Origin of the sequence: Lysinibacillus sp. GJ-1 (genome assembly GCF_021166035.1) — a bacterium.
Lineage (GTDB): Bacteria > Bacillota > Bacilli > Bacillales_A > Planococcaceae > Lysinibacillus > Lysinibacillus sphaericus.
In genome coordinates this window covers 2822012-3052697 of sequence record NZ_CP088912.1, presented here as the reverse complement: position 1 = coordinate 3052697, position 230686 = coordinate 2822012, and the positions used below count along the sequence as shown (strand labels likewise).

The following is a 230686-nucleotide window of genomic DNA, read 5'->3' as shown; positions in this document are numbered from 1 at the left end:
ACCAAGCTGACAGGCAGATAAGTATTCATCTAAATGGTTGACAACATGCTTCGCAGGTATTGCCTTTTTATTGCCCTCTGCAATTAACTGATCAAGTCTAGAGGAACGCATTTTAACAATCGCAAATTCCGTTGCTACGAAAAAGGCGGTTAAAGCTAATAAAATAGTGAAAATCGATAAATTTAATATGGTCTCCAAATAGTCGTTCTGCAAAACAGAACGTCACCTCCTAGGTATTAATGAGTAGTAATAATGATTGCATTAATGCAATGCTTTCAGGTGAAACATTTTTTTTAATCGTTTGGCTATATTTCGTGTCTTGATTGTTCATTTGTTCCAGTAAAGAAGTTACATCATGCTCTAAATCTTGCATTTTTAAACGTAGTATTTGAACATCGATTTCTTCATAAGTTGTTGTGACATTAAGTGCTTGTTGTATTTCTACGAGTGAAAGTCCTTCCTGCTTGCGTTTCTCGATGAAATGAAGTCGTTCAATCATGGCAGGATCATAATAGCGGTAGTTTGATGGGGACCGTTCTGCCTCCAACAGGCCTAAATTTGTATAGTAATCAATTGTTCTTTTAGTAATGCCAGTTTTTTGAGCAAGCTCTCCGATTTTTAATTTTTCTGTCCCAATGCAAATACCTCCCAACCATCACGTGATGCTTTGATTATAACGTGACAGTTTTATAGCATACAAATAATACGCTTTAAAATTTTTAAAAATATGATTTTTTTGTGAATACTGCTTGTTGCTAAGGGCTTGCTAAAGGAATCGTCAATCGTTACAAAAAAAGCTCTTCTAAACGATAATATCGTTAGAAAAGCTACAGACCTTATTTATTTAAATAGGTATCGTATAGATGATGTAATGCATCCTCGCCATTCATTTGTAGTATTTTTTCTTGATTTAAAACAAGTGTTACGGCTGTTTGCGCGCTATCAATTTGATCGTCATCTATTGTACACGTAACAGTCACTACACCGGTTTCAGCAAGCTTCTTTTGCATAGGAGTATCCCATGCTTGGTCAGAGAATAATGGTGTTCGCCATGTACCTTGAACATGTAGTTCATTTAATTCGGCGTCATATTCCCAGCGTATGTCACGTAAAATAGTTTTAAATAGGTCATTAATAGTAAATGTTTGGTCTTTGTAGTTAATCGTTAGCGCTCTTATTGCATGGACATCACGACTAACAGAGCTCGCGGCAGCATCAGCTGCTGAGTTAATGCCCGATGCCGCATCTTTGATTTCAGATAGTCGATCGCCACAGCCGGTAAGTAAGGTAGACAGGCATGCTACAAAAGTGAGTTTTGTCATCCATTTCACAAGGAGTACCCCCAGTTTACTAGTTGTTACTACTATATTAACGAAAAGAAAATTGTGAAGAAAGGGTATGTAACAGGCAGATTGTGACGGTTTTGCAACGATACAACCTTTTCAAATGAATTGGAAATAGCAATGGTTATCTATAGTGAAATTTTACGTAACTTAAATCAAGAAGGGGAGCGGTTCATATGAAAATTAATGATGAGATACTCGATCGATTAGGAACATATTTTGTTTATCATGCGGTCTATGATAATTATGGAATAACCTTCGAAAATTTTGTGGAGCGTTGGTTGCGTGGGATACTTGAAGTTTAGTGATGTCTATTCAAATCGCAAGGAAGTCCAACGGGTAGGACCACGACAAGTGCTGTTAGGTTCGCTGTTGTATACATCAACGTTGACGACAAAAAGTGTTAGATTGATCACAGTCAATCTAACACTTTTACTTTTTAATATTTTCTTGTCAGTATTACTTAAAGTAGTTCGTAATAAACTGATTTGCTTCTTGCCAATTATACACTCGCACAACATTGTCAGGTACAGCAAGACGATTATATGGTGTATCGAATAAAATAACAGGTATTTTTAATTCTTCAGCGAGCATCACAGCATTATCATGTTTATCTTCAAAGAAAGCGGCGACATTATGCTTTTTGGCAGTCGCTAATTTATCATGACTTCCGATAAGTTCTATGTGATCGTACGGAATAGCCTGTGATTTAAACCAGTTCATCGTAATATCAGAAACATTCTGACCACGTGCAGAAATATAATATAGCTCATAAGTATGTTGCCAAGCATTTAAAATAGCTTTGGCATCCTTTGCAGCTTCTGATACTTCATACATATAAGGCTCATTTTCCTTAAACCATGCGTTAAATGCAGTGCGATCTACTGGATAAGGAAAGGCCTATAAAAAATCATATTCACAAACATCATCCAGTGTAATATTGACCTTATACTGCTTATTAATATGCGGGATAAGTGTACTCGGACAGGTCACTGTACCGTCAATATCAATACCAAAACGGGGCTTTGTCATGCAAGCACCTCCCTTAGGCGTTCGCTTTTGCAGCTTCTTCAGCCGCACGTTTTTCAGCCATTTCTGCAGCTAGCTTATCAATTTCTTTTTTCAATTCTTCTACCATTGTTTCTTCTGGAACTTTACGAACCGTTTTGCCTTTCATGAATAGCAGACCTTCACCACGTGCACCTGCAATACCGATATCGGCTTCACGTGCTTCACCTGGACCATTTACGGCACAACCTAGAACAGCTACTTTTAATGGCACATTTAATGTTGAAATATATTCTTCCACTTCATTTGCAATGGAGATAAGGTCGATTTCAATACGGCCACATGTAGGGCATGAAATTAACGTTGCCATGTTAGACGCTAAACCAAATGATTTTAATAGCTCACGAGCAACTTTCACTTCCTCCACAGGGTCGGCAGATAAAGAGATACGTAGCGTATTACCAATACCTTTTGACAGGATTGCGCCAAGGCCAGCAGCAGATTTTACAGTCCCAGCAAACAATGTACCGGATTCTGTAATACCTAAATGTAGCGGATAATCAAAAGCTTGTGCAGCTTTTTCATATGCTTCAATCGCTAAATTGACATCCGATGCCTTCATTGACACGATAATATCGTGGAAATCTAAGTCTTCCAAAATTTTAATATGGTGTAGTGCTGATTCTACCATACCATCGGCAGTTGGATAGCCATATTTTTCAAGAATATGTCGCTCTAATGAACCGGCATTTACGCCAATACGAATAGGAATGCCTTTTGCTTTTGCAGCTGTTACAACGGCTTCAACTTTTTCTTTACGCCCAATATTACCTGGGTTAATACGAACTTTATCAATACCATTTTCAATTGCTTTTAAAGCTAATTTATAATCAAAGTGAATATCAGCTACTAATGGAATATGGATACGTTTTTTTATTTCGGCAATTGCATCAGCCGCACGCTCATCTGGCACTGCAACACGAACAATTTGACAGCCCGCCTCTTCTAGTCGCAGAATTTCTGCAACAGTTGCTTCGACATCATGTGTTTTTGTTGTACACATACTTTGAATGAATAATTCATTACTACCACCAATTGTTAAATTACCGACACGTACAGGACGTGTTTTTGAACGGTGACAAATTTCACTCATTAACTTTCTCTCCTTTTCGGGCCACTACTTTCAGCCGTCACTGACACTTATTTTAGCAGTGTAAGAAAATAAGGACAAGGAAGAAACGTTAACTTTTCATTTTCCGCATGCGTTTTCGAATTCAAAAGAGAGGGGAAGCTTAATATTTTCGCCTGGTGCAAGTGCTTGTAATTGTAAATGTGGATTTAATTGATAAAAGAGCTCCAGTCGTTCCGGAAAGGTCATCGGCATTTTTGCTGGGTGTAGTGCAAATAAGCTATGGATGGTATCGCCTTGAATTGTTTGGACCGTAATGTAAGCTGGCTCGCGCTGGTCTTCGCAAAGTGTATTTTGCCCATCTTTTGGATAGAAGGCAGCGAGAGATAATGTACCTTCTGTTAAATCTACTTTTACGACAAATGCGATAAGCACAATAGCAACAGTTAACAAGAATGCTCGCAAAAAAACCCCTCCTTTTTCTACACTATATTGAGAAGAGAGGGGAATCATGCCTATTATTTTGAAATTGGTTGTTTTGGATATTTTGTAAAGGCGATAATTAATAGAGTAATGGTTAAAAGTAATGACAAGATTGAGAGTATTGTTCGGGCAGTTGGTACGAATTCTGCTAACATGCTTAAAATAGTCGCCCAAGTAATAGCGAATGTTGTAGTGCGCCAAATATGGCGGTATTCACCACGACGTTTCATAACTTTTAAAATAAATAAACCTGCTAGAGCATAGAGCGCAATTTGACCAAAAACTAACATCGTTGTTAGTACAAATAACATGATGAATGTGACTGGGTATAACAGCCATTTTATTTGATCTATGTATTCCGTTATCCCACTTATATCGAGGGTATTAACAGACATATCAGTAGAAAAACGTCCAAATGAAAATACAGTAACAATGGTAATTAATAGAAAGGTATATTGAATGACTTTGCCGATAGGTAGTAAACGATAAGCTGCTAGTTTTTTAGGGTGTATTAAGCTATCGATTAATAATTGTGAGTGTTTCATATTTATATCTCCTCCATCCGCTATTCTAACATGTTCGTGAATGACTAGATATGGATTGCATCACTTTCACTGAGAATGAGATGCTAAAATGTTAACATTGTGTAAAGAAGTTAAAGGTTTTCTTTACTTTTTGTACATTTTCATTTAATGATTAGGAATAGATTAGTAGAGACGTAGGAATTGGAGCGAATACCATTGACAATAGATTGGCAAAGCATATTATTTCAATTTTTAGGCGGATTAGGGGTCTTTTTATTTTCCATAAAATATATGGGAGAAGGGTTACAAAAATCGGCAGATGACAGACTCCGTGAATGGTTGAATCGATTTACAACGAATCCGTTTATGGGTGTGTTAGTTGGGATAATCGTAACGGTTTGTATTCAGTCAAGTTCGGCGACAACAGTAATTACTGTTGGTCTAGTGAGTGCAGGCTTCTTAACATTACGACAAGCAATAGGTGTCATTATGGGAGCTAATATTGGCACGACAATAACTGCATTTATTATCGGTATTAATATAGGTATTTATTTTTATCCACTCCTCGCGATTGGCGCAGCATTTTTATTTTTCTTTAAAAAGGCTATTTATCATCACATAGGTCAAATTTTATTTGGCTTTGGTGGTTTGTTTTTAGGATTGGAGCTAATGAGTGCTAGTATGCAGTCACTGCATGAATTAGCAGACTTCGCATCATTAACCATTCATTTGAGTAATCAACCGGTAATCGGCATATTTTTAGGGACTATTTTTACATTGCTCGTTCAAAGTTCGACAGCGACAGTTGGCGTATTGCAAGGCTTATATGCTGAACAATTAATCGGTTTAGATAGTGCGCTACCGATTTTATTTGGTGAAAATATCGGCACGACAATAACGGCTGTCCTCGCTTCATTAGGTGCTTCGATTTATGCAAAGCGAGCAGCGGCTGCCCATGTGTTATTTAATGTGATTGGGACGGTTATTTTTATGTTGCTGTTTACCCCCTTTATAAATTATGTGCAGTGGATTAGTCAGTTGTTTCATTTAGAAGCTCGAATGCAAATTGCTGTCGCACATGGTTCGTTTAATGTCTTTAATATGTTGATCCAACTACCGTTTATCGCAGGATTATCATTATTAGTAACAAAATTATTGCCTGGACATGACGGTGGTATTGATGTTGCAACGAAACATCTGGACCCATCCTTCATTGATTCTTCGCCAGCCATCGCATTAGGGCAAGCGAAAGAAGAAGTTTTGCGGATGGGTGAACATGCGCTGAGGGGCTTAGAAGAAACGTTTTACTACATGAAAACAGGGGAGTCATCACATATCCCTACCGTATTACAGTTGGAAGTGGCACTTAATCATTTAGATAAAGAAATAACGAATTATTTAGTGATGGTGTCCAAGCAGCCGCTTTCTCATGCTGATTCGGTACGACACCATACCCTATTAACGAATGTGCGTGATATTGAGCGTATTGGCGACCATTTTGAAAATATTTTGGAGCTATTGCAATATAAGGATCACCATGAAGTGAGTTTAAGTAAATCAGCGCGGCAAGATTTAATCGGTATGTTTAGTCTTGCCATCGAGGCGGTAAGGAAAAGCTTAGAGGCGCTTGATACGGCGAGTCTTAGCTTAGCGCAAGAAGTAACAGAGTTAGAGAGTTTGATAGATGATATGGAGGATAAACTAAGACAAAAGCATATTGCACGTTTAAATACAAACGAATGTAGTGGCGCAGCTGGTATTGTTTATACGGATATTGTTAGCAACTTGGAGAGAATTGGGGATCACGCTGTGAATATTGCAGATTCTATTTTAGGAATTCGCCACTAGATTGAAACTTTTTGGCAATATTTTTCGTATGTAAGGCATGCAAGACAAAAGGAGAGAGCTTTGATGGAAGTTGTTGGCTGGATCGTAGTGATTGCCTGCTTTATCGTTTCATTTGTTGGATTAGTGTATCCGATAATCCCAGGTGTTCTATTTTTACTAGGTGGATTTATTCTTTATGGATTATTTTTCTCATTTGCTGATTTAAGTTGGTGGTTCTGGGCAATTGAAATTTTATTTGTTGTCCTTCTCTTTGGAGCTGATACGGTTGCAAATGCTGTTGGTATTAAAAAATTCGGTGGCTCCAATGCAGGAATGTGGGGCAGTACAATCGGTTTATTGATTGGGCCATTCGTTATTCCTGTTGCCGGCATTTTAGTAGGGCCTTTTTTAGGCGCCATCATTGCAGAGCTTATTGTAGAGCGAAGAACTTTTAATGAAGCTGTAAAAAGTGGTGTGGGTTCGCTTATCGGTTTTTTAACGTCAACCGTAGCCAAGGCAGTTATTCAAATTGTGATGATTGTCGTATTCTTTATTGCTATTTAAACGTATTGTGGGGGTAACTATAAAGTTTAACAAATTAAAGAAGTGGGTATATTAGAAATTGGATTATTTATTTCGGTCAAAAGGCTGAAATCTTTAATTTGAGGTATTTTTCATTGAATGGTTTGACCAATTTTGATAATCTAAGGATGTACTAATTATTTCTTTATTTTAGGGAGGAACTTAATAATGGCTTACGAATTACCACAATTAACTTATGCTTACGATGCATTAGAACCAAATATCGATGCAAAAACTATGGAAATTCACTATTCTAAACACCACAATACTTATGTAACAAATTTAAACGCAGCAGTAGAAGGTACTGAATTTGCAGAAAAAGACATTAATGACTTAATCGCAAATATCGATGCACTTCCAGCTGACAAACAAACAGCAGTTCGTAACAACGGTGGCGGACATGCTAACCACACACTATTCTGGGAAGTAATCGCACCAGGCGGTTCAAAAACTCCAGTTGGTGAAGTAGCTAAAGCAATCGATGCTAAATTTGGTTCTTTCGATGCTTTCAAAGAAGAGTTTGCAAAAGCTGCAACAACTCGATTCGGTTCAGGTTGGGCTTGGTTAATCGTTGATGGTGATTCAGTAGCAGTTACATCTACACCAAACCAAGACTCTCCAGTTATGGAAGGTAAAACACCAATCTTAGGATTAGATGTTTGGGAGCACGCTTACTACTTAAACTATCAAAACCGTCGTCCAGATTATATCGGTGCTTTCTGGAACGTAGTAAACTGGGATGCAGTAGAAGCTAAATTTCAAGCTGCAAAATAATCATTTGCGATAATGCAAAATAATTAGGTTTCTGCGGAACTCTTGTGAAGTGGAAGTTTACTAATTATTTCTATGTAAAGGGCTATGCATAAGGTGAAAAATCACCTTGGCATGGCCCTCTTTATATGATTTTAGCGAATTCAGTAATGTTGCTTTTGAATAGCAGAAATCCATATATACGGAAGGAAACTTTTCTTGCCAAGTACCGTCATTTAAAATGATGCTTCCTCTAGTTAAGGATTGTTACGGCAGATCATTTCATAAATAGTCGGAAATTACGAATAGGTCAACGAAGCAAACGGCTAGGACTCCTCAAACGAAGTGTGAAAAGCGACCATCTGTAGTGTAAGTGATGTGATTGCTTCTATTTTATATTTTTCAATAATTAGTATTTTAATGATGACAAGGTGAATTATGAAAATGATGCAAGAGTATGCTTTTCTGACGCAACTTCGAATGGTATACTAGGTATCGTGTATTTAAACAGTTATTAGATGAGGAGGGGAATACATATGCGCAAAGCACCGGGGAAAAATCGCGCAGCGAGTGTTAAAGCGAAACATCACTCTAATTTAACATTTCGTATGAATGTCCTTTTCTTTGCTATATTTATCGTATTTTCGATGTTAATTTTTAGACTTGGTTATATGCAAATTGTTAAAGGGGAAGATTATGTTCGTATTTTAGAGCGGACTGAGGAAGTACCTGTCAATACGAGTGTGCCAAGGGGTCGGATGTATGATCGTTATGGGCGTATTTTAGTGGATAATCAGCCTGAAAACGCGATTACGTATACAAAAATGCAGACGACTAAAACGGAGGATATGTTAGCAATTGCTGAAAAGCTGGCTCAATTGATTGAACAACCAACGAATCGTGTCACATTACGCGATAAATTGGATTTTTGGATTTTAAAAAACCATGACGCAGCATATGCAAAAATATCTGATGAAGAGCAAACGAAAATTAAAACACAGGAAAATATTACGACAAGTCAAGCGAATGCAGAAATCGATAAAATTGTACGTGAGCGCATTACAGACGAAGAATTAGCACAATTAACGGAAGCAGATTTAGAAGTATTAGCAATCTACCGCGAGATGGTATCAGGCTATAATTTATCACCTCAAATCATTAAAAGTGAGAATGTATCTGCAGATGAATTTGCGCGTGTTTCAGAGCGTTTAACTGAGTTGCCAGGAGTCAACACAACGACAGATTGGAAGCGTGTTAAACTATCATCCCTTTCTGTGTTAGGTCGTACAACTGTACCAACAAAAGGGATACCGAAAGAGAAGCTTAATTATTATTTAGCACGTGATTATTCACGTAATGATCGCGTCGGAGAAAGTTATATTGAAGCGCAATATGAAGAACTTTTACAAGGGCAAAAAACAGTTGTCAAAAATATTACGAATAAAAAAGGGCAAGTTGTTGATACCATTACAACATATGAAGGCGAGCCTGGAAAAGATTTAGTATTAACATTCGATAGCGAGTTACAAGCCGCTAATGAAAAAATTGTAGAAGAAGAACTGCTGAAGTTAAAAGCAATGTCTGGCTCAAGTTTATTAGACCGAGCGTTCTTAATCATGATGGACCCAAATACGGGAGATATCCTATCAATGGTAGGTAAAAAAATCGAAAAAGATTCGGAAACGGGCAGAAATGTAGTTGTGGATTATGCATACGGCTCGTTTACAACAGCTTATGAGGCAGGGTCTGTCGTAAAAGCAGCCACTTTGCTGACAGGCTATAAACTAGGGGTGATTACTCCGAACACAGTATTAGGAGATGAACCAATCCATTTACTAGGTACACCCGTTAAAAGGTCGATTTTCAACCAAGGTGGCTATATTTCAATGGATGGTTTAAGCGCACTTGAGCAATCTTCCAACGTTTATATGTTTAAAACGGCAATGCTTATTAATGGCACACCATACAGTTACATGATGCCATTGCGACTAAATGATCAAACATTCCCGAAAATGCGTAATTCCTATGCACAGTTTGGCTTAGGTGTTAAAACAGGCATTGATTTACCTAATGAATTTAGTGGGGTAGAAGGCCCAATCATGGGTGGTAAAACACTCGACTTAGCCATTGGACAATATGATACGTATACACCGCTTCAACTAGCACAATATATTTCAACGATAGCGAATGGTGGCTATCGTGTTCAGCCTCATGTCGTGAAAGAAGTGCGTGATCCATCAAAAGATGGTCAGCAGCTAGGACAATTAGTGACAGAAGTAGGACCGAGAATTTTAAATCATATCGATAATACAGAAGAAGAAATTAATTATGTAAAAAAAGGCTTGCATCGTGTTTATACGGGTTCTCGTGGTACGGCACGTTCAGCATTTTCGAACGCACCTTTTACCGCTGCCGGGAAAACAGGGACAGCCGAAGTAGTATATTATGGACCATTACGTGAACGTTATGGTACAAATACGATTAATTTAACGCATGTTGGCTATGCGCCATATGAAAATCCTGAAGTTGCTTATGCTGTTGTCATTCCATGGGCAACTACGAACCTTAATCAACATTTATCGAATAATAACGTGATTGCAAGACGTGCTTTAGATGCTTACTATGAGCTAAAAGCAAAATATGAAAAGACAAAAGTGACAGATAATAAAGTAGAACAACCAATTTTACCTGCGATTACAAAAGATAAAATCGGTGAAGATGAACAAGAATAAAAAAACCGCTAGCGCATATTTATATGCCTAGCGGTTTTTTAGTATCTATATAGCTTTCTACTAGCGATTAAGCTGTTGAATCGCCAATTCAAATTGTTCCTTCGGTTTTTCTCCATAAAGCTCAATATTATTATAGAAATACGTCGTCATCATAAAATCAATAGCCTCCTGTAATGACAACTCTCGATGATCCATGATAAGTGTTAAATATGTTTTAAAGTAATCGGCATTTTGTACATTTGCATGATTAATCACAAAGTCAAACTCCTCTTATAATATTTCCTGACACAAATGAATATTATAGCATCTTTGCTAAAGGAAGCAAATCATTTAATTGTAATTGTAAACGTTTCTTTACAATCGTTTACAAAGCATTACATTCCTTTACGTGTCTTTTACGAACGGTTTATACGAATTCAACAATAAGTCATTATAGTAAAGATTGTAAGGCAAAACACAAATAAAAAAGTTAGTGACGGAGGCAAATGAGATGAAAAAGTGGAAGTACTTAACGATGACAGCGGTAATGGGTTCAGCATTAATGCTTGGTGCATGTAGCGGAGACAACTCAACGCAAAACAATAACAATGCAGAAACGAACTCAGGACAAGAAGCTGCTGACGAAAAACTGCAAGGTTCAGTTGCTGGAGATGGTTCATCAACAGTAGCACCAATTATTGAAGCAGTTGTTGAAGAGTATGCAGGTGCACAACCGGATGTCAAAGTATCGGTAGGTGTTTCTGGTACTGGTGGTGGCTTTGAAAAATTCATCGCAGGTGAGACAGACTTTTCAAATGCATCTCGTTTTATAAAGACAGAAGAGAAAGAAAAACTAGACCAAGCTGGAATAGCTTACACTGAGTTAGCTTTAGCATATGATGGTTTATCAGTAGTGGTGAATCCTGAAAACGATTGGGCAAAGGATTTAACTATAGAACAACTAAAGAAAATTTGGACTGAAGATGGCACAGAGAAAAAATGGTCAGATATCGACCCTTCATGGCCAGCAGAAAAAATCGTATTCTACTCACCAGGTACTGACTCAGGTACGTATGATTACTTTGATGAAGTCGTTTTAGATGGTGCTGATCTAGTAAGTTCAGCGACATTATCAGAGGATGATAATATGCTAGTCCAAGGTATTTCTGGTGACAAATATGCAATTGGCTTCTTTGGCTTCGCTTACTACTTAGAAAATAAAGATAAGTTAAACATTGTTAAAGTCAATGGAATTGAACCAACACATGACACAATTGAAAAAGGCGAATATACGCCACTTTCACGCCCACTATTCACTTATGTGAAAAACAGTGCGATGAAAGATAATGCAGCAGCATATGATTTCGTTAAGTTCACACTTGAAAATGCAGGAGATATGGCAGAAGCAGTAGGTTATGTTCGTCTACCTGAAGAAAAATATGCTGAAGGCTTAAAAACTTTAGAAGGCTTAAAATAAGTAGACATGCATAGAGGGAAAGAGATGGATGCTCTTTCCCTCGCTTATTGGAAAGGAGCACCCAATGGTTTCTCAAAAGGAAAATAAGACATCATCTGTGCAACAATTAATTGCAAATTCGCGCAATCATAAAACTAAGAAAATAGTGGAAAAAGCCATGCCAGCTTTATTATTTTCTGCAGCGCTTATCTCGATTTTGACAACATTTGGCATTGTTTTCACCCTTATTTTTGAAACGTTTGAGTTTTTCAAGCGTGTTTCGATTACGGATTTTTTATTTGGTACACAGTGGCTACCGTTTTCTGGAAAGGAGCCGTTATTTGGGATTTTACCGCTTATCGCAGGAACACTGAAAGTTACATTAATTGCAGTTGCTGTAGCAGTACCATTTGGGATTGCTTCAGCCATCTATTTAAGTGAATATGCGAGTGAGAAAACAAGACGTACAGTTAAACCGATTTTAGAAGTATTAGCAGGTGTACCGACAATCGTTTATGGCTTCTTTGCATTAACGTTTGTCACACCAGTGCTACAAGGAATTATTCCAGAGCTTAAACTATTTAATGCACTTAGTCCAGGGATTGTAGTGGGCATTATGATATTACCAATGATTACATCACTATCAGAAGATGCCATGTCATCTGTACCAAACAGTATGCGAGAAGGGGCTTTAGCGCTAGGGGCTACGAAGTTTGAGGTTGCTATAAAAGTAGTGTTACCAGCCGCTTTATCGGGAATTGTGGCATCAGTCGTACTTGCTATTTCCCGGGCAATTGGGGAAACAATGATTGTGTCCTTAGCAGGAGGATCGACACCTAAATTTGATTTAAATGTCACAGATTCCATCCAAACGATGACAGCCTATATTGTACAAGTTTCTACGGGTGATGCTGGTTATGGAACGACGATTTATTACTCGATCTACTCAGTTGGATTCACATTATTTATCTTTACGTTAGTGATGAACTTAATCGCTCATTATATTTCGAAACGCTTCAGGGAGGTTTACTAGCATGCGCTATATCGATGATACAGTCGTCAAGAAACGAATGACTAAACGTATTACATTCAATAAAGTCTGGAAATCCTTATTTTTCTTGGCAACTACATTTGCGCTTGTAATGCTAGCGATTTTGCTCTACCGCATTGTGACGCAAGGAGTAGGTTACTTAAACATTGATTTCCTAACGAATTTTGCTTCACGCTTTGCGGATAAGGCAGGGATTAAAGCTGCATTAATCGGCTCACTTTGGTTAATGGGAGTAGTAGCTCCGGTATCGATTGTTTTAGGTGTAGGAACAGCGATTTATCTAGAAGAATATGCAAAGAAAAATAGATTGAATGATTTTATTCGCATGAATATCTCAAACTTAGCAGGTGTACCTTCAATTGTTTTTGGTTTACTTGGGTTAACAATTTTTGTTCGTATGATGGAACTAGGTAAAAGTATTTTAGCAGCAGGTTTAACGATGAGTTTGCTAATATTACCTGTAATAATCGTGGCTGCTCAGGAAGCAATACGCGCTGTACCGAATGAACAACGTGAAGCTTCTTATGGGATGGGAGCGACGAAATGGCAAACCATTTTACGTGTCGTATTACCAGCTGCCATCCCTGGGATTTTAACAGGTAGTATTTTAGCTTTATCTCGTGCAATAGGTGAAACAGCACCACTCGTAGTAATTGGGATACCCGTTATTTTACAATTTTTACCTAATGATTTATTAAGCCAGTTTACTGCATTGCCGATGCAAATTTATGATTGGGCTAAACGTCCGCAAGAGGCATTTCAATATGTAGCGGCAGCGGGGATTTTAGTGCTGATGATTGTGCTGCTAATGATGAATTCCATCGCTATTTTTATTCGAAATAAATTCCAAAAACGTTATTAATGAGGTGACCTTATGGTACTAGATTTTAAAGAGGAAAATTCAGTTGTCAAATCAATTAATATAAATGTAAAGCCATCTGCTGAAGTTGCGAAAAAAGTAGTGTATGATACACGTAACTTAAATTTATGGTACGGTGATCATCACGGTTTAAAAGATGTTAATTTAAGTATTTATGAAAATGAAGTCACAGCTATTATTGGCCCTTCAGGTTGCGGGAAATCTACTTATTTAAAAACGTTAAACAGAATGGTAGAGCTAGTACCGATAGTTCGTACATCGGGCGAAATATTATACCGTGAACGAAATATCTTAGATAAAAACTATACAGTTGAGGAATTACGTACTCGCGTAGGGATGGTATTCCAAAAACCTAACCCATTCCCAAAATCAATCTATGATAATATTGCTTACGGTCCACGTATCCACGGCATTAAAAACAAAAAAATTCTAGATGAAATTGTTGAAAAATCATTGCGCGGTGCGGCTATTTGGGATGAAGTAAAAGATCGTCTAAATCAAAATGCTTATGGTTTATCAGGTGGTCAGCAACAGCGTATTTGTATTGCACGTTGTTTAGCAATCGAGCCAGATGTTATTTTAATGGATGAGCCCACTTCTGCACTTGACCCAATTTCTACGTTAAAAGTGGAAGAGCTTGTACAAGAGCTTAAAAAAGATTATTCAATCGTTATTGTTACACATAATATGCAACAAGCGGCACGTATTTCAGACCGTACAGCATTTTTCCTAAGCGGCGAAGTTGTGGAATATGACAAAACAGATGTGATTTTCCAAACACCTTCAGATCAACGTACAGAAGATTACATTTCAGGACGCTTCGGCTAAGCATAGGGGGAACTATAGATGGTAGTACGTGAACGCTTTGAGCAAGAGCTTAAGGAAATTCAAGAACAGTTTGTAGAAATTGCAACAAATAGTATTAATGCATTAAAAATATCTTTTGAGGCATTGTTAGAGCAAGATTTGGAGAAATCATTAAAAATTATTGAAGATGATTTATATATTAATCGACTTGAGGAAGAAATTAATGATCGAGTAATTTTGATGATTGCCAAGCAACAACCTGTAGCGACAGATTTGCGCCGACTTATGGTACTTGTAAAAGCTGCATCTGATATGGAGAGAGTGGGAGATTATGCAGTTAATATCGCAAAAGAGACGATTCGTTTAGGTAAGGAGCCTCTAATCTTCCCAACGACCAATTTACAATCGATGTGTAATAAGACAGTCGAAATGCTTGAAAGTATTATTACAGCCTTTAGGGAAGAAGATACTGTCCGAGCAAAAGAAATTGCTGAACTTGACGATTACGTAGATGATTTATATGGGGCAACAGTAACATTATTACTTCGTGCTGGTGCAGAAAGTCCATCTCATATTTCGCAATTTACACATTTAACATTTGTTTGTCGTCATTTAGAACGTTCAGCGGATCATGCAACGAATATTGCCGAACATTTATTTTACTTAATTAAAGGTAAACATTATGAATTGAATAATTAAAAGAGAAGGGCTGCGACTAAGTGGCCCTTCTCTTTTTGCCCTTTAATACACTATTAAATATAAGAAATCGCGGCAACATTACACTCTACACCTACGTCAACTATTGTAGTGTGTTTATTTGTATTGTCAAAAAATTTTTTTGGTTATACTATAGACATTATCCAAAAAAATGTTCTTAGGAGGTGCTGCTTCGTGAAAGACGGTGTAGAATCACTTATAAAGAAATTTGGTCTAGAGATTTCGTCAGAACAACGCAACTACTTAGATTATCTATATGAAAATTTACATGTAGAAGAGCTAAGTGAGAAGGAACAACATTTTTTTATTGATTATTTTTACAAAAGTGAGACACTGCGTAATATGGCAGCATTTGCACTTGAGCTAGCGGATGTTATGCATGAAATCCGAGAAAACGTTCCAGCTATTGAACATACTGAGCGCTTAGCCAACGGTAAAGAGCAACGCATGTACTATGCGCAAAAATGGCAAGAAGCGAGACGTCAAAAGTTAAAGCAGCATACAACTAAAAGTGGAAATGTACTATATGTGCCATTTGTTGATTACAAGGAAGAGCAAGGGCCTATTATTATTTGTCTGGAACAAACTTTTGGCATGGAGAGGTATTCAGCGCTTTGTAAAAGTATGATTTTGCCGTTATTTATGAATGCATATAAAGAGCAAAGAGATTTATATATCGTGCCATACGATTGTCAAATTCACGTGCACTTCCGCTTTGAAAATGGTCATTTAAATCTATCTGATTTTAAAGATTTTATTGAATATAAGGCACAAGGTGAAGCAGCTATTTTGCCTGTGCTACAGTTTGTAAAAGGTTTGCTACAAGAAAATCAGCAATGTGCAGAAACGGAGGTTCTTATTTTTACTGAAGGGAATCCTGTTGACGGACCACATTTATTAGGAAAGCGTGCAAAAACCATGTTAGATGAAATGAAGCAGCGCTATCATGCTGAATTTTCTGTTATTGCGATGAATGAGCATTGTTTTAATGAGCATCACTTCTGGTTTGCAAATAGAGCCATTTTTTCAGAGGATGCGATTCAATAAAATGCGAAGCTGACCAAATCGTTATTGGTCGGCTTATTTTTACTGTAAATCGTAACATCAATTTTTTTGCACAAGTATAATTGAAAAAGTACATAGGTATGTAAAAGGAGTATTACATGGATTCATTGAAATGGTTATTACCGAACTTGACTGTACCAACGTGGATAGACATTACCATTGCGGTCGCATTTTGTGTTGTGGGATGGTTGTTTCAGCATTTTGTGCTGAAGAAAATCATTACGAGCAGTGTTACATTTTTAAAGAATAGACAGCGTCATTTTCAAGCGACTGTTCTTGGACAATTTAATAAGGCAATCCGATATGCGTTTATGTCAGCAGTAGTTGTCCTAAGTTTATCGAATTTACTTAAAGTATTTTTATTTACACATTTTGCAACAAAGAATTTTGTGTTGTCTATCATGGTGTTTTTTGCCTTTAAAGGCGTATATGATGTGCTTCACTACTATACAAAGAAACCATTAGAGTTAAATAGTGACGAGGAGCAAAATGTTCTTTTACCGTTTTTCCTGCGTATTGGTAAAGTGCTTATTATGATTTTAGCTATGTTTACAATTGCGTCCTTTTGGAACTTTAATCTAAATGGCTTTTTAACAGGAATTGGTTTAACAGGGGTAGCGATTGCTTTTGGTATTCGTGACACCCTAGCCCATGTTTTTGGTGGGATGTCCGTTGCACTCGACAATCCATTTCAAATAGGCGATTGGATTGCGACAGAGGATCAAAAAATAGAAGGTACCATTGAGGATATCAACCTTCGCAGTACACTTATTCAAACAGGCGACAAAGGGCTTGTTTATGTGCCGAACTCATATTTAGTGAATCGTCCAATATATAATTTATCAAAACGAGAGAAACGAAAATGTGAGTTGTTTTTATATGTAGCTGCGGAAAACGAAGAAGAAACATTACGTAGTGCTTTAAGCACAATTCATCAGCAAATTCATTTGCATGCAAATACTGAAAAAGAGCTGATTCATGTATATATAGATGAGTTCTATCAAGCATCATATCGGGTTCTTGTTCGTTTTTATGTTGCAACCAATGATACGGCTGTTATGTTAAATGTACAGCAGGATATTTTATTTGTGATTCGCCAAGTTGTTCAAGATTATGAGATAGCACTTGCAGAACAACCGGACGAGTGTAAACTTGAGAAAAAATAATTTGAATTGTTCGATATTTTACATTACAATATATACTAATAATCGGCTTAGATGAAGAGTAGTAGCTATTATTATTTGTTCAAGAGAGCTAGCGGTTGGTGGAAGCTAGTACAAATAAATAGCGAATGGACTTCGGAGCCCTAATCCAGAAGTTAAGTATGGATTAGCGTTTGCCTACGTTACAAGGTGTTGAGAGGGTCTTTTAAGACCAATAAAGGTGGCACCACGGCTTTTTTTGCGAGCAGAGCATAGTGAAGGAGAGATTAAGAATGACAGTTGAGCTTAGCAGATTTGCCATCAAAGTATTACAGGGGGATATGATGACGCCTATATCGGTGTATCAATCTCTGACAGGAAAGCATAAGATGCTATTTGAATCTTCAGCCAAGCATGAAGAAAGTGGGCGTTATTCCTTTATCGCCGTAAACCCAATAGCAGAACTGATTGGGGATAAAAACGGTTACCAATATACTAAAGGAATGAAAATGGATACGTCTAACGATAATGTCTTACAAAAACTAAAAGAAGTAATGCCACTTCATGAAGCGGATTATCCTTTTGCTTTTTTTGGTGGCGCAATCGGCTTTTTTGGTTATGAAACCGCCTTTTATGCTGAAAAAATTGGTGAATATTTACATGATAATTTAGAAATGCCTGATGTCCATGTTTTTTTCTATGATACGTTTATCGTGTTTGATCATTTAAAGCAAGAGGTGACATTAGCAGCAATCGATTTATTTAATGAAGGGCGCACCCTTGATAAGATGGAAGCCGCTATTGCTGAAATTGAGCAACAGCTACATGCAGGAACGACATTTGGTGCAATGGAGCTAGGTACAATTGATTTTCAACCAATGATACCAAAGGAAGAGTTTATTGCGATTGTTGAACGCGCAAAACAGCATATTGTGAAAGGAGATATTTTCCAAATCGTGTTATCCCAACGTTTTTCTTCATCGTTTACAGGCAATCCATTTGCCTTATATCGGCAGTTAAGAACGTCGAATCCATCACCTTATATGTTTTATATGGATTTTGAGGCATACACAATTTTAGGAACTTCTCCAGAGAGTCTTGTAAAGGTCAAGAATCGCAAAGTTACAACAAATCCAATTGCTGGAACGAAACCACGTGGTACAACGCAACAGCAAGATGAAGCGATTGCTGAAAGCTTATTGACGGATGAAAAAGAAATCGCTGAGCATCGAATGTTAGTTGACTTAGGGCGTAATGATCTTGGAAGAATTTCCAAGATTGGCACCGTAAAGCTCGTGAAATATATGAACATTGAACGCTACAAACATGTCATGCATATTGTATCTGAAGTTATTGGTGAACTTCGTGATGAAGTCCATGTGTTAGACGTTCTTAGCGCATGTTTGCCAGCTGGTACAGTGTCGGGGGCCTCTAAGATTCGAGCAATGCAGCTAATTAATGAGCTAGAGCCAGTGAAGCGCGGCGTTTATGCTGGTGCAGTTGGGTATATTTCAGCTACAGGTGATATGGATTTAGCGTTGGCTATTCGTACGATGGTAATCAAAGATGGGTTTGCGCATGTGCAAGCAGGTGCAGGCGTTGTGTATGATTCAGTACCTTTGTCTGAATATGAAGAAACATTAAATAAAGCTCGTGCGCTACTGGAGGTTAAACAATGATTTTACTCATCGATAATTATGATTCATTCACATATAATTTATTTCAGCAAGTCAGTATGCTTGGTAAGGAAGTTCAAGTAGTAAGGAATGATGAAGTAACAATTGAAGAAATAATTGACATGCAACCAGAAGCAATTATTTTATCGCCAGGTCCAGGTACACCAAATGAGGCAGGAATCACAGTACAAGTTGTACAAGAACTATATACAAAATATCCGATTTTAGGGATTTGTTTAGGTCATCAGTCGATAGGGCAGGCATTTGGGGGAACAATTGAGCAAGCTAAAAATATAATGCATGGCAAGCTATCTGCTTTACAGTATGAGCAAACAGGCGTTTTTGCGCAATTCGAAGGTGACATGGAAGTGATGCGCTATCACTCGTTAATCATAGAGCCATCCACGTTGCATGAAGATTTTATTATAACTGCCACTTCGCGTGATGATGGAGAAATTATGGCTATTCAACATAAGCACTATCCACTTGTTGGATTGCAATTCCATCCAGAATCAATAGGCACTAAGACAGGTAGTGACATCGTGCAAGCCTTTTTATCACTCGTTTAGGTGCGTGCCAGGCACTCAAACAATTTCCAAACAATTTGATTTTCAATAGAAAAAATCCACTTGCCTCCTGCGACTTATGAAGTGCTACGCGGAGAGCGAAGTGGATTTTTGTCATTTACGATGTATTATTGCTTTTTCCCAGTTATTAATTTGGCAATTTCCTCTAATGACATGGAAGAATTAACTTCATAAGAGCCGATTTGTAAACTTCGAGCATATTTTGCGTTCGCAAGTAATAGCTCCATCTCTACACTATTTGTAATAATGCCCCCGTCTTCGAGCTTTTGCGCCACAATATAGGGCGTTATACCGCTATATATTTGAAGTGTCATTGTGACTTCATTATCAGCGTTCTTATCAGCTTTCGGGGTACTATCAGTACGCTTATCTTCTGCAGACGTGTCAGTTGCATTTTCTTGTTGCTTATTTTCATTCCCAGTTTCTTTCGTCGAGTTCGCTTTTAATGTTGAGATTTCTTTCGTTGCTTGCTCAAGTTTTTTTTGTAGTTCCTCTACATCCTTATCGTTTGAGGAGGCAACTGTCGGTAGACCAATATTCAGATCCAAGCGATCGGCTATAGAAAGCAATGCGCCGACTAGGAAAAGGGCGATACCAAATGCACGGATGGTGGATTTATTCATTATTATCTACCTCCGTTTGCAATCACTTGTCGCACTTGCTCTTCCGTTAAATTGGAGCGAATACTAATATCAGCAATGGAAAGTCCTTGCTTGTTGAGTTCGAGTACCTGACTGATAATGATTTCATGAATCGGCTTTAAGTTGCTTGGCATCGGCTCAGCTTTTTTTACTTGTGCAGCTTGTTGAACAGCCTGCATAACCTGTTGAACCTTTGGGTTTTGCGTCGGAGGATTTTTAGCTATGGATGATTTAACCTGAAATTCAGGTTCTAGTAATAGCTCTTCTTCTACAATTTTGAGACGTCGCTTTAAATTATTCGTTTCTTGAAAAATAGAAATGGACAATTCTTCGACATCTTGTTCGACTTTTTCGCACTATCTTTGAAAAAGAACGATAAAAAGATAAGAACGATACCGACAATCATAAGTATGATGGATAAATCCACTAGTTTCACCCCATTAAATTATGTAATTATAAGGTATTTTACCACATGCAAACTTAATATGAAATGAAGGTAGATTTTTTTTCAGTTTATGTTATAATAGGTTAGTCGTATAAATCATGCTCAAATTTAAATTCTTGATATAGAGTGGGAGGGTTAATAATGCGCGTAAATATTACTTTAGCTTGCACAGATTGCGGCGAACGTAACTACATTTCTAAAAAGAACAAGCGTAACAATCCAGAGCGTCTTGAACTTAAAAAATATTGCTCTCGCGAGAAGAAATACACTCTTCACCGTGAAACAAAGTAATCGCTCATTAAGCCAAAACCACACGTGGTTTTGGCTTTCTACATTTTAAAGGGAGGTGCGATGTCGTGGATAAAACATTGTTGCGAAACAAGGTGCGTGAAGCACTCTCAAATATGAGTGCAGCTACATATCGCGAACAATCATTTGCTATCGCAAGAAAAGTGCTACAGGAACCATATATAATAGAAGCAAATACGATTGGCATTACAATTTCTAATAAGCCAGAAGTGGACACAATTCATCTAATCGAAGCACTTTGGAAGCTTGGTAAAACAGTGGCAGTTCCAAAATGTAACGCAAAAACAAGAGAAATGTCATTTTATGCGATAGAATCGTTTGCCCAGTTAGAAACTGTTTATATGCATTTGCGTGAACCAATTCCGAAAATAAGTGAGTTTGTTGACGCAAATGAAATGGATATCATACTTGTTCCTGGCGTAGTTTTTGACACACAAGGCTATCGAATAGGCTACGGTGGTGGTTATTACGATCGCTATGTATTACACTATAAAAAAGGTAAACTAATGTCTGTGCTTTTTGATGAGCAACTATATGAACAGGTGCCTGTAGAGACGCACGACTACCCAGTAGATCTTATCATCACACCGACAAAACGCATTGATTGTGAAGCGCAACGAGGAGCGAAATAAAATGGATAAAATGCTAGATATTTATGATTTATTAAAAACATATGGCACTTATATTTATACACGTGATCCTATTGGCGATTTAATGTTAATGGAGGATGAAATTCGTGAGTTGTACAAGGCGAATGTACTCGACATTAAAGATTACCAAATGGCACTGTTGTTAATACGACAAGAAACGACAAGACTGCGTGTTGAGCAAAATAAGCAGTAATGTTTCAATAGCGAATAATTTGGGTACCGTAAAAATATCGTAATATGTATGTAAAATTCGTAAAAACAGTGGTTTACCACTGTTTTTATGTTTTTACGAAACTTTTTACATTTAAAAACGTATATATTAATGTTAAGCTATAATGAAGCCGAGGAGAAAGGCTGCCAAAAATATATCTGTTGATTATCTGTAAAAAATGGATTAAGATATATTTTGTTTCAGAAATCAAATTGTAAATTTTATTATTTTTTTGTAAGGAATAGGGAGGATGTTAGGAATGAAATTAACTAAGTGGCCTAAACATTCATTTATGATACTAGCAATCGTAGCAACTTGGATAAAAACGGTCATTGTGTACCACACAAGCTTTGAGTTGAAAATTGAAAATGCAATGCAACAATTTATTTTGTTTATTAATCCATTAAGTTTTTTACTGTTTGTTTATGGATTATCGTTATTCTTTAAAACACCTAAAATAAGAAATCGCTATATAATCACTATGAGTATCGTATTATCGATTGTTTTATACGGAAACGTTGCGTTCTATCGATTCTACAATGACTTTATTACATTGCCGGTATTATTCCAGACAAGTAACTTTAGTGATTTAGGAACTTCCGCTGCAGCTATTATTAATCCATGGGATCTTTTATATTTTGCAGATGTCTTTATTATTATTATCGCTAATAAGTACTTACCTAAAATGAAAGCAGCAGTAAAAGTAAACGTTGAATTCCGCCGTGCATTTTTCGTGTTAGCTATTGCGATGACATTTTTAAACTTAGGTTTAGCGGAAACAGAGCGTCCACAATTATTAACACGTAGCTTCGACCGCGAACTACTTGTTAAAAATATAGGTACGTATAACTATCATCTGTATGATATTTATATTCAGTCAAAATCATCTGCACAACGCGCATTAGCGGATGGCAGTGAATTAGTAGAAGTAAACAACTACATTCGTTCTAACCAAGCAGCGATTAACGAAGATATGTTTGGAAAATACAAAGATCGTAACTTAATTGTCGTGTCTCTCGAGTCATTACAAAACTTTGTGATTAATAATGATATGAATGGACACGAAATTACGCCATTCTTTAACTCTTTAACAAAAGATCCAGATACGTATTATTTCAGTAATTTCTATCACCAAACAGGGTTAGGGAAAACATCGGACTCTGAGTTTATTGTAGAAAACTCATTATTTGGTCTTGGCCGTGGTGCGGTCTTCTTCACACATGGTGGTAATACGTATAACTCAATGGCAGAGCGTCTTGGGGAAAATGGGTACTTTACAAACGTTATGCACCCGAACAATAAATCGTTCTGGAATCGTGATATAATGTACCAATCATTAAAAATTGATAAGTTCTATGATGTAGACTCATATAAAGTAGAAGAAGGCCAAGCTGTCAACTGGGGTATGAAAGATATTCCGTTTATGGAGCAGTCCGCTGCATTGATGAAAGACATGCCACAGCCATTCTACTCTCGTTTAATTACGTTAACAAACCACTATCCATTCACTTTAGATCCAGAAGACGTGATGATTCCTGAATACACATCAAACTCAGGAACGTTAAATCGCTACTTCCAAACAGTTCGTTACATGGATGAGGCGCTAAAAGACTTCTTCCAAGATCTAAAAGACCAAGGCGTTTATGATAATTCGATTATCGTTATGTATGGAGACCATTATGGAATTTCCGAAAACCATAATAAAGCAATGGCACAATATTTAGAAAAAGACGGCATTACACCGTATGATAATGCATTATTGCAAGAAGTACCTTTATTCATCCATATCCCTGGCGATGGTCAAGGGAAAGAGATGACAGAGGTATCTGGACAAATAGATTTACGACCAACTATTTTACATTTACTTGGCGTTGAAACGTCAAAAGATATGCAACTTGGTGCAGATTTATTCTCACCAGAGCACGAGGATTTCGTTATTTTCCGTGACGGCCGATTCATTACAGATAAATACGTTTATGCTGGTGAGGCTTGCTACGACAAAGCAACAGGGGAACAAATTGATGTAGCGCCTTGTCAACCTTATGCAGACCGAGCAACAACGGAATTAGAAAATTCGGATGCCATCATAAACGGGGACTTACTCCGATTCTATGATGAAAAAACAGGCAATTTAAAACAAAATGCAGTGAAGTAAATCAAAAAAGGCATACTAGAACTTCTAGTATGCCTTTTTTTGGTGCCAGTCACCCAAACAATTCAGGTAATTTTGAAAATTTAGCAATGCAATCGTTGCTAGTTATCCTTTATAGATGCGATAGGAACTGTTGTAAGTCCTTTTGTGTAACTTGCCCCTCCACTGTATATCTCAAAGTCCCCTCAGCATCAATAATAAAGGTAGTAGGGTAAGCCATGACTTCGAAAGCCTTCCCGAGTGCTCGATCATGATCTAAGAAAATAGGAAAACTTAAATTGTATAATTGTTGAAACTTGATTGCATTTTCACGACTATCATTTGAAGTTGCATTGATTGCGAGCAACTCAACATTATTTGGTTTTTGCTCATAAAAAGTATTTAAGTCCGGCGCTTCCTCATGACAGGGACCGCACCAAGAAGCCCAAAAATTAATAATTAGAATGTTCCCTTTATATTCTTCTAACGTTGTTGAGGATTCATCTAAGCGTGTTAAAGGGCTTTTAAAGTTAAGCATTTTTGCCCCTGTTTGTTTATCTACAATCAAATTAGGTTGGCTCTCTTTGTATATTTCATTTTTGACAGCAATACCAATGAGTGCTAGTACAACTACTAACGAGATGACCATTAATATCGTTTTACGTTTCATCATAAATCTCCTTTTAGTGCATATAGATATAGGCAAATTAAATAAATTATACCATCTTTATGAAATAATCCCTTATATGATAACGTAATTTATGAGAAAAAACCTCCTATTTTTTATAAGGGTTAGCATGATTCATGGATGAAAACATTCTACAGAAAAGAAAAAGAGCAGCCTCCTAATAGAGACTGCTCTTTTCTGTCTGGATTTTAGTGTAACGCTGGAGGATATCCACTATGAACGATTGTCATGATGACGAACCAACCGAATACCCCAGCACTTGCTAAGTTGAAAACAATGCTTAGTAAGTTTTTTTCTTTAATTGCTTGGAATGTACCAACGACAGCTAAAATCGCTACTAGACCAAAAATAACCATTAATAAGTTCATTAAAAAAGACACTCCTTTCGACATCAGAAAATGAATGTCGTAAACAATATTCCTCCTTAATTGTAAACGTTCTACCTGTTTTTGTCGAGGACTAATATAGAGTAAAGTATGAACTTTTATCGTCAAATTGTGGCAAAGAATGTATAATATGAAGTTGAGGTGATAAAGATGATGAACGTACGAAGCTATTCCCTTGGACCAATCCAAACGAATTGTTATATCGTATCGAATAAAGAGAAAGAATGCTTAATATTTGATCCAGGCGAAGAAGCGACAAAAATTATAAAGGTAATTCGCAGCAATGGATTAAAGCCATTGGCCATTTTTTTAACACATGCCCATTTTGATCATATTGGTGCAGTGGATGAAGTCAGAGAAGCTTTTAATATTCCTGTGTGGATTCATGAAAAAGAGGTTAGCTGGCTAGATGACCCGATGAAAAATGGTTCTGGTAAATATGCTTCTTTACCAGATTATAAGGTTGCTGCTCCTGCTAAAGAACATATTATTAAAAAAGAGCAACTTTTTGAAATAAGTAATTTTGTATTTAATGCCGTATTTACTCTTCCATACCACCTGGTAGTATTTCATATATTTTTGAACAAGATGGTTTTGCCATCGTTGGAGATACATTATTCGAACAAAGTATAGGGCGTACAGATTTACTTGGAGGATCAACAAAACTATTACTTGCATCCATTCATGACAAACTCCTATCATTGCCTGAAGATACCATTGTTTACCCTGGTCATGGGAATTACACAACCATTGGTACAGAAATGGAAACGAATCCTTTCTTAAATGGCTTTTAATGGCGTTTTAAACGGCATGTGATAGCGATAGGTAATAAAAAAAGCGTGTCTCAAGATTTTGAGACACGCGATTTTTTGTATTAATGACCGCCACCAGGTACGTGAATGAATGTTGTATAGTACGTGAAGCCAGCGAAGAATACAGTTAAATATGCTCCGAAAATGTACATGTACATACGTTCTGAAAGGTTCAAGAAGCCTAATAATAAGAATAAACCTGTATTACCTACGAATAATAGCGATACCTCGTTCATACCACCAAGGTAGAACATAACTGCAAAAATACCTGTCCAGAATGCCATAACTTTATACATATTATCCATGAAGATTTCCCCTCCTTTTGCCCACGACACAATAATCTCTTACTCATTATAAATGATATGAAAGGTGTCTGTAAACTGGAACTTCTGCTTCTTTGTGACAAACAAATGGATTTTACAAATTAGCTATCGATTTCTGTCACGTTAATTTCATATTTGCATAAATCGCAGTTATGTACCATGCTTTCGATTTGGATAAATTCATTACTAGAAAATAATGCATTTAATTGTCCTTTTAAGTAAGATTCGTGTAAAGTACAAACGATGTCCGAGTGGGTATTAAGCTGCTCTTGGAATGGGCAATTAAAAATGGAGAAAATAACTTTTTTCCCTTTTTCCGTTTGCTGTATTTGTGGAGTATAGCCAATTAATGCAGCATTGTCTGTTAATAGCTGAAGCTTTTGTTCGAAGGATAGCATGTTATTAAGTTTTAATTCAGCATTTACATAATTTCTCATTTGTTGATAGCCATCTTGATAACTAATTTCCTGACATTTAGTTAAAGCAGATGGTCCTAACTCTTGTACTAATTGGATCGTCCATTTTAATAAGCGCTCTTCATCACGTCTAGGGAATGTTAGTGAAACACCTTTTTCTGATGCCTTATAAACACGACCAGGTCGTCCACCTTTACCAGTTTTTGCGAAATCTGCTGTAATAATATTAATTTCTGAGAGCTTGGTTAAGTGAAGGCGTGCAACATTTGGATGAATGCTGAATTTATCAGCAATATTTTGTACTGTTACCGTTTTTTTCTCTTTTAAAATATACTCATAAATGGAGTACCTCGTTTCGTCGGCTAAAGTACTAGTAATTTTTAATGGATGGATCATTTACATCACCTCATTGTATTATTTGAAAAATTGCTGTTAATGAAAAGTTAGGAAAAAAATCATGCTGATTCTATTATATTGCATTATTGGAAAAGATACAGATTCTTTAGGCTTAAATATTATCTTTTTCATATGTTTTGTTCATAATTTGTGAAAATTTGTATGTTATCCACAATATTTTTAGAAAAATTTGCGTTTGCTAGTGAAATATCCATCAAATTTTTATTTTAGAAAAAGGGCTTTTCTCGTAACGTGTTCCTCTTTATACTAGGAAATAACGAATAGAGCGGTCATATTCGAATGAACTAGAAAGAAGGGGTAATTATGCAAACTTTTGAATCTGTTGTAGAACAAAAGAGTGAGCATCTTTTAGTGAAAGCCTATCATTTTGGTGCTTCGGATTTATTACTCATACCGCAAGAAAATCGGTATATAATCTATTTTCGAAAATGTGATAAGTTACTGACAGCAGGAGAGCTCCCCACTGAACTCGCCGAGCGCATCGTGTCCTATTATAAATTTTTAGCAGCATTAGATATTAGTGAGCGGCGTAAACCACAAAGCGGCTCTTTTCAGAAAATAGTGGAGCAAAATCGTTTTGCTTTACGCGTTTCCACACTTCCTTCTGCTTATTTAAAAGAAAGCCTTATTATACGGCTTCTTCTTCAAAACCACGCATTTCCACTTACATCCTTAAGCTATTCCAAATGTGCAGCTGATAAGTTAACCAAGCTAGTAGACAATCAACAAGGCATTTTATTGTTTTGCGGGGCAACAGGCACTGGTAAAACAACGTCTTTGTACTCTTTAATACACCATTGTTCTAGCGAGCTTCAACGCCATGTTATTTCATTAGAAGATCCTGTAGAAAATAAACAAGTCAATCTTCTTCAAATTCAAGTAAATGAACGAGCGGGCATTACTTATGCGGCGGGCTTAAAAGCGATTTTGCGGCATTCGCCAGACGTGATTATGATCGGTGAAATACGCGATCAAGAAACAGCTAAAATTGCTATCGAGGCAGCTCTTACAGGTCATTTAGTGTTGTCTACTATTCACGCGAAGGATTCAGTAAGTTGTCTCTATCGGCTTTTAGATTTAGGGGTGTCACCAGAAGAGCTTCGTCAAACAGTAATTGCTATTGTGGCACAAATGTTATTACACCTTCCGCAACAGCAAGAGGAAAGACGAGCATTATTTGAAATACTATGTGATAGCCACCTTGATCATGCCATTCAAGCTTTGATACAAAAATCGCATTATGCAATGCCTTATCGTCTAACGTTGGCTGGTCAAAAAGAAGAAATTATGAGGCAACAATATGCTGCAGCTCAGAGCGTTTATTGACAAACTACAACTGGATTATAAAAGAACAACAAAATGGCGACTAAAAGAACAAGCACAATTTATTAGGCGTTTAAGTGTCTTAATACAGGAAGGCTATTTGTTTGCTCAAGCGGTGTCGATGCTGCTGCCACACCATGTGAAAAACTATGAGGAGGTTCAACAATTTGTAGATGAAGCACTTAAACAAGGAAAAGGTGTAATTGGCGTATTTGACACTTTACAATTAGCCAAGCATTATTTGGTAGCCATTTCAATTGCTGAACATAATGGACATATGGTTGAAGCATTAGGTGGTGTGGCCAAGCAAATGACGTTGAGCCAAGAGACTAAGAAAAAATTAATGAAGTTACTTTTGTATCCAGTAGTATTGATTGTATTTTTACTGTTGTTGTTCCTGTTATTTCGTACGTTTTTCTTTCCTAATATTGAAGCAATGGTGACAAGTCGCAACGATTATGGAACAGAGGAACAGTCGTCTATTGCTGTATCTAAATTATTATTACATGTTCCAGACGTATTTATCGTAATTCTTTTTGTTTTGACTTTAGGTAGCATCATTTATCAGCGTATGCTAAAAAGGTTATCGGTTGCTAGACAGCTCCAAATAATGTTGAAAATACCTTTTGTGAATAGCTATTTTCGCTTAACCATGACAAAACAATTTGCTGCTTATTTGGGTAGCTTGCTGCACAGTGGTTTTTCCTTACAAGCAAGCTTGCAGATTTTAGAGCGACAACGGTACCAACCGAATGTACGCTTTTTAGCTAGTCGCATAAAGGAAAGGGTTACTTTTGGTGATACCTTAACACAGGCAGTTACTTTACTTCCAGTGTGGCAAAATGATTTCGCTACGTTTGTAGAGCATGGGGAGCAAAGCGGTTACTTAGGGAAGGAATTAGTATTGTATAGTGAATTATTGTTAGAAAAACAAGAACTCCTGTTGCAAAGATTGCTTGCATTTGTACAACCAACGTTTTTTGTTTTTATTGCTTTATGTATTGTTGCGGCCTATATCAGTTTATTGTTACCGATTTATCACATGATTGAACTTATATAGGAGGACCTATCATGAAACATATACAACAAGAAGCAGGATTTACTTTAATTGAAATGTTAATTGTTCTGTTGATTATTTCCATTTTAATACTTATTACAATTCCTAATGTTACAAAACATTTTGCGACGATTGATGAAAAAGGATGTGCTGCATATATCTCGATGGTGCAAGGACAAGTCGAGGCTTATCGGATAGATTTTATGGAGTATCCTTCATTAGACGATTTGGTGGCAAAGGGATATTTAAAAGAGCAGGGAACGACTTGCCCAAATAAGGAAAAAATCGTGATTACCACTAAAGGAGAAGTGCAATTAGCAAAACAATCCTCTACAGCAGAGGTTGATGGACAATGAATCACATTAAAAATGAACGAGGCTATACGCTACTTGAAATGGTCATGGTGTTATTTATAGTAATGTCATTAACTGCCATTGTAACAAAATTATCAGTGAAAGTAGCTGAAGCAAAAGAAGTGGAACGTTTTTTTATGCAAATGCAATTAGACCTTCACTATTTGCAAACGTATAGTATGCACCACAAGGATTATATATTTATAAAATTTGAGCCACACTTACAACGTTACAGTATTAAAAAAGATTTTTTTACAACAGAATATACTCGCCCCTTTCCAAAAGGGGTAGAACTATTGACAGAGGGGACAAACGTTTATACAGTGCGCTTTAACTTTATCGGTAATATGATGACGCCAGGGACACTTTATTTTCATACACCTCAAGGGCTTAAAAAAGTAGTCATAACGCTAGGGCGAGGGAGAATGAGGGTCGAATGAATGAAATGGGCTACTCCTTTGTTGAAACAATTGTTTCTGTTGTTATTGTAATGCTGTTATGCTCGACGTTAATTCCGATTAGCTACACAATGAAAACAACCCTCTATCATCAAAAGCTTGAAGTTGCCGCTGCCGAAACGGCTTATGAAGGGTTAAAGCAATATCGTTATTTTCAGCAAGTCGCAGGAGTAAAAACGATTGACGATGTAGATTATCATTGGCTATTTGATGGACAGAAAATATGTGTCACATTTCAAAATACAAGAGAACTACGTCAAAAGTGTATTGAATTAGCAGGTGAAATTCGATGAACAACAAAGGATATACTTTATTGGAAGCGCTGATTCAAATGGTCGTCTTTGTGCTCGTTTGCCATGTTTTCATCTTGATTATGCTGTGGGCTCTTACAATAAAAACTTCTATCATGACGGATGAACATGCAAAATGGGAGTTATTTGTTTTCGAAATGACTACGAATTTGGCCAATGCTACTTCCTTATCCGTAAGGCAAAATCAAAGAACGATCATGCTTCAAACAGCCAATACATGGCAGTATTTTGACTGCTATCACAATATGATTCGACAAAGAGTGAATGGTGGTCATGTCCCGATGCTTGTGGGTATAAACAATTGCCAGTTTCAATTGAGTGGCAATGAACTGACAATCGCTGTCGAATTTCCAAGCGGTTTAAAGAAGGAGCGGACCTATTTTGTACCAATTATTGAAAAATGACAGAGGGGCTGTTTTTTTAATCGCAATTGCATTATTATTTTTTGTAACTACTTTTGTTCTTACGTATTGCATGTCTTATGAGATTCAGTTTCGAACATATGATGGGTTAGAAAAGATGAATGTTCGAGCTACGATAAATTTATTAGGACAAATTTTGTCAGACAGTGTAGAATCGTAGTAAGAAGGTGATTCGAATGCGAAAAATATATTTAGTGGGCTTTATGGGCTGCGGGAAGAGTGCGTTAGGTAGACGGTTAAGCTATTTATTAAAATTACCCTACTATGATATGGATCATGAAATTGTCAGACAGCAGGGAATGACGATTCCACAAATTTTTGAGAAGTATGGAGAGGCTCGTTTTCGCGAAATAGAAACGGAATTTTTGAAAAATTTCCGCGACGAGGCATGTATTATCTCTACAGGTGGCGGTGTGGCTATAAATGGGGAAAACCGTAAAATTATGAGACGCAGTGGACTTGTATTCTTTTTAGATGCGACATTCGAAGATATTTATAAACGAATACAGCATGATCCAAATCGACCAATAGTACAAAGCTCAACCAAGGAAGAGTTAGAGGAGCTGTATCATTACAGAAGAAAGTTTTATCGCGATGCAGGCCATATTCAAGTGCTGACAGAAGGTAGAACGATTCGGCATATTCTAGAGTATTTAGTATTTCAAGTAAAAAGATTAAAAAGCGAACGATGATTGATTTATATGACTGTAATATTCGTCTTTTGAGTTAAATTAAAAAATGTTTGCCTTTTCAATGCAATCAATGTTAGGATATAGACTAATAAGATAACTTTTTGTACATTGAATACTAAATAGTACCAAGATCATTCTTGGGCGGATGATTGTACGGGGAGAGCGCGTGTAGACGCCACCGAAGGAGCAAGTAGCAAAGGGCTATGAATCTCTCAGGTAAAAGGACTCGTACAAGACGCAACTCTGGAGAGAGCTGTAATACAACAGCCACCAAAGGGGAAAGCCTACTGATTGGCATTTTCGCAATGCGAGTTAGATTGGTGTAACTTTCAGGTGCAAGGACAGAGAATCCCGAAAAGGGGTTCGTCTGTCTTTTTTTATGTCTAGACATTGTTACGGCGTATGCGCTTGAAATGTCAAAAAAGCAGACGAACTACTACCAGTAAAATGATACAAACAATAAGGAGGCAATAGTAATGACGAATGAATTAAAACGTACACCTCTATTTGACGAATACGCAAAGTATGGTGGTAAAACAATTGACTTCGGTGGATGGGAATTGCCAGTACAATTTACTTCTATTAAAGAAGAACATGATGCAGTGCGTAATCGTGCAGGCTTATTTGATGTGTCTCATATGGGCGAAATTTTAGTAACGGGTCCAGATGCACTAGCGTTTTTACAAAATCTTTTGTCCAATGACATCGCTAAAATTGCTACTGGTCAGGCGCAATACAATGCAATGTGCTATGAAGATGGTGGCGTTGTCGATGATTTATTAACTTACAAACTTGCAGATAATCATTATTTACTATGTGTCAACGCAGCCAATATTGAAAAAGATTTTGATTGGATGTTGGAAAATCAACATCAGTATGATGTCACAATCGACAATCAATCGGAAGCTTTTGCACAAATCGCTTTACAAGGACCACTTGCAGAAGAGCTTCTTCAATCATTAACGGCTACGGATTTAAGTGCGATTAAATATTTCCGCTTCCAAGAGGATGTTGACATTGCAGGACATAAAGCGTTAGTATCTCGCAGTGGTTACACGGGTGAAGATGGTTTTGAGTTATACGGTGCTCCAGCGGATATTAAAGCTCTTTGGGATATTATTTTAGAGGCAGGAAAAGACAAAGGCGTTGTGCCAGCAGGCTTAGGTTGCCGTGATACATTGCGCTTTGAAGCGGGTCTGCCACTTTATGGGCAGGAACTTTCTGCTACAATTTCACCACTTGAAGCGGGCATTGGCTTTGCTGTGAAATTGAATAAAGATGACTTCATTGGGCATGATGCGTTAGTAGCTCAAAAAGAGAATGGTTTAGCGCGTAAAATTGTCGGCATTGAAATGATTGATAAAGGGATTCCACGTCATGGTTACAAAGTGTTCAAGGATGGTCAAGAAATCGGTGAAGTGACAACAGGTACGCAGTTGCCTTCTTCAAAACGTAATGTTGGTAACGCCTTAATTGACAGCCAATTCGCAACTATCGGAACAGAATTGGAAATCGAAATTCGTGGTAAGCACTTAAAGGTAGTAACAGTTGAAACACCGTTTTACAAGCGTTCAAAATAAAATTTGAAAAGAGGGACCTACATTTATGAAACATCGTTATTTACCAATGACGGAGCAAGACAAACAAGACATGTTAGACGTAGTTGGTGTATCGTCAGTCGATGAGTTATTCGAGGATATTCCTGAAAAAGTACGTTTCAAAGGCCTTTATGATATTAAAGAAGCAAAATCAGAATCAGCACTTTTAAAAGAGTTATCAGCACTCGCTGCAAAAAATAAAGATACAAATGCGAACGTATCATTTTTAGGTGCAGGTGTCTACAATCACTATAAACCGATTATCGTGGACCATGTCATTTCTCGTTCAGAATTTTATACAGCTTATACTCCGTACCAACCTGAAATTTCACAAGGGGAATTACAAGCTATTTTTGAATTCCAAACAATGATTGCGGAGCTTACAGGCATGGATCTTGCCAACTCTTCTATGTATGACGGCGGAACAGCACTGGCAGAAGCAGGGATGCTAGCAGCAGGTCATACACGTCGTAAGAAAATTTTAGTATCTGAAACGGTTCACCCTGAATATCGTGATGTCGTTGCTACATATGCATACGGTCAATCAATCGACATCGTCACAATTCCTCATAAAGATGGTGTCACAGATGTAGAAGCTTTAAAAGAGCTGATTGATGAAAATACAGCGGCTGTTATTGCACAATATCCAAACTTCTTCGGTCAAGTAGAAGATTTACAAGTTATCGGAGATATTGCACATGATGCGAAAAGTTTATTTGTTGTATCATCTAACCCACTTGCACTAGGAATTTTAACACCACCAGGTAAGCTTGGTGCCGATATTTGCGTTGGCGATGCACAAGTATTTGGTATTGCGGAAAGCTTCGGCGGTCCACACTGTGGATTCTTCGCTGTCACAACAAAATTAATGCGTAAAGTGCCTGGTCGTCTTGTTGGGGAAACAGTAGATGGTGAAGGTCGTCGTGGTTATGTGTTAACACTACAAGCGCGTGAGCAGCATATTCGTCGCGACAAAGCAACATCGAATATTTGTTCAAACCAAGCGCTGTTAGCTCTAGCAGCATCTGTTGCTATGACTGCTTTAGGCAAGCAAGGCGTACGCGAAATGGCCATGCAAAATATTGCGAAAACACGCTACGCAAAAAATGCTTTTGAAGCGGCAGGCTTTACAGTGGCATTCCAAGGTGCACACTTTAACGAAATCGTTGTAAAAACAAATAAATGCGTGAAAGAAATCAACAAAGGCTTACTTGAAAAAGGCATTATCGGCGGTTATCCATTGGGTCAAACATACGATTCACTGAAGCAACATGTACTAATCGCTGTCACAGAATTACGCACGAAGGAAGAAATTGATGCACTTGTTGCAGAAATGGGGGCTCTCAATGCATAACGAAAATCAATCACTCATTTTTGAAATTACAAAAGAAGGTCGCGTAGGGTATAGCTTAGAAGCGTTAGATGTACCAGAAATCGATCTTGCGGATTTACTTCCTGCAAACTGTATTCGTGAAGAAGCGGCGGAGTTACCAGAAGTTTCTGAGCTTGATATTATGCGTCATTATACAGCACTATCTCGTCGTAACCACGGTGTAGACTCTGGTTTCTATCCACTTGGTTCATGTACGATGAAGTACAATCCGAAAATCAATGAGTCAGTGGCACGTCTATCTGGCTTTGCTAATGTACACCCATTACAAGATGAATCTACTGTTCAAGGTGCAATGGAACTTCTTTATGAACTGCAAACGTCTTTAGTCGAAATTACAGGGATGGATGAAGTCACATTACAACCAGCGGCAGGTGCGCATGGTGAATGGACAGCATTAATGATGATTCGTGCTTTCCATGAAGCAAATGGCGAAGGACATCGTAATAAAGTCATCGTTCCTGACTCTGCACACGGTACAAATCCAGCATCAGCAACAGTTGCAGGCTTTGAAACAATTACAGTTAAATCTGATGAAAACGGCTTAGTCGATATCGAGGATTTACGTAAAGTAGTAGGGACAGACACAGCAGCATTAATGTTAACAAACCCAAATACACTAGGTTTATTTGAAGAAAATATTATCGAAATGGCAGAGCTTATTCATGAAGTTGGCGGGAAAGTATACTACGATGGCGCTAACTTAAATGCCGTAATGAGTAAAGCACGTCCTGGCGATATGGGCTTTGACTGTGTACACTTAAACTTACACAAAACATTTACAGGTCCACACGGTGGCGGTGGTCCAGGTTCAGGTCCAGTAGGCGTAAAGGCTGATTTAATCCCATTCCTACCAAAACCAGTACTTGTCAGAACAGAAGATGGCGCATACCACTTCGATTATGAGCGTCCACAATCTATCGGTCGCGTAAAACCTTACTATGGCAACTTCGGCATTAACGTACGTGCTTATACGTATATTCGTACGATGGGTCCTGATGGCTTAAAAGCTGTTACAGAATATGCTGTACTCAATGCAAACTATATGATGCGTCGCCTAGAGCCATTCTACGACCTACCATATAACCGTCATTGCAAGCATGAATTTGTATTATCTGGTCGTCGTCAAAAGAAACTAGGCGTTCGTACATTAGATATCGCAAAACGTCTGTTAGACTTCGGCTACCATCCACCAACAACGTACTTCCCACTCAATGTGGAAGAAGCGTTAATGATTGAGCCTACAGAAACAGAATCAAAAGAAACATTAGATGCTTTCTGCGACATTATGATTCAAATCGCCAAAGAAGCAGAAGAAAACCCATCGATCGTACAAGAAGCACCACATACAACAGTCGTATCTCGCCTAGACGAAACACGCGCTGCCCGTACACCAGTGCTTCGTTATCAAAAAGCATAAAAACAAAAACTGCTCGACTAGTATTGTAACTGGTCGGGCAGTTTTTTAGTGTAAAAGCGCGAATTGCTGGAAATCATAAGAATGACAATATCCTTCCTATTATTTCGTTTCGTAAAATAGAAAACATAGCAGACATTTTCAATAAACACTGATATTATAGTTAGTTAATATAGTAATAAAATTGAATAAATACATTTAATTGTAATTAACTCTTGTCTTTTTATTAAAAAATATAGTAAAGGATGGGCGGAAATAATGAATGCTATTCATTCGGAGTGTTGTTTATCAGTTCATACAACACTAAAAGATACATATATAATAAAAGAAATTCTATCCACAAGTAAATTGTCTATTGTATATCTTACCGAACATGTGCAAACGGGCGAGCATCAGGTGATAAAGGAATTTTTCCCCAGTGAAATAGCTTTACGGGATTTAGATAATAAGACAATTATTTATCGCTCGCCATCTAAAAAACAACAGTTTGAGGAACTGAAGGACAATTTTATTCATGAAGCACAGATATTGGAACAAGTAAATCATAAAAATATTGTAGAATATGTGACACACTTTGAGGAGAATAATTCAGTCTATATTGTGATGACACTTCATAAAGGGACGCCAATGGATAAATATTTATTAGATTATCAATTAAATACTAGGGTTCAATTATTTGATACAATATTTCTTCCAATAATAGATGCACTTTGTTATTTACACAACAAAGGAATTATTCATCGAGATATAAAACCTAATAACATTATTATTGATAAGGAAGGCAGTCCTCGTTTACTCGACTTTGGCTCGGCAATTTACTATGAAACAACTATTAATCCTACTATATATACAACTGCAGGATATTCACCAATCGAGCAGTACTCAAATCAATCTGAACAAGGAATCTATACAGATATTTTTAGCCTAGCTGCTACTATATACTATTCAATGACAAATATTGTGCCACTAGATATTTCGCAAAGAGTGAATGATGACCAGCTGGTGAATATAAGGAACTATAATAAAAATGTGAGTATAGTAATGGCGAAAATCATTAAGTGGTGCCTAATAGTAGAGCCCCAAAAACGGTGCTCCTCACTGAAATGGGTGGAAATGGCTATATTAATTGAGAAATTTAAACAAAAAATGCAAAATTACTTAGCGCGATATAATAATAAATAGCCACATGGGTATCAATTTTAATCCTTATTAATCATTTTTTATTTACATAATTATAAATATAAAACAGCTTTTGGAATTTCTATAATGGATCCATAGGCTGTTTTTTTATTGATATATCAGCGTTTTTTTGCAATTTACTACGTTTAGATTGTGCTTTTTTTCTTTTGGTTAAAAATTACTAATAACAGTACATTAATAGAAAAAAGTACCAATGCAAATATTGACAATAAAATAAGATATTGTATAGTTACTTTGTGATACAAATTGTTATTAGTGAAGGGTTCATTTAACGGAATTTTAGTGAAGCCATTTTACTCATCAGTGAAGTAGACAGTACATATTTTAAACATCAGGTACTATAGATTATCTATACCATATACGAATTTAAACTATGCTTGATGATGCATTAAAAATCTAAAATAAAAGGGATTCTAACGCCTAATTATTTACATAAAATAACTAAAAAGTTTTAAATAGGAATTTTTAAAGATTTTTAATGACTTCACTAATGACTATGCTTATTTAATCCATTATTAAGGGAGGGATGGCTGTACATTACAGCCGAAAAAATGGAGATTATTAATCAAACAAACAGAACGATGCTCTTTGAGGAAATTAATCCGGAAAAGTTAGATTTAATTACACTTGTTGGGGATGTTAAAGGAATTGATAGTCTAAGCGATGAGAAAATCAAAGAAATAAATCAATATCTACTTGTAAAAAGCTTCGATGAATTTTTAGATAAATTCTCTCCAACAGTTTATTCATTCTACAATGCTGCCAATCAAAAAGTAATGTATACGCTAAAAAAACCTGAAGGCATTCAAGACGATTGCATTTCTGAAATCGCAATTGATCAGAATAATGATTTTTTGAAAATGCTTTTCACCCTTATTGATACGAAACGAAGCCAAGGAATTACGAATGTAGATTTTAAATTTGAAAATCTATTAGACATGATTTCTCCTAAAAAAGTAATGGATGATATACGCCAAGTAAGAAAAGAAATTCATTACTTGTATGGTGAATATGACAAATTAGACGATGGTGATCCGAAGAAGCTAGATACTGGAGATAAGTTAAATCTTATGTTTGAGGTTGCCAGCAGAAACTATAACAATGTTATGGCCATATTGCCATTAGCAATTGAAGATATAAAAACGAGACTTTTACTAGGTGCTAATCAGGAGGAAAATGAGTCCGAAAAGTTACAAATTGGAACACTTACTATTGGGGACACAGGTGAATTAAAAATTATTGAAGCACCTCAAACGAATTCATCAGAGCTGATGGTTATTGAAGAAAACAGTAATTATGGTTTAAGTACTGTTTTCGAAGAAGACTATGAAGCAATCACAGAATCTCCATCTTCTTATGTAAAAGATTTAGTCGTAAGAACATTTTCCCCTTTACCATCAGTGAAAGCGGATTTTGATGTTGAAACAGAAGTACAAAATTACAATACATACCTAGAATTCTATAAGGATGCTAAGGATGAATTTGTAAAGACAGTAAAGCCATTAGTTGAAAAGCTACTCGGAGTAAAAATGTACTTTGACCAATATGCAACTAAAAATAAAGGGATGCAACCTTCGCTATTAGTTACAAATACAAAACTAGATATGCTTGTTAAAAGTAATAATTTGCCAAGATTGCGTACGTATTTAAATACTGTCAACTCGAAAAATGATTTTACAGATACAGTATGGTATGGAATCGTCCCATCACTTGAACTTGAAGCTTCTGGAAAGATGAAAGTGACTAGATCTCGATTTAAAGGAAATGAAAAAGTTGCAAAGCAGGAAGGCAACACGATGGAATCTTTATCTAGTCTTCTGGATACAGTTAAAGATTATAAAGTCCAAATATTCTTTAATTTTATGGCTGAAGAAGAGACAACGTTTAATGGTATCGCTACGGCAGGTATTGACCGTTTAATCGATAAATGTTCGGTGCTCGTTCGCAAAGATTATAGTGAATTTGCAATCCCTTGCTTGCCAAACTTTACTATAATTCCGAAAGATAAGTCTGGGGTTGTCATTGATACAAGAATGCAGACAACGGAGAATGGTGCGCGACTATCAAAAGAAAAAGAAGATATTTTAAAACTATGGATCGAGGGTGTATATGTAGGCGCAAGCTATGTAGCAGCAGGGATTGTATCCGCTTATCAATGTCCAGAGTATTTAAAAGAATCATTTAGAAATGTGAAGAGAAATTATCCGGGGGTTCGTTTTGACATTGAAGCAGGTGACAACTCATTACGTGCTGTGACTACGATGGCAAAAGAAATTTCTGGATTTACAAATAATATTAAAGATGCGATTAATAGCAGAAGCTTTGGATTTGTATTCTCATCTGAAAATGCACAATTACAGGATAAAGATATTAAACGTATTACAGTATATAAAGCTAGAAGCTTAGCGATGGAAGAAGATGGATTCGACTCAATCTACAAAACTCAAGTTAGTACGTATATTGAAAGAATTCTAAGATTCCAATCAGGTGACTTTAAGCATGAGAATATCGTTCGCTTCTTTAGTAATAATCCAAGTAGTCAAAAAAGTAAGTGGCTAAATGATAAAGGCCATGTAAACTCGATCATTCATGATGGAGATGATATTGGCTACATCATTGATGAGAAAACAAGCTTATGTCAAATCGACCTTGTATTTAACGGTAATGTTAAAAATCTTGAAGTCACGATTACTAAAGGGACAAGTGCTGTTAAAGCATAAAACCGAACATGAAGAAACTACGGACATCGATTGTTTAAATCGTATGTTTAAGATTTGTTATTTAAGCAAATCTTTTAACATAAATATGAATTTACTCAAATGACGGGCTTGATAAAATCCTTACATATTTCTCGTTACGTTTTTGCAAAACGATACGAGAAATGAAGTCAGCAAGAAATATGGTCAATTTTATCAAGCACGATTTAAAGAGTGAATTCAACAACTATTAGGAGGGAATAAGAATGGGTTTTGTATTAAAAGTAGAAGGTTCAGAGGCAATTGAATTAGGATTAGAGAGCATTATGACGGTCGAGTATGAAACAGATACACCGAATGACTCTAACGCTCGCTCAACAGATGTGGGTGCAACTTTAAAAGTAAAGGGTAAAATCCTAACAGCAACAGATGGTGATAATTCAGATGATACGATGAAATTAGGATTATGGTCATTAGTACCTGCTGAAAAGTCGGACTGTTACCGTAAAGTAACACTTGAAGTTATCTCAGCTGATCAAGTTGTACGAAAAATTCACTTCCCAAATGCGTTTGTTGTTGACTATACAGAAAGATATGGCGACACAGAAGGTATTGGTGAATTCTTCTTATTCATTAAGCAGAAGAAAGATAAAACAGATTTAGCGAAAATCGAAGGCGGCTATGCTGTTTAATGTAGAAGTTTGATAGAACACACTATTATCTAAGGGACTATATAGTTCCTTAGATAATTTTGAATAATCCTAATACAGGGGATGAAAAATAGTGAAAAATCATTATGAAACTTTAGGTGTCAGCAGACAAGCCACCCAAGAGCAAATTAAGCTTGCATACAGAAAATTATCTAAAAAGCATCATCCTGACGTAAGTGGAGGCAATAAAGAGTCCGAAAAAATTTTTTTAGAAGTACAAGAAGCTTACAAAGTATTGAAAGATACGTCTACTAGAGAGGCCTACGATGCTCGCCTGAATGGGACGACAAAAAACAGTGATCATAGTTATGAACATTCGACAAAAACAAAAGCTCAAACAACTACCCATCAACAAGCATTTAATATGAATGATATTGAGAAAAATTTCGAACATTTTTTTGGATTTAATCCAAAAACGAAAGAAACATCATCCACACTGCATAAAACAGCAAAGAAGAACCCTTTAGATACAACTGATTTATTCGAACGTTTTTTTAATAAATAAAACAAGTTTGCGAGGAGGAGAATGCTATCGTGAATAATATGAAAAATACTGTAGAAGTAAACACGTACAATGCAAATAGACAAATGATGATAAAAATTATCGATATTATCATCGTAATCATCGCCTTCTTTTTTATTTTATATGTATTTGTGATGAATCAGGACTTTCTGTTGAAAATTATTATTGGGTCGATGCTGGCAATAATTATCATTGCTTATGGATTAATTAAATACGAAGCAAAAGAGACAATGTATGAATATACAGATACAAATATTCAGAAAATTGTATTGCTCAATGAACGTGGGGCAGAAGTAGAAGAATGGTTGTTAAATGATAAAACCTCCATGTTGATTGGCAAAAGCTCTAGTGAACAAGAGGTAGATATTGATTTAACTGGCACGGAATATGAATCGCTTATCAATTATGAACATGCTGTTTTAAATTGTGTATCTGGTATGTGGTACATAGAAGACATAGACTCTGTAAATGGTGTCGGTATAAAAAAAGCACACAAACGTGTAAAAAGTAGTTTAAAACAGGAAAATCCTTATCGCTTAAATAGTGGCGATATTATATACATAGCAAATACACGAATTTTAGCAAAATAAAAAGTTGCTAGATTTGTTGCCAAGATGAAGATGGAGGTTAATGATATGAGTTTGATTAGATGTACAAATGGTCACATGTTTAGTTCAAGAAGACATAGAAATGTTTGTCCTTATTGTAATGTAACGGTTGAACAGGAGCCTAGAACTACTACAGCAACAGCGGTGGCAGAAGTAGATGATAAAACGATGCCCTATCTTGGAGAAATGGACGGGATTGACCCTGTAACAGGATGGTTAGTTTGTATTGAAGGGCCACCAATGGGACGTGACTATCGAATTTTGTCTGAGAAAAATTTCATTGGTAGAGCAGAAGATATGCATATACGAATAATCGGTGATAATAGCATTTCCAAACGTAATCATGCAGTTATAGTATACGATCCTAAAAAAGAAATTTCTATCTTCTTCCAGGAGATGCATCTGGCTTGGCTTATTTAAATAATGAAGCAGTTTATACACCAACAGAGTTAGTATACGATGTTATTCAATTAGGAAGAAGTATGTTTTTATTTATTCCCCTATGTGGTGTTCACTTCGAATGGGAAAACAACCAAAGCGAGGAATGATGAGACATGGATCAGACACTACTATCTTACATAATTGTACTTAGTTTCATTGTCGTCATCATGGCTTTGCTCATCCTACGCAAGATTCTTATGCGTAAAGGAGAGCTCGGCAAGATAGAAATAGGAAATGGTCAAACTATTGGCAGACGAGCCGAACAAGATGATTATTTCTCTACAGTTGAAACAAAAGTTGGCACGATGGCAGTTCTTGCAGACGGCATTAGCGGATTAGCCAATGGCAGAATGGCAAGTACAATCGCAGTTACCACATTTATCCAAGAGTTTATGAAGCAAAAAAGTATAGCAAATATACAATCTTATTTTAAGGAAACGGCCTTAACAAGTAATCGCATGATTGTAGAAAATTTAAATGGTTCTAATGGGGGAACCACTTTAGTAGCTGCAGTAATTGATAAGGAAGGTTTCCTACATTGGGGAGCTGTTGGAGATAGTGTTATTACGCTATTTCGAAATGGAGAATTTATAGCAATTAATCAAAAACATATTTTTGAATCTGTATTAAAAGAACGTTATATTTCAGGAGAAATTTCTCAACTAGAAGTTCAAGAAAACCCACTTAAAAAGAGACTTATTAATTATCTAGGATATGAGGGATTTAAAAATTTAGATACTGGAAATAAACCGATTCAGCTAAAAAGAGGGGATAAGGTCTGTCTATTTAGCGATGGCGTCTACGATACCTTAACAGAAGTAGAAATGGAAAGAATCCTTTCTCAGCACGCTCCTCCTTATGATATTGCTCAAAATATAATCAAAGCTGTCGAACAAAAACGCTTAAAAAATCAAGACAATGCAACCATTGTGATATTAGAGAAGACATGGGCTTAATGATTGTTAAGATGTGCATCTGATTAGGTTAGTGAAGAAGGAGGAGAATGATGAGAAAGGAAAACAGCGACTTCAAAACAAGCTTTCTATCTGAAGCGGGTTCATTTATGCAAAATAAAGATTACTTTGCTTATGCGGAGCTGGATGATGTTGCTTGCTGGGTAGCAGTGAAAGGGCTAGATTCTGATCAAGAAATCAATAGTGCAGAATTAGCAGTAAAAGGCATTCTGGAAAAGTTTATGGAAAAACCTTCGATGTCTAGAAAGAGAATAAAAAAGTATATAAAAAATGCCCAAGCTGTTCTTCAGGCCTAAAGCTTAAGGGTAAGGTTAAAAGCAAGCATTATCATGGTCGTCTCGGATTACTCTAAAATGATCTATGCCGTAGCAGGAAACTCCCGACTTTATCACTTTCGAAATGGCATCGTGACTTATAAAAGCAATGATCAAAGTTTAGCAGATGAACTAGTGAATGATAGAAACCGTTCTCTCGATATCAGCCATCATGAAGAAAGAAATAATTTACTCAATTATCTTGGTAAACCATCAAATTTCCAACCGTATATTTCGAAAAAGGTGAAACTTATGGATGGCGATGTGTTGCTACTATGCACAGCTGGATTTTGGGAAGAAGTTAGTGAAATTGAAATGGCTGATGCGTTGGAAAGTATAAAGGATCCGGAGCAATATACTGAATTATTAGAAGAAGTACTATTAAGTAGGCAGCGCAAAGTTGTCAATAACTATACAATGGCAGCGATATTTGCTAATAAAGTTTATCAAGAAACAAACAAGAAAAAAATGAAATACATCAAAATGATTGCTGCTGCGCTTATTGTAACATTAATTGTTGGGGGTAGTACGATTTACTATCAAGCAAAACAAGCAAAAAAATTAGCAGAATTAACAGTAGAGATGAAAGAGCATGAAAAGACAGGAAACTTGAATTTCCAAGATGGGAATTATGCGGATGCTTTACTGGAATATAGTGAAGGCAGAAATGCTGCGAAAAAATTAAAAGACCCTGTACATAGGAATTTGCTTGCGAAAAAATTAAGAGTAACACAACTCATCATAAATGGAGATAAGGCATCTGAAGAAGGGCAATTTTCTGAAGCAATGGAACATTATGAAAAAGCCAATAAAGAAGGAAAACTTATAAAAGGTTTTGGAAAAGAAGTCATTGAACAAAGAATTGCGAATATGGGTTCCATCGTACAAATTGTGGAAGCTATCAAGGATGGAGATTTTCGATTTGAGGCTGAAGATTATAATGGTGCCTTAGAAATCTATCAAAAAGCAAGAAAGAAAGCGCTAGCTGTTGCTTTTACTGGTGAAGAGCAAATCAAGACAAAAATTGAAGAAACAGAAGAAAAAATAGCTGAACTAAAGAAGGCTCAGAAACAATTACAAGCTGAAGGTTTAGAAAAGAGTGGAGACCAAAGCTATGCACGTTTAGATTACGGGAAAGCAATTGAATCTTACACATTGGCTCAGGAAATTTATCAGGAAACAGAGTTACTTGCAAAGGTTTTAGGACTAGAGCGAAAAATTATGAATGCAAATGATAAATTAAACCCAGTTCCTCAAGGACAAGCAGCTGACACTGCAACCCCATCGATGGATGAAGCAACAGGCGCTGAAGAGCCTTCAAATATGGAGATGATGAAAGAAGGAAAGTAACGTGATGAAAGAGCTCATGTTTGAACGGTTACGTAAAGTTGAAAATTTAGAGCAACGGCAACTGTTAAAAGATATTGTTAGTGGCGTATTTGTCAATTTAATAGACTATCAAGAAGAAATGAATAAAAGGCTAGAGGAACGGATATTCAATGAAATTGATGATTTGGAAAATAAGTACGATATTTATGTCACACTTTGTGCAAAAGAAGATGTCGATCCAATTCATGATTGCTTATTCCCGATGCTCCCATCTGATCTTGATAAGCAGCCAATCGATGCGGCAACATTGCTCGATTCACTAAATGAACATAAAAAAACAGTCCTTCTTACTTTGTTCTTACAATGTGATACATGGCAACTTAATCAATTAATTACGGAACAAAGACTTTTTACAGGAACACTATTAACGACAGATGGATCTGTAGAGGTTAAGGTGCGTTTGCAAAAAAATACAATGTATTTAGATGAAATTGAAAAATTATATCCTATATTTCATATGAATGGGTTACCGTGGAAAACAATCAATCATCCCTTTGCCCACAAGTTTTTTGATGTTGTGTTAGTTGAATGTCCGACCTTCAACGAGGATACGGAGATTATTAACATAACCATTGATTTACAAGAGTTTGAACAAATGAAACACCTGAACATGGTACCATTGTGGAACATTCAAAGGCACGAAGTAAAAAATGTAGGATTTCCAATACCTGCAATTGATAAAGTGAATTATGAACATGTCCTTTCGCTTCGAAAAATGGGAAACCAGCATGGCTATCTCATTGAAAGTGATGAAAACAATGTTAGATATGTTAAGCGCTCCGACAGTGAATTGACGGTCGTATCTCCGCAAGATAAATCGGGAAGTTGGCAATTATTAAAAATAGCACAATTGGAAAAAGAAAAGATTGGCAAGTTACATTACGAGCTACTGTCTAATCGCAGAATGGATCGTTTTATGCATAAATTTGCTAGTAAGTATAGCGTAAATGTGAAAACAAAAGGAGAAATAATTCGCCTAGTTAATTCATTTGAAATAGCAGAAAAACTAGAACTTGTTGACATAAAAATTATGGAGGCATTCCAAGGCAAAAGTTTTAGCTATGCAGCCAATCCTTTTTTAATAAATATGTTAGGCGAGCACAGTAACAAAAAAACGATGTTGTTGGAATTTAAAGCGAAAGAGGCCAAAAATTTTATTTCAAACGACATCTTAAGCTTTCTAGTGGCCGAAGTACAAAGGCAGTTCTTTGAATATAAATGCGAAGGTACATGGCTATGAACTATATTTGGGATTTTCTTATTAGTGCAGAAGAGAAGGGTTTTAGTAAAAAGGATATTCAATTTATGCTTGCTAAAACATTCTCACCATATATGGAACTAAGTCCACCATTATTAAATACACAAGATGTAGTGCAACATATGGAGATCAATCCATATTATCGCTTTGATGAAATATTTAAAGACCTATTTCATCCTGACAATTTAACAGATTTGGAATTAAGAGAATACTTACTCGATATCGTCCTTCATTTTCTAGCCGATATTGATCGCATGCAAGGTATGAATAAGAGAGAATATTATGTTCGATTTATATTGAAAGAAATGGAAATGAACGTATTCGGAGAACGAGTACGGGACAATTTATATGCTTTGACGAAAAAGGAACAAGAAATAGTAGTACTCAATCTTTTAAGGTTATATCAAACAGGAGATGCTATTTATCTGTTAAAAGATACACTCAAAAAGCTCTTTAAGCACTGTGTTATTTATGTTAGATCAGAGGAACACGATGAGCTACTGTTATACATTGCTCAAAAAAAGACTGAACGCAATGATAGCAAAGTGCAGCTTATTCAAGAACTGTTTTTGCCAGTAAGTTTCCATATGGAGGTTTATTGGGAATATCACTTTGGCATAATCGGTACAGAGGAGACCATGAAGCTAGATCAAATAGCCCTTTATTGATCTTTTAGCGGAGGAGGATGCAGGATGAATAAATATTCGTATAAGCTGTATGCGAATAATCGTTACACAGAAAAGAAGTATATGACATTTACACGGGTTGAGTTAATGGAGATGACAACTTTCCAACTTCGAAATATTTGCTACAAGGAAAAGTTGGTTACAGGTCTTATGAATACTCTTACAAGAGATCAACTCATCGAAACGATATTGCGTTATCGTGGTGCTGAAGAAACCCTTCTTATAAAAGAGCGGAAAGATGGGGGTTTTGAACGAGTTGAAGCAGCGATGCAAACATATTTAAAGACGCCTCTTTCTGATAATGGAGAAATTAAAATTCCTGCAAAGATGAGTTTATATAATGGCATGAAAATCGATAAGCCTGATCAGTATCTCGTAGAAACAGGTGGATTTCTTACAGAGTCCAATGTGTTGCTAGTGAATGAGCAGCTTGAGCTATGTGGTCTTCTGAATTTACGCAAGGATGACCAATATCCAAATCGTTATTTTCTAGCTGCAGATCAAGCAATTGGCATTAGACAAACGAAAAACAAAAATTACAGCTTTATTTTTTTAAGAAAACAAGATTCAGAGTATATGTACAAAACGTATTATCAAGAACATCCGCTACCACCTACTAATCTCCATTATTATAAGGTACCTATACCAGATTTAGAAATTAAAGAACTTGAAACAACTACAGCTATTCTTGCAATCGACTTTGGAACGACTAATACGACGGCAGGAGTCTATTTAGATAGTGATTATGTGTCCTCGCCATGTAGTCACGATTTGCTCAATAAAAGAATTCACTTAAATACCATAAACTTTGTTGCTTTTCCTGATTCTCTCCATCAAAACGAATGGATTGAAGTAGTACCGACTGTGATGAGTGTGGCAGATTGTTCGAATCCAGATCAAATAAACTATCATGTCGGTTATGATGCTTTAAAGATGATGAAAAAAAATAGCTATACCTCTCTTGCCACAAAGTTTCAAGGAATTAAACGATGGGTTAGTAATTATACAAAATTAGAAGAAGTAATGGATGCAAACGGCAATACAGCCATTGTTCCTCGTAGTCAAATTATAAGGGAATTTTTGTTATATATAATACGCATGGCGGAGCATCAATTTAAATGTCGCTTTAAGCATTTGCATATTTCCAGTCCAGTGAAACTAAAGACACAATTTTTAGATATGTTCCACGCCATATTGCCAGAATATCAAATTGAAACTGAGCATGCACTCGATGAAGGAATGGCCGTACTCTATAATACAATTGCTAATCAAATCGAGAATAATAGCTTTATGGATGGAAAAAAGTATAAAGCACTCGTAATTGATTGTGGAGGTGGTACGACCGATTTATCGTCTTGTCAATTTGCAATAGAGGATGGACATATTTCTTATAAAATTGATATCCATACAACGTACGAAAATGGAGATACAAATTTTGGCGGTAATAATATTACCTATCGAATTTTTCAATTTATGAAAATTGTCTTTAGCAATTATTATAGTCGTGGCACAAGCGTCTACGATATTGATACTTTCATTGATATACCTGGCAAGGATATCTATCGCTATGTCGACGATTATGGTGTGGAAGCGGTCTATGAACAATTTGAAAAGGCCTTTCGTGAAGCAGAAGACATTATTCCTACACGTTTTAAAGAATATGAAAATCGTACGCGTGATGAGTATTTGCGCGTGCGCAATAATTATTATTTTTTATGGGAAATGGCTGAGGAAATGAAGAAGGAGTTTTTCCGAAAAACAGGCATTTTACGAAGTCGTTTTTATTCGGAAAAAGATTTACAGCAGGAGAGCGATTTGAACGTAACTGCTGTTGACCGATGGTGTCTATCTTTAGTAGAAAACAATCAATTCAAAGATGTGTATGATTATCCGAACGTATTTTTTAATATTAAGGAAATTAACCATCTTATTAAGGCTGATATATATGATATTGTACGAGAGTTTTTGGAAGAGTTTTATGAAAATGGACAACTTAGCGAATATTCAATTATTAAGTTAACAGGCTAATCGTGTAAAATTGATGCTTTTCGTGAGGCATTAAAGGAATTTGTACCTGGACGAAGTATTGAATTTAGGCAAAAGGCTGACAACGTCGGGAAAGTACCTGAACTAAAATTATCTTGTTTAAGAGGCGCACTGCGTTACTTAAATGCCAAAAAGATAGGCATGATTGAAACGAATGTCACGAACCATGCGCCTGTTGTGCCTTATGCTGTTAGTGCTTTTACACATAACCGCCAAGAAAAATTACTGATAAGCAGTTTAGAACGACTGAACCAAATTCATGGCAGCATTTCTCGACCTTGGGGTGTGACGGAAGTTGAATTCTTCCTAACGGGTAGCGATAACCAAACGCCATATAAATATATTTATATAAACCGTAAAGAAGACTTTACGCCGACTCTATATGAAAATATCGCAGCGCAATATCAAGATAAAATTCCACAAGATGAGACGGATTCCATTACAAATGGCGAAGTGAAGTTCTTTGTATTTGCCGCAGAAGATCACTGGGGTTTCCATGTCGTTCCTGTAGCGAGAAGAGAAGAACAACTTTTTGTTGGCAATAAAGCATTCTTTGCGTTTGAAACGGAGTTATCCGAATTAGATTTCTTCGACGGCTTAAAGTAAGCACTCAAAAGTGAAAACAAGAAAAGAGGTGGGTGACAGCTTGTTTGCCAATCAATATCCACATTTTCAAAAAGGTCGTATTTTAAAGCGAGAAATGTTGGAGAATTTACGAGATTATCCAAGAGAGTTTTTAGATCTGTATTTCCAAGATTACTCGAATGGCATTATTGCGGGTGTCCATATTATTGTAGCAGATTCACAACTCATTATTACAAAAGGCATTATTAAGCATAATGGAAGGCTATATATGCTACATAGTAGCTATGAGCTTCCTTATGAAGCTACAGGGCACGAAACGATATTAAAAGTACGATTTCCTGAAGCAGTGAATAACCTTGATTATACCCATTACACAACAGAAATTATTTTAGATGATTCCGTTGATCTTGCACAAAATGAACTAGAATTAGCACGCTTTAAATTAAAATTAGGAGCCAAACTGCGCTCACAGCATATCGACTTTCTCGACTTTGCAACTGAATATAACACAGTAAACTATCATCATTGTCATTATGCTGGCATACAAAAAAGCACCTACCACCCACTTATATTGCAATATTTTGCACGAGAGCTTTTAAAATATCGTCCAACCAATCCATATGATATAGCTTTTGCCTTAGAGTGTTTAAATCAGGAGAGAGTGCAACGAGATGCGATTGATTTCTATATTTGCAATAGGCTAGAGCTAGACTATCAAACGTTAAGTAATAGTCAAATTCATAAGTATTTAAATCGTATTTTAATGGACGTAAAGGGTGGCAGCCGTATGAAGGGACTCAGTCAAGGTCGCCCAAAACGTATGATTGTGGATTAGGTAGTGATGTGCTAAGAAAACAAGATTAATAGAGAAGAGCATGTTTTAACGATTTCATCACAAAGCAAGTCGTATTATACCAACACTAGCTATAAGAAAAATAAAAGAAGGTCTATGCATACTAAAAGACTTTTTAACAAAGGAGGGCGAAAAAATGAGTTATATGGATGAAGAAGTAATTGAGATGACCAAGCATGCAAGGCAGAAAAAACGAACAGAGAACATTGAAAAGCAATTGTTACATACGGACATTGTGAAAGCCATTCAAAATGGCCAGCTAACAATTGAAGATGAAACAATTGAATTTGCACAGATTGGCTTTTACGAGAATCAAATACAAATGTTTATGCCTGTAGCATTTGAAGAGATGGAATCGGAATTAATGAATATTAAATATCCATCAAGCCGTAGACCGGATTACATTTACACAAGTGATAGCACGTCCATAAACGTCACGATGAAACTAATGGAACAACAATTAAAAGAAGAAGAGTTAGAAGATTTTACTGAAGCGATGATGAATATCGTGCAAAAGTTCCAGCCAGGTGCTGAAATGTTAGATATCGGCATGAAAGAAGTGAACGGTCTACAAATTGGTTATTTTGATTTTATTTCGAAGGCACTCGATAACAAAATTTATAATTTAATGTTTTTATTTATAGTAGATGGTCATGTGGCTATGGGTTCAGTTAATTGCTTGAAAAAAGAAATGGATATATGGCAACCGATTGCTTATGGCATGTTGGAATTAATCTCAATCGAAAACAAATCATTGGATGGAGAAGGTGTTGTTTGATGGAGCGAGTTAACAAGGAAACAGCAATGACGTATAAAGATTTAATTGTGATGCCCTATAATATCCGCGTCAGCGAAATCGAAATCACACAACAAATGAATGAACATGCGGTATTACATTTAACAGGCATTATACCAGATGAACTTGAAGACTCCTACGTTTACATGACTGACGCTGAAACAGCTATCGAAGTATTGCAAATCGGCAGTAATGGCCAATCGCCTATTTTTAATGGATTAGCATTAGATGTACAAGTGAAATCGGTGCTGGGTACGTATTATTTGGAGGTGAAGGCAGTTTCACATACGTATGTATTAGATGTGAAGAAAAAAAACCAAACGTACCAACATGCTAAGATGCCATATACAGAATTAATCAATGCATGTATTGCCGACCAACCAGGTGCCGACTTTATGGATCATGTCACAAAGGGTGCTAGTATTGGTAGCTTTACAATGCAATATTTAGAGACAGACTGGGAGTTTCTAAAACGTATGGCTTCTAGATTTCATACGGGCTTAGTGCCAGACACAATTCATAGTGCACCAAAATTTTACTTCGGCGTACCATTTCAAGCAGGTGCTGTACAGAAAATAGATGCAATTAATTACCGTGTGAAAAAGGCAATTGGTAACTTCCTTATTTCTAGTAAAAATCATCTCGACAGCATTACGGACAGTGACTATATGTATTATGAAGTAGAATCGACCCAACTATTCAAAATCGGCAACGAAGTCACGTTCCAAGCCAAAAAACTATATGTTTATAAAATCGTATCGAAGCTTAAAAATGGCTTATTGAAGCATATTTATACGCTTACACCAAAGAATGGTTTCAGTGTTCACACGACGTATAATCAAGCAATCATCGGCGCGTCTATTCAAGGAAAAGTCATTGATGTGGCAGGAGATAAAATCCGCATTCATGTCGATTTTGACGAGGGGCAAGAAAAGAGTACAGCCTATTGGTTCCCATATTCAACAATCTATGCGTCAGAAGATAATACAGGGTGGTATTTTATGCCAGAGTTATCTGACAATGTGAGAATCTATTTCCCAAGCAACCGTGAGGATGAGGGGATTGCCATTAGCTCCGTGACCAAAGCACCACCACAATCGGGTGCTATGTTAGCAGCAACGAATCCGACCAGTCAAGGTGGGGGCGGTAGTGCTGCCCCTCCAGAGGATAGCCGCCAAGACCCAGTACGTATGGCTGATCCAGATGTAAAAACACTTAGAACGAAGCATGGTAAACAAATTCTACTAGCTCCTGATCGTATTGTCATTTCTGGTGGTGGATTAATGATTTCGTTAATGGATGATAATGGTATTTCTATTATTAGTGATAAAAACATTAACTTAAAAGCAACAGACAAAGTCGTTATTAATGCCAAGCAGATTATGATCAATGCCAATGAAAAAATTGAGATGACATGTAAAGAGAACTCAATCAAGATGGAGGACAAAATGGAGATTAAAGGAACAGAAGTACGAGCAAATTAGTGGGGAATGTAGACGCATGAAACGAGAAGAAGCCTTACAGCATTTTATGGATGAATGTGTGGTAGTCCATGTCAACCGGTTACAAGCAATAGTCGATCGACAGTTTCGTCAAGACAAGGATGTTTTACTTCAACCAATCATTCACGCATTTGAACAACTATTTGCGAATATTAGCAGACAGCAACAGCAGGGTAAGTTAGCCCCAGTTGCTTTTATTCATCTATCATTGCTACGAACATCTTTACTAGAAAACAAGTTTACGTATTTGCTAGAAGCATATGGGGAAACATGGTATTTCGATTGGGTAGAATGCACAGCAAAATATGAAGCACATTGGCTTTGTGAAGCGATGAGGGATTTACAAAATACGCTAGAAAAAGAAAGAAAGTCATATATTAGCATTCAAACAACGGACGTTCGAGTCATTCTGCAGCAGACCGTTATACAGTTTCATCAATATATTGTCCAATTGCTACGTTATCTCTTTCGCTATCACCAAGAAAGCGTCCCTACAATCAATTTTCAACGCGCGACATGCTTGCGTTTCCGAGCTGGCGAATATAAAGGGTTTAGTGAAGATATTGCACTGATTGACGAACGGCAACAAGTGAAAAAAGATATCCTGTTATCGTTAGAGAAGAAAGAGGCGAACCAATCGTATACGTTTGAAAACTTTTCAAACCTATCATTAATGCAACAAGATTTGAGCCATATGAACTTTTCCTATGCAAATTTCCAAGACAGTAATTTAGCAGAGGCTTCATTGCATCGAAGTGTTTGCATCGGTACAAATTTTATTGGTTGTCAATTAGCGAATGTTGATTTTTCGTATGCAATGATTCAAGATGCAGATTTTCGAAATGCTAATTTAGCTGGTGTTAATTTTAGACATGCACAAGGAAAAACATTGAAGTTTCCTAATAATGAAGTTCCTTGCTACCTTGGTACGGATTTCAGCAATGCGAATTTGCAACAGGCAAAATTTGAATTTGCACAAATGGCAGGTGCTAATTTTACGGGTGCTAATTTAAAGGGCGCCACTTTTTTTCAACGAGATCAAGCGAAGTATCAATTTAGCCAAGCCCAGATAAAAGACATTCATTGGATTTGAAGCTTACAGGAGGACAAAATGGAATACTTTATTGTTCAACAAGACCAAAGTATTATCAATCCTATTATTCCTTTGAAGACGGACCTTGATGATGATTTTGTGTGCTCTTCAGTATTTGCAGAAGTGGTGGAAAAAGAACAGGGGCTATATCTAGATTATTTAGAAAAGCCTCGAACAATTGTGTCAGAGCAATTAAAAAAGCTGTTAGCAAAATATGAGGATCACTTAGCGTTTACAGCTATTGTTTTTACGGATGTAAAAAAGGGGACACAGCGCTTGTATTGGCTGATGGAGGTTGAAAAGAAGAATTGTATTTCTCATGAAACCACGTATTATCCAGATGGACGTATCAAGGAGCTTGTGATAAACCCGAAAAAGGTTGAATTAGATTATATTTTTCAAGTCAATAGTCAAGGAAATTCTTTTACAATCGTTAATCTAGATGTGGCAGAAAGTATATTAAGACGACCATTTCTTGGCATTCAGTTGCAGCGAGTAAAACTTGAAAGAAGCTAAAAAACGTTAATTGCTAAAGTATACTGATGCATCTGGAGTCAAACAAAAAAAGAATAAGTCGTAGTTTGAAACATATACGAAGGGTAGGTTATTAAATGGCTCAAGTTGTAGAAAATTTGGAGACAGAAGGTTCAGAACAAGAGCAATTTAGTTATGTAGTTCATGGAGCAATTATTTCTTGTGAGCATGGTAGTCATCTAAATTATTTAAATTTACCGCAGGATCATGGCGTTTATATTAAAGGGAAAGCCGTATTGAATGTGGGCGATCGTAAACCTGACAACATCCCAACCTTTGGCGTGTGCCTGAAATTAAAAAAACCATGTACGCCTGCATGCTCCATCGACTGGATGGAAGGAATGGAAAATGTCAATATCGAGGGCAAGCAAGCGTTATTGTCACGATGTCATACGCAATGCTCAGCAGGTGGAGGAAAAATTGATATTGTGCATGATGGACAAGAGGAATTAACAATACCGAAACAAGGCTTTTAAAAAAGAGTGTTTGAAAGGAGGTAAGTAATGAAAACGCTAGGAGAAAAGGAAGTCAACAAGATAACTACGTACGAGGATCTTGTGCTCGAGTGGCCTTATCCTCTTATTCATATAAATAAACTAACGATAAAACATCAAGGCAATGATCATGCAAGACTGTCCTTTACAGGAATGATTGCGGAAGAGCAAGCACAAAAGTATATTCAACGTGTCAGTCATTCAGATAAAGTCGTTGTAAAATTTGGTCGACAACAAGACATCTTGTTTTCAGGTAGAATTGAAAATGCAGAGTTGCAGGCAGCGCAAGGGGTGCATTATGTCTATGTCGAGGCAGTATCGTTTACAGCCAATATGGATGTTGAAAAACGCTCGCGTTCTTTTCAAGATGCGAATATGACCTATGTAGCGTTACTAGATACCATTGTGGGGGCTTATCCTCATGGGGATTACATCGACCAGGTGTCCAACGGTCAAGCAATAGGTCATATCTCGATTCAATATATGGAGACAGATTGGACATTTATTAAAAGAATGGCTTCTAATCTACAGGCGGTTGTTTTTCCTGATTTACAAGGAAAGGGACCACGATTTTGGTTTGGCACACCCGAAAGTAAGAAACGTATAACAATCGACCATCTACCTTCTGTATTACATATGGATATAGATACGTATCGATTAATTACTGAAAACGATGGTACGGATGTAAGTGAAACCGATTATACATTTTGTGAATTTGAAAGCACAGAAGCGTACGAGTTGGGTACATCGGTACAATTAAAGGGAAAATCCTATATAATTACGGTTCGGGAAATTCATCTCGAAGCGGGTGTACTAAAATTCCAATATACTGCCCAACCAGAAAAAAGTATTCGTCAGCGATTAGTACGCAATCTAGATTTGATTGGCGCAGCTTTTACAGGGAAAATCATTGATGTTACGCAAAACACAGTCAAAATTCATTTAGATATCGATAAAAAACAAGAGAAAGAAAAAGCACATTGGTTTGCTTATTCAGCAGATGCAAATGGTGTCATGTATTTAATGCCGCAAAAAGGTGCTCGTGCCCAATTACATTTTCCAAGTGCTGTGGAACAAGATGCCATTGTCATTAGCTCGGTGCGTGTTGCACCAGCTACACCAGAGGGTGGGCAAAAACAAACGAAAAAAATGGCAGACACGACCGTGAAATCATTGGCGACCAATGCGGGGAAAGATATGACATTAGGTGTGGGTGATATTTCTTTTAGTGCAGTAGATGGCGTATTAGACCTTAAGATGGATGATGGAGAAGGCGTAACATTTCAAAGTAATAGTACCATTATGCTAGCGGCAGATGAAACACTTGAGATGAGTGGTATGAACGAGTTATCTGTAGAAGCGGAGGAATGGATTGCCATTTCAGCAAAGGAGCAAAGCCATATAATCCTTGCAGCGGACACACAGTTAATTAGTACACTGATTGAACAAGAAGGCATAGAGAAAAAAAGTCAACCACCGAAGTTAAATGAAGAAGCAATCGAAGCTACATCCAAAGTGGATGTTATCTTCCCACAAAAAGCAGAGCAGAAAAAAGAGAAAAAAGGCTTCTTTAGTAAGGTGCTTGATAACGTTAGTTTAGCGTTAGATGTTGCTGGATTTATTCCAGGTATCGGGACTTTCGCGGATATTGCCAACGCTGGTATTAGCTTGGCAAGAGGAGACTATATGGGCGCGGCGATGAATATAGTCGGTGCAGTGCCAATCGTTGGGGATGCTGCAAAAACAGCCTACAAGTACCAATAAAGCCGCAAAAGTAGCAGAAGCAGCTAGTAAAACTGCCAAGGCTGTAGATAAGGCGGTGGATGCTTCAAAAGCAGTAAAAGGGATGAAAGCCGCTTACTCCAAAGTTGCGCAAACACTCGATACTGTGTCAGCACTGGCTAACAAAGGCACAAAAAGCATGAAAACAGCAGCCGATAAAGTAATCGCTTCGATGGATGAAGTGCTAGCTGTTTCAAAAGCTGTCGATGGTATGAAGGCGATGGCCAAAACAGAGTTAACCAAACTCAATCATCAAGTATTAAAGAAATTTAACTGTACAAAAGGTTTAAGTGATAAATTCTGTAAAAAAGGCTTTGAACCGGTTGATTTAATTACCGGGCGTATGATCTATGAAGGTGTCGATTTCGAACTTCCAGGCCCTATCCCTCTTGCATGGGAACGTGCGTGGTACAGTGATAGTAGTCGAGTTGGTTTAACCGGGCATGGTATGCACTTTACATACGATCTAGCCTTAGAGATATTTGAAGAAGAAGACCTTATTGGCATTGTGGTGACGGATGGTCGCGCAGTAGGGTTTCCAATTTTACCAATTAATTTACCATATTTTAATAAAAAAGAAAGAATGACCCTGAAAAATACAGGTGTGGAATACCATTTGTTTGAGCATGATACACGCTTGCTTTATGTATTTGAACAAACAACCGAAACGACATATCGATTAAAAGAAGTAAGAAATGAGCAAGACCACCATATTCAATTTGCGTATAACCCAAAAGGCTTCTTATCTCAAGTAACAGATAGCGTAGGGCGCGTACTAGATGTTACGACCAATGAAGCGGGCAGAATGACGGAAGTTGCTTTACGCAACCAAATGAGTCGTGAAGTGTTAGTGCGCTATGTTTACAATGATGTTCAAGATTTAATCGAAATCCAAGATGCATTAGGACAAAGTACACATATCCAGTATGTCAATCACTTAATGATGCAAAAAATAGATCGCAATAAAAATAGCTTCTTCTGGCGTTACGATGGGCTAACTACAGGTGCGCGCGTTATTAAAACATGGGGAGATGGCAATGTCCTAGCGGGTGAGCTTGCCTATTACGATGGCTATAACGAAATTACCAATAGCTTAGGGCATACAAGTACTTACTATTTTAATGAAGATAACCTCTGTACGAAAATTATGTATCCAGATGGTAGTGAGGTCAGCTATAACTATAATGAGGACTTTGAATTACTGCAAGAAGTAGATGAAGATGGTCGCGTAACAACTTTCAGCTATGATGAATGGGTCAACCCAAATACGATGACGCTTCCAGATGGCAGTACTTTATCTTCCCAGCATGATGCCAAAGATCGATTGATTCAGGCAGTTAATCCAGAGGGCGGCAGTCGTCAGTGGATTTATAATGAAGACGGGACATTACAGGCAACGATTTTAGAAGATGGTACAAAGACTGAATTTTCCTATAATGAGCATCGTTTAATCGATACAGTGACAAATGCGCAAGGGCATATGGTAAGCTTAACGTATGATGCTGACCTAAACTTAAGCCGAGTCACATTGCCAGATGGGACAAGTTCAACATGGACATACGACAGGCGTGGGAACTGCATAAGTACAACTAATCCGCTTGGAGCCACGGAAAAGTTCCATTATGATCATTTAAATCGCCTAGTGCGCGCCCATCTATCTGATGGTAACGATGTTCAACTAAAGTACAATGCCTATGATGATATTATTTTTGCAAAGGATAACCATACACAAGTCGCTTTTGACTACACAATTCTTGGAAGCTTAACATCCCGCAAACAAGGTGGCAAGCAAGTACAATTCACCTACGATACAGAGGAGCAATTAAGCGCTGTTATCAATGAAAAAGGCGAAGCATACACCTTTGAACGCGATACCAAAGGCCATATTATCAAGGAAATCGGCTTTGATGACATGGAAAAATCGTATGAGCGAAGCCTTGCAGGATTCGTACAACGGATTCAACGACCAGGGAATCGTTGGACAGCGTATCAGCACGATGCGCTAGGAAATGTCATTCGCTCTGACTACTATGACGGTACGTGGGAAACATTTAGCTATGACAAAAACGGCGCATTACAAGAAACGGAAAATGAGCATATAAACGTCAAGCTAGAACGTGACCCATCAGGACAAGTCATCAAAGAATGGCAAAACGACCATTGGATTGCTAGTAGCTATGACGAGTTAGGCAATCGTTCACAGATAACAAGTAGCCTCGGTGCCAAAATCGATGTGACGCGTAATGAACTAGGCAATGTCTTACAAATGACAGCCTCTCGCTCCGAGCAAGCCCAGTGGACAGCCTCGATGCAGTACAATGAACTCGGTCAAGAGATTGAAAGAATCCTACCAGGAGATGTTATTAGCAAGTGGCAGTATGATATCACAGGTAGACCAACACATCACAGAGTAAGTAGCCAAAGCCGAGATACGCGAAGACGTGCCTACAATTGGGACGTCAACCATCAATTACGCAGTATGGTCAACGAGCTAACGGGTGTAAAAGTGACTTATGGTTACGACGAATTTAGTAACCTCGTGTGGGCCAATCAAGATAGTCGTCAATTTGATTTCTTATACCGCAGTGTCGATGATGTCGGCAACTTATATGAAACAAAAGATAAAAAAGACCGTGTTTACGGCGCTGGCAGTAGATTACTAGAAACAAAAGATGCCAAATTCTCCTATGACGAAGAAGGAAATCTCGTAGAGAAAGTCGAACATAATGGAGATACATGGCAGTACGAGTACTATGGCAATGGCATGATGGCCAAGGTCATAAAGCCAGATAAGACAGAAGTAACTTTCAAGTATGACACACTAGGTAGGCGGATAGAGAAGTGTTCGGAAGGTAGAGCTACTCATTTTGTGTGGGATGGCAATACGATTTTGCATGAGTATTTCTTGCAGGATGATTCAGTGGAGAATGCCTCACAGACAGATGACTTAGACAGTCTCGTTACATGGGTATTCAATGATGGATTTGTCCCTTCAGCAAAAATCACGAATAAAGGCAACTACAGCATTATTAGTGATTATCTAGGAACACCCGTCGAAGCTTATGATGAACAAGGTCATAAGGTTTGGTCGGCTGAGCTTGATGTGTATGGGCGAGTGAACGAGTTTACGGGTGAGAAAGATTTCATTCCGTTTAGGTATCAAGGGCAGTATGAAGATATTGAAATAGGCTTGTATTATAACCGATTCCGATACTATGACCCAGAGCAAGGGAATTATACGCAGATTGACCCGATTGGGCTTGCGGGTGGGAATCCTACGTTGTATGGGTATGTAAATGATCCAAATAGATGGATTGATATATTTGGATTAAGCAAAGGATCTACAGCACTAGATAAATCCCTAGGGGGAATAAAGGGCGATGGAAAGCAAGCACATCATCTTATACCTGAGTTAACTTGGAATCAATATGCTAGTTTCTTAGATAGTATTGGTTTACCTAGAGAAATGAGAGATCATTTTACAAATGGTTTATTAATGTCAGATAGTTCTGCAAATGCAGAACTTCATGGACAAAAACTGTATCATAGATCAAGGCATCGGAATTATACTGATATGGTGCGTATAAAATTAGAAAATATAAGGGAGAAGTATAAAAATGATCTAATAGATGCAAAACAAGCAAAACAATACACAGAATCTCTACAAAGAAGTCTGAGAAAAAAATAATTTCTGGGAAAATAAAAACTAAATCAGCTTGTGGTAGATTATCATAAATGAATACAAGAAGGGAATGACATTCTAAAATGGGGAAAAAATTTGCGATTTTTAAAAAGAAGGTATATTCTGTCCTAATTTACTTGAGGGGATAATGCATACAGAATTTTTGAAAAAATCCATTTGAGCCAAGAGATTCAGATGATGGAGAATGGAGAACCTCAAAAAATATAATAACAGAGTTGCCAAAGGAAATATGGTTCGTTTCCAAAGATAAAAAATATGATTTTGATTTCAGATGGGAGGATGGTGGATTTTTTGTATCATTAGAATTTCTTAATCTATTGAAAAAATTTGAAATTAGGAATTTTCAATATACCAAATTATATATGGTGAATAAGCATAAAGAAAGTATTTCTTCGAAAGAGTATTACTTTGTGCGCTTTTATAATAAATTAGAAGATGTCATAGATATGGAGAAATCGAACATTGAATTCTATAAGCAAAATGGTCATATAAAAAAAATATGGGATTTACAATTGGAAAGCAAGGCAATGCTTCCTGAAGTGTTTCAAATTAATAACATTAGACTCTTCAGAGTAATGTTCTGTTCAGAAGAATTTAAAAATGAAGTTGAAAAACTTAAATTAAAGGGAATTACTTTTGTACCTTCAAATGAAGCGGATGTATATAAACCTTAATAATGTAGCGGTACAAATTGTACTTAGTGGATATAGCGATAGGGAAATTTAAACATACTTTAAAAGAGTAGCAATGACCTAAGATTGGATTATATTGCTACTCTTTTGAAAAGGGTTTATAACCTTGATAAAAGAAAAAAGATGTATTTTCAATATACCAACTTTAATTAATGAAGTAAAAAAAGTAAGTTTAATTAATAATCTATAATACTTTCTACAAATAAAGATAAATTACAAAATTTCTAATGTGTTAAAAATCATAAGGGGGGGAAGAATCATGCAAGAAAATTGGGTAGTTTACCAGGATGATCTTAAGGTACGTGAATTAAAAAGGGATGAGATGGATGAAATAAAACAACTATCTGTGCTAAGTAAGGAAAAATTAAATCTAACAGATAGTGATGATAATTTAAAGTCCCTCGACACGATTAAATTAGCGTTGGCTAATTATAGAGATAATGAAATAAAAGAAGATGAAGTTGTCGAAATAGCATTTGAAATTGGTTCTTTATATGGAACTATTATAGAAAAAGAATATGGTTGGAAATGGATGCATGTAGAGAAAAATGATAATAAAGGCTATTGTGTAGTCTCTGAGGACAATAAGTTTTGTTGTCCAGTTCATAACTATATCTATACCATTTTGACGGATATAGATAAAAGTAACAATGTTAAATTACTATTTAACATGCTGGAAGTAATTCATAAAGAGAAGACCAATGGGTTATATAATTTTATTAGTTAAGTACAACACTATTTATAATAAATTACACTATATTATAAATTTTAGTATAAATTTATAATAATTTAATTTCATAATTAGATAAATATAAAACATATGTATTTAGTATTATAAGACTCTTTATACATATGTTTTTATTATTATTTTACTTATTTGTTTCCTCGTTATCACGGAAAAGTTCCATTATGACCATTTAAATCGCCTAGTGCGCGCCCATCTATCTGATGGTAACGATGTTCAACTAAAGTACAATGCCTATGATGATATTATTTTTGCGAAGGATAACCATACACAAGTCGCCTTTGACTACACGATTCTTGGCAGTTTAACATCCCGCAAACAAGGTAGCAAGCAAGTACAATTCACCTATGATACAGAGGAGCAATTAACCGCTGTTATCAATGAAAAAGGCGAAGCGTACACCTTTGAACGCGATACCAAAGGCAATATTATCAAGGAAATTGGCTTTGATAACATGGAAAAATCGTATGAGCGAAGCCTAGCAGGAATCGTGCAACGGATTCAACGACCAGGGAATCGTTGGACAACGTATCAGTACGATGCGCTAGGAAATATTATTCGCTCTGACTACTATGATGGTACGTGGGAAACTTTTAGCTATGACAAAAATGGCTCATTACAAGAGACGGAAAATGAGCATGTAAACGTCAAGCTAGAACGGGACCCATCAGGACAAGTCATCAAAGAATGGCAAAACGACCATTGGATTGCCAGTAGCTATGACGAGTTAGGCAATCGTTCACAGATAACAAGTAGCCTCGGTGCCAAAATCGATGTGGCTCGTAATGAACTAGGCAATGTCTTACAAATGACAGCCTCTCGCTCCGAGCAAGCCCAGTGGACAGCCTCGATGCAATACAATGAACTCGGTCAAGAGATTGAAAGAATCCTACCAGGAGATGTTATTAGCAAGTGGCAGTATGATATCACAGGTAGACCAACACATCATAGAGTAAGTAGCCAAAGCCGAGATACACGAAGACGTGCCTACAATTGGGACGTCAATCATCAATTACGCAGTATGGTCAACGAGCTAACAGGTGTAAAAGTGACGTACGGCTATGATGAATTTAGTAACCTCGTGTGGGCCAATCAAGACAGTCGCCAATTTGATTTCTTATACCGTAGTGTCGATGATGTCGGCAATTTATATGAAACAAAAGACAAAAAAGACCGTGTCTATGGCGCAGGCAGTAGATTATTAGAAACAAAAGATGCCAAATTCTCCTATGACGAAGAAGAAAATCTCGTAGAGAAAGTCGAAAAGAATGGAGATACATGGCAGTACGAGTACTATGGCAATGGCATGATGGCCAAGGTCATTAAGCCAGACAAGACAGAAGTTACTTTCAAGTATGAACGCGCTAGGTAGGCGGATAGAGAAATGTTCTGAAGGAAAGGCTACTTATTTTTGTGTGGGATGGCAATACGATTCTGCACGTAGTAGATAGGCTCGATTCTGATTTAGATCATTATGATATTTTACCAACTGTGGGTGGCAAGTTGGTAAGCTTAAAGCTAAAAAAGCTAATAGAAAAATTAGGTTCAGATTGTGAGTTTATTCCTGCAATTATTAAATCTACTGAAACAGGAGAAACCAATGATTCTTACTTCGTAATGAATGTTTTAAATTTAATTCCTTGTTTAGATCATAGTAGATTAGACTATGACCTACTAGTTAAATCCAGACCTGATGGACCAATTAGTTTAAATTTTATTGCTCTTATTCCAGAATCTCTAAATGGACACCATGTAGTAAGAATGAAAGAATCAAAAGAAGAGATAGTTGTAGATGAAGTTTTTGTGAAAGCTTGCAGAAAAGAAAAAATTAAAGGTGTTCTATTGGTTAAAGAAGGTAATGTACGTAGTCCAGACTTTGTTGAACTTACATAGAGTTGTTAAGTGGTTAAATGTAAGTTTTTTTCTATGATAGAATAAAAATGGTATTATATGTTGTGAGAAGTGTTTTTAATAGGACAATCAACATCAAAGGAGGAACCATTGTGAAAAAACTTGATGCTAAATTCGAGTACTTGTCGGATATGTACGAAGATTCGTATTATCCAACGTTTTTAGTAAATAAAATTAAAGAAAATATTATGAAATTAGTCCATTTTATTGAAGAGGGTAATCATACCCTTGAAGAGGTACAGGAAAAGTTGGATGAAATGACTGTAGCAATCAATGAACTACAGGATGAGTTTTATGAACACGATAGTGAAATTGAAACGGTTGCACGAGATTCAATTGCCATAACTGTTGAAGAAATTTTACAATATTTTGAAATTGATATAGATATCGAAGAAGCGTTAAGAGAACGAGATTGGTAAAAAATTACCAGAGTTTCAATGAGGAAGTGGATGTTCGATAGGAGAAGCTTATAGTGTTTTTATCAACTTCTAATTATATTGTCTTAAATTAAAATTTGTTTTCTTTAAAGAATAATAAATTGTAGAATCCATACAAAGAGCGGAACTTTATTCACTTGATTGCCTAATAAGCAACAAGTGTTTTTTTATGTTTAAGACTACATTTCCTCATTAGAATTATTGAAAGCTGAGAAGAGTATGTGACTATATTCATGCTCATTAATTTGATATTTAATTCTTTTTATAAAGGTATTTAGATATAGAAAATGTGTTTAAATTTATAAAAAATCAAAAAATTATGATTTTATAGAAAAAAACAATATTATATAATGATTGTAAATTTTAATACTAATCATTGGGAGGTCTATATGTCAATTAATACGAACTTTAATCAGCCAAATTCGACACTTGTAACTGTGAAAAGATCTAGTAGCACTACGCCATTAATTGCTACATCAAACCAAAACAATGACAAAAACATTAAATATTTTGCAATGCAACAACAAAAAGACACCGTATCTATCTCGAGTGAAGCGAGAAATAGGTTGCTGGAGGCTCGTGCTTCTGTGAGACCTAACTCATGGGTAGATACAGCGTTAGATTGGGCAAAATCTACAGTTAGTTGGCTTAAAAAAGCGGGCCAATTTGCTGTAGATGCAGCTAAAGAAGGCATTAACTTCTTAGTGCTCGATGATGTTAGAACGATTTTTAATCCGAATGCGGGCATTACAGAAAAAGGGGTAGCGTTAGTTTCCCTCTTCCCAGCAGGAAAAGTAGTAAAATCAGGGAAATTATTCGAGCTATTGAGAAAAGCGGGGAAATCTGCGGATGTTGATGCCTTTGCTGGTTTAGGTAAAATTCAAAAGTTTAATGCTAAAGGGATTTTATTAGATGGAGATAGCCGTACGGGTTGGGAACATATTTACAACAGACATGTTGCGGGAACTACTGCAAATAGGGGGACCACATTATTTCCTAGAGCACTCGGTGATGCACAGATTAAAAATCTAATTATGGAGTCATTGGAAAAAGGAACTTTAGAAAGTACTCATCTTGATGGTACAAAAATATACACATACCGTCCAAGAAAATATGGGATTTCTGAGATGACAACAATTGTCACGAAAGATAATATTATCAGAACATCGTATCCTAATAGTGGAACCTCTGTGATAAGAAAATAAAGAAGTATATCATTTGTGAAGGCTTACGTTAAAGAGTTACGATGATATTTACTAGAGATGGTAACTGAAAAAGCGCATATAATGAAGCGTCCGAACTTTAATCCACTTAACAAAAGTTTAACTATTTAGTAAAAATTATACCAATAAATTGGGGAGAAATAAAAATGAAAATTAGATTTGATCTTGAAGATGATGATGTAACGGTTCTAAAAAGTAAAAATATTCGTGCGGATTTTTATCTCGACAGTTATTTAGAAGTATTTGTACTTGAAAATAATCAAGAAACTTTACTCTTCTCCACAACTTTGCACAGTACAATCATCATTACATTTAGTCGACAATTAATTGAGTTACATCGAACGTGTAAGAAACAGGTTCTTGATACTTTTGGAAATGCTAACGTCTATACCTTTAAAAAAGTAGAGAAATATATTGTGATTACAAATTTTGATGTCTTTTCTAATTCAGAAGAATGGCAATATACATTTGAATTTAAGGCATTTGTGAAAGCTTATACGAAAGAATTACGACGGCATTTGCAAAACTTGGTAGTAAAAGATGCGAATATTATAAAACGCCCGAACTTTATTCTACTTAGAAAAGGATTAAACGAATTAGAAGAAATCGTACAAGAGAAATAATTTGGAGAGATATTATTAAAATGAAAATAAGATTTGATCGGTTGAAGGAGAGATTAAAAAGTTTAGAAGAGGTTGTCTTCGGAAAATAATTCGGAGAGATTCTATTAAAATGAAAGCGACAGCATTTAAAGAAGTGGAAGTAAAATGGAAATAGTTGTAGCCCCGTGATATGAATCTTATTATTTGGAGATACCCGTATATGATGACAATGATAATTAAAACAAAGAAAGAAGAGGTTTCTCTATAGTTTTGAGATGCCTCTTTTGTTAATTGTTAGTTTACTGTACGTCGATTTATGTTTTTGTAAATATGTATGGATAGAGCACTGTTTGATGTATGTACTTCAGTTAGTAACAATCAAAAGAATACTAGAACTGCGCTGGAAATTAGGTAGAATTTACTTTTTTAGATTGTTTGACAATAATAAGGGAAATTTTTGTTTATTTACCGATATATATCGTAGGCAACAAAAAGGAGGTCAACACGTTTTGAATAAAAAATATCTTTTTACAGTAGCGGCTATTCCCGCAGCATTTGTTGTGCCTGCTGTAGCAGGGGCAGAAGAAGTAACGACCCTTACAATAACAGGTAACCCTTTAGTAGGTGTAACGCTTAATGCCGACTTAAAAGGTGCACCAGCTGGCACATACATAAAAAGTTATCAGTGGTATTATGTTGAAGGGGGTTCCAATAAACCGATTCCTAGTGCAACAGAGGCTACATTTAAATTACCAGTAGAGGCAGAGGGTAAAACAGTCCTAGTGGAGGCTGTGACGACGACAGATACTAAATATACGAGTAGCCCAATAGTGGTACCAGAATTGTCCTTAAAAATTGAGAAACCTTCTTTTGAGGGGTACGGTCCTCAAAATAATGTGTTACCTGGTGACACAGTGAAAGTAATCGGAGCTAAAGTTACTGATACGAAGGGTGCTGTAATTCAAAGTAATCAAATTACATATAGCTATGAATGGTTTTATAAAACGGGTGATGTGTTTACGATTATTTCGGGAGTAAATACAGAGTCCTATACGATTCCTAAAGATGCGCTTGAAACAAATAAAAAAGATATATCGGTCAGAGTAATCGCGAAAGTCGGTACTAAGAGAGTGGAATCTGATTTCACAGAAGTGCTAACAGTTTCAAAACAGCCAATTGAAACACTTGTGACGAGCATTACGAACTTACGCAAAAGCGATAGCAAGTATCAGGTAACAGATTTTGCATCATTTGAAGCGAATGTAAAAGCATTAGAAACGAAATACCAAGCTCTTTCAGCTACTGCAAAGGCAAGCATTACGAACTATGATGTACTAAAGCGTGCGCTGGCAGATGTTGAGGCTATTAGCAAATTAAATAAGCAATTAGATAATATTCCAGTAGGGCAAAAAGACCTGGCAAAATATATTAGCGAACTAGAAGCGTCTTATGACAAGCTTGATTTATTACAACGTAGTTTAGACGTAAATGATACTTTGTACAGTGGTATTAAAGCTTTAGTAAAAGAACCATCTGATACCGCAGATTTAGCGGAAGTGAGAAGAATTAATAATGAGATTGTGGCGCTATTAAACTATGATAGTGCGCTCATTAAGTATGCCCCTAACAGTGTCGAAGCGTTACAGCTAGCGGTAAACAAAATAGAAGCTGATATTGCGAAACTATCGAAAAATTATCAAGTAGCTGTACAAAATCAAACGATACTTAAAGACGCTAAGCAAGATTTGAAAAAGATAGAACAGTTTATTAAACTTTTTGATAAATTGACAGCGAATACGACAGCGAACAAGCAGGTGACAATTGCTAAATCTATTCGCTCTAGCTATGAAAAATTAACGTATAAACAATTGCTTTTAGTGCCAAATGACTATAAAGTGAAGTTGCTTAATGCGGAAAATGCTGAGCAGGATATGATCAATAGTTTGAATGCGGAAATTAAAGCGTATATTGGTGATAAGCAATATCAAATTAAGCCTACAGCAGATTCATGGCAAGGCTATGTGAACAATATTAATAAAATCGTATCGGATTATAAAAGTTTAACAAAAAATTCAGCGGCTAAAATTATCGACTATGATCGTATTTTAATCTTGCAAAAAGACTTTAAAGCGGCAGAAAAAGTGATTAAAGATATAGATGGCTATAAAAAGCTTGCTAACACGGCTGGCGTGACAGAAAGTAAGCTGAAAACAAGCTACAGTAATACACTAAAAGCATACAATAAATTAACGACTTTACAGCAATCACTTGTTTATAATGCGCAGGAATTTTTAAATAGCTCTCCTAATATAACGGTAGGGAATAATGGCAATGAACCTACTGACAAGGCAGATGCGGAAGCACTGAAAGTTAAAATACAAGCTTTCGCCAATGTAACAAGTTATACATTTACGCAATTTGAAGCGGAAGTAGAAGAGGCAACAAAGCAATATAAAAAATTATCATCTCCAGCACGAAAATATGTAACAAACTATGATTTATTAACTACAGCGACAAAAGATCTTACTGGGGTAAGAGCATTCCATAAAAAAGTACAAGCAGCTCGAGAAGAACTAGATGTTGCAAAGCAAACGAAAAAAATTGAATCAGTCGAAGCGGCTTATGCGAAACTGCCTGCTAATCAACAGCATTTAGCGAAAGCGCAGTACGAGGATTTATTAAAAAATCGTTTAGTAGACACGACTGCACCTGATATTTCGAAATTAATACAAGATATTGCGGCAATTGAAACGGATGATTTATATAAAGTATCCATACAGGATATTCAAAACTTGGCGAACCAATATAATAAACTAAGTTCCAGCGATAAAAAACGCGTAACAAATGCGTCAATTTTAACAGCAGCTATTGCAGATGTTAAAAAGGTAGAGTCATTTATGAAGCAATACGATAAGTCGTTTGTAAGCAATCCAACAACGGTTATTAAAGCATTTGCGAAGCTAACATCTAAACAAATGAGTTTAGTCAGTGAAAATGTTCGCCAACAAATTATCGCCAAGGAGAAAGAACTTCAGCAAGCAAACGATATTGCATTAACGTTAATAGAGGACATTAATTCACTTGTCCAAAATGGCGATTATATTGCGAATTTAGAAGCGAAAGTGACGCAAATTCGCACTGCTTACGATAAACTAACTGCTTCTGAAAAAAGCGTCGTAAAAAATTATTCGAAGCTGACACAAGCAGAGAATGACTTGAAAAAAGTAGCAGAGGTTCATGCGCTATATGTATCTGATACAAATGGCAATGAAGCTGCTCGCAAAGCTTGGCAAACAGCCTATGGTAAACTCTCTAAAAAACTAGAAAATCTGTATAAGAATATGTACGCAGGCGATCTGTAAGCAGACTTCTGTGTAATCTGTAAAAATAGTATGTAAGGGGAAAGAAAAACCTTACATACTATTTTTGTCTTAGTCTAACAGGGGTTAATTTGGTATTATATTTAAGGTAAGGTTTGAGAAGTCATTCATTGTGTATACTAAGTCCGAAAAGCAGTAACTGTTTAGACATTTTCTTTTGTCATAATTTATGACAGACGCTACAATACATGGTTGACTTAGATGAATCAAATAGAGTCTTCGTAGTTCAAGCTATGAGGGCTCTGTTTTTAACTAGAAAAGGAGAGCACAGCAATGCGAATACATCATCATCAAGTTGAACATCACGGTAGTCAATCGATAGGGCAGTGGGTTGAGCAGTTCCGTCCCTTTGCTAAGGAAGGGAAATGTGCCAGCTATATTCCAGCTTTAGCACAAAAAGATCCACAACAACTAGCCATCTCCATTATCGGACCGAATAGTGAACAAATCGTTGGAGGAGATGTAACGGAATTATTTACCCTCCAAAGTGTTTCAAAAGTTGTGACCTTTATTTTAGCTTGTATGGACCGAGGGTTGCCTTATGTTTTAGAAAGGGTAGATGTTGAGCCTACTGGGGATACGTTCAATTCCATTATTCGTCTTGAAAGTCATCAGCCCGGAAAACCTTTTAATCCGATGATTAATGCAGGAGCGATTACAGTGTCCTCAATGCTGGATGGCAATTCGCCACAGGAGAAAGTGGCTAAAATCCTGTCGTTTTTAGAACAAATGGTTGGCAAACAGTTAAAGGTAAACGAAGAAGTGTTTCAATCTGAATGGCAAACAGCTAATCGCAATCGATCATTAGCCTACTATTTAATGGATTCGGGCTTTTTAGATTGTCCAGTTGAAGAAGCATTGGAAGTTTATTTGAAGCAATGTGCAATTGAAGTCAATGTTTCGGATTTAGCAATGATTGGCTTAGTAATCGCGAATGATGGCTACCATCCACAGCGGAAAATCCAGCTCTTTCCAAAACAAGTGGCTAAATTAGCGAAAGCCCTAATGGTGACATGTGGTATGTATAATGCATCAGGTAAGTTTGCTGCTTTTATCGGTTTGCCAGCTAAAAGTGGTGTCTCTGGTGCCATTGTTGCGGCTGTTCCCAATCACGCAAGCTTGGAATCACCTTTCCCAGCTGGTTGTGGCATCGGGATTTATGGGCCAGCTATTGATGATATCGGAAATAGTGTAGCAGGTGTAAAATTACTTAAGCATGTTGCAGATGAGTGGAATATGACGATTTTTTAATAAGGTGAAAAATACCGTAGATAAGCACAAAGGCTTATCTACGTTTTTTTATCCCTATTATCGCCTGACAACTTGCTAGTATAAGGCAATAGCGATATCAGTTCTATAACTACATATAGTAGTGTTGGTTAATTGGAGAACTGTAGGCGGTTTAATCATCTATTATAATGAAAGACAAGACGCAATGCATTGTGATTGCGTCTTAAAGTGGATTTGTTGCGAATTTATAAAATTGCTGTTATCTATTGTTGATATTTTTGCTTTTATAAAGAATGAAAAGAACGATAAACCAGATAGGTGTTAGTAAAAGCGCTGTTCTAGTCGCTTCGGAAATCAACATAATTACTAACAAAAACGCGAAGAAAGCAAGTACTAAATAGTTCACAAAAGGTGTCAATGGTGCTTTAAAAATCGACGCTTCGTGGAGTGCGCGGTTTTTACGTTTATAGATAATATGCGAGATTAGAATAATACTCCATACCCAAATAAAACAAATAGCACTAATCGTTGTTACGACGCTAAAGGCGTTTTCTGGCATGAGCTTGCTCAGTAATGCTCCTATTGATACAACGATGGCTGAAAGAACAAGTGCGTTACTTGGCACACTGTTTTTATTTAGCTTAGCAAAAGATGCGGATGCTTGCTTGTGACGGCCAAGATTATAAAGCATACGACTTGTAGAAAATAAACCACTATTGCCTGCTGAAGCCGCAGATGTCAGCACAACAAAATTGATAATACCTGCTGCGATAGGTATACCTGCTAATGAAAATACTTGTACAAATGGACTGCTTGTAGCAGACATTTCATACCAAGGGTTGATGCATAAAATGACTGTTAATGCGCCTACATAAAATAGTAAAATACGCAGTGGAATTTTATTAATGGCAGATGGAATATTTTTTTTCGGATCTGCTGTTTCTGCAGCAGAAACACCGACTAGTTCAACTCCTACGAAAGCAAAAACAACCATTTGGAAGGCCATTAGGAAGCCATAAATACCGTTCGGGAACAGCCCGCCATGTGCCCAAAGATTGTTTACTGATACAGTGCCAGAAGTTGTTTGAAAGCCTGTGAATAGCATGAATAATCCAATAATTATTAATGCAACAATTGTTACAACTTTAATCAGTGCAAACCAAAATTCGAGTTCTCCAAAAAGCTTTACTGTCAATAAATTAAGAAATAATAGCAGTACTAGACAGCCAATAGCGGGTATCCATTGCGGAATATTAAACCAATATTGTACGTAGACACCGACGGCAATAATATCTGCCATCGCGGTCATTATCCAACAAAACCAGTAGGTCCAACCAGTGACATACCCAGCCCAAGGGCCTATGTACTCAGTGGCGAAATCTGTAAATGATGTATAGCCTGCGTTTGATAATAGTAGTTCGCCTAGTGCCCGCATGACAAAAAATAAGGCGATCCCAACAATGAGGTAAGCCAAAATAATCGAAGGCCCTGCTAAAGCAATCGCTTTACCTGATCCTAAAAATAAGCCAGTCCCAATTGTTCCGCCAATTGCAATAAGTTGCACATGGCGATTTTTTAATTCTCGTTTTAACTGATGTTGTTCCAAGTTTATTCCCCCATAAGATGCGTAGAAGCGCTAGCTGGAAAATAAAAAAGAGACTAGTAGCAACACTAGTCTCGTAAACGTCAGAATAAAAATACCGTGACTGAAGGTTTAGTTTGTAACATATCCAATGCAACATTCGTCGTGTGGTATAGCTTTCATGGTGAAAGTTTATCTTACTCCTCTGTCCTTTTGCCTGAGATAGTGAACCCTTCGGCGACGCTAATTGCGCTCTCTCCAGAAATGCTCCTGCTATAGTTTCATCCATAGCATTCATAGCTTCAATCTTTATTTTAAGATATTATTTATCCTACCAATGACGAGCCAATAATACAAGGGTCAATTTTCAGTAGTATGCAGGTAAAAAGAAGAATTGGTTTCATGATGATATATTTGTTACAAAAAATAGTTATTTTAGACATAGAGTAATAAATACATTATCATTATTTTTACAACTACAAAGCTAAAAGAGGTGGATGAATGGAGCGAGTAAAAGAAGCAGCACGATTGTTAGCACAAGAAGGGGAGAGTGAACAGGCCAAATTATTATTGCTAGATGCATTTTCTGAACAGCCCAATTGTATTGTTGCGCATAATTTAGCAGATTACCATAAAGAACAGGATCAATACGAAGAAGCATATCACTATGCATTGCAGGCTGTTGCATGGCAACCAAAAACGTATTCCCCATATGCATTATTAGGCGAATTGTCTATGCGCCAAGGTGACAATCATTCGGCACAGCAATGGCTAGAAAAAGCATATAACCAATTTCAATCACCGGTCGTAGCGCATAATTTAGCAACTCTATACAAGGCACAACAAAAATATGAACAGGCTGCTCAGCTTTTTATAAAATCGTATGAAAGCGAGGACTATGGGCTGATGCATGCTGTCGAATGTTTTGTGTTAGCCAACGATTTTCAGCATGCTAAAAAGTGGATAGCAATCATTGAACAAGAACAGCAACGATTTATAGGTGAAGTAGAGCTAGGAGAGTTGTACGGGCGAATTGGAGATTATCAGAAATCCGCTATGTGGTATGCAAAAGGCTACCAACATTATGCCCATACAGGTGAATGGATCGCAGATTATGTATGGGTACTTCACCAATTAGGAGATGAAGCGCATAAAAAAGCAGTGATTGCAACGTTTATGGAGCAATGTACACAAACAATAGCTGACTTGCCAAATAAGACGTTGGAATATGGCTGGACGGAAGAAGAAGTAGCAGAAGAGGAGGCGCAGCTTAGAGCGAATATGGAGCGGGTGAACAGTGCCCATTTACAGCACCACATTATGTTGCAAAATGAGCCGAGTATCGCTTCACGCTGTTATACTTATTTCTGTCCGATGCATGATGAAGGACATGGTGACAGCGAACTAGATGGTTAGTCGTTAGACAACTACTATTATATAGAAGAAACTCTGAATATTAGCAAAAAGAATCCTTTACCAAAACATTTGGAAAGGATTCTTTTTATGAAAAACCAAGCGCTAGTATCCTACTTCACTGAGGAAAGGACTATGTTAAATAGTCGCTATAGCCTGATTGAATTCACTTTGCTTATTGTTTTTTTGTTTTAATTTTACCAGTCCAATTACGGAAGCCGCCTTCAAGCTGGTAGATTTGATTGTAGCCACGTTTTTTAGGTAAAGAGCAGCACGCGCGCTACTACTGTATTTTGACAGTATAAATATACTGGTAAATCTGGGCGGATTTCTTTATAACGTTGACGTAATGCTGTAGAAGGAACGTTTCGTGCCCCAAGGATATGACCTGCATCAAATTCTTTTTGTTCACGCACATCGATTAACTGCGCTTTACGGTAGCCTTCAATAAATTGTTCTTGTGTTAGGTTGGTTACAGCTTTTTTTAGTCGCATTGCATTAATCGCGATATATGCAATTAGCACTACTAAAACGACACCAATTGTGATAAGTATATCCAATTTCTTCTTACCCCTTTCTATCTTCTTTATTATTATAAAAGATGCGCTGGCGATAGTCCAATGAGTTTGATAAAATTAACTAGATTGTGGCTAGAAATGATTGATAGATGTAGGAGATGACATAATGACAACTTGGTATTTTCTAAATTCAGGAAAATGTAGTCCCTCTTTTAATATGGCACTAGATGAGGCATTGCTTGATTGGCATAGTGAGGGTTTAATTCCCCCTGTTATTCGTTTTTATGAGTGGGAGCCAGCGACATTGTCGATTGGTTATTTCCAACAAGCGAAAAGAGATATTAATTTAGATGCGTTACGTGAACAAGGAATAGGATTTGTTCGTCGTCCGACGGGTGGTCGAGCAGTATTACATGAACATGAGTTAACATATAGCGTTATTGTTACGGAAAGCTATCCAAATATGCCTGAATCCGTAACAGAGGCGTATCGAGTACTAAGTGAAGGGATATTGCAAGGCTTTCATAATTTAGGAATGGATGCCTATTTCAGTGTGCCTGACACAGAGGAAAAAAAGGCAGATTTGAAGCAGCCAAAAAGTGCCGTGTGTTTTGACGCACCGAGTTGGTATGAACTTGTCGTTGAAGGGAAAAAAATAGCGGGTAGTGCACAAACTCGTCAAAAAGGTGTTATTTTGCAACATGGCGCGATTTTACTTGATCTTGATGAGGATAAATTATTATCTGTTTTTAATTTTTCAAGTGAAGCGGCGAAAGAACGTATGCGCAAAAAGCTACCAGAGAAGGCAGTTGCCATTAATAGTCTTGTAAAAGAACCTGTGTCTATTGAACAATGTGTAACTGCTTTTCGAGATGGTTTTGCAAAATCGTTGCAAATTGAATTAAAACCATTTACACTTTCTGAGGAGCAATTAAAATATGTGCATGAGTTAGCAGAAAAAAAATATGCGCATGATGATTGGAACTTTAAAAAGTAAAATGTGGTATAAGAAAAATATTTTTTCACCGTTTAAACCTTGTAATGGCAAGCAGTAACCAATCTATTCGAAATTGCAAGAGTTGAATTTAAAAACTATATATAGTATCTTTTTAAAAGCGACATACACAATATGTAGTGTTTAACGGCACATGATATTGTGTATTTATTATTGTAAGGGGAGGCAAAACGATGGTACTTACAAATCATCAACCCGATGTAAACAAACAAATTGAACAGTTAAACAAAGATATTGAGCAATTCCCACAGGTTCACCCTGTCACGCCTGATATGCATATCACACATAAAGGTGTATCAAGACTTGTGATGATCGACCGCTACTCGTTTAAGGATACGGAAAAGAAAACGCTAAAAGCTGGTGATTTCGTCGTATTAACAGTGAAGGCAGATCCAAAATTCCCCGCACGTGGTTTAGGAACAATTCAACATATTGATAAGGCTACAAAAACAGCAGATATTTTGATTGAAGAAGACTACCGTAGCGCATTAGATGATCCAAAAGAGCAGGAAACAGGTGTGATTACACGTTCAATTGACGTGCTAGAAAAGCCTCTTGAAATTTTTTATGAACAAATTGCTAAACGAAATGCAACAGGGCTTGCTTCTGTTGAAAAAACAGCTGAAAAACGACAAGAATGGTTTGAAAAATTTTATCAGCAACTCGTTTCATTAAAATTTGTACCAGCTGGTCGTGTCATATATGGAGCAGGATCTGAAACAGATGTAACTTTCTTTAACTGCTATGTAATGCCATTTGTAGCGGACTCACGTGAAGGAATCAGTGATCACCGCAAGCAAGTAATGGAAATTATGAGCCGTGGTGGTGGTGTAGGAACAAATGGTTCAACACTTCGTCCTCGCAACACGTTAGCACGTGGTGTGAACGGTAAATCGTCAGGTTCGGTATCATGGCTAGATGACATTGCAAAACTGACTCACCTTGTCGAACAGGGTGGATCGCGCAGAGGTATGGATAATCTTAGTGCTTCTGCGTAAACAAACCTCGTGAATTGCTGGGATCTCTTTGACTGAAATATTATCACTTTAATCGAGGTGAAAAATATGGAAGTTTATGATGCGAAGCAACCTCAAACTTGTTTAATATGTGGTTTTAAAATTAATCACAATAAGCAAGGGTGGTTTACAACTCATTTAAAAAATGAGCATAATTTAACATTAAATGATTATTTAATTTCTCATTTTTATCCAAAAGAAATGGTAACTTGCCAATATGTTTTATGTAATAACATAGTTAAACTAAGGCGAGGCATCCCCAATAAATTTTGCAGTAGAAGCTGTCGAGGAAAAGGTGCCCCTTTAACTTGTGTAATATGTGGAAAACTGTTTGATGAAAAACATCGTCAGACAAAAACTTGCAGTAAAGAATGTGCAAGTCAACTTAGATCACAAAACACTGGCAAGTGGCATAACGAGATGTCTATGGAGCAAAAGAAACTTCATTTTGAAACTATTATTTCTAAAACAGCCAAAACTCGAAAGTTGAATGGCACCCCGTCTTGGAATAGTGGCAAGACTGGGATATACAGCAAAGAAACGATAGAAAAAATTAGACAAGCTGCTTTGAAACAAATAGAGGGAGCAACCTATAGAAAAACGAGCATTGAAAGAACGATTGAGTCTTTCCTGCTAGAAGAATCTATTCCCTATAAATATTCCTTTATACTCGAAGGCGCACAATTTGATTTTCACTTAGTAGATACGAATATCTTAATCGAATGTGATGGGGACTTTTGGCATGGAAATCCAAAGTTCTACTCTTCCTTCTATTCAGTTCAAAAGCGAATAAAAGCTAGGGATATTGAAAAGAATCAAATTGCAGCAGCAAATGGTTACAATTTACTCCGTTTCTGGGAAGATGAGATAAAACATGATTTTGAAAATGTTAAAAAACGCATTATAAATGCACTGCTAGCTACAACGTAACTGGAAACGGTAAGCGTGAATGCTTAAAAATAGTAGTGGGATAAAGACAATCAGCAGCCAAGCCTCTATCGATGAGGAAGGTTCAACGACCATCGAAAACACGCTAGGATAGCGGAAGTGAGTAGAGTAGGAGTGAAGTCACTCCGAAGTGCGAGGACATCTAATTAGATGTAAGATATGGTCTCAACTTCTATGGCGACATAGAGAGTGGGTGTAACGAACCCGCGCAAGGGAATTGGCACAAATGATTATGCTGGCAGATTGGCATCCTGATATCGTGGAATTTATTATTTCAAAAATGCAAAATCCACGTATTTTACGATACCTAATGGAAAATACAGCAGATGAGACGATTATTCGTCTAGCGAAAGAAAAATTAAACTTTAAGCCGCTTTCAATGCAAGAAGAAGCAATGTATCAAGGCATTGTGAATTATAAAGGCATCGAAGGCTTAGGCGGATTCGATAGTGGCATTATTCGTGAAGCCGAAAATAAATTGCGTGACGGTGGAACGTACACAGTTCATAACCCAGAATTTTTAACGGGTGCTAATATTTCTGTAACGTTAACGAAAGAATTTATGGAAGCTGTTGAAGCGGACGCTGAATTCGATCTGCGTTTCCCAGCGGTTGAAGAATATACAAAAGAAGAAATGGCTGTTTACAATAGTGAGTGGCATAAAGTTGGAGACGTACGTGAATGGGAGAAGATGGGCTATAAAGTACGCACATATCGTACGATTAAAGCAAAAGAGCTTTGGAATCTTATTAACGTCTGTGCAACATATTCGGCAGAGCCAGGGATTTTCTTTATTGACAATGCCAACGATATGACAAACGCGAAAGCATATGGTCAAAGTGTTGTTGCGACGAATCCTTGCGGTGAACAACCACTAGCACCATATTCAGTGTGTAACTTAGCTGCTGTCAACTTAGCGCAGTTTGCCAATAAAGAAAATCAAACAGTTGATTACGAAGCATTACGTGAAACGGTTCGTGTTGGTGTTCGTATGCAAGATAACGTAATCGATGCAACGCCGTATTTCCTTGAAGAAAACCGTGTACAAGCTCTTGGTGAACGTCGAGTTGGCTTAGGAGTAATGGGCTTAGCGGATTTACTTATTTATTGTGAAAAAGAATATGGCTCAGAAGCGGGCAATGCACTTGTAGATGAAATCTTTAAAACAATTGCAGAAACTGCTTACGAGGCTTCTACAGAGCTTGCAAAAGAACGTGGCAGCTTCCCATTCCTAGTAGGGGCGACAGAGGAAGAAACGGCACGTTTACGTAAAGCCTTTACAGAAACAGGCTTTATGCAAAAAATGCCAGCGCACATTAAAGAGCAAATTTTAGCAACAGGTATACGTAACTCGCATTTACTAACAGTAGCGCCAACAGGATCGACAGGAACAATGGTAGGCGTAGCAACGGGTCTAGAACCATACTTCTCGTTCACATACTATCGTTCTGGTCGTCTAGGTAAGTTTATTGAAGTAAAAGCAGAAATCGTTCAAGAATACTTAGACCGCCATCCAGAAGCATCTGAAGATCAGTTACCTGAATGGTTTGTGACGGCAATGGAATTAAAACCAGAGGCGCATGCGGATGTGCAATGCATTATCCAAAAATGGATTGATTCGTCGATTTCTAAAACAGTAAATGCACCGAAAGGCTATACGGTCGAACAAGTTGAAAAAGTGTACGAGCGCCTTTATAAAGGTGGCGCTAAAGGTGGTACGGTCTATGTTGATGGTAGCCGTGATTCACAAGTGCTGACACTAAAAGCAGAAGAAAATGATATGGATCAATTATCATTTGAAGAAGAATTAGTAGAAGAGCATGCAAAACGTCCAGTCGTATTAGTGGATACGATCCAAGCACTTGAGTCAACAACAGTTATCGGCTCAGATGTAGGGAACACATGCCCAGTTTGTCGTAAAGGCACAGTCGAAGAAATGGGTGGCTGTAACACATGTACAAACTGTGGTGCACAATTAAAATGCGGTTTGTAAAATAAAACCTAAAGTAAACCACTTCACCTCTATAGATGATTAGAGATGAGGTGGTTTTCTATTGGATAATTGTGTTAGTATTGTTCTGAATAGTAATGAAGAAAGTAACTTCAACTAAATCCATTTGGGTGGAGTGTTATTTTTTTCGAATCAGCGTTTCTCCAAGCGCGATTCCAACTGTAACAACTAAAATTGTTAGAATTAACAGAGCTTGTAAAATAAAATACCCAACTTGATCGAACATCGTATCTCTCCTCTTTTCTTAATAATACCTTCTATTATGAAATATTTACTTCCTAATTGAAGGGTCAAACGAACGAATAAAGCTCCCAATCAGTTCGATTTTTATCATATAGTTTACTTCATTAACATCAGATATATGCAGTTGTTGTAATATTTCTTTAACGACAGGACGTTCAATATTTAATCAGCCTGTTGATTTTCTTAAGCGAACTAGGTGAAAGAGGATATTCTTTTAAGAGGATTGAATATATCGTTAGCATAGCGATTAAGAAAAAGATTTTCAATAAAAGGAGGAAACGACAAGTTGAAAGTGCTTTGTAAAGCTTGTAAATTAGAAATTTCTGAATCATTAATAGAATTAAAAGATTTAAATTTGATTAATAAAAATGATGGTCAAGATTACATTCCTAGAGGCTTCTATTTAATTCAACAAGAGACAGCTTACGATATAGTAAAAGGTTCTATCATTATTAACATCAAGGATTTAATCAATTCAAAACGCCATTCAAATAGAAGCAGATTAAATGGTTGTTGTGGTCTTGATGGTTGTGATGGAATGAATAGGGTCTGCTTGCATAATCACGAAATTGCTACAGAATACTCTGATTGTTGGAGGATCCATCAAGTGATATTTAACCCAGAGTTAGTAGAACTTATTTAACACTTACATATTAAACGACGAAGAGCCGTGTAGAAACCTGTATCTATGATTACGTGTGTAATTCATAAATACAGGTTTTTTTGTCAAACTTTTAAAATACTATTTTTTAAAAATTGAACCTATAATCATTTACTAATCGTCTAATAGCAGAATTTAAGAGAGCAAGGGAGGGTAGTAGATGGACAGAACAGAAAAAGATTTCTTATTAGAAAAAATGATGATTGAATATGGTGATGAGTTGGTACGATTGGCATTTTCTTATGTAAAAGATACTGAAATTGCGAAGGATATGGTGCAAAATACGTTTATCAAATGCTACAAAAACGTGGATACGTTTCGCTATGATGCCCATATAAAGACATGGCTCTATCGTATTGCAATTAACGAATGTAAAGATTATTTAAAAAGTTGGCATTTCAAAATGGTACAAGTAAAAAGTTTTATTCATGAAACAGCGAAGTCGATTTATCCATCAACAGAAAAAACAGTAATCGATAAATACAATAATGAAGAACTAAAGGATACCATCTTTTCTCTGCCAAAAGTGTATCGGGAAGTGGTGTATCTCTACTACTATGAATCGTTAAAGACAGATGAAATTGCTGAAGTATTGGATATTCCAATGAATACAGTGAAAACGAGATTAAGAAGAGCCAAACAACGATTAGAGTCGATGATAAAGGAGGCTGAATTGAATGGAAGATAAGCGATTAAGAGATAAAATGCAGAAGATTTCTAATCAAGATTTAAGATTTACGCAAGAAGACCGACAGAAGGTTTTTGAACAAATTCGTAGGTTGGAAAAGAAACACCGAGTACAAAAGAAGTCTCTTGTTCCTTTTTCAAAAAAGATTGTGCCAGTGCTCATTTCATTATTAGTGCTAGGCTTATGTCTAGTTTTATTTATGCCATCGATGTTGCCTAAGAGCTTTCATGAAGATGGGAACAATAGTGCAACAGCAGTTCAGGAAGATCAAATTGTCACTACTTTAATTACGGTGAAAGCAGAACAGGAGGACGATAGAATACCTCTAAATCTTTTACTTACATATAGCAAAGAGAAAAACGCTATGAAAGTTCTGTCGATTCCTCGTGAAACGTATGCACCGATAGCGAACAAGGATGGGACTACAGTGTACGATAAATTATTATTTACTTATGCTTTTGGTTCAGGAGGAGCAGAAAATGTAAGAACGACCGTTTCCAATCTATTTAATTTACCCATTGATTATTATGCGGTCATCGACTTAGAGACCTTTTCAGCATGGATCGCATCTATAAACGGTATAGATTATGACTTGCAAGAAGATACTCGCGTAAGAGCTATCACGAAAGTAGGACTAGATTTCAAAAAAGGAACGAATCGTTTAAATGGAGAAGAGGTAGTGGCATTAATGATGGCTGCTACAGACGGGAGAAATTTAAAGGAAGAAAACTTATTAAATCTTATTCAAATTGTGGTGAATAAAACGAAAAACGAAATGGCACAATCGAAATTAAAAGAACTTTCCACTCAAATTGAAGCCAATATACCACTAGAACAATTGTTTGAAAACAACATAAATCTTCATTCAATTAAATCAGTATCGTTAAGTGCTGGCATTCGAGATGATATGATAGATGGAAAATATTATGTTACGTTTGAGAAAGATTTTTTAACAGCCATTTCCGAAGAGTTAACGACATTTGAGTAATTAGACATTGGATTTATTGTAATTTATAGGAAAATGATTTTATACTAGAAGTGCGTTAATAAGTTTAACGCACTTTTTATATTTACGAGGAAAAATGTTAAAGAGGTGTAATATGGAGTACTATCGAATTGTTAAGGAAGTCATTGATAATTGGGATCCAAAGCGATTTTTGCATTACACACCTGAGGATGAATATGACCCAGAAATCAGGATGATTGTAGAGCTGCTACCAACAGTAACTTCTGTTGAAAATTTAGCGCTTAGGATACATGAAGTTTTTGTAAAAATGTTCTCGGTAGATGAAGTTTTTGCAATTTCGAATTGCTATCCAATTGCGTTGGAAATTTACAGTAAAATCAAGGCTTTAGAGAGTGAGAATCAAACTTCAAATTAAAATAAAAGTGGCTATCTCGTCAAATAAAACGGATAGCCACTTTTTTATATAACCACTTATTCATTGAAAACGACCGGTCGTCGAAAATGCATTTACATCGTTGGTTGAAATCTTTATAGTGAAAGCGAATGAAGGGGGTGTGGGATATGAATGTAGAAGTATCCATTGATCCACTATGTAGAGAACCTAAAATCATTATATACACAGATAAAATGACAACTGAAATCGAGCACATCATGCGGAATATTTTTTCTACTGAGGAAGATACATTACCGGTTTTGTCAAATAAGGGGGTAGAGCTTATTCATTGTGAAGACATTATAAGGTTATATACGGAGCAGAAAAAAGTCCTCGTTCAAACGGCAGATAATCTATTTACGATTCGTTTTCGCATGTATGAACTAGAGGCAAAGTTAAATTCACAAATGTTTGTGCGAATATCAAATGCTGAGATTGTTAATCGGAAGAAAATTAAATACATGGATATAAGTAAAACAGGAACGATTGGTGTTTTCCTAGAAGGCAATGTTAAAACGTTTGCATCAAGGCGCTATGTTGCAAAAATCAAGAAACAATTAGGAATATGAGGTGAAAAACATGAAAAAAGAATTGCTGATCCGCATATTAGGTGGATACGTCATTGGTGTTATGATTGGACAATTTGTACAGCTTTGTTTATCTATCGGCTTGGGACAAGGAAGGTATATATTCGTTTTACCTGAATTTCGGGCGTTATTTGAAAGTGAGCTAGCAGCTGTTGTTACACAAATGTTGTTAACAGGTTTGATTGGTATTGTTTTTGCCTTGGCTGCATTAATCTTTGATATGGCGAAATGGGGGATGTTGAAACAATATACAGTACATTTTTTTATAACGGCACTAGTATGGATTCCGGTTGTTTTGATATTGTGGACCCCTAAAACGATGATAAATATCGTTTCTTTAATAGCGAGTTTTTTGGGTACTTATGTTGTGACTTGGCTTTTGCAATATAACTTATCAAAACGCGATATTGAAAAAATTAATGGAGTACTTTTAAGAGGTGAGTATAGTGACAATTGAAATTAAAGCACTATCAAAACATTATAAGAATCAAGTGGTAGTTGACCAGTTGACCTTAAGCGTTAAAAAGGAGAACTATTCGCACTACTCGGTCAAAATGCCGCAGGAAAGACCACTACGATTAAAATGCTTTGTGGTCTTTTAACACCAACGAGTGGAGATGCTATTTTGGAAGGAGAGAGTATTATTTTCAGTCAAACGGCTGTAAAGAAAATCATTAATATTTCTCCTCAAGAAACGGCTGTAGCTCCCAATTTAACTGTGCAGGAAAATTTGCTGTTAAAATTTACGGAGATTCAAAGCAAATAGCACAACAGCATGCAGTCTCTCAAATGGATTTATTTGGTTTGAAGTCGGTGAAGGAGAAAAGGGCAAAAGTGCTATCAGGCGGTTATTTGCGCAGATTAAGTGTAGCGATGGCCATGATGTCGAAACCGCAAATACTTTTTCTTGATGAACCAACATTAGGTATGGATGTGCGAGCACGCCGTGATTTATGGAGAATTTTATTGCAAATAAAAGGTGATGTAACGATTGTTGTAACTACTCATTATTTAGAGGAAATAGAAATGTTAGCTGATCGTGTTGGTATTATGAATCAAGGGAGATTATGTGCTCTTGGTACAGTACAGCAATTAATAGATGAAACGGGAAAACCAACATTAACAGAAGTATTTTTAGAGTTAACAAAGGAGGTATAACATTGAAAGCGATTGTATTTGCAACAAGAAATCATAAAGAAATTATACGAGATCCATTAACGCTACTTTTCGGTATTGGCTTACCAATAGTACTGATGGGATTATTTTCTGTCATGCAAAAAAATATCCCGTTTGGGTTATATGAAATCAACAATCTAACGCCAGGCGTAATTGTTTTTAGTTTTTCATTCCTCACACTTTTCTCGGGTATGTTACTCGGGAGAGATAAAAGTACCTCATTTTTAATGCGTATCTTTGCTTCTCCGATGGTCGCAGTGGATTATATTGTCGGGTATGTTTTACCTTTATTGCCGATTGCCATTTTACAAATTGTTTTATGTTTATTAACAGCAGGGTTTCTAGGTTTAACATTGGATTTCTATACGTTACTGTTAGTAGTCGTGCTACTTATTATTTCCTTACTATATATTGGAATTGGGTTGCTACTAGGGACATTATTTACAGATAAACAAGTTGGTGGCTTATTCGCAATATTTGTAAACATTGCTACTTGGTTAAGTGGTACATGGTTTGAGCTAGATATGATTGGAGGTACAGTGCAAAAGATAGCGAACTTCCTTCCATTTGCTTATGCGGTGGATGCTGCACGAGATGTGCTAAATGGACATTATGATGATGCCATCCTACCCCTATCTGTTGTCATTGTTTATACGCTCTTCACGTTTATTATTGTCAATTTAGCGTTTAAGCAAAAAATGCGAGCGCATTTTTAATTAAATTTTAAAGTAGGGATTTTGGAAGGTAGCTCGAATGTTTATATAGAAAGGGGGAGAGAGTATGTCATGTTTACCAATTATTGTAGCACCAATGTTTTTAATTTCGAATCCAGCGATGGTCATCGAGGCAAGTCGGGCAGGGGCTATTGGTTCGTTTCCACTATTAAATGCAAGACCCGTTTCAACTTGCGCAGACTGGCTTCAAGAGATTAAAGAGGCGTTGCCAACAGAGCCATGGGCCGTCAATTTTATATGTCATCCAGTAGCGAATGCACGTTTTGAAGAAGATTTACAATTAATTGAAAAATATGAGCCACCTATTGTCATTACATCGCTTGGCAACCCGAAGCGTGTGATTGATATCGTGCATCGTTATGGGGGAAAGGTCTATGCGGATGTGGCTAATGTCAAGCATGCTGAGAAATCGGCAGCCACGGGTGTAGATGGGTTAATTCTTGTGTGTGCAGGAGCTGGTGGACATGGTGGGCAACTGAATCCATTCGGCTTTGTCGCTGCAGTCAAAAAATTCTTTAATGGCACCATTATTTTATCAGGCGCTATTTCAAATGGTGCAGATGTATTGGCAACGCAAATTATTGGAGCGGACTATGCTTATTTAGGCACTCGCTTTATTGCTTGTCATGAAGGAGATGCACCAGAGGCTTATAAAAACATGGTTATCGATAGTACAACAGATGATGTTTTATATACAGATGCCTTTAGTGGCGTGCCTGTCAATGTGCTAATTCCATCCTTAATAAAAGAAGGAATTGACCCGTCGACATTAACGCCAAAAGAGGCTATTGATTTAACACACCTTGTAAATGTGAAGGCTTGGCGTGATATTTGGTCGGCAGGACATGGTGTCACAACGATTGAAAAACGTGAGTCTGTGCGTGAAATTATTATGTCATTACATGAGGAATATGAAAGCGCAAAGCAACGATTGAATGTGGTACAGTCTTTGTAATCGCTGGAGGAGTGCCCTTTTAAGATATTAGGAAAAACAAAACGCACAATGCTGTTTAACCAACAACTGTGCGTTTTTGTATTGTCTTAGTTATGGAACTTTATTAATCGTGATTTAATGTTGCAGCGATTTCAGGTTGTTGTTCAACTCGACGTAGCATATTAAATGAGGCAATCGCAACTTCGACCTGTTCGTCCATCGGCTCTCTTGTTGTCAGTAGTTGTAACCATAGACCCGGATAGCCTAAATAGCGTAACAAAGGAATATTGCGGCATGCATTTGTTGCTTGTAGTACTTCAAATGATACCCCTAATACAACAGGAATTAATAAAATACGGTCTACAATTCGTAACCACAGCGGGTCTGTAGGTACGAAGAAATATAAAAACATACCAACGAACACAGTGAATAGCATAAAGCTACTACCGCATCGATAATGTAAACGAGATTGTGCTTGCACATTTTCCACAGTAATATCCATACCAGCTTCATAGCAATTAATGACCTTATGCTCGGCACCATGATATTGGAAAACGCGTTTAATAATTGGTGTTAAAGAAATAAAATATAGATAGGTAAGCAGTAGAAGAAGCTTAATGCCACTTTCAAGTAGCACTTGACCAACTTTCCCTTCTATCCATGGTGAGAATAAATCCGCAATAAACACTGGAATTAGTGTAAATGCAAATTTACCGAATAGGAAAGAAAGAATCCCGACAACGGCTACGCCTAAAATCATTTGTAATTTTGAGCCGCTTTCTTCTACATTTTCGACTTCTTCGCCAGGTGTAACGTCATAACGGTCCCCTGAAAATTGCATATGACGTGAACCTAAACCTGCTGATTCAATAAGTGCAACAACCCCACGTACAAATGGAATTTTTTTAAGCTTTTGCAGGATTGGTTTTTGGACTTTTTTATAATGATAGTAATCAATGGAATCATCGTTACGGCGAATGGCAGTAATCGTATGCTCCTTCCCTCCGAACATCACACCCTCTAATTGTGCTTGTCCCCCGTATACAGGTGAATTGCTCAAGGCTAACACCACTCTCTTTATATATTTCAACTGTACCATTGTACTAAATTTAGCGAAAAACCTCTAGAGGTACGCATAGTAAATTTTCTTTATGGCTACACTTATCGTATAATTTTGCTTTTTTAGGAAGAGCGCTTATGTATTTCATTGCCATTGGCTAAAGACAGGACGTGTAAGCAATGTGCACGCTGCTTATTTATAGGAGGGGTAGCTTTGAAAGTAGGACTAATAACCGCTGCTGTTAATGCGATCGTGTTAGCATTATGTTTAAAAGGGCTTCATTTTTTTCATTTTATTCGTTGGAATCCAATAGGCTTCTATAAAAAATGGGAGTTGTTTGAAGATAGTTCTAAATTATTTCATTGGAGTTTTTTAACGTTAGCACTGTTTTTAGTCGGATTCTTTTTATATATGACGTTACGATATGTTCATATTATACCTGCAATCTTGACTTCATTTTTACTCGGACTTTTGGTAACAATCACATTGGAGTGGTTTGTTTTGGATTTACCGTTACAATCCTCATCTTTTAAAAAATTATCCATCCCTTTTATGGTCGTAGTGATTTGCCTTTTGCGCTTTTTACTTGAAACAGCTAATTTTCATTACAAAGAGCATACAGCACAAAAAGGAAATTAGTTGCTGTATGCAATTGGTATGATAAAATAAAAAACAAGTACATAGAAAGAGGCGAATACTGCGTGAAGTTATTATGTTTGAATGGACCAAACTTAAATCGACTGGGAAAGCGTGAGCCACATATTTATGGCCATGAAACACTAGACGATGTCAAAAATAATGTTCAAAATCTTGCGGCTTCTCTTGGTGCTACAGTCGAGTTTCGTCAATCGAATCACGAGGGTGTTCTTGTAGATTGGGTGCACGAGGCGGAAGATGAAAAGTATGATGGGATTATCTTTAATCCAGGTGCGTATACCCATACAAGTGTAGCATTACATGATGCAATTGCAGGAGTGACCGTACCGGTTATTGAAGTACATATTTCCAATATCCACAAACGTGAGGCATTTCGCCACCATTCTTATCTTGCCCCAGCCTGTCTAGGTCAAATTAGTGGACTTGGTACAAAAGGCTATGAACTAGCACTACGCACTTTTATTGAGAGGGAGAAATAATTATGTTGAAATTACAAAAGCTTCGTAAAATACTTCAAGAACAAAACATCGATGGCATTTTAATTACGAACGAGTATAACCGCCGCTATATGACAGGTTTTACTGGTACGGCTGGCGTAGCGATTGTGTCCCAAAATGATGCTGTGTTTATTACAGACTTCCGCTATACAGAGCAAGCAACTGCACAAATTAAGGACTACCGAATTGTGCAACATGAAGCAACAATCCTAGAAGAAATTGCGACACAAGTTAAAGCGATGGGTATTAAATTATTGGGCTTTGAGAAAGATTCTGTCAGCTATGGTACATATGAGTTGTATAAAAATGTAATTCAAGCTGATTTAGTGCCCGTTTCTGGATTAATTGAAAAAATTCGCTTGATTAAGACTGCACAAGAGATTAATATTATTAAGGTTGCGTGTGAAATTGCTGACCACGCATTTACACATATTTTAGACTACATCAAGCCAGGTAAAACAGAGCTTGACGTTTCGAATGAATTAGAATTTTTCATGCGACAACAAGGAGCAACACAGTCCTCTTTTGATACAATTGTAGCGTCTGGTCTTCGCTCGGCACTACCACATGGTGTTGCAACAAATAAAGTTATTGAAAAAGGCGACTTTGTCACACTTGATTTTGGTGCGCTATACAATGGCTATATTTCGGATATAACACGTACGGTGGCAGTTGGTGAGCCATCTGAAAAATTAGTAGAAATGTACAATACAGTCCTTGCGTCACAACTTTTAGCACTTGAAAAAGTTGGTCCTGGCTTAACAGGTATTCAAGCAGATGCCATTGCACGTGACTATTTAACAGAAAAAGGCTATGGTGAGGCATTTGGTCATTCATTAGGGCATGGGATTGGTCTTGAAGTACATGAACCTTACTATCGAAACGATCAAATACGGTTTTAGAGCCGGGAATGGCCGTGACGATTGAACCAGGTGTTTATGTACCGGGAGTCGGTGGTGTTCGTATCGAAGACGATATTTTGATCACTGAATCAGGTAATGAACTACTAACACATTCGACAAAAGAACTTATTATCTTATAAACAATGGAGGAACACAAATGATTTCAGTAAACGATTTCCGTACAGGTCTAACAATTATTGTTGATGGCCAATTATATCGCGTGTTAGATTTCCAACACGTTAAACCAGGTAAAGGTGCTGCATTCGTACGTTCTAAATTACGTAACCTTCGTAACGGTTCTGTGAATGAAAAAACATTCCGTGCTGGTGAAAAAGTAGAGAAAGCACAAATTGATAATCGTAAAATGCAATATTTATATGCTCAAGGTGATGAGCATGTATTTATGGATTTAGAGTCATATGAGCAAACTGAACTTGCTTCAGCTGCCATTGAATATGAATTGAAATTCCTAAAAGAAAATATGGAAGTACACATTCAATCTTACCAAGGTGAAATGCTAGGTGTAGAATTACCAAACACGGTTGAATTAGAAGTAACTGAAACAGAACCAGGTATTAAAGGTGATACTGCTTCAGGCGGTACAAAACCTGCTACACTTGAAACTGGTCTTATCGTGCAAGTTCCATTCTTCGTGAACCAAGGTGACAAGTTAGTGATTAACACTACTGAAGCATCTTACGTATCACGTGCATAAGTAATATTTTGTAAACCTACTCTTTCAAAAGGGTAGGTTTTTACTTTTTTTTAATACATATATCGAGTAAAGTACAAAAATATGTAAAAATAGAAGGAGGTCGGAAAGAGAAATAAGGTTTACAATAAAAGTAAGGAGTGAATGCAATGTTAAAAAAATTTGAAATGCACTATCCAATTATTCAAGCACCGATGGCGGGGGTTACTACACCAAAATTTGTTGCTGCCTGTGCGGAAGTTGGGATACTAGGCTCAATTGGAGCGGGCTATTTAGATGGTGAGCAGACAAGGAATTTTATTCAGGAAGTAAAAAAGCTTACGCAAAAGCCATTTGCCGTAAATTTATTTGTGCAAGAAGAGCCACGCATTGATATAGATGTTCTCCAAAAAGCACGTATGGCGCTACAGCCTTACTATGATGAGCTCGGATTATCACCAGTGCAAAGTGTGATGTCAAACGAAGTTTTTGAGGGGCAATTGCAAGCAGTTCTGGATGAGCAAGTAGCTGTGTGCTCGTTTACATTTGGTATACCATCTCCAGAAGTTATTCAACGTTTAAAGGATAAAAATATTTATGTGATCGGGACAGCTACTACGCTAGAAGAAGCCATTCAAGTTGAGCAATCAGCTATGGATGCGGTTGTTTTACAAGGTGGTGAGGCAGGAGGGCATCGGGGCTCGTTTACGAACCCTATGCAATTAATTGCTCGTGAAGATTTACTGCAACAAGTAGTAGGCAACATAACAATCCCAATTATTGTTGCAGGGGGCATTGTTTCGCAAGAAGATGTGCAGCGCGCGCTAGCGGGTGGTGCACAGGCGGTACAAATAGGTACTGCATTATTAGTAGCTGATGAATGTGAAATATCACCATTGTATAAAAAGGCTATTTTGCAGTCGAAGCCACAACAGACGACGATTACGTATGCTTTTACTGGTAAAGCAGCGCGTGGCTTAACCAATCATTTTACAGAACATATGAAGGATGCTATTGTAGCACCGTACCCATTGCAACATCATTTAACCTCCACTATTCGTAAGGAAAGTGCAGCACAAGGCAATCCACAATATTTATCGATGTGGATGGGGGAAAACAGTCACTTAGTGCAACCCGGTACAGTGAAAAGTATAATTGAAAAATTAGTATAGGTGCCAGTCACTCAAACAATTCTGAATTGTTTGAGTGACTGGCACTGTTCTTTTTTTTTGGAGTGCGACATATATTGCTGTACACGAGGGGGCGTATGAATGGAATTACAAGACGTATTAAGAGTCGCTGGAGTGGGACTAGTAGTAGCGCTTCTTCATGTTTTCTTTGATCAAACAGGGAAGAAAGAATTTTCATTTTTCTTATTTTTTATTGCCTACTTATATATGACAGCAGAATTGCTCCGATTTTTACGTCTATTTTTCACTGAAATTTTAACATTCTTCCAGTGGTTAACCTCATCTGGGTAAGTAAATGGAAATTGTCATTGTTGCTGTTGTCATGCTGCTTTTATTGTTGCTTATAAAAGAAGTCATACAGCCACTCCACGCGCTAATTAGTGTAATGTTTTCGTTTTTGCTGTTCAGTTTTTTGTTTACGACACTCCTATTGCCTTTCGTCAAACAAATTCTCGATATGCTTTCATTTTTGCCTTATGCAAAAGCCATTGTAATGAGTGCTAGTCTTTTTTATGTAGGGCAATGGGTGTCGATGTTATTAGTGGAGCATAGCTATAAAGTTTTAGGTAGTATCGTTTTCGATGCAGTTAAAATTGTTATTTTACTGTATTGGTTTAAAGAATTTGTGGTTGTTTTACAGGGGGTGTCATCTATTTTACAAAGGTTAAACTAAGGGGCGAAGCCAGTGCAGGAGCAACTACTTTCGTTTTTCATCGATCCATTTTTTCTCTTGCTCAAGATGACGCTCATATTGTGTGGCTATGTCATCATTACGTTAATTGTCAACATGCTTTTACCAGAATTTGAAAAAGGGACAAGAATCCTTTTTTTCTTATTGTGTTAGCCACGATTGGACCAGTAGTCGTTAACTCATTTCAACTTATTGATGAAATTGCACAAGGACTTTCTCATATATTCACAGCCTTTTATCCAATTCTTACTTCTAGTTTTTTGCTATCCAGTAGTATTACTGCAATTGCTTCTTGGCAGCCTTTTTTGCTTTTTTTTGTACAAGTCTTAACGATCATTAGTAGTAAATGGCTTATCCCAGGTGTACTCTTTGCCATTGTCTTTGATGTATGCAGTGTCATTGTCAAAGAAATATCTTTTACGAGAATTGCAGAATTAATTCGTTTTACTATTATGAGTATTGTTTCTGCGTCTGTTATTTGCTACATCATTTTAATGTCGGCAAGTGGTGTTGCTGCATTTAGTGTCAATAAGGCTGTTGCAGAGCCAGTGAAAAAGTTAATAGAAGAAAATATTCCAGTAGTCGGTTCTTTTATCGTAGATAGTTTTTCAATGTTTCAGCATATGACCCAATTTTCTACTTCAATTAGTAGTATAAGTGCTTTTATTGCCGTAATAACTGTATCGTTTATTCCGACAGTCCAGCTTGTGGTTAGTGCGTATTCATTAAAACTATTAGCCGCTATTTTAGAACCGATTGCTTTTGATGATATATGTAAATTACTTGATCATGTTAGTAAATCTCTCTTTACATTATGTGCAGTATCATTTCTAATTGCTTTTTCATTTATGTTTTCTTGTTTTTTCCTTATTGTTTTCGTGCAAGTGCTGGCAGGGGGGAGATAGATTGATTCTTTTATTGGCATTGCTCTTTATTTGTCAATTTTTCGTATTTCTGACGGATGATAAACAAATAATTTCACTAACAAAACTTGTCATTACGTTAGTATTTTTGCAATTGCTATTAAAGATTCCATTTATCAATTCATAGGAGGAAACAAGCGTACATACACTTGAAAAAGAGAAGATGAAAGGAGGCAATGTACAAGTGATGTGGAAAAGGCACGAAAAAAAACAACGTCATTTATCGTCTTAATGTTGATTGCTGCCTCCGTGGGAATTTTCATCGTGTTTCCTATGTATCAAACGAATTCATCAAATGAGCGAGTAACACCGAATACGAATGAAGAAAAACTTGAGCAAACGCTTAAGGCAATGCATGGTGTTGGGGAGGTTAAAGTATATTTTTATTACGGAGAGATGACAGATGCCAAGGATGAAAATAAACTATTTAGCCAGTATTTTCGAGGGACTGACCAAGGTACGAAAGATGTAACAGGAATGCTAATTGTTTCAGAAGGAGCATCAGATATATTTGTAAAAAATGAAATTCGTGCGGTCGTTAGTCAAGTGATGCAATTACCTATTCATCGAATTATTATTGTTCCAATGGAAAATAAGGAGGAAAAGTAAATGCGCGTACGTAGAAGAACAGTTTGGTTTATGACATTATTAAGTCTTGTAGCAGTTATTTCAGTTTATTATTTGGTGGATCCTGCAAAACAGTTTAATGGCTTAACGATTTTTACAGATGATACATTACAACAAACAGCAATTACAGGTGTTACAGATCAGGAAGCTACTAATAAGCAAGATGCAACCCAAGAAGTATTGTCTCCAAGTCATTTATTTGAAGAAATGCGTATGCAAGTAAATGATGAAAGAAGCCAATTACGTGAACAATTAACGCAAAAAATTGCGTCTGAAGAATATACAGCTGAAGAAAAAAATGAGGCTTTCAATGAAATCGATGGCTTGATTAAACAGGAATCGGCTGAAGCAATGCTTGAAATGTTGATTAAGTCTTTAGGCTATAATGATGCGTTTGTTAGAGCGGAAGGTGAAAAAGTTTCCGTAACGGTTATGGCAGAAGAATTATCAAAATCACAAGCAAATGAAATTATTTATTTAGTAAAAACAGAGTGGGAAGGCGCAAATGACGTTCAAGTTAAATTCAGTGCAAATAACTATTAAATAATAAAGAAAAAAAGGAATATTCTGTTTATTAATTAATCATTGTTATATATCAGCATAATGAAAAGGCTTTCGTTTAGTAAAAGAAAGCCTTTTATTTTGTTTATATTTACTTAATTTTCATTTTAGTGTTTCAAATTGTTTGAAAAAAATATAGAATAGTGATTGTAGTAGATTTTATTTCATAAGGAGAGTTAGAAATGTTCAAAATTCAAGAAATTCGTGAAATTATCAAATTAGTAGATTCTTCTTCAATCGACGAGTTCGTTTATGAAGTAGATGGCGCAAAGGTTAAATTAAAAAAGAATGGTGTTGTCGTAACTGAAACAGTAGCACCTAAAAAACAAGAAACAGCCCCTGTTGTACAACAAACTGCACCAGTAGCACCAGCAGCTCCAGCGAAAGCTGAAGAAGCACCAGCAGCTCCAGTAGCAGCACCTGCAAGCAACGACCCATCGTTACATAAAATTGTATCACCAATGGTTGGTACGTTCTATGCAGCTCCAAACCCAGATTCACCAGCATACGTAAAAGTTGGCGACAAAGTAGGCGATGAAACAATCGTTTGTATCGTAGAAGCGATGAAGCTTTTCAACGAAATCGAAGCTGAAGTTAAAGGTGAAATCGTTGAAGTACTTGCCAAAGATGGCGATTTAGTAGAATACGGTCAACCATTATTCCTTGTAAAAGCTGAGTAAGGAGTGCAAACCATGAAAAAAGTTTTAATCGCAAACCGCGGCGAAATCGCTGTTCGTATTATTCGTGCCTGTAAAGAATTAGGCATCAAATCGGTTGCTGTATATTCTGAAGCTGACGCAGATGCATTACATGTGAAGTTAGCAGACGAAGCATATTGCATCGGTCCAAAGCTATCTAAAGATTCTTATCTAAGCTTCCCAGCATTGTTAAGCGTTGCAGAAAAAACAGGAGCAGACGGTATCCACCCAGGTTACGGTTTCGTTTCTGAAAATGCTGATTTCGCTGAAGCATGTGAAAATGCGGGCATTAAATTCATTGGTCCTTCATCTGATTCCATCAAAATTATGGGGATTAAAGACGTTGCTCGTACAACAATGGAAGCAGCGGGCGTTCCACTTGTACCAGGTACTGGTATTGTTCCAGATATCGAAACAGGTAAAGAATGGGCTGCGAAAATTGGTTACCCAGTTATCATTAAAGCAACTGCTGGTGGTGGCGGTAAAGGTATCCGTGTAGCACGTACAGAAGAAGACCTTGTAAAAGGTATTGATATTACGCAAAAAGAGGCTGCTGCAGCATTCGGTAACCCTGGCGTATATTTAGAAAAATTCATTGAATACTTCCGTCACTGTGAAATTCAAGTGTTAGCTGATGGGTACGGTAATGTCGTACATTTAGGCGAACGTGACTGTACTGTTCAACGTCGTATGCAGAAATTAGTAGAGGAAGCTCCATCTCCTGCTCTATCTTCTGAACGCCGTGCAGAAATGGGTGCAGCAGCGGTGAAAGCAGCTCAAGCATGTAACTATGAAGGTGCTGGTACAATCGAGTTCATCTATGACTATCAAGAGGACAAGTTCTACTTCATGGAAATGAATACACGTATCCAAGTAGAACACCCTGTAACAGAAATGATTTCTGGTGTCGATCTTGTTCAACAACAATTAAAAATTGCATCAGGTGAGAAACTTCCATTCACACAAGATGATATTAAATTAAATGGTTGGGCAATTGAATGCCGCATTAACGCAGAGAATGCATACAAAAACTTTATGCCATCAGCCGGTACTGTAGATACTTATGTAACACCAGGTGGCTATGGTGTACGTATTGACTCTGCTGTCTATGCAGGTTACACAATTCCTCCATATTACGATTCAATGGTAGCAAAACTGATTGTTCATGCGGATACGCGTGAAGAAGCAATTGCGAAAATGAATCGTGCGCTAGGTGAATTTGAAGTAGCTGGTCCTGGTATCAATACGACAATCCCATTCCACCAAGCATTAATGAACAACGACGTCTTCAAATCTGCGAAATTCAACACGAAATTCTTGGAAGAAAATGACGTATTAGGAACAAGTAAGAAATAATTAACAAACGATGGAATAGAATCGAATATCTATTTCTTAAACCTTCTGGCTTTTAGTAGTCAGAAGGTTTTTTATTTAGTAGATGTCTATTTTTTGTTTTATGTTAACATTGTAAATAAATTGAAAAGAGAGGAGAAGATATGGTTATGTATAATTTTGAAGAATACGATGACCCGATTTTATATGACATAGAAAATGAGAGCTATTTGGCAGAATTGCCCTTTTTGTTAAAGTGGGCGTCAACTACACAAGGAACAATTATTGACTTAGCTTGTGGAACGGGGAGACTGACGATTCCACTTTCTAAAAATGGTTATCAAATGATAGGAGTAGACATCCATAAAGGTATGTTAAATGAAGCAAAGAAAAAATCAGCGGGTTTTGATTTGCCGATTGAATGGGTGGAACAAGATTGTACAAAATTGCAATTACCAACGAAAAGTCATTTCATTTATTCAGTTGGGAATTCATTTCAACATTTTTTGACGAACAATGCGCAAGATAGTTTACTTTCTTCAGTGAATAAACATTTGGAAATGGGAGGCATCTTCATTTTTGGTACGAGGTTTCCTAGCGCAGAGGAATTACTTCAACCAAGTACGGAAGAATATTGGAGAACGTATACTGATCGCGATTCGTTTCATATTGTTGATGTCTATACAATTAGTCATTATGATGCTTTAAGTCAAATCCAACACTATACAACAATTAGAAAGTATAAAAATAGTGAAGGTCAAATGGTGGATGAAAAGAGCACAAAGATAAGCTTAAGATATGTATATCCAAAAGAAATGGAACGGATTTTATTGTACAACGGTTTTGAAATTGTAGATGTATTTCAGGACTGGAAAGAAACCGTTGCTACGAATGACAGTTACGAGTTAATCTATGTTTGTAAAAAAATAAGCAACTGAAAAGTTTTGAAGGTTTTTTATAGACACGCTATTGCAATGACAGAACGGAAGAACTATCAAAAAGAACTTGCGTATAAGGATAACCAATAACGCAAGTTCATCATTACAAGCGTAAAAAATTTTATAGATTACTAACTAAGAAAAAATTCAACAACCCACCTACAATTGAAACAACAATAATACTCCATGCATATTTCTTACGTTGTTTGACGCCTACTATGCCCATAATAACCCCTAGTAATGGTGATAATAATAAACCGATGATATAAGCAAAAATATTGTAGGTTTTATAACCATAAAGTTCGTTTTTCTCAATTGTTTCATTATCCATCTTCAATCCCCCACCATAAAACATCTGGAATATTTTTCAATCATAAAGCAATTGTAGCACGTAGGCAGTGTAAGGTGTAGATAGAATCGTTAAGATATCGTTAGTGATATAACTTGTGTTATTAGCAGTCAACAATAAAAAGCCCATTGAAAGCATAATAGAAGCCGGTGATTAACTTTCAATGTCTATTCAACAAGGAAGAAATTTCTAGGATTACTTGTATGTAAAAAAATGAAAACGTCTTTTCTAAGCCAAACCTTCCTTTTTATAGTATAATAAGCATAACAACAGCATTTGCTTGCGATGTGTAAGGGAAAGGATGATATTTGTATGGCAGAGAAAGTAGGACAATCTTTCGTACAACCAACACCTTCTGGTAAAGAAGAGCTTGGGAAAATTGAAGTAGCTGCAGAAGTAATTGAAATTGTAGCTGGAATCGCAGTAAACGAGGTAGAGGGTATCGCAGCAACGCGTGGTAATATAGCAACTGGCGTCGTTGAACGCTTCGGTAAGAAAGTACACAATAAGGGCATAAAATCTGGTGTAACAGAACATGGGAAAATTACCATTGATGTATTTTGTTCTGTAAAATATGGCTATTCAATTCCGAAAGTGGCAAAGGATGTACAAACGCAAATTCGCCAAGCAATTTTAAATATGACTGCACTTGAAACAGCAGAGGTGAATGTCCATATTACAGGTATTCACTTCGAAAAAGAGGAAACAGTAGTACCAGAATAAAAAAAGAGGAGCTGCCATCTTGGTGATATTTCACCATAGAAGGCAACTCCTTTTTAAATTGGTTAAAAGGTTTTATAGCGCGATATCTTTTGGTTTCTTCCAGAACAGTGCAAGTATTACGCCGAAAACTAACACGATGGTAGCGAAGTAATAAGGATAATTTAAGTCAATGTCGAATAATATTCCCCCAATAATTGGTCCAAATATATTTCCGAGACTTGTAAACATAGAGTTCATGCCCCCAACAAAGCCCTGCTCATTTCCTGCAATTTTTGATAAATAGGACGTAACAGCAGGACGAATTAAATCGAAGCCGACAAAAATAAAGAATGTCACAAATAATATTGCGAAATAATGATTAACGATTGTCATGGCAAAAGTCAGCGTGGCAGACAGAATGAGGGAGTATCGAATAACATTAATCTCGCCCATTTTCTTCGTAAGCCAGTCAAACAATAGTAATTGGGCAATGGCACCAATAATACCACTACCGGTAATGATAATAGCAATATCAGATGGTGTAAATGCAAATTTATGATCAACGAATAAACTAAAGAGTGATTCGAATGCTGCAAGACCAAATGAAAGGACAAAAATAAGCACAAATGCAATGAAATACAAAGGGCTAAAAATTCGTTTCGCACTGCTGAAAATAGAAGATGCGGCTTCTGTATCATCCGTAGCACGTGTCGGTTCTTTTAAAAATGTGAGCGATAATAACGCTGCTACGAAACCGAGAACACCGGCAGCGAAGAAAGGTAAACGTGTACCGTATTCTGCTAAAAATCCACCGAGCCCTGGTCCTATAATAAAGCCAGTACTAATAGCTGCACTCATATAGCCAAGTGCTTTCGGACGTTGCGCCATTGTTGTAATATCAGCAATAAATGCTGTTACTGCGGGCATAATAAAAGCAGCACTTACACCACCAAGCATGCGCGATAAAAATAAAATTTCAATGGAACGGCCCATCCCAAATAATAGCTCTGAAAGGCCAAAAATAAATAGACCAACAACAATCATGATTTTTCGGCCAATACGGTCCACCAGTTTCCCTGCAATTGGCGATACAATCAGTTGTGTTATGGCAAATGCTGCCACCATATAGCCAACGACAGAGCCTGTAATATTAAGCTCGTTCATAATAGTTGGTAATACCGGGATAACCAATCCTATTCCTAAAAAGGCGATAAAGAGATTGGCTAATAAAATAGTTAATGTTATAGCTTGATTCTTGTTCATTTTTCTCTCCTTCAACAGTTCACGATACACGAGATTCATAATCTACTAGAATATTTTCCATCTAATACAATAAACCCTATAGTTACTATAGGGTCAAAAGATTTGTTTTTATTTTTTTAGTGTGGAAGTAAAACGGCATAGTTATGCAATGCACTAGAATTATTCTTATTACAATGAGGAAGGTGATTAAAGCGTCGTACTTTGTCTGATTTTTAATTCTACAATAAACTTCTTTTCCTGCTCATCAGTTAAGGTTGCGGGCATATATAATTCGTAAACGGTGGATTCAAATGCTGTTTGTTGCGCATCTACATATTTTTTAAGTTTTTCGTAAAAGGAAAAATACGTATCGGGGTGATAAATAAAAGCAATGCAAGCATACTTACCTGCAGGTACAATGGTTTGTTTCATATTCGTTGTCAGTTTAGAAAATCTACGTTCCGTTAATAGTGGAGTGAAAATCGCATCATAAAAAATGTCATTTACATCTTTGTAATGAGCGAGCGGATAAATACATCCATAGCGACTATTTAAGACACTTCCTTCATTCTCGATAATTTTTGTTAAAATGCTGTAGTATGTATTGGTGCTAGAAGTGGGTGTCAGTTCAGTCGTAGTCACTTGTAATATTGGCATTTCTTCTTCAAAACGCGTGTAAACTTCGCCGAAGATGGGGATGTCAATTTGCTCTTGCATTTGCTTTTTTGTTTTCAACAGCGTGTATCTTACTTCATTCAGACGTGAAATTTTTTCTTCCAACCGTTGTTCTTGTTGTTCTAAAAAAACAAGCAGCTCTTCAGGCGTTAGCATAACCGCCTTTTTAATGTCTTCAAGTGATGTCCCGATATATTTTAGTGACTTAATGATATCTAAGTAAAAAATCTGACTGTCTTTATAATAGCGGTAATTGCTAGCGGAATCAGTATAAGCAGGCTTAAACAAGTCAATTTGGTCGTAGTAACGAAGGGTCTGCACAGAAAGGTTTGCTAATTTTGCAACTTCCCCGATTGTATAATAATGTTCTTTCATCTGTTTTCCTCCACTAGTAAAAAATGTTGCGTTTGTGTCAAACTCTCGCTAAAGAAAGTGTATTTTTTTATTATAGCATTCAGCAAAGAAATGGCTCGATAAGATTGCATCCTATTTTTAAAAGTTTCCGTTATATATTGTAAGAAGGTCCACAAGTTAAAATTAAGGTAGCACTACATTTTTAACATTTCAACAAATTAGAAGTTAAAATAAGTAGAAAGTTGCTTGAAAAAGGTTTCAGATTATTGAAAACTTGCTTGAATCCGTGTTTCTCGTACGAATTTATGCTATTATAAACCTTAATGCCACTTAAGAAGGAGAGCTTTACATGAAACGACATGAAGCACGTGAAAAAGCGTTGCAAGTTTTGTTTCAGCTAGACAATACAGATCTTACAGTCGAAGAAGCAAAAGCACATATTAAAGGTCAACCGACAAATGCTTTCTACGAAAAGATTGTAAATGGAACAGCTGAACATTTAGAGGAAATTGATGCGGCATTAACGCAGCATCTAGAAAAGTGGTCACTTGCCCGTCTGCCAAAAATTGAGAGAACAGTTTTACGACTAGCTGTATACGAGCTTTTATACATGCAAGAAACACCAAAAAGAGTAGTACTTAATGAAGCAATCGAGTTATGCAAAACATTTGGAGACGATAAATCGTCAAAATTTGTTAATGGCGTACTTTCTAAATTTACAGAACAATAAAAATGTGTTGAATTGGAAGGAGTAACTAAGGTTTATGTCAAGTGCAATTATTAATGGTAAAGAGATTGGTCAAGAAATTCGTAGTTCAGTAGCCGAGCGAGTAGCTCGTTTAAAGGAGCAAGGTTTAATTCCAGGCTTAGCGGTTGTTCTAGTTGGGGACAACCAAGCTTCAGCTACATATGTGAGAAATAAGCAAAAATCTTGTGAAGCAATTGGGATGTTTTCAGAGTTAATTAAACTGCCAGAGGAAACGACACAAGAAGAGCTGTTAGGGCAAATTGAATGTTTAAATAATCGTGAAGATATTCACGGGATTTTAGTACAATTACCACTGCCTAAACATATTGATGAGGACATAGTTATTGCGACAATCGCTGTTGAAAAAGACGTAGATGGCTTCTCGCCAGTTAGCGTTGGGAAAATGATGCTTGGCCAGGAAACATTTTTACCATGTACTCCGTTTGGCGTGATGAAGCTTCTTGAATATTCAGGAATTGAAATCGCTGGAAAGCATGCAGTCATTGTAGGTAGAAGTCATATTGTAGGGAAACCAATGGGACAACTATTGCTACAAAAAGATGCGACGGTGACATACACGCATTCAAAAACACCAGATTTACCTTCATTCACAAAACAAGCGGATATTTTAATTGCAGCGGTAGGGCGTGCGAACTTTATTACAAAAGAGCATGTGAAAGAAGGTGCTGTTGTTATTGATGTCGGCATTAACCGCGATGAAAACAACAAGCTATGCGGGGACGTAAACTTTGCAGAGGTTGACGGTATCGCATCTCACATTACACCAGTTCCAGGCGGTGTCGGCCCGATGACAATCACGATGTTACTCTTCAACACAGTGCAAGCGGCAGAAACAAAGCTTGCGAATAAAATGAAGTAATTACTTACCATAGAATTTCGTTTGCTTAGAGAGCCATCTCATTACTTTTGAGGTGGCTCTCTTTTTGCAAGTACATCGTGTGCGGATAAAATATTGCAAGAATCGCCACTAAAAAGGACACATAGTAGCCACTTTCATCCGAGCCAAGTTTGGAATAAATATGTTACAGTAATGTTTTAAAATAGGATGAAAGACAGACGTTTTTTCTCGTGAAACTGTATTTTTACACGTCAGGGGCGACAAAAAATGTTATGATAAGTGTAGTTTTGTGAAAAACTTGATTTTAGTAAAGGAGCCGAAAATAATGTCATCAGCTTCTTATTTAACTGTAAAAGCGTTAACGAAATATATTAAACGAAAATTCGATGCAGATCCACATCTTCGCGAAGTTTATGTCAAAGGGGAATTATCGAATGTTAAAGTACACCAATCTGGGCATATTTACTTTACGTTAAAGGATGATGGCGCACGGATTGCAGCTACGATGTTTAAAACTGCAGCAACAAAATTAGCATTCGAGCCTAAAGAGGGTATGCAAGTATTTATCCGAGGAGATGTAAACGTTTACGAAGGCTATGGTACATATCAATTATATGTGCAGGAAATGCAACCAGATGGAATCGGAAGCCTGTTTGTTGCTTTTAATCAACTGAAAGAACAGCTTCAAAAAGAAGGGCTTTTTAAACCAGAATGGAAACAGCCAATTCCAAAGTTTCCTGAAAAAATAGGTGTTTTAACATCCACTACTGGAGCCGCGATTCGAGATATTTGTACAACCTTAAAGCGACGGTATCCGCTTGCTGAAATTCTCATTTATCCGACCCTTGTACAAGGGGCACAAGCAGCACCAAGCATCGTACACAATATTGAACGCGCTAATCAAGATGCTGTTTGTGACGTCTTGTTAGTAGGACGGGGTGGAGGATCAATTGAAGATTTATGGGCGTTTAATGAGGAAGCTGTAGCACGTGCTATTTTTGATAGTCGGATTCCAATTATTAGCGCAGTAGGGCACGAAACGGATACGACGATTGCCGATTATGTAGCAGATTTACGTGCACCAACGCCGACTGCTGCTGCTGAAATGGCAGTTCCTGACCAGCAAGAATTGTATCAACGAGTGTTGACTCAAAAATCGCAGCTTCACCAAATCGTGAGGGCGCAACTTATAACGGAGCGACAACGTCTAAATAAGCTACAACAGTCCTATCCTTTATCGATGCCAGAAAGATTGTATCGTCCGTTTACCGAACGGCTAGCACAGCTTGAAACAACTTTACAAAAAGCGATGCAAGTAGATTTGATGAAAAAAGAAGCACAACTTCAAAAATTGCATAGCGCAGTAGAGCAGCAATCACCAAAAAAAGCGCTCGTTTTTCATCAAAGGGAATTAGAACAGCGCATTCAACAGCTAACACGTTCTGCAACACATTACGTAACAAAGCAAAAACAACAATTTGAGGCATCTGTAAGAACACTCGAAGCATTAAATCCGCTTGCTATTTTAACAAGAGGATTCACAGTCGCATATAAAGATGACAAAGTGTTGAAATCGTCTACTGACTTAAAGCGGCAAGATCAACTAACATTGGCCTTCCACGATGGGAAAGTAATAGCCGAAGTGACAAATGTCTTGCCAAATAGTAAGGAGGAATAGCAATGGCGAAGAAACAACAAACATTCGCAGAAGCAATGACGGCACTTGAAGAAATAGTCCGCCAATTAGAGCAGGGTGATGTGCCATTAGAAAATGCTATTGATTTATATAAGCAGGGCATGGAGCTTTCACAGTTTTGCCATAGTAAACTACAGCATGCCGAGGAACAGTTAATTTCAATTGTTCAAGAAACAGGCGAAACAACAGTATTTGATCCGCTAAAGGGAGAGAACTAGTTAAAATGAACGAACAATTAAAACATTTTATTCAGAGCAACACACCACAAGTGGAGGCTGAGATGTTTGCACTTGTTGAGAAAATTGACGCACCAGCTCATTTAAAAGAGTCGATGCTATATTCATTAAAGGCAGGAGGCAAACGTATTCGCCCACTGTTTGTATTAGCAGTTTTAGAAATCTACGGTAAAGACCTAAAAGCAGGGCTTACAGTCGGTGCTGTTATTGAAATGATTCATACGTATTCTTTAATTCACGATGATTTACCGAGCATGGATAACGATGATTTCCGTCGTGGCAAACCAACTAACCATAAAGTGTTTGGTGATGCCCTTGCAACACTTGCAGGCGATGCGTTAAATACGCTAGCGTTTGGCATTTTAGCGCGCATGGATCTTTCAGCGGAGCAACGAATAGAACTTGTCAATCTTCTAAGCGTAGCAGCAGGTGCTGAAGGGATGGTTGGCGGTCAAGTGCTCGATATGGAAGGTGAGCAACGTCAACTAAGCCTAACGGAACTAGAACATGTACATGTCAATAAAACAGGTGCACTTTTACGATTTAGTATTGAATCGGGTGCAGTATTAGCCAATGCTTCGCAAGAAGACCGTGCTACTTTAAAAGAATATGCGCATCATATTGGGCTGGCATTCCAAATCCAAGACGACATTTTAGATATTGAAGGCACAACAGAGGAATTAGGCAAAACAGCAGGGAAGGATGTAGCGAGCGATAAAAGCACATATCCTGCATTACTAACGTTAGCTGGAGCCAAAGAAAAACTTGCTGACCATTATCAGCTAGCTATTGCAGCACTGGATAACTTACAAGTAGATGTCAGCTTACTGCGTGAGTTTGCGGCCTATATTGTTCATCGTAAAAACTAAGAGAAAAAATGGGCGTTAAAGGGAAAGAATATGCTAGAATAGGTGAGGACGTTTTGCCAAGAGGCAAACAATAAGTGTTCGTACTTTTAGCATATGGATAACACTGTTATAATGGTGGAAACACGATTGCGGTGAATAATTTATTGAAAAGGTGTGTGAGAAAGGTGGATTTAAACAAGATTTCTAGTCCATCCTTTTTAAAAAACTTAGATAAGAGAGAGCTTGAACAACTTGCAAAAGAAATTCGAACTTTCTTAATTGAAAAATGTTCTGTCACAGGTGGTCATATCGGACCGAACCTGGGTGTTGTGGAGCTGACAATTATGCTTCATAAAATGTTTGACAGTCCAAAAGATAAGTTTTTATGGGATGTTGGCCACCAAGCTTACGTGCATAAAATTTTGACAGGTCGTGCGAGTCAATTTGACACTTTGCGTCAGTTCAAAGGGCTTTGTGGTTTTCCAAAGCTTGTGGAGAGTGAACATGATGAATGGGAAACGGGTCATAGCTCGACATCGTTGTCAGCAGCCATGGGTATGGCAGCAGCACGTGATATTAAAAACGAAAAAAACTTCGTCGTACCGATTATTGGGGACGGAGCTTTAACTGGCGGTATGGCGCTTGAGGCATTAAATCATATAGGGCATGCAAAAACTAATATGATTGTCATCTTAAATGACAACGAAATGTCCATAGCACCGAATGTTGGCGCATTACACAACGTATTAGGTCGCTTACGAACTGCCAAAGAATATTCAAAAGCCAAAGAAGAATTAGAATCATTAATTAATAAAATTCCGGTTTTAGGTGGGAAGCTAGCTTCAACTGCTGAACGCTTGAAAGACAGTTTGAAATATCTAGTCGTTTCTGGTGTCTTCTTTGAGGAATTAGGCTTTAAATATTTAGGGCCAATTGATGGTCACGACTTTGAGGCGCTTGAAACGACTTTATCCTATGCTAAAAAGTAAAACCAGTGCTTGTGCATGTCATTACGAAAAAGGAAAAGGCTACAAACCAGCAGAAGACGATACAATCGGGAATTGGCATGGGACAGGGCCATATAAAATGGAGACCGGTGCCTTTGTTAAATCTGAAACAAAAGGTCCTGCGTGGAGTAGTTTAATCGCTGAAACTGTTCGTAAAATTGCACATGAAGATGAACGCATTGTGACGATTACGCCAGCGATGCCTGTTGGCTCAAAATTGCAAGGGATTCAAAAAGACTTTCCTAAACGCTTTTTTGATGTCGGCATAGCTGAACAACATGCCGCAACGATGGCTGCAGGTCTTGCTACTCAAAAAATGAAACCATTTTTAGCGATTTATTCAACGTTTTTACAGCGTGCATATGACCAAGTTCTACATGATATTGCGCGTCCAAATTTAAACGTTTTCATTGGGATTGATCGTGCTGGTTTAGTTGGTGCAGATGGTGAAACACACCAAGGCGTATTTGATATAGCATTCCTTCGCCATATTCCCAATATGACGATCATGATGCCAAAGGATGAGAATGAAGGTCAACATATGGTGAAAACAGCCATTGATTATAACGGCGGACCGATTGCCCTTCGTTATCCACGTGGAAATGGGATAGGCGTCCCACTCGATGAGGAGCTTATGGCTTTACCAATAGGTAGTTGGGAAGTGCTACGTGAGGGGAAAGATGCGACGATATTAACATTCGGCACAACTATTCCAATGGCAATGGAAGCAGCGCATATGCTCGCGCAACAAGGCGTAGAAATTGAAGTGGTGAATGCTCGCTTTATTAAGCCGATGGATGAGGACATGCTGCATCGTATATTTACTAGCAATAAACCAGTGCTAACGATTGAAGAAGCGGTATTACAGGGGGGCTTTGGTAGTGGCGTCTTGGAATTTGCACACGACCATAGTTATTTCACTGCAATCATTGATCGAATGGGTATTCCAGATCAATTTATTGAGCATGGAAACGTAGACCAACTGCTAGCGGAAATCCATATGACAGCAGAAGATACAGTAGCACGTATGCAAGTGTTACTACAACAAAAACAGCAAGTAGGTTTGAACAAATAATGACAAAACAACCGAAAGAACGTGTAGACATTTTACTTGTAGAGCGTGGGCTCTGTGAGACGCGCGAGAAGGCAAAACGGTCCATTATGGCGGGTCTTGTCTTTTCTAATGAAATACGCATCGACAAAGCAGGAGAAAAAATTGCAATCGATGCACCGCTGCAAGTAAAAGGGTCAGATTTAAAATATGTGAGCCGTGGTGGCTTGAAACTAGAAAAAGCTTTGCAAATTTTTGATATGTCTGTAGAGGGGAAGCTGATGCTTGATATCGGCTCCTCTACAGGTGGTTTTACAGATTGTGCATTACAAAATGGTGCGCGACATTGTTATGCCTTAGATGTTGGCTCCAATCAGCTTGCGTGGAAAATTCGTTCAGATGAACGTGTAACAGTTATGGAAAAAACGAATTTCCGCTATACAACAGCGGCAGATTTAACGGAAGGTTTACCAGAGTTTGCTACAATCGATGTGAGCTTTATTTCACTATCATTGATTTTACCGGTACTAAAAACGGTTTTAATGCCAGGTGGGGATGTCATGGCACTTGTTAAACCACAGTTTGAAGCAGGTAAAGAGAATGTTGGTAAAAAGGGTATCGTCCGTGATAAAAAAGTCCATCTCGATGTTCTAGAAAAAACCGCTGCTATGGCAACAAAAGTCGGCTTTGTTGTGAAGGATGCTTCTTTTTCGCCGATAACTGGCGGTGAGGGGAATATTGAATTTTTATTCCATTTAGTGAATCCTATAGGGGATGAAAGTATTCCACCATATACAGCTTTTAATGCACTCGTTGAAGAAGCGCATAGTGCACTAAAATAACACGTGCTCATTAAGTAGAGCCGTGTTTTTTCTTGTGCTTTTATGCTGAAAATGGTAGTGTAATTATACAAATATTTAACTATTTATAAGAGGTGAACGATATGAATAAAGGGCAAAGACATATACGGATTCGTGATATTATTGCAAATCATGAAATTGAAACACAAGATGATTTAGTCGATTTTTTAAAGGATGCAGGCTATAATGTGACACAAGCAACGGTCTCACGTGATATTAAAGAACTGCACTTAGTAAAAGTACCTTTGCAGGATGGACGCTATAAATATAGCTTACCCGCAGACCAACGATTCAATCCAGTACAAAAATTACATCGTGCATTAGCGGATGCTTTTGTGAGCATTGACGGAGCATCCCATTTCTTAGTAATGAAAGCACTCCCAGGTAATGCAAATGCTATTGCGTCATTACTGGATCATTTAGATTGGCCTTAAATTTTAGGTACGATTTCAGGGGATGATACTATTTTAATTATTTGTCGCGATGAAGCCGAGCGAGAAAATACAAAAAATCGCTTATTGGACATGCTATAAGAGAGAAACAAAAATCCAAAGGTTAACAGTTGCTTGCCTGTTTTAAAAAAAGCGGTCATTTTGCATCTGATAGCACGAGAATAATAGCAGTTGAATTTAATTCAGAGGTGACAATTTGTGTTAAGAGAGCTTAGTATTCGAAATTTTGCCATCATCGAGGATTTAACGGTTAGTTTTTCGGATGGTTTAACTGTACTAACAGGAGAAACTGGTGCTGGGAAATCCATTATTATTGATGCGGTACATTTACTTGCTGGTGGTAGAGGCAATTCAGAATTTATTCGTCATGGTGCTAAAAAAGCAGAGTTAGGCGGGTTGTTTCAAATTTCAAGCACTGCACATCCTGTATATAAGAAATTGGAGGAAGCAGGCATTGAAATAGAAGAAGATTCTATTATTTTACGCCGCGATTTAAATGACTCTGGTAAAAGTGTTTGTCGGGTAAATGGCAAATTGGTCCCTTTATCGGTTTTACGAGATATTGGTGCAAGTTTAATTGATATACATGGTCAGCATGAAAATCAAGAACTAATGGATGAAAAACAACATATTCATTTATTGGATCAATTTGCAGAAGAGCAACTATCACCGATTCTTGAACAATATAGTATTCAATATAACGAATATCGGGCATTAAAAAAAGAATTAGCCACCATTTCTATTGATGAGCAGTTAATGGCGCAACGCATTGATTTGTACCAATTCCAAATGAAAGAATTGGAAGATGCAAATTTAAAGCTTGGTGAAGAAGATGAGCTGTTAGATGAACGTCGTCGTCTAATGAATTTTAATAAAATTTTCGAACGCTCGAGTGCTGCCTATGAAGCAATTCAGGGGGAGACAAAAGGGCTTGACTGGATCGGTACAGCGATGGGCGCATTAGATGATGCGGCGGTCATCGATGAACAGTTTAAAGAGGCATCTGAGTCGGTAACAACTGCTTTTTATGCTTTACAGGATGCCGCCTATCAGGTAAAAAATGTATTAGACGAGTTAGAATTTGATCCTGCGCGATTAAATGAAGTGGAGCAACGCTTGGCACTTTTCCAAAACTTAAAGCGCAAATACGGCTCCACTGTTGAAGAAATGCTCGCCTATTATGAGAAGATTAAAACAGAGCTTAGTGAGCTTTTAAATCGTGATGAAATATTGCAATTAAAAGAACGAAAAGTACTTGAAATGGAAGTAGTATTAAGTGAATTTGCTGAAAAACTTTCGCATGTTCGAAAAGCAGCAGCCAATGATTTAAGCGAGGCTATTATGGCAGAGCTACGTGAATTACATATGGAAAAAGCAAAATTTATTGTAAATTTTGATGCTTTACCTTACTTTGATGTCAATGGTAAAGACCAAGTGATCTTTTATATTTCAACGAATGTCGGGGAACCACCGAAATCTTTACCGAAAATTGCTTCAGGTGGGGAATTGTCGCGTATGATGTTAGCATTAAAAACGATTTTTTCTTCTTCCAATGGTGTAACATCCATTATTTTTGACGAAGTGGATACTGGCGTAAGCGGTCGTGTAGCGCAAGCAATCGCTGAAAAAATTGCAGCTATTTCTGTTAATTCTCAAGTTTTGTGTATTTCGCATTTACCTCAAGTGGCGGCGATGGCTGACCATCATTACTTCATTAAAAAAGAGGTTGAACATGATCGGACATTTACTTCTTTAGCAGAAATCGATACAGATGCTCGTATTGAAGAAGTGAGCAGAATGATGTCAGGTGCAGAAATTACCGATTTAACTTTACAGCATGCGACAGAATTGTTAAAGATGGCAAACGAACGAAAAAAACAAATGCGCTAAATTAATAAGAAAATCCAGAGGCAATCCAATGTTTCTGGGTTTTTTTCATTTTGCACAAATATTTACCGCTTATAAGAACCGCACAACAACACATAGTATAAAGACAAAATTCAAAAGGAGGTGTCGTATGAATCGTCGTTGGCGTCAATTTGTCATTTTGCCTATGCTCATCGTTTTGTTATTTATGCCCATTCAGGCTTTTGCGGCTAAAAAATTAATACCGATGGGTGAAGCAATTGGAATTCAGCTTCAATTATCACATGTCTTTGTTGCGCATGATGTGTTATTAGCTTCCAATCAGTGGATGAAAGGAGGCGCCGTTATCGAAAAAATAAATGATACAACGGTAAAAACACTTGCTGATGCCAAGCAAGCCATTGCTCGCCATGGGCAACAAAAATGGACGATAAAAAGTGAAGGTAAAGCATTAACAGTTGACTTACAAAAGCAAGAAGCAGAACATGTCATCTCTTTTTTAAAGGATGAAACAGATGGAGTAGGGACATTGACATACATTGATCCAGAGACATTAAATTACGGAGCATTAGGCCACCAGATTGTCGACTCAACTCTCCAAGAAGCACCTGTCTTCCGAGCAGGCTCCATTTTCTTAGCATCCATTCATCAAATCCGTAAAAGCCTACCTGGTCAACCCGGCTATAAAATTTCCTCCATTGAAAAACATCAGGAACGATTAGGGAGTATTGATAAAAATACGGTTTATGGAATTTTTGGCCGATGGGAAGATAGCTATCAACAAAGATTGCCCAAAGCCATCGAAATTATGCATGCAAAAGATATAAAATTGGGGAAGGCTGAAATTTATACAGCTATTGAAGGAAGTAAAGTCGAAACATTTTCCATTGAAATTACAAAAGTTGAAAATGAACGGCTTGAATTTATCGTTTCTGACGAAAAGCTTATTGAAAAAACAGGTGGCATTTTACAAGGTATGAGTGGTAGTCCCATCATACAAGATGGTCGTTTCGTTGGTGCTGTCACACATATGTTTGTTGAGGAGCCGAAAAAAGGGGCTGCTATTACAGTGGCAGAAATGTTAAGAAAATCTTCATGAATTGGATGGAGCTGCCTCTGGTAGCTCCGTTCTTTCATGGGTAAAATAGTATATTTTAGCTCTTTCCCCAAGTATTTCATGGTTTTTGTGAACACTTTAGCGATACTTAAAAAAAAGTGTAGTTTTATCAGCATTTTTTCACTAAAATAAGTGATAAGTGTATTCGACAATTTGCTGTTAAGTATCGTAACTTGTCGAGAAAAAAAGAAAGTATCGGACTACATACTCATTTTTGGAAATTGAAAAGGTTTTTAACCCAAAAATGTCGAAAATTCCACAGTGTGTCAAAAAGACATTAGGGGTAACGGTTTTATGCTTTGAACAGTCAAAGCAAAGTCCAGAAGGAGGAATGGAAATGACAAAGGTAAAAGTGGCGATAGCAGATGATAATCGAGAATTATTAAAAACAATGGAGCATTATTTTCAAGGACATCCCGAAATTGAAATAATTGCAACGGCCTAGAATGGGAAAGTATGTCTTCAAATGCTTGAAGAATACACACCTGATATTTTATTACTGGATATAATTATGCCTCATCTAGATGGATTAGCAGTATTGGAAGCGATGTATCAAAATGATCGTATGTCTTCGATACAAGTCATTATGCTCACAGCATTTGGTCAAGAAGATGTAATGAAACAGGCAGTGGATTTAGGAGCATCGTACTTTATGCTAAAACCATTTGAATTCGACCAGCTTGTCCAAAAAATATTACATTGTGCAAAAGGCTTCTATACCGAAAAAGGCGAGTGTATTACAGCCGACAACTCCTCAAAAATTAAATCAGCATCAGCTTGATAGCACCATTACAGCGATTATTAAAGAAATTGGCGTACCTGCTCATATTAAAGGTTACTCGTATTTACGGGAAGCGATACAAATGGTGTTTGAAGATATCGAGTTATTAGGGTCTGTGACGAAAATTCTTTATCCAGAAATAGCAAAGAAATTCAATACAACACCGTCACGTGTAGAACGTGCGATTCGTCATGCCATTGAAGTCGCATGGAATCGTGGCAATTACGAGTCCATTTCGTCGATGTTTGGCTACACCGTACACCACTTAAAGTCGAAGCCGACAAATAGCGAATTCATCGCCATGATTGCGGACAAGATTCGTATTGATATGATGGCGAGTTAATCGCGGTATGACTGCGTTTGTGGACGATAGGCTAGCGGAGAATAGCCGGTAAACTTATTATATATAACGATTATATTGCGTAATTAATAACGCCTTACTAAGCAGTTTATGACGACTGTTTGAGGGGGCGTATTTTTTTATGGCTTTAAATCCGTTTTTAGTAGAAATAGACCGATATATGCTTGATTGTTCAGCGAAAGGTCTTTCCAAAAAACACTAAGTTCATATGAACAGACATTGAATCTATTTGTGCGGTATTTAGAAGATTCATTTAATATAACTGATGTTAAAACAGTTACAGAGGAGCATGTACGTGTTATATTCGTTCAATTGAAGAACGAGGAAAGTTTTAAGTAAGTGTTGCTGTAACGCCTGTAAACTACCCAGAACGACGTGGCGATTATGGCAAGCAGGTCTATATCTGCAACATTAAAGCTTTTTATTCGCACTTATTTAATGAACAACTGATTCGCAAAAGTCCACTGAAAAACGTTAAGTTTGTCAAACCGGAGCGAAGTATTGCGATAACGTTTCCGCTAAAGTGAATTTAATTCCCAAGACCATTTCACCTCCAAGATTACCGATTTCAGATTAATTCTTATAGTCACCAGTACTTACATAAATTATTACGTCATCCAATGAATGTTTCGCGCCAGTTAGTCGTTCTAATGCAGGCAATACTCTGTAGAATACATTTGCTCTCTTTTTTCTCTTTGCAAAAAGCCTATAAGACTTCTTTCAATAGGATATAGCCGCTAATCAAAGATAATTTCAACATTTACAGCAGTGGTTATATGACTTATATACACATATGTTTACCAAAAGTAAGAAATTGTAATTAATTATGTTCGGATAATTAAATATTTCTTAATATTTCATTTTATGGTAACATTAAAAATGATAGGTGGTAAAATTGTAATAGATTAAATAATTTAAAAAGGGGTCATTTGAAATGAAAAAGGTAATATATTCTTTATTTTTAGCAGTAATTGTTTCTATTGTTTCATTGAATGTTATACAAGTAAACGCACAAGAAAAAATGTCTAATCGTGCAGAAGCGATTGTTGAAATTGGAAAATTACTAGGCTTGGATGGGACGCAGAGAGAGACGCAATTTAAAGACGTTCCAAAAAGTCATTATGCAAGTGGTTATATTCAATCGGCTGTTGATAAAGGGATTGTAACCGGATATGCAGATGGCACTTTTAAACCTGCACAAGAATTAACTAGAGCACATATTGCTATATTTATTTCAAGAGCATTTGGTTCAAAATTGCCTACAGGAAATGTGACTTTTAAAGATATAAATAAAGATAGTAGTGCATATAGTGCAATCCAACAATTAGTAGCTGCTGGAATTACAAATGGTTATAATGATGGCACATTTAAGCCTAACAATAAGTTAACACAAGCTCACTTAAAAACATTTATGAATAGAACGGAAAATTATTTAAAGACAGGTAGCAATTCAAATATTTCAAGTACAGGCTATGGCACTTTAAAAGGTACAGTAGTTTGGAAATATAATGATTTTATTGGCTATAAAGGAGATACAGGTGCAAGAATTTATTTATTCTCAAAAAATGCATCTTATCCAAGTTATACTCAACAAGAACTGTTTGATTGGTTAGAAAATAAAAGAGAGTTAAAAGACGTACATGGAACTGTAGTTGATGCAAATGGGAATTACGTCCTTAATAACTTACCTGTAGGGAATTATATTGCAGTTATTTCATCTAAGAATACAACAAGAGATTTTACAGAAACGTTAAATTCACATAATCAACTTAAATCTTTATTTGGTGATTATAATTATAAAGTTTTTGAAGATAATAGGATGTGGCTTTACAAGCATACAATTAGAGATATTGAAATAAAAAATAATGAAACAATCGATTTCAGTGCTGACTTTGGTTATACGTATCGTTAATTGTCTGATTAATCTACCCCGTATATTTAATGGGGTAGATTTTTATCACTTTACTTGCAAGTAAAAATGAACATCGTTAAGCAATATGAAATTTTGGTATTTTTTATCAATAAATAATATAAAATATTATTTAAAGTCTGAGAAATTGGGAGGAACACAATTGGGGTTATTTGATGGATTAATGGGCAATGCAAGTGAAGTCAATCTAGATAAATTGCAGGAAGAAATGAAAGAGATCTTAATACCGAATGAGACCATTCAAAATGCGTATAAAATTATTAGAGATACGTTTATTTTTACGAATAAGCGGTTAATTTTAATCGATAAACAAGGGGTAACGGGTAAGAAAACCGAATATCATTCAATTCCTTACAAAAATATTTTGCATTTTTCAGTGGAAACGGCGGGCACATTTGATTTGGATGCAGAGCTGAAAATTTGGGTTTCAGGCAGCCAATTGCCGATACAGAAAAATTTTAATAAATCGACTAACATTTATAAAGTGCAAAGTGTTTTAGCAGAATATGTGCTAGGTTAGTATTCAATGGGCGGTTAACAGGGTTAAAGCTGTTAATCGTTTTTTTGCCTTTTTGACTATAATAGGGACGGAGGGATTATAAATGAAAAGCGTAAATTTTCAACTTGACCATCATAACGCATTAGAAATAACACAAATTAATGAGCAGTTATATGAGATGCGACTGAGCGTTAATGGAAGCATCAGTGTTTTCTATTTAACGCGTGAACAATTATGCACGGATAGCAGAATTGAAGCATTTCAAGATAGATTAAGCAGTGACTTATTTACAGATAATAAATGACTAAAAGCCCAGAGTCTTTATGTAGGAGACTTAAGTAAATTTGCAAATAAATAGTAAGTTAAAATGGTACTTTATGCAGTAATATTCTACTTTAAGAAGTTTTTTAGTAGACAAGACCTAATACGAAAAAATTAAAATGAGGATTTATGTGAATATAGCTATTTCTTTTTCAAAGTGTTCTTAAAAATAACCTAAAAATTTACTGGGTTTTTATGCAATAATAACATTTCCACTTTTGCAACGAAGGAAAACATGTTTTTTTATAGTATATATCGTCTATTTTTTAGAGGAAAAAGGTTTGCACTGTGTACAGAGCTTACTGATAAAGTAGGGGTATTTTCTTTATGAGTAGTGACAATTGTCTCTAAACAAATGTAAATAGATTGTATATACTTACATATAGAGGGAAGGAGGAGGTAGCGTGATTCTAGTTCGAAATGATAACTTCGAAATATCGGAAGAAAACGGAAAGGTATTTATGCTTACATACAGCGCTGGGTTTCCATTAAAAGAATTTGATGGCGTCTTACGTAGTCACCCACGACTAAAGTTATCTAATTTTTCTATATTAAAAACTGTACTAGCGACAGAAAGCACAAGTCCTGTTGAGATTGGACGCTGGCTTCCAAATGTTGAAGCTGAAATTGCTCGAGATAAAATGTCTGCCTCTATATTTATATATGAAACAGCTGATTATATTCAAAAGAATAAAGAAAAATTAACGGAACAAATTTTGGAAACATTAGCGGATCAAGGCATTATTTATGGCATTTTAGACTTTGATATTTCAAAGGTTGAACCTGGCAAAGCGTTTTTAATTGCGCAAGGAACGTCACCTGTGGCAGGTACGGATGCACAAATTACATATTTACCTAAACCTGAAAGAAAACCTGTCATTCGTGAGGATGGGAAAGCCGATTACTACGACATGAATTTTATTTCAGAAATTTCAGAAGGCTCTTGGCTCGGTGAGAAAATTCCTGCAACGATGGGCAAGCCTGGTCAAAATGTACTCGGTGAAATGATTGCGGCAGCACCTGGTCGTGATTTTCCTATTCGATATGACAAAAAATCAGCGTATGAAGTAGAAGAAGATGGTAAAATCGTCATTCGTTCGAAAATAGCGGGTGTGTTAGATGATGTCAAAGGTGCGATTGGTGTAAATCGCCATCTACCAATTCATGGAGATGTAGGCGTTGAGACGGGGAATTTAGAGTTTAATGGCTCTTTAAGCATTAAGGGAACCGTTACAACTGGCTATACTGTTATTGCAACCGGAGATATTTCCATTGAAGGTGCGGAAGGGGTAAGCGGCGCAAAACTAATTAAATCAATCGAAGGTGATGTATACATTCGAGGTGGTATTTTTGGTTTGGGTTCAACACTCGTTGAAGCCGGTGGCAATATTTTCGTGAAGCATGTCAATGAAGCTATTTTAGTCGCAGATGATAGTATTCATATCGGTTTTTATTCACTTGGATCACAACTTACTGCCCATTCCATTTTTGTCGATGAGCGCAGAGGAAAAATCATTGGTGGGCGTGCTGTTGCAAAAAATACCATTGTTACAGCCATTTCGGGAAACCGTTTAGAGCGGAGAACGGATTTAATCATTGAAAGTGTCAATAAACAGGAAAGTTATGCAATGATGCAAGACAAAGCAACACAGTTAAAGCAATTGCAATCCGATATTTCAGAGCGTGAAGCGAAGATTACAAGTTTACTACCGCTGCTTAAGCAAATGTCTACACAGCAAATTGCTGCCTTTGAAGAAACAAAGCAAAGCTTATCAAAGTTAAAAGCAGAAGCGGTGACGCTAGATCGTGAAATTAAGTTAATGATGGATGAAATGCGTCATGCTGGAAAAGAAGAAATTATTGTTACAAAGGAAGCCTATCCTGGTACCTATATTCAAATTGGCAAAAAGTCCTCGTTGTTAAATAAAATGACGAACGGAAAATTTTTACTGGAGTTTGGTGAGCTGAATGTATAATGAATCATTCATCCCTGTGTTTGCGCATCGCGGGGCGTCTGCTTATGCGCTAGAAAATAGTTTCAAAGCGTTTGAAAAAGCATTAGAGCTAGGTGCCAATGGGATTGAGTTAGATATTCAGCTATCAAAAGAAGGGATACCCGTTGTTTACCATGATCCGCAATTATCAAGATTAGTAGGCAGTAATAAGCTAGTGAATGATTGCACAATAGCGGAATTGCAGAGCTTTAAATTAGGGAAGCCGTGGAGAAGGTTTTTTTCATCGTATAGAATTCCGACATTTGAAGCGGTTTTAGCATGGGCAAATAAACACCAACTCCCACTGAATATTGAATTAAAATCGACCATTCTTGACAATCAAGATGCGCTCGTTCAACTGCTTCAAGGGCTTAAATTACCAGCAGGTAGCCATTTTTCATCATTTCATTATGAGCTGTTAGAGGTTGTGAAACGTCATGCGCCACAGCATGAAACAGCGCTAATCGCCACAAAAAAATTAAAATGGGATTTGCTGAGTGATTATAAGGCAATTGATTGTGTTCATATGCATAAAAAGTATTATAAACCCCGCTATTTAGAGGCATGTGTAGCTAGTGCTAAGACATGTCGCTTTTATGCGATTGATGGCAGTGAAAAGTTTTTGACGGTTCCACATACATCCGTAGTAGGGTGGATTACTGATTTTCCGGATAAAGTTATCCATGTACAGCTACGTCAATAAAAATAGCTATCCAGTAAGTCACAAAGTTCTGTGGCCTATTTGGATAGCTATTTTTATTTTTTTTGGAAGCGCGGAGCCACTTTTCCTTTTTTTCGATCGCGGTGTAATAAAAAGCCTGCGAAAAAGCCAAAGCCGACAACAAAGAAAATGATGCCAACAACAAATTGTAGCCATAAAAATGGGAAAGGTGAGATGAGCTTACCGAATAATGTATCACGCATAAATTTAATGCCACCTGCGGCCATTAGACCTGGAATTAGCATGACAATAAACGCAGCAAAACGAGCCATACATGTCCCTCCTCATACCTAACTTTAATTGTACCTGTGGATAATGGAATGTCAAGAAAGCCTATGAATCTAAGGCGTCTCGTAAAAGCGCAGGAAGAAGCTCAAAAACTAGTAATCGTAACTGAATTTTTAGAAAATTCTTACTTAGTAGGAAAAGTGTAATAATAGTTGCGAAATTGTGAATTTGTCAGTATTGTAAAATTAAATGGAGCGATATTATCCATTGCAAAACAGTTTTATCATTTTTTTAAAATTTGATTGGGATGGGCATTAGGGGTTGCACTTTCCAAAGCAAAGGGGCGAGTTTTCATGGAAATCTTCAAGTATATGGAAAAGTATGATTATGAACAATTGGTATTTTGCCAAGACGAAGCATCTGGGTTAAAAGCGATTATCGCTATCCATGACACAACACTTGGACCAGCATTAGGTGGTGCTCGTATGTGGACCTACGCGACAGAAGAAAATGCGATTGAGGATGCATTAAGATTAGCACGCGGGATGACATATAAAAATGCAGCTGCTGGTTTAAACCTTGGCGGTGGAAAAACGGTCATTATTGGGGACCCATTTAAAGATAAAAACGAAGAAATGTTCCGTGCTTTAGGTCGTTTCATTCAAGGATTAAACGGTCGCTATATTACCGCTGAAGATGTTGGTACAACCGTAACAGATATGGATTTAATCCATGAGGAAACAAATTACGTTACAGGTATATCGCCAGCGTTTGGTTCATCGGGTAATCCTTCACCAGTAACTGCTTATGGCGTTTATCGTGGCATGAAAGCAGCGGCGAAAGAAGCATTTGGTACGGATATGCTAGAAGGTCGTACTATATCGGTACAAGGGCTAGGAAACGTAGCTTACAAGCTTTGCGAGTATTTACATAATGAAGGTGCAAAACTTGTAGTAACAGATATTAACCAAGCGGCTATTGATCGTGTTGTCAATGATTTTGGCGCTACAGCAGTTGCACCTGATGAAATCTATTCACAAGAAGTGGATATTTTCTCACCGTGTGCACTTGGCGCAATTTTAAATGACGAAACGATTCCGCAATTAAAAGCAAAAGTTATTGCTGGTTCTGCTAATAACCAACTACAAGATTCACGACATGGAGATTATTTACACGAGCTAGGCATTGTTTATGCACCTGACTATGTCATTAATGCAGGTGGTGTAATCAATGTCGCGGACGAATTATATGGCTATAATCGTGAACGAGCGATGAAACGTGTAGATGGTATTTACGATAGTATTGAAAAAATCTTTGAAATTTCCAAACGTGATAGTATTCCAACATATGTTGCGGCAAATCGTTTGGCAGAAGAACGTATTGCTCGTGTAGCGAAATCGCGTAGTCAGTTCTTAAAAAATGAAAAAAATATTTTGAACGGCCGTTAACAACGTCTATTCGCTAAAGAGAAGTCGCATTGTCGACTTCTTCTGTTTAAATAGTAGTAAATAAATGTCTAGGCTAATAGATTCGTCATTACAATAAATGACGTACACCTTTCATTGCAATGTCTTTAAGATAGAGATTGTTGCCTGTGGCGATACAGCGCTTTTCCTCGATGGATTGCACTATGACGCCAGTTAGGAGAGAGAGGCTTTAGCACTTTTCTCATAAGGAGGAATAACATATGGCTCAAAATTATGATGTTGTTATTTTAGGGGAGGGACAGGTGGCTACGTTGCAGCAATCCGTGCGGCACAATTAGGCTTAAAAACAGCTATTGTGGAACGTGAACGACTTGGTGGTACTTGTCTACATAAAGGCTGTATTCCGAGTAAAGCATTACTTCGAAGTGCTGAAGTATATCGTATGGTCAATAAAACCGCGAGTGAATTTGGCGTAGACATTACAGGTGTTACCTTGCAGTTCAATAAGGTGCAAGCGCGCAAACAAGCAATAGTAGAGCAATTAAGCCAAGGTGTGAATACACTGATGAAAAAAGGCAAAATTGATGTTTATGAAGGAACAGGTCGAATTTTAGGACCATCTATTTTCTCACCAATGCCAGGTACTATATCAGTAGAGATGCGCAATGGTGAGGAAAATGAAATGCTTGTTCCTACCAATGTTGTCATTGCAACAGGATCAAAGCCACGAGGAATGGCAGGATTAACGGTTGATGGGAAGTATGTCATGAATTCTGACCATGCATTGCAAATGGAAGAATTACCGACTTCATTATTGATTGTTGGTGGTGGTGTAATCGGCATCGAGTGGGCATCTATGCTTTGTGATTTTGGAGTAGCTGTAACTGTAATTGAATACGGTCCTACGATTTTACCAGCTGAGGATGCGGATATTGTAAAAGAAGTGACAAAACAGCTTGAAAATCGTGGTGTGCGCATTGTGACGAATGCTCGGTTAAATACAGATAGCTTTAAAATAGAAAATGATAACGTTTTCATTTCGGCGAAGCTTCAGGATAATGAGGAACAATTTGAAGCAGAGAAATTATTGCTTTGTGTTGGACGTGAAGCAAATATACATGGCATTGGTTTAGAAAATACCGATATTGAAATCGACAACGGCTTTATTCAAGTACGCGATTCTTATCAAACAAAGGAATCACATATGTATGCCATTGGAGATGTAATCGGTGGTTTACAATTGGCGCACGTTGCCTCACATGAAGGCTTGTCCGCTATTGAACATATTGCGACAGGAAAAGTAGCGCCGTTAGATGTTTTGCAAGTACCGAAATGTGTGTATTCCTTCCCAGAAGTGGCTAGTATCGGTTTAACGGAAAGTGCTGCTCGCGAAAATGGTCATGTATTAAAGATTGGTAAATTTCCTTTTAAAGCAATAGGTAAGGCGCTAGTTAATGGAGAATCAGATGGTTTTGTTAAAATAATAGCCGATGAAAAAACGGACGATATTTTGGGTATTCATATGGTAGGGCCGCATGTGACAGATTTAATAGGAGAAGCTTCATTAGCGAAATTATTAGATGCAACTCCTTGGGAAATTAGTCAAGCAATCCATCCACATCCATCATTAAATGAAGTATTAGTGGAGTCAGCTTTAGCTGTCGATAAGCGAGCTATTCATTTTTAATGCGTTTATAGACATTACGCCGAATTGTAACAAATAAAAAGACCGACATAAATTGTGATACTAAAGGAGCTTGTGCGCAAAATACAGGCACTTTAGCACGTTTTCTAATGCGAAAGGGGTGTTCATATGCAAGACGTTCAACTGAAACATGAAGATTTAGGGTTAACGAATGAAGAAGTCCTTGCTATGTTCGAAACGATGTTAATGGCAAGAAGATTAGATGAGCGCATGTGGTTATTAAACCGTTCAGGTAAAATTCCATTTGTAATTTCTTGTCAGGGACAGGAGGCTGCACAAGTTGGAGCAGCATTTGCGCTAGATAAAAATAAAGATTATATTGCACCGTATTATCGAGATATGGGTGTAGTTTTACATTTTGGTATGACGCCAAAAGAGCTGATGTTATCAGCATTTGCAAAGGCTGAAGATCCAAACTCTGGCGGCCGCCAAATGCCCGGGCATTTTGGGCAAAAGAAAAACCGCATTTTGACTGGTTCTTCACCCGTAACAACACAAGTACCGCATGCTGTTGGGGTGGCGCTTGCGGGGCGCTTGCAAAAGGAGGATTTCATCGCCTTTGTTACGTTAGGAGAAGGTTCTTCCAACCAAGGTGATTTCCATGAAGGGGCAAATTTTGCCGGTGTGCATAAACTACCAGTCATTATAATGGTAGAAAACAATCAATATGCTATTTCAGTACCAGTGGAACGTCAGTTAGGTTGTGCAAAAGTATCCGATCGTGGTATTGGCTATGGCATGCCAGGCGTAACAGTAGACGGCAAATGTCCACTGCAAGTTTATAAGGTTGTCAAAGAGGCGGCAGAACGCGCTCGTAGCGGTGAAGGGCCAAGTTTAATAGAAACGGTGACATTCCGTTTAACTGCACACTCTTCGGATGATGATGATCGTCAATACCGTACAGCAGAAGATATCGCGGAAGGCAAAGCGAAGGATCCGATTGTATTGTTTGAGAAGTATTTACAAGATGCTGGCATTATGACGGAATCTCTTCGTACTGAAATAGAAGAGCGTGTGATGGCCGTAGTAAATGAAGCGACGGACTATGCAGAGGCAGCTCCTTACGCTAAACCAGAGGAAGCCTTGAAGTACGTATATGCACCAGTGGACGGAGGTGACGTGTAATGGCAGTAATGTCTTATATTGATGCGATTACATTAGCGATGAAGGAAGAAATGGAACGAGATGAACGAGTTTTCATTTTAGGAGAGGACGTTGGTCGTAAAGGCGGCGTTTTCAAAGCAACTACGGGTCTTTATGAGCAGTTTGGGGAGTATCGTGTGTTAGATACACCGCTTGCGGAAAGTGCGATTGCAGGAGTTGGTATTGGCGCGGCAATGTACGGCATGCGTCCAATTGCTGAAATGCAGTTTGCAGACTTTATAATGCCTGCTGTGAACCAAATTGTATCGGAAGCTGCGAAAATCCGTTATCGCTCCAATAATGACTGGACTTGTCCTATAGTAGTCCGTGCTCCTTTTGGTGGTGGGATTCACGGAGCGCTTTATCATTCACAATCGGTAGAAGCACTTTTTGCTGGAACACCCGGTTTGAAAATTGTTATTCCTTCCACTCCGTATGATGCGAAAGGCTTGTTAAAGGCAGCAATTCGTGATGAAGACCCGGTATTATTCTTTGAACATAAGCGTGCGTATCGCCTAATCAAAGGGGAAGTCCCATTAGACGATTATACATTACCAATCGGCAAGGCAGATGTGAAGCGAGAAGGGGAAGACGTTACGGTCATTACGTATGGTCTAGCCGTTCATTTTGCTTTACAGGCAGCCGAGCGTTTAGCGGCAGATGGCATCTCTGTCCATATTTTAGATTTACGTACAGTGTATCCGTTAGATAAAGAAGCTATTATTGAAGCGGCAAGTAAAACAGGAAAAGTATTGCTTGTAACAGAAGATAACAAGGAAGGCAGTATTATAAGTGAGGTTGCGGCCATTATCGCAGAACATTGCTTATTTGACCTTGATGCGCCTATTCAACGTTTAGCTGGACCAGATGTACCTGCAATGCCCTATGCGCCTACAATGGAAAAGTTTTTCATGATAAATCCTGAAAAAGTAGAGCGGGCATTGAGAGATTTAGCTGCATTCTAAAAATCTCCTCAGGAGATGCATATCTAATTAGTAGTCTCTTTTGAGTAGGCTTAAAGGCTTGCGAAAAAAAGTTGAAGCTTCTCAAAATAGTTATCTCGAATTTTGCAATGGCATGCCGTACATGGACAATTCAAAATTCGGGTTGACTAGATGGGGGCGTAATTGATGGGAGGAAAAGATAATGGCGATTCAAAGCATTACGATGCCACAGCTCGGTGAAAGCGTAACAGAAGGTACAATCGAAAAATGGCTCGTACAACCAGGTGATACAGTAAAAAAATATGATCCATTAGCAGAAGTTGTGACGGATAAAGTAAATGCAGAAATCCCATCTTCTTTTGAAGGGGTCATTACAGAACTACTTGCAGAAGAAGGGCAAACGTTACCAGTTGGAGCAGTGGTTTGTTCCATTGAAATCGCAGGTGACGGTGAAGTGCCAGCGTCTCCACCAGTGAAAAAGTCAACAGTAAGTGCTGCAATATTAAATGCAGGGATTCAGAAAAAACAAGAGTCTCCGAAGGAAGTTACTGCACCTATTGCATCAGCAAATTCAGTGAGACAGCAAAAAAACCGCTATTCGCCTGCTGTACTTAGACTGGCGCAAGAACATGATATTCCACTTGAGCAAGTTGTTGGTACAGGAGAGGGGGTACGTATTACACGAAAAGATCTACAACAACTCATTGACGCAGGAAATATACCAACGCCAAAAGATGTAACACCTTCTGAGCCAGTTGCAGTTGCAACAACGGCTAGTAGCCAACCTGTTGCCGCTGTCGAAACACCAACAAAACCAATCGCATCCTCGCCAGTGTTGCAAACAGGCGACATTGAAATTCCGGTAACGAATGTGCGCCGTGCCATTGCGAATAATATGGTACGTAGTGCTCAAGAAGTCCCACATGCTTGGATGATGATGGAAGTTGATGTAACGGATTTAGTGGCTTATCGGGATAGTATAAAGATGGACTTTAAGCAAAAGGAAGGTTTTAATATTACCTACTTTGCGTTCTTTGTAAAGGCCGTTGCACAAGCTTTAAAAGAGTTCCCAATGATGAACTCTATGTGGGCGGGTGATAAAATTATCCAAAAACATGACATAAATATTTCCATTGCGGTAGCAACAGACGATGCACTTTTTGTCCCTGTTATAAAACACGCTGATGAAAAGTCCATTAAAGGGATTGCTAAAGAAATTCACGAGCTTGCCCAAAAAGTGCGCACAGGAAAACTGACAATGGACAATATGCAAGGTGGTACTTTTACAGTTAATAATACGGGTGCTTTCGGTTCTGTGCAGTCGATGGGTATTATTAATTATCCGCAAGCTGCCATCTTACAAGTGGAAAGTATTGTAAAAAAACCAGTTGTTTTACCTGGTGGAATGTTTGCAGCACGCGATATCGTAAATTTATGTTTATCTTTAGATCATCGTGTATTAGATGGATTAGTTTGTGGTAAATTCCTAAATAGAGTAAAAGAAATACTCGAAAATACAAATAAATCTTCGACGTCAGTCTACTGATGACTTGTCGGAAACCTGTTGTATAACGGTTTCCGATTTTTTTTTGCTTTTCGAGTCGCAATTTGTCATGTAGAATAACAAATAGAAACTACTAAGGGGGGAAGCTGATTAAGCGTCCGCATGTCAAACAACATGAAAAATATTGAATTTGAAAAGCCGTCCTATTCAGAATGGCAAGATGCAGCAATCAAAGCTTTAAAAGGGAAACCATTCGAGTCTCTTTTAACGAAAACAAGTGAGGGTGTTACTTTAGAACCACTTTATACACAAGAAAGTTTAGTAGCAAAACTTGGAGATGAACTAGATAAACAAGTTGCCACAATCCGTTCCCTGCAAAATAGTCAAGTATTTCGTGTGGCACAGCAAGTTTATGCAGAAACAAGTGAAGCATTTTTCGCTCAACTTGATGATAGTTTAGCTCGTGGTAATGAGATTGTGACAATTGATAGCCGTGTAAACTTTGAATGGTCTGAAGAAATATTGGCACAACTAGCTCCTTATTTCTCTGAATATTCGTTTAAAATAACGGTAAAAGACGAGAATGATCCATTGTTAGCAGTATTTGACAACATCACAAATGAACAGCGTGAAACTGTGAATGGGTATATTGTAGCTAAAAACCCTATCAAGCTTGAAGGATTGCCAAATGTACGAACAATTAGTGCAAACACAGTAACTTACCATAATGAAGGCGCTAATGCCGTACAAGAATTAGCGTATGCACTTGCTATTGCAGCAAAATATGCAGAGCAAGAAGAAAACTTTGAAGCTTTTGCACAAAAATTTTATGTTTCATTTGCGATTGATACACAATTCTTCACAGAAATTGCGAAGTTACGTGCATTTAAAGTACTTTGGAAAGCGTTCTCATCCGCTTATGGTGTGGAAGAGAATGTGAAAATTCCAACGCTTGCGGAAACTTCTCTACGAAGCTTCTCGAAATTGGATGTTTACGTAAATTTACTACGTGCAGCAAATGAAGCGCTTTCTGGATTAATTGGCGGTGCGGATGTATTTACAGTTCACCCACATGATGCATTAACGAAGCCTACAGAACAATCCGTTCGTATTGCTCGAAATGTATCTTTAGTGTTAAAAGAAGAAACAAATGTTTTAAAAATAACAGATCCTGCCGGTGGTTCATACTTCATTGAATCATTAACAGCGGACTTCGTAAAAGAAGCTTGGGCATTATTCTTAGAAATTGAAGCTGCTGGTGGAATGGACGCGTATGCGGCATCCGGTAAATTGGCAGAAGCATTAGAAGTATCTTACCAAGCGCGAATTAAAGCGGCACAAACACGCAAACAATCGGTTATCGGTACGAATATTTATGCAAATCCAGCAGATGTACTTGAAAGTGAAACGAACCCATTATTTGCAGATGTGAAGCGTATTTCGATTCCGTTTGAGCAACTGCGAGCACAAATGACTGCTGCCAATGTGAAAACAGGAATTCTAGCATTAGGTTCACTAAAAAGTTCAAAACCTCGTGCAGACTTTGTATCTGGTTTCTTAAACACTGTTGGTCTAGTACCAGAAAAAAGCGAACCAGTAGCAACAGTTGAGGAAGCGCTCGCTTGGCTAAATACAACAGAAGCAAAATATGTTGTTATTGCAGGCAATGACGATACTACAAAAGAATTAGTACCAGCGATTTTAGCTAAAAAACCAGCAAACGTCATTGTAGACGTTGCAGGTAAATTTAAAGACGAAGAAGAAGCTTGGTTAGCAAATGGCTTAAACGGCTTTATTTTCGCAGGACAGAACATCATTGAAAAATTAAATTCAGTGTTCGCTAGCATGAAGGAGGTCCAACGATGAGCAAGCCTAATTTTAGTGCAATTGAAATCGAAAAAGTATTATCAACTGAAGCTCCTGCGGCGTCAGATGAAAAATTCATGACAAATGAAGGTATTGAAATTAAAGATATTTATACAAAAGATGACATTAAAGATGTGAAACATTTACATGATGTAGCTGGTATAGCACCGAATACACGTGGACCATACCCTACTATGTATGTTGCGCGTCCTTGGACAGTTCGTCAGTATGCAGGTTTCTCTACTGCTGAAGAATCAAATGCCTTTTATAAACGTAACCTTGCAATGGGTCAAAAAGGGCTTTCAGTTGCCTTTGACTTAGCAACGCACCGTGGTTATGATTCAGACCACCCACGCGTTACAGGTGATGTTGGTAAAGCTGGGGTTGCCATTGACTCTGTCGAAGATATGAAAATTTTATTTGATCAAATTCCGTTAGACCAAATGTCTGTATCTATGACGATGAATGGTGCAGTACTGCCAGTACTTGCCTTCTACATCGTTGCTGCTGAAGAGCAAGGGGTAACACCTGACCAGCTAGCTGGAACAATTCAAAATGATATTTTAAAAGAATACATGGTCCGTAACACATATATTTATCCACCTGCAATGTCGATGAAAATTATTGCGGACATCTTTGAATATACTGCGAAATTCATGCCGAAATTTAACTCTATTTCTATTTCGGGCTACCATATTCAAGAAGCAGGTGCTACAAATGATATTGAACTTGCCTACACGCTAGCCGACGGACTTGAGTATGTTCGTACAGGGTTAAAAGCGGGTATTGATATCGATGCCTTTGCACCACGTTTATCATTCTTCTGGGCGATTGGTATGAACTATTACATGGAAGTGGCAAAAATGCGTGCTGCACGCCGTATTTGGGCGCAAATGATGTCTACGTTCAATCCAAAAAATCCAAAGACATTAGCATTACGTACACACTCACAAACTTCTGGATGGTCTTTAACAGAGCAAGATCCATTCAATAACGTGACGCGTACATTAATCGAAGCCAATGCTTCTTCAATGGGGCATACGCAATCTCTTCATACGAACGCACTTGACGAAGCAATTGCTTTACCAACAGATTTCTCTGCACGTATTGCACGTAATACGCAGTTATTCTTACAAGAAGAAACAGCCATGACAAAAGTGATTGATCCATGGGGTGGTTCATATTATGTTGAAAAACTAACAGATGAAATCACTGAATCTGCTTGGGCGTTAATCGAAGAAATTGAAGAACTTGGTGGTATGGCAAAAGCGATTGAAACAGGTCTTCCAAAGATGAAGGTTGAGGAAGCTGCGGCGAAACGTCAGGCGAAAATTGACTCGAAATCAGAAACAATCGTTGGTGTGAACAAATATCGTCTGGACAAAGAAGAGCCAATCGACATTCTTGATATCGACAATACACTAGTACGTCAAAAGCAAATTGAGCGTTTAGATGCTATGAAAGCAGCTCGTGATGAGGCAGAAGTACAAAAACATCTTGCACGCTTAACGAAAGCAGCACAAGATGGTGAGGAAAACCTACTTGCAGTAGCGGTAGATGCAGCGCGTGCTCGTGCATCACTGGGAGAAATTTCTGATGCAATCGAAGTTGTATCTGGTCGTCATAAAGCCATCATCCGTTCCATTTCAGGCGTCTATTCTGCTAACTTCTCTGACGAAGAACAAATTACTGAAGTGAAAAATATGACAGATGAGTTCCTTGAAAATGAAGGTCGTCGCCCACGTATTTTAGTTGCGAAAATGGGACAAGACGGACATGACCGAGGTGCAAAAGTTATTGCAACTGGCTATGCTGACTTAGGGTTTGACGTAGATATTTCACCACTATTCATGACACCTGAAGAAACTGCGCAAATGGCTGTTGAAAATGACGTACATTGTATCGGCGTATCATCATTAGCAGCAGGTCACAAAACTTTAGTACCTGCATTGGTTTCTGAACTGAAAAAACTTGGGCGTGAAGATATTATCATTATCGTTGGCGGCGTTATTCCAGCACAAGATTATGAATTCCTTTATGAAGCAGGTGCTGTGGCGATCTTTGGTCCTGGTACAGTGATACCTGTATCTGCCATTAAAATTATTGAGGAAATCTATAAACGTTTAGGTTACGAGGAAGTGTCTAAATAATGGACAAAAACAAAGGGATGCAGGAAAGTGCTCTATTTGTCATGGGTGGCGTGGAAGCATCTCACGACGGTATGCAGTATGGTGTACCGAAAAAATTCCGAAAGAAAAAGGCGGACAACCTTAATATACTGGAGCTTGCACGAGATGTACGTGCAGGCTCACGTGTACAGTTGTCAAAAGCCATTACGCTCATTGAAAGTTCTAATAGTGCCCATAAAGCACAGGCTCAGGAGTTATTACAGGAACTTTTACCGCATACAGGCAACAGTGTTCGTATAGGGATTACGGGAGTACCAGGGGCTGGTAAAAGCTCTTTCATTGAAGCTTTCGGAACGATGTTATGTGAGATGGGTAAAAAAGTAGCGGTCCTTGCAATAGACCCGAGTTCTTCATTATCAGGGGGCAGTATTTTAGGCGATAAAACGCGCATGGAAGAACTGGTGAAAAAGCCGAATGCATTCGTTCGTCCATCACCGTCTGCTGGTACCCTGGGGGGTGTCCATAAGAAGACGCGCGAAACGATGCTTGTATGTGAAGCAGCGGGCTACGATGTCATTTTAATTGAGACAGTTGGTGTTGGACAGAGTGAAACATACGTCCGCGGTATGGTCGATTTCTTCCTGTTGCTCGTGTTAACAGGTGCAGGAGATGAGCTTCAAGGTATGAAAAAGGGCATCATGGAATTGGCGGATGCAATTGTTGTGCATAAAGCGGATGGTGACAATGTTCGACTAGCGAAAAAAACTGTTTCCGAATACAAGCAAATATTGCATTTCCTTCAACCTGCAACACCAGGTTGGATGTCTACTGCCATGCCAGTTAGTTCGTGGGAGAAAAAGGGACTCGATAAAGTATGGGATACAATCGGTGAATTTAGGCAAACGGTAGAAGCAAATAACTATTGGTCTATCCGACGTCAAAATCAAACGAGAGATTGGTTCCAATCTATGATTACGGATCATTTAATTGATGCATTTTACGGAGACCCAAATCGCAAGGAACAAGTGCAGTTACTAGAGCGCCAAATCCTCAATGGGCAATTAACAGTAACGCAAGGTGTAGATCGTTTATTTAGCGATGAGCAATCACAGAAATAATGTACGCTTTTATATGAGCATGTAGGTGCACAAAAGCATCACTTACTGCTATGATAGGAGATGTATGAGCGCTTTCAACCTAAAGTTATGCAAAGCAAATGAAGACAGCGCGAAATTGAAAGGAGCTATCGCTTTATGAATATGGATTACGATTTATTTATGCAAGAAATTTTAAAAACAGCACGTGCAGAAATTGAGGCTGCAGGATACGAGCAATTACGCACGCCTGAAGCTGTTGAAGAGGCGTTTGCTCGTCCAGGTACAACATTAGTTATGGTCAATTCAGTATGTGGCTGTGCAGGGGGCATTGCTCGTCCAGCAGCAGCGCAATGTGTGCATTACGATAAAAGACCAGATCATTTAGTTACTGTCTTTGCAGGTCAAGATAAAGAAGCGACAGCAGCTGCTCGTTATCACTTCGGTGAAGACCACTTACCATCTTCTCCATCATTTGTTCTTTTAAAAGATGGACAAGTCGTAGCAGAAGTGGGTCGCTATGAAATCGAAGGCCATGATCCAATGTCAGTAGTGACAAACTTACAAGCAAATTTTGAAGAATATTGTGAAGAGCTATAAAGTTTATTAACACCTACATGGTGCGCTCAACATAAGTTTAGCTTTTATTGATTTGACTAAAGTGACTAGTACACTTTAGTCAAATCCTTTTGGAATTTTTGTAATATTGGCTAAATATATGTGCAACACAATAAAAGTTTAAATAGATAAGATGAGCTTCTAATGAATAACTATTCGTTATGAATGCTGCAGGATGGGAGGCAGTCGACTTGAAGAAATTTTCAATCGGCTATCGTACATTAAAAACAGCAGTCGGAGCAGCAATCGCCATTGCGATTGCGCAGTATTTTGAATTGGCTTCATATGCTTCAGCCGGTATTCTAACGATTCTATGTGTGCAGCCAACAAAGAAAAAATCCCTTCATGCTGCTTATACTCGCTTTGTCGCAAGCATTATTGGAATGCTGTATGCATTTTTGAGCTTTGAGCTATTTTCTTATCACCCGTTAACATTAGCAGGAATGCTTGTATTGTTTATACCGACGATTGTTTCGTTAAAGGTGGCAGATGGCTTTGTATCAAGTGCGGTGATTATTATGCATATTTACGCAGCTAAGGGCTTTTCGTATGATTTGGTAACGAATGAGTTAGCCCTAATGGCTATTGGTTATGGTACGGGAATCGCCATTAATATGTATATGCCAGACATTCAAAAGGAATTAAATTACTATAGAGTTAAAATAGAGGAACTGTACAGTAAGATTTTTTTAGAAATTGCCAGCTATTTAAGACAGGGTGATACGTTATGGGATGGACAAGAACTGATTCAAGCAGTCAAAACGTTGAATGATGCAAAATCATTAGCCTTTAAAGATGTAGAAAATCATTTTACTCGTAGACAAAATGACTATTATGTCTATTTCGATATGCGTGAGCAACAGCTTGAAATTATTGAACGTGTTCTCCCGAAAATAACGGCATTACCTGTTATAGTACAAGAGGCGGAAATTGTGGCAGACTTTGTCCAAGACCTTGGGGAGCATGTCCATTCTGGAAATACGGCAGGTCGTTATAGGGAGAAATTAGAGTTAGCGAAAAGAGATTTTGCGAAACTACCTTTACCAACAAACCATCAAGAGTTTATTGCGCAAGCAGCGCTTTATCAATTCATTGAAGAAATGGATCGGTATTTAGAAATAAAGCAATCATTTAAGGGTTTAAAGGTAGAAAGAAAGCGCCCACAGTAGCGTGGACGCTTTGCATTTTCTTAAACTAGCATTGATAAACCGAATGCAAGAGATGAGATGACCATGATGGCAATCATGGCATAAACAACGACTTTTTGAAATTTTTTATTACTCATATGCTCGTTCGCTCCTTCTTTTCTTATAAATAGTTTAGCAAATCTGAAAAATTTCTCAAGTAGTAGAGTTTTGACAAAAAAATCTGTAAAATAGGTTATGTACCATAACAGAAGGAGATGTCACCATGGAGAGAGTAGACCATATTGGGATTGCAGTGCGCGATCTAGATGAACGCATTACATATTATACAGAAACTTTAGGTTTAAAGTTGCTGAAAGTGGAAGAGGTTGAATCTCAACAGGTTCGTGTTGCTTTTATTGACGCTGGCAATGTGAAAATTGAGTTACTTGAACCGATGAGCGAAAAAAGCGCTATTCACGGATTCATCGAAAAACGTGGCGAAGGCATTCACCATGTTGCATTCGGTGTAACAGGAATTCGTGAACGCATGGCAGAACTTCGTGAAAAAGGCGTGCGTCTTTTGTCGGAAGAGCCAGGACCAGGTGCAGGTGGCGCAGAGGTTGCTTTCATGCATCCTAAATCATCTTTCGGTGTGTTATATGAATTATGCGATAAAAGTGGAAAAGGGGAAAAGTGATTAGTATGGATATGTTCGACAAAATTAATGACTTATATGATCGTAAGACGGTAATTGAGCTTGGCGGTGGCTATGAACGCATCGAAAAGCAACATGATAAAGGTAAATTAACAGCTCGTGAGCGTATTGAATTATTACTAGACGAAGGTACGTTTTTCGAGATTAACCCATTCATTACACACCGTACAGTAGACTTCGGTATGGACAAAATGGAAGGCCCTGGCGATGGTGTAGTAACAGGCTTTGGTAAAATTAACGGACGTCCAGTTTACTTATTCTCTCAAGATTTCACTGTTTTTGGTGGAGCGCTTGGTGAAATGCACGCTAAAAAAATGGCGACAGTAATGGATCTAGCAGCTAAAAACGGCACACCGTTTATCGGTATTAACGATTCAGGTGGCGCGCGTATTCAAGAGGGTGTTCTTTCTCTTGATGGTTACGGACACATCTTCTATCGTAATGCGATTTACTCTGGAGTAATTCCACAAATCTCTGTTATTATGGGACCTTGTGCGGGTGGAGCTGTTTATTCTCCAGCTATCACAGACTTTATCTTAATGGTTGATAAAACATCTCAAATGTTTATTACTGGACCAAAAGTAATTGAAACAGTAACAGGCGAAAAAATCTCTGCTGAAGACCTAGGTGGTTCAAAAGTAAACAATGCAGTAAGTGGTAACGCTCACTTCCGTGCACCATCTGAAGAAGCGGCAATCAATCAAATTAAACAATTATTAAGCTATTTACCACAAAATAATAAAGAAAAAGCACCGCGTCAACCACGACCAGAAGGTGACGATTACCGTCCAGAAATCGTGGATACTGTGCCAATCGAAACAACGCGTCCATATGATGTGCGTAAAGTTGTAGAACAAGTAGTGGACGAAGGTTCATTCATGGAAGTTCACTCAGAATTTGCGAAAAATGTCGTAGTTGGTTTTGCACGTATTGCTGGTGAATCTGTAGGTCTTGTATGTAACCAACCAAAAGTATTAGCTGGTGGTCTTGATATCGATTCTTCAGATAAGGCAGCTCGTTTCATTCGTACTTGTGACGCTTATAACGTGCCAATTATCACATTTGAAGACGTTTCTGGTTTCTTCCCAGGCGTAAAACAAGAGCATGGTGGTATTATCCGTCATGGTGCGAAAATCCTTTATGCATACTCTGAAGCAACTGTACCAAAAATTACAGTTATTCTACGTAAAGCATATGGTGGTGCGTACGTTGCACTTAACTCTAAATCAATCGGTGCTGACTTAGTATTCTCTTGGTCAAACGCTGAAATCGCAGTAATGGGTGCAGCAGGGGCAGCAAATATTATCTTTGCACGTGAAATTGCGAAGTCTGAAGATCCAGAAGCAACTCGTGCAGCAAAAATTGAAGAGTACAAAGAGAAATTCGCAAATCCTTATGTTGCGGCATCTCGTGGTATGGTAGACGATGTTATTGATCCTCGTGATACGCGTATCAAACTTATTCAAGCTCTAGATATGTTGTCAAACAAGCACGAAACACGTCCAGAGAAAAACACGGAAACATTCCACTATAAGTTGGACAAACCCAGTAGCCAGTTGGCTGCTGGGTTTTTTAAATGGAACGACTAAAAAATATATTCAAAAAATGACAGATAATTGAAACATTATGGCGACTCACCCGTACAAATAGGTAAGGGAGTTGAGATGAATGGAGTGGCAACAATTACAGTCTGAGCAGGAAAAACTTCATGCCCAGCTAAGAAATGTTAATAGATTAAGTGAAAAAAAGCTTTTAATTGAAGGACAAATCGAGCATGCAAGGCAGGAAATTTCCAAACATTCTATAGAACTCAATCAAATTCGAATCAAACTTGATAAGCTCGAAGGTTTTTCATTTATGAATATGATTCGAACTTGGACAGGGCAGCAAGATGAGCTAAGAGCGGAGAAAGTCGATAAAGCAGCAATTTTGGAATTGAAAAGCAATGAAGCCAAAAAAATGCTACATGATTTAACAATCGACCTGGAGCAAGTGAATCACATGCTCAACCAATCGAATGAAAAACCATTGCAACAAGCGCTAAGTCGTTTGCAAGAAAAAAAGCAAAGCTATCTTCAACTACACGAGCCTGAATATGCGCACAAATTGGAACAGCTTGCGAATGAAGAAGTGATGACGAAGCAGCTAATTCTTGAGATAACGGAAGCAGAAGAGGCGGGGGATATTGCGCTAACTAAATTAGGTCAGGCAGCAGCGTCACTGCATTCAGCGGGTGGATTTTCTACATGGGATACGTTTTTTGGAGGTGGCATTATTGCCACGCATTTAAAGCATGATGCGCTTGATAAAACCGAAAGCTATCTTCACAATGCTCAAATTGCCTTGCAACGTTTTCATAATGAATTGCTTGATGTCCAAGATTTGTCTACCCAGTCATTACATGTGGAGGCAGACGGTTTTGTAAAATTTGCGGATTATTTCTTTGATGATATTTTTTCTGCTTGGTCAGTCCATTCAAAAATATCAACAGCAAGAGAGCAAGTATCCCGTGTACAAGATGATGTACATAATACGATTAGACGTTTACAAGAAAAACATCATAAAGCAGTAGCTCATTTAGAAGAATTACAGAAAGAAAAAAAGCGATTTTACAAATTTAACAACGAAGCCGAGTCAAAAGCGAAAAAGTGTTAGATTGCTTGTGAGCAATCTAACACTTTTTTGCTATAAACGCTAGGGCGCTTGCTAAAGGGTTACCAACGATTCATGGATTTCTACGGAATGAAAAGACAAAATAAAGAAGTTACTACTAGCGTATTATTCCAACTCTTCAGTCATTGTGCTAAACTAATACTTATATTATGACGTGGAAAACACGTAAATCAAGGGAGTCTTACAACATGACAAGTCGTTTAGTAGAAGAGTTTTTTGAGCTCGTACAAATCGATTCAGAAACAAAACATGAACAACTAATTGCGCCGGTATTAATCGACAAATTAACAGCACTTGGTTTTACAGTAGTGCAAGATGATGCACATACTCGAAATGGTCATGGAGCTGGCAATATTATTGCGACATTAAAAGGTTCATTAGACATTGAGCCAATCTATTTTACTTCTCATATGGATACAGTTGTACCAGGAAAGGGCATTAAACCGTCTCTACGTGAAGATGGTTATATCGTTTCTGATGGCACAACGATTTTAGGCGCAGACGATAAAGCGGGTCTAGCAGCGATGTTTGAAATGGTAAAACGCTTAAAAGAACAGCAAATCGAACATGGTGATATCGAGTTCATCATTACAGCAGGAGAAGAAAGCGGACTTGTGGGGGCGAAAGAATTGGACCCTTCAATTATTCGTGCAAAATACGGCTTTGCGGTAGATAGTGATGGCAAAGTAGGTGGAATCGTGACAGCAGCGCCATTCCAAGCGAAAATTTTTGCCAAAATCATCGGCAAAACAGCGCATGCAGGCGTTGCTCCTGAAAAAGGTGTGTCAGCGATTACAGTTGCGTCAAAATGTATTGCACAAATGAAGCTTGGGCGTTTGGACGAAGAAACAACAGCTAATATTGGTCGCTTTGAAGGTGGTCAAGCAACGAATATAGTGTGCGATGAAGTAACGATTTTAGCAGAAGCACGCTCTATTGATAAGACAAAACTTGATGCCCAAACTCAACATATGCAAGATAAGTTCGAACAAGTTGCCGCTGCAATGGGTGCACGTGCAGAGATAGAAGTGAAACTAATGTATCCTGGTTTCCGTGTTACAGAGTCAGACAAAGTCGTTCAAGTAGCAATGGCAGCAGCCCGCAACATTGACCGCACGCCACAACTAGGTATATCTGGTGGCGGATCAGATGCCAATATTATTGCAGGCTTTGGTATCCCTACTGTGAACTTGTCAGTAGGCTATGAAGATATTCATACAACAAATGAAAAGATTCCTGTAGAAGAATTAGAAAAACTAGCAGATTTACTTGTGGAAATTGTGAAAGAGTCAGCTAAACACGAGCGCTAAAAAGAAGGAAGTGACCTAATGGAAAGTGTAAAGGCAGTAGTTTTCGCTTGTGGTACAGAAGAATATGCAGTACCGGTGGAGCAAGCAATCTCAATTGAAAAATTAGAGCAAATAACGCCCATTCCACATTTACCAAATTATTTATTAGGTTTTACAAGAAATCGAGGAGAGCTAATTCCTGTATTGGATTTTGAACGTATTCTCTATAATCGTTCATCAAATGCGGCTACAGCACGTATAATTGTCCTCAATACGGATGTCGTGAACTATGGCTTGCTCGTAACAGAGGCACGTGAAATTCTTGATTTAGATGAGTCCATTTTAAAGCAAATGGGGCTTGTTAATTATTCCAAAACACGTTACTTTACGGCAGTGGCCAATTTAGAAAACCGTATGATTACGTATGTAGATCCTAAAATTCTTGTAAATTCTTTAGATGGCATTCGAGAAATTATCAATTATTTGCACAAAATGCTGGAAAATGAAAAAGAAAACGTAGAAGCATAAGTTTTGATAAACAAAAGGAATAACATGAAAACCCCCTCCAATGTTGGAGGGGTTTTCATTTGGATTAAGAAAGTCGACCGCTATAGTCTTCAAACTTAAATTCACGAATGACTTTAATACCTTCTTCATCGTTATATGAAACGATAGATGGTAGGTTGACACCGTTAAACATATGGTTTTTAACCATTGAGTAGTGGGCCATATCTGTAAAGACAAGACGATCGCCTGGTTTTAGAGGTTCTTCAAATGAGTAATCACCGATAACATCACCTGCAAGGCATGTAAGTCCACCAAGGCGATATGTGTATGCTAGCTCATTGGCTTGACCTGACCCGATAATCATCGGACGGTAAGGCATTTCAAGTACGTCTGGCATATGACAAGTTGCCGATGTATCTAAAATAGCTAAGTCCATGCCGTTTTTCTGAATATCAAGAACCGTTGCAACTAAGTAGCCTGTATTCAGTGCTACTGCTTCACCAGGCTCTAAATACACAAGGAGATTGTACTTATCTTGAATATAATTAATGATATTCACTAGTTTTTCTACATCATAATCTTCACGCGTGATATGGTGACCACCGCCAAAGTTTAGCCATTTCATTTGGTGTAAAACATCACCAAATTTTTCTTCGACTTTTTCAATTATACGCTCTAATGTATCAGAGTTTTGCTCACACATTGCGTGGAAGTGTAAGCCATCAATACCGTCAAGCAGAGATTTGTCGAAGTTAGCTAATGTTGTACCAAGACGAGAGTTCGTATAGCAAGGATCATATAGTGCTGTTTCTATTTCAGAGTACTCAGGATTAACACGAATACCACATTCAATTGTTTTGCCAGCAGCTTTTACTTTATCCTTGTACTGTGCCCATTGGTTGAAAGAGTTAAAGACGATGTGATCAACATAGCCAAGAAGCTCGTCCATTTCATGCTCTACATAAGCAGGAGCATAAACATGAACTTCTTTGCCCATTTTTTCATAGCCAAGACGGGCTTCAAAAAGTGAGCTTGATGTAATCCCAGCTAAGTATTCACCAACTAAAGGGAATGTTGAATGCATAGAAAACCCTTTTAGAGCAAGTAAAATACGGCAGCCCGTACGATCTTGTATCGACTTTAAAAGCTCAAGATTTTTTGTTAATAGTCGTTCATCCACTACATAAGAAGGTGATGGAACTTTTGTGAAATCAATTGGTTTCATCGGCTACTTTCCTTCGCTTCGATCTCTAAGTCAAGTAATTCTGGGTTATGGCTTTCTTGCCATGGTAGACCCCATTTGTTTAATGCATCCATAAATGGATCTGGATCGAATTCTTCTACGTTCCAGACACCTGGTTTTTGCCATTGACCGTTCATAACAAGCATTGCACCGATCATTGCTGGTACGCCAGTTGTGTAAGAAATCGCTTGAGAACCAACTTCGTTATAGCACGCTTCGTGGTCACATACGTTATACACGTAGTACGTTTTTTCCTTGCCATCTTTTAAACCACGGATAATACAGCCGATATTTGTTTTACCTTTTGTACGTGGTCCTAATGATGCTGGATCTGGTAATACGGCTTTCAAGAAGTGGATTGGCTGAATCATTTGCCCTTCGAATTCGATTGGTTCAATTGAAGTCATGCCTACATTCTCTAATACTTTTAAGTGTGTTAAGTATTTTTCAGAGAATGTCATCCAGAATCGAATTTGCTTTAGACCTTTAATGTTTTTAGCAATTGATTCTAATTCTTCATGGTATAACAGGTAAATATCTTTTGGCCCGATTTCTGGTAAGTTATACACTTCTTTTTTCTCAAGTGGTGCTGTTTCAATCCACTCGCCTTCTTTCCAGTAACGACCATTCGCTGTAATTTCGCGAATATTGATTTCTGGATTGAAGTTTGTTGCGAAATGATAACCGTGGTCACCAGCATTGGCATCTACGATATCGATATAGTGGATTTCGTCGAATTCATGTTTTTGAGCATGTGCTGTGAAAACGCCTGTTACACCAGGGTCAAAACCACTACCAAGTAATGCCGTTAAGCCAGCTTTTTCAAACTTCTCTTTATAAGCCCATTGCCATTTATATTCAAATTTTGCCGTTTCAGGTGGCTCGTAGTTTGCAGTATCCACATAGTGCACACCTGTCGCTAAGCAAGCATCCATAATCGTTAAGTCCTGATAAGGTAACGCTACGTTAATGACAACATCTGGTCCGAAACTTTTAATAAGTTCGATTAATTCATCTGTATTGTCAGCGTCTACCTGTGCAGTATGAATCTTTGTTTTTCCGCCGTCTAGTTTTTCTTTTAGAGCGTCACATTTTGAAACAGTTCTACTTGCGATACAAATTTCCTCAAATACGTCCGAATTTTGAACACACTTGTGTACCACAACACTGGCTACTCCGCCAGCTCCTATAATCAATGCTTTACCCAATTGTCTACCCCCAAGTTCATATAAAGTATTGTCAAACAAGCTGATTATACAGAAAATTGATTTACTACTCAATCATTGTTTTTAAATTTCTACAAAAAATTTTTTATTTCAACATTTATTAGCCGTAATTAGTGGAGGATACCCTGATAGCTGAGCACCTAACGCGTAAAAATCCACTGCGTATTCTGGCCTGCACGACATAGGTTACAAAAACGCTCATAGTTGAGTTATTGGGTTATGCTTTAGCGTAGATAGCAGAAGTCTCCATGGATTTTTACTTGGTAGTCATGCACCTTAAATTGTTTAAAAATTGTTTGAGTGACTGGCACTCAAAGGTGGGGTTCTGCATCGCCCCATAAATAAAAAATAATGATTAACAGCGTACTTAATAATCCCATCACGAGTCCATAGGTGCTGAAAGTCACTTGCACTTGACTTTGCACAGCATAAATAAAAATGGCTCCAAGTGTTAATAAATTGCCCATAATAAGTAATAACAGATGAAAACGTTTATTCATAGCAAGCCCCTCCTAAAATAAAATTTACTTGCCCCAAAGATGAAAATATTTTACTTCAATTATCTCATAATTCAGAAAAAATATCCAAATAATAACTATTATTATGTAAAAAAGTTTGAAAGATGGAGGGATTTATCTAAATTTCGTATGGAAATAATGGTTATTTTTCTATGAATGATGAATGGTGCTTTTTGAAGCTGACGTTGCAATGCGCTTGAAACCGATTATTCTTCATGGTGTTGCAAGTAGGCTGACATTATTTATATTAAAAAAACAGCTTAAGAATGCATTGGTTTTATGATTATTGCTGTTTTTCGCTCTAAAGATGGTAAACTACCAATAAGAAAGCTCTTTGGTGAAGGTGAGGATTTTATCGTGATCAATCAATTTAATGAACAAGTACAACAAATAAATGAATTATTTGTCAGTGGCCAAGTGAAAGAAAGCTATACCTTGGCGAAGGCATTATTAAAGAACGAATTATTTGAAGCGGATGATTCTTTTCCTATTATTCAACAGCATGTGGCACTTTTAGAGGCTAATGGCTATGCTACTATGCCAGTCCACACTGCAGATAATGTAAAGCAAAGTGTCGAACGTGCGGATGGATCGTATCCAGAGCGTGATGTCCTTAGTGCCTATATTGGCAGTCAGGACGATGAGCAATTTGGTCGAGTGGTAGATGAATTATTAGCGGGGTCTATCGAAGCGCAAGCAAATGCTTACTATACAATGGCTGAATATTTTGTACTCGCAAAAGAGCCTGATAAAGCAATGGTACAATATGCGGAAGCAATTAAATTACAACCGAATATAGCACTGTATTGGGGAGCATTTGCGCAATTTATTAATCATATGGAAGCGAGCCCGTATTTGGCACTTCGTCTCATTGAAGAGGCGATTCAGCTAGATGGCATGAATGCTCGTTGGTATTATATTCAAGGGAATATCTTTTTCCAGTTAGTTGCAGCTACCAAAAATTTAAGTTACTTACCGGCACTAGAGGAAGCTTGGTCGAAAGCCAAAAAACGCTGCTCTGCTAAGCAAGTGGCGTTAAAGGTGGACATCGCTAAGTCAGAGGATTTACTAACACAGTGGAAGAAACAAATGCTATAAGGACGAGCTTTTTAATCATAGTATTCCACGGGCGTTTATGCAGGCTTTACTTGTATATTTATGAATTGTTTGAGTGACTGGCACTTAGTAAATATGCTTAACGACAGGCGTTTCAGTAGATATTTAATTGTATATTTATAAATTTTTTGAGTGGCAGGCACTACATTTCTGTATTTTTATGCTAGAATAGGATTATAAACGGACGTAAGAAGCTTATTTTATTGCATGAAAGAAGTGTTTGTTTGAGTTTATATGTTGCGTATGTATTAGTAGGGCTTGCTATAGCAATGCCTGTAGGTGCCATCACGGTCGAAATGACCAAGCAGGGGCTAAAAAATGGCTTTATGCATGGCTGGGCAGTAGGGCTTGGCGGTATGACGGTTGATGTAGTATTAGTTTTTGCTCTGTATATGGGGCTTGCTTCTATATTAGCTATGCCGCTAATTCAGCTGCCTATGTGGATTATTGGCGCCGGCTTCTTGTTTTTACTTGGGTTAGATTCTATCAAAAATGCCGATCAAGACATTACGCTAGCGGGTGAAAAAGTAACAAAATCATTTTTCACATCGTATCGCAACGGGCTTCTTGTAGCCATTTCGCCAGGAAACCTTGTTTTTTGGGTAAATGTATTCGGTGTAGTTCTAGCAAAATCGTATGACAAAGGAGAGTCAGCAAGTTTCCTAGTAATAGCTGCTGGTATACTTAGCGGTATTTTACTGCACGACATAGGTTTGATGACCATTGTTTCGGTTACACGTAAGGCGATGAGTCGAAAAATGATTAAAACCCTGACAATGATATCAGGCGTGTTATTAATTTGTTTCGCAGGTTACTTTATTTATGAATTTATTCAAGGAATTAAAATGTACAGATAATCGACAAAAGGCATTGAGAAGTAGATTCTCAATGCCTTTTTAGGTTATCATCATCGTTATGCTGGAATTGTGCGATGTTCCTCAATGCAAGCGATTATTTCTTCCGCTACTTGATGTGCCAAAGCCAGTTCAGAAGTAAAGCCTACACAAGAACAATTCATCTCACCTAAAATATAGCAATCTTCGCCTGCCTCATTTGTATCTAGCATAAAATCGGCTGTCCAAATAAGTGGTAAATCATAATTACCTAATAAGTTGGTAACGAGTGGTAACTGTGTTAAGAAGTTTTGTACAAGTTGTTCCCAATCCTCTGGTTTATCGTAGCGATATTGCGCACCAGAGAAAAGTGTAGCACTAAAGGCATCTTCAGTATCGGCTGGTTTTTTATGTACCACGTGAACTGGTTTGTCACGCAACATAAATAAGCGGATTTCGCCTTCAGTAATACGAGGAAGGAAACGCATATCAATTAACATTCCATTTGTGCCAGTAATGTACTGCTCACAAAACGTCATAAATGCACCTAGCTCCCAATACTCTACATGATTATCTTTTGCTTCAGTACATTTAATTTTGGCATCAAGAGGTACTTCTGTTATGCCAGCAGCAAGGGGCTCGACTAATTTTACTCGCCAAATACCTTCGCCAGTTGAACCTCGATTTTGTTTTAAGACACGTTCCGTCAGTGCAAGGGAAGTAGGGAATTGTGCTTTAAATGCCTCAATCGTGTAATAAGCAAATGTATCATCTGGTACTAAATTAGTAGACACTAATTTCGATAATACATCTTTCGAACCGTAGCCAATCATTGCATCCGGATGAGGCATGCCAATCACACCTGCTGCACATAACTCTCGTAGCATTTCGAAATATTCTTCCTCATGTTCTAAATTACCAGGATTAATGCGAGATACATAGGAAACGCCATTTTCTTTTACGTAGTCAAAAATTTCGTCCTTTTTTGTTACCTCAAAAAATATTACTTCCGCATCTTGTCCACGTTGTTTAAGTGCATTGACCATCGGCATTGTATCAAGTCTGTAGCCGTCAGGTCCCTTGTCAGTGCCGCCTTGTACTTCGAAGAAAATAACTTTTTTATTCATATATAGCCTCCTTAACTTCTTGATATTTTTTAGTATACTGGACAAACAAGGAGAAAAGATATACGAAATATGTAAATTTTATATATAATTTCATGGTGAAAATGTTCTCGTATAGTAGTTTACGACTAATTATTTTTTGAATAATCAAATTTCAGAGTTATTTACTATTAAACTGGGTTTAAATTACAATTATAAGTTTTTCTTCTGAAACACTGTAAGATATAAAATCATGCATAGAATCAGTAATGTGCCAATCATTTGGAAGCCCCCAAATGGAATTTGCAGCCAAAGAACACTTGTGATGACGGCCATTAAAGGTTCCAAACTACCAAGTAAGCTTGTTTCTTTTGGGGATAGGTAATGCAAACTGGCAATATAAAACCAAAATGCAAGCATCGTACCAAAAATAATGATAAAGAAAAAATAAGCAGTAGTCGCAAATGTCCAGGTCGATAGCTCAATGTGCCATGGTTGATAGAATATGCTCATGGTGACACCCCCAATGAGCATCGCCCAACCGACAACAAGTAAAGAATGGAATTGTTGTAAAAGCGGTACGGCATACAATGTATAAAAAGCGACAGCCAGACCGGATAACACACCCCAAAATACACTCATAAACGGAACAGAAAGCGTGGAAAATGAACCGTTTGTCAGCAATAAAGTCGTACCGATTAGTGTAAGTGATACAGCAATGCCATCTTGTTTGGTGAGTTTACTGTATTTTTTAATAATATAGTAACTGATAATGAAAAGTGGCGCTAAATACTGTAATAAAGTCGCTACAGCAGAATTACCGATTGCAATGGACATCATATATGTATATTGCACAGCAAGCATACCAAGTAGACTAAAGAGAATTTGTCTGAATGCATCTTGCTTTGTTCGCCACATAACAAAAATGGATTGGTGACGATGTGTTATTTTGTAAATGGCGATTAACAAGATACCAGCAACAAGCAGCCTGCTCGATACGAGCCAACCAACTTCAATATGTTCTTGCTGGAATAGTTTTTGCGCAACTGTTCCGCCAATTCCCCAAAAGCTTGCACCAAGAATGACAAGCATAAAACCAAAAGCACGGTTTTTTTTATGTTGTTGATTCATTTTCTAACATCTCCTAAACTATCAATATAAAAAATAATATACAATTTTCATTGTAAAAAATATCGTATTAACGGTTTAAACTATCAATATATTGAGGTGTTTGCATTGACATTGACGCATATTAAAGTAGCGAAGGATTTACAAGAATTAACGATACATGGTTCGAATGCATTTCCAATTGCTTTATACGAAACGACATTACAAGTAGATCGGTTGGATTTTTTGCCATTACATTGGCATAAAGAAATACAGTTCGTCTATGTCAAAAGTGGACGTGTCAACTATCGTGTAGGTGCGGACATCATACTGCTTGAGGCGGGAGAAGGGCTATTTGTCAATGCAGCATGTTTACATGAAGCAAAACCAAATGAGGTGGACCAGTCGTTGCTGTTTTGTATAAATGTTGATCCGAAATTTTTAGGCGGACATGAGGGCAGTGTGTTGACATCTAAATATGTGCAACCATATATAGCCAATAATAGACTACCATTTGTTAAGCTTTCTGGTGAGCTAGCACAAGCTATAGAACGTGTTGCCCAATTATTAAAAGAACGAAATGCCTTTTTTGAATTTCAGGTATGGAGGGGATTATTATCGATTTGGGAGGCTATTTTAATGCAATCGAAGCTTACTGAGGAAACGATACATGCTTCTATGATCGTGCAACATGAGCGTGCAAAAGAAATGCTTGACTACATTCATCGTCATTATCAAGAAAAAATAACCCTGGAAAAATTAGCTGCACATGTGTTTATCAGCAAGGCAGAATGCAGTCGTTTTTTTAAAAAAGTAGTCGGTATGACACCATTTACCTATCTATCCCATTACCGTTTAAGGAAAAGTATGGAGTTGTTGCGTGATCGTGACAAACCCATCACCTTTATTGCATCAGACACAGGCTTTAGTACAGTTAGTTACTATATTGAGCGTTTTAAAGCATATACGGGTTATTCACCACATGCGTATCGCAAAAAATTTTTAGTTGAACAGCGCAATACGTAGTGTTCGGAGAAAAGTGAATATTTCATGACATGCTCATACATTAAAAACTTTGCTTTCCTTGTAAATTGTTTACAAATGATACACTCTATTTTAAAATAAACTTAACATTAAAGTTAACTTAACTATTAACCTAACTTAAAGGATGATTTTGTATGGACCAACATGATGACGCATTATATAAACTCGTACAGGAAATTAACGATGCGATTTACTCGATGGATAGCCATTTTATAAAAGTCCATCAGCATTTAGTAACAGATGATTTGTCTACAAAGCAAATGATACTTATGGATTTTATCCATAAAAATAAAAGTGTAACCATTGGACAAATTGCTCACTATTTGAATATTACTTCAAGTGCTGTTGGTCAACTCGTGAGTAAACTTGAAGATCAACGATATGTAATCCGACAAATTAACCCCAAAAATCGCCGTGAAATTTTTGTCCACTTAGATATAGCGGGTAATCAGTATTTCGAGCGGGAAGAAGAAATTAAGCGCTATATTATTGCCAAGTATTACTCGAAACTTGAACGATCAGAATTAGTCCAATTGAAGGAGATTATTCAAAAATTAAATAACATTGTTTTGAAAGAAGGCATGGTAGAGGAAATATGAAAAGAGTGATGTCATTACGTGTAGCAGTCTAATAGTTAAAGGAGAGATTCGAAATGATGGTCTTAAAAAGAAACAAAACATCTGGATGGCGTTTTTAGTCGTTGTATTAATTAGCAACTACTCGCTTTATAATACAGGATTAGGTATGTCCATTTTACCAGCAGAAACAGCGGGCGTTGTATTTGGCTCATTACTCGACTTTATCGTCGTAATACCAGTGCTATTTATGTTGTATAAACGAAAGTTTTCTATTAAGTATGCGATTGTTTTGGCCGCAACAGGTTGTATTGCAGCACGCTTCATTATTCCAATGGATCATTTGCAACCGTATGTGGCGGTGACATGGGCTGGATTTGCAATTGAAGGGGCACTTATCGTGATCGAACTATTATTTGTTACAACGTTAGTATATTACTTACCTAAAATTATAGCAGATGTGCGGGCAAGTTCTTTACCAGACATTTTTTCTTTTCCACAAGCAGTTGAAAAACATGCTCCGAAGTATCGGATTATACAGATGCTGTGTACAGATTTACTCGTTCTTTACTACGGATTCGCAAGTTGGAAGCGAAAAGAACGGGCGGGATTAACGTTACATAAAAACTCTAGCTATATCGCCTTTCAGATAATGATGATTCATGCCATCGTGATAGAGACTATTGGTATCCACTGGTGGCTTCATGAGAAATCCATGCTATTATCCATCTTATTACTCATTATAAATATTTACTCTGTCTTATTTTTTATAGCTGATATGCAGGCAATTCGCTTAAATCCTATTTACGCAACCTCTGATTCATTATATTTATCTTTAGGTTTAATGAAGCGAGCGACCATTCGCTTCGATGCGATTGCAAAAGTGGAAGAAAACCCAGAACTGTTAAAAGAAAAATTATCGAAAGATACAATCGATTTTATTGCACGTGACTTTGGAGAAGCCTATCCTCACATGATATTGCAGATGAAAGAACCGGTAGAAGTAACGTTTATGTTAGGTCTGAAAAAGCGTTATAACAAAGTGGCAATCAAAGTCGATCAAGTACAGGAATTAAGAGACATATTACGCCAAGGTATGGAGAAAAATAAAGGGGAATGGTAAACAGCTAAAGAGGCTGGGACGTGGTGACTCCTGCACAGAACGCACACAGCGTAAGAAGCGCGCATTCTGCGCTGAGCGGAAAGCACCGCCGAAGCGGACAATAACGGCGCAGCAAAAAAGTGTTAGATTGACTGCTATCAATCTAACACTTTTTCTCTTTTGTCCAGCCTCTAGCTGTGTTTATAGCTAAGGGGATGGATTGGAAATTATTAGGTTAGTAATTGCTTTGTTATTAAATACATCTTTATGTATTGCACGATTAATACCTATCCAACCAATCCCTTTCCACATGCAAGGGGCAAGAGAACACGACTGTTATTTTTTGCCGGGGAAAATGACATAAGAAAGGCTAATGACGGCATCGATTATTAAAACAATCCCCCAAATTTTCATCACTTGTAGTAGGGAAGACGTATCGGTATGTTGACCAATAAATACAATCATCGCATACAATAAACTAGTACTAATAATGTAGGCGAGAACATGTAAACCGAGCATTTTTACTTCATGGATTCCTTTCGCCAATCCTGTTAACCGCTGTTTTTCTATCTGGATTTTTAAAAACCATTGTTGAAACTTTTCATCTGCCCATGTAATCATTGTCTTCCCATAGGCAATCGAGACACCTATATAGATAGCGGCAATACCATGAGAAGCGGATGCTGGTGTACCAGCTTTTAAGTCCATAGCAGTTAGCAAGATTAATAGAAGGTCTATAACAGGTGTAAGGGCAAAAAAGAAAATGCTTAGTTTTGGCTTGTTAAAACGGTATCTACAAACCAAAGCTATTAATATGACAATCCAAAATGCTATTTCTGCAGCGATAATCCAAGCAATCATAAAAACCCTCCATTATTTTGATACGGTTGTATTAAATAAAATTACCATAAAGTTTTAAATAATACAAATGTATTAAAATAGTCTATACTTGAAGTATGCCAAAAATAGTGAATCATGAAGAAAGAAAAGCGAGTATCGCGAAAGCCACGTGGAATGTAATTGCTAGGGATGGACTTAGAGGTGCTACAGTACGTTCAATTGCAAAGGAGGCAAATTTATCATTAGGTGCTGTTCGTTACTATTTTAACACGCATGAGGAATTAATCGTATTTGCGATGGAGTTAGTAGAGCAGCAAGTAAATGAGCGTATTGCCCAGCATTTACAAAAGCCACTACCAATTAAGCAAATTATTGTAGCAGTACTTTTGGAGCTCGTGCCAATCTCTGAACAACATATTATTGAAATGCAAGTTTGGCTAGAATTTGTTTCTTATAAGGTGCGAAGTGGAGAAGCGTCAGAAGAAAATATATTGAGCGGTATTGAAAAGATATTTGCTTATTTACAACAACAAAATTTACTGCAAGATGGACTAGTACTACACGATGAAATTGTCCATTTACATGCATTTATTGATGGTCTTGCCCTGCATGTTTTAATGGGCTTAGTACCAATGGATAAAGTGCGACTTCAATGTTTAATTGAAAAAGAAATAGATAAAGTATTAAAACTATAAAACAAGTGGTTTGCCCATCTAGTGTTAATCTAGATGGGCAATTGCTTTTAGTATGTCTTCACTAACGGCATCCCAAAATTGACGTTGTACGGAATCGCTATACGTATAAAGGTGTTTCTTTTGCACATGCCTATAAATTTCCTCTATTGCTTCCTTGTGGAAAGATAGACGGTGATTCATTGTTTGACGTTCTTCCTCGATACACAATAACTTATAAATATCCGTCAGTCGTTCAAGCTTTGCACACTTCTGTTTCGTATCCTCATATTGAACTTGATGAAACCTTCCTATGGCCGTATGCATTGAGATTTTTTCTCGATGTTCTGCTTGCAATGTTCGATATTCTTCTTGCCGAATAGCTACACGATACCAAAATTCATAACGCAACGGTAAATCTCTTATTTCGTAAGTAAGCAAAGTATTTAAAATACTGCTCATTTGTTCATATGTATCTAGCTTTTTATCTGTCTCCTTAAATAGTCCAAACATTTTGCCACCCCCTGTTTTGATTAATACTACAACCTATGATAAAAACCCTTTAATATTTCTTGGGAAATAATCCAACGTTGATAAAACGGGGTGAATATCCGATCAATCGAGTGAAATTTAGGATAGAATACCCTCGGAAAAAGCATTATCTGAATCATTTATGTAAAAATGCAAAAAAAGGCATTTACAAAAGGAAAAAGAATGTGTTAACTTAAAAACTATAGTTGGTTAACTAAAAGAGGGGGAGGTACAGTTGCAACACTTTTGGGTTGTTGGAACAGATACAGATGTTGGAAAAACATTTGTCACCACATTATTAATGCGTAATTTGCAAAAACAGGGCGTACGTGTAACGCCTTATAAACCAGTCCAAACTGGTGAAGTGTATGATGGTGAACAAGCCTATTACTTCGACACAGCGATGTATGAAAAATATTCCTTGCAATTGCTAGACAGAGAGAATTTAAATGGCTATTCATTTAAAGAGGCTGCATCGCCACATTTTGCGGCTCAACTGGAGGGGCAGCAAATTGACACACAGCAGTTATTAAAGCAAATGCAACTTTTACAGCAAACATGGGATGTTGTTATTTGTGAAGGAGCGGGTGGGCTCTTTGTGCCATTAGATGCATGTGGCGAAACGACATTGTTGGATGTCATTGTTGAAAGTAAACTACCCGTTGTCGTGGTTACACGAACAGCACTAGGAACAATTAACCATACGCTCTTAACGTTAGAGGCATTGACTACACGGAAAATTGAAGTGCTTGGTCTTGTATTTAACGGTGATATGGGGAGCAGGATGGAGCAAGACAATATTCAAACGATTTTACAGTATTATACATTGCCCTATATGACGATACCAAAGCTGGAAGAGCTGTCGGACATTAATGAGTATGCAATTACGGGCACATCATTGTTTGAAAGGCTGATTAGACGTGAAACAAGTATTAACTGAGCTACAAGAAAAAGATTTACAACATGTCTGGCATCCTTGCTCACAAATGAAAGATTATGAGGCTTTTCCACCAATCGTGATAAAAAAAGGCGAAGGTGTATGGCTGTATAATGAACAGAATCAACGCTATCTTGATGCGGTATCTTCATGGTGGGTCAATTTATTTGGACATGCCAATCCACGTATTAGCCAAGCATTAAGTGAACAAGCATTTACGTTGGAGCATACAATTTTTGCGAATTTTTCACATGAGCCAGCGATTAAACTCGCACAAAAATTAGTAGCTTTAACACCACAAAGTTTACAAAAAGTATTTTTTGCAGATAATGGTTCATCTGCTATAGAAGTCGCTTTAAAAATGAGTTTTCAATATCATATGCAAACGGGGAAAACGCAAAAAAAACGCTTTTTGGCATTAACGGATGCCTACCATGGTGAAACATTAGGTGCTTTATCCGTCGGTGGCGTAGATCTTTATAACGAAGTGTATCAACCACTGTTATTGGATACGGTACGAGCACAAGGCCTAGATTGTTTCCGTTGCCCATTCAAGCATCATCCGGATAGTTGCCATGCCCAATGTATTAGTTTTGTAGAGGATCAGTTGCGCATGCATCATAAGGAAATTACGGCGGTTATTATTGAGCCACTCATTCAAGCGGCAGCAGGGATGAAAATGTATCCAGCTATTTATTTGCGACGTTTACGTGAACTATGTACGCAATATGATGTGCATCTAATTGCAGACGAAATTGCTGTAGGTTTTGGGCGCACAGGTACACTTTTTGCCTGTGAGCAGGCTAATATCTCTCCGGATTTTATGTGTTTATCAAAAGGTTTAACAGGTGGGTATTTACCACTGTCTGTCGTAATGACGACGAATGATGTATATCAGGCATTTTATGATGATTATGCCACGATGAAGGCGTTTTTACATTCACATAGTTACACAGGGAATACACTTGCCTGCCGTGTTGCTCTAGAGGTATTGGCGATATTTGAAGAAGAACAGTATATAGACGTTGTGCAAGACAAAGGTGAACGAATGCGAAAGCTAGCCTTGGAGGCTTTTAGTGATTTACCTTTTGTTGGTGAATATCGGCAAGTTGGGTTTGTCGGGGCGATTGAACTTGTGGCGAATCGCGATACCAAAGAGCCATTACCGAGTGAGGAGCGCATCGGCTATCAAATATACAAAAGGGCTTTAGCAAAAGGGTTACTGATTCGTCCACTTGGGAATGTTTTGTATTTCATGCCACCATACATTATAACGGACGATGAAATGCAATTTATGATTCAAACAACAAAAGATACAATTGTTCAATTTTTTGAAGAGCGGGAGGGATGAGGGCATGTTGAAACAACAGTCAACGTTATCACTTGTGATGATTGCGATGTTTGCTGCATTAACAGCAGTTGGTGCCTTCATTAAAATTCCATTACCGCTCGTGCCGTTTACATTACAAATTGTCTTTGTCTTTTTAGCGGGCTGCTTACTAGGTGGTCGCAATGGATTTCAAAGTCAGCTAGTTTACATAGGAATAGGTTTAGTTGGCTTGCCAGTTTTTACACAAGGTGGAGGCATTACATATGTATTGCAGCCGACTTTTGGTTACTTAATAGGATTTGCTCTTGCTGCATTAGTAATCGGCTATATGATTGATCGAGTAGAATCACCAACGAAAAAGCATTTCATTGTTGCCAATATTATAGGGCTTATCATTATTTATGCAGTCGCAGTACCTTATTTATATGTAGCATTAAATGTATGGTTAAACATGAAATCAAGTTGGTCTCATGTATTTTTAGTAGGCTTTGTCAATAGTATTGTTGCAGACTTTTGCTTAGCAATTGCTTCTGCCCTTTTAGCTGAACGTCTATACAAAGTATTCCGTTCCGCTAGAGCTATAAAACTTGTGCAAATTGAAAAGGAGAATGTTTAGTGAATTGGTTACAATTAGCAGATGAAGTGATTGCAGGCAAGGTAATTAGCGATGATGAGGCACTTGCCATTTTAAATAGTGATGATGATGATATTTTAAAGCTAATGGACGGCGCATTTGCCATTCGTAAGCACTATTACGGGAAAAAAGTAAAGTTAAATATGATTATGAATGCTAAAAGTGGCTATTGCCCAGAGGATTGTGGCTATTGCTCGCAGTCATCTAAATCGACCGCTCCTATTGAGAAATATCCGTTCATTACAAAAGAAGAAATATTAGCGGGGGCAAAGCGTGCGTTTGAAAATAAAATTGGTACGTATTGCATCGTCGCAAGCGGACGTGGGCCGACTCGTAAAGATGTCAATGTAGTGAGTGAAGCCGTTGAAGAAATTAAAGCAAAATATGGCTTAAAAGTTTGCGCTTGCTTAGGTTTACTAAAAGAAGAACAAGCACAACAATTAAAAGAAGCGGGGGTTGATCGCTACAATCATAACTTAAATACATCAGAGCGTCACCATTCCTATATTACGACGACGCACACATATGAGGATCGTGTTAATACCGTTGAGGTTGTAAAGAAACATGGTATTTCCCCATGTTCTGGAGCCATTATTGGGATGAAAGAAACGAAAATGGATGTCGTGGAAATTGCACGCGCATTGCATCAGTTGGACGCGGATTCAATTCCAGTTAACTTCTTACATGCAATTGATGGAACGAAACTTGAAGGAACACAGGACTTAAATCCTCGCTATTGCTTAAAAGTATTAGCATTATTCCGCTATATGAATCCTTCGAAGGAAATTAGAATTTCCGGTGGTCGCGAAGTCAATTTAGGATTCCTTCAGCCATTTGGACTGTATGCAGCAAATAGTATTTTTGTTGGGAATTACTTGACTACTGAAGGACAAGAAGCCAATAGCGATTATCGTATGCTTGAAGATTTGGGCTTTGAAATCGAGCTGACACAAAAGCAAGAAGAAGCATTTTGTTCTTAATTCAACCAATCATTATGAAATAAAATCTACTACTACACAATATGATTACCTCAAAACCGTTTGAGCGTCGTGGAAAAGGCGCACAGACGGTTTTTGGTCGATAAAAGAGAAGGAGAAAGGTAAATAAATGGTTCCGATAATATACCTATAAAATGATGGTTTTCACAAAATGTTCAATGAAAGCGTTTTGAAATTGAACAGTTTGTGAAGGGCTTCACATAAAGCTTTATTTTTTAAAAAAAGAGCGTAAAATGAAAATTAGCAAGAGTTGTTATAAGACAGTTTGTTCTTTGTATCACATGTTAGGTGATTGTTATATTACAAAAATAATAGGTAAGGGAGAGGTTAAGATGTGGGTTATTACAGTTTTTGAGAAAAAAAATGTGCGTATTTTTGAATATACAAACAAAAATGAGGCAACAGCCGCATTAGCAAAATTTAAGAAAAATGCCGTATTAACATATACAAAATAATACTTGATCGATTTAAATCTAAAAATAACCCCTCATTGTACAATATAACGTACAATGAGGGGTTTTGTTAATGAAAAAGTATGGAGAAAGCACTGTAAATTAATAAAATTGCCATGAAAATATTGAATGGTTGTTGATACTGTAAAAGTACTTTTCGAAAGGTAGAGCCAAATAGAGACCAGCTAAATGTACTTATAATCCCGACAAACCCTAAAAATAATGCAAATAAAATGTAACTCATATAGGAAGTGTAATACGGCAAAATATAGGTCGCAACGACCGTAATGCCAAACAAAATTCCTTTTGGATTGACGAACTGTAGAAAGGTTCCAAGTAGTAAAAGGTTTCGTTTATGCTCCTCTAGATGGTCAGGATTCGAATCTACGTGGTCTTTGGTTGTCGCAATTTTAAAAGCTAAATACAACATATAGCCTACTCCTAAAATCGTTAGTGGAAATGTAATAATGGGCATAATTTGACTAACAGCAAAATTAAAAAAACTACTTAAAGCGGTTATTGTAAAGAAGCCAATGCCCACACCGAGACAAAACTGCATCATTTTTTTTAATCCATATTGGTTGGCATAGGCCATTGCCATAATGTTGTTCGGCTCGGGTGTAAAGCTTGTAATGATAACGAATACTAAAAAGGATATGTAAGGCATTTTAGACCTCCTCATTTTTTGTGCGTTATATCGTCCTAAATAAACTATATAACGTCCTGTTTTTTTATTATACATAAAGGTCGTTATATTGTACAATTTTTTAAGGGGTGCTTGTATTTGGAAGAAATTCATTTAATTTTTGCAAGGAATTTAAAAGCTATTCGCGAAAAAGAAAAACTCAGTTTAGAAAAAGTGTCTCAGCTATGTGGGGTTAGTAAAACGATGATCGGGCAAATTGAAAGAGGCGAGTCTAGTCCAACGCTTACAACAATCTGGAAAATCGCAACTGGTTTAAAGGTTTCCTTTACTGCTCTTATTCATCAGCCACAGACGGATACAGAAGTCGTGTTGAAAAAGGATATTCAAGTATTATCAGAAGATAATGGGAAATATAGAGTGTATCCAAATTTTCCATTTCAAGAAGATAGTCGTTTTGAAATCTATACAATAGAGATTGATCAAGGTGGCCAACTAAGCGCTGAGGGTCATAAAGAAGGAACAGAGGAATTTATTACTGTTTTTACAGGTGAATTAATGATTCAGGTCAATGACCATAACTACACATTAACAACTGGTGATTCCATCCGATTTAAAGCTGACAGACCGCATTACTATACTAATGCAGGTGATACATTAACGAAGTTAAGCATGACCATCTATTATCCGAATGAAAGATAAAAAAATCGTATGAGCGCTTATGGATAGGGCTCATACGATTTTTTTTATTGCATTATAAAATGCTGCCTAAACGTTTAATGCCTTCACGAATAATGTCAGGTGTTGCATTTGTATAGTTCAGACGCATCGTGTTAACACCTGTTTTTGACGTATAGAAGGGATCACCAGGAACGAAAGCGACCTTTTGCTCCATTGCTTTATTAAAGACGTCCAATGCTGCGACACCGTTATTCATTGTCGCCCAAATAAACATCCCACCATCTGGACGAGTGTATTCAACATGTGCAGGGAAGAATTCCTGCATCGCATCTAGCATTGCATCAGATTGATTTTTATATAAAGCAATGATTTTTTTTACGTGTTCTGTATAATCATTATTTGCTAAGTAATCATAAATCACATATTGTGAGAAAATGTTTGTGTGTAGGTCAGTTGCTTGCTTTGCTGTTTCAATATGTTTCATTAACACTTTGTTTTTCGTAATAATAAAGCCAAGGCGCATACCTGGTGTAACTGTTTTAGAGAAAGAACCTAGTAAAATACTATTTTCGAGTTTTCCGGCACCGATATAAGGAAGTGGTTCACCTTGGAAGCGTAGTTCTCCATATGGATCATCTTCAATTAATGCTACGTCGTATTTAGCAATAATGTCATATATTTGTTGACGTTTTTCCTTTGAATACGTAAGACCGGTTGGATTTTGGAAGTTAGGTACTGTATAGATGAATTTTACGTTTGGCTGCTGTAACGCATTCTCTAATTCTTCTAAATTAAGGCCATCGTTTTCAAGGGTTACACCATAGAAATTAGGCTCACTTAATGTGAAGGCTTGAATCGCGCCTAAATAGCCTGGTTCCTCAATGACAATGCCATCCCCTTTATTAATAAGTACTTTACCAATCAGTTCAAGCGCTTGCTGTGAACCAGTTGTAATCAATATATCATCTGCACTAATATCTAACCCATGAACACGTTTGTACTTAGCTGCGATGTATTCACGTAAAGGTGCATAGCCTTGTGTAGATGAATATTGGAATAATCGACTGCCATTTTCACGAATCGCATGGTCAACAGATGCTTTTAATGCATCGATTGGGAAAGAGATGGGGTTTGGTAGCCCACCTGCAAAGGAAATGACATCCTCGGCATCCGTTACTTTTAAAATATTACGGATGAATGAAGATGGTGTGTTTAAGATTCTTTCAGAATATTGCATAATTTTATCGGTCCCTTTTTCTGATTTTTTAAAAATTATAGCATTGTAATCATTTGCATACAATATTATGATTGTATGCAAGACAATTATATATTGTATGCAAAGCCAAAAGAAAGGGGTTAAAACATGCCGTTTAACTCATTTGATGAATACCCAATGAGCTGGAAGCCCAATATAAGCAATATTTCTGCGCCAATCTATATCGCAATTGCAGAGCAGTTAGAGCAGGATATTAAGGAAGGCGTTTTATTGCCAGGGACTAAGTTGCCACCACAACGAGAACTGGCTGATTTTTTAGATGTCAATTTAAGTACAATTACACGAGCGTTTAAGCTGTGCGGACAAAAGGGACTAATTTATGCCTCCATTGGGAGTGGTACATTTGTTTCTTCTGATGCAGCAGCAAATAAAATTTTATTACCGACAAGTAATGCTGGTCATTTAATCGAGTTAGGTTCGGTCTTACCAGATGCGTATGCAAATGAAGAAATAACACGTTATATGAAGAAAATGCTGAATGATTCTAATGTTAGCAAGTTATTTCAATATGGTCGACCAGAAGGGAATGCATGGCAAACTGAAGCAGCAGCAAAACTTTTAGAAAAGGTTGGATTTCAAACGGATCAACCAATATTGCTTGGTGCAGGAGGTCAAAATGCAATTGTCGGCACATTAGCCGCTTTATTTCATCCAGGAGATCGTATTGGAACAGATCCTATTACATATGCAGGAATCAAAACGGCGGTCAATATGCTTGGTATTCAACTAGTTGCCATTCAGCAAAAAAATGGAGAGATGACAAAAGAAGGACTATTGTATGCTTGTAAAAATGAACATATTAAAGGTCTTTATGTGATTCCAGATTTTCATAACCCTACAACCCATACAATGTCTTTGGAAACAAGAAAAATGATAGCAGAAGTGGCAAGGCAAAAAGGATTGATCGTGATAGAGGACGCCATTTATAGCTTTTTGAAGGAGCAACCACTAGCGCCAATCGCCTTTTATGCACCGGAAAAGGTAGTGTATATTGCCAGCGTGTCCAAAACGATATCACCTGGTTTAAGGTTATCCTTTATTGTGACGCCTAGTGCATTAAGAAAGAAAATTATTGAAACACTATATAATATCAATATTTCGGTATCACCTGTTATGGTGGAGCTTACAGCAAGACTAATTCAAGATGGTGTTGCGCAAACGATATTAGAGAAACATCGCTTATATGCTAAACAACAAAATGCGCTTGTGAATCAGTATTTAGGTGAATACAATATTTTAGGTGATGCTGAATGCATGTTTAGATGGCTTCTATTACCGAAAAAATTTACAGGTGTGCAGTTTGAATTACTTGCTTCGAAAGCAGGCGTCCAAGTCTATGCAGCAGAACGTTTTGCAGTAGGTAATGCCAAACCAGTAAATGCTGTACGGTTGGCAATTACGGCACCAGAAAATAGCACACAGCTTGAGCAAGCTTTAACGGTGTTAAAGGAATTGCTTGAAAGTGATGGTGACTACGCGTTTGTAGATTAACAGTGAATGAGTGGAAGGGAGAAGTGTTAGATTGCATGCAATCTAACACTTTTTTATTGTTGAGCGTAACAGCGCGGTTTCGCAAAAGTTTACCCGCGAATCAGGGGCATTTACCCGCGGTTTTTCACAGTTTACCCGCGAATTGGAGACATTTACCCGCGCTTCCCAAAGGTTTACCCGCGAATCATAAACTTTTACCCGCGCTTCAAATATTCTGTAAATTTTCACAAAAACAAATTGCATTTTAAATCAGTTTAGTGCATATTTATAACATATTAATTTTTTTAGAAGAAGGAGAAATCTATGAAAATATATAATGCTACAACAGCTGATGTTACACCTGTCTATGAACTAATCAAAATTTACGCAGATAAAGAGATTGTATTACCTCGTTCCTTATTATCAATTTATCAACAGTTACAGTGTTTGTATGTTGTTAAGGACAATGCTAAGGTTGTTGGGGTAGCAGGGCTACATGTCTTAGGGCAAGATTTAGCAGAGGTTCGTTCCTTAGTCGTAGATCCAGATTACCAACAAAAAGGAATCGGTCGAATGTTAGTGGAACATATCATTCAGGAGAGTCCCAAATTAGGGGTGGAAAGATTAATATCCTTAACATATCAAGTAAAGTTTTTTTCAAAACTGGGATTTCAAATTGTCAAAAGAGATGATTTGCCAGAAAAGGTTTGGACGGATTGCGTGAATTGCCCAAAAATTAATAATTGCGATGAAGTAGCGATGGTTAAATATTTGGAAACTGCAGACTAAAAGTTGAAAAGGAGGAAAAGGCAATGCAAGAACTAGGGAAAAAAGAAAATGATTTGCAAACAATGATGCCGAAAGGATTTTATACTTGTGTGAAGAACCTCGGTATTAAAGATGAAACGCTAGACTTCACGGTTATTATGTCATCTACTGTAGCAAACGCAGCTGCTATGTTTACGCAAAGTAAATTTTGTGGTGCACCTATCCCCATTGGTAAGGAAAATGTTGCAAACGGTAAATTACAATGTTTTGTCATTAACAGTAAAAATGCGAACGTCGCAACAGGGGAAGAGGGGATTCGTAATGTTCAAGAAATTGTCAACTTGGTCGCACAAGAGTTAGCAATTGCACCTGAAAATATTTTACCTTCTTCAACTGGTGTAATTGGGCATCAATTACCGATGGATAAAATAAAAAATGGAATCATCAATCTTAAAGAACAGTTAGTAGAAGGAGGCTTAGAAAAATCAGCACAAGCAATTATGACGACTGATACTTATCCAAAATGTAAAATATGCAAAGTCGGTAATGCTACACTAGTTGGTATTGCAAAAGGTTCTGGCATGATCGAGCCGAATATGGCTACGATGTTATCTTACTTTGTAACAGATGCTGAAATTCCAGCCGCGACTTTACAAACAATTTTTAAAGAAGCCGTGAATCATTCATTTAACATGGTAAGTGTTGATACCGATACGAGTACAAGTGACACAGTAGCCATTATGGCGAATGGATTAGCAGGGAAAGTGGATATCAAGCAATTTACTGAAGCGTTAAATAATATGAGCATTGACTTGGCAAAAGAAATTGCCCGTGATGGGGAAGGCGCTACAAAATTAGTTGAAGTCACTGTCAATGCGTCATCGAGCTTTGCACAAGCAAAAAAAGTGGCTAAAAGTATTGTGAATTCGCCACTCGTGAAAACCGCTATTTTTGGAAAAGATGCCAATTGGGGACGTATAGCCATGGCGATTGGTAAATGTGAAGATGAAGTAGACCTTAATCCTGAAAACATCTCCATCTATTTTGGTGAAACGTTAATTTATCAAGGGAAACCAATCGATACCGTCGATTTATCTGTCATCCAAGAGTATCTTGAGAATTCTGAAATCCAGATTAAAGTATCTCTCGGATTAGGCAAGGAAGAAGCTACTGTATGGGGTTGTGATTTGTCCTATGACTATGTGAAAATTAATGGTTCCTATACAACATAAAATAACAGTGCAGCTATTGTGCAATCATTGTACAGTACCTGCACTTTTTTTGTCGCAAAAAATGCAAGTGGGTGAAAAAAGGAACAAAAGTTCTTATATGTGATAAACTATAGAAAAAGTTTAAATTGAAGGATTAGCATGACGCAGAAACGATACATTCTTTCTTTTAAAAATGTATGTAGATAATAATTAATGAGGTGAGAGAAAATGCATAAAGGAAGAATTATTTTGCATATTGACCTAAATTGCTTTTATGCCTCAGTGGAACAAATTTACGATCCCTCATTAAAAGGAAAACCAATCGCCATTGCAGGTAATCCAAAAGAGCGTAGAGGTATCGTGATTACATGTAGCTATGAAGCTAGAAAAAGTGGTGTTTATACAACGATGAATGTCGGTGAGGCAAGAAGAAAGTGTGCCGATTTAATTGTTCTGCCACCGAATTTTGAGCGATATCGAGCAGCTTCAAAAGCATTTTTTAGCTTATTGAAAGAATATAGTGAAATTCTTCAACCAGTTTCTATTGATGAAGGGTATATGCAATTGCCGATGGTAGAAGGTCAAAATGTAATGGACCTTATACAAGGCATACAAGACCGCATTTGGAACGAACTACAATTGCCTTGTTCAATAGGTGTTGCACCGAATAAGTTTTTAGCGAAAATGGCAAGCGATATGAAAAAGCCGATGGGAATTACCATATTACGTAAGCGTGATGTACCATCTATACTGTGGCCATTGAATGTCATAGAAATGCATGGAATTGGGAAAAGCACAGCCGAGAAGTTGAAAAAGGTGGGTATACAAACAATTGGAGAATTAGCTGTGGCGGATGAACGCCTATTAAAGCAACAATTTGGCATCAATGGTGTTCGTATGAAACAGAAGGCGAATGGTGAGGATGATCGACCTGTTGATCCCGAGGCAATATATGATACGAAAAGTGTAGGGAACTCGACAACACTTTCGCACGATACGACGGATAGAGATGAATTATATAAACTCATTACTACACTTTCTGAAAAGGTAGCGGATCGATTAAATGCTAAAAAACTTGCTGGCGTCACGGTGAGTATTTTAATTCGTACAGCTAATTGGAAAACCTATACGCGCAGTAAATCGGTCAACAATGCTATTTATTTAAAAGAAGATATTATTGAACACGCATGGAGCCTTTTTCAAAAACATTGGAATGAGGAGCCTGTCCGATTATTAGGCGTAACCATTTCAAATGTCAGCAATATGAAAGAAATGACACAGCAATTAACATTTTTTAATTTTGAAGAGCATATCAAAGAGGAGCCAATTTTAAAGGTAGTGGATGAGATAGAAGAACGATTTGGCAAAGGCATCATTAAAAGAGGAGCAGATATTGCAAAACGATCATCTTTTCAATCACAGACGAGCTTTAGTAAAGATTTTTTAGATGATCTTAAATAAGGTGGCTTACGTTTTTATGACGTAAGCACCTCGTTTGCCCTTTATTTTTTTGGGTTAATAATTCCGTAAAAAACAATATCTTCAAATGTATTATTTTTATAAATATGATCTTTTAAAGTACCTTCATATCGCATACCACACTTTTCCATAATCTTACCAGAAGCGGGATTTGATTTAAAATAGCGAGCATAAACACGATGATAGTTTTTCTCTGTAAATACAAAATCAATTAGTGCTTTAGCGGCTTCGGTTGCATAGCCATTGCCCCAATGCTCTTCACCAATCCAATAGGCAATTTCACCATTTTTATATTGTGAATGATTTGAAATACCGATTGCCCCATATAACTGTCCACTTTGTTTGTCTGTTATAGCAAATTCATACATAGTATCTAGATCATAATGCTTTTCATGATTTGCAATCCATGTGAGTGCACATTCTAATGAATAGGGGTAAGGTAAATTTAATGTGCTTTTATAGATATTATAATTATTACAATAATTGCTGACTGCTTGTGCATCTGATTCTTGAAATAGACGAAGCAGTAAGCGCTCTGTTTCTATTGTTTTGGCCGTTTTACTATAGATCATGTTTATCCTCCCATCCTGTTAGTGATTAAAGCTTAAAACTTTTTTACAGTATATCATGTGGAATTGGATTATATGTATATTGTTAGGTGATTTTGTAGCTATCTGAAGCCTGTGTTATTTGTACATAATAAAATATAAAATAAGTGAATAATTAGGTAACCTATATGGCACATTAACATATAGGAGGTGGAAGAAGAATGTCTAAAATTATTGGTGTTGAACAATCATTATCAAATGTAGAAGATGCTTTAAAAGCAAAAGGGTATGAAGTGATTCAGCTTCGTAATGAAGCAGATGCAAAAAAATGTGATGCTTGCGTAATTACAGGACAAGATAGAGATGTCATGGGCATTAGTGATCCTATTATGGCAGGTCCTATTATCGATGCAGCTGGGCTTTCCGCTGATGAAGTAATACAACGTGTAGATCAATATTTCCATTAAAGAAAGGGTGCTATTTTTGAAGTCCTCGTGACATCAAAGGTGGCACCTTTTGAATGTTGTATAGGACTAGTGAGGTACTATTGACAATATCTTTATCCTATCATTTCCTTTATAATGAACACTAGCTACATACATTTTAAGACCATCATGGGTAGACATAAGGGGAGAAGAATGAAATGGAAATACTTCACGCAACAATGGATGAATTAGAAGATGTAACAGTGCTATTTGATGAGTATCGGCAGTTTTATGGACTAGAATCGGATATTAGTAGTGCCAAAGCATTTATCCAATTACGGATGGCTTTAAAAGAATCCACTATTTTTATTGCTGTGGAAAATGGGAAATCAATAGGGTTTGCACAACTGTACCCAACGTTTTCTTCTATCGCATTACAGCGTGCTTATATACTAAATGATATCTATGTAACGGATGAAGCGAGGGGCCAAGGGGTAGGCACAGCATTGATGGAAAAAGTGTTTCAATATTGTGAGCAGCAATCGGCACGTTATGTGACACTGCAAACCGCTGCTGACAATGTACATGCGCGTAAATTATATGAAAATTTGAATATGATACAAGATCAATATTGTAATTATGTAAAGTATTTTGGTTAAATGAATGGTAATTATGAAAAAGCCCTAGATATCAATCTAGGGCTTTTCTATTGACAGAAAGGTAATGCATTTACTGTATTGCCAGTGTATACGGTTGTGTACTTGCTCGACCATTTGCTTCACTAACTTCAATATAGTATGTTCCTGGCTCCAATGGTACGATACCTAGTTCGGCATCATCGGCACCGTAATTATCGATGGTTTTTACTGTGCGTCCTTTAGCATCAATAATACGGATGACACCATCCAAACCTTTTTCGGTTAGTAAGGTGAACGTTACATTGCGCTTGCTGTCATTGTAGAATTCAAAATAGTCCTTATCACCAAACGGTACATTTGCATTGAAATATTGAGTAGCTACCCATTTATCGTCTGTTTTCGTTAGTGAAGATGGTTTTGTAGGTATACCATTGACTAATTTAGAATCCGCATCCTCATCCTTCTTTTTATGATCAAACAGCGTTAAAGTATATGGCTGAGTCGAAACTAAGCCGTTATCGATGGCATTAACAGCAATAAAGTAACCATAATCTTTTTTTACTTTAAATGATGTATTTAGCGCCGATATCCCTGATATACCAAGTAGCCTTTCAAAATAGCTTTCACCTTGGCCAAATGGAATTTCTGTTTGCATTTCATTGCCGTCAATTTGCTTATTACCATTAGTATCTTCAATGATAGAGCCCGTAAATTTCAAATCTATTTGTAGCTCTCTTGGTAATGACGTTCCTTGCTTATTTGTATATGGCTCGGAATTGATGAGAAGACTTAATACTGTATCTTCGTCCTGATGTTTGTAGTAGTAATAATTTGTATCATCATAAAAAACGAGTTTATTTTGATAGTTGGTACCAGATTCAATAGAACGGGCATTTTCAACTGTATTGATTTCTTTATTTTGGTCTTGGGGAATTGCCGCAATTTTATTTGCTTTAAAAATATATGGTTCGGTAGAACGATCACCGAAATTTAAGACTTTAGCAACATAAGTTTTACCCTTTTTCAAAGCAATTGTCTTGGGATCATTTTCATTGATTGTTATGCCGTAGAGTCGTGAAATAATCGCTGGATCATTCGTTAATGAAGAAATTAGTTGCAATTCTTTCGTTTCCTCATCATATTCTAAAATACTACCAGTTGGTCTTTGATTTTTGCCTTTTTGAAGTTGGAAACTATAGATGGCATCTTCTTGTGGTGTGAAAATAAAATAGTCGATATCCTCATCTGTTTGGAAGTATGCCTTGTATTCTTTACCAATCGTATAAGGAATTGCATGCTCCAAAATTACTTTTGAGTCCTCTTCTTCATCAGATACTTCTATACTTGAAAATAGTTTTTTGTTAAAGTTCTGTTGACGTTTTTTTGTTTTCGATGGAGCAGGTGAGGAAGGATTATTTTCCTCGGCTTCTTGTGTTGGTTCAATTAATGGAAGACCGTCTTCATCTTCAGGTAAATAAACGACTTCACCAGTTAATGTGTAAGGAAAAATGGACTCGTTAATTCTATCGTTTTCTTCATTGTCAATGCCGCCACTTAAAAACGTTAAGAAAGACTCGAATGAAGAATCGTTATCACTGTTATTTGTAACGCTAAGGACATATTCTTCATCAGGTTCGACATCGACAATAAGACTAACTCCTTCGCCTTTTGTTTTGCTGCTTAATGCCGAGATTGGGAGGCGTTCATCATCTTCTTTATCGTCACCTTGTTCTGAAGGTTCATGTTCAAAATCTGTTTTTAGATAAAGTTCTAAAGATGCAGTTACACCAGGGATACCAGATAAATCAAATTTCAACGTCGTTGGCTTTGAAACAGTGAATGTGAAATAGTCTTGGTCGCTCTCATGATCTTTAGAAAGCAGTGTATAGTTTTTCCCTTGTGTATTGAATGGGAATTTTTGTATCGCCACTGCTTGATCGATGGTCGTTAAATTATCAATTGGTAATGTGTTTGTTGTTTGAGCTGTAAATGTAAAGTAAGACTTGCCCTTTAAGCTATAGCCTCCATTATGGTCCTTTACACCAATAAGAAGTGTTCCTGGTTTCTCTGCTTTATATAGATAGCCCTCTTGTTGGTTCACGCGCACATCATTTACTTTAATCGGTTCTACATCGCCACTATAACCAGTAGGGTAGAAGTATAAATCAAATGCATAATCGTAATTTTCGGCACCTTTTAAAGACAATTGAGCATATTCATTCGCATTTAAATCTACCTTGTACCATTTTTTCTCTTCTGGAAGCCTAAACTCACCTTTTTCTGTATTTAGAACATTCTTTTTCAGTACTTTGGCGTTATTCAACCGTTGTTCTTTTGTTTCGTTATAGCGTTTAGGTAGATTATTAATATCAAATTGTAGTGCTTTAACAGGATCAACCAGACCATGTCCATACGTAAGGTCGTAGCCTGGCTCCCCTAAATCTTTAGCAGTCAATTCAAGAATCGCTTCTATTTCATAAGGCTTTAAATTTGGATATTTGGATTTTAATAGTGCCGCTACACCTGCAACAACAGGTGATGCCATTGATGTACCGCTAAATATTGCGAAGGACGAGCCTTTCTTTTCATCGTAGACGGTACTATATATATCTTCTCCCGGAGCCACCAAGTTTACAGATGGACCATAGTTTGAGAAGCTAGCTAATTTATTTTGTTCATTTGTAGCACCAACGCTAATAACGCTTTCAAAAGAAGCTGGGAAGGAGTAATTATCGGTTGCTTCATTGCCTGCCGCAGCTATGACGGTAATCCCTTTATCAATCGCCATTTTAACAGCCTCTTCCATTAGAGGGGACTCTCCATAGCCACCAAGACTCATATTAATAATGTCCGCTTTTTGTTCGATGGCATAAAGAATGCCTTGAGCAATGGCAAAATCACTCGCGTCTTCTTGTCCGTTAAAGACGTCTATTGGAAGGATTTTGGCATTAGGATATACCCCATGCCCGCCGATACCATTATCTTTTGTCGCGCCTACAATGCCAGCGACATGCGTGCCGTGAGCATCAGCAACAGGAGAGTCGGCAGGTTTTACCGCATTATATGGTGGCAATACTTGCCCTTGCAAATCGGGATGTTTATAGTCTACACCCGAATCGATAACGGCTACTTTTACATCATGATTGCCAGCTAATGCTAGTGCTTTATCAATTTCCAGTAGCTGCAAATGATACATATCTTTTTTCTTTGGATCTACAATAGTGTTAAAGGAATGATATTTGTAGCTTGGGGATACACTTTTTACACCTTTTTGCTTGGCGTAGTAGGAAACAACCTCTGTTAACGATTGTCCCTTTTTAAGTTGGATTACATCGTAACCTAATGAAGGAATGGAGCGAATAACTTTTGCACCTATTTTACTATGTACGTTCTTAGCAAGACCCGAATGTTTCACGATAATCGTATTATCACTAATCCATTCGTTTCCTCCTGTTTGTTGCTTGAACTGCTTCGCTCCTTGTTTGTTGTTGCTAGCGAGCATAGTTTTCACTGATTCTGGGTTCTGTGGTGCTTCAGCAAAGGCAGAAGCAGCAGGAACCAGTAAGGCAGAACATGCTACGACAGCGATTGATTTCATCACCCAGTTTTTCAATTGTTTTTACCTCCTTAAAAAAATTATAAACTACAATATTTATAACGGATGGTAAAGAGAAAGGTTTCATACCACAATAAAATTTTTTTACAAGTTTTTTTGTTATAACTAGTATATTATTTTATAAATGAAAGTTTTATAGTTTTTTTCGCATGAGTTGTTCATCGTTCTTTTGCGGAGTGAAAGACGGAGGAATATTAATCGTCCCGTATGTAACGGTGGGTGTTTGACAACAACACGGTTCGTTGCATACGGGATATGGCAAGGTTGGTAGATATTCATAGATGAGGGTGGTGGCTACTAGATTTGTTCCTTAAGAAGGAGTGTATGGCGACAACTAGCATCTAGTACTCGTTATGCTCGATACGTTCTTAAAGTTGTTCAATAAGTTTGTGTAAATCTTTTTTGGAACGAGGCATTGCTATATTGTCGCCCAATAGTTTTTTCGTTTGTAAGGCAAGCGTCATTTCAAATACCCATGGTCGTTCAAGGTGGGCTTTTTCAAGCAATTCCTCTTGGTAGAACATGTCGATTGGATCCCCATTATAAATGATTTTCCCTGCCTCCATCACGATTATTTGATCCGCCCATTCATAGGCTAAAGCGATATCATGTGTCGCTAATAAAAACGTACGTTGCCCATCTTCTAATTTAGCTAAGTACTGTAAAAATTGTGCCGCATAATAAGTATCTAGCCCAGCAGTCGGTTCATCTAATAGTAAGACGGAAGGTTCCATTGCGAGCACACCAGCCATGGCAACACGTTTCTTTTGTCCGACGCTTAAAAAGTGAATGGGCTTATCAAGCAATGCTTCAACCTCTGTTTGCGCAACAGCCCACGCGATTTTTTCTTCAATTTTTTCGTTTGACCAGCCAAGATTTAATGGCCCGAAAGCTATGTCTTGCTTGACGGTACCAGAAAAAAGTTGATTGTCCGCATCTTGGAAGACGATGCCAACTTGTTGTCGTAATGTTGCTAATGCTTTTCTAGAATAGCTAAGCGTTTCGTTACAAAAAGAAATAGTGCCAGCTGTCGGTTTTAAAATACCATTTAAATGCTGAAATAACGTAGATTTACCTGCGCCATTGTGACCAAGCAGGGCAATTTTTTTTCCCTTTGGTATTTGCAAAGTAATATCTGTTAAAGCTTTAGTGCCGTCTGCATAAGCATAAGATAAATGTTGAAGATCAAAATAAAGCTCAGTCATGAGAAATACCTCCATAGATAATGAGGGATACGAAAATAATAACAATGCCTAACCAGTTTTTCTTGTTGTAGCTACTACTTTCTTGCCAATAGACAGCTTCGCCACCGCGTGCCTGCATCGCATTATTTAGTTCGCGACTGCGTTGGAACATTTCGGCAAACAGTGCTGCAATAAGCATGGAAATCGACCGAAGCCATTGCATTGGTGATTGATAACCAAGACGTGCTTGTTGTGCAAGATGAATTTTTTGCATGCTGTTCAAAAAGATAAAAATAAAACGGTATGTTAGCTCTACCAACTCTACAAATAAAGCTGGCAACCGCCATTGCCGTAAGACATAACAAATGGATTGTACGGAAGTCGTTAAAATTAAAAAATATAAACAACTAATACTGCCCAAAACGGTGAAAAACAGGTGCCGCGCTGTTATCAAGCTGTCATTTCCTATAAAAATGGTCCACTGGCTTAGCGAAAATGTCCATAGATGCGCCGGCAAAATACTAGCAGCAGGTGCAATCGAAATCAAAATAGATAGTAAACTGGAGAGCAAGAAAAAACTCGGTAAAAGCAGGAGTTTTGCATAATATTGTAAAGGAATTTTTGCGCCTAAAATGATAAAAGCACTCATTACAAGAAATGTAATGAGTGAAATTTGTTCATCTCTCATGATAAGCGACAATAGCAACAACCCAAGGGAGAACGTCATTTTTTCTAACGGATGAACGGACGCTAGTTTATTCATATAAGCATACTTATCAATGAGTAACATCGTTTAACCTTCTTTATGCTTACCGCGCATATAGCCCACGAAATAGCCAATAAAACCAGCGCCAATAGCGGCTTGTAAGACGAATAATAGACTTTCAATTTCACCACTTGGTGGCTCCCATAAGCTTTCAAACCATGGTTCGTATTCTTTGTTTATTTCACCAATGGCTGCTTCAGCTTCACCGTCAGCACCGCCGAATTCAGCGCCTTTTTGGATGAATAGAGGGATGATTGCTAAAAATATCACAATAGCTAATAACAGTAAATTTTTCTTCATGTTAATGTGCCTCCTTTGCAGAGAAAACACGTAAAGCTTTTAATTCGCTTACATTGTATTTTTTTAAGAAATTCATCACAATGACAGTTAAAATCCCTTCACTAATTGCTAGAGGAATTTGTGTTAACGCGAAAATCCCTGCGAATTTCGTGAATGAAGCCATAAAGCCTCCCACTTCTGAAGGGAAGGCAAGTGCAAGTTGAACGGATGTGACAACATATGTACCCAAATCCCCAAGCATTGCTGCAAAAAAGACAGCGAGAGAAAAGGATAGACCGATTTTTTGAGCACCTTTAAAAACAGCATACGCAATCATTGGTCCTACAATCGCCATGGAAAAAGCATTTGCACCAAGAGTGGTAATGCCACCATGCGCTAATAGTAACGATTGGAATAATAAGACGATTGTCCCTATCACACTCATTGCTAATGGGCCAAACAGGACTGTGCCAAGTCCAACACCAGTAGGGTGTGAGCAACTGCCCGTAACAGATGGAATCTTTAATGCAGATAAGACGAATGCAAATGCCCCTGATAGCCCTAATATCATTTTCGTTTCAGGGTTTTCATCAATTGTTTTGCGAATTGAGCGTAACCCTAAAATAATAAATGGAATCGAAATAATCCACCAGAATATCGCCCATTCAATCGGTAAAAATCCTTCCATGATGTGCATGGCAAATGCTCGTTTTGGTACTAGTAAAAATGCTAGTAGGAAGTAACTAAGTTTCCAAAAAGATAATTTCAAAATCTCTCCTCCTTAAATCAAAATTTTCGAATGTAGCGTGCGCAATAAAAAAAGCACTTCTCCTAATTTAGGAAAAGTGCATAGCTGAAAAAGCAAATAGAATCATCATCTGCCAAGCCGCACACCTATCCTCGTAGGTTGAAACGATCACGTTTTTTTCGGCAGGTCTCCTGGCTTTAGTTCAACGTTTTATAGGTCTTCCCGTCCATTGGACAGTGACATTCTCTATAAAACTCCCTAGTACAGTGGCGGGACCGCGCCGGACTTGAACCGGCTTCCCTTTTAAGCGAAATGGCTACACTTCGCACCGAAAAAAGATGAAATTGTGAGATTTCACGACACAGTGTAACATGTTTTTCCATTCGTAAGCTATCCTTTTTTTATAAAAAAATTTTTTCGTTGTTTGACATTCTAGAAAATTCAGATAAATACAAGAGAATAACGGTCGCTTTCAATGAAATACTTGTTGAAATTTTATTAAAAATCTAATAAATGAAAAAGAAATGTTGAAAAGTATGAAAAAAATAGGCTATGATAGAGACAGTTTTTCAATTCATTTTAAAAACTTACAGCATTTCAATTTAATATAGATACATCTATAAGTGCTCGAAAAAGTTCGAGATAATAGGGAAATCGGTGTAAATCCGATACAGCCCCCGCTACTGTAATAGCTGATGAAATCGCAATGCCACTGAAAACTTGGGAAGGCGCGAGAGTAAAAGGAAGCTTAAGTCAGGAAACCTGCTTATTGATGGCATGCAAACTTTTCGGAGGGAGAAGTGAAGCGAGAGCGGATACGTGTATATTCGTTTTTATTTTGGCTTCTACAAAACCTTTACTCTTCGATATAGAGTGAAGGTTTTTTCTTTTTCCTAAAAGTAAATGAGGGGAGAAAAGCAATGACAACTTGGAACTTAGAGGGAATGAAAACACATCTTTTTATTTGTAATGGCAGTAGCTGCATGAAAAAAGAGGCAGAGGAAATTACCCTAGCAATACGAGATGAAATCGAGAAATTAGCACTTGATAAGGAAATACATACGACAAGAACGCGCTGTAATGGCAGATGCAAAGATGCCTGTGTTGTCATCGCTTATCCACAAGGAAATTGGTATCGTGTGCCATCGGTTGAACACGGAAGAACACTTGTACAAGATTTAAACCATGACTCTTTACATAGTGAACATGTTTTTACACTGAAAGAAGGTACATTACAGCGTACACCGCAAACAACTGCCATTAAAGGCATCGACAAGGTGAAAGAGGGGTAAAAAATGGCGCAAAAAGGAAAGATTTTTGTTGTGGGCTTTGGCTCTGGTGATTTTAACCATATTACGACTCGTGCTGTGGAGGCACTGCAACAAAGTGAATTTATTATTGGCTATAAAACGTATGTTGAGCTTATTCAGGATTTAGTTAGTGCAAAGTCGATTGTTAGTACGGGCATGACAGAAGAAGTTTCACGAGCGCAAGAAGCAGTACGTCAAGCGGAAGCTGGCAATATTGTATCTGTTATTTCAAGTGGAGATTCAGGTGTATATGGGATGGCGGGGCTTGTCTATGAAGTGCTTATTGAGCTTGGTTGGACAGAAGCAACAGGTGTTGAAGTCGAAATCGTACCAGGTATTTCAGCTATTAATTCCTGTGCAAGTTTACTAGGTGCACCGATTATGCATGACTCTTGCACCATTAGTTTAAGTGACCATTTAACGCCATGGAATTTAATCGCCAAGCGTGTGGAAGCAGCAGCTATGGCGGATTTTGTCATCGCTTTATATAATCCAAAAAGTGGTCGCCGTACACGTCAAATTGTAGAAGCCCAGCGAATTTTACTTGAATATCGCTCGCCTGATACGCCTGTAGGTCTTGTCAAGAGTGCCTACCGAGAGCGTCAGGAAATTACGATGACGACTTTAGCAGAGATGCTTGAGCATGATATCGGCATGTTAACAACGGTTATTATCGGCAACTCTTCGACGTTTTTCTATGATAATAAAATGATTACACCGCGAGGCTATCAACGTAAATATACGCTCGGGGAAGAAAAACAGCCTTTACGTCCTCATCAGCGTTTAAGAGAAGAAAATGAACCGTGGGCAATGAACCAAGAAACAGGTACTGCAAGCCATGATTTTGCGGCAGATCCAAATGCAGGACGGATGAAAAGTAATATTGCCATTACGCCTGTATCAACACCGACAAAATCGTCTTTAGAAATGGCAGCAACAGCACTTGCAATGGTGCAGGGGACAACTGCAACAAAAGCTACACCAAAGCTAGTTCAACAAAAAATGGAGTCAATTTTTGAACTAGCTGTTAGCCCTGGGGTAGCAAATAAATTTTTTACACCACAGCAGATGATGGCATTGGCTGAAGTTGTGGGAGATGAAGGCACGATGGAGTATACGCCAGACCATCAAATTCACTTAAAAATCCCAACGACAGAACCACAAGCGATAACAGAGAAGTTGAAAGAAGTAGGGTTTTTACTCTCACCAATTGGGGATGTCTTGTCATTAAAGGCATGTGATTTCTGTTATGGGGAGAAGGCTGATTCCATCCCATATGCAGAAGAACTTCAAGCAAAACTTGGTGGGTTGTCATTGCCGAAAACATTAAATATTGGCTTTAATGGCTGTGGCATGGCATGTTATCGTGCTGTGTTTGATGATATCGGTATTGTTTATCGCAAAAGTAAATTTGATGTCTTTATCGGAGCAAAGCCAGTAGGTCGAACAGCACATGCAGCACAGCCTGTCGTAGAGGGGTTAGAGCCAGAACAGCTTATTCCGCTTATTACAGCGATTATCGAGGAATATAAGGCAAATGCACATCCAAATGAACGCTTGTTTAAGTATTTTAAACGAGTGAAAAAAATATTGCATTTTACGTATCAAGATATGTCATCCAAAATAAAAGTAGAGCCAGCACCGTGCGGCGACTAGTGAGGAGAAAAGAAATGAAAGCAATTTTATTTATTGGCCATGGGAGCCGTTTAGCAGCAGGAAATGATGAGGTACGCACGTTTATTCAACAATTGACTCCTTCAATTGACGACAGTTATATCGTTGAAACTTGCTTTTTAGAATTTGAAGCACCTAATATCCCAGCAGGTATTGATGCATGTGTAAAGCGTGGCGCTACAGAGGTGTATGCTGTGCCCATTATTTTATTGCAAGCAGGCCATTCAAAAATTCATATCCCTGCAGCGATTGATGCAGCTCGTTTAAAATATCCGGATGTAACTTTTACATATGGGCGACCACTTGGTGTGCATGAAGAAGTGTTAAATATTTTAACAGAACGTTTATCAGGAACAGGCTTGAATATTAAAGAAAAACAAGAAGATACTGCGATTTTATTTATCGGCCGCGGTGGAAGTGATGCGGATGCAAACAGTGATTTTTATAAAATTGGTCGTTTGCTTTGGGAACAGTTAGATGTCCTAACAGTGGAGTGTGCATTTATGGGCGTAACGAATCCCTCAGTGGACGAAGGAATCGAACGCTGTTATCGTCTTGGCGCGAAAAAGATTATTATGTTGCCGTATTTCTTATTTACAGGGATCTTAATGGAGCGTATGGAGGGGATGCAAAAGAGCTATGCAGCCACATATGCTGATTTAGACATCCAATTGGCGGATTACTTTGGCTACCATCCAAAATTAAAAACGGTGTTGCTAGATCGTATGGAAGAGGCCATTGCAGGAGACGTAAAAATGAACTGTGATACATGTCAGTACCGTATTAATGCATCGGCATTCGTGGAGCATCATCACGACCATGACCACGACCATGGTCATCACCATCATCATCATGACCACGATCACGATCACCACCACGATCATGACCACGATCACGATCACCACCACGATCATGACCACCATCATGAAGAGGAGCTAGTGAAATGATTTTCATGTTAGCAGGGACAAGCGATGCAAGAAATCTTGCACTTGCATTGCAGTCAGCAGGCTATGCTGTTACAGCTACCGTTGTCACGGATTCAGCTGCTACAAGTCTGGCACAAGTTGGACTGCCTCATTTAGTCGGTCGATTGACGGCAGAGGAGATGGCTGCACTTATTACTGAACGAGGGGATCGTTTAGTCGTTGATGCATCGCACCCATTTGCAGAGGAAGCTTCTAAAAATGCCATGGCAGCAGCAAAAAGTGCAGGTGTTCCATATATCCGCTATGAACGCGCAAATGAGCATTACGAACATCCACTGATTACAGTCGTTAAAGATTATGAGGAAGCAGCACAATTAGCTGCGACAAAACGAGGCGTCATTATGCTGACAACCGGTAGTAAAACACTTGCTACATTTACAAAGGTCTTGCAAGGGTTAGAACATACTCGTGTCATTGCACGTATGTTGCCTCGCCTTGATAATATGGAAAAATGTGAAGCGCTTGGTGTGGCACAACGAGATATTGTAGCCATTCAAGGACCCTTTTCAAAGGAGTTAAACGAAGCATTATTCCGCCAATATGATGTCACTTTAATGATTACAAAAGAAAGTGGCAAAGTGGGCTCAGTAGATGAAAAACTAGAAGCCGCTCTAGCATGTGGTATCGAAACGATTTTAATAGCACGACCAAATATCCAATACGGCCAGCAATATTCCTCATTTGAGGACGTACTTCAGGCTGTGCAAAACATACTTTAGGAGGCAATTTAAATGGACTTCAAAACAGATTTTAAACCATTAACAGTAGATCCAGATAAAATTTATGATTATAGTTTCTCAATTATTGCAGAGGAAATGGGCGAACATGATTTTTCAGAGGATGAGTGGAAAGTTGTCCGCCGCATAATCCATGCTTCGGCAGACTTTGAATTAGGACGTAGTGTAATTATTACACCAGGAGCGATTGAAGCAGGGATTAAGTCAATTCTTGCAGGACGTCATGTTATTGCAGATGTGCAAATGATAGAAAGTGGTTCAGGTAAAAAACGTTTCCAAAAACATGGCGGAGATTTACACTGCTATATCGCAGATGAAGATGTGTCGATTGAAGCGAAAAAACAAAATACAACACGCGCTATTATCTCGATGCAAAAAGCGTCAAAATTACACGAAGGTGGTATTTATGCGATTGGGAATGCCCCAACTGCTTTACTAGAATTAATTCGACTAATCAAAGAAGGTTTAGCAAAGCCAGATTTAATTATTGGTATGCCAGTAGGCTTTGTTTCAGCAGCGGAGTCGAAAGAAGAGTTATTGAAAATAGAAGGTATTCCATATATTACAAATGTTGGGCGTAAAGGCGGTAGTACAGTGACGGTTGCTGCATTAAATGCCATTTCATTATTAGCGGACGAACAGGCGAAAAAATAATGGAGCGGAAGCCAAAAAAGGATCCTAAAGACATGCGTCACGGTTATACAACAGGAGCCTGTGCAACAGCCGTTACGAAGGCCGCTTTGCTAGCACTTATTACGAATGAAGAACAAGAAACGAGTACGATTCATCTGCCAATAGGGCGAGATGCAACGTTTACGATAGAAAAATGTACGTTCGGTCATAACGAAGTAAGTTGCGAAACAATAAAGGATGCTGGTGATGACCCAGATGCAACACATAAAGCCCTCATTATTGGTACGGTAAGTTGGGCTGATACACCAGGGATTCATTTAGATGGGGGTATTGGGGTCGGGCGAGTAACAAAGCCCGGCTTGCCCGTTGCTGTTGGAGAAGCCGCCATCAATCCTGTACCTCGTAAGATGATACATAGTACCGTGCAAGATGTGCTAGATGATTTTCAAATTACACGCGGCGTTAATGTTGTTATTTCTGTACCAGATGGTGAGGAAATAGCGAAAAAAACATTAAATGGACGGCTCGGCATACTTGGTGGCATTTCCATTTTAGGCACAAGGGGAACCGTCGTGCCTTTTTCGAGTTCCGCTTATATGGCAAGCATTGTCCAAGCTATTAGTGTTGCAAGGGCTGCTGGCTGTGACCATGTTGTCGTGACAACAGGTGGACGTAGCGAAAAGTTTGGCATGGCTGAGTATCCTGCATTACCTGAGGAAGCATTTATTGAAATGGGTGATTTTGTCGGCTTTACGTTAAAGCATTGTAAACGGCTTGGCATTAAGCGCGTATCGCTCGTTGGCATGATGGGGAAATTTTCAAAGGTAGCGCAAGGGGTGATGATGGTGCACTCCAAAAGTGCTGCGATTGATTTTAATTTTTTAGCACAGTTAGCTACAGATATTGGGGCAGATGAAGAGACTGTTGAACAAGTTAGAGCAGCGAATACCGCCTCTCAAGTTGGTGAAATGATGGCGGATAAAGGTTATGATGCATTCTTTCATCATTTATGTGAAGCGTGTTGTTATTCATCATTACACCATATCAGAGGTGGCTTGACGCTCTCCACATCGATTTATTCGATGCAGGGACAATTACTAGGAAGGGCTGATGACATTGCATCAATCGATGAAATTGATTGGGATCGGGGATAACGGACAGGAAAGTTTACTTCCTCAGTATAGACAGTGGATTACAGACTGTGAAGTGCTCGTTGGTGGTGAGCGTGTCCTTGATTTTTTCCCAAGCTTTGCAGGCGAAAAAATCGTCATTAAGGGTGGTCTTTCATCGCTCGTTGAAAGACTATCTGAAGAAACGCGAAAGACCGTTATTTTAGCGTCAGGTGATCCACTTTTTTACGGCATCGGAGGCTATTTAGCAAAAAAGCTTACGATTGAAGTATATCCATATATGAGTTCCGTACAGCTCGCTTTTTCAAAAATGGGTGAGAGCTGGCAGGATGCCTATGTAACAAGTATTCATGGGCGCCCAATAAAAGGCTTGGCACAACGTATTGATGGCAAAAAGAAAGTGGCATTGCTGACAGACGCCGATAATAATCCAAATGCGCTCGCACGCTATTTAAAGCATTTTGGTATGACGGAATACCGTGCTTTTGTTGCAGAAAATTTACAAGGTGCTGATGAAAAATATGGCTGGTACTCTCTTGATGAATTAGAAGAAGCAAAGTTTTCCCCGCTAAATGTCGTGATTTTACAGCAAACATCAGCTCCAAAGCGCTATGCACTTGGCATTGATGATGAAGCGTTTTCACAACGTAAGCCGGACAAAGGACTTATTACGAAAAAGGAAATCCGTGTATTAAGTTTGCAAGCAATGCAACTTCAAAAGGACAGTACGATTTGGGATGTAGGTACGTGCACAGGTTCCATGGCCATTGAAGCAGGAAAACTTGCACCAGAAGGACAAGTTTTCGCTGTGGAAAAAAATGCACCTGATTTAGAAAACTGTCTGCAAAATCAACAAAAATTCCGTGTTGATATAACAGCTATTCATAGTAAAGCGCCAGCTGGACTAGAACAATTCCCAGATCCAGATGCCATTTTTATCGGCGGTACAGGCGGGGAAATGGTCGAGCTATTACAGTTGTGTTGTACCCGTTTAAAGCCAAATGGTCGCATTGTCTTAAATGCGGCAACTATTGAAAATTTATATAAAGCAGTCGAGGCGTTTAAGACATGTGGCTTTGCAGTGGAAATTTTACAGGCACAACTTGCGCGTAGTAAACCAATTTTAGATATGACGCGCTTTGTCCCATTAAACCCAATTTATATTATTTCGGCATATCGAAAGGAAGAAAATCATGAGTAATCTTGGCATTTTATATGGCTTAGGCGTTGGCTCTGGCGATCCAGAATTAATTACAGTAAAGGCATTCCGCGTTATTCAGGAGTCGCCTGTTATTGCGTACCCTAAAAAGTTAAAAGGTAGCAAAAGTTACGCGCATCGTATTGTAGATGTTTATATCAACCCAGAGGAAAAAGATATGCTAGGTCTCGTTTTCCCCATGACAAAAGATGAAGCCGTCTTAGAGCGTGAATGGACGAAGTCTGTTGAACTGGTCTATGGTAAATTGCAAGAAGGGAAGGACGTAGCGTTTGTGACAGAAGGGGACCCTCTGCTATATAGTACGTTTATCCATATGATGAAGCTTATGCAGGACATGCATCCAGATGTAGAAATTCGCACTGTACCGGGTATTTCTTCATTCAACGGTTCTGCGTCTCGTTTAGGCATTGCCCTTGCTGATGGAGATGATCGAGTTGCCATTATACCAGCCCATGATAATTATGAAGCGATGCGTGAAGCGATAGAAAGCCATGATGCTGTCGTATTTATAAAAGTAGCAAAAGTAATTGATTTAATGCTAGAAGTACTGCGTGATTTAGATTTACTTGATAAAGCTTCCGTTGTCACAAAGGTAACATCTGATGAGGAAATTATTTGGGATGTACGTGAACTAGACGGTGTTGATTTAGAATATTTAACGTTAATGGTGGTGCGTAAATAATGAAAAAAATATATATTGTCGGTGCAGGCCCAGGGGACCCCGATTTAATTACTGTAAAGGGTTTACATATGCTACAAACAGCGGACGTTGTGATGTATACAGATTCATTAGTAAATGAAGACCTGATCGCAAAAGCAAAGCCAGATGCGGAAGTAATTCGAACAGCCGGCATGCATTTAGAAGAAATGGTTGCCGTCATGGTTGAGCGTGTCAATGCAGGGAAAGTAGTCGCGCGTATGCATACAGGTGATCCAGCGATGTATGGTGCCATTATGGAGCAAGTTGCATTATTAAAGAAGGAAGGAATTGGCTACGAAGTGATTCCGGGGGTTAGTTCGGTATTTGCTTCAGCCGCAGCGATTGGTGCCGAGTTAACGATTCCTGATTTAACACAAACGCTTATTTTAACACGTGCAGAAGGACGTACTCCTGTACCAGAGTTTGAAAAGCTACGAGATCTTGCTAGCCATCATTGTACGATTGCGCTGTTCTTAAGTGCCACGCTAACAAAAAAAATCGTCAAAGAATTGCAAAGTGCTGGATGGGCTGATCATACACCGGTTGCGGTTATTCAACGTGCCACATGGCCAGATCAAAAAATTGTCCGTACGACATTAGTTGAGCTAGATGAGGCAATGCGTGTCAATGGTATTCGCAAGCATGCCATGATTTTAGCAGGGTGGGCATTAGACCCGGATATTCATGATAAGGATGAGTACCGTTCGAAATTATATGATGCGACCTTTACACATGGCTTCCGCAAAGGTGTGAAGACAAGTGATTGAATTACAAGAAGGTATGCTACCTGAAGTGGAGCAGCGCAATCCCTATGCAGTGGTTGCCATTACCAAGCATGGTGTGCAAATCGGACGCAAACTACAGCAGACTTTTGCAGCAAGCGATTTATATTATATGAGTAAGTTTGAACAGGGCGACGAAGATGAAAAGCATATTCAGCTTTTTACTGGAACGGTTCGTTTATTACTGCCAACACTTTTTAAACAGTATAAAGGCTTAATATTAATTATTTCACTTGGTGCGGTTGTGCGCATGATTGCACCTATTTTACAAGATAAGAAGACTGACCCAGGTGTTGTAGTGATTGATGATAGAGGCGAGAATGTCATTAGTGTGTTATCGGGCCATTTAGGTGGCGCCAATGAGCTAACACATGAAGTGGCAGCGGCACTAGGAGCAAATCCTATTATCACAACAGCTTCTGACGTTCAAAAAACAATTCCCGTTGATTTATTTGGGGCACGTTTTGGCTGGGTATGGGACAGTGCTGATAAATTAACACCAGTTAGTGCCTCAGTCGTTAATGAAGAACATGTGGCGATTGTACAGGAAACGGGTGAACGTGATTGGTGGATGCGTGATACGCCAATGCCGGAGCAAATAAAAATTTATCCTTCAACACAAGCGGCAATTTTAGCGCAACCGCATGCTACGCTATTGATTACCGACCGACTCATTGAACAAGAGGAAGAAGTGCTGTTAGAGAATGGTGTTATTTATCGACCAAAATCAGTTGTCCTAGGTATGGGTTGTAACCGTGGGACGTCTGTTGAGGAAATTGAACAGCTGATTGATGAAACACTAGCTGAATTAAAGCTATCGAAAAAAAGTGTCAAAGCATTGTGTACAATTGATTTGAAGAAAGATGAAACGTGCTTTATTGAACTAACGAAAAAGTATGATTGGGAGTTCGTTACATATACGCCAGCACAACTAAATGAAATTAATTTCCCATCACCATCTGAAACGGTCTTTAAATATACAGGGGCGTATGGCGTAAGTGAACCAGCTGCGATGCGTTATGCACAGGTGGAATCGCTCGTATTAACTAAGAAAAAATCAGGCAATGCTACGATTTCAGTAGCAAGATTAGTATTTTAAGGAGGGGGCTTATGCAAACAAATCGCTTTGTACTTGCAGGGACAGGTAGTGGCGTTGGTAAGACAACATTCACGATAGGACTGATGAAAGCATTGCAAGAAAAAGGCAATGTCGTGCAAGGGTTTAAATGTGGTCCAGATTATATTGACCCTAGTTATCATACAGCGGTAACAGGACGAGTATCACGGAATATTGATAGCTGGATGTTTTCGCATGATGCAGTCCGAGATATTGTTGCACGTGCAAGCAAAGATGCAGACGTCTCAATTATTGAAGGGGTGATGGGCTTTTACGATGGTAAAAGTCCATTATCGGATGAAGGTTCGGCAGCAGAAATCAGTGTCGTTACAGAAAGCCCTGTGATTTTAATCGTCAATTGCGCAAGTATGGCTCGCAGTGTAGCTGCTGTAGTCAAGGGCTTTCAACTTCTATCTGACAAGCCTACTATTGTTGGCGTTATTGCCAATCAAGTAGGTAGTGTCGGTCACTATGAAATTGCCAAAGCTGCGATTGAGCAAGAATGTGGTATTCCTGTTATCGGCTATTTAAAGCGAGAAACAGGCATTGACATTCCAAGTCGTCATTTAGGGCTTATTCCAGCTATTGAACGAGGTGAGCTTGATACATTTTTTGACAAGCTAGGTGCTTTAATGGCAGAGACGATTGATTTGGATTTATTGTTAGCTTTAACAAAGGCACCTGTCCTACAAGAGACAGGTCAGCTATTTGCGGCACAGCCATCAAAAAATATTTGTATTGCTGTTGCAAAAGATGCGGCATTCAACTTCTATTACGAAGAAAATTTAGCATTATTACGAGCAAAAGGAGCCACTTTGCAATTTTTCTCACCACTTGCTAATGAACCTGTTCCTGCTGAAGCAGATGGTCTTTATATTGGTGGGGGGTTCCCAGAGGAATTTGCCGATATACTTGCAAAAAATACGGTCGTAAAACATTCCATTCGTGAGGCAATTGCAAAAGGTTGTCCTACATTAGCTGAATGTGGAGGTTTTATGTATTTAACAGAAGCGATTACGAACAGCCAAGGTGAGCGCTATGAAATGCTAGGTGTTATTCCGGGTGAAGTAATGATGCAAACAAAGCTTGCAGCACTTGGTTATCGTGAAATTTTTGGCACTGCGTCTAACTTTTTAATCGGAAAAAATGAAGAAGCAAAGGGCCATGAATTCCATTATTCCACATACAGTGGTACACACGATACGCCCGCTTACGAAACACAAGGACGTTTTGGCAAAAAACAAGAAGGTTATCAAACAGGCAATGTAGTAGCGGGGTATACGCATTTTCATTTTGTTTCTAACCCTAAGCTAGTAGATAACTGGTTAACTGCTTGTAAGAAGGTGAAAACATATGACTAGTTATTTTCCTATCCATCTCAATATCGAATTTAAAACAGTTGTCATTGTTGGTGGTGGGCATGTAGCGACTCAAAAGGTTGCTTCCCTACTACCAGCGAAAGCAAACATTGTCGTCGTTAGTCCGACTTTACATGACACTTTAGTTCCCCTTGTCAAATCAGGCGAAATTACATGGCGTGCCAAGGAATTTGAACCACGTGATTTAGATGATGCAACGCTTATTATCGCTGCGACAAATGATACCAACGTCAACGATGCGGTACAAGAGGCAGCCCAACATTGGCAGCTCTTAAATCGCGCAGATGTGCAAGGTGAAAGTGATTTTATTACACCAGCAACTGTTCGTCGCGGTCCTTTAGTGCTGACGGTATCTACATCTGGAGCAAGCCCAGCTCTTGCACGAAAAATAAAACAAGATTTAGCTGAGCAATTCGATGCTATTTATGAAGATTATGTTTGTTTTTTACAGCAAGCTCGACTAATGGTTGCAGCCAATTTTGAAAAAGGTGAGCAAAGACGTGCAGCGTTACAAGCACTTCTTGAGCCAAACCTATTAGAATGGACACGTAATGGAGAAATTGATCGACGAGAGGCATTTTTACAACAACTATTGACGGGAGAAACGCGATGAAAGAGGGAATTGTATATTTAGTAGGAGCTGGCCCAGGAGATCCTAAGCTCATTACAGTATATGGGCTGGAATGTATTCAAAAGGCCGATGTCATTGCGTACGATCGTCTAGTGAATCCAAAATTATTAGAATTTGCGAAAAAAGATGCTGACCTTGTGTACTGTGGTAAATTGCCTGGTAAGCACCACCTTATTCAAGATGAAATTAATACATTGCTTGTTGAGAAAGCTCAAGAGGGCAAAGTTGTAACACGTTTAAAGGGTGGCGATCCTTTTGTTTTCTAGTGGTGCTGAAGAAGCAGAAATATTAAAAAATAATGGTATAGCCTATGAAGTAGTACCAGGTATTACGGCTGGCATTGCAGCTCCTGCTTATGCAGGTATTCCTGTGACCCATAGAGATTTTGCCACAAGCTTTGCACTTGTGACAGGTCATGGGCGCGAGCAAAAGGGGCAAGATTTTTTAAATTGGCCAGCACTCGCAACTGGAATTGATACAGTCGCTTTTTATATGAGTGTTGGAAACATTGCCTATATTTCAAAAAAGCTTATCGAAAATGGACGTCCAGCAACTACACCTGTGGCGGTTATTGAATGGGGTACTACCGAACAACAGCGCACGATAACTGGGCCACTTCACAATATTGCTAGCATTATTGAACGGGAGGGATATCATAATCCTTCTATGATTGTCGTTGGAGATGTAGTCAACGTACGTGAAAAAATACAATGGTTTGAAGAGCAAGGGCTCGCTTTTAGCTAGTCAGACAACAGAGCAGTTGACTAAAAAGACCTACTTAAAGGAGGACATCATCATGACAGTAATCGAAGCGTTAAAAAATCGTCGTGCCATTCGCAACTATACAACACAGCCAGTAGAAAAGGAAAAAATTGAACAAATTTTACAAGCAGCAACCTATGCACCGAACGACCGCATGCGTGAGCCGTGGCATTTTTATGTTTTACAAAATGATGCTATGAAGCGCTATGAGAAAATGGCAAGTACTTATTTGCAAGAACGTTTTCCAACGAAGCCTCATTTAGTAGAGAGTTCATTAAAAGTTGTGCAAACGACTCCTGTTGCCATTGTAGTGACTGCTGATGTGGTGGAGAATGATGAAGATGCTACAGCAGATAATATTTTCGCTGTTTGTAGTGCCATTATGTCTATGTGGTTAGCCGCAGAGGAGCTAGGGCTAGGATTTGTGTGGCGGACACGAGGTGTTGGGCTTGTTCATGATGCACGTATGCATACATTTATCGGTGCGGACCAAAATCAAAAAGTTGTCGGTACTATTTTTATAGGTTATCCAGAAGAACAAGAGCTTAAAGATAAAAAGCGTACATCATTTGAAGAAAAAACCACTTGGCTTTAAAGGGGGTAGGGAAAATGGCTAGAAAAGGTTTGTTTTTGGTATATACAGGTGATGGCAAAGGTAAAACAACAGCTTCTCTTGGTGTAACATTGCGCGCAGTAGGGCGTGGTTTACATGTGCGTTATATGCAATTTATCAAATCACCAGAGCGTACGTATGGTGAGCAAATTGCCCTTTCCAAACTTGGCGTAGAAATGGAGCAAATGGGCATAGGCTTTACATGGACGAAAACACCAGAGGAGCACCGTGTTGCATTAGCGAAGGCATGGCAAAAAACAAAGGAAGCTTTACAAGATGACAGCATTGATTTACTTGTGTTAGATGAGTTGAACAATGCACTTGCCATTACTAAATTTCCGATTGATGATGTGCTGCCATTAGCTGAAGTGCTTGAAGCCATTGCACAACGCCCTTCTACAATGCATCTTGTCGTAACAGGACGCAGTGCTAATCCTGCTCTTGTTGCTATGGCAGATTTGGTGTCAACAATTGATGCAACGAAACATTACTATGAAGAAGGAATTCCTGCTGTCAAAGGCCTTGAATTTTAACATCAACTGGATTCATTTCGATCATATACACATTGGGGGATAGTCTAATCTTCCTTAGTGTTGTTAGGAGGAAAATCAAAATGTCAGCAAAATCAATTATGATTCAAGGAACAGCCTCTGACGTTGGAAAAAGTATGATATGTACGGCATTATGTCGTATTTTTTCTGATGATGGGTTGAGAGTAGTGCCATTTAAATCTCAAAATATGGCGCTAAACTCATTTGTAACAGAGGATGGCGGAGAAATTGGGCGTGCACAAGGGGTTCAAGCTGAAGCGGCAAGGGTTGTGGCGACAACTGATATGAATCCGATTTTACTGAAACCAAAGCAGGATATGGTATCAGAGGTCATTGTCCACGGCAAGCATTTTTTAAATATGGATGCGAAAAGCTATCGCAATCAATTTGTCCAAGAAGCCATGCCGATTGTAGAGAAGTCGGTTCGTACGTTACAAAATACATATGATGTTATTGTATTAGAAGGTGCCGGTAGCCCAGCTGAAATTAATTTAAAGGATCGCGATATCGCCAATATGCGCATGGCTCATTTAGCCGATGCAGCTGTTGTTTTAGTTGCTGATATTGACCGCGGTGGTGTTTTTGCTTCCATTATCGGGACGCTTGCATTGCTTGATGATGCTGAGCGTGCCCGTGTTAAAGGGCTGATTATTAACAAATTCCGTGGTATGCGCGAGCTATTAGATGATGGCATTGAATGGGTCGAGCGAGAAACAGGCATCCCTGTTCTTGGTGTTGTACCTTATGTTGATGTCAATATTGAAGCGGAAGATTCATTAGCACTGTCTGCCTTACGCTTTAAAAAGCCAAAGCCTGGCGAATTTCCAGTAGACGTGGCGATGATTCGTTTACCTCGCATTTCAAATTTTACTGATATTGACCCATTTTTTGATGAGCCAGAGGTAGGGGTACGTTTAATCGGCAATGTGACAGAGTTGGGCACACCAGATTTGCTTATCCTACCGGGCACTAAAAGTACAATGGACGATTTAGCATGGCTGAAGGCACAAGGCTTTGAACAAGCAATTACAAACCTACGCGCTCGCGGAACAAAAATTATTGGCATATGCGGCGGTTTTCAAATGCTTGGTGAAGTGTTATTAGATCCAGATGCCGTAGAAGGAAATGGCGAGTCAGCGCAAGGTCTCGGCTTGTTACCGATGGAGACCGTATTTGTAGGAGATAAAAAAACCGTACAAATGTCTGGAACACGTGGGCAAGCTATTTTAACAGGCTATGAGATTCATCTTGGTCGTACAAAAATTTTACGGGATGAAGTGTCACCTTTTTTACAGCTAGCAGATGGTCGTGTAGATGGAGCAGTAAGTGCGGATGAACAAGTAATCGGTACATATTTCCACGGAATCTTCCATAATCGTACGTTTACACGTCAGCTTGTTAACGAAATGCGTACGAAAAAAGGGCTTGTTACATTACCAAGTGAAGTCAAAAGTGATGCGGAACGACGGGAAGATGCTTACAATATGCTAGCATCACATGTGCGTGCCAATTTAGATATGGAAAAAATATATGATATGTTAAAAATTGAGGTAAATGGATGACAAGAAAAGGACCATTAGCTATTAATTATGAAGCATTATGGCAAGAAGGTATGAAGGATTGGCAAGGACAAATGCCAGAGCGGATGGTGAACGATCAATTAGAGGAACAATTTTGGTCTCAATCGATCGCTCGCAAAAAAACGGGGCAAACGGATCCTTATGCAGCACTTATTTTTGAAGCAATGAAGCAACATATTCGTCCAGAACATTCAGTGATTGAAATTGGACCAGGGTGGGGCAATTATACATTCCCGCTTGCAGATTATGTACGAGAGTTAACGTGTGTAGATAGCTCAGACAGCATCCTTGATTATTTACAACAATGTTTACAAGAGAACAAGCATATTTCCTATGTCCATGCGAAGTGGGAGAAACTTGAAGAAAATGAGCTAACAGCACATGACATTGTGCTTGGTGTAAACTGTTTTTATCGTATGTACGAAATTAAATCGGCATTATATCACATGAATCGGTTGGCTAAAAAGCGAGCAATTATTGGCATGACTACAGGCTCAATTCAACCACACTATGAAGTATTACATGAGAAATATGGTTATGATATTAAATATCCCCGAAGAGATTATATTGAATTTTTAAATTTATTGTATGAAATGGATATTTATGCAGAATGTACAATTATTCCTTTGGAGCGTACGTATGAATATGAAACGTATGACCAGCTTGTGACAACGCAAAGTAAAAAAATATTAAGTACAGACTTTAACCGCTCGCATGTTGAGGACTCACTTGCTCCATTTATAGAAGAAAAAATGGGCGTTATTACTACCGTCATGATTTCCACGCAGCACTTGTATCATGGCAACCGAAATAATAAGAAAAACCTTTGGCGATTGCTTTCACCAAAGGTTTTTCTTATGTTTCGCAATAAGGTACAATAGAACAACAGAAAAAGAATTGAGGTGGCAGTTATGCAACTACATTTTTTAGGAACAGGAGCAGGCATGCCTTCGAAGGAGCGCAATACGAGCGCATTAATGGTTAAGCTATTAGAGGAAAACGGTGAAATGTGGCTTTTTGATTGTGGCGAGGCGACCCAGCATCAAATTTTGCATACGTCTTTAAAGCCACGTAAAGTGACAAAAATTTTCATTACCCATTTACATGGCGACCATATATTTGGTTTACCTGGATTTTTGAGCTCACGTTCATTTCAAGGTGGAGATGAGCCGTTGACCATTTATACCAGCCGGCTTACAACAATGGGTAGAGCAGACATTTGCTTTATCAAAAACCCATTTAACGTATCCATTGCAATTTGTAGAAGTACATGAAGGCGTCATTTACGAAGATGATAAATTTACGGTGCGTGCAAGTGAATTACGACATGTCGTGCCCTGTTTTGGTTACCGTATAGAGCAAAAGGATTTACCTGGTGAGTTACTGATGGACAAAGTCCAATCCTACGGCGTACCGAAAGGACCATTACTTGGACAGTTAAAGAAAGGACAAGATATTGCACTTGATAATGGCACCATTATTCAAGCAAAGGATGTTGTGGCACCTCCGAAAAAAGGCTTTACGCTTGCGATTTTGGGGGATACAAAATATTGTGAACAAGCCATTTCCTTGGCTGAACAAGCAGATGTTGTTGTGCATGAGGCGACATTTGATGGGAGTACTACGGATTTAGCTGCGAGCTATGGTCACGCTACCAATGTAGAAGCAGCGATGGTAGCAAGTAAAGCTGGTGCGAAATATTTACTTCTGAACCATTTAAGTGCACGTTTTTTACCACATGATTTACCAATTTTTTTAGCCCAAGCACAAGCCATTTTCCCACAAACCTTCCTTACATCGGACCAAGCGGTTTTTTATTGGAGTAATAATAATTTGTTATTTTAGTATAATTATATGCATTGGATGAAAAGTAATTATTTTGAAATTGAAACACCTATTTTAATGAGCCTTCATTAAAATAGGTGTTTTTCTATTGGGTCTATAAGTCTAGAAAAAGTCGTGGGCAGAAAAAGTAAACTTCTAAAATAACTTATTTTTTTACAATAAATATGAGAAAAAGACCATTCTATTGGTATTTTTCTAGCAACTTTATAGATAGGTAATTTTTTATTACAAATTAATGACAATTTCATCGTTAGAATAAATTTATTATTTAAAATTATGAAAAATTACATTAAATGTAGGGAAATGATGTTGTATGATGAAATGGAAACAATCCTACTTTAGGGGGAATAGTCAATGGGGAAATCAATGAAATGGAAAATGATGCTGGAAATTATGGCCATCGTGGTGTTAATAATTGGCGCATTTTCTGTTTACATTTTTCAGGCGACCTATAAAAGCGTCAAGAGTAATGGTGAGGCACTCGCTAGCTCAATTGTTATGGGCATGGAAGGGGCTATTCAATCCAGAGCAAAAGCAGAAGAAATTATGGAGAAGGAAATGATTGCGGAATCTGTGATGGCTTCGTACATTATTGACAAAGGTGCTACATATGAAGATTTAAAAGAAATCGCTGAACGAGGCGGGATTGACGAAATTTGGAGTACCGATGATAAAGGGAATACGGCAGTGACATCGGTAGCACCATATATTGATTTTAATTTTGGTTCCGATCCAAATGGACAAGCTGCTGAATATATGCAGCTATTAGATGGTCGCGCTACACAAATTGTGCAAAAAGCACAGATTCGAGACGTGGATAGCGAATTTTTTAAATTTGTTGGTGTTAATAGTTGGAATCCAGCTACACCGCAAATTATCCAAGTAGCAAGACACGGTCAACAACTGTTAGATTTAGAAGCTAGTATTGGCAGTGAATATTACATAAATGAACTAAACAAATATTTATCTAAAACGGTCCTTTTTGCAGCAGTTGTAAATGAACAAGGAGAGCCCATTGTTGCAACAACGGATAAAAATTTAACTAAGATTGGCTTTACGAAAGAGCAATTTACTTCGGCAAAAAATACTGAATTTTCTGGGCGTTATGATGGGAAACGTGTTACACAATATGTAAAGCCTTTATCAAATGGTACCTCTTTAGCGATTATTGTGTCGAATGAAGTGTTATCGAATATACTTTTGGGGACAATTATTGCCTCCATAATAGTCGTATGTGTTATATTCCTCATCACAGGCTTCTCTATTAATCGACAAGTTTCTCGCATTTTAAAAGTGCGTAATTCACTAGAGGATATTAGCAAAGGAGAGGCAGATTTAACGAAGCGGATTGATGTAAGTTCGAACGACGAGATTGGTCAATTGGTTACATCTTTTAATGGGATGATGGACAACTTCCAACACATTATGAGAGATTTAAAACAGGATGCTACGCAAATAAAAGAGGCGACGTACATTATTCATGGAAATGCCCATCAAACTTTGGATTCAGCGCACAATATTCAAGATGAATCGCACCAAGTTGCACAAGCTTCATTTGGGCAATTAAAAAATACAGAAGATAGCGCCCAATCTATGGAAGAATTAGCGCGTAGTATTCAGCATATTTCTGATTCGATTGCAGAAATTTCTACGATTTCTCGTAACACCGAAGAAAATGCCAATAATGGTTTGCACATTATGAATCGCTTGCAAAATCAATTGGAAGATGTTCATCAAAAAACAGATCTTTCAGTTGCGAGTATGCAGGAATTAGAAAAACTATCTGCAATGATTGGTGAATTTACGAATGTTATAACAGGTATTTCTGATCAAACGAATTTGCTAGCACTAAATGCATCAATCGAGGCAGCTCGTGCCGGTGAGGCTGGTAAAGGCTTTGCCGTTGTTGCGGAGGAAGTGCGTAAATTAGCAGAGGAATCGAAAGTTGCTGCAGATCGCATTTCACATGTTGTGATGAATGTCCAAAAAGAAACGACGAATATAGTATCTACTATCTATACAACAGCAGATGTTTTACATGCAGGTCACGCCATTGCAAGTGAGGCTCGACAATCCTTTGAAGGCATCCATAATGATGTGCAAGTGTTAGCTGAGCAAGTAGATTTAGTTTCTAGTTCAACGGAAGAAATTGCCGCGAGTACGGAAGAAGTAACCGCTACAATGGAAGATGTTTCATTATTAGCCAAGCAGACCTCCGCTAGTGTAGATGCGGTTGCACAAAAAGCGCAAAATCAAGCAACGAGCATGAATGAGATGACGGCGATTATTGATATGCTAAATGGGACAGCAGAAAAACTAGAACAATCTGCTGGAAAGTATAAAGTATAATCGTTGACGTCGTATAATGAGTAGCGTGTCTTATTATAGAAATATAGTGCGTTTAATAGATGATTTCCGTATAATTAAGTAAAAAGGGAGTGGTTGAATGGATCAACAAAAGATGCCACCAGCTGTTTTACGTTTACTTGTTATCTTTCCCAACGTATTAAGCTATTTATTACTAGGCGGACTTATTATCTATGTTATTTCAAATTATGAAGTGTTAAAAACAACTGAAAGCTTGAAAGTATGGCTAATTCTTATTGCAGTTCTTGCCCCTGCAGCAGTATATACAACTTTTAGCATTATAAAAAAAATTCGTGCTGGTCATATGTAGCAGTTATGACAACGCGTTGCATTTTTTGGATTATCAAAAAATGCAGCGTGTTTTTTTATTAGACTTTCAAAAATGGCAAAATGAGCGAAATACGAATAAAAAATTCCCTTCAAGGAAAACTAATAGGACGAAGTGGTGAATCATTATGTAGAAAAAGAGGTGTGTTACATGAAGCAATCAAACTGTGACGCTGCTCCACTAAAGCAAACAATAAAAGAAGAGCTTAAACAAGTCATTACTTCTTTACAGCAAAGTTTAGCCTCAATGGATTCTCAAGAAGATTGTCTACTGACAGATTTAGAGCAAATAAAAGGCAACTTTTTAACGATTGAAATGCAAGCGGCAACGTTTTATTTAAATTGCTATTTGTCCCCATTTACAGAAAAATACCCAGAACTATCAATTTGCGTGCAAAACATGTCAAAAAGACGACACGGTGGATTAATTGTCTTTGAAAGAAAAGACGCCGTAGATCATCTGATTAAGCCGGGAATTCATATTGGTGCAGAACTTACGCATTCTTTATTAGAATCTATTTTTTTCCCAGGTAATCCTCTCCATGACGGTGCTGTGTTAGTTAGAAGCAACCGCATTGTTTCAGCGGCCAATGTGCTTCCACTGTCAGATATTTATACCGGTGATAAAAAACTCGGTACAAGACACCGAGCTGCAATTGGTTTAAGTGAGCGTAGTGATGCCCTTATTATGGTTATATCAGAAGAAACGGGAAGAATTTCATTTGCTTTTAACGGAAGCTTACATCCGATTACGTCACATGGAATTTTATAATAAAAAAAATATCTCAAATTCGAGATATTTTCCTTGCACCGTTCTCACTTGCATGGTAAAGTGAGTTTACAGTTCGAGGAAGGGAGGGCGAAGTGATGGAAAAACATACACTCGGCTCACTTACATGGTTGCGGATGATGCGCTTTACCAATCAAAGTAATCAGCTATCGAATGAATTTTTAAAGCGTTTTAACTTAACAACTGCACAGTTTGATGTGCTCATTCAAATCAAAACCTATGCACCATTAACGCAATCACAACTAGCAGAAAAGGTTACTGTGACCCAAGGTGGTATGTCACGAATGCTTGCACGCCTTGAAAAAGAGGGGCTTATAGAGCGCAAGCAAAATTGGAAGACCAAAACGATATCGCTGACGGTAAAAGGGATGGAATTGATCGATGCTGCTACGCCAAGCCAACTTCACTTTCAATCCTCATTTTTTGAAGAGGTTTTATCAGAAGAAGAAATGAAAGCTTTATATACGCTGCTGTCAAAACTAGAAAAACATAGTCGAGAAAAAAAATTACCCGAGGTGTGATTTTTTTTACTTCATCACTTGCGTAGTCAAGTGAAAACGTTAGGAGGACTTTATATGCAAAAAATTAGCGGTCATCATCATATTTCAATGTTAACGAAAAATGGCAAAAAGAATAACGATTTTTACACAAAAATCCTCGGTTTACGTCGGGTGAAAAAAACAGTCAATCAAGATTCTCCTTCGATGTATCATTTATTTTATGGAGATCTTACAGGGGCAGCCGGAACAGAATTAACTTTTTTTGAAATGCCTGTAGCTGGACGTACTGTCCGTGGAACGAATGCCATTACGCGCATTGGCTTATTAGTACCTAGCTATGATAGTTTACTATATTGGAAAAAACGTTTTGAGCTATTACAAGTGGAGCACAGTGATATTACAACATATGCAGGCAAAGATGCTTTGCTTTTTGAGGATCATGAAGGCTTGCGCATGGTGCTGTTAAATCATAATGGACAAGCAATACCAGCCGAGTGGCAAGCATGGGATGGGTCTGATATTGCATCAGCGCATCGTATTTTAGGGATGGGCACAGTTGAAATGACTGTTCGTTATTTACAGCGTACAGTAAATTTATTACAAGAGCTTTTTGACTATAGCGTTGTCACGGAAGATGACATAGAAGTACGACTTCAGTCAATTGCTGGCGAAACGTTGGGTGAAATCATTGTCAAGGAGTTGGAAGGACCAAGTGAAAAACCAGGTCGAGGAAGTATTCATCATCTTGCACTGCGCGTAGCTACAGTAGAAGAACTTCAACAATGGGATGCAGTAATTAAAGCGCATGGTTTAGACAGCACAGGCGTTGTCGATCGTTATTACTTCCAGAGCCTTTATTTTAGAGATCGTAATGGCATTCTTTTTGAAATGGCAACAGATGGGCCTGGTTTTACGGTAGATTCTGCTATAGAGGATTTAGGAAGAGAACTTGATTTGCCACCATTTTTAGAAGCACAGCGCACAGAAATTGAAGCGATTTTAGAACCACTCGATTAAAGGGGAGCGTACAATGGAAAATTATCGTATCGATCAATCAGCAGGTTTAGAATTTGGACTTTATTCACTTGGAGATCATATTCCGAACCCTTTAACAGGTCATCGGATTTCAGCTCAGCAACGTATACAAGAGCTAATTGAAATGAGCCAATTAGCGGAGCAAGCTGGCATTGATGTTTTTGGCGTAGGGGAAAGTCATCAGTCGTATTTTACAACACAGGCTCATACAGTTGTGTTAGGTGCCATTGCACAAGCGACGAAAAAATAAAAATTGCAAGTTCTGCCACCGTGTTGAGTGTATCCGATCCAGTAAGAGTCTATGAGGATTTTGCCACCATCGATTTAATTTCAGATGGACGTGCGGAAATTGTCGCAGGTCGAGGGTCGCGCGTTGGAGCCTATCATTTACTAGGTGTCAATTTACAAGACTACGAAGAAATTTTTGAGGAAAAATTAGCACTGTTAAAAAAGCTCAATGAAGAAGAGCTTGTGTCATGGGAAGGGCAGTATAGAGCACCGCTTCATAATGCGCAAATTTTACCACGGCCTAAAAATGGCACATTGCCTATTTGGCGCGCGGTTGGGGGTCCTCCTGCAAGTGCCATAAAAGCTGGCTATATGGGCATTCCAATGATGTTAACGACATTAGGTGGACCTGCTATTAACTTTAAACCTTCCGTGGATGCTTATCGTGAAGCAGCTGATCGAAGTGGTTTTGATGCAGAAAAGCTACCGATAGCAACAACAAGTTTATTTTACGTGGCTGATACATCAAAAGAAGCTTTGCAAAATATGTATCCTCACCTTAATGGAGGCTTCCAAGCAATTCGTGGGGGTGGTTATCCAAAACAACAATTTGCTGAAGCAATTGATACACGAGATGCCCTTATGGTTGGTAGTAAAGAACAAATTATTGAAAAGTTGCTTTATCAATATGAACTGTATGGCATGCAACGTTTTATGGCACAAATTGATTTTGGAGGCGTACCTTTCGATCAAATTATGAAGAATATCGAAATCATTGGCCATGACATCATACCAGCAATTAAAAAATATACAGCAAAGTAAGTTTGGGAATTGCCACTAACCTGAGCGCAATCGCCACGAAAAAGGAAGTAATCGCCACGAAAATCAGCCCAATCGCCACAAATGCCAAAAAAACGCTGATAGCTTGAAAGATTCTAAGCTATCAGCCAACTTTGTATTACCAACCACGAACATATTGCACGGGCGGTTCGATTTTTGCGCCGAGTTCTTTGGCAGCATGCAGAGGACAGTAAGGTTCGCGCAATAAAACACGACCTAAGAAAATTAAATCAGCACGATTATTTTGCAATATTTCTTCTGCATGTTGCGCAATTGTAATTAGACCCACTGCACCAGTAGGGATATTTGCGCCAAGTTTAATCGCTTCCGCATGTGGCACTTGGTAGCCAGGGAATGGATGAATATCTGCCTGTACGACTCCGCCAGTAGAGACATCCACTAAATCTACGCCTTGCGATTTCATCCATCGACTAAAGACGATAAAGTCCTCCATTGTTGTGCCATCTTGTGCATAGTCTTCAGCAGATACACGAACGAGTAGGGGACCTTCCCAGACGCTTCGGATGGCATCAATGACTTGACGCAATAAGCGATAGCGATTTTCCTGTGAGCCACCGTATTGATCGCTACGTTTATTTGTTGCAGGTGATAAAAATTCACTAATCAAATAGCCATGTGCGCCATGAATCTCCAACACATCAAAGCCTGCTTGACGAGCGCGCACAGCTGCATTTTTAAAGGCTTCAATAACATTGTCAATATCGGCAAGTGTCATCTCACGTGGTGTTTTATAAGCATCACTAAAAGCCATCGCGGAAGGGGCAAAGATTTCACCCTCTACAGTTGCTTTACGCCCTGCATGGGCAAGCTGAATGCCCGTTTTAGCTCCGTAAGCTTGCATATTTGTTACTAATTGTTGTAACCCTTCGATATGAGCGTCATCCCAAATACCAAGGTCATTACTAGAGATGCGTCCTTCAGGTACTACTGCAGTAGCTTCCAATAGTATTAAACCAATTTGCCCAGCGGCGCGTGTTGCATAATGCACAAGATGGAATGGTGTTACAAGTCCGTCTTCCTTCGCAGAATACATACACATGGGGGCCATGACAATGCGGTTTTTTAAGGTAATCGATTGCAATTGGTATGGTTCAAATAATTTCGTCAATTCAAGCCCTCCTAATTCCTAGTTATTACCTCTATTTTGCATGGATTATTTGCTTTTTGCAAGCGCGCGAGATCGAGCTTCTGCTTCTTTAATGCATGCTTCAATCGCTGCATTAAATTGATACTGTTCAAGTGCTTTAATGCCAGCTTCTGTTGTACCACCTGGACTTGTCACTTTTTTACGAAGGACATCAGGTTCGTCAATAGATTGTTTGAGCATTTCAGCTGTACCAGCAAGCGTTTGGGTCATAAGAAGTCTGACAGTATCTTTTGACAGCCCTACTTCCATACCAACCCGTTCAAAAGCTTCCATTAGATAATAAATATAAGCAGGACCACTTCCAGAGAGTGCTGTAACGGCATGTAATTGGTCTTCCTCCACTTCAATTACAGAACCAACAGCTTCTAATAATTGTAAAAACATGGCGCGCTGTGTAGCCGATACTTGCGCATTAAATGCAATGCCACTTGCCGACATGCCAATTGTTGCAGAAGTATTAGGCATTACGCGAGCGACTGGACGTAATCCTAATTGCTCAGTGATCGTGCTAATAGCAATGCCAGCTAAAATGGATAGAATGGCCGTATGTTCAGTTATTTTGTTTTTCAGTTCAAGCATTGCCTTGATGGCATCCTTTGGTTTCATCGCCAAAATAATCAAGTCTGCTTGCTGGTATATCGCATCCTCTATGCTAGTCTGGACGCCATACGTATCGTGTAAAAACTGTAAACGTTCCTTATCTGAGCGATTGGTGACATAAATTTCGTGTGGTGTAAATACGTTCTGTTTTATCCAACCGTGCATCAATGCTTCTGCCATGGAGCCAGCACCGATAAATAAAATTTTTTTCATAGGAAAAACCTCCGATTCAAAATAAAAAAGCGCTCTCGTCCTTAAATAGAAGGACGAAAACGCTGTCGTTTCCGCGGTACCACCTTTGTTTGCCAATTCGGCACAACTCTTAGCCCTTTTATCGCAAGGGGGAACGGTTATGTTGTCATAACTGCTCAGAAGTAGGTTCTGTATTGGGAGTGGGTGATGTTACTTGCAGCAAATGTAACACTCTCTAGACACCTTCACCATTTACATACTTGGCTTCCTCAACGCATATCTAATAATTTGATTATTCAAAATTATAGTAATAATACGTCAAGCTGTCAACAGGAGGGTGACTTGAGAAAGAAAAACTTGTAAAATAGGTGAATGAGTATTCATTATTTACTTACACTAAAGGGGGAGACAGCTTTGTCGATACACAAAATAGAAATTCCAACACCCTATGAAGTAGGAGATGTCAATGCATTTATTGTCAAAGGTGATGCATTAACAATTTTTGATGTTGGTCCGAAAACAATGGAAGCTTATGATGCACTGAAATGGGGTATTCGGGCAGCTGGCTTTGATTTACGAGATATTGAACAAGTTGTGTTAACCCATCACCATCCCGATCATGCAGGTTGGGTGGATGCTTTTCCACATGCAGAAATTTTAGGCCATGCCTATAACGATAAATGGTTACGACATGACGAAGATTTTTTACGTTATCATGAGCAGTTTTACAGTGAGCGTTTGTTCGAACACGGGGTTCCACAGGCATATATTGAGCATAGTGTCCATGTTCGACGGGAATTAGAGCTTGTAGGGGAGCGACCATTAACCCAAATTTTATACGATGGCGATGAAGTTCCAGGTCATCCCGGGTTAAAAGTATTTGAAACATTAGGGCATGCGCAAAGTCATTTTATTTTTTGGGATGAAAAATTACATTATGTAATTGGTGGAGATTTATTATTAGAAAAAATAACTCCTAATCCATTAATCGAACCACCGTTAGATCGCACATCAGGTCGTCCAAAATCATTGTTACAATATAATGCTTCACTAGAAATATTGCGTCAATTGCCAGTGAATATTATGTATACAGGGCATGGCGCAAATTTAGAAGATATACCAGCTCTCATTGATAAGCGACTAGAAAGACAACACCAACAATCCATGAAGGTCTATGAGTTACTAGGAAATGATCAGCTAACAGTTGTACAAATGACAAAGCGTTTATATCCTTCGATTTTTCAGCATCAACTAGGCTTAACATTATCTAAAACACTTGGGCATTTGGATTATTTAGAGGCAAATCATCTTGTGGTTTCAGGGAAAAATGAGGCAGGTATCTATTTGTTTAGAAGAAAGTAGGGTTCATACATGAAAATGAATAAAAAGACAATCTTTGTAACAGGTGCAACGAGTGGTGTAGGGTTAAAAATTACAGAATTATTAGTTGCACAAGGCCATCATGTATATGCAACAGGGCGTAATGAGGTAGCGTTAAAAACATTACAACGTTTAGGTGCCAATGTGATACAAGCTGATTTAACGTCACTTACAGCAATTGATGAAGTATGTGCGCAACTGCCTCCGCTCGATGTAGCCATTTTTTCTGCGGGAGTTGGTAAATTTGCTATTGCGCCTTTGTTATCGGATGAACATATAAGCGAAATGCTGGAGCTCAATGTGCGCGTGCCGATGTATTTAGCAAAACGTCTAGCTGCACCAATGATTGTGCGTGAACAGGGGCAACTAATTTTTATCGGTTCACAGGCCGGCAAAGTCGCTACTCCGAAGGCTAGTGTTTATGCGGCAACAAAGCATGCCATTGTTGGTTTTACCAATGGTCTGCGTATGGAGCTAGCACCCTATAATATTAAAGTAACAGCCATTCACCCGGGACCAATTGATACACCATTTTTAGATAAAGTAAACGATGAAAGCGGTTATCGTGAGTCTCTAGGTCGATTTATTTTAACACCTGAAGAAGTGGCACAGGCGACAGTAAAAACGATAGAGCGTCCAGTTCGAGAAGTAAACTTGCCCAAAATAATGGGCTTGACGAGTAAACTATATGCTCTAGCGCCTGCTACAATCGAATTTTTAGCCAAACCACTATTCAATAAGAAATAACGGTGCCAGTCACCCGAAAAATTCTGAATATTTTGTGTGTCAAGCACCAACTATTTTTTTATAAAAATGCACTTGTATTTATTTTTATAACATGATACTATTCGTGTATAAACTTTTAAGTGAATGTATAAACATACATATCATATAGAGCAATTGGAGGCGCATTTTGTATGGCAAATAAAAAAGTAGTTTTAGCATACTCAGGCGGTCTTGATACTTCTGTAGCAATTCCGTGGTTAAAAGAACAAGGTTGGGACGTTATCGCAGTTTGTCTAGACGTTGGTGAAGGAAAAGATCTTGAATTTGTAAAAAATAAAGCACTTCAAGTAGGTGCTATTGAATCATATATGGTGGATGCGAAAGATGAATTCGCTGAAGGATACGCACTTATTTCATTACAAGCACATACTTGGTACGAACAAAAATACCCATTAGTATCAGCACTTTCTCGTCCTTTAATTTCTAAAAAGTTAGTGGAAATTGCTAACCAAGTGGGTGCGGATGCAGTCGCTCACGGTTGTACAGGTAAAGGAAACGACCAAGTTCGTTTCGAAGTGTCAATAAAAGCATTAAATCCAGACTTAGAAGTACTTGCTCCTGTACGTGAGTGGGGTTGGAGCCGTGATGAAGAAATCGAATATGCAATGAAACATAATGTACCGATTCCGGCAACATTAGATTCACCGTTCTCAATTGACCAAAACTTATGGGGCCTTGCAAACGAAGCAGGCGTAATGGAAGATCCTTGGGTATCTCCACCAGAAGAAGCGTATGGCTTAACGGTTTCTGTTGAAAACGCGCCAAATGAAGCTGAATATGTAGAAATCGAATTTATTGCTGGTAAACCTGTAGCTTTAAACGGCAAAGAAATGAAGCTTGCTGATTTAATTCAAGAACTAAATGCAGTAGCAGGTGCACACGGTGTTGGCCGTATCGACCATGTTGAAAACCGTTTAGTTGGTATTAAATCTCGTGAAGTATACGAAATTCCAGGTGCAAAAGTACTGTTAACTGCTCATAAAGAGCTTGAAGATTTAACACTTGTGAAAGAACTAGCACACTTCAAACCAGTGATTGAGAAAAAATTATCTGAATTAATTTATGATGGTTTATGGTTCTCTCCTTTACGTGATGCATTACAAGCATTCCTTGCTGAATCACAACAATACGTAAATGGTACAGTACGTGTGAAACTTTACAAAGGTCATGCCATTGTAGAAGGACGTAAATCACCAAACTCATTATACAATGAAAAATTAGCAACATACTCTAAAGAAGACCAATTCAACCACGCATCTGCTGTAGGCTTCATCGAATTATGGGGTCTGCCAACAGTGGTTAACTCTTCAGTTAATAAAAAATAATTATTAAAAGTAGGGTGTAGTGTAGCATGAACGCTGTACTGCACCTTTTCGATAAGTAATTTAGGAAAAGGTGAGCTGTTATGACAAAACTTTGGGGCGGACGTTTCCAAAAATCAGCAGAAGCATGGGTCGATGAGTTTGGCGCATCCATCGGCTTTGACCAGCAACTTGTATTGGAAGACCTAGAAGGTAGTGTCGCACATGTCACGATGCTTGGTGCAACGGGAATTTTACCAGCAGAGGATGTAGAAGCTATTCTTGGCGGTCTCGCACAATTACAGGAAAAAGCAGTCGCTGGTGAGCTTGAATTTACTGTTGCCAATGAAGATATTCATTTAAACCTTGAAAAAATGCTCATTGATTGCATAGGACCAGTTGGTGGTAAACTGCATACAGGCCTTAGCCGTAATGACCAAGTGGCAACGGATATGCATATTTTCTTAAAGAAACGTGTAAAGGAAGCCATTGATTGTATCGAGACATTCCAAAAAACGTTACTAGAAAAAGCAGAGGAGCATGTTGAAACAATTGCGCCAGGTTATACGCATTTACAACGTGCACAGCCAATTTCTTTTGCACATCATCTAATGGCATACTTTTGGATGCTTGAACGCGATAAACAACGTTTTACGGAATCCATTAAACGTATTGATATCTTACCATTAGGTGCTGGTGCCATGGCAGGGACAACTTTCCCGATTGATCGTCTAAAATCAGCGGAGCTACTTGGTTTTAGTGAAGTGTATGCGAATTCTATGGATGCTGTAAGTGATCGTGATTTTATCGTCGAATTTTTAAGCAATTCATCCTTATTAATGGCGCATTTATCTCGCTTTGCTGAGGAAATCATTTTGTGGTCAACAGATGAATTTAAGTTTATCGAATTGGATGATGCATTCTCGACAGGCTCATCTATTATGCCACAGAAGAAAAATCCAGATATGGCGGAGTTAATTCGCGGTAAAACTGGTCGTGTTTATGGTAACCTAATGGGCTTACTGACAGTTCTAAAAGGAACACCGTTAACATACAACAAGGATATGCAAGAAGACAAAGAAGGAATGTTCGATACAATGCATACAATTCTTGGCTCTTTAAAAATCTTTGAAGGTATGGTACGCACGATGACCGTCAATACGGAGCGTCTGCACAAGGCAGTCCACTCTGACTTCTCAAATGCTACGGAATTAGCAGATTACCTTGCAACAAAAGGCATGCCATTCCGTGAAGCACATGAAGTAACAGGTAAATTAGTGTTTACATGTATTCAAAAAGGCATTTATTTATTAGATTTACCGATTGAAGATATGAAAAAAGAAAGCGAGCTTATCGAAGCGGATATTTATGATGTATTAGCACCTGAAGCCGCTGTGCGCCGTCGTCATTCATTAGGTGGTACTGGTTTCGATCAAGTCAATATTCAAATCGCTAAAGCAAAAGCTTGTCTTTCTTAACTATTTTGCGTGCAAGTCCTTTGAGACATTTGCATAGATATTCATTAAAGCTGTCCAGAGAGGCACTATGAAAAACCTTAATCCTTTTTCTGTGGAGCCAGAGGGTGAAACAAAAAAAGAGCACCTTACATATGTGAAGGACAATCCCCAATTTTCGGAGACGCGAAATTGGGGTTTTTGTATAAGGAACATATAGTTATGTAAAAAGGGGAGAAATGTCATATGACGGATCGTTTTACAAAGGGGTTAGAAACAATGAAGCACTATGTGACAGAAGAAGAGGTATACCGTATGGTAGAATCGGATGCCCTCGCTGACATAGCGCCCGATTTACGCAAAATGATTATCGAGTTTGCCTATGGTGATGTCTATTCACGCCCAGGGCTTGATGCGAAAAGTCGAGCACTTGTCGTGATCACAGCAGTTGTTACACAAAGTGCTGTTCCACAAACGAAAACCCATATAACACGAGGGTTGCATGCAGGATTAACACCTACTGAAATTGTCGAAGCACTTTTGCAATTAGTGCCCTATATCGGCTTTCCTCGTGTACAAAATGCGCTAACGATTGCTCAACAGGTATTTGCAGAAAAGCAGCTAACTGTAAAAAAATGAAGCGATAAAAATTTTTCAACAACATGTATAGAGTTTTGGGATATGGCCCATACTGTTAAAGGATACACTTAATCATCTAATATGATGAGGAGGATGCAGAATGAGCAGTTCAACTCCAGTAGACAACGAATCTCAGGAAAGTCCGCCACAGCTGAATAAGGTTTATACTTCACATATCTTAAGGAGTAGGTAATGAGAGATATCTCTGGGTTACTGTATCTTAAGATGAAGTAGAGACCACAACTGTACAATCAAATAGAAGGTATAAGTGTCCAAGGACCCAGAATTTTTCTGGGTCTTTCTTTTTTGCTAAATTATGTTGATATTGCAAATAAACTGTTATACTCTATGTATGACAGATGGAGTCGCAAATATATAACTATTATCGTGTTGATTATGCGTATTGTGATGAGGGAGGGTTTTGATGAAAAAACTTTTTGTACTATGTTTGGTAGCGTTCGCATTAGTTGCCTGTTCGCCAAAAGAAAATGCAACACAGGTCGACAAAGAGGAGGATGAGCATGCTATGAATGAAGAGCTAATCGGAAAATGGGCAGGGGATATTGAACTTCCAAATGGTTCACTACCAATTATTGTAGACTTACAAAAAGAGAGCGGAACATTATCTGTTCCTGCACAAGGGTTAAGTAATTATCCATTTAAAAGTGTGTCATATAGTGGTAATAAAGTACACATAATCATTCGTTTAAATGGCTCGGCGATTGAGGTAAACGGGACGTTAAAAGACGAGCAAATTAAAGCAACATTTAATCAAAATGGAGGGGAATTCCCCCTTGTTTTAAAGCGCTATAAAGAACAGCCAGAACAACCTGTCTCCTACGAAACACTCACAGTACCAGTTAAAGATGGCGATTTAACGGTCGCACTGCAAAAAAGCAGTAACAAGCCTTCACCAGTCGTACTCATTATTGCAGGCTCTGGTCCGACAGATAAGGATGGAAATTCCGCAATTGCAGGAAAAAATAATAGTTTGAAAATGCTTGCTGAAGGATTAGCTCAAGAAGGTATTGCAAGTGTACGATACGATAAACGAGGTATCGGGGATAATGCATCGCTATTGAAAAAGGAAGAGGATATCTCCATCGATCAATATGTTGACGATGCAGTGCAAATTATTCATGTACTGTCCGCCAATCAAGCTTTTTCAAGCGTTCATATTATTGGGCATAGTGAAGGGTCATTAATTGGCATGCTCGCCGCTCAAAAGACCAATGTGGCATCATTTGTGTCAATAGCAGGCGCAGGTAGAAGGGCTGATACGTTACTTTTAGAGCAATTATCAGGACAATTAACACCTGCTCTAACGGCTGAAACTAATATGATTCTAGCCGCGCTGAAAAAAGGAGAGCAAGTGCAACATGTATCGCCTGAGCTACAAGCATTATTTAGACCTTCTGTGCAGCCATATATGATGTCATGGCTGAAATATAATCCAGCTACTGAACTTCAACACGTAGAAGGACGCGTGTTACTGATTCAAGGAACGACAGATATCCAAGTGAATGCAACAGATGCCGAAGCGCTTAAGCAAGGCGATGAAAAAGCAGAACTTCTCTATCTGGAGGGCATGAATCATATTCTAAAAAACGCACCGGAGGATAGAACGAAGAATTTAGCGACCTATGCAGACCCAACATTGCCGCTACATCCAAAGTTATTGCCAGCCATTCACAAATTTATCGCCAATGAACAGTAGCGATAGACAAATGGTCACAACATAGGTCTGGTTCGACTTATGTTGTGGCTGTTTTTATTTTTAAAAGGGTCAAGTAACGAGTATCAGCATGATGAATGCTTGGGCAGGTCACACAATTTTTTCTCAAAACAAATACATTCATGTACTCTTTGTAAAGCGTTTCATAATATGATGGTGAAAATATCGCGTTATTAAACAACACACATAAAAATTTTTCGCGATTTCAAAAAAGAGGTGTAGTCTTTTAATCGAACGGTCATACTAACATGGATTCACTTATAAAGTCTATAATGATGAGGAGGATGTAAAATGAGTAGTGGAACAATTAGACCCGAAATCTCAAAAAATCCACCGTAACTGGACAAGGATTAAGCGTTCAAAATCTCAAGTAAATGGTGAAACGGAGATTACTCTCCATAACCGTATCTTGAGAAGTGAAGCGAAAGCCCGACAGTTTTAATCATGCTAGAAGTAATAAGTGTCATCAAGCCCAGAAATTTTTCTGGGCTTTTTTTATTTAAGGTTCTGTACTATATAAGTATTGGATGTGTAGTAAAATAAAGGAAGTGAGAAGGGAGGAACTAGAATGAGCAAGCAAATAAACATTCGCGTCGCATGTTTTGCAGATGCACAACAAATGCTGAAGATTCAACAGGAAGTAATGGCTGAAGAACGATATTTCATCTCGACCGAAGCAGAATTTCAACAAACAATTGAAGGTCAGCAAGCATGGATACAGAAGAAATTGGCGAATGATCGTGACATAATTCTTATTGCCGAATGCAATAAAACGATCGTTGGCTGGCTAGCATTTCAATCGCCAGAACGAAAACGTCTAGCCCATACAGGTAGCTTTGGAATGATGGTTCGAAAAGATCAACGAGGGCAAGGAATTGGGAAACGTTTAATTGAAGCGCTACTGACATGGGCAGCTGCCAATCCACTAATCGAGAAAGTTTGTTTAGGCGTATTGTCCAGCAATATCAGTGCTATTGCCCTTTATCAAAAAATGGGTTTTATCGAAGAAGGTAGAAAGATACATGAAATCAAAATCGCTGACAATCTATATGTTGATGATGTATTAATGTACAAATTGGTTTAATGCATATTTCATTCTGTTAATAAGAAAGAGGTTGTTTTATGAAAATTTATAAGTTTACAAAGGACGGCGCTAATGCCATTCACAATTACAACTCGTTGCATTCATTTTACACAAAAATCATGACAACAGTGGAGCCAACAAATATAGGGTTTATATACATAGAAGCGGGTGGACTGGTAGGTCTGCATGAAGCACCTGTTCCACAGCTATTTATAGTTATTGAAGGAGAGGGATGGGTCTGTGGTGAGAATCGGGAGAAATTAGTCGTAAAACAGGGGGATAGTGTTTTTTGGCACGTGGGACAAGTCCATGAGTCCGGCAGTGACAAAGGGTTAACAGCCCTCGTTATTCAATCTAAGCAAATTGACTTGCCTATATAAATAGAGGGCAACACTTGAATATTTCGTAACAAGAAGGAGACAGTGACCCCGTTATTTTTTTGCTAATGGTAGAATCAAACGTATTGTTTTTAACATATGCCCTTCAAATAATTCATCAAATTCTTCAACTTGTTGAAAGCCCTTTGCGCTGTAAAATTGTCTACCAATTTTATTGTCTTTCTCAACGCATACAGTAAGCGAAGTTGCTCCTTGTAATCTTTGAATACCGTTTTCCAGTAGAGCTGAACCGATGCCTTTATGTTGAGCGGTTGGAAGGAGGTAAATAGCGAGTAATTCGGCTTGCCCCTCTTCATTAACATGTGAAAAATTAGCAAAGCCAATAAGAGACTCACCAACTGTTGCCACTAAAAAAGGGCTTGTTTGAAGACGGCATGTTAACCGTTCGTCACTATAGGCGGCTTGAAGAAATCGTTCTTGAATATGCTTTGGTATGATTCCTTCATAGGTAGCAGTCCAAGATGTTTGTGCAATTTCTTGGACAAAAGAGATGTCATCTTCATTCATTTGTCGTATAATGAGTGTCAATACATATCACCTACAATTTCAATAATTTCTATATATTGTAACATATAACATAACGACAAAGGGGGGATGTTTTTATGCAAGTGTTAGAAAAAGCATTTGGTTATATTACCCGAAACTATGATGATCGGATTCAGGTCCTTGTATTTGAGCAAAATACAGAGGGAGCAGGCATTCAAATTCCAAAAGGTACAATTGAAGACGGAGAGACGCCACTTGAAGCAGTTATACGAGAGATGGTGGAGGAAACGGGTTTAACAAATTTAGAAGTACAAGGCCTTATCGCACAGGATTATGCCGAGCATTATTCAGGAGCATTGCAAAAACGCTATTTTTTTCATTTAACTTCAAATGAGTCCCAACATACTTGGCAACACAATCCAACAGGCTTAAACGAGGGCAACTTACAGTTTACGTTTTATTGGATTGAAAAGGAACATGACGTTGAGCTCGCAAAAGGACATGGCGATTATTTATATCGTATTGTCTAGTGCCTGCCACCCAAACAATTCTGAATATTTAGGTAAAATTAAAACCCACTTAAATTTCGGCGGCTTACACTGTGCTCGCCGGAAATTCAAAGTGGGTTATGGTGCCAGTCACGCAAGTTTTATTTTTACGCTTTAGCGGCAATTTCTAATGCTTGGGCAAAGTCTGCAATTAAATCATCCACATGCTCCAAACCAACTGAGAATCGTAATAATCCATCCGTAATGCCACGTTTGATGCGTTCTTCAGGTTCCATTGCTGCATGGCTCATTTTTGCTGGGTAGGAAAGAATCGATTCCACACCACCAAGAGATACAGCAAATACGGGAATCTTCATTGCCTCTACCAAGGCTTTCGCTGCTGCATAATGAGGTAGGCGGAACGACAAGACAGCGCCTGCACTTGTACATTGGCTTTGATGAATGGCATAGCCAGGATGTGAGGCAAGACCTGGGTAGTACACTTGCTCAACAAGGGAATTTGCTTCTAAAAACTGTGCAATCTTTTGTGCTGATGCAGCAGAACGGCTAAAACGTACATCGGTTGTTTTCATATTTTGTAGTAGTGTGAAGGAATCTTGTACACCTAAAATATTACCAAAAGAATTTTGGATGAAATACAGGTCATTTCCGAGTTGTTCATCTGCTGTTACAGTAAGTCCCGCAATAATATCTGAGTGACCAGATAAAAACTTCGTTGCACTATGAATGACAACGTCTACACCTAAGTCTAGAGGTCGTTGGTGTAAAGGTGTCATAAATGTATTATCTAAAAACGTTAGACATTGATGTTGTTTAGCTAGTGCGACTATTGCACGGATATCTGTAATCCCTAATGTAGGATTCGATGGTGTCTCCATGTAGAGAAGCTTTGTAGCAGGCGTAATGGCTGCTTCAACTGCTGCTATATCAGTAAAATCCACGAACGTATGCGTAATACCGAATCGAGGTAATACTTTTGACACAAAGCGGTATGTTCCACCATAAACATCCTCTGTAATGACAATGTGATCACCTTGTGATAATAACATTAAGGCTGCGGAAACCGCTGCAATACCAGAGGAGAAGGCATGTGCACGAACGCCACCTTCAAGCTCGGCAACGGCTTTCTCTAACGCATCACGTGTTGGGTTACCAGAACGAGCATAATCGTATTCACCGAATTCATCGATGCTTTCTTGGTGAAATGTTGAAGAAACATACAGTGGTACATTAACCGCACCTTTTTTATTTTCGTAGCCATCACGCACACCTGCGTGGATAAGCGCTGTTTCAATATGTTGTTTCATTTTCTATGCCTCTTTTCTCAGCGTATCAAACACTTGTTTTAAATCTGCAATTAAATCTTCAGCCTCTTCAATGCCGACAGAAAAGCGTAGTAAACGATCGCAAACGCCGCGTGCTACACGTTCCTCGTAAGGCATATCGGCATGTGTTTGTGTAGCAGGGTACGTGATAAAGCTTTCAACGCCACCAAGACTCTCTGCAAAAATAATTAACTTTAAGTTACGAAGAAATGGGTCAATCCATTCAGGCTTTTGTAGTCGGAATGACAACATACCACCTTTGCCCGTATACAATACGTCTGTGACAAGTTCTTCTTCCTCTAAATAAGCAGCAATCGCTTTGGCATTGGCATCATGTTGTTTTAAGCGAAGATGTAACGTTTTTAAGCCACGAATCAATAACCAAGAATCCATTGCTCCTAGTACCATTCCGCTACCATTTTGAATAAAGCTGAGACGTTCGGATAGCTCAGCACCTTTTGAGACAACTAAACCGGCTAATACGTCATTATGTCCGCCAATATACTTTGTTGCAGAATGCAGTACAATATCGGCACCTAGTTCAATTGGTCGTTGGAAGTAGGGTGTATAAAAAGTATTATCTACGATTAGCAATGCACCGTGTTGATGGGCAAGCTCAGCATACACTTTGAGATCAAATTCCTGCATAAGTGGGTTTGTTGGTGTTTCGATAAAGAGGGCACGTGTATTGTCATTGATTAACGCCTCTACTTGCTCAAGCGATTCAAATTTAGAATAGATTGGTTTAATATTGTATGTTTCTTTAAAAAAGTTAAAAAGACGATATGTACCACCATATAAATCATCTGGTACGATGAGTTCATCTCCTGGTTTAAATAGAGACATTACAAGTTGGATTGCAGCCATACCGGAACTACAGGCAAAGCCAGCGTCGCCACCTTCTAAATCTGCAATACCTGCTTCTAAAATGGCACGCGTTGGGTTTTTTGTACGAGCGTAGTCAAATCCTGTCGATTCACCGATCCCTGTATGTTTATAGGCAGTTGATAAATGAATGGGCGGGCTAACAGCGCCAGTTCTAGGGTCACTCAAATTGCCAAGCTGTACAAGTTTTGTTTCAATACGTCTATTGTTTGTCATGTCCTCACTCTTTTCTTCATCGTTAATATAGAAAGAGTCCACACTAGGGGGACTCTATTCCTTAATAGAATAATTCGATTAGTCTCTTCAATTTTCTCTATAATTGTTACTTAATTTAACATGGAAAGTACAGAAGGACAAGATGATTTCAGAAAATTACATAGATTATTGAAAATAAATCATGTAGGAATAGTAGGGGATTAATGTTTGACGATGAAAAGAGGCTTGAAAGAGGCACAAATAAAAAAGCTATAGATTCGTTTTCGCGTAGCACGAAAATATCTATAGCCTTTGTGGAACATAATGTCTTGTCCATTATGCTTGTTGTTTTTTTAATAAATCTCGAATTTCTTTTAACAGTTCTTCTTTTGCATCTAGCACAGGTGTCGGTTCCTCTACAACCGCTTCCTCTTTTTTTCTAGTAAATTTCGTCATAAGACGTAATGCTAAGAAAATAGCAAAGGCGATAATTAAAAAATCAATAATTGATTGTAAAAATATACCTAACTTTACTTGAGCTGTACCAGAACCAAACATAAAGCTTTCAGTTAAATCAATGCCACCTGTTAACACACCGACTAATGGCATAATAATATTTTCTACTAAGGAGGTAACGATTTTCCCGAAAGCCCCACCAATTACAACGGCAATCGCTAAATCAATTATATTGCCTTTCATAGCAAATTCCTTAAAGTCTTTCCACATATAATATATCCTCCCTATAATTATCCAAAAAAACAATCGAATTGTATTCTACTATATTACCCTAATTATAATCAACTATAAACATAGGAAAAAGAAAAATAGAAAAAATCTACAACATAAAACGGTAAATTTGGTAATATAGAAGTAGACAAAGAATGATTAGGTGTGACATATGGCGAAAAAAAAACAAAAGAAACCATTGCTATCTCCAAGTATGAAGATGGGGATGATAGCACTATTAATCCCTGTAGCCATTACTGTATATGTACTTGCTTTTTTTGCTTGGAAGGAACTACAAACATTCCCGATTTTCGAAAAACTTGCTCAACAAAAGGCGATTGAAGAAATACAGCAGCATTTCGATATGAACATTCCAGAACAATATATTCCGGTGTATGTTGCTGCAGAGGAGAAATATGGCGTGCCTTGGACATTGTTAGCTGCCCATCATCGTATTGAAACACGATTTTCTTCCATGAAATCACTTGTTTCGCCAGCAGGGGCAGTCGGACATATGCAATTTATGCCTTGTACATTTGTAGGATGGAAACATCCAACTTGTGAGGGATTAGGGAAGGGCAATATTACAAAGGCAGAGCTGATGAATCCCGAAACGATAAAAAAATATGGAGGCTACGGTGTCGATGCCAATGGAGATGGTGTAGCGGATCCCTATGATATCGAAGATGCTGTATTTAGTGCTGCGAATTATTTATCAAAGTATGGAGCGGCAAAAGGTGACGTAAAACGAGCCGTTTTCAATTATAATCATAGCGAAGAATACGTTAAAAATGTCTTACATTACTATAATTTGTATAATGATTACCACGATGAATTAAAAACAGCCGTCCTTCTTAATGCAAAATAATAAAAGAGCCATCTAAACGATGGCTCTTTCAGACTGTAGACAAACTCGAAAAATTTCGAGTTTGCCTACAGTCTTTTTTCATTTTAAGATAAAAATAGATGTCTACTCCTGTTGATTTCCGCTACGTTCGGGCGCTTTCCGCGGGCACATCGTAAGCCGCAACCCTCGCTAACGCGCGGTCTGTTGCGTCTTACGTACTGTGCGTTCCCGCAGGAGTCGCCCGCCCTTCGCTCCAATCAACTTGATATGAATTGCTATCAATCAACTATAAATAAAATAATCTATTTGAGGTGATGGAAAATGATGTCGAAAAATCAAATCAATGAACGTGAACAATTAGAAATACTGACAATTGACCAATTGGTGCCACAAGACCATTTAGTCCGAAAACTAGAGGCAGCGATTGATTTTTCGTTTATCTATCCATTAGTGGAAAACCTCTATTCATCTTTAGGGCGTCCAAGTATTGACCCTGTTGTTCTCTTTAAAATGACCTTTATTCAATATGTTTTCGGTATTCGCTCAATGCGTCAAACTATTAAAGAAATTGAAACGAACATGGCCTATCGTTGGTTTTTAGGATTTGGCTTCCATACAGAAGTTCCACACTTCTCTACCTTCGGTAAAAATTATGCGCGCCGGTTTCAAGACACAGATGTGTTTGAACAAATTTTCTATCGTATTCTAAAAGAAATTATGAAGAAGGGTCTCCTGCATGCAGACCATGTATTTATTGATTCCACGCATGTAAAGGCAAGCGCTAATAAGCGAAAGTATGATAAAAAAGTCGTTCGAAAAGAAACACGTGCTTATGAAGAGAAACTTCAACTGGAATTAAATATTGATCGTGAGGAACACGGAAAAAAACCCTTCCCTCCAGAGAGATTTGAAAAAGACGAATGGAAAGAAATCAAGGAAAGTACGACAGACCCAGAGAGTGGTTATTATGTTAAGGATGAACGGACTAAGCAGTTTGCGTATTCATTTCATGCAGCGACAGATGAAAAAGGTTTTGTATTAGGTACGATTGTGACTCCAGGAAATGTGCACGATAGCTATGTATTGCAGCCACTTGTTGAAAAAATCATTAAAAAAGTGAAAAAGCCATTAGCGATTGCTGCGGATGCTGCTTATAAAACACCTGCCATCACTAACTTTTTATTAGAGAATCAAATGTTACCTGTTCTCCCTTATACACGTCCTAAAACAAAGGATGGTTTCTTTCGAAAGCATGAATACGTGTACGATGAGTACTATAATTGTTATCTTTGCTCACAAGGGCAGGTATTGAAATATACGACAACCACAAAGGAAGGGTATCGCCAATATAAATCGAATCCAACGATTTGTGCTAATTGCCCCTTGCTATCACAATGTACAGAAAGCAAGAATCATCAAAAACTTATTCAACGTCATATCTGGGAAACATATATGGAAGAAGCTGAACATTTACGCCATTCATATGCTATTAAACAAATTTATGCAAAGCGCAAAGAAACGATTGAACGTGTCTTTGCAGATGCAAAAGAAAAGCATGGTATGCGATGGACAACCTTAAGGGGTCTTAAAAAATTGTCCATGCAGGCGATGCTTACTTTTGCTGCCATGAACTTGAAAAAGCTTGCTACTTGGACATGGCAAGCTGCTTAAGGAGAATAGATATGCTCAAAGAGTATGGTCAACTCGGCAGTGAAATCTAATTATTTACTATAAAAAATGACAAAAGGCATCAAGGTTAAAACTTCTTGATGCCTTTTGTCGACAATCTGAAAGAGCCATCTAAACGATGGCTCTTTTTGTACATAATTACGTAGCTTTACGCATACTTTTAAGAATAATGCTTACAATGAAGATAAGCACAATTGCACCTATTAACGCTGGAAATACATAAAAATCGCTGACTTTCCAACCCCAGTTACCTAAAACCATACTACCTATCCAAGAACCGACAATCCCGGCAATAATATTACCAATAATGCCTCCAGGAACATCTTTTCCTAAAATGACGCCAGCTAACCAACCTAAAATTCCTCCGATGATTAAATACCAAATGAAACTGATCATAATGATTCATCTCCTCAAAGTTAAGATATAATGGCATTACTTAGTTATATCCTTTTTGGAGATAATTAAACCTAAATGACCGACCTTTTTATTTTTACAATGACTTCATTTGTTTATTTCACTACTGTGGCACCTAAAGTATGTTCAAAATGACGCAAAGCCCAATCATGTCCAGCTGCATCAAAACTTGCTACTGCATTTGCATAAATAACAGTAGAAATGCCCAAATTATAAGCATCCACAGCTGTATGCAAAATACATATATCTGTACAAACACCAACTAAATGAACTTCCTCGATGTTCCGTTCCTTTAATAAAATAGCTAAATTTGTTCCTGCAAAGGCACTATAACGCGTTTTGTCGAGCCAAATCACGTTGTCCTTATACACGTTATAAACTTCACCAACATGACCGTATAGATTGCGACCCGATGTTCCACGAATATTGTGAGGAGGAAAAAGCTTTGTTTCAGGGTGAAATGGATCGTTTTCTTCATGTAAATCATTAGCGAAGACGACGACATTTTTTTCTGCAATAAATTGTTCAATTAAATTTGCAATAGGCGTATCAAGTAATTGTCCTGGTTCCCCACACGTTAATTTACCATCTGTTGCTACAAAATCATTTGTATAATCAATTACCAGTAATGCTTTTTTCACTTTCGTCCACTCCTTTAGGCATGATTTCACTCTTTATCATGCCATATTTGGTTTTGGCTGTCAGAAAAATAGTCATATTTTAATATTAAGAATAGTTTGAAAATTGAACAATGTGAGCGTATAATGTGAAAAAAAGGAGAGGTGATAGTTTATGAATATGACTGTTATGAAACGTTTAGATCGCCAAGGATTCTTTATTGCTGCGCTACATTTGGTGGTAATGTTAAATTTAGCTGCTGAGTTTTTATTGGCATCCTAATCTCTTAAAAATCTAATAGAAAGGTGAGTACAATGCTTGACCTATACTAAAACAACCGTGAAGGCAATTTCGTCGTAATACACGGTTGTTTTTTGTTGCCTATTGTGAAGTAGACAAGCATTTTCGCGTATTTTTCTAGTACTTGACCAATATAAATCATACGAGGGGGATTAAATGACAACGAGATTTCAGCAGGCTTTCCATGGCATAGAGCGCCCATTTGCTTGGTTAGACCTTGATGCACTTGATGATAATATTGCAACGGTGCAACAAGCTTGTGGGCAAAAAAAAATCCGTATAGCAACAAAATCAATACGCTCGGTGGAGGTGTTGCAATATCTACAACAACATCTGTCGAATATAACAGGATTTATGACATTTACCGCGGCAGAATCCATCTTTTTACTCCAAAGAAATTTCGATGATGTACTGCTTGGTTATCCTGTTATGGAAGACATGGCTGTACGTCAGCTATTGCACTATGTAAAAGAGGGAAGAACCGTCACATTTATGGTGGATAGATGTGAGCAAGTTGCGTTTTTAGAAAAAATAGGTGCGGAGCTAGATGTAAAGGTATCCATCTGTATCGATATTAATTTATCTACTGATTTTAAGGTACTTTATTTTGGTACAAAGCGCTCATCTCTTGACTCGCTGGAGTCTATCACTCCTTTTTTAACTTATATAAAACAGCAGTCCCATATAGAAGTTGTAGGGGTTATGGGATATGAGGCGCAAATAGCTGGTGTTGGAAATCGACCTGCTAATGCTATAAAAGGTAGGCTAATAGATTTCATGCAAACACAAGCCAAAAAGCAAGTAACCCAATTTCGTAGATTAGCTATTGCGCATGTAAAAGCTTATTTTCCTCGATTACGCTTTGTTAATGGTGGAGGTACAGGCAGTATGACATATACTGCGGAGCAGAAAGAAGTGACAGAAATGACAGTTGGTTCAGCATTTTATGCACCAGCCCTTTTTGATCAATTTGCCCATTTACAACTTTCAAAAGCAGCAGGCTTTGCACTCCGTATCACGCGGAAACCTGCGCCTAATATTGTTGTCTGCCATGGTGGTGGTTATCCAGCGTCCGGAGCAATGGCCAATGATCGTTATCCGGTATTTTACGAGCCGACCTATTTTTCCTTTCTTCGTTTAGAAGGAGCTGGAGAAGTGCAAACACCGATTAAGGTAAAAGGCAAAACACTCACAATTGGGGATACCATCTATTTTCGCCATGCAAAGGCTGGAGAGCTTTGCGAAAGATTTCAAACACTTCATGGGATAAGGCAAGACGAATATGTAGGTAGCTTTGCGACGTACAGGGGGGATGGTCAATGTTTTCTGTAGAGAAGTGGAAAAATGGGGAGAAATGGACGAACTGGGCTGGCAATATAATAGCGTATCCAAGTGAGATGCACTTACCTCGTTCAATAGAAGAAGTTGTAAATGTAGTGAAGCATGCGCGTGATAGGAAGAAAACCATTCGTGTAACAGGTGCAGCGCATTCATTTAGTGCTGTTGCCATGCCGGAGCATATTGCACTGTCATTACATAATATGCGCGGGCTTATTTCGATAGATGCCGAAAACCAAGAAGCTACATTGTGGGCAGGAACTTATTTATACGAGATTGGACCACAGCTTGCAAAGCATGGGTTTGGCTTAATGAATATGGGCGATATTCAAGAACAGACCATTGCCGGAGCAGTGTCTACTGGTACACATGGAACAGGGGTGACTTTAGGTTCGTTGTCGTCTGCTGTGACACGCTGGTGTTTTGTTGATGGAAATGGAACTTACCATGAGCATATTCGAGGGACTGACGATTTATCCGAGGCACTTCATATCTCACTTGGCATGCTTGGGGTACTTGTAAAAGTGACGCTAAAAGTGTTGCCGCTCTATAGTTTACATTATATTGGCACAAGAGACACATTAACAAACGGACTAGCAACATTTGCACAAGATATTCGACAGCATCGACATGTTGAATGGTTCTACTTTCCTGGTAGTGAGACGATTCAAATTAAACGTATGAATGCGATGGCTCCAGTGTATCAAAGTGAATGGCGCAAGTGTGTAGAAAATATAAAACTTCAAATAGTAGAAAATGGTGCATTTTTTGCGATTTCGGAGCTATGTAAATGGAAACCAGCTTTAAGTAGTGCAATGAGTAAATTAGCTGCTGCCAATGTTGTCGAGGCTGAGAAGATTGGCATTAGCTATGAAATCTATCCAACTCCTAGAAGTGTCAAATTCCAAGAAAGTGAGTACGCCATATCATTAACACAATTTGAGGCATGCATGGAAGAAATTCATGCAACGTTTCAAAAAGGGCATTTGCATGTGCATTTTCCATTGGAATGCCGTACAACAGCAGGTGAGGCTGGTTATTTAAGTCCTACACAAGGACAAGAATCCGCCTTTATAGCTTTTCATATGTATAAAGGAATGTCGGAAGAGCCTTATTTTAAATGGGTGCACAATCTGATGCAAAAATATCATGGTCGACCACATTGGGGAAAACAAAGCCATTTAACTGCACAGCAAGTACACACATTATATCCAAATATAGATAAGTTTTTAACAGTTCGTGCACAATATGACCCTGACAAAGTATTTTTTACACGTTACTTAGAGCAATTATTCATATTGTAATATTTAGAATTTAACAACAACTGAATCTTATAATTTTGAAATCAATGTATGGGGAAAGATGAAAGCATTTGTGATAAATCATCAACTGAATAGTGTTTATAATGAAAAAATTTAAATTTGAACGAAATGTCAAAATATTTATCAAAACGAGATAAAACTGATGCTTAATCAGCATGTAAACGATTTCAAATTTCGTATAGTTTTTGAATTGTTTAAACAATTCAAAAAATACTGTTGACTTAGCCTAGTTATTCGTACTATGATAACAACAATTTAATACGTTCGTTCCTACAATCAGTTGCCACAAAGGCAATCAGCTAGGTAAAAACAAAATAGACAGAACATTTTGTATATAGCGACGAACATAGCAATAAATGAGGGGCGTTTAAAATGAGAAGTGACATGATTAAAGTAGGCGTAGATCGTGCGCCACATCGTAGTCTTTTATATGCAACAGGCAAAGTAAAAGCAAAAGATTTAGGGAAACCATTTATTGGGGTTTGTAACTCTTATATCGACATTATTCCAGGTCACGTTCATTTACGTACATTTGCTGATGTAGTGAAAGAAGCCATAATTGAAGCGGGAGGCATTCCATTCGAGTTTAATACGATTGGTGTGGATGATGGTATTGCAATGGGCCATATTGGTATGCGTTATTCTTTACCAAGCCGTGAAATTATAGCGGATTCAGCAGAAACAGTTATTAATGCACACTGGTTTGATGGCGTATTTTACATTCCTAACTGTGACAAAATCACACCAGGAATGTTAATGGCAGCAGTTCGTACGAACGTACCATCAATTTTTGTATCTGGTGGTCCAATGGAGGCAGGTACATCTGCTACAGGAAAACAGCTTTCATTAACTTCAGTATTTGAAGGTGTTGGGGCTCACAAATCAGGTAATATGTCAGCTGAAGAGCTGTTAGATATTGAAAATAATGCATGTCCAACATGTGGATCATGTTCAGGGATGTTCACAGCGAACTCCATGAACTGCTTAATGGAAATGCTAGGTGTAGCACTTCCAGGCAACGGTACAATCGTTGCTACGTCTGAAGACCGACATAAGTTGATTAAAGAAGCCGCTAAACAATTAGTGCGCATGATTAAAGAAGACGTTAAGCCACGTGACATCATTACAAAAGAAGCAATTGATGATGCATTTGCACTCGATATGGCAATGGGCGGCTCCACAAATACGGTGCTTCACACATTAGCAATCGCAAATGAAGCTGAAATCGACTATAACATTGAAGATATTAATAAAGTTGCAGAGCGTGTGCCATATTTAGCAAAAATTATGCCTGCTTCTGATATTTCAATGGATGATATCAATAAAGCAGGTGGTGTCAGTGCCATCATTAATGAATTAACATCTATTCCAGGTGCCATTCATCCAAATCGTCCGACTGTTGCAGGTGTAACAATGGGCGAGCTCGTCAAAGATTATCACATTACAAATGATCAAGTTATTCGTACAAAAGACAATCCTTATAGCCCAGTCGGAGGTTTATCGGTGCTATTTGGCAACATTGCTCCTGATGGCTCTGTTATTAAAGTAGGTGCTGTTGATCCTTCGATTAAAGTATTTACAGGTGAGGCAATTGTCTTTGAATCACAAGAAGCAGCGCAAGAAAATATTGATAACGGTACTGTTAAGGAAGGCCATGTAGTCGTCATTCGTTATGAAGGACCAAAAGGTAGCCCAGGGATGCCAGAAATGTTAGCACCTACATCTACCATTCAAGGTCGTGGTCTCGGTACAAAGGTAGCGTTAATTACAGATGGTCGATTCTCCGGTGCATCTCGTGGTATTTCAATCGGGCATATATCGCCAGAAGCAGCAGAAGGCGGTCCAATCGCTTTAGTTGAAAATGGTGACATCATTACGATTGATTTACCAAATCGTACAATCAATTTAGAAGTTTCAGATGAAGTATTAGCAGAACGTCGCGCAAAACTGCCAGTGTTTGAACCGAAAATTAAACGTGGCTGGTTAGCAAGATATTCAAAATTAGTGACAAGCGCCTCAACAGGTGGCGTTATGAAAATTTAGTCTTAAAAACTAGTGAAAAATCAATAGGTTAAAACGTTGATGAGGTTAAAGGTTCTAGAGCCTTGTATCTACCAGAGAGCCGGTCGTGCTGGAAGCCGGCGATACAACTAGATCCGACATCCCCTCGGAGTGAACTATTAAACGCGTGATCGCCATTAGATAGTTCCGGGCATAATCGAAGTGCTCGTTATTAATGAATAAATGATTTATGACACCGTATTGGATGTAAGTTCACTTGCATTGGTGCATAAATGCTTTCATTTATTCGCGAGGTAGCAATATGATTGCTATAAACAAGGGTGGTACCATGAAAAGTCTTTTTCATCCCTACGCAAGGTAGTTCTTTGCGTTCGGAGAAAAAGGCTTTTTATTATTTATTAAGCGTAGAATATTCCGTTTTCAGCATTACATCACGAAAGTGTTCATTAACTAGATGAGGTAGTCGTATGCTGTTGTGAATCGAAAGACAAGAAGGAGGCATATTTTGATGAGTGCGAATGTTTCAATTAATGAAAAAGAACAATTGGCGACAGAAGAAGTAGAACAAACTTTTCAAGCGAAAGATGGTGCAGACATTTTAGTCCAAGCGCTGCATGATCAAGATGTAGATATTATTTTTGGATATCCGGGTGGAGCAGTACTTCAAATATATGATGCAATGTACAAAAACCCAATTCGTCATATTTTAACACGTCACGAGCAAGGTGCTATTCACGCAGCTGAAGGCTATGCACGTGTATCGAATAAGCCGGGGGTTGTCATCGCTACAAGTGGTCCAGGTGCAACGAACTTAGTAACAGGTATTGCCGATGCGATGATTGATTCTATCCCATTAGTTGTCTTTACTGGTCAAGTAGCGACAACAGTTATTGGAACAGATGCGTTCCAAGAGGCAGATATTATGGGGATTACAACACCTATTACAAAGCACAACTACCAAGTGCAAGATGTCAATGATATCCCTCGCATAGTGAAAGAAGCATTCCATATTGCGAATACAGGTCGTAAAGGACCAGTTGTGGTAGATTTCCCTAAAAATGTATCTCAAATGCTGTTTGATGTAAATAATCCACCACAAGAACCAGAAGAAATTTATTTACCAGGCTATCAGCCGACATACAAGCCGAACTATTTGCAAATTCAAAAGGCTATTCAAGCTATTTCGCTAGCGAAAAATCCAGTAATTCTAGCAGGGGCGGGTGTACTATTTGCCGATGCTCGTGAAGAATTAACAACTTTCGCTGAGAAGTATCAAATTCCTGTAACAAATACCTTATTAGGTCTTGGCTCCATTCATGGCGATCACGAATTATTCATTGGTATGGCCGGAATGCATGGAACAGTAACAGCAAATATGGCAATTACTAAGTCGGATTTATTATTAAATATTGGCGCTCGATTTGATGACCGTTTAACAGGGAATTTAGCAACGTTTGCACCAAATGCAACAATTGTCCATATTGACATTGATCCGGCTGAAATCGGTAAAAATGTACCGACCGATATTCCGATTGTAGCGGATGCAAAAGAGGCATTAAAATCTTTACTGAAAAAAGATTTTGAAGGTCCGGATACGAAACAATGGCTTGAATTTTTAAACAATCATGCAAAAGAATATCCGCTGTGGTATTCAAAAGAAGATGGAGACACAGAGGTGTTACCGCAGGAAGCACTAGAACTTGTGCATAAAATTACTGAAGGTGATGCCATTGTGACGACGGATGTAGGGCAGCATCAAATGTGGGCTGCACAATATTACCGCTTAAACAATGATCATGGTTGGGTAACGTCTGGTGGACTTGGTACGATGGGCTTCGGCTTCCCAGCTGCAATAGAATTTGCGAAGCCAGACAAAAAAGTTGTTTCGATTGTAGGCGATGCAGGTTTCCAAATGACTGCACAAGAGCTTTCATTATTAAAAGAATTCAACTTACCAGTAAAAATTGTGATTTTAAATAACAGTTGTTTAGGGATGGTACGCCAATGGCAACAAACATTCTATGAAGAGCGTTATTCATCATCACTTATGCCAATCCAGCCAGATTTTGTTAAATTAGCGGATGCTTACGGCATTAAAGGCTATCGAATTAACACAATTGACGAAGCGGAAAGTATTTTCCGTGAGGCACTGCTTTCTGACGAGCCAGCGTTAATCGACTGCCGTGTAAAACAGCTTGAATGTGTCTACCCAATGGTTGCACCAGGTAAAGGGTTACATGAAATGATTGGGGTGAAAAAGAATTGAAACGAGTAATTACAGTAACAGTGATTAATCAAAGTGGTGTATTAAACCGTATAACAGGTTTACTTATGAAGCGTCAATTCAATATCGAATCGATTACAGTTGGTCATACTGAACAGCCAAACTTCTCAAAAATGACATTTGTTGTGAATGTAGAAGATGAGCGCAAAATTGAACAACTGGTGAAGCAATTATCGAAGCAAATTGATGTGTTAAAGGTCAATGACATTACAGATAAATCCATCGTGCTTCGTGAGCTAGCGCTTGTGAAGGTTATTTCACCACCAAATTTACGTCTGGAAATGAACTCGATTGTTGAGCCATTCCGTCCACAAATTATTGATACAGCGAAAAACGTTGTGACATATCAAGTGGTAGGAAATCCAGAAAAAATCGATGCCTTTATTGAGCTTATTCGCCCATATGGTATTAAAGAATTAACGCGCACAGGTGCAACGGCATCTGTTCGTGAAACACAAAAAACCATCAATACGCAGCTCTCTATTTTAAAATAGTTTGCATATAAAATCGAAGCTTGTGATCTGCGCACTGTAAAGCTGCAAATGCTCATAAGTTTAAAAAAACAAACCCAATTATTAGGAGGAAACAAACAATGGCTACAATGTACTATGAACAAAACATCAACGAGGACGTATTAAAAGGAAAAAAAATCGCAATTATCGGTTACGGTTCACAAGGTCATGCACATGCATTAAACCTTAAAGAATCAGGTTTCGATGTAGTAGTAGGTGTTCGCCCAGGTGGATCTTTCGATGCAGCAAAAGCTGATGGCTTAGACGTTAAAACAGTTGCGGAAGCAGCACAAGAAGCAGATGTAATCCAAATCTTACTACCAGATGAGCGTCAAAAAGCAGTTTATGAAGCTGAAATTGCTCCATATTTAGAAGCTGGTAAAGCACTGATGTTTGCACATGGTTTCAATATTCACTTTGGTCAAATTACGCCACCTGCAGATGTTGACGTATTTTTAGTAGCACCAAAAGGACCAGGTCATCTAGTGCGTCGTCAATTCCAACAAGGTGCTGGTGTACCAGGACTATTTGCTATCCACCAAGATGCAACGGGTCAAGCAAAAGATTTAGCACTTGCTTACGGTAAAGGTATTGGCGCTGCTCGTGGCGGTTTATTAGAAACATCATTCAAAGAAGAAACTGAAACGGATCTATTTGGTGAGCAAGCAGTACTTTGCGGTGGGGCAACTCAATTAGTTAAAGCTGGATTTGAAACATTAGTAGAAGCGGGCTACCAACCAGAGCTTGCTTACTTTGAGACATTACACGAATTAAAATTAATCGTAGATTTAATGTTTGAAGGTGGTATGGCGACAATGCGTTACTCCGTTTCAGATACAGCCGAGTGGGGTGATTATGTTGCAGGTCCACGCATCATCGACGATTCAGTTAAAGCCCGCATGAAAGACGTATTAACAGATATTCAAGATGGTACATTTGCTCGTCGTTGGATTCAAGAAAATGAAAATGGTCGTCCAGACTATACAAAATTCAAAGAAGCTGGTGCAAACCACCAAATCGAAGAAGTTGGTGCAAAACTACGTGCAATGATGCCATTCATCAATGAAGGTAAGGAAAAAGTTGTGAGAGAAGTGGCTACAAGTGCGAAAAATTGATATTTTCGATACAACACTTCGCGATGGTGAACAATCTGCCGGCATTAATTTAAATACAGCAGAGAAAATTGAGATTGCCAAGCAACTTGAACGTCTAGGTGTAACAATTATTGAAGCAGGTTTTCCTGCTTCATCTCCCGGTGATTTTGATGCGGTCCAGCGTATTGCGGGTACTGTGAAAAATTCAATTGTTACAGGGCTAGCGCGTTGCGTGCAAAAAGATATTGATACAACATGGGAAGCGATTAAAGTAGCAGAACAACCGCATATTCATATTTTTTTAGCAACATCTCCAATCCATATGGAATATAAGTTGAAAAAATCACCTGATCAAGTGGTCGAGCAAGCCATTGAAGCAGTGAAATATGCGAAAAAATACTTCCCACTTGTGCAATGGTCTGCCGAAGATGCTTTCCGCTCAGATCGCGAATTTTTAGTACGTATTATGAATGATGTTATTGCTGCTGGAGCGACGACGATTAACGTGCCAGATACAGTGGGCTATGCTTCTCCGCAAGAATATGGCGCATTATTCAAATTTTTATTAGAAAACGTCAAAGGTGCTGAAAAAGTGAAATTCTCAGCACACTGCCATGATGATTTAGGAATGGCTACGGCTAACACCATTGCGGCTATAGAAAATGGTGCGTCACAAGTTGAAGGAACAATTAACGGTATCGGGGAGCGTGCAGGGAATGTTGCACTAGAGGAAATCGCGGTAGCCCTCCATATCCGTAAAGATATCTATCCTGTTGAAACAGGCATCAACTTACAGGAGATTAAGCGCACATCGCAATTAGTTAGTAAACTAACGAATGTCGTTATTCAACCAAATAAAGCAATTGTCGGTAAAAATGCATTTGCACATGAGTCTGGCATTCATCAAGATGGCGTGTTAAAAAATCCTGAAACATATGAAATTATATCACCTGCACTGATTGGCGAAGGAGAAGTACCGCTTGTTCTTGGCAAACATTCAGGACGCGCTGCTTTCCGTGATCGTGCAGAAACAATGGGCTTTGCACTGTCAGATGAAAAGCTAAATAAAGCTTTTGCTGAATTTAAAAAGCTAGCAGACCGTAAAAAAGAAATTACGGAAGAAGATTTATTAACGCTTCTAACAGAGCAGCAAATCCAAATCGAAGATGTGCCATTGTTTGAGCTTAAAATGGTACAAGTGCAATATGGTACAGAAAATATTCCAACTGCTACCGCGACGGTCGTGACGCCAGAAGGCAATGTAAAAAATGTTGTGGCTACAGGCTCAGGCTCAGTGGAAGCAATATTTAATACGTTAGAACAACTTGTGCCTGGTGCTATCAATGTCATTGATTACCGAGTGAAGTCTGTCGGCAAAGGGCGTGATGCACTTGGTGAGGCAGTTATTAATATCCGATACGATGGTGTATCAACAACGGGACGAAACTCTTCACAGGATGTATTAGAAGCATCCGCGAAAGCTTATTTAAATGCGATTAACCGACATTTAATTCAGGTAAGTCTTCGAGCACAAGGTGAACTCGTTTAACTTGATTTGACTCTCACCTAGCAAAGCAGGTGAGAGTCTTTACTAAAATAGCGTAACCGTACGCTAGACAAAGAAAGGTGTTTTACGATGGAGAAAAAAATTACAGTACTTCCTGGCGATGGAATTGGGCCAGAGGTGGTTGCGTCAGCTATACGTGTACTACAAGTTATCGGCAAACGTTTCAACCATACATTCCATTTAGGATATGGAACAATCGGAGGCGCTGCCATCGATCAACACAACAATCCACTACCTGATGAAACAATTGAAATGTGTGAGAGCAGTGATGCGATTTTATTAGGCGCAGTAGGGGGACCAAAATGGGACAATAACCCACCAGAACTACGTCCAGAAAAAGGCTTACTTCGTATCCGCAAGCACTTTGACTTATTTGCAAATTTACGTCCAGTAAAGGCGTTCCCGAGTTTACTAGAGGCTTCACCTTTAAAACGTGAAGTAGCCGAAAACGTCGATTTAATGATCGTACGTGAACTTACAGGCGGCGTATACTTCGGGGAACCACGTATGCGTACTGAAAATGGCGCGATTGATACAACAGTTTACTCAACAGCTGAAGTAGAGCGTATCGTTGAAAATGCCTTTGAATTAGCACGTTTACGTGGAGGCAAATTATGTTCAGTCGATAAGGCAAACGTACTTGAAACTAGCCGTTTATGGCGCGAAGTTGTAGAAGCGAAGAAAAAAGACTATCCAGATGTTCAGGTAGAACACAACTTAGTAGACTCTGTAGCGATGAAATTAATTACAAATCCTGCTCATTATGATGTCGTTGTAACAGAAAACATGTTTGGTGATATTTTAAGTGATGAAGCATCGGTTATTACAGGTTCTCTTGGCGTACTACCATCCGCATCCATCCGCGGTGATAATTTTGGACTTTACGAACCAGTACACGGTTCAGCACCAGAAATTGCAGGGCAAGGTGTGGCTAATCCAGCAGCAACGATTCTGTCAGTCGCTATGATGTTACAATACTCATTTGGCCTAGCAGAAGAAGCGGCTGAAATCGAACGTGCAGTAAGTGCAGTATTTGATGATGGGTACTTTACAGCAGATCTTGCACGTGATGGAGGACGCACTCTATCTACAAATGAATGGACAGATAAAGTTATTAATGAAATTGATACAAGTTTTGTTTCGGAAAGTATTATGACAACATATATTTAAGAAATAGGTGAAGACAATGGGAAAAAATATAATTGAAAAGATTTGGGATAAACATGTTGTTTATCAGGAAGAGGGCAAACCGGACCTGTTATATATTGATCTTCATTTAATTCATGAAGTAACTTCTCCGCAAGCATTTGAAGGTCTACGCATAAATGGACGGAAAGTGCGTCGTCCTGATTTAAGCTTTGCGACGATGGATCATAATGTGCCAACAAAAAATCTACCGACAATCAATGATCCAATTGCACGCAATCAAATTGAAACACTGGCGAAAAATGCTGCTGAATTCGGTGTTGAGCTGGCAGGTATGGGTCACCCTGACCAAGGGATTGTCCACGTGATTGGACCAGAATTAGGTTTAACACAGCCTGGCAAAACAATTGTTTGTGGTGACTCGCATACATCGACACACGGTGCATTTGGTGCTATTGCATTTGGTATCGGTACATCCGAAGTAGAGCACGTAATGTCTACACAAACATTGTGGCAAAACAAGCCAAAAACGATGGAAATCCGCGTTGAAGGAGAGCTACCGGTTGGTGTTGCTGCGAAGGATATTATTTTAGCAATCATCTCGAAATTCGGTATTGGCGTTGGTACAGGACATATTGTGGAATTCACTGGAGAGGCAATCCACAAACTGTCAATGGAAGAGCGCATGACCATCTGTAATATGTCCATCGAAGCAGGTGCAAAGGCTGGTCTTGTATCACCTGACCAAATAACAGTGGATTATATTCGTGGTCGCAAATATGCACCACAAGGTGAGAAATTTGAAGAAGCGACAGCGTATTGGCTAAGTTTAGCATCAGATGAGGACGCGACATATGATGAAGTCCGCATCATTAAAGCAGAGGAAATCGAGCCAATTATTACATGGGGAACAAATCCTTCAATGGGTTCTGGTGTATCACAAAATGTTCCGACGCAAGCAGATTATCAGGATGAGTCAGATAAAGCCGCACTTCGTAAAGCGCTTGCCTATATGGGCTTAGAAGAAGGGCAACCATTAACTTCAATCGATATCCAATACGTATTTATCGGCTCATGTACGAACTCACGCTTAAGTGATTTACGAGCTGCTGCAAATGTTATTCAAGGACGTAAAGTTCATGAAAACGTAACAGCAATCGTTGTCCCAGGTTCCCATTCTACAAAAAAACAAGCAGAAGCAGAAGGTTTAGATAAAATTTTCATTGATGCAGGTTTTGAATGGCGCGAATCCGGTTGTTCGATGTGCTTAGCGATGAATGATGATGTGGTCCCAGCTGGTAAACGCTGTGCATCAACCTCAAACCGTAATTTCGAAGGTCGTCAAGGTGCTGGTGCTCGCACGCACTTAGTATCACCTCCGATGGCAGCTGCTGCTGCGATTGCAGGTCACTTTGTAGATGTACGAGAATTCGTGAAGGAAACTGTGTAAAGGCACCATTTACACCGAAAGGATGATTGAAAATGCAACCAATTAATATCGTAAATAGTGTGATAACACCACTTGATCGTAAAAATGTCGATACAGATCAAATCATTTCGAAAGAGTTTTTAAAACGCATTGAGCGTACAGGCTTTGGTCAATTTTTATTTTATCATTGGCGTTTTGATGCACAAGGCAATGAAGTACAGGACTTTGTATTAAATAAAGCAGAATTTAAAAACTCTAAAATTTTAGTAGCGCAAGATAATTTTGGCTGTGGCTCTTCACGTGAGCATGCACCGTGGGCAATTTTAGATTATGGCTTTAACGTCGTCATTGCCCCTTCATTTGCGGATATTTTCCATAATAACTGCTTCAAAAATGGTATATTACCTATCAAGTTAACGGAAGCAGAGTGCGATGAAATTTTAGCAAAAGGTTTAGAGAAACCTTATCATGTAGAAGTAAATCTTGAAGCACAAACAGTAACAGGTGAAGATGGTAAAGTTTATACATTCAACATCGATTCTTATTATAAAGAAACGTTACTAAATGGCTGGGATGAAATTGCCCTAACATTTAAATACGAAGACCATATTGCTGCCTATGAAGCACAACGTGTAGCCTACTAATGGGCAAGTAAAGCCGAGAAGAGTGTTAGATTGACTGGAATCAATCTAACACTTTTTTGCTGTTTGATGGGAACGTTGCCAGCATAGCTACTTCGAAATACTGAAAACAAGGAAGCCTTTGTCTTTCTTTTGCTAAGTCGTTAAAATAGAAAGAAGGAATCGAAAGGATGATTTAAATGATTACAGTAATTGGTAGTTTAAATATGGATTTAGTGATACAAATGGCGGATTTCCCACAACAGGGAGAAACGGTTCTTGGGCAACACTTTCAAACAAGTCCTGGAGGAAAGGGGGTTAATCAGGCGATTGCTGCGGCTCGTTTAGGCAGCAACGTCACAATGATTGGTTGTGTAGGTGATGATCGTTTTGGGCATACATTGCGAACAGTTTTAGAGCAGGAGCATATTGATACAACATCGCTTCTAACAACTTCAGAATCGACGGGCATTGCGAATATTTTAGTGCATCACAATGATAATCGTATCATCGTGGTCCCAGGAGCAAATTATAAGCTGGAACCAACACATTTGGATGCTGTAAAAGATGTCATTACACAAAGTCAAATGGTAATCTTACAGCTTGAAATTCCGATGGAGACGACAGCACATGCTATAAAATTATGTAAGGAAGCGAATGTACCAGTGCTGTTAAACCCAGCCCCAGCGGCGAACTTTGATATGCGCTGGATGGATGATATTACCTACTTGACCCCAAATGAAATTGAGTGTGCCCAGCTATTCGGAAACGATTTCGATCAAACGCTCGAAAAATATCCGAATAAACTAATTATTACACTTGGTCGTGATGGGGCACGTTACTTTGATGGTGAATATCCTATTCATGTCCCTGGCTATATGACAAAAGCGGTGGATACAACTGGGGCTGGGGATACTTTCAATGGTGCGCTTGCCTATGCATTAGTAGAGGGGCAATCGTTGGATGAAGCAGTGTACTTTGCGAATATAGCGACATCGCTAGCGGTTGAGCAAGTAAGTGCACAAGGCGGTATGCCAACACTTAGTAAAGTTTATGCGAGAATGGCTGGTTTGGACGAATAAAAAACATTACGCTTTATAAGTAAAGTGTTGGGATGTGTGGATTTTCTAGTTATTAGCATGAGGCACTATCATTGCATATACCTAGTTGTGCGATAAATGTGAAAAATAGAGAAATTTAACCTAAGAAGGAAATCCTATTTGTGACAAGTCGAACTAAGTAGTTTGTCCTTTTTTGTCATTAAATTTCATGACTATATATAAGAAATCGAATAGTTTCCTTTATAATGGAACTATAGATACATATGAAAGTAGGTTTTGAGGATGACGAATATTGACACTACGCCAATCGACTATACAGCCTCAGCGAATAATATTTTGCCACAGTTTGTGGATCGTTTACGTCAACTGCACAGCATTATTGTACAAAATACATATGTGAAAGATACAGCTAAGCACTTAAATCGTATAATCCAAGATGCAAACAATCAAACAATGGTACTGATAGTCGGAAAAGAACGAGTAGGAAAAACAACACTGGTAAATGGTCTTCTTGGTCGTTCTATTTTACCTGTAAGCGATCAAAATCCGACAGGGGTTAATACGTTTTTACGATATGGTGAGCATGAGGAAATTAAAGCATATTTTTTAGATGGTATGGTGGCAATATTTGATATGAGCAAATTAGAATTACTTACTACAGGTGATACGTTTGCATCACAAATTTTACGTGAACATTTAGATTATCTAGAAGTATATGTTAAGCATGAGTTATTAAAATCTGTGACAATTATCGATTCGGTCTCATTAGAAGCGGGTGGGGGAGAAATGGCTTACTTCTCCGAATCGCTAATCAATCGAGTGGATGAAATTTTTTGGGTGTTACGTTCAGAATCAATGGCGATCGATGCAGAAGTTTTATTAATGGAAGCTTTAAAAAATAAAGGGGTAGTCCCACTTTGTATCGTTAATGGCATCGATAAAAATAATAATACAGAAGCCTTTATTCGTTCTGAAAAAGAACGAATTGGTCATTTATTAAGCGATTTTGTAGCGATTTCTGCAATGGATGCCCTTGAAGCACAACAAACAGACAATAAAGCGTTATGGCAGCGTAGTCAATATGATAATCTAATTGCGCAAATTCAACGCGTTGCAGAGAATAGCGATAAAAAAACGTACGCAATTATTATTCGTTTTTTACAATGGCTGGAGCGTTTCCGCTTCGAATTAACGATTATACCGCAACGTGATCCATTTCAATCAGCAGTAGAAAACATCGAAAAATTTGCGGGAGATACACAATATGAATTTTCACGTTATCAGCGAGATGTAGCCATTGTACAGGAATATGAACAAGAGTACGAGCAAGTAGCAAGCGTATTCAAAAATGTTCAAACATTGTATCAGCTCTTACAAACGATTTCGCAACATGATTATTTACAAGATGATTTCGTTGAACAATTTACTGAAAAAGCAGTGATTTATCAACAGGCATTACGTGAATATCGTAATATGCATAATGAATATATGCGAGAATATGAGCGTTTGGACGCACAACATAAAAAAATTCATGGAAAAGGGTTGATGAAAGCCATTTTTGGCCATCATACACAAAATGACTTTTTCAAAGAACGTGTTCTGCGTTTAAATGAACAGCAAGAAGTATGTGTTACGCAGTATGCGAAAGTACGGGAAGCGGAAGCTATCATTGTGGAAGAAATAAATACAGTCCAAAACTATTTGATTAACCTATCCAAAAAGCGTTTAGCGCGTATTGAGAAAAAGGTGAACGAGCTGAATCAGCAACGGGCAAAAGAGAAACACCAACTAAAATTATATGCTGCGAAGTTAAATGAATTTTCTTGTTTAATAGAGGCACAAGGGTTTATTAAAGAAAACATTCAACCGTTTCTTATGGATGAAAGGGTGCCGCTACGCTCGAAAGATCAGCAAATGCTTAAAGAAACAATCGACAATATTATAAGTATCGATCTATCTAAAAATGGCTTACTGGCGAGAAGTCAAATGAACAACAAAATGGAAAGTATAGCCATTCCATTTGATGTTGAAAGTAAATATGCATTACAGCCATTACGACTTGCCGAGACGGACGTTAAATCAAACGATATACCCGCCATACCGAATAAATTAGAAATTCAATATGAAGATTAAGTAGCACAAAACGTTCTAGAAGAATGAATCTTTTAGAGCGTTTTTTAACGCATTCATTTCGTTCAAATTTATGAGTGGTTGTTTCACAAATGCTAATATTTAGGGAGAAATGGATTGACAACAGGCGAATAGAAAATAAATTAAAAGTACCATAAAAAATTATTATTTATGAATTTTTTCTTTTAAGATGTTTTGGATTATATAGTAAATATTAGGTAATTAGTATATAATATTAATTATTTTAAAATTGTGGAGGGTTGACGCAGATGAAACTGGTACTGCAGATAACGAGTGTCATTTTAATTGTAACAGCTATCATTTTTAGTTTAACGCAGGTTTCAAGTTTAAAGGAAGAAAGAGAGGATATGAAATACTGGGAAGCAGCAGCTATTGAACATTATGATAATAATCTTATAGAAGAAAAATATTTTGCATTGAAGGATATTTACTCCTCTCATCTGACAACGACTTTGATGTCAGTAATATCAATTATGTTAACTGGGATTTTCTTTTTAGCGATAGCAAAAATAATTGCATTACTTCAAGATATAAATTCAAAAGTTACTAATAAACCTCAAGAAGAAGAATTTGAATTATTGAATTAATAGGAGGAGCAGAATGCTAGTTGATATAAATTGTCCAATTGAATTGCTTGAGTATCAGCTATATAGAAGTAAAAAAACGGGTAACGTTTATTGTTCATTTCGATTTAATAATATCTCTGAAAAAACGTTCAAAGGTTTTAATGCGACTATCTATTGTTTTGACCAATTTGGTGAGCCTACTGGTTCGGTATCAAATTGTTTTGAACATAAATTTCATTTTCCCGATTCAATAGGCCTTAGCCAAGCATTTGATACGAATGAAAGAATTTCATTAGATAATTTTTTACATGCCAGAAAAGTGGAGATTGTCATTGAGAAAGTACTTTTTAGTGACGAAACTACATGGACTAAAGCTGAAACAGAGCTAGAGAAAGTAGAATTAAAAGAAATACATAATCCGAGGCAATTAGCTTATGTAAAAGCGCATGAAGGAAATGATGCAAAGTATTATTCACAACTATTAAATGATAAATGGGTATGTGTATGTGGGCGTCTCAACTTAGAGAATATGGAAGCGTGTCAGCGTTGTAAAAAAGAAAAAAATCATATTATTTCCATTTATAGTAATGAAGAAACGATTAATGAACAGATTCAGTTATATGAAAAACAATTAGAAGAGAATCAAAAGAAAGAACAACTGGAAAAAGAACGTCAACGTGAAGAAACTAAGAAAAAGGTAAGGAAAATTTTTACATATAGCTCGGTGGTTGTTAGCCTTTTATTACTTATCGTTATTGGTACATTTGGCTTTATAACAAAGTTTACCTTTTCATGGGATAATTATCTTTTGTTAAAAGATAAGGATAATGCTTTAATTGAGGCAGTCAAACATCAAAGTAGGAATGAGATAAATTTTTTGATTGAAAATGGGGCAAATGCTAATTTTGTCAATAGGGATGGCGAAAATTCAATAAGCGAAGCCATTAAATTACCAAATAAAAAGTTGGCTATTTCGCTAATGAATAAAGGAATGGTGAGTATTACAGTTGGACAAGAAAAGAATACGCTTGCTCATCTTGCGGTCGACAATGAACAAATGGAAATACTAAAAGAGTTACATCATTTCAAAGTGGATATGGATGTTAAGAATGAAATGGGACATTCGGTTTTATATACTGCCATGGAGACAGGAAATCCAGAAATAATTGACTACCTTATCCATGATGTAAAAGTAAATCTACAAGATGTGGATAATGAAGGGAATAATATTGTTCAAGTAGCCTTGCTACAACAGTTAAAAGATACAGCATTTATCAAAGAATTACTGAACCTGGCTATTGATTTAAATAAGGAGAATAAAAATGGCCAAAATACATACGAAATGGCTATTCTTACTGAAAATAATGAGATAGTGCAACTATTTATAGACAAAGGACTAAATGTGAATCAGGTTGATAAACGAGGAAATAATGCAATCCATGTTCTCCTTAATCAGAAAAAAGATAATGCGGCTTTTCTAACAGCATTAATAAACAAGGGGACAAATGTAAATGGACTGAATGGACAAGGACAATCACCCTTATATGTAGCTATTGTAAATGGGGATAAAAAAATTGTTGAAGAACTGATAAAGAATAAAGTGAATATTGATTCAGTCAATAGTAATGGGGAATCAGCGCAAACCGTTGCTGAAAAATATAATAAATCATTGGTAGAATTATTTGAACAAGGTAAATTTGTCATTAAATATGATAAACAAAAAAATGTTTACATGGTAAGTGGGATTACTTTAGGGAATTCTAGAAAAGATGTAGTGAATAAGTTAGGGAACCCAGCTAAAAGGCAAGAATTTACTTCTATAAATGGTGAAATTGACTGCAATTTTTATTACTTGAAAGATAGCACTGGAAAAAATATAGAGACACAATATTGTACTTATACAGGGAGCAATAAAATTGAAGAAATTACGTTTGATTTTTATCCTAAACATCTAAATGAAAATTGGTATAAAGATTTGGGAAAACCATTTGTCATGGATGATGGGAACGCATTATTTTATCTTGAAGGCACGGAACAAATATTAAATTTAAAACCGAATGAAGAGTTAGGGTTTCTTACTTATGCAGATGCTAATTTCTATTATTATTATCCAAAGGATTAGCAGCTTGTAGAAAAAAGGGGCTGGGACATAACTGCTTCAATTAGTGAGAAATCCGAATTTGAATGATTTCAAATTCTGATTTCTCTATTTTTTTATGTTGTCTCCATATAGTTCTATGCAAATGGCTGTGAATTTTCTTAAATTCGCCATTAATGCGAGACCCATCTCGTTATCAACCTTCGATTTTCTTCGTACAGAAAATCGAGTGAAACGCAAATTAGCTTTCAAGAATCCAAAAACGGGTTCCACGTCAGGCAATATCATTCTTTTGTAACTTCACTTCTAAATCTAAAAGGAAAACTAATTGATTGATTTATCAGAAGTGGTTCTTATTTTTATGTAAAAATGATCTAAGCCGTTTAAATTTTACTCGTCGTAAAATTTAAACGGCTTATTAGTTTTCAGAGGAGGGTTTTGTCCCAGCCTCTTTCTTACGATTAGTCAACCATATTTAAAGATTAATTTATATTTTTATGAGTGTGAAGTGGTGAGGGACATCTCTCATCACTTCACACTCATTTTTGGATACGCCAAATGACTTGGCGATTTTTATTTTTTTGAAAGGTCATTATGTTATAGTTTTATATGGGTGATTACGATTTCTAAGCTGGTAGTGCGGACTCATAATCGTAAAGAATGCCACGCGTCAGTAACTGAAATGTCACTTTCAGAAAACTTATTGATGCAGGCGACATTTGCAATCTTATGAGGCTTCCTCTGAGGTTGCTTTTTTAATTTATAATAATAGTCCACAAAATGATTCGGTTTTCCTTGTGCCCTAAGCATGGCACACACCATGAAATATAAAATTTTCCGTAAATGCTTGTTTCCTCGTTTATTCATACGATCTCTATATTGCGTATTGCCCTATCGTATTATATCTATTCCTGCATAAGCGTTCAGTTTTTTATAGGTTATAGTGCAGATAAAAGGGATAACTTTGATTGTGCTTATACCTTAACTAGTTTAATGCTATTAACATTATCCTTTTGATGGTATAAAATAGGCATAGAAAGATGAAATGGGTGGTTTTTTTGGTTTCTTCTAAAGATGTAGCAAAGTATGCC

At 37.9% G+C, this 230686-nt stretch carries 218 protein-coding genes, 18 pseudogenes, 4 riboswitches and 1 other annotated feature (2 of these 241 cut by a window edge); of the genes and pseudogenes, 189 read left to right on the top strand and 47 right to left on the bottom strand.

The features are described from left to right. The 3 genes from LO754_RS15140 to LO754_RS15130 form a co-directional block, all read right to left on the bottom strand. Positions 1-198 carry the 5' portion of a hemolysin family protein gene (locus LO754_RS15140; RefSeq protein WP_024361299.1) on the bottom strand. 1131 nt of this gene lie to the left of the window's left edge, so only the first 198 of its 1329 coding nucleotides appear in the window; the start codon lies at positions 196-198; its stop codon lies off the left edge, out of view. Between the two features lie 31 nt (positions 199-229). After that, positions 230-652, bottom strand: a complete 423-nt coding sequence (locus LO754_RS15135; protein WP_227665360.1) for a MerR family transcriptional regulator — start codon at positions 650-652, stop codon at positions 230-232. A gap of 184 nt (positions 653-836) precedes the next feature. Next, positions 837-1322: a hypothetical protein gene (locus LO754_RS15130; RefSeq protein ID WP_231786336.1), complete on the bottom strand. Its 486-nt coding sequence runs from the start codon at positions 1320-1322 to the stop codon at positions 837-839. Positions 1323-1519: 197 nt separating this feature from the next. Here LO754_RS15130 and LO754_RS23495 point away from each other — a divergent pair, with 197 nt between their 5' ends. Continuing rightward, complete coding sequence (locus tag LO754_RS23495; protein ID WP_255313805.1) at positions 1520-1648, top strand: hypothetical protein; 129 nt, start codon at positions 1520-1522, stop codon at positions 1646-1648. A gap of 154 nt (positions 1649-1802) precedes the next feature. Here LO754_RS23495 and LO754_RS15125 read toward each other — a convergent pair. From LO754_RS15125 to LO754_RS15110, 4 genes and pseudogenes are all read right to left on the bottom strand, one after another. Beyond that, positions 1803-2375: pseudogene (locus LO754_RS15125) on the bottom strand (5' nucleotidase, NT5C type). A 13-nt stretch (positions 2376-2388) separates the two neighbouring features. Beyond that, positions 2389-3504, bottom strand: a complete 1116-nt coding sequence (gene ispG, locus LO754_RS15120; protein WP_024361295.1) for a flavodoxin-dependent (E)-4-hydroxy-3-methylbut-2-enyl-diphosphate synthase — start codon at positions 3502-3504, stop codon at positions 2389-2391. Between the two features lie 96 nt (positions 3505-3600). After that, positions 3601-3945: a hypothetical protein gene (locus LO754_RS15115; RefSeq protein WP_231784708.1), complete on the bottom strand. Its 345-nt coding sequence runs from the start codon at positions 3943-3945 to the stop codon at positions 3601-3603. Positions 3946-3998: 53 nt separating this feature from the next. After that, entirely contained in the window at positions 3999-4508 is a 510-nt protein-coding gene (locus tag LO754_RS15110; RefSeq protein WP_024361293.1) for a DUF1189 family protein, read from the bottom strand. Positions 4509-4703: 195 nt separating this feature from the next. Here LO754_RS15110 and LO754_RS15105 point away from each other — a divergent pair, with 195 nt between their 5' ends. From LO754_RS15105 to LO754_RS15090, 4 genes are all read left to right on the top strand, one after another. After that, a complete protein-coding gene (locus tag LO754_RS15105; protein ID WP_024361292.1) occupies positions 4704-6335 on the top strand; it encodes a Na/Pi cotransporter family protein in 1632 nt (543 codons plus the stop codon). Between the two features lie 63 nt (positions 6336-6398). Further along, on the top strand, positions 6399-6878 hold the full coding sequence (locus LO754_RS15100; RefSeq protein ID WP_024361291.1) for a DUF456 domain-containing protein: 480 nt from the start codon (positions 6399-6401) through the stop codon (positions 6876-6878). Between the two features lie 186 nt (positions 6879-7064). Next, positions 7065-7670: a superoxide dismutase gene (locus LO754_RS15095; RefSeq protein ID WP_024361290.1), complete on the top strand. Its 606-nt coding sequence runs from the start codon at positions 7065-7067 to the stop codon at positions 7668-7670. A gap of 512 nt (positions 7671-8182) precedes the next feature. Next, positions 8183-10378, top strand: a complete 2196-nt coding sequence (locus LO754_RS15090) for a peptidoglycan D,D-transpeptidase FtsI family protein (RefSeq protein ID WP_108029769.1) — start codon at positions 8183-8185, stop codon at positions 10376-10378. A 60-nt stretch (positions 10379-10438) separates the two neighbouring features. On the opposite strand, the gene LO754_RS15085 is transcribed toward LO754_RS15090, so the two are convergent. Further along, a complete protein-coding gene (locus LO754_RS15085) occupies positions 10439-10633 on the bottom strand; it encodes a hypothetical protein (protein ID WP_036204720.1) in 195 nt (64 codons plus the stop codon). Between the two features lie 235 nt (positions 10634-10868). Here LO754_RS15085 and LO754_RS15080 point away from each other — a divergent pair, with 235 nt between their 5' ends. The 9 genes from LO754_RS15080 (at position 10869) to LO754_RS15040 (ending at position 19720) form a co-directional block, all read left to right on the top strand. Continuing rightward, positions 10869-11834 carry a PstS family phosphate ABC transporter substrate-binding protein gene (locus LO754_RS15080; RefSeq protein WP_024361287.1) on the top strand — a complete coding sequence of 322 codons (966 nt, stop codon included), beginning with the start codon at positions 10869-10871 and terminating at the stop codon, positions 11832-11834. A gap of 64 nt (positions 11835-11898) precedes the next feature. Beyond that, positions 11899-12846, top strand: coding sequence for a phosphate ABC transporter permease subunit PstC (gene pstC / locus LO754_RS15075; protein ID WP_024361286.1), 948 nt, complete (start codon positions 11899-11901; stop codon positions 12844-12846). A 1-nt stretch (position 12847) separates the two neighbouring features. Next, positions 12848-13726: a phosphate ABC transporter permease PstA gene (gene pstA / locus LO754_RS15070; protein ID WP_024361285.1), complete on the top strand. Its 879-nt coding sequence runs from the start codon at positions 12848-12850 to the stop codon at positions 13724-13726. A 54-nt stretch (positions 13727-13780) separates the two neighbouring features. Beyond that, a complete protein-coding gene (gene pstB, locus LO754_RS15065; protein ID WP_172583046.1) occupies positions 13781-14572 on the top strand; it encodes a phosphate ABC transporter ATP-binding protein PstB in 792 nt (263 codons plus the stop codon). An 18-nt stretch (positions 14573-14590) separates the two neighbouring features. Further along, complete coding sequence (phoU, locus tag LO754_RS15060) at positions 14591-15250, top strand: phosphate signaling complex protein PhoU (protein WP_024361283.1); 660 nt, start codon at positions 14591-14593, stop codon at positions 15248-15250. A gap of 192 nt (positions 15251-15442) precedes the next feature. Beyond that, complete coding sequence (locus tag LO754_RS15055; protein ID WP_231784707.1) at positions 15443-16315, top strand: hypothetical protein; 873 nt, start codon at positions 15443-15445, stop codon at positions 16313-16315. 116 nt (positions 16316-16431) lie between these two features. Continuing rightward, positions 16432-17499 carry a mechanosensitive ion channel domain-containing protein gene (locus LO754_RS15050; RefSeq protein WP_231784706.1) on the top strand — a complete coding sequence of 356 codons (1068 nt, stop codon included), beginning with the start codon at positions 16432-16434 and terminating at the stop codon, positions 17497-17499. Between the two features lie 39 nt (positions 17500-17538). Next, positions 17539-17735, top strand: a binding site (T-box leader). Positions 17736-17768: 33 nt separating this feature from the next. After that, entirely contained in the window at positions 17769-19154 is a 1386-nt protein-coding gene (trpE, locus tag LO754_RS15045) for an anthranilate synthase component I (protein WP_231784705.1), read from the top strand. Further along, entirely contained in the window at positions 19151-19720 is a 570-nt protein-coding gene (locus tag LO754_RS15040; RefSeq protein ID WP_108029767.1) for an anthranilate synthase component II, read from the top strand. The genes trpE and LO754_RS15040 overlap by 4 nt, the downstream gene beginning before the upstream one ends. 125 nt (positions 19721-19845) lie before the next feature. Here the strand turns inward: LO754_RS15040 and LO754_RS15035 are convergent, their stop codons facing one another. Together LO754_RS15035 and LO754_RS15030 are read right to left on the bottom strand one after the other, a co-directional pair. Beyond that, positions 19846-20361 carry a hypothetical protein gene (locus tag LO754_RS15035; protein WP_231784704.1) on the bottom strand — a complete coding sequence of 172 codons (516 nt, stop codon included), beginning with the start codon at positions 20359-20361 and terminating at the stop codon, positions 19846-19848. Positions 20362-20363: 2 nt separating this feature from the next. Further along, entirely contained in the window at positions 20364-20705 is a 342-nt protein-coding gene (locus tag LO754_RS15030) for a hypothetical protein (RefSeq protein ID WP_231784703.1), read from the bottom strand. 260 nt (positions 20706-20965) lie between these two features. Here LO754_RS15030 and rpmG point away from each other — a divergent pair, with 260 nt between their 5' ends. From rpmG to LO754_RS15010, 4 genes are all read left to right on the top strand, one after another. Continuing rightward, positions 20966-21115: a 50S ribosomal protein L33 gene (gene rpmG / locus LO754_RS15025; RefSeq protein ID WP_008408521.1), complete on the top strand. Its 150-nt coding sequence runs from the start codon at positions 20966-20968 to the stop codon at positions 21113-21115. A gap of 65 nt (positions 21116-21180) precedes the next feature. Next, positions 21181-21765: a 5-formyltetrahydrofolate cyclo-ligase gene (locus LO754_RS15020; protein WP_231784702.1), complete on the top strand. Its 585-nt coding sequence runs from the start codon at positions 21181-21183 to the stop codon at positions 21763-21765. Position 21766: 1 nt separating this feature from the next. After that, entirely contained in the window at positions 21767-21976 is a 210-nt protein-coding gene (locus LO754_RS15015; protein ID WP_024361277.1) for a YqgQ family protein, read from the top strand. A gap of 277 nt (positions 21977-22253) precedes the next feature. Continuing rightward, positions 22254-24149 carry an LTA synthase family protein gene (locus tag LO754_RS15010; RefSeq protein ID WP_024361276.1) on the top strand — a complete coding sequence of 632 codons (1896 nt, stop codon included), beginning with the start codon at positions 22254-22256 and terminating at the stop codon, positions 24147-24149. 109 nt (positions 24150-24258) lie between these two features. On the opposite strand, the gene LO754_RS15005 is transcribed toward LO754_RS15010, so the two are convergent. Both LO754_RS15005 and LO754_RS15000 read right to left on the bottom strand, forming a co-directional pair. Next, complete coding sequence (locus LO754_RS15005) at positions 24259-24798, bottom strand: TlpA family protein disulfide reductase (protein WP_105928901.1); 540 nt, start codon at positions 24796-24798, stop codon at positions 24259-24261. A 203-nt stretch (positions 24799-25001) separates the two neighbouring features. Continuing rightward, a complete protein-coding gene (locus LO754_RS15000) occupies positions 25002-25181 on the bottom strand; it encodes a DUF2759 domain-containing protein (RefSeq protein ID WP_024361274.1) in 180 nt (59 codons plus the stop codon). Positions 25182-25349: 168 nt separating this feature from the next. Between LO754_RS15000 and LO754_RS14995 the strand changes: the two are divergent. Beyond that, positions 25350-25993, top strand: a pseudogene (locus LO754_RS14995) (MBL fold metallo-hydrolase). Between the two features lie 80 nt (positions 25994-26073). Here the strand turns inward: LO754_RS14995 and LO754_RS14990 are convergent. Continuing rightward, the gene (locus LO754_RS14990) at positions 26074-26316 is read right to left on the bottom strand and encodes a DUF2626 family protein (RefSeq protein ID WP_024361272.1); all 243 of its coding nucleotides are present in this window, start codon (positions 26314-26316) and stop codon (positions 26074-26076) included. Positions 26317-26435: 119 nt separating this feature from the next. Then, the gene (locus LO754_RS14985; protein WP_025219980.1) at positions 26436-27146 is read right to left on the bottom strand and encodes a helix-turn-helix transcriptional regulator; all 711 of its coding nucleotides are present in this window, start codon (positions 27144-27146) and stop codon (positions 26436-26438) included. A 324-nt stretch (positions 27147-27470) separates the two neighbouring features. Between LO754_RS14985 and comGA the strand changes: the two genes are divergently transcribed. The 40 genes and pseudogenes from comGA to LO754_RS14785 all read left to right on the top strand — a co-directional run bounded on the left by comGA (position 27471) and on the right by LO754_RS14785 (position 70616). Beyond that, positions 27471-28493, top strand: a complete 1023-nt coding sequence (gene comGA / locus LO754_RS14980; protein WP_231784701.1) for a competence type IV pilus ATPase ComGA — start codon at positions 27471-27473, stop codon at positions 28491-28493. Further along, complete coding sequence (gene comGB / locus LO754_RS14975) at positions 28468-29550, top strand: competence type IV pilus assembly protein ComGB (RefSeq protein WP_231784700.1); 1083 nt, start codon at positions 28468-28470, stop codon at positions 29548-29550. The genes comGA and comGB overlap by 26 nt, the downstream gene beginning before the upstream one ends. Before the next feature lie 11 nt (positions 29551-29561). Further along, positions 29562-29903 carry a competence type IV pilus major pilin ComGC gene (comGC, locus tag LO754_RS14970; protein ID WP_024361268.1) on the top strand — a complete coding sequence of 114 codons (342 nt, stop codon included), beginning with the start codon at positions 29562-29564 and terminating at the stop codon, positions 29901-29903. After that, entirely contained in the window at positions 29900-30340 is a 441-nt protein-coding gene (gene comGD / locus LO754_RS14965; protein WP_024361267.1) for a competence type IV pilus minor pilin ComGD, read from the top strand. The genes comGC and comGD overlap by 4 nt, the downstream gene beginning before the upstream one ends. Next, positions 30337-30651: a type II secretion system protein gene (locus LO754_RS14960; protein ID WP_025219979.1), complete on the top strand. Its 315-nt coding sequence runs from the start codon at positions 30337-30339 to the stop codon at positions 30649-30651. The genes comGD and LO754_RS14960 overlap by 4 nt, the downstream gene beginning before the upstream one ends. Beyond that, a complete protein-coding gene (gene comGF, locus LO754_RS14955) occupies positions 30648-31073 on the top strand; it encodes a competence type IV pilus minor pilin ComGF (RefSeq protein ID WP_231784699.1) in 426 nt (141 codons plus the stop codon). Before LO754_RS14960 ends, comGF begins: the two co-directional genes overlap by 4 nt. Continuing rightward, positions 31051-31251 carry a hypothetical protein gene (locus tag LO754_RS14950; RefSeq protein ID WP_024361264.1) on the top strand — a complete coding sequence of 67 codons (201 nt, stop codon included), beginning with the start codon at positions 31051-31053 and terminating at the stop codon, positions 31249-31251. Before comGF ends, LO754_RS14950 begins: the two co-directional genes overlap by 23 nt. A gap of 16 nt (positions 31252-31267) precedes the next feature. Then, positions 31268-31783 (top strand): shikimate kinase, encoded by a 516-nt coding sequence (locus LO754_RS14945; RefSeq protein ID WP_024361263.1) that lies wholly within the window; start codon positions 31268-31270, stop codon positions 31781-31783. Between the two features lie 145 nt (positions 31784-31928). Beyond that, positions 31929-32021, top strand: a riboswitch (glycine riboswitch). A gap of 238 nt (positions 32022-32259) precedes the next feature. Beyond that, positions 32260-33363, top strand: coding sequence for a glycine cleavage system aminomethyltransferase GcvT (gene gcvT / locus LO754_RS14940; RefSeq protein ID WP_231784698.1), 1104 nt, complete (start codon positions 32260-32262; stop codon positions 33361-33363). A gap of 25 nt (positions 33364-33388) precedes the next feature. Then, positions 33389-34735, top strand: coding sequence for an aminomethyl-transferring glycine dehydrogenase subunit GcvPA (gcvPA, locus tag LO754_RS14935; RefSeq protein ID WP_024361261.1), 1347 nt, complete (start codon positions 33389-33391; stop codon positions 34733-34735). Beyond that, positions 34728-36191, top strand: a complete 1464-nt coding sequence (gcvPB, locus tag LO754_RS14930; RefSeq protein WP_231784697.1) for an aminomethyl-transferring glycine dehydrogenase subunit GcvPB — start codon at positions 34728-34730, stop codon at positions 36189-36191. The genes gcvPA and gcvPB overlap by 8 nt, the downstream gene beginning before the upstream one ends. 255 nt (positions 36192-36446) lie before the next feature. Continuing rightward, on the top strand, positions 36447-37370 hold the full coding sequence (locus tag LO754_RS14925; RefSeq protein WP_231784696.1) for a serine/threonine-protein kinase: 924 nt from the start codon (positions 36447-36449) through the stop codon (positions 37368-37370). A 569-nt stretch (positions 37371-37939) separates the two neighbouring features. Beyond that, positions 37940-40108 carry a transcriptional regulator gene (locus tag LO754_RS14920; RefSeq protein ID WP_231784695.1) on the top strand — a complete coding sequence of 723 codons (2169 nt, stop codon included), beginning with the start codon at positions 37940-37942 and terminating at the stop codon, positions 40106-40108. A gap of 242 nt (positions 40109-40350) precedes the next feature. Further along, a complete protein-coding gene (locus tag LO754_RS14915) occupies positions 40351-40776 on the top strand; it encodes a hypothetical protein (protein ID WP_024361257.1) in 426 nt (141 codons plus the stop codon). A gap of 91 nt (positions 40777-40867) precedes the next feature. Further along, complete coding sequence (locus tag LO754_RS14910) at positions 40868-41299, top strand: DnaJ domain-containing protein (protein WP_231784694.1); 432 nt, start codon at positions 40868-40870, stop codon at positions 41297-41299. Positions 41300-41337: 38 nt separating this feature from the next. Next, positions 41338-41907 carry an FHA domain-containing protein gene (locus tag LO754_RS14905; RefSeq protein WP_051147702.1) on the top strand — a complete coding sequence of 190 codons (570 nt, stop codon included), beginning with the start codon at positions 41338-41340 and terminating at the stop codon, positions 41905-41907. 45 nt (positions 41908-41952) lie between these two features. Then, positions 41953-42473, top strand: a pseudogene (locus LO754_RS14900) (FHA domain-containing protein). Positions 42474-42479: 6 nt separating this feature from the next. Then, positions 42480-43322, top strand: a complete 843-nt coding sequence (locus tag LO754_RS14895) for a PP2C family protein-serine/threonine phosphatase (RefSeq protein ID WP_024361253.1) — start codon at positions 42480-42482, stop codon at positions 43320-43322. 47 nt (positions 43323-43369) lie between these two features. Next, on the top strand, positions 43370-43636 hold the full coding sequence (locus LO754_RS14890; protein WP_231784693.1) for a hypothetical protein: 267 nt from the start codon (positions 43370-43372) through the stop codon (positions 43634-43636). Positions 43637-43693: 57 nt separating this feature from the next. Continuing rightward, a complete protein-coding gene (locus LO754_RS14885) occupies positions 43694-45004 on the top strand; it encodes a serine/threonine protein phosphatase (RefSeq protein ID WP_231784692.1) in 1311 nt (436 codons plus the stop codon). A gap of 4 nt (positions 45005-45008) precedes the next feature. After that, on the top strand, positions 45009-46283 hold the full coding sequence (locus LO754_RS14880; protein WP_024361251.1) for a hypothetical protein: 1275 nt from the start codon (positions 45009-45011) through the stop codon (positions 46281-46283). Beyond that, the gene (locus LO754_RS14875) at positions 46274-46969 is read left to right on the top strand and encodes a hypothetical protein (protein ID WP_024361250.1); all 696 of its coding nucleotides are present in this window, start codon (positions 46274-46276) and stop codon (positions 46967-46969) included. The genes LO754_RS14880 and LO754_RS14875 overlap by 10 nt, the downstream gene beginning before the upstream one ends. Positions 46970-46993: 24 nt before the next feature. Then, positions 46994-49639 (top strand): annotated as a pseudogene (locus tag LO754_RS14870) (molecular chaperone). 40 nt (positions 49640-49679) lie between these two features. Then, positions 49680-50453: a hypothetical protein gene (locus LO754_RS14865; RefSeq protein ID WP_024361248.1), complete on the top strand. Its 774-nt coding sequence runs from the start codon at positions 49680-49682 to the stop codon at positions 50451-50453. A 154-nt stretch (positions 50454-50607) separates the two neighbouring features. Next, positions 50608-51249: a hypothetical protein gene (locus LO754_RS14860; RefSeq protein ID WP_024361247.1), complete on the top strand. Its 642-nt coding sequence runs from the start codon at positions 50608-50610 to the stop codon at positions 51247-51249. Next, positions 51249-52751, top strand: coding sequence for a phage baseplate assembly protein V (locus LO754_RS14855; protein WP_231784691.1), 1503 nt, complete (start codon positions 51249-51251; stop codon positions 52749-52751). The genes LO754_RS14860 and LO754_RS14855 overlap by 1 nt, the downstream gene beginning before the upstream one ends. A gap of 16 nt (positions 52752-52767) precedes the next feature. After that, positions 52768-53862, top strand: a complete 1095-nt coding sequence (locus tag LO754_RS14850; RefSeq protein ID WP_231784690.1) for a pentapeptide repeat-containing protein — start codon at positions 52768-52770, stop codon at positions 53860-53862. A gap of 18 nt (positions 53863-53880) precedes the next feature. Further along, complete coding sequence (locus tag LO754_RS14845; protein ID WP_024361244.1) at positions 53881-54378, top strand: hypothetical protein; 498 nt, start codon at positions 53881-53883, stop codon at positions 54376-54378. Positions 54379-54473: 95 nt separating this feature from the next. Beyond that, positions 54474-54872 (top strand): DUF4280 domain-containing protein, encoded by a 399-nt coding sequence (locus tag LO754_RS14840; protein WP_024361243.1) that lies wholly within the window; start codon positions 54474-54476, stop codon positions 54870-54872. Between the two features lie 27 nt (positions 54873-54899). Further along, positions 54900-56654: a hypothetical protein gene (locus LO754_RS14835; protein ID WP_231784689.1), complete on the top strand. Its 1755-nt coding sequence runs from the start codon at positions 54900-54902 to the stop codon at positions 56652-56654. Further along, positions 56623-60360, top strand: coding sequence for a DUF6531 domain-containing protein (locus LO754_RS14830; RefSeq protein WP_231786335.1), 3738 nt, complete (start codon positions 56623-56625; stop codon positions 60358-60360). The genes LO754_RS14835 and LO754_RS14830 overlap by 32 nt, the downstream gene beginning before the upstream one ends. Before the next feature lie 230 nt (positions 60361-60590). Continuing rightward, complete coding sequence (locus LO754_RS14825) at positions 60591-61049, top strand: Imm43 family immunity protein (RefSeq protein WP_435892037.1); 459 nt, start codon at positions 60591-60593, stop codon at positions 61047-61049. Between the two features lie 277 nt (positions 61050-61326). Continuing rightward, positions 61327-61794: a hypothetical protein gene (locus LO754_RS14820; protein WP_231784687.1), complete on the top strand. Its 468-nt coding sequence runs from the start codon at positions 61327-61329 to the stop codon at positions 61792-61794. A gap of 202 nt (positions 61795-61996) precedes the next feature. Next, entirely contained in the window at positions 61997-63184 is a 1188-nt protein-coding gene (locus LO754_RS14815; protein ID WP_231784686.1) for an RHS repeat domain-containing protein, read from the top strand. 41 nt (positions 63185-63225) lie between these two features. Further along, the gene (locus LO754_RS14810) at positions 63226-63705 is read left to right on the top strand and encodes an imm11 family protein (protein WP_231784685.1); all 480 of its coding nucleotides are present in this window, start codon (positions 63226-63228) and stop codon (positions 63703-63705) included. A gap of 110 nt (positions 63706-63815) precedes the next feature. Beyond that, a complete protein-coding gene (locus tag LO754_RS14805; RefSeq protein WP_255702571.1) occupies positions 63816-64142 on the top strand; it encodes a DUF5713 family protein in 327 nt (108 codons plus the stop codon). A gap of 407 nt (positions 64143-64549) precedes the next feature. Next, entirely contained in the window at positions 64550-65365 is an 816-nt protein-coding gene (locus LO754_RS14800) for a hypothetical protein (protein ID WP_231784684.1), read from the top strand. Positions 65366-65529: 164 nt separating this feature from the next. Beyond that, the gene (locus LO754_RS14795; RefSeq protein WP_231784683.1) at positions 65530-66006 is read left to right on the top strand and encodes a hypothetical protein; all 477 of its coding nucleotides are present in this window, start codon (positions 65530-65532) and stop codon (positions 66004-66006) included. Between the two features lie 488 nt (positions 66007-66494). Next, positions 66495-69347, top strand: coding sequence for a hypothetical protein (locus LO754_RS14790; protein WP_231784682.1), 2853 nt, complete (start codon positions 66495-66497; stop codon positions 69345-69347). A gap of 291 nt (positions 69348-69638) precedes the next feature. Then, positions 69639-70616: a glutaminase gene (locus tag LO754_RS14785; protein WP_231784681.1), complete on the top strand. Its 978-nt coding sequence runs from the start codon at positions 69639-69641 to the stop codon at positions 70614-70616. A 238-nt stretch (positions 70617-70854) separates the two neighbouring features. On the opposite strand, the gene LO754_RS14780 is transcribed toward LO754_RS14785, so the two are convergent. Continuing rightward, a complete protein-coding gene (locus tag LO754_RS14780; protein WP_108029739.1) occupies positions 70855-72201 on the bottom strand; it encodes an amino acid permease in 1347 nt (448 codons plus the stop codon). A gap of 171 nt (positions 72202-72372) precedes the next feature. Continuing rightward, positions 72373-72449, bottom strand: a riboswitch (glycine riboswitch). 229 nt (positions 72450-72678) lie between these two features. On the opposite strand from LO754_RS14780, the gene LO754_RS14775 reads away from it, so the two are divergent. Continuing rightward, complete coding sequence (locus LO754_RS14775) at positions 72679-73593, top strand: tetratricopeptide repeat protein (RefSeq protein ID WP_231784680.1); 915 nt, start codon at positions 72679-72681, stop codon at positions 73591-73593. Positions 73594-73765: 172 nt separating this feature from the next. On the opposite strand, the pseudogene LO754_RS14770 reads toward LO754_RS14775, so the two are convergent. Then, a pseudogene (locus LO754_RS14770) lies at positions 73766-74150 on the bottom strand (rhodanese-like domain-containing protein). Between the two features lie 124 nt (positions 74151-74274). On the opposite strand from LO754_RS14770, the gene LO754_RS14765 reads away from it, so the two are divergent. The 13 genes and pseudogenes from LO754_RS14765 to LO754_RS14700 all read left to right on the top strand — a co-directional run bounded on the left by LO754_RS14765 (position 74275) and on the right by LO754_RS14700 (position 85542). Further along, positions 74275-75105, top strand: a complete 831-nt coding sequence (locus LO754_RS14765; RefSeq protein WP_024361207.1) for a lipoate--protein ligase family protein — start codon at positions 74275-74277, stop codon at positions 75103-75105. 191 nt (positions 75106-75296) lie between these two features. Further along, a pseudogene (locus tag LO754_RS14760) lies at positions 75297-76094 on the top strand (ribonucleotide reductase N-terminal alpha domain-containing protein); the annotation flags it as partial. Between the two features lie 93 nt (positions 76095-76187). Then, positions 76188-77069, top strand: coding sequence for a DUF559 domain-containing protein (locus tag LO754_RS14755; RefSeq protein WP_108029736.1), 882 nt, complete (start codon positions 76188-76190; stop codon positions 77067-77069). A gap of 226 nt (positions 77070-77295) precedes the next feature. After that, positions 77296-79080, top strand: a pseudogene (locus LO754_RS14750) (vitamin B12-dependent ribonucleotide reductase); the annotation flags it as partial. Positions 79081-79633: 553 nt separating this feature from the next. Next, positions 79634-79984, top strand: coding sequence for a hypothetical protein (locus tag LO754_RS14745; RefSeq protein ID WP_227665464.1), 351 nt, complete (start codon positions 79634-79636; stop codon positions 79982-79984). A gap of 178 nt (positions 79985-80162) precedes the next feature. Continuing rightward, the gene (locus LO754_RS14740) at positions 80163-80690 is read left to right on the top strand and encodes a sigma-70 family RNA polymerase sigma factor (protein ID WP_024361204.1); all 528 of its coding nucleotides are present in this window, start codon (positions 80163-80165) and stop codon (positions 80688-80690) included. Then, entirely contained in the window at positions 80680-81678 is a 999-nt protein-coding gene (locus LO754_RS14735; protein WP_231784679.1) for an LCP family glycopolymer transferase, read from the top strand. The genes LO754_RS14740 and LO754_RS14735 overlap by 11 nt, the downstream gene beginning before the upstream one ends. A 112-nt stretch (positions 81679-81790) precedes the next feature. Continuing rightward, on the top strand, positions 81791-82072 hold the full coding sequence (locus tag LO754_RS14730) for a DUF1871 family protein (protein ID WP_231784678.1): 282 nt from the start codon (positions 81791-81793) through the stop codon (positions 82070-82072). Positions 82073-82218: 146 nt separating this feature from the next. Beyond that, a complete protein-coding gene (locus LO754_RS14725; RefSeq protein ID WP_108029733.1) occupies positions 82219-82659 on the top strand; it encodes a LytTR family DNA-binding domain-containing protein in 441 nt (146 codons plus the stop codon). A 10-nt stretch (positions 82660-82669) separates the two neighbouring features. Beyond that, entirely contained in the window at positions 82670-83134 is a 465-nt protein-coding gene (locus LO754_RS14720; RefSeq protein ID WP_108029732.1) for a DUF3021 domain-containing protein, read from the top strand. Then, positions 83121-83835, top strand: a pseudogene (locus tag LO754_RS23490) (ABC transporter ATP-binding protein). The gene LO754_RS14720 and the pseudogene LO754_RS23490 overlap by 14 nt, the downstream one beginning before the upstream one ends. Positions 83836-83837: 2 nt before the next feature. Beyond that, the gene (locus LO754_RS14705; protein ID WP_108029730.1) at positions 83838-84569 is read left to right on the top strand and encodes an ABC transporter permease; all 732 of its coding nucleotides are present in this window, start codon (positions 83838-83840) and stop codon (positions 84567-84569) included. 64 nt (positions 84570-84633) lie between these two features. Further along, positions 84634-85542 carry a nitronate monooxygenase gene (locus tag LO754_RS14700; RefSeq protein WP_231784677.1) on the top strand — a complete coding sequence of 303 codons (909 nt, stop codon included), beginning with the start codon at positions 84634-84636 and terminating at the stop codon, positions 85540-85542. A 103-nt stretch (positions 85543-85645) separates the two neighbouring features. Here LO754_RS14700 and LO754_RS14695 read toward each other — a convergent pair whose 3' ends face one another. Further along, a complete protein-coding gene (locus LO754_RS14695) occupies positions 85646-86620 on the bottom strand; it encodes a DUF1385 domain-containing protein (RefSeq protein ID WP_029747087.1) in 975 nt (324 codons plus the stop codon). A gap of 174 nt (positions 86621-86794) precedes the next feature. On the opposite strand from LO754_RS14695, the gene LO754_RS14690 reads away from it, so the two are divergent. From LO754_RS14690 to LO754_RS14625, 14 genes and pseudogenes are all read left to right on the top strand, one after another. Beyond that, positions 86795-87220 carry a hypothetical protein gene (locus LO754_RS14690; RefSeq protein ID WP_024361195.1) on the top strand — a complete coding sequence of 142 codons (426 nt, stop codon included), beginning with the start codon at positions 86795-86797 and terminating at the stop codon, positions 87218-87220. 62 nt (positions 87221-87282) lie between these two features. Then, positions 87283-87717 (top strand): type II 3-dehydroquinate dehydratase, encoded by a 435-nt coding sequence (gene aroQ / locus LO754_RS14685; RefSeq protein WP_024361194.1) that lies wholly within the window; start codon positions 87283-87285, stop codon positions 87715-87717. Positions 87718-87719: 2 nt separating this feature from the next. Next, positions 87720-88777, top strand: a pseudogene (locus LO754_RS14680) (M24 family metallopeptidase). A 17-nt stretch (positions 88778-88794) separates the two neighbouring features. Beyond that, positions 88795-89352, top strand: coding sequence for an elongation factor P (gene efp, locus LO754_RS14675; protein ID WP_024361192.1), 558 nt, complete (start codon positions 88795-88797; stop codon positions 89350-89352). Positions 89353-89498: 146 nt separating this feature from the next. Further along, the gene (locus tag LO754_RS14670; protein ID WP_231784676.1) at positions 89499-90500 is read left to right on the top strand and encodes a nitronate monooxygenase; all 1002 of its coding nucleotides are present in this window, start codon (positions 89499-89501) and stop codon (positions 90498-90500) included. Between the two features lie 99 nt (positions 90501-90599). Continuing rightward, a complete protein-coding gene (locus tag LO754_RS14665) occupies positions 90600-90809 on the top strand; it encodes a hypothetical protein (RefSeq protein WP_008179863.1) in 210 nt (69 codons plus the stop codon). Positions 90810-90813: 4 nt separating this feature from the next. Next, complete coding sequence (locus LO754_RS14660; protein WP_024361190.1) at positions 90814-91191, top strand: hypothetical protein; 378 nt, start codon at positions 90814-90816, stop codon at positions 91189-91191. Positions 91192-91355: 164 nt separating this feature from the next. Further along, positions 91356-92114: a stage III sporulation protein AE gene (locus LO754_RS14655; protein WP_231784675.1), complete on the top strand. Its 759-nt coding sequence runs from the start codon at positions 91356-91358 to the stop codon at positions 92112-92114. Between the two features lies 1 nt (position 92115). Continuing rightward, positions 92116-92259 (top strand): hypothetical protein, encoded by a 144-nt coding sequence (locus LO754_RS14650; RefSeq protein WP_162832708.1) that lies wholly within the window; start codon positions 92116-92118, stop codon positions 92257-92259. Between the two features lie 62 nt (positions 92260-92321). Beyond that, positions 92322-92741 (top strand): hypothetical protein, encoded by a 420-nt coding sequence (locus tag LO754_RS14645; RefSeq protein ID WP_024361188.1) that lies wholly within the window; start codon positions 92322-92324, stop codon positions 92739-92741. Continuing rightward, a complete protein-coding gene (locus LO754_RS14640) occupies positions 92742-93302 on the top strand; it encodes a SpoIIIAH-like family protein (RefSeq protein ID WP_024361187.1) in 561 nt (186 codons plus the stop codon). Positions 93303-93502: 200 nt separating this feature from the next. Then, positions 93503-94000 carry an acetyl-CoA carboxylase biotin carboxyl carrier protein gene (gene accB, locus LO754_RS14635; protein ID WP_024361186.1) on the top strand — a complete coding sequence of 166 codons (498 nt, stop codon included), beginning with the start codon at positions 93503-93505 and terminating at the stop codon, positions 93998-94000. A 12-nt stretch (positions 94001-94012) separates the two neighbouring features. After that, entirely contained in the window at positions 94013-95374 is a 1362-nt protein-coding gene (gene accC / locus LO754_RS14630) for an acetyl-CoA carboxylase biotin carboxylase subunit (RefSeq protein WP_024361185.1), read from the top strand. Positions 95375-95514: 140 nt separating this feature from the next. Further along, positions 95515-96288, top strand: a complete 774-nt coding sequence (locus LO754_RS14625) for a class I SAM-dependent methyltransferase (protein WP_231784674.1) — start codon at positions 95515-95517, stop codon at positions 96286-96288. A 121-nt stretch (positions 96289-96409) separates the two neighbouring features. On the opposite strand, the gene LO754_RS14620 is transcribed toward LO754_RS14625, so the two are convergent. Beyond that, positions 96410-96619, bottom strand: coding sequence for a hypothetical protein (locus tag LO754_RS14620; protein ID WP_024361183.1), 210 nt, complete (start codon positions 96617-96619; stop codon positions 96410-96412). 330 nt (positions 96620-96949) lie between these two features. On the opposite strand from LO754_RS14620, the gene LO754_RS14615 reads away from it, so the two are divergent. Next, positions 96950-97360, top strand: a complete 411-nt coding sequence (locus tag LO754_RS14615) for an Asp23/Gls24 family envelope stress response protein (protein ID WP_024361182.1) — start codon at positions 96950-96952, stop codon at positions 97358-97360. Between the two features lie 72 nt (positions 97361-97432). Here LO754_RS14615 and LO754_RS14610 read toward each other — a convergent pair whose 3' ends face one another. Together LO754_RS14610 and LO754_RS14605 are read right to left on the bottom strand one after the other, a co-directional pair. After that, the gene (locus LO754_RS14610) at positions 97433-98602 is read right to left on the bottom strand and encodes an MFS transporter (protein ID WP_024361181.1); all 1170 of its coding nucleotides are present in this window, start codon (positions 98600-98602) and stop codon (positions 97433-97435) included. Between the two features lie 186 nt (positions 98603-98788). Next, positions 98789-99631 (bottom strand): MerR family transcriptional regulator, encoded by an 843-nt coding sequence (locus LO754_RS14605; RefSeq protein ID WP_231784673.1) that lies wholly within the window; start codon positions 99629-99631, stop codon positions 98789-98791. A 328-nt stretch (positions 99632-99959) separates the two neighbouring features. On the opposite strand from LO754_RS14605, the gene nusB reads away from it, so the two are divergent. From nusB to LO754_RS14525, 17 genes and pseudogenes are all read left to right on the top strand, one after another. Beyond that, the gene (gene nusB, locus LO754_RS14600) at positions 99960-100340 is read left to right on the top strand and encodes a transcription antitermination factor NusB (protein WP_024361179.1); all 381 of its coding nucleotides are present in this window, start codon (positions 99960-99962) and stop codon (positions 100338-100340) included. Between the two features lie 34 nt (positions 100341-100374). After that, positions 100375-101238, top strand: a complete 864-nt coding sequence (gene folD / locus LO754_RS14595; protein ID WP_231784672.1) for a bifunctional methylenetetrahydrofolate dehydrogenase/methenyltetrahydrofolate cyclohydrolase FolD — start codon at positions 100375-100377, stop codon at positions 101236-101238. A gap of 304 nt (positions 101239-101542) precedes the next feature. Further along, on the top strand, positions 101543-102895 hold the full coding sequence (gene xseA, locus LO754_RS14590) for an exodeoxyribonuclease VII large subunit (protein ID WP_025219922.1): 1353 nt from the start codon (positions 101543-101545) through the stop codon (positions 102893-102895). A gap of 2 nt (positions 102896-102897) precedes the next feature. After that, complete coding sequence (gene xseB, locus LO754_RS14585) at positions 102898-103131, top strand: exodeoxyribonuclease VII small subunit (protein WP_024361176.1); 234 nt, start codon at positions 102898-102900, stop codon at positions 103129-103131. Positions 103132-103136: 5 nt separating this feature from the next. Further along, on the top strand, positions 103137-104018 hold the full coding sequence (locus LO754_RS14580; protein ID WP_024361175.1) for a polyprenyl synthetase family protein: 882 nt from the start codon (positions 103137-103139) through the stop codon (positions 104016-104018). Between the two features lie 164 nt (positions 104019-104182). Beyond that, positions 104183-106079: pseudogene (dxs, locus tag LO754_RS14575) on the top strand (1-deoxy-D-xylulose-5-phosphate synthase). Then, positions 106079-106897 (top strand): TlyA family RNA methyltransferase, encoded by an 819-nt coding sequence (locus LO754_RS14570; RefSeq protein ID WP_108029719.1) that lies wholly within the window; start codon positions 106079-106081, stop codon positions 106895-106897. The pseudogene dxs and the gene LO754_RS14570 overlap by 1 nt, the downstream one beginning before the upstream one ends. 101 nt (positions 106898-106998) lie before the next feature. Further along, positions 106999-107448: pseudogene (ahrC, locus tag LO754_RS14565) on the top strand (transcriptional regulator AhrC/ArgR). A 117-nt stretch (positions 107449-107565) separates the two neighbouring features. After that, the gene (recN, locus tag LO754_RS14560; protein ID WP_024361171.1) at positions 107566-109257 is read left to right on the top strand and encodes a DNA repair protein RecN; all 1692 of its coding nucleotides are present in this window, start codon (positions 107566-107568) and stop codon (positions 109255-109257) included. A gap of 127 nt (positions 109258-109384) precedes the next feature. Continuing rightward, positions 109385-110332, top strand: coding sequence for a SpoIVB peptidase S55 domain-containing protein (locus tag LO754_RS14555; protein ID WP_024361170.1), 948 nt, complete (start codon positions 109385-109387; stop codon positions 110330-110332). Positions 110333-110687: 355 nt separating this feature from the next. Then, positions 110688-111474, top strand: a pseudogene (spo0A, locus tag LO754_RS14550) (sporulation transcription factor Spo0A). Between the two features lie 186 nt (positions 111475-111660). Further along, positions 111661-111831 (top strand): site-specific integrase, encoded by a 171-nt coding sequence (locus tag LO754_RS23785; protein WP_435892036.1) that lies wholly within the window; start codon positions 111661-111663, stop codon positions 111829-111831. Positions 111832-112426: 595 nt separating this feature from the next. Beyond that, complete coding sequence (locus LO754_RS14545; RefSeq protein WP_231784671.1) at positions 112427-113404, top strand: S-layer homology domain-containing protein; 978 nt, start codon at positions 112427-112429, stop codon at positions 113402-113404. Between the two features lie 160 nt (positions 113405-113564). Continuing rightward, complete coding sequence (locus LO754_RS14540) at positions 113565-113942, top strand: PH domain-containing protein (RefSeq protein WP_024361163.1); 378 nt, start codon at positions 113565-113567, stop codon at positions 113940-113942. A gap of 82 nt (positions 113943-114024) precedes the next feature. Beyond that, positions 114025-114225, top strand: a complete 201-nt coding sequence (locus tag LO754_RS14535) for a hypothetical protein (protein WP_024361162.1) — start codon at positions 114025-114027, stop codon at positions 114223-114225. Between the two features lie 421 nt (positions 114226-114646). Next, complete coding sequence (locus LO754_RS14530) at positions 114647-116218, top strand: flagellar assembly protein A (RefSeq protein ID WP_025219919.1); 1572 nt, start codon at positions 114647-114649, stop codon at positions 116216-116218. Continuing rightward, the gene (locus tag LO754_RS14525) at positions 116211-116939 is read left to right on the top strand and encodes a glycerophosphodiester phosphodiesterase family protein (protein WP_231784670.1); all 729 of its coding nucleotides are present in this window, start codon (positions 116211-116213) and stop codon (positions 116937-116939) included. The genes LO754_RS14530 and LO754_RS14525 overlap by 8 nt, the downstream gene beginning before the upstream one ends. Positions 116940-116992: 53 nt before the next feature. Here LO754_RS14525 and LO754_RS14520 read toward each other — a convergent pair whose 3' ends face one another. After that, on the bottom strand, positions 116993-117229 hold the full coding sequence (locus LO754_RS14520; RefSeq protein WP_010859733.1) for a DUF2627 family protein: 237 nt from the start codon (positions 117227-117229) through the stop codon (positions 116993-116995). Between the two features lie 309 nt (positions 117230-117538). Between LO754_RS14520 and LO754_RS14515 the strand changes: the two genes are divergently transcribed. From LO754_RS14515 to LO754_RS14470, 10 genes and pseudogenes are all read left to right on the top strand, one after another. Continuing rightward, positions 117539-118633 carry a Leu/Phe/Val dehydrogenase gene (locus tag LO754_RS14515; protein WP_025219917.1) on the top strand — a complete coding sequence of 365 codons (1095 nt, stop codon included), beginning with the start codon at positions 117539-117541 and terminating at the stop codon, positions 118631-118633. A gap of 239 nt (positions 118634-118872) precedes the next feature. Continuing rightward, positions 118873-120299, top strand: a pseudogene (gene lpdA / locus LO754_RS14510) (dihydrolipoyl dehydrogenase). A gap of 126 nt (positions 120300-120425) precedes the next feature. Further along, a complete protein-coding gene (locus tag LO754_RS14505; protein ID WP_231784669.1) occupies positions 120426-121442 on the top strand; it encodes a thiamine pyrophosphate-dependent dehydrogenase E1 component subunit alpha in 1017 nt (338 codons plus the stop codon). Beyond that, positions 121442-122425: an alpha-ketoacid dehydrogenase subunit beta gene (locus tag LO754_RS14500; RefSeq protein WP_024361156.1), complete on the top strand. Its 984-nt coding sequence runs from the start codon at positions 121442-121444 to the stop codon at positions 122423-122425. The genes LO754_RS14505 and LO754_RS14500 overlap by 1 nt, the downstream gene beginning before the upstream one ends. A gap of 181 nt (positions 122426-122606) precedes the next feature. Then, positions 122607-123950, top strand: coding sequence for a dihydrolipoamide acetyltransferase family protein (locus LO754_RS14495; RefSeq protein ID WP_231784668.1), 1344 nt, complete (start codon positions 122607-122609; stop codon positions 123948-123950). A gap of 132 nt (positions 123951-124082) precedes the next feature. Beyond that, positions 124083-125774, top strand: coding sequence for a methylmalonyl-CoA mutase family protein (locus tag LO754_RS14490; RefSeq protein WP_374116213.1), 1692 nt, complete (start codon positions 124083-124085; stop codon positions 125772-125774). Then, positions 125771-127924 carry a methylmalonyl-CoA mutase gene (gene scpA, locus LO754_RS14485; protein WP_024361153.1) on the top strand — a complete coding sequence of 718 codons (2154 nt, stop codon included), beginning with the start codon at positions 125771-125773 and terminating at the stop codon, positions 127922-127924. The genes LO754_RS14490 and scpA overlap by 4 nt, the downstream gene beginning before the upstream one ends. Beyond that, positions 127924-129021 carry a methylmalonyl Co-A mutase-associated GTPase MeaB gene (gene meaB / locus LO754_RS14480; protein ID WP_024361152.1) on the top strand — a complete coding sequence of 366 codons (1098 nt, stop codon included), beginning with the start codon at positions 127924-127926 and terminating at the stop codon, positions 129019-129021. The genes scpA and meaB overlap by 1 nt, the downstream gene beginning before the upstream one ends. A gap of 135 nt (positions 129022-129156) precedes the next feature. Beyond that, positions 129157-129597 (top strand): BrxA/BrxB family bacilliredoxin, encoded by a 441-nt coding sequence (locus LO754_RS14475; protein ID WP_024361151.1) that lies wholly within the window; start codon positions 129157-129159, stop codon positions 129595-129597. A gap of 179 nt (positions 129598-129776) precedes the next feature. Continuing rightward, the gene (locus LO754_RS14470; protein WP_029747083.1) at positions 129777-130784 is read left to right on the top strand and encodes an aromatic acid exporter family protein; all 1008 of its coding nucleotides are present in this window, start codon (positions 129777-129779) and stop codon (positions 130782-130784) included. 20 nt (positions 130785-130804) lie between these two features. Here LO754_RS14470 and prli42 read toward each other — a convergent pair whose 3' ends face one another. Beyond that, positions 130805-130900, bottom strand: coding sequence for a stressosome-associated protein Prli42 (gene prli42 / locus LO754_RS14465; RefSeq protein ID WP_152490651.1), 96 nt, complete (start codon positions 130898-130900; stop codon positions 130805-130807). A 125-nt stretch (positions 130901-131025) separates the two neighbouring features. On the opposite strand from prli42, the gene mce reads away from it, so the two are divergent. The 5 genes and pseudogenes from mce (at position 131026) to LO754_RS14440 (ending at position 135947) form a co-directional block, all read left to right on the top strand. Further along, positions 131026-131439, top strand: coding sequence for a methylmalonyl-CoA epimerase (gene mce, locus LO754_RS14460; RefSeq protein WP_069513106.1), 414 nt, complete (start codon positions 131026-131028; stop codon positions 131437-131439). 5 nt (positions 131440-131444) lie between these two features. Continuing rightward, positions 131445-132991, top strand: a pseudogene (locus LO754_RS14455) (acyl-CoA carboxylase subunit beta). Between the two features lie 134 nt (positions 132992-133125). Further along, the gene (locus LO754_RS14450) at positions 133126-134112 is read left to right on the top strand and encodes a hypothetical protein (RefSeq protein WP_231784667.1); all 987 of its coding nucleotides are present in this window, start codon (positions 133126-133128) and stop codon (positions 134110-134112) included. 206 nt (positions 134113-134318) lie between these two features. Then, a complete protein-coding gene (locus tag LO754_RS14445) occupies positions 134319-135440 on the top strand; it encodes a M20/M25/M40 family metallo-hydrolase (protein WP_231784666.1) in 1122 nt (373 codons plus the stop codon). Positions 135441-135458: 18 nt separating this feature from the next. Then, positions 135459-135947: a chemotaxis protein CheW gene (locus tag LO754_RS14440; protein WP_024361145.1), complete on the top strand. Its 489-nt coding sequence runs from the start codon at positions 135459-135461 to the stop codon at positions 135945-135947. Between the two features lie 64 nt (positions 135948-136011). On the opposite strand, the gene nspC is transcribed toward LO754_RS14440, so the two are convergent. The 3 genes from nspC to LO754_RS14425 form a co-directional block, all read right to left on the bottom strand. Then, positions 136012-137151 carry a carboxynorspermidine decarboxylase gene (nspC, locus tag LO754_RS14435; protein ID WP_231784665.1) on the bottom strand — a complete coding sequence of 380 codons (1140 nt, stop codon included), beginning with the start codon at positions 137149-137151 and terminating at the stop codon, positions 136012-136014. Then, positions 137148-138377, bottom strand: a complete 1230-nt coding sequence (locus LO754_RS14430; protein WP_024361143.1) for a saccharopine dehydrogenase family protein — start codon at positions 138375-138377, stop codon at positions 137148-137150. Before LO754_RS14430 ends, nspC begins: the two co-directional genes overlap by 4 nt. Before the next feature lie 329 nt (positions 138378-138706). Next, complete coding sequence (locus LO754_RS14425) at positions 138707-138895, bottom strand: hypothetical protein (protein WP_231784664.1); 189 nt, start codon at positions 138893-138895, stop codon at positions 138707-138709. Positions 138896-139192: 297 nt separating this feature from the next. Between LO754_RS14425 and LO754_RS14420 the strand changes: the two genes are divergently transcribed. Continuing rightward, positions 139193-140011: a tetratricopeptide repeat protein gene (locus LO754_RS14420; protein ID WP_227665355.1), complete on the top strand. Its 819-nt coding sequence runs from the start codon at positions 139193-139195 to the stop codon at positions 140009-140011. A 242-nt stretch (positions 140012-140253) separates the two neighbouring features. Next, entirely contained in the window at positions 140254-140886 is a 633-nt protein-coding gene (locus LO754_RS14415) for a LysE family transporter (RefSeq protein ID WP_231784663.1), read from the top strand. A gap of 56 nt (positions 140887-140942) precedes the next feature. Here the strand turns inward: LO754_RS14415 and LO754_RS14410 are convergent, their stop codons facing one another. Together LO754_RS14410 and LO754_RS14405 are read right to left on the bottom strand one after the other, a co-directional pair. Beyond that, positions 140943-141989, bottom strand: a complete 1047-nt coding sequence (locus tag LO754_RS14410) for a Cj0069 family protein (protein WP_108030040.1) — start codon at positions 141987-141989, stop codon at positions 140943-140945. A gap of 189 nt (positions 141990-142178) precedes the next feature. Continuing rightward, on the bottom strand, positions 142179-143096 hold the full coding sequence (locus LO754_RS14405) for an EamA family transporter (RefSeq protein ID WP_231784662.1): 918 nt from the start codon (positions 143094-143096) through the stop codon (positions 142179-142181). A gap of 111 nt (positions 143097-143207) precedes the next feature. Between LO754_RS14405 and LO754_RS14400 the strand changes: the two genes are divergently transcribed. The 3 genes from LO754_RS14400 (at position 143208) to LO754_RS14390 (ending at position 145814) form a co-directional block, all read left to right on the top strand. Further along, on the top strand, positions 143208-144098 hold the full coding sequence (locus LO754_RS14400; RefSeq protein WP_231784661.1) for an AraC family transcriptional regulator: 891 nt from the start codon (positions 143208-143210) through the stop codon (positions 144096-144098). Positions 144099-144250: 152 nt separating this feature from the next. Beyond that, the gene (locus LO754_RS14395; protein ID WP_231784660.1) at positions 144251-144715 is read left to right on the top strand and encodes a MarR family transcriptional regulator; all 465 of its coding nucleotides are present in this window, start codon (positions 144251-144253) and stop codon (positions 144713-144715) included. Between the two features lie 85 nt (positions 144716-144800). Beyond that, positions 144801-145814 (top strand): beta-carotene 15,15'-monooxygenase, encoded by a 1014-nt coding sequence (locus tag LO754_RS14390; RefSeq protein WP_231784659.1) that lies wholly within the window; start codon positions 144801-144803, stop codon positions 145812-145814. Between the two features lie 315 nt (positions 145815-146129). Here LO754_RS14390 and LO754_RS14385 read toward each other — a convergent pair whose 3' ends face one another. Beyond that, complete coding sequence (locus tag LO754_RS14385) at positions 146130-146654, bottom strand: hypothetical protein (RefSeq protein WP_025219903.1); 525 nt, start codon at positions 146652-146654, stop codon at positions 146130-146132. A 107-nt stretch (positions 146655-146761) separates the two neighbouring features. On the opposite strand from LO754_RS14385, the gene LO754_RS14380 reads away from it, so the two are divergent. Further along, positions 146762-147328, top strand: a complete 567-nt coding sequence (locus tag LO754_RS14380; protein WP_158497891.1) for a TetR/AcrR family transcriptional regulator — start codon at positions 146762-146764, stop codon at positions 147326-147328. A 24-nt stretch (positions 147329-147352) separates the two neighbouring features. On the opposite strand, the gene LO754_RS14375 is transcribed toward LO754_RS14380, so the two are convergent. Next, positions 147353-147817, bottom strand: coding sequence for a hypothetical protein (locus tag LO754_RS14375; RefSeq protein ID WP_024361133.1), 465 nt, complete (start codon positions 147815-147817; stop codon positions 147353-147355). A 253-nt stretch (positions 147818-148070) separates the two neighbouring features. Here LO754_RS14375 and bioD point away from each other — a divergent pair, with 253 nt between their 5' ends. The 5 genes from bioD to LO754_RS23485 all read left to right on the top strand — a co-directional run bounded on the left by bioD (position 148071) and on the right by LO754_RS23485 (position 152189). Then, on the top strand, positions 148071-148775 hold the full coding sequence (gene bioD / locus LO754_RS14370) for a dethiobiotin synthase (protein WP_024361132.1): 705 nt from the start codon (positions 148071-148073) through the stop codon (positions 148773-148775). Then, positions 148756-150123: an adenosylmethionine--8-amino-7-oxononanoate transaminase gene (gene bioA, locus LO754_RS14365; RefSeq protein WP_231784658.1), complete on the top strand. Its 1368-nt coding sequence runs from the start codon at positions 148756-148758 to the stop codon at positions 150121-150123. The genes bioD and bioA overlap by 20 nt, the downstream gene beginning before the upstream one ends. Before the next feature lie 4 nt (positions 150124-150127). Then, positions 150128-150718: a biotin transporter BioY gene (locus LO754_RS14360; protein ID WP_024361130.1), complete on the top strand. Its 591-nt coding sequence runs from the start codon at positions 150128-150130 to the stop codon at positions 150716-150718. After that, complete coding sequence (gene bioB, locus LO754_RS14355; RefSeq protein ID WP_231784657.1) at positions 150718-151716, top strand: biotin synthase BioB; 999 nt, start codon at positions 150718-150720, stop codon at positions 151714-151716. Before LO754_RS14360 ends, bioB begins: the two co-directional genes overlap by 1 nt. 350 nt (positions 151717-152066) lie before the next feature. Next, positions 152067-152189, top strand: a complete 123-nt coding sequence (locus tag LO754_RS23485) for a hypothetical protein (protein ID WP_255313762.1) — start codon at positions 152067-152069, stop codon at positions 152187-152189. A 67-nt stretch (positions 152190-152256) separates the two neighbouring features. On the opposite strand, the gene LO754_RS14350 is transcribed toward LO754_RS23485, so the two are convergent. Further along, complete coding sequence (locus LO754_RS14350) at positions 152257-152853, bottom strand: LysE family transporter (RefSeq protein WP_231784656.1); 597 nt, start codon at positions 152851-152853, stop codon at positions 152257-152259. A 117-nt stretch (positions 152854-152970) separates the two neighbouring features. Here LO754_RS14350 and LO754_RS14345 point away from each other — a divergent pair, with 117 nt between their 5' ends. Continuing rightward, the gene (locus tag LO754_RS14345) at positions 152971-153531 is read left to right on the top strand and encodes a helix-turn-helix domain-containing protein (protein WP_435892035.1); all 561 of its coding nucleotides are present in this window, start codon (positions 152971-152973) and stop codon (positions 153529-153531) included. A 52-nt stretch (positions 153532-153583) separates the two neighbouring features. Here LO754_RS14345 and LO754_RS14340 read toward each other — a convergent pair whose 3' ends face one another. Next, on the bottom strand, positions 153584-154747 hold the full coding sequence (locus LO754_RS14340; RefSeq protein ID WP_024361126.1) for an aminotransferase-like domain-containing protein: 1164 nt from the start codon (positions 154745-154747) through the stop codon (positions 153584-153586). Positions 154748-154873: 126 nt separating this feature from the next. On the opposite strand from LO754_RS14340, the gene LO754_RS14335 reads away from it, so the two are divergent. The 4 genes from LO754_RS14335 (at position 154874) to LO754_RS14320 (ending at position 159696) form a co-directional block, all read left to right on the top strand. Further along, a complete protein-coding gene (locus LO754_RS14335) occupies positions 154874-156277 on the top strand; it encodes an aminotransferase-like domain-containing protein (protein ID WP_231784655.1) in 1404 nt (467 codons plus the stop codon). 303 nt (positions 156278-156580) lie between these two features. Beyond that, on the top strand, positions 156581-157045 hold the full coding sequence (locus tag LO754_RS14330; RefSeq protein WP_025219897.1) for an N-acetyltransferase: 465 nt from the start codon (positions 156581-156583) through the stop codon (positions 157043-157045). Positions 157046-157068: 23 nt separating this feature from the next. Continuing rightward, positions 157069-158256 carry a bifunctional glutamate N-acetyltransferase/amino-acid acetyltransferase ArgJ gene (gene argJ, locus LO754_RS14325; RefSeq protein WP_051147695.1) on the top strand — a complete coding sequence of 396 codons (1188 nt, stop codon included), beginning with the start codon at positions 157069-157071 and terminating at the stop codon, positions 158254-158256. Between the two features lie 207 nt (positions 158257-158463). Beyond that, positions 158464-159696, top strand: a complete 1233-nt coding sequence (locus LO754_RS14320; protein WP_231784654.1) for a DNA polymerase IV — start codon at positions 158464-158466, stop codon at positions 159694-159696. A gap of 41 nt (positions 159697-159737) precedes the next feature. Here the strand turns inward: LO754_RS14320 and LO754_RS14315 are convergent, their stop codons facing one another. Next, positions 159738-160286 carry a GNAT family N-acetyltransferase gene (locus tag LO754_RS14315; RefSeq protein ID WP_231784653.1) on the bottom strand — a complete coding sequence of 183 codons (549 nt, stop codon included), beginning with the start codon at positions 160284-160286 and terminating at the stop codon, positions 159738-159740. A 197-nt stretch (positions 160287-160483) separates the two neighbouring features. On the opposite strand from LO754_RS14315, the gene LO754_RS14310 reads away from it, so the two are divergent. Then, the gene (locus LO754_RS14310; RefSeq protein WP_024361120.1) at positions 160484-160729 is read left to right on the top strand and encodes a YkuS family protein; all 246 of its coding nucleotides are present in this window, start codon (positions 160484-160486) and stop codon (positions 160727-160729) included. Positions 160730-160905: 176 nt separating this feature from the next. After that, positions 160906-161346, top strand: coding sequence for a GNAT family N-acetyltransferase (locus LO754_RS14305; protein WP_229386996.1), 441 nt, complete (start codon positions 160906-160908; stop codon positions 161344-161346). Between the two features lie 70 nt (positions 161347-161416). Here LO754_RS14305 and LO754_RS14300 read toward each other — a convergent pair whose 3' ends face one another. From LO754_RS14300 to LO754_RS14280, 5 genes are all read right to left on the bottom strand, one after another. Next, positions 161417-164938: a S8 family peptidase gene (locus LO754_RS14300; protein ID WP_231784652.1), complete on the bottom strand. Its 3522-nt coding sequence runs from the start codon at positions 164936-164938 to the stop codon at positions 161417-161419. Positions 164939-165309: 371 nt separating this feature from the next. Then, complete coding sequence (locus LO754_RS14295) at positions 165310-166146, bottom strand: energy-coupling factor ABC transporter ATP-binding protein (protein WP_229386994.1); 837 nt, start codon at positions 166144-166146, stop codon at positions 165310-165312. Beyond that, positions 166139-166915, bottom strand: coding sequence for a cobalt ECF transporter T component CbiQ (gene cbiQ / locus LO754_RS14290; RefSeq protein ID WP_024361116.1), 777 nt, complete (start codon positions 166913-166915; stop codon positions 166139-166141). Before cbiQ ends, LO754_RS14295 begins: the two co-directional genes overlap by 8 nt. A 3-nt stretch (positions 166916-166918) precedes the next feature. After that, on the bottom strand, positions 166919-167191 hold the full coding sequence (locus LO754_RS14285; protein ID WP_024361115.1) for an energy-coupling factor ABC transporter substrate-binding protein: 273 nt from the start codon (positions 167189-167191) through the stop codon (positions 166919-166921). A gap of 1 nt (position 167192) precedes the next feature. Then, positions 167193-167939, bottom strand: a complete 747-nt coding sequence (locus LO754_RS14280) for an energy-coupling factor ABC transporter permease (RefSeq protein ID WP_024361114.1) — start codon at positions 167937-167939, stop codon at positions 167193-167195. A gap of 143 nt (positions 167940-168082) precedes the next feature. Next, positions 168083-168266, bottom strand: a riboswitch (cobalamin riboswitch). 256 nt (positions 168267-168522) lie between these two features. Next, positions 168523-168702, top strand: a riboswitch (cobalamin riboswitch). 136 nt (positions 168703-168838) lie between these two features. Here LO754_RS14280 and LO754_RS14275 point away from each other — a divergent pair. The 24 genes and pseudogenes from LO754_RS14275 to LO754_RS14160 all read left to right on the top strand — a co-directional run bounded on the left by LO754_RS14275 (position 168839) and on the right by LO754_RS14160 (position 191636). Further along, positions 168839-169210: a (2Fe-2S) ferredoxin domain-containing protein gene (locus LO754_RS14275; protein WP_024361113.1), complete on the top strand. Its 372-nt coding sequence runs from the start codon at positions 168839-168841 to the stop codon at positions 169208-169210. A gap of 3 nt (positions 169211-169213) precedes the next feature. Next, positions 169214-170884, top strand: a complete 1671-nt coding sequence (cobJ, locus tag LO754_RS14270; protein WP_231784651.1) for a precorrin-3B C(17)-methyltransferase — start codon at positions 169214-169216, stop codon at positions 170882-170884. Between the two features lie 14 nt (positions 170885-170898). Next, the gene (locus LO754_RS14265; protein ID WP_231784650.1) at positions 170899-171849 is read left to right on the top strand and encodes a sirohydrochlorin chelatase; all 951 of its coding nucleotides are present in this window, start codon (positions 170899-170901) and stop codon (positions 171847-171849) included. After that, positions 171846-172607 carry a precorrin-6A reductase gene (cobK, locus tag LO754_RS14260; RefSeq protein ID WP_024361110.1) on the top strand — a complete coding sequence of 254 codons (762 nt, stop codon included), beginning with the start codon at positions 171846-171848 and terminating at the stop codon, positions 172605-172607. Before LO754_RS14265 ends, cobK begins: the two co-directional genes overlap by 4 nt. A 12-nt stretch (positions 172608-172619) precedes the next feature. Continuing rightward, positions 172620-173279, top strand: a complete 660-nt coding sequence (locus tag LO754_RS14255) for a precorrin-8X methylmutase (RefSeq protein ID WP_024361109.1) — start codon at positions 172620-172622, stop codon at positions 173277-173279. After that, positions 173279-174412, top strand: coding sequence for a cobalt-precorrin-5B (C(1))-methyltransferase (locus LO754_RS14250; RefSeq protein WP_025219889.1), 1134 nt, complete (start codon positions 173279-173281; stop codon positions 174410-174412). Before LO754_RS14255 ends, LO754_RS14250 begins: the two co-directional genes overlap by 1 nt. Further along, complete coding sequence (gene cbiE / locus LO754_RS14245) at positions 174369-175589, top strand: precorrin-6y C5,15-methyltransferase (decarboxylating) subunit CbiE (RefSeq protein WP_231784649.1); 1221 nt, start codon at positions 174369-174371, stop codon at positions 175587-175589. Before LO754_RS14250 ends, cbiE begins: the two co-directional genes overlap by 44 nt. Beyond that, positions 175582-176289, top strand: a complete 708-nt coding sequence (gene cobI, locus LO754_RS14240) for a precorrin-2 C(20)-methyltransferase (protein WP_231784648.1) — start codon at positions 175582-175584, stop codon at positions 176287-176289. Before cbiE ends, cobI begins: the two co-directional genes overlap by 8 nt. Then, complete coding sequence (gene cobM, locus LO754_RS14235; protein WP_024361105.1) at positions 176289-177074, top strand: precorrin-4 C(11)-methyltransferase; 786 nt, start codon at positions 176289-176291, stop codon at positions 177072-177074. Before cobI ends, cobM begins: the two co-directional genes overlap by 1 nt. After that, on the top strand, positions 177067-178188 hold the full coding sequence (locus LO754_RS14230) for a cobalt-precorrin 5A hydrolase (protein WP_024361104.1): 1122 nt from the start codon (positions 177067-177069) through the stop codon (positions 178186-178188). The genes cobM and LO754_RS14230 overlap by 8 nt, the downstream gene beginning before the upstream one ends. Before the next feature lie 11 nt (positions 178189-178199). Beyond that, positions 178200-179567, top strand: coding sequence for a cobyrinic acid a,c-diamide synthase CobB (locus LO754_RS14225; RefSeq protein ID WP_024361103.1), 1368 nt, complete (start codon positions 178200-178202; stop codon positions 179565-179567). Then, positions 179560-180198, top strand: coding sequence for a precorrin-2 dehydrogenase/sirohydrochlorin ferrochelatase family protein (locus LO754_RS14220; protein ID WP_025219887.1), 639 nt, complete (start codon positions 179560-179562; stop codon positions 180196-180198). The genes LO754_RS14225 and LO754_RS14220 overlap by 8 nt, the downstream gene beginning before the upstream one ends. Next, positions 180195-180960 (top strand): annotated as a pseudogene (gene cobA, locus LO754_RS14215) (uroporphyrinogen-III C-methyltransferase). The gene LO754_RS14220 and the pseudogene cobA overlap by 4 nt, the downstream one beginning before the upstream one ends. A 52-nt stretch (positions 180961-181012) precedes the next feature. Then, on the top strand, positions 181013-181573 hold the full coding sequence (locus LO754_RS14210) for a nitroreductase family protein (RefSeq protein ID WP_229386989.1): 561 nt from the start codon (positions 181013-181015) through the stop codon (positions 181571-181573). 14 nt (positions 181574-181587) lie between these two features. Further along, on the top strand, positions 181588-182124 hold the full coding sequence (locus LO754_RS14205; RefSeq protein WP_229386988.1) for a cob(I)yrinic acid a,c-diamide adenosyltransferase: 537 nt from the start codon (positions 181588-181590) through the stop codon (positions 182122-182124). Between the two features lie 80 nt (positions 182125-182204). Continuing rightward, complete coding sequence (locus LO754_RS14200) at positions 182205-183704, top strand: cobyric acid synthase (protein WP_108030058.1); 1500 nt, start codon at positions 182205-182207, stop codon at positions 183702-183704. Continuing rightward, the gene (locus LO754_RS14195) at positions 183701-184603 is read left to right on the top strand and encodes a class I SAM-dependent methyltransferase (RefSeq protein WP_231784647.1); all 903 of its coding nucleotides are present in this window, start codon (positions 183701-183703) and stop codon (positions 184601-184603) included. The genes LO754_RS14200 and LO754_RS14195 overlap by 4 nt, the downstream gene beginning before the upstream one ends. A 30-nt stretch (positions 184604-184633) precedes the next feature. Continuing rightward, positions 184634-185567: pseudogene (gene rnz / locus LO754_RS14190) on the top strand (ribonuclease Z). 354 nt (positions 185568-185921) lie between these two features. After that, a complete protein-coding gene (locus LO754_RS14185) occupies positions 185922-187916 on the top strand; it encodes a methyl-accepting chemotaxis protein (protein WP_024361095.1) in 1995 nt (664 codons plus the stop codon). Positions 187917-188013: 97 nt separating this feature from the next. After that, positions 188014-188244 (top strand): acyl-phosphate glycerol 3-phosphate acyltransferase, encoded by a 231-nt coding sequence (locus LO754_RS14180; RefSeq protein WP_231784646.1) that lies wholly within the window; start codon positions 188014-188016, stop codon positions 188242-188244. Positions 188245-188412: 168 nt separating this feature from the next. Next, entirely contained in the window at positions 188413-189033 is a 621-nt protein-coding gene (gene cdaS, locus LO754_RS14175) for a sporulation-specific diadenylate cyclase CdaS (protein ID WP_024361093.1), read from the top strand. A 95-nt stretch (positions 189034-189128) separates the two neighbouring features. Next, complete coding sequence (locus LO754_RS14170) at positions 189129-189572, top strand: MarR family winged helix-turn-helix transcriptional regulator (protein WP_024361092.1); 444 nt, start codon at positions 189129-189131, stop codon at positions 189570-189572. A 54-nt stretch (positions 189573-189626) separates the two neighbouring features. Beyond that, positions 189627-190568, top strand: coding sequence for a ring-cleaving dioxygenase (locus tag LO754_RS14165; protein WP_024361091.1), 942 nt, complete (start codon positions 189627-189629; stop codon positions 190566-190568). Between the two features lie 13 nt (positions 190569-190581). Continuing rightward, positions 190582-191636 (top strand): annotated as a pseudogene (locus LO754_RS14160) (LLM class flavin-dependent oxidoreductase). Between the two features lie 136 nt (positions 191637-191772). Here the strand turns inward: LO754_RS14160 and namA are convergent. Both namA and proC read right to left on the bottom strand, forming a co-directional pair. Continuing rightward, positions 191773-192783 (bottom strand): NADPH dehydrogenase NamA, encoded by a 1011-nt coding sequence (namA, locus tag LO754_RS14155; protein WP_231784645.1) that lies wholly within the window; start codon positions 192781-192783, stop codon positions 191773-191775. Positions 192784-192828: 45 nt separating this feature from the next. Further along, positions 192829-193635, bottom strand: coding sequence for a pyrroline-5-carboxylate reductase (gene proC, locus LO754_RS14150; protein ID WP_024361088.1), 807 nt, complete (start codon positions 193633-193635; stop codon positions 192829-192831). 393 nt (positions 193636-194028) lie between these two features. On the opposite strand from proC, the gene LO754_RS14145 reads away from it, so the two are divergent. From LO754_RS14145 to LO754_RS14105, 9 genes are all read left to right on the top strand, one after another. Continuing rightward, entirely contained in the window at positions 194029-194976 is a 948-nt protein-coding gene (locus LO754_RS14145; RefSeq protein ID WP_024361087.1) for an MBL fold metallo-hydrolase, read from the top strand. A gap of 9 nt (positions 194977-194985) precedes the next feature. Continuing rightward, positions 194986-195741 (top strand): SDR family NAD(P)-dependent oxidoreductase, encoded by a 756-nt coding sequence (locus LO754_RS14140; RefSeq protein WP_229386982.1) that lies wholly within the window; start codon positions 194986-194988, stop codon positions 195739-195741. Between the two features lie 170 nt (positions 195742-195911). Next, a complete protein-coding gene (locus tag LO754_RS14135) occupies positions 195912-197105 on the top strand; it encodes an argininosuccinate synthase (RefSeq protein WP_231784644.1) in 1194 nt (397 codons plus the stop codon). A gap of 80 nt (positions 197106-197185) precedes the next feature. Next, the gene (gene argH, locus LO754_RS14130) at positions 197186-198559 is read left to right on the top strand and encodes an argininosuccinate lyase (RefSeq protein WP_231784643.1); all 1374 of its coding nucleotides are present in this window, start codon (positions 197186-197188) and stop codon (positions 198557-198559) included. Positions 198560-198781: 222 nt separating this feature from the next. Then, positions 198782-199174 (top strand): carboxymuconolactone decarboxylase family protein, encoded by a 393-nt coding sequence (locus tag LO754_RS14125; RefSeq protein WP_025219880.1) that lies wholly within the window; start codon positions 198782-198784, stop codon positions 199172-199174. A 424-nt stretch (positions 199175-199598) separates the two neighbouring features. Then, a complete protein-coding gene (locus LO754_RS14120; protein ID WP_231784642.1) occupies positions 199599-200891 on the top strand; it encodes a serine aminopeptidase domain-containing protein in 1293 nt (430 codons plus the stop codon). 316 nt (positions 200892-201207) lie between these two features. After that, the gene (locus LO754_RS14115) at positions 201208-201351 is read left to right on the top strand and encodes a YpzG family protein (protein ID WP_231784641.1); all 144 of its coding nucleotides are present in this window, start codon (positions 201208-201210) and stop codon (positions 201349-201351) included. 126 nt (positions 201352-201477) lie between these two features. Further along, positions 201478-201993, top strand: coding sequence for a GNAT family N-acetyltransferase (locus tag LO754_RS14110; protein WP_108030063.1), 516 nt, complete (start codon positions 201478-201480; stop codon positions 201991-201993). Positions 201994-202031: 38 nt separating this feature from the next. Further along, positions 202032-202373 (top strand): cupin domain-containing protein, encoded by a 342-nt coding sequence (locus LO754_RS14105; protein ID WP_231784640.1) that lies wholly within the window; start codon positions 202032-202034, stop codon positions 202371-202373. A gap of 51 nt (positions 202374-202424) precedes the next feature. On the opposite strand, the gene LO754_RS14100 is transcribed toward LO754_RS14105, so the two are convergent. After that, positions 202425-202919, bottom strand: coding sequence for a GNAT family N-acetyltransferase (locus tag LO754_RS14100; protein WP_231784639.1), 495 nt, complete (start codon positions 202917-202919; stop codon positions 202425-202427). A gap of 74 nt (positions 202920-202993) precedes the next feature. Here LO754_RS14100 and LO754_RS14095 point away from each other — a divergent pair, with 74 nt between their 5' ends. Then, positions 202994-203407 carry an NUDIX hydrolase gene (locus LO754_RS14095; RefSeq protein ID WP_024361078.1) on the top strand — a complete coding sequence of 138 codons (414 nt, stop codon included), beginning with the start codon at positions 202994-202996 and terminating at the stop codon, positions 203405-203407. Between the two features lie 125 nt (positions 203408-203532). Here LO754_RS14095 and LO754_RS14090 read toward each other — a convergent pair whose 3' ends face one another. The 3 genes from LO754_RS14090 to mscL form a co-directional block, all read right to left on the bottom strand. Further along, positions 203533-204693, bottom strand: a complete 1161-nt coding sequence (locus LO754_RS14090; protein ID WP_107894384.1) for an aminotransferase class I/II-fold pyridoxal phosphate-dependent enzyme — start codon at positions 204691-204693, stop codon at positions 203533-203535. Positions 204694-204696: 3 nt separating this feature from the next. Continuing rightward, on the bottom strand, positions 204697-205812 hold the full coding sequence (locus tag LO754_RS14085) for a methionine biosynthesis PLP-dependent protein (protein WP_231784638.1): 1116 nt from the start codon (positions 205810-205812) through the stop codon (positions 204697-204699). 315 nt (positions 205813-206127) lie between these two features. Then, positions 206128-206517 carry a large conductance mechanosensitive channel protein MscL gene (gene mscL, locus LO754_RS14080; protein ID WP_107894386.1) on the bottom strand — a complete coding sequence of 130 codons (390 nt, stop codon included), beginning with the start codon at positions 206515-206517 and terminating at the stop codon, positions 206128-206130. A gap of 172 nt (positions 206518-206689) precedes the next feature. On the opposite strand from mscL, the gene LO754_RS14075 reads away from it, so the two are divergent. Continuing rightward, positions 206690-207385 carry a lytic transglycosylase domain-containing protein gene (locus LO754_RS14075; RefSeq protein ID WP_024361074.1) on the top strand — a complete coding sequence of 232 codons (696 nt, stop codon included), beginning with the start codon at positions 206690-206692 and terminating at the stop codon, positions 207383-207385. A gap of 300 nt (positions 207386-207685) precedes the next feature. Then, a complete protein-coding gene (locus LO754_RS14070) occupies positions 207686-209035 on the top strand; it encodes an IS1182 family transposase (RefSeq protein ID WP_231784637.1) in 1350 nt (449 codons plus the stop codon). 156 nt (positions 209036-209191) lie between these two features. On the opposite strand, the gene LO754_RS14065 is transcribed toward LO754_RS14070, so the two are convergent. Continuing rightward, entirely contained in the window at positions 209192-209449 is a 258-nt protein-coding gene (locus tag LO754_RS14065) for a GlsB/YeaQ/YmgE family stress response membrane protein (RefSeq protein WP_024361073.1), read from the bottom strand. Positions 209450-209562: 113 nt separating this feature from the next. Continuing rightward, positions 209563-210108 (bottom strand): cysteine hydrolase family protein, encoded by a 546-nt coding sequence (locus LO754_RS14060; RefSeq protein WP_108030065.1) that lies wholly within the window; start codon positions 210106-210108, stop codon positions 209563-209565. 433 nt (positions 210109-210541) lie between these two features. Between LO754_RS14060 and LO754_RS14055 the strand changes: the two genes are divergently transcribed. The 14 genes from LO754_RS14055 (at position 210542) to LO754_RS13990 (ending at position 229619) form a co-directional block, all read left to right on the top strand. Beyond that, complete coding sequence (locus LO754_RS14055) at positions 210542-211717, top strand: amino acid deaminase/aldolase (protein WP_108030066.1); 1176 nt, start codon at positions 210542-210544, stop codon at positions 211715-211717. Then, on the top strand, positions 211705-213027 hold the full coding sequence (locus LO754_RS14050) for a D-arabinono-1,4-lactone oxidase (RefSeq protein ID WP_024361070.1): 1323 nt from the start codon (positions 211705-211707) through the stop codon (positions 213025-213027). The genes LO754_RS14055 and LO754_RS14050 overlap by 13 nt, the downstream gene beginning before the upstream one ends. A gap of 390 nt (positions 213028-213417) precedes the next feature. Continuing rightward, complete coding sequence (ilvD, locus tag LO754_RS14045; RefSeq protein WP_231784636.1) at positions 213418-215088, top strand: dihydroxy-acid dehydratase; 1671 nt, start codon at positions 213418-213420, stop codon at positions 215086-215088. Positions 215089-215575: 487 nt separating this feature from the next. Continuing rightward, the gene (gene ilvB / locus LO754_RS14040) at positions 215576-217333 is read left to right on the top strand and encodes a biosynthetic-type acetolactate synthase large subunit (protein WP_231784635.1); all 1758 of its coding nucleotides are present in this window, start codon (positions 215576-215578) and stop codon (positions 217331-217333) included. Then, positions 217330-217845: an acetolactate synthase small subunit gene (ilvN, locus tag LO754_RS14035; RefSeq protein WP_024361067.1), complete on the top strand. Its 516-nt coding sequence runs from the start codon at positions 217330-217332 to the stop codon at positions 217843-217845. Before ilvB ends, ilvN begins: the two co-directional genes overlap by 4 nt. Positions 217846-217943: 98 nt before the next feature. Beyond that, on the top strand, positions 217944-218978 hold the full coding sequence (ilvC, locus tag LO754_RS14030; protein ID WP_024361066.1) for a ketol-acid reductoisomerase: 1035 nt from the start codon (positions 217944-217946) through the stop codon (positions 218976-218978). After that, positions 218965-220506, top strand: coding sequence for a 2-isopropylmalate synthase (locus LO754_RS14025; RefSeq protein WP_024361065.1), 1542 nt, complete (start codon positions 218965-218967; stop codon positions 220504-220506). Before ilvC ends, LO754_RS14025 begins: the two co-directional genes overlap by 14 nt. An 87-nt stretch (positions 220507-220593) precedes the next feature. After that, positions 220594-221694 (top strand): 3-isopropylmalate dehydrogenase, encoded by a 1101-nt coding sequence (leuB, locus tag LO754_RS14020; RefSeq protein ID WP_024361064.1) that lies wholly within the window; start codon positions 220594-220596, stop codon positions 221692-221694. A 16-nt stretch (positions 221695-221710) separates the two neighbouring features. Beyond that, complete coding sequence (gene leuC, locus LO754_RS14015) at positions 221711-223120, top strand: 3-isopropylmalate dehydratase large subunit (RefSeq protein ID WP_024361063.1); 1410 nt, start codon at positions 221711-221713, stop codon at positions 223118-223120. A gap of 32 nt (positions 223121-223152) precedes the next feature. Continuing rightward, positions 223153-223743, top strand: a complete 591-nt coding sequence (gene leuD, locus LO754_RS14010; protein WP_024361062.1) for a 3-isopropylmalate dehydratase small subunit — start codon at positions 223153-223155, stop codon at positions 223741-223743. A 176-nt stretch (positions 223744-223919) separates the two neighbouring features. Then, positions 223920-224801, top strand: coding sequence for a ribokinase (gene rbsK, locus LO754_RS14005; protein WP_231784634.1), 882 nt, complete (start codon positions 223920-223922; stop codon positions 224799-224801). 261 nt (positions 224802-225062) lie between these two features. After that, positions 225063-226913 carry a dynamin family protein gene (locus LO754_RS14000; RefSeq protein WP_231784633.1) on the top strand — a complete coding sequence of 617 codons (1851 nt, stop codon included), beginning with the start codon at positions 225063-225065 and terminating at the stop codon, positions 226911-226913. Positions 226914-227179: 266 nt separating this feature from the next. Then, entirely contained in the window at positions 227180-227518 is a 339-nt protein-coding gene (locus LO754_RS13995) for a hypothetical protein (protein WP_024361059.1), read from the top strand. Between the two features lie 13 nt (positions 227519-227531). Next, complete coding sequence (locus LO754_RS13990; protein WP_231784632.1) at positions 227532-229619, top strand: ankyrin repeat domain-containing protein; 2088 nt, start codon at positions 227532-227534, stop codon at positions 229617-229619. 84 nt (positions 229620-229703) lie between these two features. Here the strand turns inward: LO754_RS13990 and LO754_RS13985 are convergent. Together LO754_RS13985 and LO754_RS13980 are read right to left on the bottom strand one after the other, a co-directional pair. Further along, positions 229704-229871 (bottom strand): annotated as a pseudogene (locus tag LO754_RS13985) (IS5/IS1182 family transposase); the annotation flags it as partial. A gap of 369 nt (positions 229872-230240) precedes the next feature. Further along, the gene (locus LO754_RS13980) at positions 230241-230462 is read right to left on the bottom strand and encodes a hypothetical protein (RefSeq protein WP_231784631.1); all 222 of its coding nucleotides are present in this window, start codon (positions 230460-230462) and stop codon (positions 230241-230243) included. A 182-nt stretch (positions 230463-230644) separates the two neighbouring features. Here LO754_RS13980 and LO754_RS13975 point away from each other — a divergent pair, with 182 nt between their 5' ends. Next, on the top strand, positions 230645-230686 hold the start of the coding sequence (locus LO754_RS13975) for a LacI family DNA-binding transcriptional regulator (protein WP_231786331.1). 963 nt of this gene lie beyond the right edge of the window; 42 of the gene's 1005 nt are visible here — the first part of the coding sequence; the start codon lies at positions 230645-230647; its stop codon lies off the right edge, out of view.

What these genes read in the sequence shown, in the direction of transcription:
- LO754_RS14285 (WP_024361115.1), bottom strand. Translation starts at nt 167,191, where the DNA reads ATGAAGAAAAATTTACTGTTATTAGCTATTGTGATATTTTTAGCAATC.
- pstA (WP_024361285.1), top strand. Translation starts at nt 12,848, where the DNA reads ATGCGCTATATCGATGATACAGTCGTCAAGAAACGAATGACTAAACGT.
- LO754_RS14050 (WP_024361070.1), top strand. Translation starts at nt 211,705, where the DNA reads ATGTTTTCTGTAGAGAAGTGGAAAAATGGGGAGAAATGGACGAACTGG.
- LO754_RS14305 (WP_229386996.1), top strand. Translation starts at nt 160,906, where the DNA reads ATGGAAATACTTCACGCAACAATGGATGAATTAGAAGATGTAACAGTG.
- LO754_RS14795 (WP_231784683.1), top strand. Translation starts at nt 65,530, where the DNA reads ATGAAAATTAGATTTGATCTTGAAGATGATGATGTAACGGTTCTAAAA.
- LO754_RS15080 (WP_024361287.1), top strand. Translation starts at nt 10,869, where the DNA reads ATGAAAAAGTGGAAGTACTTAACGATGACAGCGGTAATGGGTTCAGCA.
- LO754_RS14755 (WP_108029736.1), top strand. Translation starts at nt 76,188, where the DNA reads ATGGAAGTTTATGATGCGAAGCAACCTCAAACTTGTTTAATATGTGGT.
- LO754_RS14860 (WP_024361247.1), top strand. Translation starts at nt 50,608, where the DNA reads ATGAGTTATATGGATGAAGAAGTAATTGAGATGACCAAGCATGCAAGG.
- LO754_RS14620 (WP_024361183.1), bottom strand. Translation starts at nt 96,619, where the DNA reads ATGGATAATGAAACAATTGAGAAAAACGAACTTTATGGTTATAAAACC.
- cobJ (WP_231784651.1), top strand. Translation starts at nt 169,214, where the DNA reads ATGGCGCAAAAAGGAAAGATTTTTGTTGTGGGCTTTGGCTCTGGTGAT.
- LO754_RS15130 (WP_231786336.1), bottom strand. Translation starts at nt 1,322, where the DNA reads ATGACAAAACTCACTTTTGTAGCATGCCTGTCTACCTTACTTACCGGC.
- LO754_RS14200 (WP_108030058.1), top strand. Translation starts at nt 182,205, where the DNA reads ATGTCAGCAAAATCAATTATGATTCAAGGAACAGCCTCTGACGTTGGA.
- leuD (WP_024361062.1), top strand. Translation starts at nt 223,153, where the DNA reads ATGCAACCAATTAATATCGTAAATAGTGTGATAACACCACTTGATCGT.
- LO754_RS15015 (WP_024361277.1), top strand. Translation starts at nt 21,767, where the DNA reads ATGGATAAAATGCTAGATATTTATGATTTATTAAAAACATATGGCACT.
- folD (WP_231784672.1), top strand. Translation starts at nt 100,375, where the DNA reads ATGTCAAGTGCAATTATTAATGGTAAAGAGATTGGTCAAGAAATTCGT.
- LO754_RS14670 (WP_231784676.1), top strand. Translation starts at nt 89,499, where the DNA reads ATGTTAAAAAAATTTGAAATGCACTATCCAATTATTCAAGCACCGATG.
- leuC (WP_024361063.1), top strand. Translation starts at nt 221,711, where the DNA reads ATGGGAAAAAATATAATTGAAAAGATTTGGGATAAACATGTTGTTTAT.
- LO754_RS15000 (WP_024361274.1), bottom strand. Translation starts at nt 25,181, where the DNA reads ATGAACTTATTAATGGTTATTTTTGGTCTAGTAGCGATTTTAGCTGTC.
- LO754_RS14350 (WP_231784656.1), bottom strand. Translation starts at nt 152,853, where the DNA reads ATGCCTTACATATCCTTTTTAGTATTCGTTATCATTACAAGCTTTACA.
- LO754_RS14570 (WP_108029719.1), top strand. Translation starts at nt 106,079, where the DNA reads ATGACAAAACAACCGAAAGAACGTGTAGACATTTTACTTGTAGAGCGT.
- LO754_RS14330 (WP_025219897.1), top strand. Translation starts at nt 156,581, where the DNA reads ATGAAAATATATAATGCTACAACAGCTGATGTTACACCTGTCTATGAA.
- nusB (WP_024361179.1), top strand. Translation starts at nt 99,960, where the DNA reads ATGAAACGACATGAAGCACGTGAAAAAGCGTTGCAAGTTTTGTTTCAG.
- LO754_RS14730 (WP_231784678.1), top strand. Translation starts at nt 81,791, where the DNA reads ATGGAGTACTATCGAATTGTTAAGGAAGTCATTGATAATTGGGATCCA.
- LO754_RS14165 (WP_024361091.1), top strand. Translation starts at nt 189,627, where the DNA reads ATGCAAAAAATTAGCGGTCATCATCATATTTCAATGTTAACGAAAAAT.
- LO754_RS14445 (WP_231784666.1), top strand. Translation starts at nt 134,319, where the DNA reads ATGACAAGTCGTTTAGTAGAAGAGTTTTTTGAGCTCGTACAAATCGAT.
- accC (WP_024361185.1), top strand. Translation starts at nt 94,013, where the DNA reads ATGAAAAAAGTTTTAATCGCAAACCGCGGCGAAATCGCTGTTCGTATT.
- LO754_RS13990 (WP_231784632.1), top strand. Translation starts at nt 227,532, where the DNA reads ATGCTAGTTGATATAAATTGTCCAATTGAATTGCTTGAGTATCAGCTA.
- pstC (WP_024361286.1), top strand. Translation starts at nt 11,899, where the DNA reads ATGGTTTCTCAAAAGGAAAATAAGACATCATCTGTGCAACAATTAATT.
- xseB (WP_024361176.1), top strand. Translation starts at nt 102,898, where the DNA reads ATGGCGAAGAAACAACAAACATTCGCAGAAGCAATGACGGCACTTGAA.
- cbiQ (WP_024361116.1), bottom strand. Translation starts at nt 166,915, where the DNA reads ATGTTACTCATTGATAAGTATGCTTATATGAATAAACTAGCGTCCGTT.
- cbiE (WP_231784649.1), top strand. Translation starts at nt 174,369, where the DNA reads ATGACATTGCATCAATCGATGAAATTGATTGGGATCGGGGATAACGGA.
- cobI (WP_231784648.1), top strand. Translation starts at nt 175,582, where the DNA reads ATGAGTAATCTTGGCATTTTATATGGCTTAGGCGTTGGCTCTGGCGAT.
- LO754_RS14495 (WP_231784668.1), top strand. Translation starts at nt 122,607, where the DNA reads ATGGCGATTCAAAGCATTACGATGCCACAGCTCGGTGAAAGCGTAACA.
- LO754_RS13980 (WP_231784631.1), bottom strand. Translation starts at nt 230,462, where the DNA reads ATGAATAAACGAGGAAACAAGCATTTACGGAAAATTTTATATTTCATG.
- LO754_RS14520 (WP_010859733.1), bottom strand. Translation starts at nt 117,229, where the DNA reads ATGGCTCGTTTTGCTGCGTTTATTGTCATGCTAATTCCAGGTCTAATG.
- xseA (WP_025219922.1), top strand. Translation starts at nt 101,543, where the DNA reads ATGTCATCAGCTTCTTATTTAACTGTAAAAGCGTTAACGAAATATATT.
- LO754_RS14945 (WP_024361263.1), top strand. Translation starts at nt 31,268, where the DNA reads ATGCGAAAAATATATTTAGTGGGCTTTATGGGCTGCGGGAAGAGTGCG.
- argH (WP_231784643.1), top strand. Translation starts at nt 197,186, where the DNA reads ATGACAAAACTTTGGGGCGGACGTTTCCAAAAATCAGCAGAAGCATGG.
- LO754_RS14105 (WP_231784640.1), top strand. Translation starts at nt 202,032, where the DNA reads ATGAAAATTTATAAGTTTACAAAGGACGGCGCTAATGCCATTCACAAT.
- LO754_RS15100 (WP_024361291.1), top strand. Translation starts at nt 6,399, where the DNA reads ATGGAAGTTGTTGGCTGGATCGTAGTGATTGCCTGCTTTATCGTTTCA.
- ilvB (WP_231784635.1), top strand. Translation starts at nt 215,576, where the DNA reads ATGAGTGCGAATGTTTCAATTAATGAAAAAGAACAATTGGCGACAGAA.
- LO754_RS14125 (WP_025219880.1), top strand. Translation starts at nt 198,782, where the DNA reads ATGACGGATCGTTTTACAAAGGGGTTAGAAACAATGAAGCACTATGTG.
- LO754_RS14410 (WP_108030040.1), bottom strand. Translation starts at nt 141,989, where the DNA reads ATGAATAAAAAAGTTATTTTCTTCGAAGTACAAGGCGGCACTGACAAG.
- LO754_RS14545 (WP_231784671.1), top strand. Translation starts at nt 112,427, where the DNA reads ATGAAAAAGGTAATATATTCTTTATTTTTAGCAGTAATTGTTTCTATT.
- rpmG (WP_008408521.1), top strand. Translation starts at nt 20,966, where the DNA reads ATGCGCGTAAATATTACTTTAGCTTGCACAGATTGCGGCGAACGTAAC.
- proC (WP_024361088.1), bottom strand. Translation starts at nt 193,635, where the DNA reads ATGAAAAAAATTTTATTTATCGGTGCTGGCTCCATGGCAGAAGCATTG.
- LO754_RS14830 (WP_231786335.1), top strand. Translation starts at nt 56,623, where the DNA reads ATGCTGCAAAAACAGCCTACAAGTACCAATAAAGCCGCAAAAGTAGCA.
- LO754_RS14990 (WP_024361272.1), bottom strand. Translation starts at nt 26,316, where the DNA reads ATGGATAATATGTATAAAGTTATGGCATTCTGGACAGGTATTTTTGCA.
- LO754_RS14875 (WP_024361250.1), top strand. Translation starts at nt 46,274, where the DNA reads ATGGCTATGAACTATATTTGGGATTTTCTTATTAGTGCAGAAGAGAAG.
- LO754_RS14960 (WP_025219979.1), top strand. Translation starts at nt 30,337, where the DNA reads ATGAATGAAATGGGCTACTCCTTTGTTGAAACAATTGTTTCTGTTGTT.
- cdaS (WP_024361093.1), top strand. Translation starts at nt 188,413, where the DNA reads ATGAAGCAATCAAACTGTGACGCTGCTCCACTAAAGCAAACAATAAAA.
- prli42 (WP_152490651.1), bottom strand. Translation starts at nt 130,900, where the DNA reads ATGAGTAATAAAAAATTTCAAAAAGTCGTTGTTTATGCCATGATTGCC.
- LO754_RS13995 (WP_024361059.1), top strand. Translation starts at nt 227,180, where the DNA reads ATGAAACTGGTACTGCAGATAACGAGTGTCATTTTAATTGTAACAGCT.
- comGF (WP_231784699.1), top strand. Translation starts at nt 30,648, where the DNA reads ATGAACAACAAAGGATATACTTTATTGGAAGCGCTGATTCAAATGGTC.
- LO754_RS14835 (WP_231784689.1), top strand. Translation starts at nt 54,900, where the DNA reads ATGAAAACGCTAGGAGAAAAGGAAGTCAACAAGATAACTACGTACGAG.
- LO754_RS15095 (WP_024361290.1), top strand. Translation starts at nt 7,065, where the DNA reads ATGGCTTACGAATTACCACAATTAACTTATGCTTACGATGCATTAGAA.
- LO754_RS14375 (WP_024361133.1), bottom strand. Translation starts at nt 147,817, where the DNA reads ATGTTTGGACTATTTAAGGAGACAGATAAAAAGCTAGATACATATGAA.
- LO754_RS14695 (WP_029747087.1), bottom strand. Translation starts at nt 86,620, where the DNA reads ATGGTACAGTTGAAATATATAAAGAGAGTGGTGTTAGCCTTGAGCAAT.
- LO754_RS14255 (WP_024361109.1), top strand. Translation starts at nt 172,620, where the DNA reads ATGGACTTCAAAACAGATTTTAAACCATTAACAGTAGATCCAGATAAA.
- LO754_RS14250 (WP_025219889.1), top strand. Translation starts at nt 173,279, where the DNA reads ATGGAGCGGAAGCCAAAAAAGGATCCTAAAGACATGCGTCACGGTTAT.
- LO754_RS14265 (WP_231784650.1), top strand. Translation starts at nt 170,899, where the DNA reads ATGAAAGCAATTTTATTTATTGGCCATGGGAGCCGTTTAGCAGCAGGA.
- LO754_RS14440 (WP_024361145.1), top strand. Translation starts at nt 135,459, where the DNA reads ATGGAAAGTGTAAAGGCAGTAGTTTTCGCTTGTGGTACAGAAGAATAT.
- LO754_RS14580 (WP_024361175.1), top strand. Translation starts at nt 103,137, where the DNA reads ATGAACGAACAATTAAAACATTTTATTCAGAGCAACACACCACAAGTG.
- LO754_RS14785 (WP_231784681.1), top strand. Translation starts at nt 69,639, where the DNA reads ATGCGAATACATCATCATCAAGTTGAACATCACGGTAGTCAATCGATA.
- gcvPB (WP_231784697.1), top strand. Translation starts at nt 34,728, where the DNA reads ATGCATAACGAAAATCAATCACTCATTTTTGAAATTACAAAAGAAGGT.
- LO754_RS14775 (WP_231784680.1), top strand. Translation starts at nt 72,679, where the DNA reads ATGGAGCGAGTAAAAGAAGCAGCACGATTGTTAGCACAAGAAGGGGAG.
- comGA (WP_231784701.1), top strand. Translation starts at nt 27,471, where the DNA reads ATGCAAACTTTTGAATCTGTTGTAGAACAAAAGAGTGAGCATCTTTTA.
- LO754_RS14315 (WP_231784653.1), bottom strand. Translation starts at nt 160,286, where the DNA reads ATGATCTATAGTAAAACGGCCAAAACAATAGAAACAGAGCGCTTACTG.
- mce (WP_069513106.1), top strand. Translation starts at nt 131,026, where the DNA reads ATGGAGAGAGTAGACCATATTGGGATTGCAGTGCGCGATCTAGATGAA.
- LO754_RS14740 (WP_024361204.1), top strand. Translation starts at nt 80,163, where the DNA reads ATGGACAGAACAGAAAAAGATTTCTTATTAGAAAAAATGATGATTGAA.
- LO754_RS15010 (WP_024361276.1), top strand. Translation starts at nt 22,254, where the DNA reads ATGAAATTAACTAAGTGGCCTAAACATTCATTTATGATACTAGCAATC.
- LO754_RS14765 (WP_024361207.1), top strand. Translation starts at nt 74,275, where the DNA reads ATGACAACTTGGTATTTTCTAAATTCAGGAAAATGTAGTCCCTCTTTT.
- LO754_RS14210 (WP_229386989.1), top strand. Translation starts at nt 181,013, where the DNA reads ATGACAGTAATCGAAGCGTTAAAAAATCGTCGTGCCATTCGCAACTAT.
- mscL (WP_107894386.1), bottom strand. Translation starts at nt 206,517, where the DNA reads ATGTGGAAAGACTTTAAGGAATTTGCTATGAAAGGCAATATAATTGAT.
- trpE (WP_231784705.1), top strand. Translation starts at nt 17,769, where the DNA reads ATGACAGTTGAGCTTAGCAGATTTGCCATCAAAGTATTACAGGGGGAT.
- LO754_RS14340 (WP_024361126.1), bottom strand. Translation starts at nt 154,747, where the DNA reads ATGCAATATTCTGAAAGAATCTTAAACACACCATCTTCATTCATCCGT.
- LO754_RS14890 (WP_231784693.1), top strand. Translation starts at nt 43,370, where the DNA reads ATGATGAGAAAGGAAAACAGCGACTTCAAAACAAGCTTTCTATCTGAA.
- LO754_RS14425 (WP_231784664.1), bottom strand. Translation starts at nt 138,895, where the DNA reads ATGAATAAACGTTTTCATCTGTTATTACTTATTATGGGCAATTTATTA.
- LO754_RS14275 (WP_024361113.1), top strand. Translation starts at nt 168,839, where the DNA reads ATGACAACTTGGAACTTAGAGGGAATGAAAACACATCTTTTTATTTGT.
- ilvD (WP_231784636.1), top strand. Translation starts at nt 213,418, where the DNA reads ATGAGAAGTGACATGATTAAAGTAGGCGTAGATCGTGCGCCACATCGT.
- LO754_RS14205 (WP_229386988.1), top strand. Translation starts at nt 181,588, where the DNA reads ATGGCTAGAAAAGGTTTGTTTTTGGTATATACAGGTGATGGCAAAGGT.
- LO754_RS15005 (WP_105928901.1), bottom strand. Translation starts at nt 24,798, where the DNA reads ATGATGAAACGTAAAACGATATTAATGGTCATCTCGTTAGTAGTTGTA.
- LO754_RS14700 (WP_231784677.1), top strand. Translation starts at nt 84,634, where the DNA reads ATGTCATGTTTACCAATTATTGTAGCACCAATGTTTTTAATTTCGAAT.
- LO754_RS14885 (WP_231784692.1), top strand. Translation starts at nt 43,694, where the DNA reads ATGATCTATGCCGTAGCAGGAAACTCCCGACTTTATCACTTTCGAAAT.
- LO754_RS15110 (WP_024361293.1), bottom strand. Translation starts at nt 4,508, where the DNA reads ATGAAACACTCACAATTATTAATCGATAGCTTAATACACCCTAAAAAA.
- LO754_RS14295 (WP_229386994.1), bottom strand. Translation starts at nt 166,146, where the DNA reads ATGACTGAGCTTTATTTTGATCTTCAACATTTATCTTATGCTTATGCA.
- LO754_RS14555 (WP_024361170.1), top strand. Translation starts at nt 109,385, where the DNA reads ATGAATCGTCGTTGGCGTCAATTTGTCATTTTGCCTATGCTCATCGTT.
- LO754_RS14915 (WP_024361257.1), top strand. Translation starts at nt 40,351, where the DNA reads ATGGGTTTTGTATTAAAAGTAGAAGGTTCAGAGGCAATTGAATTAGGA.
- gcvT (WP_231784698.1), top strand. Translation starts at nt 32,260, where the DNA reads ATGACGAATGAATTAAAACGTACACCTCTATTTGACGAATACGCAAAG.
- LO754_RS14395 (WP_231784660.1), top strand. Translation starts at nt 144,251, where the DNA reads ATGGACCAACATGATGACGCATTATATAAACTCGTACAGGAAATTAAC.
- LO754_RS14535 (WP_024361162.1), top strand. Translation starts at nt 114,025, where the DNA reads ATGAAAAGCGTAAATTTTCAACTTGACCATCATAACGCATTAGAAATA.
- accB (WP_024361186.1), top strand. Translation starts at nt 93,503, where the DNA reads ATGTTCAAAATTCAAGAAATTCGTGAAATTATCAAATTAGTAGATTCT.
- LO754_RS14120 (WP_231784642.1), top strand. Translation starts at nt 199,599, where the DNA reads ATGAAAAAACTTTTTGTACTATGTTTGGTAGCGTTCGCATTAGTTGCC.
- LO754_RS14855 (WP_231784691.1), top strand. Translation starts at nt 51,249, where the DNA reads ATGGAGCGAGTTAACAAGGAAACAGCAATGACGTATAAAGATTTAATT.
- LO754_RS23495 (WP_255313805.1), top strand. Translation starts at nt 1,520, where the DNA reads ATGAAAATTAATGATGAGATACTCGATCGATTAGGAACATATTTTGTT.
- LO754_RS14225 (WP_024361103.1), top strand. Translation starts at nt 178,200, where the DNA reads ATGCAAACAAATCGCTTTGTACTTGCAGGGACAGGTAGTGGCGTTGGT.
- rbsK (WP_231784634.1), top strand. Translation starts at nt 223,920, where the DNA reads ATGATTACAGTAATTGGTAGTTTAAATATGGATTTAGTGATACAAATG.
- LO754_RS14800 (WP_231784684.1), top strand. Translation starts at nt 64,550, where the DNA reads ATGTCAATTAATACGAACTTTAATCAGCCAAATTCGACACTTGTAACT.
- LO754_RS14185 (WP_024361095.1), top strand. Translation starts at nt 185,922, where the DNA reads ATGGGGAAATCAATGAAATGGAAAATGATGCTGGAAATTATGGCCATC.
- LO754_RS14405 (WP_231784662.1), bottom strand. Translation starts at nt 143,096, where the DNA reads ATGAATCAACAACATAAAAAAAACCGTGCTTTTGGTTTTATGCTTGTC.
- LO754_RS14195 (WP_231784647.1), top strand. Translation starts at nt 183,701, where the DNA reads ATGACAAGAAAAGGACCATTAGCTATTAATTATGAAGCATTATGGCAA.
- LO754_RS14610 (WP_024361181.1), bottom strand. Translation starts at nt 98,602, where the DNA reads ATGAACAAGAATCAAGCTATAACATTAACTATTTTATTAGCCAATCTC.
- meaB (WP_024361152.1), top strand. Translation starts at nt 127,924, where the DNA reads ATGGACAAAAACAAAGGGATGCAGGAAAGTGCTCTATTTGTCATGGGT.
- comGD (WP_024361267.1), top strand. Translation starts at nt 29,900, where the DNA reads ATGAATCACATTAAAAATGAACGAGGCTATACGCTACTTGAAATGGTC.
- LO754_RS14000 (WP_231784633.1), top strand. Translation starts at nt 225,063, where the DNA reads ATGACGAATATTGACACTACGCCAATCGACTATACAGCCTCAGCGAAT.
- LO754_RS14720 (WP_108029732.1), top strand. Translation starts at nt 82,670, where the DNA reads ATGAAAAAAGAATTGCTGATCCGCATATTAGGTGGATACGTCATTGGT.
- argJ (WP_051147695.1), top strand. Translation starts at nt 157,069, where the DNA reads ATGCAAGAACTAGGGAAAAAAGAAAATGATTTGCAAACAATGATGCCG.
- LO754_RS14845 (WP_024361244.1), top strand. Translation starts at nt 53,881, where the DNA reads ATGGAATACTTTATTGTTCAACAAGACCAAAGTATTATCAATCCTATT.
- LO754_RS14170 (WP_024361092.1), top strand. Translation starts at nt 189,129, where the DNA reads ATGGAAAAACATACACTCGGCTCACTTACATGGTTGCGGATGATGCGC.
- gcvPA (WP_024361261.1), top strand. Translation starts at nt 33,389, where the DNA reads ATGAAACATCGTTATTTACCAATGACGGAGCAAGACAAACAAGACATG.
- LO754_RS14110 (WP_108030063.1), top strand. Translation starts at nt 201,478, where the DNA reads ATGAGCAAGCAAATAAACATTCGCGTCGCATGTTTTGCAGATGCACAA.
- LO754_RS14180 (WP_231784646.1), top strand. Translation starts at nt 188,014, where the DNA reads ATGGATCAACAAAAGATGCCACCAGCTGTTTTACGTTTACTTGTTATC.
- LO754_RS14820 (WP_231784687.1), top strand. Translation starts at nt 61,327, where the DNA reads ATGCAAGAAAATTGGGTAGTTTACCAGGATGATCTTAAGGTACGTGAA.
- LO754_RS14665 (WP_008179863.1), top strand. Translation starts at nt 90,600, where the DNA reads ATGGAATTACAAGACGTATTAAGAGTCGCTGGAGTGGGACTAGTAGTA.
- LO754_RS14475 (WP_024361151.1), top strand. Translation starts at nt 129,157, where the DNA reads ATGAATATGGATTACGATTTATTTATGCAAGAAATTTTAAAAACAGCA.
- LO754_RS14335 (WP_231784655.1), top strand. Translation starts at nt 154,874, where the DNA reads ATGCCGTTTAACTCATTTGATGAATACCCAATGAGCTGGAAGCCCAAT.
- LO754_RS14090 (WP_107894384.1), bottom strand. Translation starts at nt 204,693, where the DNA reads ATGAAACAACATATTGAAACAGCGCTTATCCACGCAGGTGTGCGTGAT.
- LO754_RS14450 (WP_231784667.1), top strand. Translation starts at nt 133,126, where the DNA reads ATGGAGTGGCAACAATTACAGTCTGAGCAGGAAAAACTTCATGCCCAG.
- LO754_RS14085 (WP_231784638.1), bottom strand. Translation starts at nt 205,812, where the DNA reads ATGACAAACAATAGACGTATTGAAACAAAACTTGTACAGCTTGGCAAT.
- LO754_RS14075 (WP_024361074.1), top strand. Translation starts at nt 206,690, where the DNA reads ATGGCGAAAAAAAAACAAAAGAAACCATTGCTATCTCCAAGTATGAAG.
- LO754_RS14470 (WP_029747083.1), top strand. Translation starts at nt 129,777, where the DNA reads ATGAATGCTGCAGGATGGGAGGCAGTCGACTTGAAGAAATTTTCAATC.
- phoU (WP_024361283.1), top strand. Translation starts at nt 14,591, where the DNA reads ATGGTAGTACGTGAACGCTTTGAGCAAGAGCTTAAGGAAATTCAAGAA.
- LO754_RS14065 (WP_024361073.1), bottom strand. Translation starts at nt 209,449, where the DNA reads ATGATCAGTTTCATTTGGTATTTAATCATCGGAGGAATTTTAGGTTGG.
- LO754_RS14515 (WP_025219917.1), top strand. Translation starts at nt 117,539, where the DNA reads ATGGAAATCTTCAAGTATATGGAAAAGTATGATTATGAACAATTGGTA.
- comGC (WP_024361268.1), top strand. Translation starts at nt 29,562, where the DNA reads ATGAAACATATACAACAAGAAGCAGGATTTACTTTAATTGAAATGTTA.
- LO754_RS14140 (WP_229386982.1), top strand. Translation starts at nt 194,986, where the DNA reads ATGAAAATGAATAAAAAGACAATCTTTGTAACAGGTGCAACGAGTGGT.
- LO754_RS14605 (WP_231784673.1), bottom strand. Translation starts at nt 99,631, where the DNA reads ATGAAAGAACATTATTATACAATCGGGGAAGTTGCAAAATTAGCAAAC.
- LO754_RS14095 (WP_024361078.1), top strand. Translation starts at nt 202,994, where the DNA reads ATGCAAGTGTTAGAAAAAGCATTTGGTTATATTACCCGAAACTATGAT.
- ispG (WP_024361295.1), bottom strand. Translation starts at nt 3,504, where the DNA reads ATGAGTGAAATTTGTCACCGTTCAAAAACACGTCCTGTACGTGTCGGT.
- LO754_RS14660 (WP_024361190.1), top strand. Translation starts at nt 90,814, where the DNA reads ATGGAAATTGTCATTGTTGCTGTTGTCATGCTGCTTTTATTGTTGCTT.
- nspC (WP_231784665.1), bottom strand. Translation starts at nt 137,151, where the DNA reads ATGAAACCAATTGATTTCACAAAAGTTCCATCACCTTCTTATGTAGTG.
- LO754_RS14925 (WP_231784696.1), top strand. Translation starts at nt 36,447, where the DNA reads ATGAATGCTATTCATTCGGAGTGTTGTTTATCAGTTCATACAACACTA.
- LO754_RS14905 (WP_051147702.1), top strand. Translation starts at nt 41,338, where the DNA reads ATGAAAAATACTGTAGAAGTAAACACGTACAATGCAAATAGACAAATG.
- efp (WP_024361192.1), top strand. Translation starts at nt 88,795, where the DNA reads ATGATTTCAGTAAACGATTTCCGTACAGGTCTAACAATTATTGTTGAT.
- LO754_RS14525 (WP_231784670.1), top strand. Translation starts at nt 116,211, where the DNA reads ATGTATAATGAATCATTCATCCCTGTGTTTGCGCATCGCGGGGCGTCT.
- LO754_RS14420 (WP_227665355.1), top strand. Translation starts at nt 139,193, where the DNA reads ATGATTATTGCTGTTTTTCGCTCTAAAGATGGTAAACTACCAATAAGA.
- LO754_RS15035 (WP_231784704.1), bottom strand. Translation starts at nt 20,361, where the DNA reads ATGAATAAATCCACCATCCGTGCATTTGGTATCGCCCTTTTCCTAGTC.
- LO754_RS15040 (WP_108029767.1), top strand. Translation starts at nt 19,151, where the DNA reads ATGATTTTACTCATCGATAATTATGATTCATTCACATATAATTTATTT.
- LO754_RS15050 (WP_231784706.1), top strand. Translation starts at nt 16,432, where the DNA reads ATGGATTCATTGAAATGGTTATTACCGAACTTGACTGTACCAACGTGG.
- LO754_RS14640 (WP_024361187.1), top strand. Translation starts at nt 92,742, where the DNA reads ATGCGCGTACGTAGAAGAACAGTTTGGTTTATGACATTATTAAGTCTT.
- LO754_RS14055 (WP_108030066.1), top strand. Translation starts at nt 210,542, where the DNA reads ATGACAACGAGATTTCAGCAGGCTTTCCATGGCATAGAGCGCCCATTT.
- LO754_RS14135 (WP_231784644.1), top strand. Translation starts at nt 195,912, where the DNA reads ATGGCAAATAAAAAAGTAGTTTTAGCATACTCAGGCGGTCTTGATACT.
- LO754_RS14310 (WP_024361120.1), top strand. Translation starts at nt 160,484, where the DNA reads ATGTCTAAAATTATTGGTGTTGAACAATCATTATCAAATGTAGAAGAT.
- LO754_RS14725 (WP_108029733.1), top strand. Translation starts at nt 82,219, where the DNA reads ATGAATGTAGAAGTATCCATTGATCCACTATGTAGAGAACCTAAAATC.
- LO754_RS14625 (WP_231784674.1), top strand. Translation starts at nt 95,515, where the DNA reads ATGGTTATGTATAATTTTGAAGAATACGATGACCCGATTTTATATGAC.
- LO754_RS14895 (WP_024361253.1), top strand. Translation starts at nt 42,480, where the DNA reads ATGGATCAGACACTACTATCTTACATAATTGTACTTAGTTTCATTGTC.
- LO754_RS14850 (WP_231784690.1), top strand. Translation starts at nt 52,768, where the DNA reads ATGAAACGAGAAGAAGCCTTACAGCATTTTATGGATGAATGTGTGGTA.
- LO754_RS14615 (WP_024361182.1), top strand. Translation starts at nt 96,950, where the DNA reads ATGGCAGAGAAAGTAGGACAATCTTTCGTACAACCAACACCTTCTGGT.
- LO754_RS14490 (WP_374116213.1), top strand. Translation starts at nt 124,083, where the DNA reads ATGAAAAATATTGAATTTGAAAAGCCGTCCTATTCAGAATGGCAAGAT.
- LO754_RS14500 (WP_024361156.1), top strand. Translation starts at nt 121,442, where the DNA reads ATGGCAGTAATGTCTTATATTGATGCGATTACATTAGCGATGAAGGAA.
- ilvC (WP_024361066.1), top strand. Translation starts at nt 217,944, where the DNA reads ATGGCTACAATGTACTATGAACAAAACATCAACGAGGACGTATTAAAA.
- LO754_RS14735 (WP_231784679.1), top strand. Translation starts at nt 80,680, where the DNA reads ATGGAAGATAAGCGATTAAGAGATAAAATGCAGAAGATTTCTAATCAA.
- LO754_RS15090 (WP_108029769.1), top strand. Translation starts at nt 8,183, where the DNA reads ATGCGCAAAGCACCGGGGAAAAATCGCGCAGCGAGTGTTAAAGCGAAA.
- LO754_RS14840 (WP_024361243.1), top strand. Translation starts at nt 54,474, where the DNA reads ATGGCTCAAGTTGTAGAAAATTTGGAGACAGAAGGTTCAGAACAAGAG.
- LO754_RS14880 (WP_024361251.1), top strand. Translation starts at nt 45,009, where the DNA reads ATGAAAGAGCTCATGTTTGAACGGTTACGTAAAGTTGAAAATTTAGAG.
- LO754_RS23485 (WP_255313762.1), top strand. Translation starts at nt 152,067, where the DNA reads ATGTGGGTTATTACAGTTTTTGAGAAAAAAAATGTGCGTATTTTTGAA.
- comGB (WP_231784700.1), top strand. Translation starts at nt 28,468, where the DNA reads ATGCTGCAGCTCAGAGCGTTTATTGACAAACTACAACTGGATTATAAA.
- LO754_RS14385 (WP_025219903.1), bottom strand. Translation starts at nt 146,654, where the DNA reads ATGATTGCTTGGATTATCGCTGCAGAAATAGCATTTTGGATTGTCATA.
- LO754_RS14360 (WP_024361130.1), top strand. Translation starts at nt 150,128, where the DNA reads ATGTTGAAACAACAGTCAACGTTATCACTTGTGATGATTGCGATGTTT.
- leuB (WP_024361064.1), top strand. Translation starts at nt 220,594, where the DNA reads ATGGAGAAAAAAATTACAGTACTTCCTGGCGATGGAATTGGGCCAGAG.
- LO754_RS14985 (WP_025219980.1), bottom strand. Translation starts at nt 27,146, where the DNA reads ATGATCCATCCATTAAAAATTACTAGTACTTTAGCCGACGAAACGAGG.
- LO754_RS14070 (WP_231784637.1), top strand. Translation starts at nt 207,686, where the DNA reads ATGATGTCGAAAAATCAAATCAATGAACGTGAACAATTAGAAATACTG.
- LO754_RS14920 (WP_231784695.1), top strand. Translation starts at nt 37,940, where the DNA reads ATGGAGATTATTAATCAAACAAACAGAACGATGCTCTTTGAGGAAATT.
- LO754_RS14390 (WP_231784659.1), top strand. Translation starts at nt 144,801, where the DNA reads ATGGCGTTTTTAGTCGTTGTATTAATTAGCAACTACTCGCTTTATAAT.
- LO754_RS14320 (WP_231784654.1), top strand. Translation starts at nt 158,464, where the DNA reads ATGCATAAAGGAAGAATTATTTTGCATATTGACCTAAATTGCTTTTAT.
- LO754_RS14505 (WP_231784669.1), top strand. Translation starts at nt 120,426, where the DNA reads ATGCAAGACGTTCAACTGAAACATGAAGATTTAGGGTTAACGAATGAA.
- LO754_RS14220 (WP_025219887.1), top strand. Translation starts at nt 179,560, where the DNA reads ATGACTAGTTATTTTCCTATCCATCTCAATATCGAATTTAAAACAGTT.
- cobM (WP_024361105.1), top strand. Translation starts at nt 176,289, where the DNA reads ATGAAAAAAATATATATTGTCGGTGCAGGCCCAGGGGACCCCGATTTA.
- scpA (WP_024361153.1), top strand. Translation starts at nt 125,771, where the DNA reads ATGAGCAAGCCTAATTTTAGTGCAATTGAAATCGAAAAAGTATTATCA.
- cobK (WP_024361110.1), top strand. Translation starts at nt 171,846, where the DNA reads ATGATTTTCATGTTAGCAGGGACAAGCGATGCAAGAAATCTTGCACTT.